Annotated in this window: 197 protein-coding genes and 1 pseudogene (1 of these 198 only partly in view); 81 read left to right on the forward strand and 117 right to left on the reverse strand. The window is 62.6% G+C overall.

Features of this window, described 5'->3' with window-relative positions; translation table 11 throughout:
* The first annotated feature begins 42 nt into the window (after positions 1-42).
* Positions 43-780: a response regulator transcription factor gene (locus IB267_RS23515; protein ID WP_246764840.1), complete on the forward strand. Its 738-nt coding sequence runs from the start codon at positions 43-45 to the stop codon at positions 778-780.
* A 203-nt stretch (positions 781-983) separates the two neighbouring features.
* On the opposite strand, the gene IB267_RS23520 is transcribed toward IB267_RS23515, so the two are convergent.
* Together IB267_RS23520 and IB267_RS23525 are read right to left on the reverse strand one after the other, a co-directional pair.
* On the reverse strand, positions 984-1,649 hold the full coding sequence (locus tag IB267_RS23520) for a response regulator transcription factor (protein ID WP_192449822.1): 666 nt from the start codon (positions 1,647-1,649) through the stop codon (positions 984-986).
* Entirely contained in the window at positions 1,642-3,117 is a 1,476-nt protein-coding gene (locus tag IB267_RS23525; protein WP_371742614.1) for a sensor histidine kinase, read from the reverse strand. The genes IB267_RS23520 and IB267_RS23525 overlap by 8 nt, the downstream gene beginning before the upstream one ends.
* Positions 3,118-3,526: 409 nt before the next feature.
* Here IB267_RS23525 and IB267_RS23530 point away from each other — a divergent pair, with 409 nt between their 5' ends.
* From IB267_RS23530 to gdhA, 5 genes are all read left to right on the forward strand, one after another.
* A complete protein-coding gene (locus IB267_RS23530) occupies positions 3,527-11,308 on the forward strand; it encodes a peroxidase family protein (protein WP_192449823.1) in 7,782 nt (2,593 codons plus the stop codon).
* Between the two features lie 74 nt (positions 11,309-11,382).
* Positions 11,383-13,134, forward strand: coding sequence for a type I secretion system permease/ATPase (locus IB267_RS23535; protein WP_192449824.1), 1,752 nt, complete (start codon positions 11,383-11,385; stop codon positions 13,132-13,134).
* A gap of 40 nt (positions 13,135-13,174) precedes the next feature.
* Entirely contained in the window at positions 13,175-15,868 is a 2,694-nt protein-coding gene (locus IB267_RS33825) for a calcium-binding protein (protein ID WP_192449825.1), read from the forward strand.
* A 61-nt stretch (positions 15,869-15,929) separates the two neighbouring features.
* Positions 15,930-17,255 carry an HlyD family type I secretion periplasmic adaptor subunit gene (locus tag IB267_RS23545; RefSeq protein WP_192449826.1) on the forward strand — a complete coding sequence of 442 codons (1,326 nt, stop codon included), beginning with the start codon at positions 15,930-15,932 and terminating at the stop codon, positions 17,253-17,255.
* A 258-nt stretch (positions 17,256-17,513) separates the two neighbouring features.
* Positions 17,514-18,860: an NADP-specific glutamate dehydrogenase gene (gdhA, locus tag IB267_RS23550; RefSeq protein ID WP_192449827.1), complete on the forward strand. Its 1,347-nt coding sequence runs from the start codon at positions 17,514-17,516 to the stop codon at positions 18,858-18,860.
* Positions 18,861-19,023: 163 nt separating this feature from the next.
* Here gdhA and IB267_RS23555 read toward each other — a convergent pair whose 3' ends face one another.
* The 8 genes and pseudogenes from IB267_RS23555 to IB267_RS23590 form a co-directional block, all read right to left on the reverse strand.
* Positions 19,024-19,230, reverse strand: coding sequence for a hypothetical protein (locus IB267_RS23555; RefSeq protein ID WP_043612491.1), 207 nt, complete (start codon positions 19,228-19,230; stop codon positions 19,024-19,026).
* A 463-nt stretch (positions 19,231-19,693) separates the two neighbouring features.
* A pseudogene (locus IB267_RS23560) lies at positions 19,694-19,875 on the reverse strand (ISNCY family transposase); the annotation flags it as partial.
* 132 nt (positions 19,876-20,007) lie between these two features.
* Positions 20,008-20,358, reverse strand: a complete 351-nt coding sequence (locus IB267_RS33785; protein WP_371742615.1) for a helix-turn-helix domain-containing protein — start codon at positions 20,356-20,358, stop codon at positions 20,008-20,010.
* A gap of 236 nt (positions 20,359-20,594) precedes the next feature.
* On the reverse strand, positions 20,595-21,644 hold the full coding sequence (locus tag IB267_RS23570; protein ID WP_192449829.1) for a sn-glycerol-3-phosphate import ATP-binding protein UgpC: 1,050 nt from the start codon (positions 21,642-21,644) through the stop codon (positions 20,595-20,597).
* On the reverse strand, positions 21,644-22,492 hold the full coding sequence (gene ugpE / locus IB267_RS23575; protein ID WP_192449830.1) for a sn-glycerol-3-phosphate ABC transporter permease UgpE: 849 nt from the start codon (positions 22,490-22,492) through the stop codon (positions 21,644-21,646). Before ugpE ends, IB267_RS23570 begins: the two co-directional genes overlap by 1 nt.
* 7 nt (positions 22,493-22,499) lie before the next feature.
* Positions 22,500-23,381: a sn-glycerol-3-phosphate ABC transporter permease UgpA gene (ugpA, locus tag IB267_RS23580; RefSeq protein WP_192449831.1), complete on the reverse strand. Its 882-nt coding sequence runs from the start codon at positions 23,379-23,381 to the stop codon at positions 22,500-22,502.
* A gap of 68 nt (positions 23,382-23,449) precedes the next feature.
* On the reverse strand, positions 23,450-24,754 hold the full coding sequence (ugpB, locus tag IB267_RS23585) for a sn-glycerol-3-phosphate ABC transporter substrate-binding protein UgpB (RefSeq protein ID WP_192449832.1): 1,305 nt from the start codon (positions 24,752-24,754) through the stop codon (positions 23,450-23,452).
* A gap of 351 nt (positions 24,755-25,105) precedes the next feature.
* Entirely contained in the window at positions 25,106-25,570 is a 465-nt protein-coding gene (locus tag IB267_RS23590) for an Lrp/AsnC family transcriptional regulator (RefSeq protein ID WP_192449833.1), read from the reverse strand.
* 126 nt (positions 25,571-25,696) lie between these two features.
* Here IB267_RS23590 and alr point away from each other — a divergent pair, with 126 nt between their 5' ends.
* Genes alr through IB267_RS23605 form a run of 3 tightly spaced genes read left to right on the forward strand, consistent with a single transcriptional unit; the run spans position 25,697 to position 28,520 of the window.
* Complete coding sequence (gene alr / locus IB267_RS23595) at positions 25,697-26,827, forward strand: alanine racemase (protein WP_192449834.1); 1,131 nt, start codon at positions 25,697-25,699, stop codon at positions 26,825-26,827.
* 24 nt (positions 26,828-26,851) lie between these two features.
* The gene (locus IB267_RS23600) at positions 26,852-28,102 is read left to right on the forward strand and encodes a D-amino acid dehydrogenase (RefSeq protein WP_192449835.1); all 1,251 of its coding nucleotides are present in this window, start codon (positions 26,852-26,854) and stop codon (positions 28,100-28,102) included.
* 37 nt (positions 28,103-28,139) lie between these two features.
* Positions 28,140-28,520, forward strand: a complete 381-nt coding sequence (locus tag IB267_RS23605; protein ID WP_192449836.1) for a RidA family protein — start codon at positions 28,140-28,142, stop codon at positions 28,518-28,520.
* A gap of 148 nt (positions 28,521-28,668) precedes the next feature.
* Here IB267_RS23605 and IB267_RS23610 read toward each other — a convergent pair whose 3' ends face one another.
* On the reverse strand, positions 28,669-28,848 hold the full coding sequence (locus IB267_RS23610) for a hypothetical protein (RefSeq protein WP_192449837.1): 180 nt from the start codon (positions 28,846-28,848) through the stop codon (positions 28,669-28,671).
* 264 nt (positions 28,849-29,112) lie between these two features.
* On the opposite strand from IB267_RS23610, the gene IB267_RS23615 reads away from it, so the two are divergent.
* A complete protein-coding gene (locus tag IB267_RS23615) occupies positions 29,113-29,418 on the forward strand; it encodes a hypothetical protein (protein ID WP_043612527.1) in 306 nt (101 codons plus the stop codon).
* A gap of 172 nt (positions 29,419-29,590) precedes the next feature.
* On the opposite strand, the gene IB267_RS23620 is transcribed toward IB267_RS23615, so the two are convergent.
* Positions 29,591-31,639: a bifunctional aldolase/short-chain dehydrogenase gene (locus tag IB267_RS23620; protein WP_192449838.1), complete on the reverse strand. Its 2,049-nt coding sequence runs from the start codon at positions 31,637-31,639 to the stop codon at positions 29,591-29,593.
* A 372-nt stretch (positions 31,640-32,011) separates the two neighbouring features.
* On the opposite strand from IB267_RS23620, the gene IB267_RS23625 reads away from it, so the two are divergent.
* Positions 32,012-32,995 (forward strand): sugar-binding transcriptional regulator, encoded by a 984-nt coding sequence (locus IB267_RS23625; RefSeq protein ID WP_246764838.1) that lies wholly within the window; start codon positions 32,012-32,014, stop codon positions 32,993-32,995.
* Positions 32,996-33,032: 37 nt separating this feature from the next.
* On the opposite strand, the gene IB267_RS23630 is transcribed toward IB267_RS23625, so the two are convergent.
* The 6 genes from IB267_RS23630 to IB267_RS23655 form a co-directional block, all read right to left on the reverse strand.
* Positions 33,033-33,980, reverse strand: coding sequence for a carbohydrate kinase family protein (locus IB267_RS23630; protein WP_192449839.1), 948 nt, complete (start codon positions 33,978-33,980; stop codon positions 33,033-33,035).
* Positions 33,981-34,061: 81 nt separating this feature from the next.
* Positions 34,062-35,021: an ABC transporter permease gene (locus tag IB267_RS23635; protein ID WP_246810796.1), complete on the reverse strand. Its 960-nt coding sequence runs from the start codon at positions 35,019-35,021 to the stop codon at positions 34,062-34,064.
* Between the two features lie 74 nt (positions 35,022-35,095).
* The gene (locus tag IB267_RS23640; RefSeq protein WP_192449841.1) at positions 35,096-36,664 is read right to left on the reverse strand and encodes a sugar ABC transporter ATP-binding protein; all 1,569 of its coding nucleotides are present in this window, start codon (positions 36,662-36,664) and stop codon (positions 35,096-35,098) included.
* A gap of 84 nt (positions 36,665-36,748) precedes the next feature.
* On the reverse strand, positions 36,749-37,750 hold the full coding sequence (locus IB267_RS23645; protein WP_192449842.1) for a substrate-binding domain-containing protein: 1,002 nt from the start codon (positions 37,748-37,750) through the stop codon (positions 36,749-36,751).
* A gap of 77 nt (positions 37,751-37,827) precedes the next feature.
* Positions 37,828-38,802 (reverse strand): ABC transporter permease, encoded by a 975-nt coding sequence (locus tag IB267_RS23650; protein ID WP_192450037.1) that lies wholly within the window; start codon positions 38,800-38,802, stop codon positions 37,828-37,830.
* A gap of 376 nt (positions 38,803-39,178) precedes the next feature.
* Positions 39,179-39,871: an alpha/beta fold hydrolase gene (locus IB267_RS23655; RefSeq protein WP_246810828.1), complete on the reverse strand. Its 693-nt coding sequence runs from the start codon at positions 39,869-39,871 to the stop codon at positions 39,179-39,181.
* Positions 39,872-40,581: 710 nt separating this feature from the next.
* Here IB267_RS23655 and IB267_RS23660 point away from each other — a divergent pair.
* Both IB267_RS23660 and IB267_RS23665 read left to right on the forward strand, forming a co-directional pair.
* Positions 40,582-41,787, forward strand: coding sequence for an MFS transporter (locus IB267_RS23660; protein WP_156134048.1), 1,206 nt, complete (start codon positions 40,582-40,584; stop codon positions 41,785-41,787).
* Between the two features lie 123 nt (positions 41,788-41,910).
* Complete coding sequence (locus IB267_RS23665; protein ID WP_192449844.1) at positions 41,911-42,549, forward strand: LysE family translocator; 639 nt, start codon at positions 41,911-41,913, stop codon at positions 42,547-42,549.
* A gap of 22 nt (positions 42,550-42,571) precedes the next feature.
* Here IB267_RS23665 and IB267_RS23670 read toward each other — a convergent pair whose 3' ends face one another.
* Positions 42,572-43,789: an MFS transporter gene (locus IB267_RS23670; RefSeq protein WP_192449845.1), complete on the reverse strand. Its 1,218-nt coding sequence runs from the start codon at positions 43,787-43,789 to the stop codon at positions 42,572-42,574.
* A gap of 59 nt (positions 43,790-43,848) precedes the next feature.
* Between IB267_RS23670 and IB267_RS23675 the strand changes: the two genes are divergently transcribed.
* Positions 43,849-44,523, forward strand: coding sequence for a LysR substrate-binding domain-containing protein (locus IB267_RS23675; RefSeq protein WP_371742616.1), 675 nt, complete (start codon positions 43,849-43,851; stop codon positions 44,521-44,523).
* Between the two features lie 71 nt (positions 44,524-44,594).
* Here the strand turns inward: IB267_RS23675 and IB267_RS23680 are convergent, their stop codons facing one another.
* Positions 44,595-45,080, reverse strand: coding sequence for a hypothetical protein (locus IB267_RS23680; protein ID WP_192449847.1), 486 nt, complete (start codon positions 45,078-45,080; stop codon positions 44,595-44,597).
* A gap of 157 nt (positions 45,081-45,237) precedes the next feature.
* Here IB267_RS23680 and IB267_RS23685 point away from each other — a divergent pair, with 157 nt between their 5' ends.
* Positions 45,238-45,804 carry a TetR/AcrR family transcriptional regulator gene (locus IB267_RS23685; RefSeq protein WP_371742628.1) on the forward strand — a complete coding sequence of 189 codons (567 nt, stop codon included), beginning with the start codon at positions 45,238-45,240 and terminating at the stop codon, positions 45,802-45,804.
* 169 nt (positions 45,805-45,973) lie between these two features.
* Here IB267_RS23685 and pta read toward each other — a convergent pair whose 3' ends face one another.
* From pta to tauA, 8 genes are all read right to left on the reverse strand, one after another.
* Entirely contained in the window at positions 45,974-46,975 is a 1,002-nt protein-coding gene (pta, locus tag IB267_RS23690; protein ID WP_192449849.1) for a phosphate acetyltransferase, read from the reverse strand.
* Positions 46,975-48,012, reverse strand: a complete 1,038-nt coding sequence (locus IB267_RS23695) for a YeiH family protein (RefSeq protein ID WP_192449850.1) — start codon at positions 48,010-48,012, stop codon at positions 46,975-46,977. The genes pta and IB267_RS23695 overlap by 1 nt, the downstream gene beginning before the upstream one ends.
* Positions 48,013-48,087: 75 nt before the next feature.
* Complete coding sequence (gene xsc / locus IB267_RS23700) at positions 48,088-49,863, reverse strand: sulfoacetaldehyde acetyltransferase (protein ID WP_192449851.1); 1,776 nt, start codon at positions 49,861-49,863, stop codon at positions 48,088-48,090.
* A 34-nt stretch (positions 49,864-49,897) separates the two neighbouring features.
* A complete protein-coding gene (locus IB267_RS23705; RefSeq protein ID WP_192449852.1) occupies positions 49,898-51,298 on the reverse strand; it encodes an FAD-binding oxidoreductase in 1,401 nt (466 codons plus the stop codon).
* Positions 51,299-51,316: 18 nt separating this feature from the next.
* Positions 51,317-51,697: a nuclear transport factor 2 family protein gene (locus tag IB267_RS23710; RefSeq protein ID WP_192450038.1), complete on the reverse strand. Its 381-nt coding sequence runs from the start codon at positions 51,695-51,697 to the stop codon at positions 51,317-51,319.
* Between the two features lie 117 nt (positions 51,698-51,814).
* A complete protein-coding gene (locus IB267_RS23715) occupies positions 51,815-52,642 on the reverse strand; it encodes an ABC transporter permease subunit (RefSeq protein ID WP_043615155.1) in 828 nt (275 codons plus the stop codon).
* The gene (locus IB267_RS23720; RefSeq protein ID WP_043615157.1) at positions 52,635-53,447 is read right to left on the reverse strand and encodes a taurine ABC transporter ATP-binding protein; all 813 of its coding nucleotides are present in this window, start codon (positions 53,445-53,447) and stop codon (positions 52,635-52,637) included. Before IB267_RS23720 ends, IB267_RS23715 begins: the two co-directional genes overlap by 8 nt.
* Before the next feature lie 84 nt (positions 53,448-53,531).
* Positions 53,532-54,548 (reverse strand): taurine ABC transporter substrate-binding protein, encoded by a 1,017-nt coding sequence (gene tauA, locus IB267_RS23725; protein ID WP_192449853.1) that lies wholly within the window; start codon positions 54,546-54,548, stop codon positions 53,532-53,534.
* A 159-nt stretch (positions 54,549-54,707) separates the two neighbouring features.
* Here tauA and IB267_RS23730 point away from each other — a divergent pair, with 159 nt between their 5' ends.
* Complete coding sequence (locus IB267_RS23730; RefSeq protein WP_192449854.1) at positions 54,708-56,204, forward strand: PLP-dependent aminotransferase family protein; 1,497 nt, start codon at positions 54,708-54,710, stop codon at positions 56,202-56,204.
* A 692-nt stretch (positions 56,205-56,896) separates the two neighbouring features.
* On the forward strand, positions 56,897-58,456 hold the full coding sequence (locus IB267_RS23735; RefSeq protein ID WP_192449855.1) for an ABC transporter substrate-binding protein: 1,560 nt from the start codon (positions 56,897-56,899) through the stop codon (positions 58,454-58,456).
* 111 nt (positions 58,457-58,567) lie between these two features.
* Here the strand turns inward: IB267_RS23735 and IB267_RS23740 are convergent, their stop codons facing one another.
* Positions 58,568-59,965 carry a family 16 glycosylhydrolase gene (locus tag IB267_RS23740; RefSeq protein WP_192449856.1) on the reverse strand — a complete coding sequence of 466 codons (1,398 nt, stop codon included), beginning with the start codon at positions 59,963-59,965 and terminating at the stop codon, positions 58,568-58,570.
* A 179-nt stretch (positions 59,966-60,144) separates the two neighbouring features.
* Positions 60,145-60,753, reverse strand: a complete 609-nt coding sequence (locus IB267_RS23745; protein ID WP_192449857.1) for a TetR/AcrR family transcriptional regulator — start codon at positions 60,751-60,753, stop codon at positions 60,145-60,147.
* Between the two features lie 98 nt (positions 60,754-60,851).
* Here IB267_RS23745 and IB267_RS23750 point away from each other — a divergent pair, with 98 nt between their 5' ends.
* Both IB267_RS23750 and IB267_RS23755 read left to right on the forward strand, forming a co-directional pair.
* The gene (locus IB267_RS23750) at positions 60,852-61,574 is read left to right on the forward strand and encodes an NIPSNAP family protein (RefSeq protein WP_192449858.1); all 723 of its coding nucleotides are present in this window, start codon (positions 60,852-60,854) and stop codon (positions 61,572-61,574) included.
* Positions 61,575-61,685: 111 nt separating this feature from the next.
* Positions 61,686-61,874 (forward strand): hypothetical protein, encoded by a 189-nt coding sequence (locus tag IB267_RS23755; RefSeq protein ID WP_192449859.1) that lies wholly within the window; start codon positions 61,686-61,688, stop codon positions 61,872-61,874.
* A gap of 96 nt (positions 61,875-61,970) precedes the next feature.
* On the opposite strand, the gene IB267_RS23760 is transcribed toward IB267_RS23755, so the two are convergent.
* Positions 61,971-62,948 carry a L,D-transpeptidase gene (locus IB267_RS23760; protein ID WP_192449860.1) on the reverse strand — a complete coding sequence of 326 codons (978 nt, stop codon included), beginning with the start codon at positions 62,946-62,948 and terminating at the stop codon, positions 61,971-61,973.
* 242 nt (positions 62,949-63,190) lie between these two features.
* Here IB267_RS23760 and IB267_RS23765 point away from each other — a divergent pair, with 242 nt between their 5' ends.
* Genes IB267_RS23765 through IB267_RS23790 form a run of 6 tightly spaced genes read left to right on the forward strand, consistent with a single transcriptional unit; the run spans position 63,191 to position 68,882 of the window.
* Positions 63,191-64,213, forward strand: a complete 1,023-nt coding sequence (locus IB267_RS23765; protein WP_371742617.1) for a LacI family DNA-binding transcriptional regulator — start codon at positions 63,191-63,193, stop codon at positions 64,211-64,213.
* A 34-nt stretch (positions 64,214-64,247) separates the two neighbouring features.
* Positions 64,248-65,204 (forward strand): substrate-binding domain-containing protein, encoded by a 957-nt coding sequence (locus IB267_RS23770; protein ID WP_192449861.1) that lies wholly within the window; start codon positions 64,248-64,250, stop codon positions 65,202-65,204.
* On the forward strand, positions 65,204-66,007 hold the full coding sequence (locus tag IB267_RS23775) for an ATP-binding cassette domain-containing protein (RefSeq protein ID WP_192450040.1): 804 nt from the start codon (positions 65,204-65,206) through the stop codon (positions 66,005-66,007). The genes IB267_RS23770 and IB267_RS23775 overlap by 1 nt, the downstream gene beginning before the upstream one ends.
* Positions 66,004-67,002 (forward strand): ABC transporter permease, encoded by a 999-nt coding sequence (locus IB267_RS23780; protein ID WP_192449862.1) that lies wholly within the window; start codon positions 66,004-66,006, stop codon positions 67,000-67,002. The genes IB267_RS23775 and IB267_RS23780 overlap by 4 nt, the downstream gene beginning before the upstream one ends.
* 5 nt (positions 67,003-67,007) lie before the next feature.
* The gene (locus IB267_RS23785; RefSeq protein ID WP_192449863.1) at positions 67,008-68,075 is read left to right on the forward strand and encodes a phosphotriesterase; all 1,068 of its coding nucleotides are present in this window, start codon (positions 67,008-67,010) and stop codon (positions 68,073-68,075) included.
* Positions 68,076-68,114: 39 nt separating this feature from the next.
* Positions 68,115-68,882: a glutamine amidotransferase gene (locus IB267_RS23790; RefSeq protein ID WP_034790452.1), complete on the forward strand. Its 768-nt coding sequence runs from the start codon at positions 68,115-68,117 to the stop codon at positions 68,880-68,882.
* 31 nt (positions 68,883-68,913) lie between these two features.
* Here IB267_RS23790 and IB267_RS23795 read toward each other — a convergent pair whose 3' ends face one another.
* The gene (locus IB267_RS23795) at positions 68,914-69,813 is read right to left on the reverse strand and encodes a ribokinase (protein WP_192449864.1); all 900 of its coding nucleotides are present in this window, start codon (positions 69,811-69,813) and stop codon (positions 68,914-68,916) included.
* A gap of 25 nt (positions 69,814-69,838) precedes the next feature.
* On the opposite strand from IB267_RS23795, the gene IB267_RS23800 reads away from it, so the two are divergent.
* The 8 genes from IB267_RS23800 to IB267_RS23835 all read left to right on the forward strand — a co-directional run bounded on the left by IB267_RS23800 (position 69,839) and on the right by IB267_RS23835 (position 77,334).
* Entirely contained in the window at positions 69,839-70,681 is an 843-nt protein-coding gene (locus IB267_RS23800) for a BtpA/SgcQ family protein (RefSeq protein ID WP_192449865.1), read from the forward strand.
* Positions 70,682-70,683: 2 nt separating this feature from the next.
* Positions 70,684-71,331: a TenA family protein gene (locus tag IB267_RS23805; protein WP_192449866.1), complete on the forward strand. Its 648-nt coding sequence runs from the start codon at positions 70,684-70,686 to the stop codon at positions 71,329-71,331.
* A 24-nt stretch (positions 71,332-71,355) separates the two neighbouring features.
* Positions 71,356-72,606, forward strand: a complete 1,251-nt coding sequence (locus tag IB267_RS23810; protein ID WP_192449867.1) for a Zn-dependent hydrolase — start codon at positions 71,356-71,358, stop codon at positions 72,604-72,606.
* A 140-nt stretch (positions 72,607-72,746) separates the two neighbouring features.
* On the forward strand, positions 72,747-73,277 hold the full coding sequence (locus tag IB267_RS23815; RefSeq protein ID WP_192449868.1) for a sigma-70 family RNA polymerase sigma factor: 531 nt from the start codon (positions 72,747-72,749) through the stop codon (positions 73,275-73,277).
* On the forward strand, positions 73,270-74,031 hold the full coding sequence (locus IB267_RS23820) for an anti-sigma factor (RefSeq protein WP_192449869.1): 762 nt from the start codon (positions 73,270-73,272) through the stop codon (positions 74,029-74,031). Before IB267_RS23815 ends, IB267_RS23820 begins: the two co-directional genes overlap by 8 nt.
* 10 nt (positions 74,032-74,041) lie before the next feature.
* Positions 74,042-74,758 carry a Bax inhibitor-1/YccA family protein gene (locus tag IB267_RS23825; RefSeq protein WP_034790478.1) on the forward strand — a complete coding sequence of 239 codons (717 nt, stop codon included), beginning with the start codon at positions 74,042-74,044 and terminating at the stop codon, positions 74,756-74,758.
* Positions 74,759-74,785: 27 nt separating this feature from the next.
* Positions 74,786-75,352, forward strand: a complete 567-nt coding sequence (locus IB267_RS23830; RefSeq protein ID WP_192449870.1) for a DUF2076 domain-containing protein — start codon at positions 74,786-74,788, stop codon at positions 75,350-75,352.
* A 401-nt stretch (positions 75,353-75,753) separates the two neighbouring features.
* On the forward strand, positions 75,754-77,334 hold the full coding sequence (locus IB267_RS23835; protein WP_192449871.1) for a TerC family protein: 1,581 nt from the start codon (positions 75,754-75,756) through the stop codon (positions 77,332-77,334).
* Positions 77,335-77,403: 69 nt separating this feature from the next.
* On the opposite strand, the gene IB267_RS23840 is transcribed toward IB267_RS23835, so the two are convergent.
* Positions 77,404-78,351 carry a 2Fe-2S iron-sulfur cluster-binding protein gene (locus tag IB267_RS23840; RefSeq protein WP_371742629.1) on the reverse strand — a complete coding sequence of 316 codons (948 nt, stop codon included), beginning with the start codon at positions 78,349-78,351 and terminating at the stop codon, positions 77,404-77,406.
* Between IB267_RS23840 and IB267_RS34020 the strand changes: the two genes are divergently transcribed.
* The 3 genes from IB267_RS34020 (at position 78,238) to IB267_RS23850 (ending at position 83,338) form a co-directional block, all read left to right on the forward strand.
* Positions 78,238-78,468, forward strand: coding sequence for a hypothetical protein (locus IB267_RS34020; RefSeq protein ID WP_371742631.1), 231 nt, complete (start codon positions 78,238-78,240; stop codon positions 78,466-78,468). The genes IB267_RS23840 and IB267_RS34020 overlap by 114 nt on opposite strands.
* Positions 78,469-78,899: 431 nt before the next feature.
* The gene (locus tag IB267_RS23845) at positions 78,900-80,162 is read left to right on the forward strand and encodes an efflux RND transporter periplasmic adaptor subunit (protein WP_192449873.1); all 1,263 of its coding nucleotides are present in this window, start codon (positions 78,900-78,902) and stop codon (positions 80,160-80,162) included.
* Positions 80,159-83,338: an efflux RND transporter permease subunit gene (locus tag IB267_RS23850; RefSeq protein ID WP_192449874.1), complete on the forward strand. Its 3,180-nt coding sequence runs from the start codon at positions 80,159-80,161 to the stop codon at positions 83,336-83,338. The genes IB267_RS23845 and IB267_RS23850 overlap by 4 nt, the downstream gene beginning before the upstream one ends.
* 70 nt (positions 83,339-83,408) lie before the next feature.
* On the opposite strand, the gene IB267_RS23855 is transcribed toward IB267_RS23850, so the two are convergent.
* A complete protein-coding gene (locus IB267_RS23855) occupies positions 83,409-83,582 on the reverse strand; it encodes a hypothetical protein (RefSeq protein ID WP_192449875.1) in 174 nt (57 codons plus the stop codon).
* Positions 83,583-83,750: 168 nt separating this feature from the next.
* Between IB267_RS23855 and IB267_RS23860 the strand changes: the two genes are divergently transcribed.
* Positions 83,751-85,697 carry a cysteine peptidase family C39 domain-containing protein gene (locus IB267_RS23860; protein ID WP_192449876.1) on the forward strand — a complete coding sequence of 649 codons (1,947 nt, stop codon included), beginning with the start codon at positions 83,751-83,753 and terminating at the stop codon, positions 85,695-85,697.
* A gap of 512 nt (positions 85,698-86,209) precedes the next feature.
* Positions 86,210-87,391, forward strand: coding sequence for an ATP-binding cassette domain-containing protein (locus IB267_RS23865; RefSeq protein ID WP_192449877.1), 1,182 nt, complete (start codon positions 86,210-86,212; stop codon positions 87,389-87,391).
* Here IB267_RS23865 and IB267_RS23870 read toward each other — a convergent pair.
* The 7 genes from IB267_RS23870 to IB267_RS23900 form a co-directional block, all read right to left on the reverse strand.
* Positions 87,346-88,197 carry a GNAT family N-acetyltransferase gene (locus IB267_RS23870; protein ID WP_192449878.1) on the reverse strand — a complete coding sequence of 284 codons (852 nt, stop codon included), beginning with the start codon at positions 88,195-88,197 and terminating at the stop codon, positions 87,346-87,348. The genes IB267_RS23865 and IB267_RS23870 overlap by 46 nt on opposite strands.
* A 167-nt stretch (positions 88,198-88,364) precedes the next feature.
* On the reverse strand, positions 88,365-88,508 hold the full coding sequence (locus IB267_RS23875) for a hypothetical protein (protein ID WP_192449879.1): 144 nt from the start codon (positions 88,506-88,508) through the stop codon (positions 88,365-88,367).
* 266 nt (positions 88,509-88,774) lie between these two features.
* Positions 88,775-91,012: an NHLP bacteriocin export ABC transporter permease/ATPase subunit gene (locus IB267_RS23880; RefSeq protein WP_192449880.1), complete on the reverse strand. Its 2,238-nt coding sequence runs from the start codon at positions 91,010-91,012 to the stop codon at positions 88,775-88,777.
* Entirely contained in the window at positions 91,009-93,162 is a 2,154-nt protein-coding gene (locus tag IB267_RS23885; RefSeq protein WP_192449881.1) for a cysteine peptidase family C39 domain-containing protein, read from the reverse strand. Before IB267_RS23885 ends, IB267_RS23880 begins: the two co-directional genes overlap by 4 nt.
* 1 nt (position 93,163) lies before the next feature.
* A complete protein-coding gene (locus IB267_RS23890; protein WP_192449882.1) occupies positions 93,164-93,787 on the reverse strand; it encodes a hypothetical protein in 624 nt (207 codons plus the stop codon).
* A 75-nt stretch (positions 93,788-93,862) separates the two neighbouring features.
* The gene (locus IB267_RS23895) at positions 93,863-94,792 is read right to left on the reverse strand and encodes a hypothetical protein (protein WP_246810798.1); all 930 of its coding nucleotides are present in this window, start codon (positions 94,790-94,792) and stop codon (positions 93,863-93,865) included.
* Positions 94,793-95,033: 241 nt separating this feature from the next.
* A complete protein-coding gene (locus tag IB267_RS23900) occupies positions 95,034-95,447 on the reverse strand; it encodes a hypothetical protein (protein ID WP_192449883.1) in 414 nt (137 codons plus the stop codon).
* Positions 95,448-95,892: 445 nt separating this feature from the next.
* Between IB267_RS23900 and IB267_RS23905 the strand changes: the two genes are divergently transcribed.
* Complete coding sequence (locus IB267_RS23905; protein ID WP_192449884.1) at positions 95,893-96,753, forward strand: hypothetical protein; 861 nt, start codon at positions 95,893-95,895, stop codon at positions 96,751-96,753.
* A gap of 105 nt (positions 96,754-96,858) precedes the next feature.
* Here IB267_RS23905 and IB267_RS23910 read toward each other — a convergent pair whose 3' ends face one another.
* Positions 96,859-97,272, reverse strand: coding sequence for a GNAT family N-acetyltransferase (locus tag IB267_RS23910; RefSeq protein WP_192450042.1), 414 nt, complete (start codon positions 97,270-97,272; stop codon positions 96,859-96,861).
* Between the two features lie 514 nt (positions 97,273-97,786).
* Here IB267_RS23910 and IB267_RS33790 point away from each other — a divergent pair.
* The gene (locus tag IB267_RS33790) at positions 97,787-97,909 is read left to right on the forward strand and encodes a hypothetical protein (RefSeq protein ID WP_256364282.1); all 123 of its coding nucleotides are present in this window, start codon (positions 97,787-97,789) and stop codon (positions 97,907-97,909) included.
* Positions 97,910-97,966: 57 nt separating this feature from the next.
* On the opposite strand, the gene IB267_RS23915 is transcribed toward IB267_RS33790, so the two are convergent.
* Positions 97,967-98,248 carry a hypothetical protein gene (locus IB267_RS23915; RefSeq protein WP_043616973.1) on the reverse strand — a complete coding sequence of 94 codons (282 nt, stop codon included), beginning with the start codon at positions 98,246-98,248 and terminating at the stop codon, positions 97,967-97,969.
* Between the two features lie 273 nt (positions 98,249-98,521).
* Entirely contained in the window at positions 98,522-99,412 is an 891-nt protein-coding gene (locus tag IB267_RS23920; RefSeq protein WP_192449885.1) for a LysR family transcriptional regulator, read from the reverse strand.
* 80 nt (positions 99,413-99,492) lie between these two features.
* Between IB267_RS23920 and IB267_RS23925 the strand changes: the two genes are divergently transcribed.
* Entirely contained in the window at positions 99,493-100,260 is a 768-nt protein-coding gene (locus IB267_RS23925) for a sulfite exporter TauE/SafE family protein (RefSeq protein WP_371742618.1), read from the forward strand.
* 169 nt (positions 100,261-100,429) lie between these two features.
* Here IB267_RS23925 and IB267_RS23930 read toward each other — a convergent pair whose 3' ends face one another.
* Positions 100,430-100,762 carry a multidrug efflux SMR transporter gene (locus IB267_RS23930; protein WP_192449886.1) on the reverse strand — a complete coding sequence of 111 codons (333 nt, stop codon included), beginning with the start codon at positions 100,760-100,762 and terminating at the stop codon, positions 100,430-100,432.
* Between the two features lie 42 nt (positions 100,763-100,804).
* Positions 100,805-101,728 carry a DMT family transporter gene (locus IB267_RS23935; protein ID WP_192450044.1) on the reverse strand — a complete coding sequence of 308 codons (924 nt, stop codon included), beginning with the start codon at positions 101,726-101,728 and terminating at the stop codon, positions 100,805-100,807.
* Positions 101,729-102,119: 391 nt separating this feature from the next.
* Here IB267_RS23935 and IB267_RS23940 point away from each other — a divergent pair, with 391 nt between their 5' ends.
* Positions 102,120-103,040, forward strand: a complete 921-nt coding sequence (locus IB267_RS23940) for a LysR family transcriptional regulator (RefSeq protein ID WP_192449887.1) — start codon at positions 102,120-102,122, stop codon at positions 103,038-103,040.
* 421 nt (positions 103,041-103,461) lie between these two features.
* Here IB267_RS23940 and IB267_RS23945 read toward each other — a convergent pair whose 3' ends face one another.
* The 7 genes from IB267_RS23945 to nirK all read right to left on the reverse strand — a co-directional run bounded on the left by IB267_RS23945 (position 103,462) and on the right by nirK (position 111,645).
* Positions 103,462-104,955: a TolC family protein gene (locus IB267_RS23945; RefSeq protein WP_192449888.1), complete on the reverse strand. Its 1,494-nt coding sequence runs from the start codon at positions 104,953-104,955 to the stop codon at positions 103,462-103,464.
* Positions 104,956-105,050: 95 nt separating this feature from the next.
* Positions 105,051-107,111, reverse strand: coding sequence for an FUSC family protein (locus IB267_RS23950; protein WP_192449889.1), 2,061 nt, complete (start codon positions 107,109-107,111; stop codon positions 105,051-105,053).
* Entirely contained in the window at positions 107,089-108,153 is a 1,065-nt protein-coding gene (mdtN, locus tag IB267_RS23955) for a multidrug transporter subunit MdtN (protein WP_192449890.1), read from the reverse strand. The genes IB267_RS23950 and mdtN overlap by 23 nt, the downstream gene beginning before the upstream one ends.
* Positions 108,150-108,464: a YtcA family lipoprotein gene (locus IB267_RS23960; protein WP_371742619.1), complete on the reverse strand. Its 315-nt coding sequence runs from the start codon at positions 108,462-108,464 to the stop codon at positions 108,150-108,152. The genes mdtN and IB267_RS23960 overlap by 4 nt, the downstream gene beginning before the upstream one ends.
* Before the next feature lie 202 nt (positions 108,465-108,666).
* Positions 108,667-109,314: a Crp/Fnr family transcriptional regulator gene (locus IB267_RS23965; protein ID WP_192450046.1), complete on the reverse strand. Its 648-nt coding sequence runs from the start codon at positions 109,312-109,314 to the stop codon at positions 108,667-108,669.
* Positions 109,315-109,489: 175 nt separating this feature from the next.
* Positions 109,490-110,407, reverse strand: coding sequence for an SUMF1/EgtB/PvdO family nonheme iron enzyme (locus IB267_RS23970; protein WP_192449891.1), 918 nt, complete (start codon positions 110,405-110,407; stop codon positions 109,490-109,492).
* Positions 110,408-110,508: 101 nt separating this feature from the next.
* Positions 110,509-111,645 carry a copper-containing nitrite reductase gene (nirK, locus tag IB267_RS23975; protein ID WP_192449892.1) on the reverse strand — a complete coding sequence of 379 codons (1,137 nt, stop codon included), beginning with the start codon at positions 111,643-111,645 and terminating at the stop codon, positions 110,509-110,511.
* Positions 111,646-111,983: 338 nt separating this feature from the next.
* Between nirK and IB267_RS23980 the strand changes: the two genes are divergently transcribed.
* Positions 111,984-113,207 (forward strand): NnrS family protein, encoded by a 1,224-nt coding sequence (locus IB267_RS23980; protein ID WP_246810799.1) that lies wholly within the window; start codon positions 111,984-111,986, stop codon positions 113,205-113,207.
* A gap of 70 nt (positions 113,208-113,277) precedes the next feature.
* Here IB267_RS23980 and IB267_RS23985 read toward each other — a convergent pair whose 3' ends face one another.
* From IB267_RS23985 to IB267_RS24000, 4 genes are all read right to left on the reverse strand, one after another.
* On the reverse strand, positions 113,278-113,604 hold the full coding sequence (locus IB267_RS23985; protein ID WP_192449894.1) for a metal-sulfur cluster assembly factor: 327 nt from the start codon (positions 113,602-113,604) through the stop codon (positions 113,278-113,280).
* Positions 113,591-114,121, reverse strand: coding sequence for a DUF2249 domain-containing protein (locus IB267_RS23990; RefSeq protein ID WP_192449895.1), 531 nt, complete (start codon positions 114,119-114,121; stop codon positions 113,591-113,593). The genes IB267_RS23985 and IB267_RS23990 overlap by 14 nt, the downstream gene beginning before the upstream one ends.
* Positions 114,102-115,481: a hypothetical protein gene (locus IB267_RS23995; protein WP_192449896.1), complete on the reverse strand. Its 1,380-nt coding sequence runs from the start codon at positions 115,479-115,481 to the stop codon at positions 114,102-114,104. The genes IB267_RS23990 and IB267_RS23995 overlap by 20 nt, the downstream gene beginning before the upstream one ends.
* Before the next feature lie 135 nt (positions 115,482-115,616).
* Entirely contained in the window at positions 115,617-115,895 is a 279-nt protein-coding gene (locus IB267_RS24000; RefSeq protein ID WP_192449897.1) for a DUF2249 domain-containing protein, read from the reverse strand.
* A gap of 222 nt (positions 115,896-116,117) precedes the next feature.
* On the opposite strand from IB267_RS24000, the gene hemN reads away from it, so the two are divergent.
* Both hemN and IB267_RS24010 read left to right on the forward strand, forming a co-directional pair.
* Entirely contained in the window at positions 116,118-117,470 is a 1,353-nt protein-coding gene (gene hemN / locus IB267_RS24005; protein WP_192449898.1) for an oxygen-independent coproporphyrinogen III oxidase, read from the forward strand.
* A gap of 135 nt (positions 117,471-117,605) precedes the next feature.
* Complete coding sequence (locus IB267_RS24010; protein ID WP_192449899.1) at positions 117,606-118,097, forward strand: hypothetical protein; 492 nt, start codon at positions 117,606-117,608, stop codon at positions 118,095-118,097.
* A 16-nt stretch (positions 118,098-118,113) separates the two neighbouring features.
* Here IB267_RS24010 and IB267_RS24015 read toward each other — a convergent pair whose 3' ends face one another.
* From IB267_RS24015 to IB267_RS24040, 6 genes are all read right to left on the reverse strand, one after another.
* Positions 118,114-120,015, reverse strand: a complete 1,902-nt coding sequence (locus IB267_RS24015; protein ID WP_192449900.1) for a nitric oxide reductase activation protein NorD — start codon at positions 120,013-120,015, stop codon at positions 118,114-118,116.
* An 8-nt stretch (positions 120,016-120,023) separates the two neighbouring features.
* The gene (locus IB267_RS24020; RefSeq protein WP_192449901.1) at positions 120,024-120,836 is read right to left on the reverse strand and encodes a CbbQ/NirQ/NorQ/GpvN family protein; all 813 of its coding nucleotides are present in this window, start codon (positions 120,834-120,836) and stop codon (positions 120,024-120,026) included.
* Positions 120,837-120,901: 65 nt separating this feature from the next.
* Positions 120,902-122,248, reverse strand: a complete 1,347-nt coding sequence (locus IB267_RS24025; RefSeq protein WP_113538314.1) for a nitric-oxide reductase large subunit — start codon at positions 122,246-122,248, stop codon at positions 120,902-120,904.
* 24 nt (positions 122,249-122,272) lie between these two features.
* The gene (locus IB267_RS24030; protein WP_192449902.1) at positions 122,273-122,725 is read right to left on the reverse strand and encodes a cytochrome c; all 453 of its coding nucleotides are present in this window, start codon (positions 122,723-122,725) and stop codon (positions 122,273-122,275) included.
* A 169-nt stretch (positions 122,726-122,894) separates the two neighbouring features.
* Positions 122,895-123,173 (reverse strand): cytochrome C oxidase subunit IV family protein, encoded by a 279-nt coding sequence (locus IB267_RS24035; protein ID WP_192449903.1) that lies wholly within the window; start codon positions 123,171-123,173, stop codon positions 122,895-122,897.
* 5 nt (positions 123,174-123,178) lie between these two features.
* A complete protein-coding gene (locus IB267_RS24040) occupies positions 123,179-123,736 on the reverse strand; it encodes a cytochrome c oxidase subunit 3 (RefSeq protein ID WP_192449904.1) in 558 nt (185 codons plus the stop codon).
* 183 nt (positions 123,737-123,919) lie between these two features.
* Between IB267_RS24040 and IB267_RS24045 the strand changes: the two genes are divergently transcribed.
* The 3 genes from IB267_RS24045 (at position 123,920) to IB267_RS24055 (ending at position 125,282) form a co-directional block, all read left to right on the forward strand.
* Positions 123,920-124,075, forward strand: coding sequence for a hypothetical protein (locus IB267_RS24045; protein ID WP_192449905.1), 156 nt, complete (start codon positions 123,920-123,922; stop codon positions 124,073-124,075).
* A gap of 78 nt (positions 124,076-124,153) precedes the next feature.
* The gene (locus IB267_RS24050) at positions 124,154-124,582 is read left to right on the forward strand and encodes a hemerythrin domain-containing protein (RefSeq protein ID WP_192449906.1); all 429 of its coding nucleotides are present in this window, start codon (positions 124,154-124,156) and stop codon (positions 124,580-124,582) included.
* A 10-nt stretch (positions 124,583-124,592) separates the two neighbouring features.
* Positions 124,593-125,282, forward strand: coding sequence for an NnrU family protein (locus IB267_RS24055; RefSeq protein WP_192449907.1), 690 nt, complete (start codon positions 124,593-124,595; stop codon positions 125,280-125,282).
* Position 125,283: 1 nt separating this feature from the next.
* Here the strand turns inward: IB267_RS24055 and IB267_RS24060 are convergent, their stop codons facing one another.
* Together IB267_RS24060 and IB267_RS24065 are read right to left on the reverse strand one after the other, a co-directional pair.
* On the reverse strand, positions 125,284-125,874 hold the full coding sequence (locus IB267_RS24060; protein WP_192449908.1) for a UbiX family flavin prenyltransferase: 591 nt from the start codon (positions 125,872-125,874) through the stop codon (positions 125,284-125,286).
* Entirely contained in the window at positions 125,871-127,382 is a 1,512-nt protein-coding gene (locus tag IB267_RS24065) for a UbiD family decarboxylase (RefSeq protein WP_192449909.1), read from the reverse strand. The genes IB267_RS24060 and IB267_RS24065 overlap by 4 nt, the downstream gene beginning before the upstream one ends.
* A gap of 115 nt (positions 127,383-127,497) precedes the next feature.
* Here IB267_RS24065 and IB267_RS24070 point away from each other — a divergent pair, with 115 nt between their 5' ends.
* Genes IB267_RS24070 through IB267_RS24080 form a run of 3 tightly spaced genes read left to right on the forward strand, consistent with a single transcriptional unit; the run spans position 127,498 to position 129,942 of the window.
* A complete protein-coding gene (locus IB267_RS24070) occupies positions 127,498-128,016 on the forward strand; it encodes an SCP2 domain-containing protein (RefSeq protein WP_192449910.1) in 519 nt (172 codons plus the stop codon).
* Positions 128,007-128,984, forward strand: coding sequence for a peptidase U32 family protein (locus IB267_RS24075; protein ID WP_192449911.1), 978 nt, complete (start codon positions 128,007-128,009; stop codon positions 128,982-128,984). The genes IB267_RS24070 and IB267_RS24075 overlap by 10 nt, the downstream gene beginning before the upstream one ends.
* A gap of 7 nt (positions 128,985-128,991) precedes the next feature.
* On the forward strand, positions 128,992-129,942 hold the full coding sequence (locus tag IB267_RS24080) for a U32 family peptidase (protein WP_192449912.1): 951 nt from the start codon (positions 128,992-128,994) through the stop codon (positions 129,940-129,942).
* A gap of 37 nt (positions 129,943-129,979) precedes the next feature.
* Here the strand turns inward: IB267_RS24080 and IB267_RS24085 are convergent, their stop codons facing one another.
* Both IB267_RS24085 and IB267_RS24090 read right to left on the reverse strand, forming a co-directional pair.
* On the reverse strand, positions 129,980-130,591 hold the full coding sequence (locus tag IB267_RS24085) for an NUDIX domain-containing protein (RefSeq protein WP_192449913.1): 612 nt from the start codon (positions 130,589-130,591) through the stop codon (positions 129,980-129,982).
* Positions 130,592-130,781: 190 nt separating this feature from the next.
* A complete protein-coding gene (locus IB267_RS24090) occupies positions 130,782-131,768 on the reverse strand; it encodes a cyclase family protein (RefSeq protein ID WP_192449914.1) in 987 nt (328 codons plus the stop codon).
* 116 nt (positions 131,769-131,884) lie between these two features.
* On the opposite strand from IB267_RS24090, the gene IB267_RS24095 reads away from it, so the two are divergent.
* The 6 genes from IB267_RS24095 (at position 131,885) to IB267_RS24120 (ending at position 138,878) form a co-directional block, all read left to right on the forward strand.
* Complete coding sequence (locus IB267_RS24095) at positions 131,885-132,781, forward strand: LysR family transcriptional regulator (RefSeq protein ID WP_192449915.1); 897 nt, start codon at positions 131,885-131,887, stop codon at positions 132,779-132,781.
* 293 nt (positions 132,782-133,074) lie between these two features.
* On the forward strand, positions 133,075-134,277 hold the full coding sequence (locus tag IB267_RS24100; protein ID WP_192449916.1) for an HlyD family secretion protein: 1,203 nt from the start codon (positions 133,075-133,077) through the stop codon (positions 134,275-134,277).
* A 70-nt stretch (positions 134,278-134,347) separates the two neighbouring features.
* Entirely contained in the window at positions 134,348-135,940 is a 1,593-nt protein-coding gene (locus IB267_RS24105; RefSeq protein WP_192450047.1) for an MDR family MFS transporter, read from the forward strand.
* A 220-nt stretch (positions 135,941-136,160) separates the two neighbouring features.
* Positions 136,161-137,702, forward strand: a complete 1,542-nt coding sequence (locus IB267_RS24110; protein WP_192449917.1) for a sensor histidine kinase — start codon at positions 136,161-136,163, stop codon at positions 137,700-137,702.
* Positions 137,699-138,307: a response regulator transcription factor gene (locus tag IB267_RS24115; protein ID WP_192449918.1), complete on the forward strand. Its 609-nt coding sequence runs from the start codon at positions 137,699-137,701 to the stop codon at positions 138,305-138,307. Before IB267_RS24110 ends, IB267_RS24115 begins: the two co-directional genes overlap by 4 nt.
* A gap of 88 nt (positions 138,308-138,395) precedes the next feature.
* Positions 138,396-138,878 carry a heme-binding protein gene (locus IB267_RS24120; protein ID WP_192449919.1) on the forward strand — a complete coding sequence of 161 codons (483 nt, stop codon included), beginning with the start codon at positions 138,396-138,398 and terminating at the stop codon, positions 138,876-138,878.
* A 197-nt stretch (positions 138,879-139,075) separates the two neighbouring features.
* Here IB267_RS24120 and IB267_RS24125 read toward each other — a convergent pair whose 3' ends face one another.
* From IB267_RS24125 to cyoA, 8 genes are all read right to left on the reverse strand, one after another.
* Positions 139,076-141,280 (reverse strand): TonB-dependent siderophore receptor, encoded by a 2,205-nt coding sequence (locus IB267_RS24125; RefSeq protein WP_192449920.1) that lies wholly within the window; start codon positions 141,278-141,280, stop codon positions 139,076-139,078.
* A 173-nt stretch (positions 141,281-141,453) separates the two neighbouring features.
* Positions 141,454-142,338, reverse strand: a complete 885-nt coding sequence (locus IB267_RS24130) for an AraC family transcriptional regulator (RefSeq protein WP_192449921.1) — start codon at positions 142,336-142,338, stop codon at positions 141,454-141,456.
* Positions 142,339-142,455: 117 nt separating this feature from the next.
* The gene (locus IB267_RS24135) at positions 142,456-148,437 is read right to left on the reverse strand and encodes a putative Ig domain-containing protein (RefSeq protein WP_192449922.1); all 5,982 of its coding nucleotides are present in this window, start codon (positions 148,435-148,437) and stop codon (positions 142,456-142,458) included.
* A 470-nt stretch (positions 148,438-148,907) separates the two neighbouring features.
* Complete coding sequence (locus IB267_RS24140) at positions 148,908-149,660, reverse strand: SURF1 family protein (RefSeq protein ID WP_192449923.1); 753 nt, start codon at positions 149,658-149,660, stop codon at positions 148,908-148,910.
* 22 nt (positions 149,661-149,682) lie between these two features.
* Entirely contained in the window at positions 149,683-150,087 is a 405-nt protein-coding gene (gene cyoD / locus IB267_RS24145) for a cytochrome o ubiquinol oxidase subunit IV (protein ID WP_104666342.1), read from the reverse strand.
* A complete protein-coding gene (cyoC, locus tag IB267_RS24150; RefSeq protein ID WP_192449924.1) occupies positions 150,084-150,704 on the reverse strand; it encodes a cytochrome o ubiquinol oxidase subunit III in 621 nt (206 codons plus the stop codon). Before cyoC ends, cyoD begins: the two co-directional genes overlap by 4 nt.
* Positions 150,705-150,708: 4 nt before the next feature.
* A complete protein-coding gene (gene cyoB / locus IB267_RS24155) occupies positions 150,709-152,712 on the reverse strand; it encodes a cytochrome o ubiquinol oxidase subunit I (protein WP_192449925.1) in 2,004 nt (667 codons plus the stop codon).
* 80 nt (positions 152,713-152,792) lie between these two features.
* On the reverse strand, positions 152,793-153,884 hold the full coding sequence (cyoA, locus tag IB267_RS24160) for a ubiquinol oxidase subunit II (protein ID WP_192449926.1): 1,092 nt from the start codon (positions 153,882-153,884) through the stop codon (positions 152,793-152,795).
* Positions 153,885-154,211: 327 nt separating this feature from the next.
* On the opposite strand from cyoA, the gene IB267_RS24165 reads away from it, so the two are divergent.
* Positions 154,212-155,537, forward strand: coding sequence for an MFS transporter (locus tag IB267_RS24165; protein ID WP_043621273.1), 1,326 nt, complete (start codon positions 154,212-154,214; stop codon positions 155,535-155,537).
* A 121-nt stretch (positions 155,538-155,658) separates the two neighbouring features.
* Here IB267_RS24165 and IB267_RS24170 read toward each other — a convergent pair whose 3' ends face one another.
* The 8 genes from IB267_RS24170 to IB267_RS24205 all read right to left on the reverse strand — a co-directional run bounded on the left by IB267_RS24170 (position 155,659) and on the right by IB267_RS24205 (position 164,184).
* Positions 155,659-156,975 (reverse strand): HAMP domain-containing sensor histidine kinase, encoded by a 1,317-nt coding sequence (locus tag IB267_RS24170; RefSeq protein WP_192449927.1) that lies wholly within the window; start codon positions 156,973-156,975, stop codon positions 155,659-155,661.
* A 4-nt stretch (positions 156,976-156,979) separates the two neighbouring features.
* Positions 156,980-157,633 carry a response regulator transcription factor gene (locus IB267_RS24175; protein ID WP_192449928.1) on the reverse strand — a complete coding sequence of 218 codons (654 nt, stop codon included), beginning with the start codon at positions 157,631-157,633 and terminating at the stop codon, positions 156,980-156,982.
* 138 nt (positions 157,634-157,771) lie between these two features.
* Entirely contained in the window at positions 157,772-158,506 is a 735-nt protein-coding gene (locus tag IB267_RS24180; RefSeq protein WP_192449929.1) for an isoprenylcysteine carboxylmethyltransferase family protein, read from the reverse strand.
* 12 nt (positions 158,507-158,518) lie between these two features.
* Positions 158,519-159,286, reverse strand: coding sequence for a carboxy-S-adenosyl-L-methionine synthase CmoA (cmoA, locus tag IB267_RS24185; RefSeq protein ID WP_192449930.1), 768 nt, complete (start codon positions 159,284-159,286; stop codon positions 158,519-158,521).
* 662 nt (positions 159,287-159,948) lie between these two features.
* Positions 159,949-160,824, reverse strand: a complete 876-nt coding sequence (locus IB267_RS24190) for an FAD:protein FMN transferase (RefSeq protein ID WP_192449931.1) — start codon at positions 160,822-160,824, stop codon at positions 159,949-159,951.
* 20 nt (positions 160,825-160,844) lie between these two features.
* Entirely contained in the window at positions 160,845-161,702 is an 858-nt protein-coding gene (locus IB267_RS24195) for an aldo/keto reductase (RefSeq protein ID WP_192449932.1), read from the reverse strand.
* A 43-nt stretch (positions 161,703-161,745) separates the two neighbouring features.
* Complete coding sequence (locus tag IB267_RS24200; protein ID WP_192449933.1) at positions 161,746-162,729, reverse strand: aldo/keto reductase; 984 nt, start codon at positions 162,727-162,729, stop codon at positions 161,746-161,748.
* A gap of 15 nt (positions 162,730-162,744) precedes the next feature.
* Entirely contained in the window at positions 162,745-164,184 is a 1,440-nt protein-coding gene (locus IB267_RS24205) for an MFS transporter (protein WP_192449934.1), read from the reverse strand.
* A 131-nt stretch (positions 164,185-164,315) separates the two neighbouring features.
* On the opposite strand from IB267_RS24205, the gene IB267_RS24210 reads away from it, so the two are divergent.
* Complete coding sequence (locus tag IB267_RS24210) at positions 164,316-165,209, forward strand: LysR family transcriptional regulator (protein WP_192449935.1); 894 nt, start codon at positions 164,316-164,318, stop codon at positions 165,207-165,209.
* A gap of 114 nt (positions 165,210-165,323) precedes the next feature.
* On the forward strand, positions 165,324-166,400 hold the full coding sequence (locus IB267_RS24215; RefSeq protein WP_192449936.1) for an alpha/beta fold hydrolase: 1,077 nt from the start codon (positions 165,324-165,326) through the stop codon (positions 166,398-166,400).
* Between the two features lie 215 nt (positions 166,401-166,615).
* Here the strand turns inward: IB267_RS24215 and IB267_RS24220 are convergent, their stop codons facing one another.
* Complete coding sequence (locus IB267_RS24220; protein ID WP_192449937.1) at positions 166,616-167,464, reverse strand: class I SAM-dependent methyltransferase; 849 nt, start codon at positions 167,462-167,464, stop codon at positions 166,616-166,618.
* A gap of 236 nt (positions 167,465-167,700) precedes the next feature.
* Between IB267_RS24220 and IB267_RS24225 the strand changes: the two genes are divergently transcribed.
* Positions 167,701-169,509 (forward strand): ABC transporter ATP-binding protein/permease, encoded by a 1,809-nt coding sequence (locus IB267_RS24225; RefSeq protein WP_192449938.1) that lies wholly within the window; start codon positions 167,701-167,703, stop codon positions 169,507-169,509.
* Positions 169,510-169,629: 120 nt separating this feature from the next.
* Here IB267_RS24225 and IB267_RS24230 read toward each other — a convergent pair whose 3' ends face one another.
* Both IB267_RS24230 and IB267_RS24235 read right to left on the reverse strand, forming a co-directional pair.
* Positions 169,630-170,457, reverse strand: coding sequence for a bifunctional allantoicase/(S)-ureidoglycine aminohydrolase (locus IB267_RS24230; RefSeq protein ID WP_192449939.1), 828 nt, complete (start codon positions 170,455-170,457; stop codon positions 169,630-169,632).
* A gap of 69 nt (positions 170,458-170,526) precedes the next feature.
* Complete coding sequence (locus IB267_RS24235) at positions 170,527-171,213, reverse strand: GntR family transcriptional regulator (RefSeq protein WP_052201955.1); 687 nt, start codon at positions 171,211-171,213, stop codon at positions 170,527-170,529.
* A gap of 191 nt (positions 171,214-171,404) precedes the next feature.
* Between IB267_RS24235 and IB267_RS24240 the strand changes: the two genes are divergently transcribed.
* A complete protein-coding gene (locus IB267_RS24240; protein WP_192449940.1) occupies positions 171,405-172,049 on the forward strand; it encodes a flavin reductase family protein in 645 nt (214 codons plus the stop codon).
* A 3-nt stretch (positions 172,050-172,052) separates the two neighbouring features.
* Positions 172,053-172,784, forward strand: a complete 732-nt coding sequence (locus tag IB267_RS24245) for an aspartate/glutamate racemase family protein (protein ID WP_192449941.1) — start codon at positions 172,053-172,055, stop codon at positions 172,782-172,784.
* A gap of 69 nt (positions 172,785-172,853) precedes the next feature.
* Here the strand turns inward: IB267_RS24245 and IB267_RS24250 are convergent, their stop codons facing one another.
* The 8 genes from IB267_RS24250 to IB267_RS24285 form a co-directional block, all read right to left on the reverse strand.
* Positions 172,854-173,501, reverse strand: a complete 648-nt coding sequence (locus IB267_RS24250; RefSeq protein WP_192449942.1) for a YceH family protein — start codon at positions 173,499-173,501, stop codon at positions 172,854-172,856.
* 284 nt (positions 173,502-173,785) lie between these two features.
* The gene (locus IB267_RS24255; protein ID WP_246764830.1) at positions 173,786-174,766 is read right to left on the reverse strand and encodes an ABC transporter ATP-binding protein; all 981 of its coding nucleotides are present in this window, start codon (positions 174,764-174,766) and stop codon (positions 173,786-173,788) included.
* Entirely contained in the window at positions 174,763-175,749 is a 987-nt protein-coding gene (locus IB267_RS24260; protein ID WP_043621306.1) for an ABC transporter ATP-binding protein, read from the reverse strand. The genes IB267_RS24255 and IB267_RS24260 overlap by 4 nt, the downstream gene beginning before the upstream one ends.
* Positions 175,746-177,230: an amidohydrolase family protein gene (locus tag IB267_RS24265; RefSeq protein WP_192449944.1), complete on the reverse strand. Its 1,485-nt coding sequence runs from the start codon at positions 177,228-177,230 to the stop codon at positions 175,746-175,748. Before IB267_RS24265 ends, IB267_RS24260 begins: the two co-directional genes overlap by 4 nt.
* Positions 177,227-178,420 (reverse strand): amidohydrolase family protein, encoded by a 1,194-nt coding sequence (locus IB267_RS24270; protein ID WP_192450048.1) that lies wholly within the window; start codon positions 178,418-178,420, stop codon positions 177,227-177,229. The genes IB267_RS24265 and IB267_RS24270 overlap by 4 nt, the downstream gene beginning before the upstream one ends.
* Before the next feature lie 3 nt (positions 178,421-178,423).
* Entirely contained in the window at positions 178,424-179,374 is a 951-nt protein-coding gene (locus IB267_RS24275) for an ABC transporter permease (protein ID WP_043621313.1), read from the reverse strand.
* A 10-nt stretch (positions 179,375-179,384) separates the two neighbouring features.
* On the reverse strand, positions 179,385-180,356 hold the full coding sequence (locus IB267_RS24280) for an ABC transporter permease (RefSeq protein ID WP_192449945.1): 972 nt from the start codon (positions 180,354-180,356) through the stop codon (positions 179,385-179,387).
* A gap of 58 nt (positions 180,357-180,414) precedes the next feature.
* A complete protein-coding gene (locus tag IB267_RS24285; protein WP_060539346.1) occupies positions 180,415-181,977 on the reverse strand; it encodes an ABC transporter substrate-binding protein in 1,563 nt (520 codons plus the stop codon).
* A 658-nt stretch (positions 181,978-182,635) separates the two neighbouring features.
* Here IB267_RS24285 and IB267_RS24290 point away from each other — a divergent pair.
* On the forward strand, positions 182,636-183,211 hold the full coding sequence (locus IB267_RS24290) for a nucleoside 2-deoxyribosyltransferase (protein ID WP_192449946.1): 576 nt from the start codon (positions 182,636-182,638) through the stop codon (positions 183,209-183,211).
* A 34-nt stretch (positions 183,212-183,245) separates the two neighbouring features.
* Here the strand turns inward: IB267_RS24290 and IB267_RS24295 are convergent, their stop codons facing one another.
* Positions 183,246-183,938 carry a pentapeptide repeat-containing protein gene (locus IB267_RS24295; protein ID WP_192450049.1) on the reverse strand — a complete coding sequence of 231 codons (693 nt, stop codon included), beginning with the start codon at positions 183,936-183,938 and terminating at the stop codon, positions 183,246-183,248.
* A gap of 241 nt (positions 183,939-184,179) precedes the next feature.
* Entirely contained in the window at positions 184,180-185,256 is a 1,077-nt protein-coding gene (locus tag IB267_RS24300) for a LysR family transcriptional regulator (RefSeq protein WP_246810801.1), read from the reverse strand.
* Between IB267_RS24300 and IB267_RS24305 the strand changes: the two genes are divergently transcribed.
* The 4 genes from IB267_RS24305 to IB267_RS24320 all read left to right on the forward strand — a co-directional run bounded on the left by IB267_RS24305 (position 185,243) and on the right by IB267_RS24320 (position 189,457).
* Positions 185,243-185,791, forward strand: a complete 549-nt coding sequence (locus IB267_RS24305) for a LysE family transporter (protein ID WP_246810802.1) — start codon at positions 185,243-185,245, stop codon at positions 185,789-185,791. The genes IB267_RS24300 and IB267_RS24305 overlap by 14 nt on opposite strands.
* A 104-nt stretch (positions 185,792-185,895) precedes the next feature.
* Positions 185,896-187,293, forward strand: a complete 1,398-nt coding sequence (locus tag IB267_RS24310; RefSeq protein WP_192449948.1) for a PLP-dependent aminotransferase family protein — start codon at positions 185,896-185,898, stop codon at positions 187,291-187,293.
* A gap of 174 nt (positions 187,294-187,467) precedes the next feature.
* Positions 187,468-187,881 carry a DUF983 domain-containing protein gene (locus IB267_RS24315; protein WP_192449949.1) on the forward strand — a complete coding sequence of 138 codons (414 nt, stop codon included), beginning with the start codon at positions 187,468-187,470 and terminating at the stop codon, positions 187,879-187,881.
* A gap of 505 nt (positions 187,882-188,386) precedes the next feature.
* Positions 188,387-189,457, forward strand: a complete 1,071-nt coding sequence (locus tag IB267_RS24320) for a porin (RefSeq protein WP_192449950.1) — start codon at positions 188,387-188,389, stop codon at positions 189,455-189,457.
* Between the two features lie 337 nt (positions 189,458-189,794).
* Here IB267_RS24320 and IB267_RS24325 read toward each other — a convergent pair whose 3' ends face one another.
* The 7 genes from IB267_RS24325 to IB267_RS24355 all read right to left on the reverse strand — a co-directional run bounded on the left by IB267_RS24325 (position 189,795) and on the right by IB267_RS24355 (position 197,309).
* Positions 189,795-190,397, reverse strand: a complete 603-nt coding sequence (locus IB267_RS24325) for an alkylhydroperoxidase domain protein (RefSeq protein WP_192449951.1) — start codon at positions 190,395-190,397, stop codon at positions 189,795-189,797.
* 20 nt (positions 190,398-190,417) lie between these two features.
* Entirely contained in the window at positions 190,418-191,035 is a 618-nt protein-coding gene (locus tag IB267_RS24330) for a CMD domain protein (protein ID WP_192449952.1), read from the reverse strand.
* A gap of 38 nt (positions 191,036-191,073) precedes the next feature.
* The gene (locus tag IB267_RS24335; RefSeq protein ID WP_192449953.1) at positions 191,074-192,120 is read right to left on the reverse strand and encodes a putative FMN-dependent luciferase-like monooxygenase; all 1,047 of its coding nucleotides are present in this window, start codon (positions 192,118-192,120) and stop codon (positions 191,074-191,076) included.
* A gap of 26 nt (positions 192,121-192,146) precedes the next feature.
* On the reverse strand, positions 192,147-193,787 hold the full coding sequence (locus IB267_RS24340; protein WP_192449954.1) for an ABC transporter ATP-binding protein: 1,641 nt from the start codon (positions 193,785-193,787) through the stop codon (positions 192,147-192,149).
* On the reverse strand, positions 193,784-194,665 hold the full coding sequence (locus IB267_RS24345; RefSeq protein WP_192449955.1) for an ABC transporter permease: 882 nt from the start codon (positions 194,663-194,665) through the stop codon (positions 193,784-193,786). Before IB267_RS24345 ends, IB267_RS24340 begins: the two co-directional genes overlap by 4 nt.
* Entirely contained in the window at positions 194,662-195,606 is a 945-nt protein-coding gene (locus IB267_RS24350; protein ID WP_192449956.1) for an ABC transporter permease, read from the reverse strand. Before IB267_RS24350 ends, IB267_RS24345 begins: the two co-directional genes overlap by 4 nt.
* Positions 195,607-195,671: 65 nt before the next feature.
* Positions 195,672-197,309 (reverse strand): TIGR04028 family ABC transporter substrate-binding protein, encoded by a 1,638-nt coding sequence (locus IB267_RS24355; RefSeq protein WP_192449957.1) that lies wholly within the window; start codon positions 197,307-197,309, stop codon positions 195,672-195,674.
* Between the two features lie 331 nt (positions 197,310-197,640).
* Between IB267_RS24355 and galE the strand changes: the two genes are divergently transcribed.
* Positions 197,641-198,627, forward strand: coding sequence for a UDP-glucose 4-epimerase GalE (galE, locus tag IB267_RS24360; RefSeq protein WP_192449958.1), 987 nt, complete (start codon positions 197,641-197,643; stop codon positions 198,625-198,627).
* 55 nt (positions 198,628-198,682) lie between these two features.
* Here the strand turns inward: galE and IB267_RS24365 are convergent, their stop codons facing one another.
* From IB267_RS24365 to IB267_RS24380, 4 genes are all read right to left on the reverse strand, one after another.
* Positions 198,683-199,696 carry an acyltransferase gene (locus tag IB267_RS24365; protein WP_192449959.1) on the reverse strand — a complete coding sequence of 338 codons (1,014 nt, stop codon included), beginning with the start codon at positions 199,694-199,696 and terminating at the stop codon, positions 198,683-198,685.
* Complete coding sequence (locus tag IB267_RS24370) at positions 199,693-200,976, reverse strand: O-antigen ligase (RefSeq protein WP_192449960.1); 1,284 nt, start codon at positions 200,974-200,976, stop codon at positions 199,693-199,695. Before IB267_RS24370 ends, IB267_RS24365 begins: the two co-directional genes overlap by 4 nt.
* An 8-nt stretch (positions 200,977-200,984) precedes the next feature.
* Complete coding sequence (locus tag IB267_RS24375; protein ID WP_192449961.1) at positions 200,985-202,256, reverse strand: polysaccharide biosynthesis/export family protein; 1,272 nt, start codon at positions 202,254-202,256, stop codon at positions 200,985-200,987.
* A gap of 67 nt (positions 202,257-202,323) precedes the next feature.
* Positions 202,324-203,004, reverse strand: a complete 681-nt coding sequence (locus tag IB267_RS24380) for a sugar transferase (RefSeq protein WP_192449962.1) — start codon at positions 203,002-203,004, stop codon at positions 202,324-202,326.
* A gap of 751 nt (positions 203,005-203,755) precedes the next feature.
* Here IB267_RS24380 and IB267_RS24385 point away from each other — a divergent pair.
* Positions 203,756-204,034: an exopolysaccharide production repressor protein gene (locus tag IB267_RS24385; protein ID WP_060582949.1), complete on the forward strand. Its 279-nt coding sequence runs from the start codon at positions 203,756-203,758 to the stop codon at positions 204,032-204,034.
* A 232-nt stretch (positions 204,035-204,266) separates the two neighbouring features.
* Positions 204,267-205,280, forward strand: a complete 1,014-nt coding sequence (locus IB267_RS24390; RefSeq protein ID WP_192449963.1) for a glycosyltransferase family 2 protein — start codon at positions 204,267-204,269, stop codon at positions 205,278-205,280.
* Between the two features lie 82 nt (positions 205,281-205,362).
* Here IB267_RS24390 and IB267_RS24395 read toward each other — a convergent pair whose 3' ends face one another.
* Together IB267_RS24395 and IB267_RS24400 are read right to left on the reverse strand one after the other, a co-directional pair.
* The gene (locus IB267_RS24395; RefSeq protein ID WP_192449964.1) at positions 205,363-206,310 is read right to left on the reverse strand and encodes a polysaccharide pyruvyl transferase family protein; all 948 of its coding nucleotides are present in this window, start codon (positions 206,308-206,310) and stop codon (positions 205,363-205,365) included.
* Between the two features lie 86 nt (positions 206,311-206,396).
* A complete protein-coding gene (locus IB267_RS24400; RefSeq protein ID WP_192449965.1) occupies positions 206,397-207,362 on the reverse strand; it encodes a glycosyltransferase family 2 protein in 966 nt (321 codons plus the stop codon).
* A 121-nt stretch (positions 207,363-207,483) separates the two neighbouring features.
* On the opposite strand from IB267_RS24400, the gene IB267_RS24405 reads away from it, so the two are divergent.
* From IB267_RS24405 to IB267_RS24445, 9 genes are all read left to right on the forward strand, one after another.
* A complete protein-coding gene (locus IB267_RS24405; protein WP_192449966.1) occupies positions 207,484-208,968 on the forward strand; it encodes a lipopolysaccharide biosynthesis protein in 1,485 nt (494 codons plus the stop codon).
* Positions 208,969-209,376: 408 nt separating this feature from the next.
* The gene (locus IB267_RS24410; RefSeq protein ID WP_192449967.1) at positions 209,377-210,492 is read left to right on the forward strand and encodes an acyltransferase; all 1,116 of its coding nucleotides are present in this window, start codon (positions 209,377-209,379) and stop codon (positions 210,490-210,492) included.
* 2 nt (positions 210,493-210,494) lie between these two features.
* The gene (locus tag IB267_RS24415; protein WP_371742622.1) at positions 210,495-211,277 is read left to right on the forward strand and encodes a glycoside hydrolase family 16 protein; all 783 of its coding nucleotides are present in this window, start codon (positions 210,495-210,497) and stop codon (positions 211,275-211,277) included.
* Positions 211,278-211,375: 98 nt separating this feature from the next.
* Complete coding sequence (locus IB267_RS24420) at positions 211,376-212,599, forward strand: glycosyl transferase family 1 (protein ID WP_192449968.1); 1,224 nt, start codon at positions 211,376-211,378, stop codon at positions 212,597-212,599.
* A 2-nt stretch (positions 212,600-212,601) separates the two neighbouring features.
* On the forward strand, positions 212,602-213,576 hold the full coding sequence (locus IB267_RS24425) for a glycosyltransferase family 2 protein (RefSeq protein WP_192450052.1): 975 nt from the start codon (positions 212,602-212,604) through the stop codon (positions 213,574-213,576).
* Positions 213,573-214,499 (forward strand): glycosyltransferase family 2 protein, encoded by a 927-nt coding sequence (locus IB267_RS24430; protein ID WP_192449969.1) that lies wholly within the window; start codon positions 213,573-213,575, stop codon positions 214,497-214,499. The genes IB267_RS24425 and IB267_RS24430 overlap by 4 nt, the downstream gene beginning before the upstream one ends.
* The gene (locus IB267_RS24435; RefSeq protein WP_192449970.1) at positions 214,499-215,515 is read left to right on the forward strand and encodes a glycosyltransferase family 2 protein; all 1,017 of its coding nucleotides are present in this window, start codon (positions 214,499-214,501) and stop codon (positions 215,513-215,515) included. The genes IB267_RS24430 and IB267_RS24435 overlap by 1 nt, the downstream gene beginning before the upstream one ends.
* 4 nt (positions 215,516-215,519) lie before the next feature.
* Positions 215,520-216,425, forward strand: coding sequence for a UTP--glucose-1-phosphate uridylyltransferase (locus IB267_RS24440; protein WP_192449971.1), 906 nt, complete (start codon positions 215,520-215,522; stop codon positions 216,423-216,425).
* Between the two features lie 72 nt (positions 216,426-216,497).
* A complete protein-coding gene (locus IB267_RS24445) occupies positions 216,498-218,858 on the forward strand; it encodes a polysaccharide biosynthesis tyrosine autokinase (protein WP_192449972.1) in 2,361 nt (786 codons plus the stop codon).
* 28 nt (positions 218,859-218,886) lie between these two features.
* On the opposite strand, the gene IB267_RS24450 is transcribed toward IB267_RS24445, so the two are convergent.
* Positions 218,887-220,341 (reverse strand): TrkH family potassium uptake protein, encoded by a 1,455-nt coding sequence (locus tag IB267_RS24450; protein ID WP_192449973.1) that lies wholly within the window; start codon positions 220,339-220,341, stop codon positions 218,887-218,889.
* 354 nt (positions 220,342-220,695) lie between these two features.
* On the opposite strand from IB267_RS24450, the gene IB267_RS24455 reads away from it, so the two are divergent.
* Positions 220,696-220,938 carry a hypothetical protein gene (locus IB267_RS24455; protein WP_043612741.1) on the forward strand — a complete coding sequence of 81 codons (243 nt, stop codon included), beginning with the start codon at positions 220,696-220,698 and terminating at the stop codon, positions 220,936-220,938.
* A gap of 41 nt (positions 220,939-220,979) precedes the next feature.
* Here the strand turns inward: IB267_RS24455 and IB267_RS24460 are convergent, their stop codons facing one another.
* The 7 genes from IB267_RS24460 to IB267_RS24490 all read right to left on the reverse strand — a co-directional run.
* Positions 220,980-222,053: a glycoside hydrolase gene (locus tag IB267_RS24460; protein WP_371742630.1), complete on the reverse strand. Its 1,074-nt coding sequence runs from the start codon at positions 222,051-222,053 to the stop codon at positions 220,980-220,982.
* 46 nt (positions 222,054-222,099) lie between these two features.
* Entirely contained in the window at positions 222,100-223,272 is a 1,173-nt protein-coding gene (locus IB267_RS24465; RefSeq protein ID WP_192449975.1) for a polysaccharide pyruvyl transferase family protein, read from the reverse strand.
* 142 nt (positions 223,273-223,414) lie between these two features.
* Complete coding sequence (locus IB267_RS24470) at positions 223,415-224,593, reverse strand: polysaccharide pyruvyl transferase family protein (protein WP_060521073.1); 1,179 nt, start codon at positions 224,591-224,593, stop codon at positions 223,415-223,417.
* 38 nt (positions 224,594-224,631) lie between these two features.
* Entirely contained in the window at positions 224,632-227,313 is a 2,682-nt protein-coding gene (locus IB267_RS24475; protein WP_192449976.1) for a glycosyltransferase, read from the reverse strand.
* Positions 227,300-228,784 carry a DUF6212 domain-containing protein gene (locus IB267_RS24480; RefSeq protein WP_192449977.1) on the reverse strand — a complete coding sequence of 495 codons (1,485 nt, stop codon included), beginning with the start codon at positions 228,782-228,784 and terminating at the stop codon, positions 227,300-227,302. The genes IB267_RS24475 and IB267_RS24480 overlap by 14 nt, the downstream gene beginning before the upstream one ends.
* Before the next feature lie 162 nt (positions 228,785-228,946).
* The gene (locus IB267_RS24485; RefSeq protein ID WP_192449978.1) at positions 228,947-230,200 is read right to left on the reverse strand and encodes a glycosyltransferase family 4 protein; all 1,254 of its coding nucleotides are present in this window, start codon (positions 230,198-230,200) and stop codon (positions 228,947-228,949) included.
* A 46-nt stretch (positions 230,201-230,246) separates the two neighbouring features.
* Positions 230,247-230,686, reverse strand: the 3' portion of a protein-coding gene (locus tag IB267_RS24490; RefSeq protein ID WP_192449979.1) for a MarR family transcriptional regulator. The gene runs 133 nt beyond the window's last position; 440 of the gene's 573 nt are visible here — the last part of the coding sequence; its start codon lies beyond the right edge, outside the window; it ends in the stop codon at positions 230,247-230,249.

A 230,686-nucleotide genomic window follows, 5' to 3' on the forward strand; every position in this document is an offset into this window, starting at 1 on the left:
ATTCGATATCGAATGTATTCGTTCGTAACTGCATAAATTTGAATGCGTAATTTCTCTGCGATTTTGCAATGTAATTTTATTACTGTTTCTAATTTCGGGCTGGTTTCCATGTGTATTTCCGTGGCATTTGTCGATGATCACCCTATTTTGCTTGACGGCTTAATCAGCGTATTTTCCGCAAAGAGCGATCTGGAGATCGTTGCGAAGGGTGAGAACGCTGTCGACGCTTTAAGAATTGTCGAAGATCATTCGCCGCGCGTGCTGGTCCTCGATCTCAGCATGCCGGGGGATGCGGTTGCGGCCATTGAGTTGATTGCTCGAAAATACCAGGGCACGCGCATCATCGTTTTCACGGCAAATTCAAGCATAGAAACGGCGATCCAGGTGCTAAACTACGGCGTTGCCGGCTATGTGCTCAAGGGCAGCAGGGCCAGCGACCTGCACCAGGCGATCCGCATGGTCTATGACGGGGAGACTTTCATTTCGGCAGGCTTTGCCACCAAGGTCATCATGGCGATGAAGACCGCGGAGATGCGCCGGCGCGAACAGGCCCAGCAGCGCCTCAGCCTTCGCGAAGAGCAGATCGTCCGTCACCTGATGCGTGGCAGCACCAACCGAGAGATCGCGCGCTGTCTCGATATCAGCGAGAAGACGGTGAAGCACTACATGAGCGTGCTCATGCAGAAGCTCGATGCCAGGAACCGCCTGGAAGTGGTGCTGGCGGCTCAGCGGCTGGATGTGATCCCGAAGGGTGCCGGCGAGGGCGAGCGGATTAACTAGAGCATGTCGCCCAAACGTGCGCCGCGGTTTTGCGATAACGGCATTCGCCAAATCAACAACTGAACGCGCACCGATTGAGCCTGAAGGATCGCAACGCGCGTCAGGGCATCATGCGGCTGGAGAACCTGTGACCTGCCAGCGAGTTCGTTTCCGAGTCCGCGGTTTCGGCCAGATGCATGCACCAGCCCTGCCGGCGCTCCGGCTCACGTCTTGCTGTTTGCCGAAAGCTTCAGATGTCGCTGCGCCAGGAGTGCCGCTTCGACCCGGTTCTTGGCGCCGAGCTTGATGAGCAGCCGGCCGACATGGAATTTCACCGTCTTGATCTGCACGCTCATCTCCTCGGCGATCGTCCGGTTGGTGCAGCCGCGCCCCAGCAGGCGGAAGACGATCGCCTCCTTTGGCGTCAGCTTGTCGACCAGCCGCTCCACCCGATGCCCTTCGGTCCGATTGCGAATGACGCCGAACAGGCGCATGCCAAGTGCTGGCGAAAGATAGGCTCGCCCCTCGGCAACGGTCGAGATCGCCGTAATCAGGTCCAGCGCCGGCGCTCCCTTGAGCACGTAGCCGGCCGCACCGGCATCGAGTGCCTCCAAGACGTCGTCGTCCTCCTCCGACACGGTCAGCATCACGATCTTCGTCGTTGGCCATCGCGCCGAGATTTCACGGGCGGCGTCTATCCCGTTGCCGGGCATGGAGATGTCGAGCAATGCCACGTTCGGAAGAAAGTTTTCCACGAGCCGGAGCGCGTCCTCTTTCGAACCTCCTTCGCCGACGACGGCAAAGCGCTTGTGCGCTGACAGTGCCTGGAGAACGCCCATGCGAAAGAGTGCGTGGTCGTCGACGACGATGACCGACGATCGTTCATCCATCGAGCATTCCTCCCCCGAGATCCAGCGTCATCTGCAGTTCCGCCCCATCGCCTCGATGCACGAACTTTAACGTACCGCCAAGGCTTTCCACCCGTTGCTGAAGGCCGTGAATGCCTAGACCGCTGCCGTCCGGCTTGTCGCCGGGGCTGCGCTTGGCTGAAGGGCCGCCATGGTCGCGAACGCTGAGGTTCAGAACGGTGCCGTCGATGCGACAGCGCACCGCCTGGCCCTGGCCGTTCGCATGGCGGTGGGCGTTGTTCAGCCCTTCCTGAACGAAGCGGTAGATGCAGGTCTTGATAACCGGCGGGAGCGGCAAACTGCTGCCGCTACCCTTGATGGCCACTCGGGTTCCCGTTCGCGCCTCGTGCAGTTTCACTGCCCGCTCGATCACCCGGTCAAGGTCCAGATGCTCGATATCCGGGAGCAGCAACGACCGCGCGATCAGGCGAATTTCCTTCAGGGCTTCCTCCAGCGTGCCACAGATCACCTCCAGCGCCTCCTCACGCTCGGACTTGGACCGGGCGACGCGGACGGGCTCCGTCTGGAGGATGGCAAAGCCGATAAGCTGCGCGGGACCATCATGCAGATCCGCGCCAATCCCGCGAGTCAGACGTTCGTTGGAGTCCGTCATGCGCAAGGAGGCGATCCTTGCGCGATCACGCAGGACGCGGATTTCTTCGGAAACCCGCTCGGCCTCCTCGGCGCGCTGCTCCAGCCGCAGACGCTGCCGTTCGATCGTTGCGCTGCCGCGATGCACGATCGCGAGCAGTCCGAGCATGATGAGGGTGGATGCGCCGGCAACGACCGTCCAGCCCATCAGCCGCACTTCGAAGATCTCCCAGTGCAGGGTATCCGTGTCCTCGTGTATCTCCGCGACGGCAACCACGTCGCCGGTATCGGACCGGCGCAGCGGACTGTAAATTTCCAGATAACGTGTGCTCAGGCTGCGCAGCGTATGCTCGCTCGCCGTCAGGTCGGCATACTCTGCGGCAACCTCTCCCTTGAGTGCGCGCAGAAGCCCCGGCGGCGGATTGAAACGGCGGCCGATCAGTTCCTTGGACGTGGAGTAGGCGACCGACCCATCCGGAAGCCAGAGCTCGAAGTAGGGGAAGCGATCCTTGAATTGCGGTTCGGCAAAAAGCTCGTCGAGACGAAGCCGGCGCTCCGGCGAAAGCTGGCCCGTCTGGGCAAGGTCGTTGCCGGCGGGTTCGAGAATGCTCTGCATGAAGAGAGCCGTCGCGGCTGCGCGATCGACCGCCGCATTGTGAGACACTTCGCGAGAAATGAGATAGCCGGAGACGGCAGCGACCAGAAAGATCAGTACACCGCAGGCGAGCAGGAACTGCATGGAGAGGGTCTGCCGGCCAAACCATTGTCGTAGCGGCAGCAACAGCCGACGGCGGCCCACTAGCGCCGGCTCCGCTGGCGCGGCGATCTCATGCGAAATACCCCCTGAATGCTCCGTCACGCTGCGCGGTTTCCTCTCGGATTGCGTGCCGCGGAATGCAGTGCCCCGGCCAAGCCGCTTTCGCGATGATCGCACTATTCTGAAAAATTGAAAGAGCTACTCCAGTCAATTTCTACGGGAGAAAGAAGAACTGGACCTAAGTCCAGGTTTTTCATTGGACCAATGCCATCGGCGCACGTCCACTAGTCCGAAATCCGCTCCAACCTTCGTCGACAATCTCGTCCGACCTTGCGCCGTTTCTTTCGTCGGCGCCGAGGCTCACCATACGAGCATCAGAAGGCCTATTCGGCTCACCAACGAGACACGAAAAGCAACCGGCGCGCCGCGGAGGACAGCCTCACCGCTGGACGGTGGAACTTTGTTTGAAAACGGGCGACCGCGACCGCGGGGTGCTCCGATGGAGGGAAAAATGGTAAAGCTTAACCGGAACGACCTCGACTTCATCCTGAAGCAGATCAAGATCGCAGAAGCCCATACGGCGGCCATCGACGGCGGCGCCGATCCGCGCGCTGCCCTTGCAGAGCTTGTTTCCAACCCGCTCCTTCCATACGGCCTTCGCACGGTCGACGGCTCGTACAACAACTTCCAGCCGAACATGACCCATCTCGGCTCGTCGGACCAGACGATGGTGCGCCTGCTCACGCCGAACTACGCGCCGGCCGAAATCAACCCGCGCAACGGACAACAGACGAGTTACGCCGATCCATCGGGTACGGTTTACGACAGCCAGCCTCGGCTGATCTCCAACATCGTCGCCGACCAGTCGCTGGACAATCCGGCAGCGATAGCCGGGGCGCTCGCGTCCGTCGATATCAAGGGGGCGGAAGCCCTCGGCATCGTGCGCACGGTCATGGATCTCCAGGCCGTCGCACGGGCGGCGCATGCCGCAGTCGCGACCGCTGCTGCGAATGCCGCTGCCGCGGTCGCTGCCGCCAATGTCGTCGTTGCCAACGCCCAGGCAGCACAAGCAACGGCGCAGGCGACCTATGACGCGGCCGTGGTCGTACAGTCGGGAGCGGCGCAGGCACTCGCAAGCGCCAATGCCGCCCTGGCCTCGGCAATCGCGGCGCGCGATGCCCATGCGCCTGTGGTCGTAAGCGCCCAGGCGGCTGCCGCCACGGCACTTGCAGCCAGCCAGGTTGCTGCGGCGGCGGTCGCGAACGCGACCGATGCACGCAACGTCGCCTTTGCCAATCTTGCCTTGGCCGAGCAGGCGGAGAGCGCCGCCCTTACGGCGTTTCAGAACAATCCAACGCCGGCAAACAGCGCGCTCTACATCGAGGCCGTGGATGCCCGGGAAGATGCCGAAATCGCCTACAATCTGTCCGTCGAGAATCTGGAAGACGCCTCGGCAGCCCTGACGGCGGCGCAGGCCGAGCACACGATGGCAGTGGTCGCCCTGCAGGACGCGGTGGCCGAGCAACAAAACCTGGCGAGCGCCGTCGACAGTGCCCAGAGCACTGCGGCAAGCGCCTCTTCGGCACTCGCGAGCGCGGACGCTGCCCTGGGTGTGGCAGCCGGGGATCTGGCGGACGCGACGGATGCGCTCAATGATGCGATTGCCGTGCGCGACGCAATCCCGACCGGAAGTGCGGCGACGGCAGCAGCCGAGGCTGCGGCTGCGGCGGCCGATGCCGCCGTCATCGACGAGCTTTCGTCTCACGGCGTGACGATGGATGGCGACAACGTCTTCATCAAGAACGTCGCCGCCGACCTCGGGGACACCGCCTCGTTCAACGGCTTCATGACCATCTTCGGCCAGTTCTTCGACCACGGCCTTGACCTGACCTCGAAGGGGGGCAGCGGCAACGTCATCATTCCGCTGCAGCCGGACGATCCGCTCTACGTCGTGGGTAGCCAGACCAATTTCATGGTCCTCACCCGCGCGACCAACGATCCCGGTCCTGACGGTCAGCTCGGTACGGCCGACGACATCCGCGATCATCAAAACGAGACCACCCCGTGGATCGACCTCAACCAGGTCTACACATCCAATCCGTCGCACCAGGTCTTCCTGCGCGAGTATGTGCTGGTGGACGGCAAGCCCCTGGCAACGGGTGAGATGCTGCAGGGCGCCACCGGTGGGCCGCCGACTTGGGCCGACATCAAGAACCAGGCAAGGGACCTGCTCGGCATCGAGCTTAGCGACCTGAACGTCCATAGCGTGCCGCTCCTGGTGACGGACCTCTACGGCGAATTCGTTCGCGGACCCAACGGCCTGCCGCTGATGATCACCGTCAACGGACCTGTGGAGGGCAATCTTGCGAACCCGCTCGATGGGGTCACGGGGCTGAGCGCCGGCCGCGCCTTCCTCAACGACATCGCCCATAGCGCCGTACCGAGCGGCCCGGTCGATCACGACCGGAACCCGCTAACCGCGCCCGTTGCCGTTGTTGCGGACGACGACGACGTTGCCGGCAACACGATCCTTCCGAACGCGTTCGGCGTCAACGTCACCTATGACGACGAACTGCTCGACGCCCACTTCGTCGTCGGCGATGGCCGCGGCAACGAGAACATCGCGCTGACGGCGACCCATTCGGTCTTCCACAGCGAGCACAACCGCCAGGTCAGCGCGATCAAGGCGACGGTGCTGGCCGAAGGAGACCTGGCGCTGCTCAACGAGTGGCTGTTGGTCGACGTGACCACGTTCCCGACCAGTTCCGCAGGCCTTGTCTGGGATGGCGAGCGTCTCTTCCAGGCGGCGCGTTTCTCGACGGAAATGGTCTATCAGCACCTCGTCTTCGAGGAGTTCGTCCGCGCCGTCGCGCCGCAGATCGATGCCTTCGTGTTCTCCCATTCCGTCGAACTCGACGGCGCGATCTTCGAAGAATTCGCCCAGGTCGTTTATCGCTTCGGCCACTCGATGCTTACCGAAAACGTCGAGATGCTCACGCTGAACGCTCAAGGTGCTGCAACACCGCAAGAACTCGGCCTGATCGAAGCCTTCCTGAACCCGCTGGCGTTCAACAACGCGGGTGTCGATGCGCATGCTGCCTCCGGCGCCATCATTCGCGGCATGACCCAGCAGGTCGGCAACGAAATCGACGAGTTCATGACCAGCGCGTTGCGCAACAACCTCGTCGGCCTGCCGCTGGACCTTGCGGCGGTCAACATCACCCGAGCGCGCGAAACCGGCATTCCCTCGCTCAACGAGGCGCGGCGCCAGATCTACGAACAGACGAACGACAGCTACCTCAAGCCCTATGAAAGCTGGGCGGATTTCGCCCTGCACATTAAGAACCCGCTTTCGATCGTCAATTTCATCGCCGCTTACGGCACCCATGAATCGATCGTCGCTGCCACCACGGCCGAAGCCAAGCGGGATGCTGCCTGGGATCTCGTTTTCGGCACGACCGGCGAAACGGCGTCGGAGCGCCAGGCGCGACTGGACTATCTGAACTCCACCGGCGCATGGGCAACGCGGGAAACCGGCCTCAACAAAGTGGACTTCTGGATCGGTGGCCTAGCCGAGGCGCTGATGCCCTTCGGCGGCATGCTGGGCTCGACCTTCACCTTCGTCTTCGAGCTGCAGATCCAGAACCTCCAGAACGCCGACCGCTTCTACTACCTGAGCCGTACGCAAGGGCATAACCTGCTCAACGAGCTCGAGGCCGACAGCTTCGCCGACCTCATCCGCCGCAACACCGACACCGAGGACAGCGGCCTCCATATCAATGGCTCGGCCTTCCAGACGGCCGACTACATCATCACAATGGATCAGACCAAGCAGTGGAACCATAGGCTCGGCAATGCCGACCCGACCCGCGAGGCCGACGTGATCTCCGCGGTGACGGGCACTGATTCCCTCGTTATTCGCGGCACGAATTACCTGCGCTTCACCGGCGAAGAGCACGTGGTGCTCGGCGGCACGAACACAGGCGAAACCCTGATCGGGGGTGCCGGCGACGACACGATCTGGGGCGAGGGGGGCGATGACCGCATCGAGGGCGGCTTCGGCGTCGACCATCTGCACGGCGGCGACGGCGACGACATCATCACCGATAGCGGTACCGACATCGGCGCCAGCGATGTCATCAAGGGCGAAGCGGGCGACGACGTCATCAACGGCGGCATGGGCCTCGATCTGATCTTTGGCGGCGACGGTAACGACGTGCTGGCCGGCGGCGAGGATCAGAAGACGCTTTCCGGCGGCCAGGGCAACGACTTCATCCGCGCGCCCACCGGCGGTGGCGGCGCCATTCTCGGCAACGAGGGTGACGACTGGATGGAAGCCCAGGGCAACATGACGACGCTCACGGGCGACAATTCGGAACTGTTCTTCAACTCGCGCATCATCGGCCATGACGTGATGATCGCCGGCGAGAACGACACCGATTTCGATGCCGAATCCGGCGACGACATCATGGTTCAGGGCATCGGCATCAACCGTTCGAACGGCATGGCCGGCTTCGACTGGACCACGTTCAAGAACAACAACTACGACGCCGATGCGAACATGAACATCAGCATCTTCGTCAACCAGCAGAACAACATCCTGCGCGACCGCTATGATCTGGTCGAAGGGCTGTCCGGCTGGGATCGCAACGATACCCTCACCGGCCGCGACGTGGTCATCGGCGGGTACGATCCAAACGGCAACGCCGCCCAGGTGGACGCCGATGCGCCGATCGAGAGCTTCTCGAACGCGCTGCTCGAAAAGAATGTCGACCGGATCGCGGGCCTGCGCGAGCTTGTCGCCCACCTCCAGCGCTTCGACCTCTACAATCCGCACAACCTCGATGCGAACGGCGTTCCGATCAACCCTGCGGGAGCGAAGGAGGTCGCCGTGATGGATACGTCCGACGGGTCGGACATCATCCTCGGCGGGGGCGGTTCGGACACGATCCGCGGCATGGGCGGCAATGACATCATCGACGGCGACAAATGGCTGAACGTACGCATTCTCGTCTCGCCGCGTGAAGGCCAGGGCTGGTCGGCCTTCAGCGTCGACTCGATCGCCGACATTCAGAGCCGTCTGTTTTCGGGCGAGATCAAGCCGAGCCAGTTGCAGGTCGTCCGCGAGATCGTCGATGGCGGCAAGGCCGGCGATGTCGATACGGCCGTCTATTACGACAACTTCGAGAACTATGAGGTTACCTTCAACGCCGACGGCAGCGTGACGGTCGCCCACACGGACCCGACCGCCGGTGTGATCGACCCGGTGACCGGACGCAATCTCGAAGCGGAGGGGACGGACCGCCTCTTCAACATCGAACGCATCCAGTTTGCCGACCGGGTTCTCGACCTTCGCGGCCCATCGCTCGACCTGCACGCCTTCGACAGCGGCAACTATCGCGATGCCTTCGGCTCCGCGAACTACGCCAACTCCAATGGATCGGCGGCCTGGACTTCGTCATGGACGGAGACGGGCGATCGCACGACCAACGTGGCGACCACGGGCGAAATCCGCATCAATGGCGGCCAGCTTGAATTCCGGCAGGACACCGGTTTCGGCTCGACACCGGCGGGCGCGACGATCACCCGAACCGTCGATCTTTCCATGGTCGGCACGGGCACTGCGACGCTGAGTTTCGACTACGACGAAACCGGCCTCGACAACGGCGAAAGCCTCCAGGTCCTGTATTCGAGCGACGGCATCACCTTCACCACAATCCGCACGATCGACGGTAACGCCAACGACGGCAGCGCCAACCTCACGCTTGCCGGCCCCTTCTCGGCCTCGTCGGCCATCCGCTTTGTCTTCAGCGGTGTGAACAGCAACGCCGAGTCTGTCTTGATCGACAATGTGAACGTTCAATACACCACGCCCGTGGACGACGGCACGAACAATTGGAGCAGCACGTTCACCGAAAACCAGGCTGCCGTCGGCATCTCCAGCCTGTCGGGCATTACCACGAACGAGATGATCGCTTCGGCCCGCGTCGTCCTGAAGAACATGGCGGCCGGCGACGTACTGACGGCGACCACGGCGAACGGGCGCCCCACCGCTATCACGGTCACGCAAGCCATAATTGGTGGTGAAATCGTCCTGCAGCTCACGGGCCAGGCGAGTGCCGCAGATTACCAACGCGCGCTGGACTCGGTTCGCTTCTCCAACTCCTCCGATAATCCGAGCACGACGCCCCGGACGATCGAGGTGACGGTGAACGATGGCATCCGCGACAGCCAGCCCGCGACGGCGACCGTCAGCGTGGTTGCCGTGGACGACCCCATGATCGCCAATAACGATCGCATCGTGACGAACTGGACAAACGGCAACCCGTTCACAATTCCGAGCTGGGCGCTGCTTGCCAACGACGTCGATCCGGACAGCCCCTTGGCGATCTCGGCCATCACAGGAACGAACAGCGTCGCGGCCACCCTTGGCCCGAACGGTGTCACGGTTACCGACAACGGGCTCACCAACGGCGGTTCCTTCACCTACCGCGGTACGGGAACCGATACGGCAACCGTCGATGTGGTCCGCGACGCCGGCGGACCGATCGACGGCGGGACCGGCAACGACATACTTGTCGGCGACAATGCCGCCAACACGCTGAACGGAAACACGGGCAACGACATCATTTTTGCTGGCGGCGGCGACGACAACATCAACCAAACCAGCAACCAGGGACGCAACATCATCGATGGCGGCGCCGGCAGTGACACTTACACTCTGAACGGAGTTCAGGCAGCCGAACTGTTCCGCATCTATGCGGTTACCGCCGGGCAGAATGCCGGTCTGGCAACAAGCCTGAACACGACCTTCCTTGCATCGACGGAGATCGTGATCACCCGCACGGTCAACGGTACCGAAAGCGTGATTGCCGAACTCGACAACATCGAGGAGATCAGCGTCAACACGCTGAACGTGACGAACAACAACAACAATGGCGGACCGGATGGGGGCGCAAGCGCGGGCGACACGATCCAGGTCATCGGCAACTTCGACACGACCAGCCTGAACTACTCGACGATTACGATCGAAGGGTCCGCCGGCAACGATGTGGTCGATATTTCGAGCCTGTCGTCCGCCCACCGCGTCGTCTTCCGCAGCAACGGCGGCAAGGACACGATCGTCGGTGCATTGCGTCCCCAGGACGTGATCGAGATCCCTGTCGGCGCGGACCCGGCGAGCTACGAGGAAACCGACAACGGCGACGGCACCACGACGCTCTCGAATGGCGGGCATTCCATCACCTTCGGCGGTGATACGCCGACCCTCGTTGCCGGCGACGACGATGATGATGATGATGACGGCGGTGATGGTGGCTCGGACGACGACGGTGATGACGACGGCTGTGGTACGGACGGCGGATCCGGCGATGGCAACGGCGTGCCGTTGCCGGTTGCAGCCCGCACCCTGGTCGGCACCTCGGCGTCGGACGTGCTGTTGGGCGGCGCGGGTTCCGACATCCTGCTCGGTGGCGCAGCCTCCGACATTCTGTCGGGCGATGGTGGCAACGACGTGCTGCGCGGCGAGGATGGCGACGATGTGCTATCCGGCGGCGATGGCGATGACGTCGCCTCCGGTGGAGCCGGCAACGATGAGGTCCATGGCGGGGCCGGTGCCGACACGCTGTTCGGCAATGGCGGCGACGATCTTCTCTACGGCGATGCCGGTAACGACATCATCGAAGGCGGCGCCGGGGCGGACAAGGTCTGGGCCGGCGACGGCGACGACACCGTGCTTGCCACGCTCAACGACGGTTCCGACAGTTACTGGGGTGGCGATGGCGTCGACACGCTCGACTATTCGGTGGCGACCGGCAACCTCAAAGTGGATCTCGGCAACGGCTTCATGGGGCGCGGCCAGGTGGTGGGGGCCGAGGTCGGCACCGACACGATCTACGGGTTCGAGAACATCATCGCCGGTTCGGGTCACGACGAGATCACCGCCTCGACAGCCGTCAACATCATGGACGGCGGCCTTGGCGACGACGTCTTCCGCTTTACCTCGGTGGCGGCGGCCGACGGCGACACGATCTACGGCTTCTCGCCGGGTGACCGGATCGATTTCTCGGCGTTCGATGCAAACAGCGGGCAGGCCGGCAAGCAGAGCTTCACGCTCTCGAGCGGTACGACGCTTTCAGGGGCCGGCCAGATCGTGGTCACGCACGAGACCCGCGACGGTGCGGACGTAACCGTGATCCGCGGCAGCGTCGACGGCGACCCGGATGCCGAGTTCGCCCTGACGCTCGACGGCACCCACAACCTCAAGGTCGCCGACTTCAACGGCGTCTCCTGAACATGAAGCAAAAAATCCCGGTCGGCTGAGGCCGGCCGGGATGGAATGCGGGGCGGGCAAAAGGGGTTCTCATCATGAGCAAGAAGAAAGAGCCGCAACACAAGATTGGCGGCATGCGCGGTATCCTCATCTATCTCTTCGGTCTATCGGGCATCATCAACATCCTGGCGCTGACCGGCGCCTTCTACATGCTGCAGATCTATGACCGGGCGCTGACCAGCGGCAGCATCTCGACACTGGTGGCGCTCTCCGTTCTGGCGGTCGGGCTTTACCTGTTCCAGGGTCTGTTCGACGTCATCCGTTCGCAGATCCTGGTGCGTCTCGGCGCCCGGCTCGACGCGGAACTGGCACCGCTCGCCCACAAAGTGGTGATCGAAATGCCGCGCTTCGGCTATTCGACGGCGGAGGCGACGGAACGCGGCCGCGATGTCGACACGCTGCGCGGCTTTCTCGCCGGCCAGGGACCGGTGGCGCTGTTCGACCTGCCCTGGATCCCGATCTATCTCGCCTTCGTCTGGCTGCTGCATCCAATGCTCGGCTACCTCACGCTCGGCGGCGCCTTCGTTCTGGCGCTGCTGACGGTGATTGCCGAGGTCATGACGCGGCGCCATTCCAGCCCGACGATCAAGGCCTCGGTGGCGCGCAGCTCGATTGCCGAGAGCAATGCCCGCAACAGCGACGTGCTGCACGCAATGGGCATGACCGGCCGGGCCGTGGCGCGCTTCGAGAAGGCCAACCGCCGCCACCTCGACTGTCAGACCAAAACCTCCGACATCGGCGGCACCTTGTCGGGCCTGTCGAAGGTGCTGCGCATGATCCTGCAATCGGCGATCCTCGGGCTCGGCGCCTATCTGGCGATCCGCGGACAGATGTCGGCCGGCTCGATCATTGCCTCGTCGATCGTGACCGCCCGGGCGCTGGCGCCGGTCGACCTGGCAATCGCGCAGTGGAAGGGCGTCGTTGCCGCCCGCCGCAGCTTTCACCGCCTCAACGAGACGCTCGGCGTGCTCGACGAACGCAGCGGCAATCTTGACCTACCGGCGCCGCAGCAGAGCCTTAGCCTCGACAAGGTGACGACGGTCGCGCCTTCGACAGGTGCTGTGCTTCTGAGCGAGGTGAGCCTGGAACTGAAGGCCGGCCAGGCCGTGGGGCTGATCGGCCCGTCCGGTGGCGGCAAGACCACACTCGCCCGCACCATACTCGGCATCTGGCCGGTGCTGCGCGGGGCCGTGCGCATCGACGGCGCCGATCTCAGCCAGTGGCCGGAGGGGCTGTTCAACCAGCATGTCGGCTACCTGCCGCAGGACGTGGCGCTGATGGATGGTACCGTGTCCGACAATATCTCGCGCTTCGCCGAAGCGCCGAATGCGCGGACGATCATCCGCGCCGCCAAGGCCGCCGGCATTCACGAGATGATCGTGCATCTGCCGAACGGCTACCAGACCGAGCTTGGTCCCCATGGAACCGCCCTGTCCGCGGGCCAGAGACAGCGCATCGCCTTGGCACGCGCACTCTATGGAGACCCTTTTCTCGTGGTGCTCGACGAGCCCAACTCCAACCTCGATGCCGAAGGCGAGGAAGCGCTCAACCGGGCGATCCTCAATGTGCGCGAGCGCGGCGGCATCGTCGTCATCGTCGCACATCGCCCGAGCGCGCTGCAGACGGTCGACATGATCGGCCTGGTGCAAGGCGGTCGGTTGGTCGCCTTCGGTCCGAAGGAGGAGATCCTGCCGTCGCAGAAGACCCGGCCATTGGTGGTCGAAAAGACGCGGCGCGCGGATGCTGGCGGGCAACCGCCGCACCGGGTGTCGGCGGCGGCCGAGTGAGAGACCTTGAGAGGTTCGGCCGCAGGCCGAGGAGGATGTCATGGACGAAAAGCTCATCCTGAAGCGCCCCGACAGTCAGCAGGCGATCGCGCCGATGAACCGGTACGCGATCGCCGACAAACCCGAGCGCAAGCGTGGGCGGCTGGTGCTGTCGGCGCTGTTCCTCGGCGCACTCGGTTCGGTGTTCGGCAGCAAGGAAGGCGAAAGCGAACCGGCAAAGCACGACCCGGATCCCGCACCTGTCGGTCCCGGCCAGCCGAGCGACGTGCTCGACATGTCCGGGGCGCTCGGGGCGATCGAGGATGCCGCCGCCTACGTTCAGGCGCTGCTGCAAGACCTGGCGTTTCCGGACGAAGCCATCCCGGCAAAGCTCGGTCGCCTGCGCTCATCGGTGCGGCTTGCCTTCGACGACGGCCAGCCCACGACCGACCTCATCGACGAGCGGCCCTACAAGACTAGCGCACGCCCCGCCAACGACAACGGTCCGCTGGATTTCGACTTCCCCGGTCTGGCGTCCTTCGGCAGTTCGCCACCCGGCGGCGAGGAGGGCGATGGCGGTGACGATGAAGGTGGTAGCCCGGGCGATGACGACGACGATGACGAGCCCGGTGGTCCTGGTGGTCCCGGCGATGGTGACGATGACGACGACGGCAGTGCCCGCAGCAATCGCCTGCCTGTGGTCACCGGACGCAATGTGCTCGCCAACGGCCTGATGAACCTCTCGGCCGTCATCCTGTTGAACGACCTGCTCGCCAACACGGTCGATCCGGATGGTGACGGGCTGTCGATCGCCAACCTGACGGTATCCAATGGTTCGATCCGCTCCTACGGCGAGGGCATGTGGCTCTATACGCCGGAGCGCGGCGATCTCGGCGAAGTGACCTTTACCTATTCGGTTTCGGATGGCACCGGCCGTACCGTCAATGGCGCGTCGATGACGCTGATGGACTGGCCGGCGAACGAGATCCGCGGCACCGAGGGCGACGACGTGATGCGCGGCACGCCGCAGAAGGACATCATCGCGGCCCTTGGCGGTGACGACATCGTCTATGGCCGCGAGTCCGACGACATCATCCTCGGCGGCAGCGGCGACGACACGCTGCTCGGCGGCGATGGCAACGACACGCTTTATGGTGAAGCCGGCAACGACCGCCTCTTTGGCGGGCGCGGCAACGACATCCTGTTCGGCGGGGCGGGGGACGATCATCTCTATGGCGAGGAAGGCGACGATATCCTGCTTGGCGAGGCCGGCGACGACTATCTCTCCGGCGGCGCTGGCAACGATCGCCTGTTTGGCGAGGAGGGTCGCGATGTACTCGATGGCGATGCCGGCAACGATCTCGTCGACGGCGGGGCCGGTAACGACCGGCTGACCGGCGGTTCCGGCGAGGATACAGTGCTTGCCGGTGCCGGCGACGACGTCATCGTCACCGGCCTTGCCGCCGAGGAAGCGCGCAGCGCATCGCCGCCCGCCAGTGACGGTAACGACCACTATTCCGGTGGCGAAGGCCATGACACGCTCGACGCCAGCAGCGCGCAGGAGACGGTTGTCATCGATCTCGCCGCAGGCACTGCGACAGGTACGGAAATCGGCTCCGATACGATCGAGAGCATCGAAGGCGTGATCGGCGGTTCCGGCGACGACCGGATCACCGGCGACGAGGGCTGCAACACGCTGATCGGCAATGACGGCAACGACGTGATTGCTGGAAATGCCGGCGACGACACGCTGATTGGCGGCAAGGGTGACGATGTCGTCTCCGGAGGCGCCGGCAACGACACGATCCTGGTGCTCGCCTTCGATGGCAGCGGCGACGCTGACGATGACGGCGATGACACCTATAGCGGCGGCGATGGCATCGACACGCTCGATCTGTCCGCGCTGGTGCAGGCGGTTCTCGCCGATATGGAGACCGGCATCGCCGAGGGCGAGGAGATCGGCGAGGATCGCATCGAAGACTTCGAGATCATCGTCGGCGGGCGCGGCAACGACCGGATTTCCGGCAGTCGCGGCGACGACATGCTGTTCGGCGGAAACGGAGACGACAGGCTGCGTGGCCGCGACGGCGATGACGTGCTCGTCGGCGGTGCCGGCGACGACGAACTGAAGGGTGAGGACGGCAACGATACCTTCGTCGTGGTCCTCCTGCCCGGTACCGACGACGGAGACGATACGATCGACGGCGGTGATGGCGATGATCGCTACGATGCCTCCGCAGCGACGCAGGCCGTGGTGATCGATCTCGACCGCGGCATTGCCACGGGCGTCGAGATCGGCAACGACAGTCTGAGTTCCGTCGAATCCGCGATCGGCGGCAAGGGCGACGACATCGTCGTCGCCAGCAATGCCGTCAACTTCCTGGCGGGTGGCGCTGGGGCGGATATCTTCGTCTTTCGCAGCCTCGCCGCTCTTGCCAATGGCGGGGAGGGGCGCGATGAGATCCGCGACTTCCAGGTCGGCGATCGCATCGACCTGTCGAAGATTGCCGAAGCCATCGGCGGCCTCGTCTTTGCGCCCTTTGCCGACGACGGCAGCCCGGCGCCGGTCAACCGCATCACCTTCTATCACGAGACTTTCAGCGACAGCGAGCGCACGGTCGTGCGCGCCGTCATCGATCTCGAGCGCGACGAGGACCTCGAGTTCCTGATCGCCGGCCGCCACGCGCTGACCGAGCGGGACTTCATTCTCGCCGCCATTGAGACGGCCGGGGAGCAGCATAGAGACGCCGTCTAAGCAATCGCAAACAACACCACCCGCATCAACCAGAGCTGTCACGCGTTACCGGGAGAAGGCCATGATCAGCAGAGAGAACGAGAGCAGGACCACCAAGGCCGAAGACAAGATCGTGAAGCACAGCAGCCAGTTCGGCATCACCTCGCGCATCGTCGTCTCCGCCGCCTTTGCCGCCACTCTGCTCTTCGGCGTCGGTGGGTGGGCCGCCCATGCCCGGCTTTCCGGGGCCGTGATCACCCAAGGCCAGGTGGCTATCTCCCAGCAGGTCAAGCTCATCCAGCACCGCGACGGCGGCATCGTCTCCGAGATTGCGGTGCGCAACGGCGACCAGGTCAGGAAGGGCGACGTGCTCATCCGCCTGGACGAGACACAGACCCGGGTAGAGCTTGCGATCGTGCGCGGTCAGTTGCAGCAGTTCTACGCTATGCGAGCCCGGCTGAAGGCCGAACGGGATGGCGAAACGGCCGTCTCCTTCGATGGCCTCGATGTCAGCGAGGTGCTGAAGGTCAGCGAACTCAAGCTGTTTGAGGCCAACCGCCGGATGATCACCAGCCAGGAAGAACAGATGCGCCTGCAGATCACCCAGCTCGAGGAGCAGATCCGCGGCCTCAAAGCCCAAACCGGCTCGAGCGACGCCGAAAGGGAAATCGTCGAGAAGGAGATCGCCAAGCTCGAGACCTTGCTGAAGAGCGGCCTGGTGCCGGTCTCCGAACACCGCGATCTCCTGCGGCAGATGGCCCGCATCGATGGATCCAAGGGCGAACTCGTCGCGCGGATCGCGGAAGCAGTCGGGCAGATCAGCGAACTGCGCATCAAGCTACTCGCCATCGACCAGAACATCCGCAAGGAAACCCAGACCCAGATCGTCGGCATCGAGGCGAAGATCGCCGAACTCAGCGAGCGCGAGGTCGCCGCCCGCGACCGACTGTCGCGCATGGACGTGCGTGCTCCCGTCGACGGTCTCGTCTACGACCTGCAGGTCCACACGATCGGCGGCATCATCGCCCCCGGCGCCAGCGTGATGTCGATCGTGCCCGAGGACGATGATCTTACTGTCGAAATCCGCATCCCGCCGGCCGACATCGACCGCATCGCACCGGGCCAGGCCAGCCGCCTGCGCTTCACCGTCTTCAACCAGCGCACGACCCCGGAACTCGATGGCCGGGTCGGTGTGGTCGCCGCCGCAACGACGATCGATCGCGCCACCGGACAACCCTACTATCTCGCCACGGTCGACATCACCCAGGCGCTGGACAAGCTCGGCGACCGCAAGCTGATGCCGGGCATGCCGGTCGAAGTCTATGTCCAGACGGACGAGCGCACGGCCATCTCCTATCTGACGAAGCCCTTCACCGACCAAATGCTTCGAGCCTTCCGCGAGGAGTGACGTTTACTTCATCACCGGAAGCTACCGCACTTTGCCCTGGAAGAGGGGCGTTGCCGGAGAGGCGACCGCGCACGGTCGCCTTATCTTGAGCGTGCCTATCAGAGTCACGCCTTGTGCACCTTTTCCCCTGGAAAACCGGCCCGCAGGTCGGCAATCACGAATTGCATGGTCGCGGGAAATAAATCTTCACTTGCCGCTCTGCTTCCGATAATGCGCGAGGGTCTGCGCATAGAACCTGCGCGCATGAGGAGAACCATCTTGAATGTCGATGAGAAGCTGGAACCAATTCTGACGGAAGTGCTGAGGCGCAACGCCGGCGAGCTGGAATTTCACCAGGCCGTACGCGAAGTGCTTGAAAGTCTGGGGCGTGTCATTGCCAAGCATCCGCGCTATGCGGAACAGGCCCTCATAGAACGGATCTGCGAACCGGAGCGGCAGATCATCTTCAGGGTGCCTTGGGTCGATGACGCCGGGCAGGTGCAGATCAACCGCGGCTTCCGCGTCCAATTCAACTCGGCGCTTGGGCCCTATAAGGGCGGGATACGTTTTCACCCTTCCGTCAACGTCGGGATCATCAAGTTCCTCGGTTTCGAGCAGACCTTCAAGAACGCCCTGACGGGCATGCCGATCGGCGGCGGCAAGGGCGGTTCGGACTTCAATCCGAGGGGCCGTTCGGATGGGGAAATCATGCGATTTTGCCAGTCGTTCATGACCGAGCTCCACCGACACCTGGGCGAATATACCGACGTTCCTGCCGGCGATATCGGCGTCGGAGGCCGGGAGATCGGCTATATGTTCGGCCAATACAAGCGGCTCACCAACCGCTATGAGGCCGGCGTGCTGACAGGCAAGGCGCTGATCTACGGCGGCTCACGTGCGCGCAAGGAGGCAACGGGCTTCGGCGCGACCTACTTCGTCCAGCGGATGCTTAGCACCAAGGGCCTCGATTTCGAAGGCAAGCGCGTGACCGTATCGGGATCCGGAAACGTAGCCATCTACACCATGGAAAAGGTTGCGGAGTTCGGCGGCAAGATCGTCGCGTGCTCCGACTCCAACGGTTATGTCGTCGATGAGGATGGGATCGATCTCGAACTGGTCAAGCAGATCAAGGAGGTTCGCCGCGAGCGGATATCCGAGTATGCCAGGCTGAAAGGCTCCAGGGCGCATTACGTCGAGGGCGGCTCCGTCTGGGACGTTCCTTGCGATGTCGCGATGCCCTCGGCGACGCAGAACGAGCTCACGGGCAAGGATGCCCGCATACTGGTAAAGAACGGCGTCATCGCAGTGGGTGAGGGGGCAAACATGCCGTCGACCCCAGAAGCGGTTCGCATCTTTCAGGATGCAGGGGTCATGTTTGCCCCTGGCAAGGCCGCCAATGCGGGCGGTGTTGCGACATCGGCTCTTGAGATGCAGCAGAACGCCTCACGCGACAGCTGGACGTTCGAGCAGACCGAAACGCGGCTTGCCATCATCATGCAATCGATCCACGACCGTTGCGCCGAGACCGCCGAGGAATACGGCAACCCCGGCGATTACGTGCTCGGAGCCAACATTGCCGGCTTCGTCCGGGTCGCCGAAGCCATGGACGCGCTCGGCGTGATCTAATGCTTCAATCTGTAGGGAGCCAGCTTGCGCTGGCTTCCTTCGACAATTCGGCTCGGGCCTGAGGACGCTGAAGATTGGTCCCGATCTCGCGGGGACATACCCGTGCCGCCCGCTAATGCGCATCGCGAGACGGCAACTAGAGCCAATTCGGCGAAGGCTGAATTTATGAGGCGACGAGACCGTCGAAAACCTCGAGCATGGCCTCACTGATCGCCTTGCCGAGGGCAGCCGCGGTTTGCGACAGGGCTTCTTCGTCTGCGCCCTGGGCTGCGATTGCGAAGGCTGCGCCTTCTCCCGTCACGATTTCCTGTGCGCGCTGAATGGCCCAAAGGGCAAAGTCGTTGCGATCGCTGATTTCTACCGTTTCCATGGTGTCCTCTGATTGTCGGCGTGGAAGAATTCTTGTGGCTTTGCCGGGTGGCCGAGAACCCGGGGTCGGCTTTATAACCGGTTTGGCCCATCTAACCGTCAACGGCATCGCTGCCAAAGCCCTAGAACCGGAAGCAGGGTGCTTTGAAGCCTTAAATGGCATCCGGGCTATCCGCCCATTTCTGTCGACTGTCAATCCGCAGTCGATGCCGCTTTGCAATTGGCTTGCCTTATCAGAGGCTTCGGGTCATCTTTTGAGAGAAGTCGGCCTCCGTTGCGCAGCTGAAGCTGACAATCGCAAGCGCCTGTTTGCGGAGCATCTTTTAGCTTTACGTCCCGCTTTCAACGCTCATCCGGCGCGCGCTCGACGACCGACCGAGCCACCACGCGCCCTTTAGCCGATCTTCAGGGGAGCTCGAAAACGACATGTCTTAGGAAGATGCCGAACATACGGTGCGCACGGTCATAGCGTGCGGCCGGATCGACGCCGCACCGCCAGTGCTGCCCCGATCCAGCAACCGGCGAACCTGCGGGTGCTCAGCTCAAGCACGTGCGCCGGCGACATCAGCGTCATGCGTCCGGCGATCACATTCGACAAAACCTCAATCCGCTGCAGATCGCGCTCGCTCATCGCAATCAATCCCATCCGCAATCTCCCAGCTCATCAAAACCCGGGGAGAGTGACATTCCAACTTTGCAGGATCAGGACGCTCTAACTTTTCGGTGGTGGTTCCAGATTGAATGCAACGATCGCGAGAAACCTACATGCTTTGACCCTTCATAGCCAACAGGTACTGGCTGAAGATCTCCTTCGGCGTCTGGAGCCCCGGGGCACTTGCGCGGGGTGGTGTAGCTTCCGGTAGCGCCGACGCCGGTCCTCAGCCATCTGTTGAGCCGTCACGTGCCAATAGCCCTCGGCAATGGGGACTTCACGATCGTGCCAGAAATTCCGTCGTAGCTCGCGGCAGATGGTCGAACGGTCGCGACGAAGCGTCCGCGCGATCTCCGCCTGGCTGATCTTCTTCTCATGCATCCGCGCAATGACTCGGCGTTCATCCATACTCAACTGCACAAAAGAGCGGGCCACATCCATCCCCCTGAAACGATGGCCAATTTGCCTCCGTTGCATTTGAAAATGGAATCCGCCCCTCTACAAATTTAAGTCGCATAACATACATTATGGAACTCGCCTGCGGGCGTCCTTTCGGACTGTTTTAGCGAGACGCCCTGAAAGAAACGACCACAGGCCAAAGAGCTACGTTCCCTGTGGTCGTGACCATAGCCCCCAATGTTTTCCAACAATTCAACAGTTTACGCTCGCGAGATCAACGAACCTCTGCTGATCTCGCGCCGACCTTCCGGCTATCATCCATGCCGGTTCCCACTACCATCAAACATATGGAGCGCTTCGGTGCTCGCCCCAACCTTCACCTCGTCACCGATCTCGTTGCGCGCGCGCCCGGAAACGCGAAAGACCAACTCGTCTCCGTTTTGGAGGCGACCGTGTATGAGGCTTTCGGCGCCGACCAGTTCGATGCCGTCGATGCGAACCGTCGCTTCGAAGGCTCGCGCCGGGGCGTCGGCTGACATCGGCGAAATGTCTTCCGGACGGACGCCGAGCGTGTAATCGCCATTCGGGCGTGCCGCGTCCGAGGCGAGCGACCATCCTGCCAACAAATTCTTGCCGTGCAGCAGGTTCATCGACGGCGAGCCGATGAAAGTGGCAACGAAGGTGGTTGCGGGCTTCTCGTAAAGCTCCAGTGGCGTGCCGACCTGCTCGATGCGGCCGGCGCTGACGACGACAAGCCGGTCTGCAAGGGTCATCGCTTCCATCTGATCATGGGTGACGTAGACGCTCGTCGTTGCGAGTGAACGCTGCAACCGCTTGATTTCGATGCGCATCTGCCCGCGCAGCTTCGCATCGAGGTTCGACAGCGGCTCATCGAACAGAAACGCGGCGGGTTGGCGAACGATCGCCCGCCCCATGGCAACGCGCTGCCGTTGGCCGCCCGAAAGCTGCCGTGGCTTGCGGTCGAGATAGGGCTCGATTTCGAGCGTCCTTGCGGCCGTGGCAATGCGCTGGTCGATCTCGGCCGCCGGGGTCTTCCGGTTCTTGAGCCCGTAGGCAAGGTTCTGGCGCACCGTCATGTGTGGATAGAGCGCATAGTTCTGGAAGACCATCGCAATGTCGCGTTCCGCCGGCTCGACATCGTTGACCCGACGTCCGCCAATCAGGATGTCTCCACCGCTGATGTTCTCGAGCCCGGCGATCATGCGCAGCAGCGTGGACTTGCCGCAGCCGGACGGTCCGACAAGAACGACGAACTCTCCGTCCTTGATGTCGAGCGAAACGCCCTTGATCGCTTCCACCGTGCCATAGGTCTTGCGGACGTCCTTCAGGGTAATTTCAGCCATTACTTTTCTGTCTCCACAAGACCTTTGACAAACCAGCGCTGCATCAGCACGACGACGAGGATCGGCGGGATGATCGCAAGGATCGCCGTCACCATCACATAATTCCAGGGCGTCGAGGCGTCGGTAAAATCGATCATCCGCCGGAGCCCGATGATGATCGTGTTCATCTTCGCGTCGTTGGTGACGAGCAGCGGCCAGAGATACTGGGTCCAGCCATAGATGAAGAGGATAACGAAGAGCGCCGCGATGTTCGTTGCCGAAAGCGGCAGCAGGATATCCTTCATGAAGCGGAACGGACCGGCATTGTCGATGCGCGCCGCCTCCACCAGCTCGCCCGGTATCGTCAGGAAGAACTGGCGAAAGAGGAACGTCGCCGTCGCCGAAGCCATCAGCGGCAGCGTCAGCCCCGCATAGGTGTCGATCAGGCCGAGATCGACGATCACCTTGTAGGTCGGCAGGATGCGCACCTCGACCGGCAGCATCAGGGTGATGAAGATCATCCAGAAGAACAGCATCTTCAGCGGAAAGCGGAAGAACACGATCGCGAACGCCGACAGGAAGGAGATGACGATCTTGCCGACGGCGATCGCGATCGCAACGACGGTGGAATTGAACAGCAAACGCTCGAGGCTGACGCCGACGACGCGCTCGACGCCGCCGCCGACGGCCTCCCGATAGTTCTCTACGAGGTGATCTCCGACAGCTAGCGACATCGGCGGCCGCACGATCTCGATCGAACTGTGGCTCGAGGCGACGAAGGTATAATAGATTGGCAGCGCGACGATGATGATCCCGATGACGAGTATCAGGTGGCTGATCGCAGTTGATATGGGACGATTCTCGATCATCGGCGCCTCACGAATAGTGGACCCGCTTCTCGACGAAGCGGAACTGGAACGCTGTCAGCGCAATGACGATGACCATCAGGATCACCGACTGGGCAGCCGAGCTACCGAGGTCGAGATTGACGAAGCCGTCGTTGTAAACCTTGTAGACGAGCGTCTCCGTGGCCTTGGCGGGGCCGCCTCCGGTGACCGCGTGAATGATGCCGAAGGTATCGAAGAAGGCGTAGACGGTGTTGACGACAAGCAGGAAGAACGTCGTCGGCGCGAGCAGCGGGAAGACGATGGTCCAGAACCGCTTGGTGCCGCGGGCGCCATCGATGGCTGCCGCTTCTATGAGCGACTTCGGGATCGCCTGCAGGCCTGCGACGAAGAAGAGGAAGTTGTAGCTGATCTGCTTCCAGGCTGCCGCGACGATCACCAGGAACATCGCCTGGTTGCCGTTGAGCAACGGATCCCACGCAAAGCCATTGCGGCGCAGAATGTAAGAGAAGGTTCCCATCGCCGGGTTGAACATGAACAGCCACAGCATGCCGGCCACGGCCGGGGCAACCGCATAGGGCCAGATCAGGAGCGTGCGGTAGACGTTGCGCCCGCGCACCACCCGGTCGGCCGCCGTTGCGAGCAGCAACGCGAGCGCCATCGACAACAGCGCTGTCGCAACACTGAAGGCCACCGTGACCTTGAGCGAATGCAGATAGTCGGGATTGGCGAGGATCGCCCGGAAGTTGGCGAGACCGACGAAGCCGGATTTCAGGCCGAACGGATCCTCGCGCAGCACCGACTGATAGAGCGCCTGGCTTGCCGGCCAAAAAAAGAAGATGATCGTCAAGACGATCTGCGGTGCCAGCAGAAGATACGGCAGCACCTTGTTTGGAAATACGACGGACTGCATGGTCTCCCCTCCCCATCAAAAACCAGTCCGCACCGCCTTGCGGGCGATGCGGACATTTCGTCTGGAGGTCAGTTGCCGATCGCAGTCTTGATCGCAGCGTTTGCCTTCACGACACCTTCGCTGAGCGCCGTCTTGGCATCCTTCTGGCCGGCAAGCATCGCTTCGAACTCTTCGTTGAGGATGTCGCGAACCTGCGGAAGGTTGACCAGGCGGACGCCCTTGGAGTTTTCGGTCGGCGCCTTGCCCATCATCTGCTTGATCGGCGTCTCCCGGCCCGGGTTCTTTTCATAGAAGCCGGACTTCTTGGTTTCCTCGTAGGCTGCAAGCGTCACCGGCAGGTAGCCCGAGACCTGGTGAAGCTGCGCCTGGGTTTCCGTTTTCGAGAGGAAGTGGAAGAACTCGGCCACGCCCTTGTATTCGGCGTCGCTCTTGCCGGCGAAGACCCAGAGGCTTGCGCCGCCGGGGATGGTGTTCTGCGGGCCATGGCCTTCATAATAGGGAAGCTCGCCGACACCGTAGTTGATGCCCGACTTGACGATGTCGCCGAGACCTCCGGAGGATTCCGTCAGGATCGCGCACTCGCCCGACATGAACAGCTGCTTGGCCTCGGAGGTGCGGCCGCCGTAGCGGAAGGTGCCGTCCTTCGCGAGATCGGCAATCGACTGGAAATGGTCGACGAAGAGCGGCGCGTCGATCTTCAGTTCCACTTCGAGCCCGGCAAGCCCGTTTTCGTTCGTGCCGTAGGGCACGTTGTTCCAGGCCGAGAAGTTTTCGGTCTGGATCCAGGTCAGCCAGGTCGAGGTGAAGCCGCAGTTTGCCGCTCCGCTCGCCTTGATCTTCTTGGCCGCTTCGAAGACCTCGGGCCAGGTGGCCGGTGGCTTGTCGGTATCGATGCCGGCTTTCGTAAAGGCGTCCTTGTTGAAATAGAGGATCGGGGACGACGAGTTGAAGGGGAAGGACAGCATGGTCCCGTCAGCCTTGGAATAATAGGCGACGATGCCCGGCAGGTACTGGTCCTTGTTGAACTCGTAGCCGCCCTTCTGAAGCACTTCCGCCACGGGGACCACGGCACCTTCGGCGCCCAACATCACGCCACTGCCGGCGTCGAACACCTGCAGGATCGCGGGAGCCTGCTTGGAGCGGAACGCAGCGATGCCCGCATTCAGCGTCTCGCCATAGGTGCCCTTGAAGACGGGGACAATCTTGTATTCCGACTGGCTTTCGTTGAATTCCTTCGCAAGCCGTTCAACGGTTTCGTTGTTGGCGCCCGTCATTGCGTGCCACCAGGCAAGCTCCGTCGCCGCGAAGGCGTTCGGGGCGGCGAAGACTGACATCGCAGATGTGGCCGCAAGCGTCCATTTCAAAACTGTCATGGCGATTCCTCCCAATATTGAGACGACAAGTCTCGGTGCTCAGTCGCGTTGATCCTCCTCAATCAGTCGCGCCTGACTTTCGCAGCGAAAGTGCGCTGATTAAAAACGAACGCTAACGAACCTGCAAGAGAAAATAGAATGCAGAATTCGCAAATTTCCACCTTCGGAATATTCGTTCTGTTTCATATAGGAACGCTCGACGCTCGATCGTCCCAGGCGAGGTATAACTTGCCAATCACGCACAGCCTGCGCGAGCGTCTTGCGGAGGATGGGCTTGCCTATCTCCTCGCCTCGATGCCCGTCGCCCTCCTGCTCTGCTAGGGACGGCCGCGCGGGTTCCGGGACTGCAGCCTATCGACGTACCTTGGGGCGTGTCGCAAGAACGTTGCGGATCGCAAAGCTCGAATGGATTCTGGAGACCCCCGGTAAGGCCGAGAGAATCTCCTTGTGGATGCGCTCGAACTCGCCGGCATTGGCGACTTCGACGCGCAGCAGATAGTCTGATCCACCGGTCATCAGAAAACATTCGCGTAGCTCGGGATGTCGTCGTACCGCCGCCTCGAACCGGTCGAGATAGTCCTCCGTCTGGCGGTCCAGCGTGATGTTGATGATAACGGCAATGGTGGCCTCGACGTTCGAGGTGTCCACCAGGGCGGTATAGCCGCGAATGACGCCGGACTGTTCCATCAGTTTTATCCGCCTCAGACAGGCGGAGGGCGAGAGCCCGACCTCGCTTGCGAGGCTGGCGTTGCTCCGGCGCGCATCCAGGCGCAGCAGCCGCAGGATATTGCGGTCTATGGTGTCGAGCGCAGTCATTGCAGATTATTCCATTTCGTGATCGTTTCATTCAAAGATCACGAACTAGCGCAACGATCAATCGATAATTCGTCGACAATTCTGCGATCGTTTCACTACCCTCCGGACAGGTTGGGAGGCTCGGCCATGGACGGCGCAGTCAGGGAAAATACGCAGCAGAAAGCGATCAAGGGCGGCGCCTCGGGCTACCTCACGATCGATCTTGCGGCGCTGGTTCGCAATTACGACCGGCTGGTGTCTGAAATTGCGCCGGCGCGGGCCGCAGCCGTCGTCAAGGCGGATGCCTATGGGCTTGGCGCAGACCGGGTCGCGGCGCGCCTTTATGACCATGGCTGCCGGCATTTCTTCGTGGCCCAGTTCGTAGAGGCTCGGCGCCTGCGACCGCAGCTTGGCCGCGATGCGATGATCTTTGTCCTGAATGGCCTGCAGCCGGGCAACGAACTCGCCTGCGCCGACGACGGCATCGTACCGGTGATCAATTCCCTTGAGCAATTGCGGCAATGGGCCGGTGCGGCGGTAAATCTCAACCGCCGGCTCCCGGCGGCGCTGCAGTTCGACACGGGCATGTCGCGGCTCGGCGTCCCACCGCAGGAACGACCGGCGGTCGCCTCAATGCTGCGGACCTGCGGCATGATCGACATCCAGTTCGTCATGAGTCACCTGGCCTCTGCCGACGACGTCTTGAGCGAGCAGAACGGCAGCCAGCTTGCCGAGCTCCGGCGCATCGCAGCGGAGTTTCCGGAATACGAGCTGTGCTTCGCCAATTCCGGTGGCATTTTCCTGGGTGAAGCCTATCACGGCGTGCTGGTTCGGCCGGGGATCGCGCTTTATGGCGGGGCTCCGACGGATGGTCACCCAAACCCGATGGAGCCGGTCATCAAGCTCGATGTCGCGGTGGTGCAGACGCGTGAAGTGCCGACCGGTGCGCGCGTCGGCTATGGCGGCAGCCATGTCGCCGCAAGCCCGACCCGGCTTGCCACAATTGCCGCCGGCTATGCCGACGGCCTGCCGCGCAGCCTGAGCGATCGGGGTGCGGTCTATTGCGACGGTGTTCGCTTGCCGATCGTCGGCCGGGTGTCGATGGACAGCATCACCATCGACATCTCCGCCTTGCCGGAGGAGCGCCTGCAACTCGGCAGCCTGGTGGAGGTCCTCGGGCCCAACCAGACACTCGAAGACATCGCACGCGATGCCGGCACCATCTCCTACGAAATCCTGACCGGTCTCGGGCATCGCTACGAACGGCAGTATCGCTGAGCTTCCTTTCCTTTTGAGGACATCATGAAAGTTATCGTTCTCGGCGCCGGCATCGTCGGCGTCACCTCGGCCTACCAGCTTGCCAAGAGCGGACACGAGGTCACCGTCATCGATCGCCAGCCCGGGCCGGCGCTGGAGACGAGCTTTGCCAATGCCGGCGAGGTTTCCTTCGGCTACTGCTCGCCCTGGGCGGCACCCGGCATTCCGATGAAGGCGATGAAATGGCTGTTCATGGAGCATGCGCCACTCATCCTTCGACCGAAGGTTGATGCCGCCATGATCTCCTGGATGATCAAGATGCTCTCGAACTGCACGTCCGGGCGCTACGCGATCAACAAGAGCCGCATGCTCAGGCTTGCCGACTATAGCCGCACCTCGCTCGCCGCGCTGCGCGCCGAAACCGGCATCGCCTATGACGAGCGCATGCAGGGAACGCTGCAGCTTTTCCGGACCCAGGCCCAGCTCGACGCCTCCGGCAAGGACGTCAAGGCGCTTGCCGCCGACGGCATCCCCTACGAGGTCCTGGATCGCGACGGCTGCATTCGCGTCGAACCGGCGCTGAAACATGTGCGCGAAAAGATCGTCGGCGGCCTGCTGACACCGAAGGACGAGACCGGCGACTGCTTCAAGTTCAGCAACGAGCTTGCGAAGAAGGCGGAAGCGCTCGGCGTGCGCTTCAACTATGGCAGCATCATCCGCAGTCTCGACGTGGAAGGCGGTCGGATCAAGGGCGTCGTCACGGCGCACGGCACGCTCAAGGCCGACGCCGTCGTCGTGGCGCTCGGCAGCTTCTCCCCTCTCCTCGTCAAGCCGCATGACATCCGCCTGCCGGTCTACCCGGTCAAGGGTTACTCTTTGACGATCCCGATCACCGACGCGTCACGCGCGCCGGAATCGACGGTCATGGACGAAACCTTCAAGATCGCCATCACCAGGCTCGGCGACCGCATCCGCGTCGGCGGCATGGCGGAAATCTCCGGCTACACCAACGATCTCGGCGAACCCCGTCGCCTGACGCTGCAGCACTCTGTCACCGACCTCTTCCCGGGCGGCGACGTGTCGAAGGCAAGCTTCTGGTCCGGCCTTCGGCCGATGACGCCGGACGGCACGCCGGTCATTGGTCCGACGAAGGTCGCCGGCCTCTATCTCAACACCGGTCACGGTACGCTCGGCTGGACGATGAGTTCCGGTTCGGCACGGGTGATCGCCGATCTCGTCAGCGGGCGTAAGCCGGAAATCGACGCGACCGATCTCGCGATCGCCCGCTACGCATAAGCGTGCTCAATTCAACCACCAATCTCGGAGACGGATCATGATCCAGGAAATCCACACCACCGACGCGCCGGGCGCCGTCGGTCCCTTCTCGCAGGCGATCAAGGTCGGCAACCTCCTGTTCGTCTCCGGCCAGCTTCCGATCGATCCGGCCACCGGAGAGTTCAACTCGGACGACGCGATCGCGCAGGCCGAGCAGTGCCTGAAGAATCTTGCTGCCATCGCGACTGCCGCGGGCACTACCCTTTCGAACACCGTCAAGACCACGGTTCTGCTGACCGACCTCGGGCAGTTCGCGGAGATCAACAAGGTCTATGCGGGCTTCTTCGCCAAGCCGTTCCCGGCCCGCGCCTGCTACGAAGTCAGCGCGCTGCCGAAGGGCGCGAAGGTGGAGATCGAGGCTGTCATCGCCATCCCGTAAGGCCTACTGGCGCCGGACGCTGACAGGCAATCAGCGTCCGGGAAGCCAGGCATCGCGATGCCGCTAAAGGTACACCATCGGGAATCAATCCGCGCGTCGGGGGCGACGTCGTTCGTCAAGCCGTGGCTCGCGGCTGTGCTATCGGACCTTACGTCGGAAGCAGACGGTTCGTGCGCTCGACGAATGCGATCTGCTCCAAAAACTGCAGCCTGAGTTTCTTCAGCGTCCAGAGACGAAAGCGATCCGGGGCTGGCCGCGCCTGTTCCTCGGCGATTCGAGTTTCAATGATCGTCTCGCGGCTGCGGATAGACTTCAGGAACTGATCCATTTCGAGATAGCCTTAAATCGAATCTATTGGTTGCGGCCGGGCGCTCTCCCGGTCATGCCAACGAGAGTGCAGTCTCGCCGTCTAACAGAGCCGTACTTGCGATCACTGGTCTTGGCCAAATGTAGCGCGGACAAGGCGTTGTCGGCCACGAGACACACCGCGCAGGCGCACGCCTTCTCCTCCCTCCCCCCACGTAAACTATGAGTTGACCGCTTTTGATGGCGAGGCGACACTTGTCAGGTGCAGCAAGGCAGGAGGTAAGTGATGGCTGAGGCGGACCACTGGCGTCATATGGCAAGCGCTCCGAAAAACGGGAGCCGGATCCTCGTCACGATCCGGCCGTCCGAGCAGGGCGCCGCGGAAGTCGATCTCGCCTATTGGTCGAAGGGTGATCAGTTCGGGACTGAAGGCTGGCGCGCCTCCGATTCCTCGCCCGGCCGCATCATCGAGTATCCCGAGCCTGAGTTGAAGTGTTGGATGCCGATGCCCACGGCCAATCTCGATCGCGCCGCGATGCCGCTGCCCTGGGAAGGCGAGGACGAGCAGGAACTGGACGGCTCCGGGATCTAGTAGCGCCAGCGCCGGGTCGTTGGCTGGGCCCTGCTCGTCAGCGACGGCATAGGCCGTCGCGTGGCCGATTGCCTTCGCTACGGCGACACCACTCGGCCGAAGATCGTGTCGATGTGCTTCATTTCGTAGGGCACGGCCGCGGGGGTTCCCACCGCGGCCGCCCATTATTCCTCTATCGCATCATCGCCGCGACATTGCCGCCATCGACGGTGATGACCGCGCCTGTGCTTGCGCGCGCCTTGGCAAGGTGCACGAAGGCTTCGGCCACATCCTTGGCGGCGACTTCGCGGTGGACGAGGTTGCCGCGCATATAGGCTTCCGGCGTGATGCCGCGGGCGCGGCTGCGCTCCTCGACCATCTGGTCGGTCATGAGGCCGGTGCGGATGCGATCGGCGTTGACGGCGTTCGAGGTGATGCCGTCCGCACCGTGTTCGACGGCATATTGCCGCATCAGTGCCATGAGCGCCGCCTTCGACGTTCCGTAGGGACCGAAATCGGGGCCGGGATTTACCGCCTGCTTGGAGACGTTGAACACCAGTGCGCCGCCGGTGCGTTGCGTCTTCATCACCCTGGTTGCTGCCCGGGCGACGTAATGGTGTCCCCAGAAGTTGAGGGCGAAGGCTTTCTCGAAGAGTTCGTCGGCGACCTCGATCATGGCGCCCTGGAAGGCGGCACCCGCATTCGAAATGACGATGTCGATACCGCCGAAATGTTCGGCAACGCTGGCGATAGCGGCGTCAACGGCCTGAGGATTGGTCACGTCGCAGGCGACGCCAAGCCCTCCGAGCCGGGCGGCCTCCTTCTTGACCGTCGCTTCGGCAAGATCGACGAGCGCGATTTCCGCACCTTCCGCGCGCAGCGCCTCGGCAATCGCAAGGCCAAGGCCGCCGGCACCACCGGTCACCACCGCAACTTGGCGGCTGAGCGGCTTCTCCACCTGTTTCGTCAGTTTGACTTGCTCGAGCGACCAGTATTCGATGTCGAAGAGATCATGTTCCGACAGCGCCTCGAAGCTCTCGATTCCTTCAGCGTTACGGATGACGTTGATCGTGGCTTCCGCGACATCGGCGCCGACGCGTGCGGCCTTCTTACTGGGGCCGGCCGCAAAGAGGCCGACGCCGGCGACGTAGAAGACGCGGGGCATCGGGTCGAGCATCTTCTTGTTGCCACCGACGCGCGCGTTGTTGCGCTCGAAATAAGCGCGGTATTCGGCGATGTAGTCGGCCACGGCCGTGCGCACCGTCTCCGCCCAGGCGGCCATTTCATCGGCAACCGGCGCCGGCAGGACCAGCCCGAAGCGCTTGATGTGGATGACATGCTCCGGTGTAGCATTGCCGCGGCGCGAGAGATCGCCGGCATTCTGCGCATTGCAGAACGCAAGCACCGCGTCGCTTGCCCGGTGCTCCAGCACGAAGCGTTTCGGGCAGCCTTCGACACCGGTGTCGATCGCGATGGCACCGCGCAGGACCGGCGCAATTTCCGCAGCCGTTGCAAGCGCTATTGGCTGCTTCACCTGGACGAACGGACGCGCATTGCCTTCGGCAATGCGGCGTTCGGCCCGGTCGATTGCGGCGATCATCTTCTCGTAGGATTCGCGCGGGTCTTCCGACCAGGTGAAGATGCCGTGCTTCAGCAGGATCATGCCGTCGGCGGTCGGATCGGCGCGGAAAGCCTCATCGCAGGCTTTCGCAAGATCGAAGCCGGGCATGACATAGGGAACGATGATCGCCTTGGGGAAGAGTTCGCGCACGATTTCTTCGCCGTGCGGCTGGTTTGTCAGCGACACGATCGCGTTGGCATGGGTGTGGTCGATGTGCTTGAACGGCAGGTTGGCATGGAGGATCGCTTCGACCGACGGATTGGGCGCTGCCGGATCGAGCAGCAAGCGGCGCTGCAGCATGACCATGTCGTCGTCACTGAGCGTTTGGAAACCGACCATCGCCTGGAGCGGTTGCAGGCGGACGGCCGGCAGGCCTGGCGGTTCGATCGTGCCCATGTCCCAGCCGCTTCCCTTGACGCAAAGAACCGGAATTTCAGAGCCGTCGAGATCGGTGAAAACGGTCTTTACCGACGTGTTTCCGCCGCCATGCAGCACCAGCTCCGGGTCGGATCCGAGCAGGCGCGTGGTGTAGGTGCGGATCGCCAGATCACGGTTGACGCCGTTGCGGACGTAGGCGTCGACGACATCGGCATATTCGGTTTCGGACCATCTCGATTTCATGCAAAGGCTCCTCAGCTTCCGGCGGACATCACCTGCGACGGCTCCGGACAAAAATGACATGGCGGGACCGTGCCCGCCGAGCCGTGGAAGGCTGGCAGGAAAGGCCGCTTGGGAAATTTGGGATCGGCGTCTGGCGCGGGCCGCGTCGAAGAAGGCGCGGATCCGATCCAGTCTGCCGCAGTCTCGTCTGCCCATGCGGCCGCATTCGTGGCCGCGTGCTCAAACGCGATTCCGTTGTCGATCGCCCGTTACAACGGGGCATAAACAAATGACAACATCATGTGTCAAATGTCAATTGAGCGTTCGAATTTGTTTGACGGCGGCCTCATTTCCGGTTTGAGGTGGCGCAAACAGTATCAGGCGGAGTGACGGATGGCGGAGAGCGCACGGGCAAGTTGGATGATCGGCGAAGGCAAGTCGTTGCCGCCCGAGTTCGATGACGGGGTCGTTTGGGCCGCCTGGCTCTACTACGTCGATCAACTGACCCAGAGCGACATCGCCAAGATCCTCGGCATGTCGCGCGCGACCATCGTCAATTACCTTCAGGAGGCCCGTGAACGCGGCCTCGTTACCATCCGCGTCAACACCGATGTCGGCGGACGCGTGGCCATCGCGCGCAAGCTGAAGGAGAAGTTCGGGCTCGAAGGAGCGCTGGTCATTCCAGCCGGAGAGCCGGCGTCGCTGGTCACGCGGCTCGGTGAGGCCGGCGCCCGCCTGCTTGCCGACATGATCAAGCAAGGCGACACGATCGGCGTTGCCTGGGGACGGACAGTGCTTGCCGTCGCCGACCAGATCTCGCTGGCCGAACCGCTCGATGGGCTCACTGTCGTCCAGGTTTCGGGCAGCTCGATCGCCAATCCAGAGTTCTCGCCGGAATTCTGCACCTCGCTGATGTCCCAGCGCATTCACGCACGCTGCGTCAACCTTTTGGCGCCGGCGCTGCTGTCGACGCCGGAACTCAAGCGCTGGCTGCTTTCGGAACCGGTGCTCGTCAAGCAGTTCGAGCTTATTCATTCCACCAACATCCTGGTCTTCGGCGTCGGCGATATCGGCCCCGACACGCTGATCCGCTCGGCCAATGTCGCAAGCCAGGAGGACTTCGATTCCTATCAAGCGCACGGCGCCGTCGCGGTGCTGATCTGCCGTTTCATCGATGAGGCGGGCCGACAGGTGAGCGGTGAACTCGACGATCGCATGGTGGGCATCGAGCTCGACGAACTCGTGCGTATCCCGAGCCGCGTTTGTGTCGCCGGCGGTGCGAACAAGGTCACGGCGATCCGCGCGACGATGAAGGGCGGCTACGCCACCCACCTCGTCACCGACATCGCAACCGCCGAGATGCTGCTGGCCGAATAGGCCTGAGGCGCTCCGACAGGAGCGCCCCGCCAGCCTATCAGTTCGTCTTGACGCGCGCCGTGCGCATGAATGCCTGCGTCGCCTCAAAAGAGGTGATGCCGGCATCCGAACCGAGACCGGTCGCCACCAGCGCGGCCGAGGCCTGCGCGAACTTCAGCGACGTCTCAGTGTCCATCTTGTGGTGCAGGCCGGCGATGAAGCCGGCGTTGAAGGCATCGCCGCAGCCCGTCGTATCGACGACGTCGATCTCGAAGGCTGGCAGTTTCACGGTCTTTCGGTCCGGATCCATGAAGTAGACGCCGTCGCCGCCGAGCGTGAAGACGCAGTGCTTCACACCGAGATCGCAGAAGAAGAGCGCCGCATCCTCGGCGGTTTTCCGCCCGGAGATCAGCATGGCTTCCTCCACCGACGGCATGAAGTAGTCGATATAGGGGAAGAGCGGGCGGATGAGGGAGAGCGTCTTCTCGCTGGCACCGAGCAGATCGAAGGTGACGGTGCGGCCCTTGGCCTTGGCTGCTTCGAGAAGCACGCGGCTCGGCTCGCCGTCGAGGCGGTCGAGCAGTCCCGTGCCGCCAAGATGAACGATCGGCGCCTCTGTCACGCGATCGAGCGCTTCGGCTGCGATCTCGAAATGACCGGACGCGCCGCGGACGTGAAGCGCCGGCCGTTCGCCGTTGCGGCGGATGTTGAGGATCGTGGCGGACGTCGGAACGCCGGCGATCCGCTGCATCTCCGCGGTGTCGACGCCGAAGCGCTGCAGGGTCGAAAGCACGAAGTCGGCCTTCTCGTCGTCGCCGACGGCGCCAACCGCAAGGCAGTTGAGACCGAGCTTTGCAAGGTCGACCACTGTGCCGCCGGCGGTACCGGCAACCGTCAGGCGGATCTCGTCGATGAACTCGACATTGCCGCCCTCGGGAATTCGGTCGACGGGGCGACCGAGGATGTCGAGAATGTAAAGTCCGATGACCGAAACATCGTGCGCCATGCACTCAAACCTTTCTCAAAGAAACAGGGGTGTCGAAAGACACCGGCCCCGACCGCGGCTTGGCGGCCTCAAGGCCGGCCGTCAGGATTGTCGGCCGCGGATCGAGAAGATCCCGCCGGCGAGAATGATGAAGATGCCGACGATGACGAGCTGCCAGGTGCTCGGGATGCCGACAAGAATGAGGACGTTGCTGACCAGTGTGATGAGAACCACGCCCAGAAGCGTGCCGATGACACTCCCGGAGCCGCCGGTGATGCGCGCGCCGCCGAGAACGACCGCGGCAATGATTTCGAGTTCGGCGCCCGCGAGGTCGAACGGGTTCGCCAGCCGGTTGCTGGAGACGTGAATGATCCCGGCGATGCCGGCGAGAAGCCCCGCATAGGCAAAGACAAAGATGCGGACCGTGCGCAGGTTGTAGCCGAGCCGCTCGGCCACACCGGCATTGCCGCCGACGGCATAGACCGCGCGGCCGATCAGGGTGCGCTCGAGGATCCACCAGGTGACGATCGCGGCGACCGCAAGGATCAGCACGAAGGCAGGCAGCGTCGAGGTTGAGCCGTTGGCACTGTGGTGGGTGAAGAGCGCAAGCTTTCCGAACGCGTCCATTGCTGCCGGAATGTTCATGAACAGCGCTGTGCCGACAAATGTGAGCAGGAAGCTGCGAATGACATATTGCGTGCCGATCGTCACGATCAGCGACGGCGCCTTGAGCGCATGAACGAGAACACCGTTGAGCGCGCCGAAACAGGCGCCGCCGACAGCGCCGAGCGCAAGGATCACCACGATCGGCATGTCGGGCACCACGTTCACGACCAGCATGGTGACGGCGTACATGACGAAGGCGGCGATCGCCGTGAACGAGACGTCAATGCCACCGGAGGCCAACACGACGAGCACGCCGAGCGCGAAAAGGCCACGCACGACGGACGCGCGCAGGATGTCGAAGAGATTCGATACCTGCCAGAAGTCCGTGTTGATCGCGCCGACGACCAGCGAGACGGCGACGATCAGGATCAGCGTGAAGGCCGGGGGATGCCGCATGAGCCACGCCCAAATGCCGGCAACCGCGCCTGCGCTTTCAGACCGGGGTGCAGCCGAGGAAAAGGTGGTTTCGCTCATTGAAGCCTCGCAATGGTATCGTCGGTCAGCGCGCGGGAGAGAACGTCTTCCGCCAGCCCTTCGGCGGCAAAGGTTTTGACGACGCGACCCTTGCGCATGACCATGATGCGGTCGCAGTTCTGCAGCAGTTCGGGCAGGTCGTCGCTGATGATGATGACGCCCATGCCGTCGCCGGCGAGCCGCTGGATGATCCGATAGATCGTGTCTTTGGAGCCCACATCGACGCCGACCGTCGGGCCGTGCAGGATCAGAAGTTTTGGCTCGATCGTCAGCCAGCGCCCGATCAGCACGCGCTGCTGGTTGCCGCCGGATAGCGACTGCACCGGCTTGTCGACGCCGGCCGAGACGACCTGGAGATCGTCGACCGTGCGCTCGGCAAGCGCACGGCTGCGGCGTCCGTCAACGATACCGAGGGCATTGCGCAGCCGGTCGAGGACCGGAACCACGATATTGTCCTTGATCGATTGCGAGAGGAACAACCCCTCCGAGAGCCGGTCCTCGGGAACGTAGCCAATGCCAGACGCTATCGCGTCGGCGGGTTTGCCAAGGCGGATCTCGTCGCCCTCGAGAAAAATGCCGCCGCCGTCAGCCGGCGAAACGCCGGCGAGCGCAAGCGCCAGTTCGTTGCGCCCGGAATCGAGCAGGCCGGTAATGCCGACGATTTCGCCCTTGCGCAGCGACAAGGACACGTCGGCGAAAAAGCCGCTCCGCGAGAGCTTCTCGACATTGAGCAACTTCTCGCCGAGCGTGACGGCAGAGCGCTGGCGCTTATCGTCCAGCACCTTGCCGGTCATCCGGAAGGCCAGATCGGTCTTCGAATGGCCTTCGACATCGCATTCGGCGACCTTCTGGCCGTCGCGCATGATGATCGCCCGCCCGCCGAGCGATTTGCACTCGTCGAGCTTGTGGGTGACAAACAGCACGGCAACGCCCTTGGCGCGCAGGCGATCGACGACGCCGATAAGATTGTCGACCTCGTGTTTGGTCAGCGCCGTCGTCGGCTCGTCCATAATGACGAGGCGGGCGTCGGAGGCGATCGCACGGGCAATGGCGATCAACTGCCGCGTCGCCATCGGCAACTCGTCCGTGCGCGTCGACAGAAAGGCCCTGCTCGCGGGCAGGCCGACGGCCGCAAGGGCGCGCTCGGCCGTCGCCCGCATTTTCGGTATGTCGAGCCGCCGCGCAAGCTTGCCCGACGAGGATACGAGCTGCTGCGTCAGGCCGATGTTCTCTGCGACGGAGAGGTTGGGGAGCAGCGAGAAATCCTGATAGACCGTTTCGATGCCGGCAGCGAGGGCGGCGACTGGCGTCAGTCCGGTGACCGTCTTGCCGTCGATCAGGAGTTCGCCTGAATCGGCCCCTTGAGCCCCGGAAATGATCTTGATGAGCGTGCTCTTGCCGCAGCCGTTCTCACCCATCAGGTGATAGATGTTGCCGGCCTCGATCGAAAGGCTGACGCCCTTCAGCGCTCGCACGCCACCGAAGTGCTTCTCGATGTTGCGCACTTCCAGAAACGGGGTCGCGGGCTTGAGATGCGGTTCACCGCCAGTGGGCTGGGGCTGCATGGCTTTGTCCTGACGGGGCATGAGGGCGTTCGAGTGTCCTGCCGCCGCGCCGGTGGGCGCGACGGCATTGATCGGCTGAACCGATCAGAACGGGTATTTGCTGTAGTTCGACTTGTCGACGTCGACCCAGGCTTCGCCGACGACAATGATGCCGTCACCTGCACCCTTCTTGACCGTCACCTTTTCGTAGCCGGGCACGCCGAGATCCATGCCGTCCTTGATCTCTTCGCCCTTGATGACCATGTCGGCGACCTTGTTCATGACGTAGCCGGCATCCTTAGGATCCCAGAAGCTGATGCCATCCACAGCACCGGACTCCAGATAGGATCCGGTATCCTTCGGCAGGCCGATACCGAATACGCAGGTCTTGTCCTGAAGGCCAGCCTCTTCGACGGCGCGGCCGATGCCGATGACGTCGATGGCAGAGCCGCCCTGGAAGCCCTTGATATCGGGGTATTTGCGCAGGATCTCGCGGGCCTTCTCGTAGGCGCGGTTGGCGTCGTTGAAGGATTCGTTCTTCTCCGAGACCAGTTCCATGTCCGGGTACTTCTTGGCGTTTTCAGCGCCGCCGTCAGCCCACTGCACGTGCGTCAGGCTGCCGAGCGAACCGACGAAGGAGGTCCACTTGCCGGACTTACCCATGCACTCGGCGATCTTTTCGTTGAAGCGAGCGCCGAAGGCCTTGTTTTCGAAGGCTTCGATGTCGACGAGCGTGTTCTTCATGCTGTCGGCTTCGTGGGTCACAACCTTGATGCCGCGCTGGGCGGCGCGCTTCAGCACGCCTTCGAGCGACGCTGCATCCATCGGCACGACGGCAATCGCGCTGACCTTCTTGGCGACGAGGTCTTCGATCAGGCGCGCCTGCTGGGCAGCGTCTGCCTTGCCGGGGCCAATCTGGCTCGTGGCAACCGTATCATTGTCGTTGCCGTAGGCGACAACGCCTTCCTCCATGCGGGTAAACCAGTTCTCGCCGGTGACCTTCACGACGGTCACGATGCTCGGCTTCTCCTCGGCAGTGGCCGCCGTTGCGGCCCAGATGGTGCCGAGGGCCACGGTGCAGGCGGCAATTTTACGAAAATCAGGCATAGTTCCTCCCATTGCGCCTTCGAAGGGAAAGAGCTGTGGCGCGCGAAGGCTCGCGCCCGGCCCTGGCGGAAACGGGGTTAGCTGCGGGTCGCCCTGAACCAGGCTTTGAGATCGAAGCCGGAGGTGGCGATGAAGACGAGCAGAAGAACGCCCCAGGCGAGATCCCGGAAGAAGTTCGAGATGTTCATGAAGTTGAAGAGGCTGGAGAGCATCTGCAGCGATGTTGCCGAAAGCACGACGCAGATGACCCGCCCATAGCCGCCCTCAGGGCGAACGCCAGCCATGACCGCGATCAGGATCGCGATGAGGACATAGGAGGTGCCGTAGTCCCACTTGACGCTCGAGGTGCGCGCGGCGATGACGATGCCGGCAACCGATGCCAACAGCCCGCAAACCGTATAGGTCAGGAACAGGATGCGCTTCTCCGGGATGCCGGCGTAGCGCGCCGCCTTGGCATTGTTGCCGAGCAGAAGCAGACGCTGGCCGAAGGGAGTGAAACGCAGGATGGCGCCGATCGCAAGTGCGACGACCAGGAACAGAGCGAAGCATTGGGGCACGCTCAGGATCGTGGCATTGCCGAAATCGTCGAGCGGCTCGACATAGCCGATGCTGAGCGCCGAACCGTTGGTGAGAACGATCGCCAACCCCGTGAAGAGCAATTGCGTGCCGAGCGTAGCGATGATCGGCGTCAATCCGACCTTCGCGATCAGGAACCCGTTCAGCATGCCGCCGACAAGGCCGACGCCAAGCGCAAGGCCGATCAGGCTCCAGGTGAAGAGAAGCGGAGCGTCGTCTGCGGAAATCACATCGCGCAGGAAGAAGTAGGCGGCAACCCCGGAGAGATTGGCCAGCGCGATGCCGGAAAGGTCGATGCCGCCATTGCCGGACATCATGGCCAGCATGACGCCAAGCGCGAGGAAACCCAGTTCGGGAACCTGCGACGCCATGGACTGGAAGTTGTAGAGCTCGACGAAGCTGGCGCCGACGAGCACCGCACCGGCGACAATCGCGGCAACGTTCACAGTGGCAAGAAAGCCGAGCTGCCGATCCATCTGAAAAGCCACGATGTCCCCTCCCATGCTGGCATCTGTGCAGACGGATATGCTTCCCGGCGCTTCGGTTTCAGGCTCCTGTCTCCCCTGAAACCAGCCGGCAGCCGGCGTCCTCTGTACATTTCTGACATTTGCCAGTCATCGGTGTGTTTTGTCAACAGCGTTCTTCACGCTGTTCTGTTACGTCCACGGGAGGTGAGCGGACGTGGCGAGTTAGTGGGCCGCTTAAGCGACGTGCGCGACCCCATCGGAACGTTCATTGGGCACGCCCGCCGCCTGGTGAGAGATCCGCTCGATTGGCAAGAGGAGCAGGCTGGAAATGGAAAAGGTTGAGACCGTGGCCGCTCGAACGGGCGCCCATTGACTGCAGCGATCGTTAGGCGCCGGTGTTCAATTGATCAAGCCAATCCCGAATGACGGCCGCAAGGCGTTGCGGCGCTTCCATCGGAACCATATGGCCGGTCTCAGCGACGACCTCGAAGCTTGAGCCGACGAGCCCGTGGTGCAGTTCGAGCGCCTCAGCGCGCGATCTCAAGCGATCCTCTTCACCGGCAATGACGAGGCTGGGGCATCGGATCGAAGCCAGGGCATCCCGCTCGTCCTTCCGCTCGACGAGCGACTGGCGGCGAAAGGCGTCGCCTCCCATTCGCTGGCCGGCTGCCTGAATGCGCTCAAGGATATCGATCCGCCCGGCATTGTCGGGGTGCAGGGACGAGAGGATGGCCAAACGGCTGAGGCCTCTGAATGCCGTGCCGGCCGACTGCCCGGCGACGGCTGCCTTTCGTTGGCGCTCTACGTCGCTGTCACCGCGCGCGGACGTGGCGATGAGGACAAGTGCGCTCACCCGCTCGGGCGCCTGGCGGACGATTTCCCGGGCGACGTAGCCGCCCATGGAGAACCCAACGAGTATGAAGCGATCCGGCGCATCCAGCAGTGCGCGACGGGCCATGGCAGCGATCGAGGCATCCTGCGACAGGTCGGCATGGATCGCAGGCCCGTAGTCGCCAAGCGCGGGAGCAACGTCGCGCCAGAGATCGGCGTCCAGCATGAAGCCGGGAACCAAGAGCATTGCCACCGTCGCCACCTCGCCTTGCATCTGAGCGTACATTGACCCTATCGGAAGAAAAGGTGGTGGTCGTCAAGCGAGATGCCCGCCTTTGGGCGGACAGCCTGTTGCGCTGTGGCAACCGTGCGGCGCCAACCGTGCAGTGCGCCGGCCCTTCAGTCTGTTTCCAGCGATCGGCCCAAGGCCGATTTCCAGTTGGCGATGAAATCCGCCGAAACGCGCGCTTGCGGCACCATCGTATCGAAGCCGTGATAGGCCCCGGGAACCACGGACATTTCGCCTTGACCACGCGTGAATGAGCCGGCTCCGCGGTAGCGCGGCGGGCTATCCGACGGTTCGTTTCCGATCGGCTGGTTAAGGACCGATAACCTCGGCCGGCCGAGCCCCTGGCGATCGGTGTTTTCCTCGCGATCGCGGACCTTGCTACCGAAAGCGAGAGCGCCGTGAGACCGGTTTCAGACACGAGGCCTGAGTCGGCGCGAACGAGTGCATGCGAGGCGGGAACCGGACGTTGACGGCAAGCGCCGAGGTGCCCGCTGTCGGAGACAGACGAAGAAAGCGCCCGAACGGGCCTAAGCTTCTGCCTCGATAACCCATTTTTTCGCGCGCGACGTCATCCGGTGGTTGCCCGCCTATCGGAGGATGCATAAGCTCCCCGCCGCGCGGCTTCGCCGCAGGCCGTTTCACGGCATCCTGGAGTCTAGAAATCTACCATGACAGTTGCCATCCCTGCCGTGACACGCCCGAAGACGCATCTTGCCGTCCTGGTCGTTCTCGGGGTCACCCATCTCCTCAACGACCTCATGCAGTCGCTGATCCCGGCCGCCTATCCGATCCTGAAGGACGCCTACGCGCTCGACTTCGTGCAGATCGGCATGATCACGATGACCTTCCAGATTGCCGGGTCTCTGCTGCAGCCGGCGATCGGAATGGTCACGGACAAGCACCCTGCCCCCTATTCGCCGGTTGTCGGAATGATGTTCACGCTGTCGGGCCTGGTCAGCCTCGCCCTTGCTGACAGCTACGCCATGATCCTTGTCTCGGTCGCACTGATCGGCATCGGGTCGTCCATCTTCCATCCCGAAGCCACGCGCATGGCGCGCTATGCCGCCGGCGGACGGCAGGGCTTGGCGCAGGGACTGTTTCAGGTCGGTGGCCAGGCAGGCGGTGCGCTCGGCCCGGTCTTTGCCGCGGTGATCATCGTTCCCTGGGGGCAGCCGAGCCTTGCGTGGTTCGCCGCCCTGGCGTTGCTGGCCATGATGCTTCTCGCCTGGATTGGCAGCAAGCAGCGCGAGATCAGCGCTGCATTCATGGCGCTGCGGGCGGAGAGCAAGAAGGCCGGCAGCGTCCGTCACGCGCCGGCAACGATCGCTGTCGCTCTGGTGGTCCTGACGCTGCTGATGTTCACCAAGAACGCCTACGGCGAAAGTTTCCGTTCGTTCTACACCTTCTACCTCATGGAAAGGTTCGGACTTTCCATTCCTTCCGCACAGATGATGCTGTTCATCTTCCTGCTCGCCTCGGCCGCAGGCGCACTGATCGGCGGCATTATCGGCGATCGCATCGGGCGGTACCGGATCATCTGGATCTCGGTTCTGGGGCCGCTTCCCCTGACGCTGATCCTGCCCCACGTCGATCTGTTCTGGACCGGCGTGCTGACGGTGATGATCAACCTGATCATGGCAAGCGCCTTTGCATCGATCCTGATCTACGCCATCGAACTGCTACCGAACCGCATCGGACTGATCGGAGGGCTGTTCTACGGCCTGAACTTCGGCTTGGGTGGCATTGCCGCAGCGCTTCTCGGCATATTGGCCGACCGCTACGGTGTCGAAACGGTCTATTATATCTGCTCGTTCCTTCCGCTTGCGGGGCTTCTCGCTTGGTTCCTCCCGAAGATCGAGGAGGGGCGCCATTGACGGATACATCTTCGGTTTCCCCGCGGAGCAGGCAGGTGTGGCACGCGCCCGATTGAGGAACGACGCGACGCATTACATAATCACCCCGCGCTGGCGGCAGCGCTCCAATGAGAGGATAGCGACATGCATGAACTTGCAATTCTTGCCTCCATCCTGGGCGTCTTCCTGCTTGGAGCCATGAGCCCCGGCCCAAGCTTCATCGTCGTGTCGCGGATCGCGATTGCGCGGTCGCGCGCCGATGGATTGATGGCAGCGGTCGGCATGGGCATTGGCGGCTTTTTCTTCGCCTGTATTGCGGTCGCTGGCCTGACGGCGATCCTTCTTCAGGTCGAATGGCTCAACATCCTCCTGAGGCTCGCCGGCGGCGCCTATCTTGTCTGGATCGGCATCGGCATCTGGCGGGCAGCACCGCAGAAGATTACGATTGCCGAGACGCCAGCCGACCAGCCGAGCACGCTCTGGAAATCCCTGCTACGGGGGCTCTTCGTTCAGATCTCCAACCCGAAGACGGCGATCTTCTACGCCTCGATGTTCGCCGCGCTGCTGCCGTCGCCGGCGCCCACCTGGATGCTTCTCGCTCTCCCCCCGCTGCTCTTCATCAACGAGTTCCTGTGGTACGCGATCGTCGCCCTCGGCTTTTCCTCCCATGGGCCGCGGGTCGTCTATCTGCGCTCAAAGACCTGGATCGACCGCGCCGCCGGCGCCGTGGTGGGCGCACTTGGGCTGAAGCTGATGACGGATAGCGCACGAACGATCGCCTGACGCGCTTGTTCGCAGCGTTGCCTTATCCGAACGGCCGGTCGGTGCTGGTCGTCGCCGGTGCCAGTGGCATTGCGGCTGCATAGCCTCGCGGCGCCAGGCGTGCGGTGAGCGCGGCCGCGATGAGAATAGAACCGAGGTGCCACTTCCAGCCGGTGGCAAAGCTTCCGGTCAGGTCGTGGAGTGCGGACACGATCATCGGCGGTGTGGCCGCCAGCAGAAAACCACCGCCTTGCATCACGGCCGATAGCGCAGTTGCCTGTGCGGGGTCGGCCAGATGATCGAGCGCGACCACCATCGACAGGGCGAAGCAGCCGCCGAGCCCGGCGCCGGTCAGCGCGACGAACGCAAACGGTGCTGCATGCGGCGCGAAGGCAAAGCCCGCATAGCCTGCGAACTGGCACCCGAGCGTGAACCACAGCCACGGCCGCCGGTCCATCCCGTTGCGGCAGGCCAAGACCGGCAGGATGAGCGCAGCCGCTGCCTGGAAGACCGCCATGACCGCGAGCAGACTGCCGCTCGCCGAAAGGCCCCAGCCAAGCTGCTGGTAGTGTGGAGCGAGCCAGACCACCACCGAAGTGTAGCCGCCATTGACCAGACCGAAGAACACCATGAGGAGCCAGGCCCGCGGCTTCGTGAGCAAATTTCGGACGAGATTGCCCTCCGGTTTCCGTGGGCCGTCGCTGGGAAGCGCGACCCAGGCAACAGCGACGGCGACAACGCCGAGCGCTGCCAGCGAACCGAGCCCGATGCGCCAACTGCCAGTCAAGTCCGAGATGACAGGAGACGCCTGCGCTCCCAAGGCGCCGCCGCCCAGCAGCATCGCCGAGTAGAGCCCAGCGATTGGGCCCGCCTGATCCGGAAACTGCCGTTTGATGATGCCCGGAAAGACAGCCTGAATGACAGCGACACCGGCGCCGATCACCGCAGCGCTGGCAATCATCATCCAGCCGCTGGAAACGAAGAGACGCATGATCGTCCCGAGGCTGATGGTGGCGAGCGCAGACAGGATCACCGGGCGTGTGCCGGCGATCCGCTGCAGACCCGGGCCAAGGAAGGCAGAGCAGCCCATCAGCACCATCGGCACGAATGTCAGCATTGCCAGTCCATAGGGCCCGAGGCCGGTACCGGCACGAATACTCTCTGCCAAAGGCCCGACACTTGCGATAAACGGGCGAAGATTGAGACCGACGGCCGCCACGGCGACCAAAAAGACCCAACGCAACCCGCCCTGGCTCTGCATATGTTTTCCTGTCGTCGAATTGTTGCCCGAACGGGAAATCCCGCAACAGGTCTTGCTTTGTGAGCGCCCGGAAGGAGCGCTCGATCTCCGAGGCTGAGTGCCCTCTCAGGCTAGCCGCGCATAATGCTCAAAACCCACCGCCTTCAAGGCTGGCGTCTGGTGGACGTAGCCTGGCGGACGGATCGGGCTGCGCAATTCCCGCGCGCCGAGGGTTCGGCTGCGACGTTGATCGGGATGCACGATCGGCACTGCGGACAACAGTTGCGCCGACGCAGGATGCCTTGATCGCCCGCAAAGTCGGTTCCATCCCGCTCGGCTTGTTCGCCAGCGCCGACTACATCGCGCGCCGGGGACGGCCGGGCTCCTTGGCCGATCTCGCCAGTCACGACGTCCTCGGGCCGGATCGCTCCCCCGTCGACATGAAGATCGGCAAGAGCGCCGCACCAGAACTGCCCCCGATACGCTATGCGATGCGGACGGATTGCCATCCCGCGCGCATTGCCGCGACACGGGCCGGCCTCGGCATCACGATCATGCAGGTTCCGATCGGAGAGAGGGACCCAGGACTTCAGCGTCTCCTGCCGGAGGTCGTGGTGACGTCACTGGATACCTGGATCGTCGCCCACGAGGATCTCAGATCGGTGGCAAGGATTGCTGCCGTGTTCGATCACCTGGTCGTAGCTTTTGCGGATTTCATCAAAGGGGATGGCGAATCTACACATAGCGCAAGCTGAGGTCGTCGGCGTCGACCGCAACCCTGCCGGCGGCCAGCACGAGGGCGCGGACGCCGGCGGCTAAAGTCCGATCACCGGGTGGGTCGCCGCAACAAGTTGATCGTGTTGAGCGCGGTGACGACGGCGAGCGGGAATTGGGCAATCCCCGTCAATTCAAAGAGAAAATCGTCCGGCAACCGGTACACCGGCTCGGGAAACAGGAACCGTGCCGCGTCTGTTCCGAAGCCGAAATAGGCGATGTTCTTGATCACATGGTTCCAGCCTCCCTCGTAGATACCGATCATCGCGACCGGGAAGGCGAGCACGACAAGGGCCGCCAGCCATATCGCGACACGTCCGGCCATGGTCCCGCCCTTTGACCGACCGACATACAGAGCGGCTGTTATGATGATCGCCGCCGGCACGGCCAAATGGACGATGTGGAGGCGCCACGGTGTTTCATAGATATAGGCGCCATAGGCGTGGTGCAGGCTCGTCAGAGCGAGCAGCAGAAGCGCACCGGCACCGGCTTTTCGAAAAGGCGAAGAGAGATGCGACGTTGCGGAAAGTTCAACCATGGCTGTTCCTCGATGTTGACTAGACGACAATCGGCTAGCACGATCCGGAACATGGTGTTCGGAAGTTGCGAAACAGACGGGCACCACCTGTACCGAATTGGACTGGAGCGCGCGCTCGTCCGGAAAAAGGAGAGCAAACTTGGCGATCGATCGACGCGTGGCCCGAACGCGCACGGCGCTTTATGAAGCGCTTCTCGCCTTGATACGCCGCAAGCACTACGAGTTGATCACCGTCGAAGACATCCTGACCGAGGCGAACATCGGACGATCGACGTTCTATGCGCACTTCACGTCGAAAGACGACCTTTTGAAACGCAGTCTGGAACGTCTTCGCGATCTGCTGGTGACTGCAAAGGACAAGGCGATCTCGTCGGCACGCCATGAAGAAGCATGGGATCCCAGCCGCGCCTTGTTCGAGCACGTCGCCGAACACGCCGACATCCAGGTCGCGCTTGCAGGCGGACGCGGAGGCGGCATCGTGCGCGATGCGGTCGATGATGTGCTTGCGGAAGTCCTCCGCCAGTCACTTCCTGGCACAATGCATGCCGCTCTTCCCCGCGACCTCGTGATCCGCCACATGGTCTCCACGTTCAACGCCGTTTTGCGGTGGTGGCTGCAAGAGAGACCGGAAATGCCTCCCCGCGAAGTCGACGCTGCGTTCCGAAAACTGCTGCTTGATGGCCTGCCGTCGGAGACGTGCCGGCCCTTCATCATGACGTCGTGACCGGCAGCCTGCGCGCAACCGGACTTTGCTCCGCCGCGAACACGACGGGTACTCAGAGAGAAGATCGAGCGCCTAGCCTGTGCAGTCGAAGGCGCTTTGCGCCTTGATGAAGCGCGCCGCGATGGCATTCTTCAAACCATCCGGGTGCACTTTAAGCACGCCACCGGACTCACCGCCCTCGGCCCGCCTGAACGACCGTGACGGCGATCATGTGGAAGACGTCGTTGGCGTTGCAGCCGCGCGAGAGATCGTTGGCGGGCTTGGCAAGACCTTGCAGGATCGGGCCGATCGCGGTCGCGCCGCCGATGCGTTGGGCGATCTTGTAGCCGATGTTTGCCGCGTCGAGGTTGGGGAAGACGAAGACATTGGCCTCGCCATGTAGCGCCGATTGCGGCGCCTTTGCCGCGCTGACGGCTTCGACGAAGGCGGTGTCGAACTGCAATTCCCCGTCGATCACCAGCCCTGGTGCCGAGGCATGGGCGAGCCGCGTCGCCTCCACCACCTTCGAAACGCGCTCATGCGCAGCACTGCCGGCCGTCGAGAAGGAGAGCATTGCCACCTTCGCCGGCTTGCCGGAGAGCGCCTCGTAGGAGCGCGCCGAGGTTACCGCGATATCAGCAAGGCCGGTGGCATCAGGATCCACAACCAACCCGCAATCGGCGAAGACGAAGGCACCCTTCTTTTCGTGGTGCGGCGCGCAGAGCATCATCAGGAAGAAGCTCGACACCAGACCGACATCCGGTGCCCGGCCGATGGTCTGGAGTGCGGCGCGCACCGTATCGGCGGTGGTGGCGACAGCCCCCCCGACCGTTCCGTCTGCGTGATCCTCGCGCACCATCATGGCCGCAAAAACGAGCGGCGAGCGAACGGCTGCGGCGGCTGCGGCTTCATCGACACCCTTGCCACGCCGGAGGTCGTGGTAGGCGGCGGCAAGATGCTCAGTCAGCGGAGACGAAGCCGGATCCTCGATGCAGATTTCGTCTGGGCTGCCGCCGGCGGAGTGCAGCTGCGCCGCGACGATCTTCCTGTCGCCAACGAGCGTGATCGCAGCAATACCGCCACGCGACGCACGCAAGGCGCCTTCGACGATCCGTGGGTCTTCGCCCTCGGCGAGAACGATATGGCGCGGCGCGGCTTTTGCAGCCTCGAGTATGCGGTCGAGCGGTTTCATCAGGCGTGCCCCAGATAGTGAATGCCGACGAGGATGAAGAGAGCGATGAAGACGGTTTCGGCGACGATCAATGCGACGGCGTCGCCGCCGACATCGAGCACGCGGCGAAGTGACGTGCGCATGCCGACGGCGACGATGCCGGCGAGCAGCGCCCAGCGCGACGTCTCCATGCCGGCCTTGGCCACCATTTCCGGAACGAAGCCGAAAGAGTTGATAGCCGCAAAGATCAGGAAGGCGACGACAAAGCCCGGCAAGAGCGGCGGGCGCTTGCCGGTTTCGCCTTCGGGCTGCGGTACCCTACGCAGCGACAGGGAGAAGATGAGGACGACGGGCGCGAGCATGGTGACGCGGATCAGCTTGACGAGTGTGGCCGTCTCGCCCGCCTCCGGCGAGACCGAGAAGCCGGCGCCGACGACCTGCGCGACGTCATGGATGGTGCCACCGAAGAAGATGCCGGTGGCGCGCGCGTCCAGCCCCATGGTCTGGGCAAGAATCGGGTAGGCGATCATCGCAAGCGTCGAGAGCACCGTGACCGACAGCACGGTGAAGATCAGATTACGCTCGGAGAACTCGTTCTTCGGCAGCACCGCTGCGATCGCCATGGCCGCCGACGCGCCGCAGATCGCGACCGAACCGCTGGTGATAAGCGCAAGCCGCCAGCCGCGACCGAGCAATTTTGCGGCAACCAGTCCGAAGCCGATGGTCGCGGCGATGGCCGAGATGAGCAGCAGGATCGTGCTTGCGCCAAGGCCGATCAGGAGGTCGACGCTGATGCGCATGCCGAGCAGCGCCACGCCGATGCGCAGCACCTTCTTGGCGCAGAAATCGATGCCGGCGACGCAGCGCCCTTCCTCGGACAGGAAATGAAAGGCGATGCCGAGCAGCAGCGCCATCAGCATGGCCGGTGCGCCGTAGTGATCGGAAAGGAACTGTGCGGCGACGGCGACGGCCGCGGTAACGGCAAAGCCCGGCCAGTAGGCCGCAAAGCCGGAGGGTACGCTTCGGAAGCGTTCGTGGACGGAGGCGACGAAGGTCATGGTTCTGTTCCGGTCATCTGCGGGAGGCTTCGCCCCGCCCGGGCGCACCGGGCGGGGCTTGAGGTAGAGCGAAGATCAGGCCCGCTTCTGCGGACGCATGTCGGCGCGGTCGATGCCGGCGACCGGCACGGGCTTCTTCATCGCGTCACGGCGGAAAGGTTCGCCGAGCTCTTGGTTGAGGATGACTTCGATGAATGTCGTCACGCCCTTTTTCTGGTCGGCGATCGCGTTGGACAGCGCTTCGGTCAGGGCCGCGGTCGTGTTGACGGCCACCCCCTTCAGGCCGCAGCCCTCAGCCACCTTCGCGTAGGAGAGGTTGGGGTTGAGCTCCGTGCCGACGAAGTTGTTGGCGTACCAGAGCGTCGTGTTGCGCTTCTCAGCACCCCATTGGTAGTTGCGGAAGATCACCATGGTGATCGCCGGCCAACCCTCGCGGCCGATCGAGCCCATTTCATTCATGGAGATGCCGAAGGCACCGTCGCCAGCAAAGCCGACGACCGGCACGTCAGGGCAACCGATCTTGGCGCCGACGATCGACGGGAAGCCGTAGCCGCAGGGGCCGAACATTCCCGGCGCCAGATATTTGCGACCGACTTCGAAGGTCGGATAGGCGTTGCCGATGGCGCAGTTGTTGCCGATGTCGGTCGAGATGATCGCTTCCTTCGGCAGGGCCGCCTGGATCGCCCGCCAGGCCTGGCGCGGCGACATGCGGTTCGGCTCGCGCGAACGTGCGCTTTCGTTCCATTCCGTGCCCGGATCGTCGTCCTCGTGATCCATCGACGAGAGCTGCTGCTGCCAGGCCGAGCGGGTCTGGTGGATTGCAGCCCTGCGCTCTTCGCGGCCGGTGTCGCCTGCCGTTGGCGAGAGCAGCTCGAGGATCTGGCGGGCGACCTGCTTGGCATCGCCGCAGATGCCGACCGACACCTTCTTGGTCAGGCCGATCCGGTCGGCGTTGATGTCGACCTGGATGATCGAGGCGTTCTTCGGCCAATAGTCGATGCCGTAGCCCGGGAGCGTCGAGAATGGATTGAGCCGCGTGCCGAGGGCCAGAACGACATCGGCCTTGGAGATCAACTCCATCGCCGCCTTCGAGCCGTTATAGCCGAGCGGGCCGACCGAGAGGCGATGGCTGCCGGGGAAGGCGTCGTTGTGCTGATAACCGCAGCAGACCGGCGCATCCAGACGCTCGGCGAGCTTCATGCTATCGGAGATGGCATTGCCGATGACAACGCCGGCGCCGTTGAGAATGACCGGGAACTTCGCTTCCGACAAAAGCTTGGCGGCTTCGGCGATCGCCTGCGGACCGCCCGCCGGACGCTCGAAACGAACGATCGCCGGCAGGTCGACGTCGATCACCTGGGTCCAGTAGTCGCGCGGAATGTTGATCTGCGCCGGAGCACAACCGCGCCAGGCCTTCTCGATGACGCGGTTGAGGACTTCCGGGATGCGCGAGGGATCACGCACTTCTTCCTGGTAGCAGACCATCTCCTCGAACATCGCCATCTGGTCGACTTCCTGGAAACCGCCCTGCCCGATCGTCTTGTTGGCCGCCTGGGGCGTGACCATCAGAAGCGGCGTGTGGTTCCAGTAGGCGGTCTTCATCGCGGTGATGAAGCCGGTGACGCCGGGGCCGTTCTGGCCGATTGCGACCGACATCGTGCCGGTCGCGCGGCTGAAGCCGTCGGCCATCATACCCGCATTGGTCTCGTGGGCGCAGTCCCAGAACTTGATGCCGGCCTTCGGGAACAGGTCCGACACCGGCATCATGGCCGAGCCGATGATGCCGAAGGCATGTTCGAGGCCATGCATCTGAAGAACTTTGACGAAGGCTTCCTCGGTGGTCATTTTCATGGGGTGGTTCCTTTCCTGGTATTATTTCAAAGAGTTAGAGGATCTCGTCACGGAGGTAGTACCAGCGGTACATTCCCCATTGGCCAAGCCGTCGGAACGGCGTCAGAAGCCCGTGGCCCGGCAAGGGTGATGTGAAGATGGGAAGGTCGAGGCCGCCGCCTTTGCCAGCGACCATCTGCGCCATGCGACGGCCGGCCTGGGCGGAATACATGACGCCGTTGCCGCCATAGCCCATGGCGTAGAACAGCCGCTGGCTCGGGTCCGGCTGGAAGATGCGCGGCATCATGTCGTGGCTGACATCCACCCACCCCCACCAGGAGTAGTCGATGTCGATGCCGCGAAGCGCCGGGAACTTGCGGTAGAGACCGGCAAGCAGCAGCTCGAGGTGCTTCGGGTTGCTCGCGTCGCGTCCGGTAATGGCGCTGCGGCTGCCGATCTGCACGCGTCCGTCAGGCAGCATGCGGTAATAGTGCCGCAGCGTGCGTGTGTCGGTGAGCGGGATGCGCGTCTTGAAGTTCAGCGCCTGCTGCTCGCTTTCGCTCAGCGGCCGCGTGACGATCGAGTTCGACAGGATCGGCATCAGCCGGTGACGGGTGAGCGCATTCATCCCCGGCGAGGTATAGCCGGCCGTCGCAATGCAGACGGCACGCGCTTTGACCGTTCCGCTAGGCGTCGTCAGGTAATGCACGCCGCCCTTGGCGGTGCAGTCAAGCACCGGGCTCGACGTATGGACCTTGGCGCCGAGCTTGCGGGCAAGCTTGAGGTAGCCGAAGGCGAGCTTGGCCGCATGAATGCCCATGCCGTCGGGCTCGTACATCGCGCCGCGCGCTTCCTCGTCGCGGACGAAGTCGCGGTGGATCTCGTCGCGCGAAACCATGCGGGCGCGATAGCCGAAGGTATCGTTGAGGACGCGGACCTCGCTTTGCAAAGCCGGCAGCATCTTGTCGCGATGGGCGATATAGAGGTGGCCGCCATCCTGCGGATCGCAGTCGATTTCTGGTTCACGAACAAGCGAGCGGAAAAGGTCGAAGCCCTCAGAGATCTCCGCGTGCATCTTGCGGGCAACGTCCACGCCCCAGCGGGCGATCCATTGCGAGCGCTTCAGCCGGCCGGCGGAGATTTGCGCCTGCCCGCCGTTGCGGGTGCTGCAGCCCCAGGCGACACCATTGGCCTCGAGCACCGTTGCCTTGATGCCGTGCTCGCGCGCCAGATGGATGGCGCAGGAGAGGCCGGTATAGCCGGAACCGATGATCGCGACGTCGACATCGATATCGCCCGTGACCGGACCGTCGTCCTCCGGTTCCGGACCGGCCGTGCCGATCCAGTAGGTCGGCGCATAGTCCTTGCCCGTGCCGGGGCTGCGGGTATGGTTAGGGTCATAGGCCGGATCAAACGGCTCTTTGGCAGGCTTGATAGGGGTGGCGCGCAGTTGCATGGCTTTCGCTCCAGGCCATCAGTAGCGGGGCTGCAGGACCGGGCGGTTCTTGCGGAACGCCTGCTTGCGCACGATCTTGCCGTCGCGGAAGGTGAAGAGGTCGCAGCCTTCGGCCTCGATGCGGCTGCCGTCGGCAGCCGTGCCGGAAAACGTCCACTCGGACACGCCGCGGTCACCGTCGACGAAGTGGCTGTGGTTGGCCCATTCGGCATCCGGCATCGATTTCCAGACGCCGCTGAAGGCATCGGCGATCGGACCAGTACCGACGAAACGGTTGCCGTAGACCTCGGGGCCGCCAACCGCGTTGAACACGCAATCCTCGGAAAAGAAGTGCATGACCCCATCGATGTCATGCCGGTTGAAGGCATCGAACAAGGTTTTGAGATCGGTTGCCGTCAGTGTCATGGTTCTGTCCTTTGGCTTGGTCGTCAGGCATGGCTTCGCCGGAGACGGGAAAGGCCGTCTTCAAAAGGCCGCCAGGCCTTATTCAGTTGAAGTGTCGGAGGTGGTCGCCGGTTAGAGGCGGCCCTTCCAGGGGATCAGCGCCTTTTCGAGGTAGCGGATCAAAAGATCGAAGGCGAAGGCGAAGATGCCGATGATGAATATGCCCATGATCACCGTATCGCTTTCGAGGTTTTCGGCGGCGTTGAGTACCATGAAGCCGAGGCCTCGGTTGGCCGCGACCATTTCGGCAGCCACCAGAGTGGTCCAGCCGACGCCGATGCCGATGCGCATGCCGGTGAAGATCTCGGGCAAAGCCGCCTTCATGATCACCTGGCTGATCACCTGTCCGCGGGTCGCGCCCATCGCATAGGCCGCATGGATCTGCTCGGTAGAGACAGAACGCACCCCTGCCCTCGCGGCAATCGCCATCGGGGCGAAGATCGCCAGATAGATCAGGAAGACCTTCGGGAACTCGCCGATGCCGAGCCAGATGATGACGAGCGGCAGGTAGGCAAGCGGCGGCAGCGGCCGGTAGAATTCGATGATCGGGTCGAACAGTCCGCGAACGAAGCGGTTGACGCCCATCAGTACGCCGATCGGCACAGCGGTCACCAATGCCAGCAGGAAGGCGCCGAAGACGCGGCCGATACTGGCGAGCGTGTGCTGCATCAAGGTCGAGTTCGAAACGCCGTCGGTCATCGCCAGCATGAACTTGTCCCAGACCGCCAGAGGCGACGGCAGGAAGAGCGGCTTGACCCAGCCGCCCTCGGTCACGAGAAACCAGAGCGCGACGATCACGACCGTTGTCGAAAAGCTGATGAGGCCGCTGTTTCCGTCACCGGGAGCGCCAAAGATCTTGCCGGCCTTTACGGGCTTGGCCCGGGTCACTCTGTCAAGCATGGGCCACCTCCGGGTTGCCGGACGCGCGTTCGTCGCCATAGATGATGCCGAGCACCTCTTCGCGCATGCGGATGAATTCCGGGCTGGACTTGATCGCGCGCGCATTGCCCTCGGCGAGGAAACGCTTGTTGAAGTTGAGCTCGTAGGTGTGGGTGATGCGGCCCGGGCGCGGCGACATGACGATCAGCCGCGAGCCGAGGAACAGCGCTTCCTCCACACTGTGGGTGATGAAGAAGAACATCTTGTTGGTGAGCTGCCAGACCTTCAAGAGCAGTTCCTGGATGGTCTCGCGCGTCAGCGCGTCGAGCGCTGCCATAGGCTCGTCCATCAGGAGCATCGCGGGGTCGCAGGTCAACGCCCTCGCTATGCCCACACGCTGCTGCATGCCGCCCGACAGATGATAGATCATGTGGCGGTGAAAGTCCTGCAGGCCGACAAGTGCCAGGTTCTTGGTGGCAAGCTCCCGCCGGGTCGCCTTGTCGACGCCACGCAGCTTGAGGCCGAATTCAGTGTTCTCCATGACGTTCAGCCACGGCAGAAGCGCGTGTTTCTGGAAGACGACGCCGCGTTCGGCGCCCGGGCCATTGACCTGGTGGTTGCCAAGCGTGATGTCACCTTCCGAAGGCGCCATGAAGCCTGCCATCAGGTTGAGCAAGGTAGTCTTGCCGCAGCCCGAGGCACCGAGGGCGACGACGAAGTCGCCGCTGTTGATGGTAAGATTGACGCCTTTCAGGGCGATGATCGCCTGGTCCGAGTAGAGGCCCGGATAGGTCAGACTGATGTTTCTGACGCTGAGTGTTTCCATGAGAAATGCCTCCCTGCACCTCGGTCACGGTCTATGATGGTGCGCCGGCCGCTCCTCAACGGCCGGCGCAATCGGCAGCTTAGCCTATTGTGCGGCCGCCTTGGCAAAGTCGGCGTTCACGTAAGGCGCATAGTCGTCGAGCGACTGGCTGATCTGCTTCTGCTCGACGAGGAATTTGGCGCTTTCGGTCAGCGCACGCGTGGCGCCGCCGCCGAGCCAGACCTCGGAGGCTTGCTCATCCGCATTCGGGAACGAAAGCAGGCGTAGGGCTTCGACCGTGCTCGGACCATCGCCGCCGATCAGCTTGACGATGCCTTCGACCTGAGGCGATTCCTCCGTCCATGCCACCTTGTTGGCGTTGTAGTCGGCATAGGCATCGGCCAGAACCTTGGTGAAGGCTTCCATGAGTTTCGGATTTTCCGCGGCCCAGGCCTTGTCCACCACCAGCCCGTCGAAGGTCGGGACGCTCGCAGCGCCGATTACTTCAGAGTCGGAAATCGTCTTGCCGGTCTTCTGGATTTCCGAGAGCGCCGGCGGCCAGACATAGGCGGCGTCGATATCGCCACGCTGCCAGGCGGCCACGATCTGTGGTGGCTTCAGGTTCAGAATTTCCACCTCGCGCGGATCGACGTTCCAGACCTTGTTCATGCCGACCAGCAGGTGGAAATGCGACGTCGAGACGAACGGCACGGCAACCTTCTTGCCTTTCAGGTCTGCCGGCGTCTCGATGCCCGAACCCTCACGGGCGACCAGCGCTTCCGACTGGCCGATATTGTCGAGGATCCAGAAAAGCTGCAGCTCGACACCGCGCGTTGCGGCAGATGCCGTGCCGGTCGAACCGAGAACCCCGATCGGCACGTCGCCCGAGGCGAGCGCCGTGGTGATGTCGCCGGCCGAGCTGAACTGGCGCCAGTCGATCGAATAGCCGGCCTCCTTGGCGGCTGCATCGAAGCGGCCATCGGCGATCGCGGCCACGAACGGGCCCACGATCTGCTGATAGCCGACGACGAGTTTCGTTTCGGCATAAGCGACGCCGGACGCGGCGAGGCTCGCGACTATACTGGCCGCCGCGGCCAGTCGTCTGAAATGTCCATGGAGCATTCGTCTTCCTCCTCTTTGTTTATTCCCTTTTGTTTATTCGCTGACCGTTTCTCCGGTCTTGTTGATGACGATAAGGCCGAGATCCGGCTTGCGTTATATCCAGTCTGGAAGTTGAATAGATCCAGTTTAACGTCGCCAAGGGGAGCAGGCGCCGTGCAGATGAACGTTTCAGAAACCATTTTTTTCATCGACCGTGAGAGCGGTATCGGCCTGCAGGCGCAGCTGCGTGAGACAGTCGTTTCGGCCGTGCTCGCCGGACGGGTGCAGCCGCGCGCGCATCTGCCGTCGAGCCGAAAGCTCGCCGACTATCTCAGGATTTCGCGCATCACGGTGACGCTCGCCTATCAGGAGCTGATCAACCAGGGTTACGTCGAGGCGGTCAACCGCAGTTCGTATCGGATCTCCGGCAATCCGCCGGGCATGGATGTGGAGGGGGAGCGTCCATCCGCCGGCTCCAATCCGGTCGACTGGAGCCGTAAGATCAAGATGAGCTTCGGCGTCGTGCGCCAGGTCGCCAAGCCGCTGGACTGGCGGCGCTACCCGTTCCCCTTCCTCTATGGCCAGATGGATCCGACGCTCTTCGACCTCAATGCCTGGCGCGACTGTGCCCGCCGCGCTCTGGCGCGCGAGGACTTCGTGCTGATGGCGAGCGACTTTGCCGCGGCCGACGACGTGCGGCTGGTGAACTATATCTGCTCGCGCACGCTGCCGCGCCGCGGCATCCACGCCACGCCGGACGAAATCCTCGTTACCGTCGGCGCGCAGAATGCGCTCTGGATCGTGACCCGCCTGATCCTGGAGAAGGGCTCCGCCGCCGTCTGCGAAAACCCTTGCCACCCCGATATCAGCGCCTCGCTGCTGTTGAGCGGTGCGGATGTCACGACCGTCGATGTCGATGGCGAGGGCCTGTCACCGGATGCCTTACCGGAGAAGGTGGACGCCGTTTTCGTGACCCCGAGCCACCACTCGCCAACCGGCGCGACCATGCCGGTCGACCGGCGAACGCAACTGCTGCAGGCTGCGGAGGAACGGGATTTCGTCATCGTCGAGGACGATTACGAGTTCGAGATCAGCTACCTCGCGCCGCCCTCGCCGGCGCTCAAGGCGCTCGATCCGTCGGGTCGGGTGCTCTACATCGGCAGCTTCTCGAAGTCGCTGTTTCCCGGGCTTCGGCTTGGCTACCTCGTCGCACCTGCCCCCTTCATTCGCGAGGCGCGCGCGCTTCGCTCGCTGATGCTGCGTCATCCGCCCGGGCATCTTCAGCGCACCGCAGCCTATTTCCTCGCGCTCGGCCATTATGACGCCGTGCTCCACCGCATGCGGACCGAATATCACAAACGCCATGTGATCATGGCCGAGTCCCTACGCAGGGCGAACTTGAAAGTCGCAGGCTCCTCGACCTTCGGCGGCACGTCTTTCTGGATGGAGGGACCGGAAGGGCTCGACGCCGACCGGCTGGTCAGCGAATTGCGGCAGGACGGCGTGCTGGTCGAATCCGGCTCGCCCTTCTTCCCCAGAAGCGACCAGCCCTGCCGCTACTTCCGGATGGGATATTCGTCGATTCCGAGCACAAGCATTGCCGAGGGCGTTGCCCGCGTTCGCGCCCGCATCGACACGCTTTGCGGCGGGAGCGAGCAAACCTACATCGCAAAGTGATAAGCCGGTGCGCGCCCTGGCCTGAAAGCCATCTCACTTGTTCAGAACGTTGCGAGCGACAACCGTAGCGGGCCGATCAGTCGCCATCAAGATTGTCGCCATAATCGTATTCATGATTGTCGACAAAAGCGTTGACAAATACTTTTGGCGTGCGATGGTGCCGCCTAGCAGCAACGAGCTAGGGAGGAGCAGGTTGATGCAAGGGCTTCAGAAGACAGCGTACTCGCACGTCTTTTCGCGATACCAAACATACCCGCCTGCACCGCCGGGCCGGCACGCCTGACATCTCCTCATTCGCACGCCATTCCAACGTCCAGCGCCGAACATCGGGTTTCTGAACCGCATCCATAAGCGGCGCAGAGATGTGTCCCTGTTTGAGTCGATGCCTGGCGTTGGCCATCGAACGATCGCTATCGACAACAGGACATGGCGCTTCAAGCATCGCCTGGAGGTTTTCGCTTGAGTGCATCGCTGTCCGAGAACGCCAGTTGATCAGGATCCCCGCGTAGGCCCTCGAAAGTCTTTGCGGTGATTAACGTAACCAAGAAGGTCATGCCCGCGCCAACGATAGATCATGCCACTGGCCGCCCCGACCGGGCGGCGAGACGGACGGCCTGTGCGCCGTTCTTGCCTCTTAAAAAGAAGATTCCCGTTCAAGGGGACCGGTGACCTCAACAAAGGAGAACAGCAGAATGCTCAAGAAACTGATCCTCGCAGCCGCCATGTCGACGGCGCTTTCCGCGGCGGCTCACGCGGAGACGCTCAAATGGGGCTCTTCGCGCGATATCTACTCGCTCGACCCCTATTCCTATGGCGACAGCTACACGCTGTCCTTCCTCAATCACGTCTATGAGGGGCTCGTCCGCTTTGACGCCGACCTGAAGATCGAGCCGGCCCTGGCGACTTCCTGGGAGACGGTATCGGACACCGTCTGGCGGTTCCATCTGCGCGAGGGCGTCAAGTTCCACAATGGCGCCGATTTCACGGCCGATGATGTGATCGCCTCGCTCACGCGGGTTAGCGATCCGGCATCACCGCTGCGAGGCAACCTCCCTGCTTACAAGTCGGCGAAGAAAGTCGACGACCGCACTGTCGATATCGAACTGACCGGCCCCTATCCGCTGCTGTTGAACGACCTGACGAACATCCACATTTTCGACGCCACATGGCTCGCCGACAACAACTCGCTGAAGCCGACGGATGTCGGCAAGAAGATCGAAGGCTACGCCACCTATCACACCAACGGCACAGGTCCGTTCAAGCTCGAGAGCCGCACGCCCGACAGCAAGACCGTTCTCGTCAAGAACGACGAGTGGTGGGACCCGGCGAAATCCAACATCGATCGCATCGAGTTCACGCCGATCGTCTCGGCCGCGACACGCGTGGCGGCACTGTTGTCAGGCGAGATCGACTTCACTGAGAATGCGCCGGCGCAGGATCTCCCACGCCTTCTCGCGCAGCCGGACCTGAAGGTCATGGAGCGCACGGACCTTCGCACCATCATGATGGGCTTCAACCGCAAGCCGAAACTGGCCGACGGCGTCGACAACAAGTTCAACGACTTGCGTGTCCGCCAGGCCGTCGCCCATGCGCTCGACACAGAGCTCATCCAGAAGCGGGTTATGCGCGGCAAGTCGAGGACAGCGGGTGCGATCGTTGCGCCGGAGATCCCCGGATATGTCGAGGCACTGGACAAGGTCGTGCCATACGATCCCGAATTGTCGAAGAAGCTGCTGGCCGAGGCCGGCGCCAGCGATCTCCCCTTTACGCTCGTCTGCACGAACGAGGCCTATGTCAACGAAGAGGAGCTTTGCCAGAGCATCGTCAACATGCTCAGCCGCGCCGGCTTCAAACCGCAGCTCGACATCGGCCCGACGGCCGCACAGGCACCCAAGCGCACAGGTGGTCTGTCGGACGTCTACATCATCGGCTGGGCGAACGAGCCGATGCTCGACAGCTATTCTATCCTGCTTCAGATGATCGAGACGAGGAGCGACAAGGCGGGCGTCTTCAACTGGGGCGGCTGGAGCTATCCTGAGATCGACAAGCTGATCATCCAGGCCTCGACCGAAATGGATCGGTCGAAGCGGCTCGATCTGCAGACCAAGGCAATGCAGATGGTCAAGGACGAGATCATCATGCTGCCGCTGCACCAGCAGCCAATGGCCTGGGTGATGAGCAACAAGATCGATAAGGTCGCTCAGCTCGCCGACAACAAGCCGCGCCATTGGCTCACGCATATCGCCGAATAGCTCTGTTGCGGAGCTGGAACGGCGGAGCGTTGCAGTTCCCCTTCACTACCAGATAGGCTCAGCCGGAGCCGGCAGCGTGGATGCTGCCGGCTCCCTTCGTCTCTTGTCCGTCTAGATCAGCCAGTCGGCGTCGAGCGCATAGGCGTCGATGGAATCAATCTTCATCTCCGCCCCATCGTCAAAATCGCCATCGGGCGTACCGGCCATTCCGCCGACCGCCAGATTGACGAGCATATACATCGGCTCGTGCATGTCCGCTGGGGTATCGGCGCGGGCGATCTCCGTGTCGTCGAAGTACCAGACGATCTCGTCTTTCGTCCAAAGCACGCCGTAGTCGTGGAACCCGTCGGTATCGGTGACTTGCGCGCCGTCTCTGACGATCGTGTGCTCGCCGTTTTCGTTGGAATGGGCGGTGGTGATGACGGTGTTGGCGTCCTGACCGCGCATTTCGACGACATCAAGCTCCGGCGGCCAGGAACCGTCGGCGGGGAGCAGCCAGAACGCGGGCCAGGCGCCTTGATCGTCCGGCATGTCGGCCCGCATCTCGAAGTAACCGTAGGTCTGGGCAAAGGACGAATAGGTCGTCAACATTCCGGACGTGTAGTCATAACCGCCGATCTCGGACTGGATCGCCTCCGGTGCACGTTCTGCGGTGATCGTTAGAACACCATCCTCGACCGAAAACGGGTTGGCGGATGCGGTCGGCCCGTAGCCCGGATTGATGTACCATTGCAGTTCACCGTTTTCCGAGAGCGTCGCCCCCTCCTCCGGCGCCCACCAGTATTTCGCATCCCAAATGCCGCTCGTGCCGTCGGTGAGCTGAAGCATCTCGAAATCGTCCGAGAAGGTCTGCGTCAGGCCGGATCGGTCCAGGCTCAACTGGAACTGGCCTTCTTGCAATTCATCGGCTGTCGTATCCGCCAGGACCAGGCTTTCGCCATCGTCGAGATGGAGGCGGAGATCGTTTCCCTCCTGGGCCGCACTCGCCAGCACCTCTTCGAACGAGGTGATCCCGTATCCGTCGAGGCGGATGGTATCGTTGGAGCTGAAATCGGCGACAAGGTCGCTGCCGTTGCCGCGCTTGAGCGCGAAGGTATCCGCGCCGCCGGAACCGATCAGCACGTCGTTGCCGGCGCGTCCATCGATGGTCTGGCTGCCGGAGCCACCGGCAATGATGTTGTCGGCGGCATTGCCGAAGGCGTGTCGGCCGTCACCGGTGACGGTCAGGTTTTCGAAGTTCTCCGGCAAGATGTAGCTCATCCAGGTATCGATCGTGTCGATCCCTTCGCCGGGCGCCTCTTCGGCCCGGTTCGCCGATGAATAGAGGTAGTAGATGTCGTCGCCCGTGCCGCCGAACATGGTCACATCGACGGAACTGTCGCCCCAGATCGAATCGTTACCGGGTGTTCCGTAGAGCGTAGACCCGGATCCGGTTGCGGAAAACCATGCGGTCGAACTTCCGCTGTAATGAAGCGGTTGTCCAAGGGCGTTCATGGCTGTTCTGCTCATCGAGAAGTCTCCTGTTTACTGGAGTGCCCCTTCCCGATGAACACCTCTAGCATCTAGAGCTGTGGCCTGTCGCCCACACCGGCGACATTTGCGAAGAATCTCGAATGAAGGCCTTCGGCTTGGAAGCCGAAAGGGTGTCAAAACCACCAACCGAAAGCGAGCGCATCGTTCGGACCGACCTAGGCGTATTTGGACGCGAGAAGGGCTGCGAGCTCCGCCTGACAGTTCACGAGCGGGCGCGTGTCCTGACTGGCTTTTGCCATCGCCATGGCGCCGGAATAGGCGGCGATGATGAAGGTCGCGAGACTGTTAGGTTGAATGTCCGCGACGCGTTTCAGGCGGATGTCTTCGTGGAATCGCGCCGCCAGCGCTTTCTCCCAGGCGTCGAAAATCGCACCCAGTGCCTCCTGCATCTCGTCATCGTGCTTGGAGACTTCGATCGCCATATTGTTCAGCGGGCAGCCGGAGACGGAACCGTTCTCGGAGAGTTCTTTGATGATCTCGGTGAATATCCGATCAATTGCTGCAGGCGTATCGCTGGCGGTACGCAGCGGGTCGATCCACGTCTCCTGCACCGCCTCAGCGACGCGATCGCGGATAACGGCCAATCCAAGTTCTCTTTTGGCCGGGAAGTGGTGCGCCATTGCACCGCCCGACACGGAAGCCGTCGCGCGCAGTTCCGACATTCCCGTCGCGAGGTATCCTTGCGTGACAAAGGCCTGATAGGCCGCATCCACGATCCTGCGGCGCACCGCTTGCGGGTCGTTGGTTCTTTTGTGTTCGATCATGACCGTCGCCTGACAATTCGATTCACATAGTGCCTTGACAAAACAGGTCGATCAACCTGTTATTAAAAACAGGACAATCGACCTGTTTTGGAGGAATCATGAAACCGCACGCCGTTTACGAACTTCGCCGCTACCGACTTCATCCCGGCGGAAGGGAGCGCCTGATCGATCTGTTCGACCGCGAATTCGTCGATCCGCAGGAAGCGCTTGGAATGCGTGTCGAAGGTGAATTCCGCGACTGCGGTGATCCCGACGCCTTCGTCTGGGTACGGTCCTTTGCGGATATGGAGACGCGAACGGAGGCGTTGGCGGCCTTTTATTCGGGGCCGGTCTGGAAGGAGCATGGATCTCTAGCAAACGAGACGATGCTCAACTCGGACAACGTGTTGCTGCTGAAGCCTGTCGCCGGCACACAGCCGTTTGCCCGCAATCTTGCAAGGGAGAAGCAGGCACGGTCGACCAAAGGTCTCGTCACTGTGAACATCTGCTCGCTGGCCCCCGGCACGGAGGACCGTTTCGCCGCATTCTTCATCGCCGAGGCGCTGCCGATCTTCGAAGAAGCCGGCGCTCGAATCGATGCGGTTTTCGTCACCGAGCGCAGCGCAAACGCCTTCCCGAGGCTCCCCGTCCGTCAAGGCGAGACGGTGCTTGCCTGGTTTGAAATGCATGAGGACGAGGACGGCCTTTCACGGCATCAGGAGCGGTTGAGCAACGACGTCAGATGGACCAATGAGGTCTTTCCTCGAATGGATAGCCAGTGCTGGCGAAGGATCGAGGTTTCGAGGCTGACCCCGACGTCGCGCTCGCTCTGCACCCTGTAGCCGTCGCTCATCCACTATGGCACGGCACGCATAGGCGATAACCGCCGGGAACCTATCCTGGCGGAACCAAACCGGCCTCCAAACGTTGTGTTGGGTTAGGGGAGGCACGGGATGAAACATACGGATGTTCGAACAGTCGACGGCTCCCAGATCAAGCATATCTGGGACGTCGCGGATTATTGCCGGCGGACCGGAATTCACAAGACCGAAGAGCTGCGCCTTATCAAGGTGCTTGGCAGATACGCAACCAGCCACGAGCTTCAGATGAACATCGTGCGCGTTCAGACGCGCATCCGCTGAAGTTTTGACTTGGGAATTGCGGGAACGATCACCGGCGTGTTCGGTGGCCCACTTCGGCTTTTGACCATTCGGAAATTCCTGAGCGTCTTCCGTAGCTTAGTCGACGAACTTGACGATGACGCCAGGCTTGACCATCGCCGCCAACTCCTCCGCATCCCAGTTGGTCAGGCGAACGCATCCGTGCGATCCCGACTTGTCGATCATCGAAGGTTCGGGCGTCCCGTGGATTCCGTAAGTGGGCTTCGAGAGATCGATCCAGACGGTGCCGACCGGCCCGTTCGGGCCACCCGGCAAGGTCAGGACCTTTCGGTTATCGCCCTGCTTGAAGTTGATCCTCGGATTGTAGACGTAGGGCGGCATTCGGGCGACGCCTTTGACCTTGTGCGTTCCCGAAGGAGACGGTGTCTCCCTGCTGCCGATGGTCGCCGGATAGGCCGCGATCAGCGTACCATCAGCGCTAAGCGCCAAGATTTGACCGGTGCGCCGGTGTGCTTCGATGCGTTTGACCGTTCCTTGCCTCGGCTCCCCTGGGTTCACAACGGATACCGTATCACCGACCGAGAACGTTGAAATCGGATTGAGTGCCTTGAGGAGATCGATATCCATGTGGAAGCGCTCCGCCAGCCTCTCGGCGACGCTCGTGTATGCGAGCTGATCCATCTTCGCCTGCTCGGAATAGTCTTCGGGAATCTCAGCCACCAGCCCTTTGACGTCGTCCTCGGAGATGACATAGGGCTCGACCACCGTCGTCTGGTCCGACAGTCGCTCGATCACGTCGGCGTCCAGTTTTCCGTCAGCGGGGAGGCCTTGCATGGTCTCGAAGGCGGCGATCGCCTTGGCGACATTCTCGCCGGCGAATCCGTCGATCACGCCGGGCGAAGTCCCTGCCCGATCGAGAAGAACCTGAAGCCGGACGATGGCCGCATCCGGCGTGTCCGAGACCTCGGTCGTCCGCTCCAACGTGGTGGGCGTGATCGAAGCGCGGTCGATGGCTTCGGGCTGAAGCGTCTGGGCATTGGCCAGCACGGCGGGGGATAGCAACATCAGCGCTGCCCAAAGAACTTTGTTTTCCATGATCGCTCAATCGATCAGGGCGCTGATTTGTTCCCGCCTCGCGGCGCCAAGATGCTGTTTTCTCAAGAGCAAACGGTATCGGTCTCTCGGTCTTTTCGCCGCCGCCAATCGTCCCAAATCCGTGGCCAGATGCGCGCGCCACCGCCGCGTCCGAGAAAGTCTCTTGACAGAACATGAAACTCGAAATCTTATTGTAAAGCGTTTTAGTAAATCGGTTTACAACGGCAAGGGATGGAGCCAAGGTGACCACACGACGCGTCACAGGTCTGAAGGATGTAGCCCGAGCTGCCGGCGTTTCAGTGACGACGGTGTCGCGCCTGCTGAACGGATCGCTCGACCTGCCCTTCGAGACGAAGAAGCGGATCTCGGATGCGATCCGCGACCTCAATTACCAGCCCAACCCGCATGCCCGCCGGCTTAGCCGCGGTCGCTCCGACACGATCGGTCTTGTCGTTCCGGATATTGCCAACCCCTTTTTCGCAACCCTCGTGGCAGCCGTCGAAGAAGAGGCGGATACCCGCGGTCTTGCCGTCTCTCTTTACGCCACCCTGAACCGGGCCGGTCGTGAGGTCGCCTATCTCCAACTGATTGAACGCAATCACGTCGACGGCCTGATCTTCGTCACCAACCACCCGGATGACGGTCAACTCGCCACCTTGATAAACCGCACCGGCAAAGTCGTGATCGCCGACGAAGACGTCCCCGGCGCCCAGGCACCGAAGCTGTTCTGCGACAACGAGATGGGTGGATCGCTCGCCGGCCGGCATCTGGCCGAATTCGGGCATAGGGATGTGCTCTTCGTCGGCGGCCCCGAAGCGATGATCAGTTCGCATCGACGCTTCAACGGTCTTGAGCGGGCGCTGCGCGATGCGTTCGGCGAAGATTTCCGGCTGTCAAAATACGCGGGCGACTACACCGTGACCTTTGGTCGGCGGGCGGCGAAACGCTTCATCGAGGAAGGCCGCCCAGCAACGGCGATCTTCGCCAGCTCGGACGAAATCGCCATCGGCATGATCGAGGTCTTCCGGGACCAGGGGGTGTCCGTTCCCGACGATGTCTCTGTCATCGGCTTCGACGATGTCGGCCCGCTGCATCTTTTCGGTCCGCCCATGACCGCCATCCGCCAGCCGGTCCGCGCGATCGGCGAGCGTGCCCTCTCCCTTCTTCTCGAAACAAACTGGCAGGGCAAGCAGGCTCTCGTCGAAGAGCTCCTGCCAGTCGAAATCGTCGTGCGGAAATCCGTTGCTCCGCCGGCGAAACGATAAATCACGCAATGGAGAACCAACAGAGGATGAGAACATGAACTGGAATTTGAAACGCAGGACCCTAATCGCCACACTTGGATTCACGGCGTTGACGACCCTCGGCGCGGCTCTCTCGCCGGCCCTTGCCGCCGAAAAGACCTTTGCACTCGTGCAGATCAACCAGCAGGCGCTTTTCTTCAACCAGATGAACGAAGGCGCGCAGAAGGCAGCTGACGCTGCCGGCGCGAAGCTCGTCATCTTCAATGCCAACAACGACCCGGCCGCGCAAAACAGTGCGATCGAAACCTACATCCAGCAGAAGGTCGATGGCATCGCCGTCGTCGCAATCGACGTCAACGGCATCATGCCGGCTGTCAACCAGGCGGCCGAAGCCGGGATCCCCGTCGTTGCCATTGATGCGATCCTTCCGGAAGGCCCCCAGAAGGCGCAGATCGGCGTCGACAACGCCAAGGCGGGCGCCGACATGGGCAAGTTCTTCCTCGATTACATCAAGGCCAACGCCGATGGCAAAGCCAAGATCGGTGTCGTCGGCGCGCTCAACTCGTTCATTCAGAACGTTCGCCAGGAAGGATTTGAAAAGACCATCAAGGATGTCGACGGCATCAGTTCGGCCGGCGTCGTCGATGGACAGAACGTGCAGGACAACGCGCTTGCGGCCGCCGAGAACCTGATTACCGGCAACCCCGACCTGACCGCGATCTATGCGACCGGCGAGCCGGCCCTGATGGGTGCCATCGCCGCGGTCGAAAGCCAGAGCAAGCAGGATAGCGTGAAGGTCTTCGGTTGGGACCTTACCGCCCAGGCGATCGCCGGCATCGACGCAGGCTATGTCACCGCCGTGATCCAGCAGGATCCTTCTGCAATGGGCGCCGCTGCCGTCGACGCCTTGAAGAAGGTCTCCGACGGCGGCAGCGTCGAGAAGACCATCGCTGTGCCGGTAACGATCGTCACCAAGGACAACGTCGAGCCATATCGGGCGATCTTCAAATGATGACGACTGAAAGACAGCATCCTCCCGCTGTCGCTGGTGTCGGGGGGGCTTTGCCCTCCCGCGCCGGTGTCAGCCCCCGCGTGTCCCTGAAGGGGATCGTCAAGACGTTCGGATCGCACCAGGCGCTGCGCGGCGTCGACCTCGATATTTATCCTGGCGAATGCCTTGGCCTCGTCGGTGACAATGCCGCCGGCAAGTCGACGCTGACCAAGGTCATCTCGGGAACCTATATTCCCGATGGCGGGACCATTATCCTGGAAGGCGAAGAGGTCCGGTTCTCAGGACCAGCAGATGCGCGCAACCGCAATATCGAAATGGTCTTTCAGGACTTGAGCCTTTGCGACCACATCGACGTGGTCGGCAATCTCTTCCTCGGCCGAGAAATCAGCAAGGGACCATTCCTCGACACGAAGACCATGCTCGCCGAAGCACGCAAGATGCTCGACGCGCTGGAAATTCGCATTCCGCGGCTGACCGGCAAGGTCGCCCAGCTCTCGGGCGGACAACGGCAGGCGATCGCGATTGCGCGTGCCGCATCGTTCAATCCGAAGGTCCTGATCATGGACGAGCCCACCTCGGCACTCGCCGTGGCGGAGGTCGAAGCCGTGCTCGCGCTGATCAACCGCGTCAAGGCAAAGGGCGTCTCGGTCATCCTGATCACCCATCGCCTCCAGGACCTGTTCCGCGTCTGCGACCGCATTGCCGTCATGTATGAAGGCACCAAGGTGGCCGAGCGCGAAATCGGCAAGACCAATCTGGAAGACCTCGTCAAGCTGATCGTCGGGGAAGGAGCCAAGCAATGACGGCCTACACCGAACGCGCGAAAGGCTCACCCGCGGCAGACTTCCTCTCGGAAAACGCCCAGGTCCTGTCGATCGCCTTCTTCTTCCTGGCCTGCGTCGTCTTTTTCGCGGCCACGACCGATACCTTCATGACGCTCGGCAACATTCTGAACGTCATCCGCCAGGCAGCGCCGATCCTCATCGTCGCGGTCGCCATGACACTGGTGATTATCACCGGCGGCATCGACCTCTCAGTCGGTTCGCAGGTCGCCCTGGTCAATGCAGTCGCGGCCATCGTCTTGGCGATGGGGTATCCCTGGCCTCTCGTCGTCATCGCGATGCTCTTCTTTGGTGCCTTCCTTGGCTTCGTGCAGGGATGGTTCACTGCCTATCAGGGGATTCCGGCCTTCATCGTCACGCTTGCCGGCCTGTCGATCCTGCGCGGCTTGGCGCTCTATCTGACGCAGGGCTATTCGATCCCGATCAAGGATGCGCCGGGCTTCTTCATGCTCGGCCGCGGCGAATTGCTGGGTATTCCGATGCCTGCCCTGATCGCGGTTGCGGTCGCGGTCGCTGGTTATGTCGTCATATCCTCGACCAAGTACGGCCGCCAGGTCGTCGCCGTCGGGTCCAACATGGAAGCCGCCCGCCGCGTCGGCATGCCGGCGAAATGGGTGATCGCTTCAGTCTATATGATCGCTGGCGTCGCCTGCGCCCTTGCCGGCCTCTTGATCGCTGCGCGCCTCGGCTCCGGTTCCTCGAATGCTGCCGTCGGCTTCGAGCTTCAGGTCATCGCCGCGGTGGTGCTTGGCGGGACGTCGCTGATGGGGGGCCGCGGAACGATCCTGGGCACCGTGCTCGGCACCATGACGATCGCCGTCATCGGCAACGGCCTCATCCTCATGCATATCTCGCCGTTCTTCACGCAGATTGTTACCGGCGCGATCATTCTCGTTGCGATCTGGCTCAACACGCGGATCTTCACCGCCAACTTCCGCTTCGGCGGCAAGAGATGACCGCCATGAGCAAGGAACTGTCCGAAGGACATGTGCGGTCCGGCAAGGTGATGACGGTGCACGGCGCGATCGGTGCGGATCAACTCGGCATCACGCTGATGCACGAGCATATCCTCAACGATTGCCGCTGCTGGTGGAACGCGCCGCAAACGAAGGAGCGTCAGTATCTCGCTGAAGGCTTCGTCTGCATGGAGATCCTTGGCGAACTGCGCCAGGACCCCTTCGTCAACAAGCATAACATCACGCTTGACGACGAACCCCTGGCGATCGCCGAATTGCAGGCTTTCGCGGCTGAAGGCGGCCGCACGGTGGTTGAACCCACCTGCAAGGGCATCGGTAGAAACCCGCTCGCCTTGCAGCGGATCTCCAAGGCGACGGGCCTCAACATCGTGATGGGAGCCGGATACTATCTCGCTTCTTCGCATCCCGCCGAGGTCGCCGACATGAACGTCGACCAGATCGCCGATGGCATCGTCCGCGAGGCCATCGACGGTGTCGACGGCACGGGCGTCAAAATCGGACTGATCGGCGAGATCGGCGTCTCCTCCGATTTCACCCCAGCGGAGGAGAAGTCCCTGCGTGGGGCCGCCCGGGCGCAGGTCCGGACCGGCTTGCCGCTGATGGTGCACCTGCCCGGCTGGTTCCGGCTCGGCCACCGGGTGCTCGATGTCGTCGCCGAGGAAGGTGCGGATCTGCGCCACACCGTGCTTTGTCACATGAACCCGTCCCACGGCGACTTCGCCTATCAAAGCGAACTCGCCGAGCGCGGGGCGTTCATCGAATACGACATGATCGGCATGGACTTCTTCTATGCCGATCAGCAGGTGCAATGCCCGAGCGACGAAGAGGCGGCACGGGCGATCGCCAGGCTGGTGGACGCCGGCCACATGGACCGCATCCTGCTTTCGCACGACGTGTTCCTGAAAATGATGCTCAGCCACTACGGAGGCAACGGTTACGCCTACGTCCTGCGCCACTTTTTGCCGCGCCTGAAACGGCACGGACTGGGCGACGGCGCGCTCGACAGAATGATGCGGGACAATCCCCGCTCGGTATTCCAAACCGGGGCCTGACATCGGCTCCCAACGCAATTCAAGACATACGGATAGACCATGACAAAGAAAGTGCTTCTCGTCGGTGAGAGCTGGGTAAGCTCCGCCACCCACTACAAGGGTTTCGACCAGTTCGGCAGCGTCACCTTCCATCTGGGCGCGGAACCGCTCGTCAAGGTGCTCAAGGACAGCGAATTCGAGCTGACCTACATGACCGCGCACGACGCCGTCGACCAGTTCCCCTATGAGATGGCCGGCCTCGACCAGTATGATGCGATCATCCTTTCCGACATCGGCGCCAACTCGCTGTTGCTGCCGCCGGCAGTATGGCTGCATTCGCGCACCGTTCCGAACCGCTTGAAGCTCATCAAGGCCTGGGTCGAGAAGGGTGGAGCGCTGCTGATGGTCGGCGGCTACTTCTCCTTCCAAGGTATCGACGGCAAGGCCCGCTGGCGCCGCACGGCCGTCGAAGACACGCTTCCGGTGACCTGCCTTCCTTATGACGACCGCGTCGAAATTCCCGAGGGTGCCGTTGCCGACGTCGTCAAGCCGGATCATCCAACCATGGCGGGGCTTTCGGGCAGCTGGCCGCTGCTTCTTGGCGTCAACGAAGTGGAGGTACGCGATGGAGCCGAGGTCATCGCCCGGCTGCCGGAAGACCAGGGCGGGCACCCGCTGCTCGTGCTTGGGGGCTTCGGCAAGGGGCGCACCGCCGCCTGGACGTCCGATATCGGCCCACACTGGCTGTCGCCGGCATTCTGCGAGTGGGAAGGCTACGGCCGCCTCTGGAAGAACATCCTTGGATGGATGACGGAGACGGCGCGCTAAGCACGGCGAGGACCGCGCGCTGGGAAGAGCCTCAGCGCGCGGCGAGGATCGCTTGCAACTGCTCGATCGACGGAAACGCCGAACGGGTTCCGGGACGGCTGACAGTGATGGCGGCGGCCCGTGTTGCATGTTCGATCGCGGTGCGATCGAGACGACTGCCACGAAGTGCAGCGGATGCGAGCGCCACCGCCATGAACGTGTCGCCGGCGCCCGTGGTGTCGACGACGTCACATTCGACGGCGCCGATCCGGACACTGCTTTCGGCGGTGACGAGCATGGCTCCGTCGCCGCCGAAGGTCAGAACGACTTCGCGAACGCCGGCCGCAAGCAGCTTGCGGGCAGCCTCTTCGCCGCTGGTGCCGGTCATTGCCTGCGCCTCGCCCTGGTTGAGGAAGGCGATGTCGATCAAAGGCCACAGGGTGCCGAAATAAGGACGCAAGGGAGACGGATTGAAGGCGGTGATCATGTGGCGAGCGCGTGCAGCTTCAAGGATGCCGCGTGTCGTTTCGTCCGACAGGTTTCCCTGGAGCACCGCAAGGTCGCCGGGAACCGCGTCGGTCAGCGGAGCGATGGCGTCGGCAAGCGTGAGGTTTTGTGCAGAGTCGGTGGTCGTGATGTTGACGTTTTCGCCATCCGGCGTGGTCAGCACGATCGAGAAGTCGGTGGACTTCCCGAGGACCGGCACAAGCCTGCTGACCACCGGCTCGCTCGCCAGATGCTGGCGGATCATGTCGGCGCGAAAACCGTCGCCGAAGGCTGCGACAAGGCTCGTCGGCAGGCCCGTGCGGGCCATGACGACAGCCTGGTTCGCGCCCTTGCCACCAAGGTCCCGGGACCGCTGGCTACCGTGGATCGATGCGCCCGCGGCCGGCATTTCCGACACGGCGATGGTCTCGTCCACCGTCACATTACCGATTACGTAAGCGTGCATGAACATACCTTCGAAAGGGAGAGAAATGCAGGAAATATCCCACAAGTCCTCAAGCGCCATAAGGGAAATATTCGGGACTGACAAGGTTCTGATCGGCATGATCCATTGCCCGGCCTTCCCCGGTGCGCCGCGTTATCGGGGCGCCGATATGTCCGCGATCTACGACGCCTGCATGCGCGATGCCGAGGCCTTGGTCGAGGGGGGGCTGCATGGCCTGATGATCGAAAATCACGGCGACGTGCCGTTCTCCAAACCGGAAGATATCGGTCACGAAACGGCCGCCTTCATGTCCGTCGTCACCGACCGGATCGCGCGGGCGACGGGTGTGCCGCTCGGCATCAACGTTCTTGCCAATGCGCCGATCCCGGCCTTTGCCATCGCCATGGCTGGCGGTGCCAAATTCATTCGCGTCAACCAGTGGGCCAATGCCTATGTCGCCAACGAAGGCTTCATGGAAGGGCGGGCCGCAGAAGCGATGCGCTACCGATCGTTGCTGCGCGCCGAGCACATCAAGGTCTTTGCCGACAGCCATGTGAAGCACGGTGCCCACGCCATCGTTGCCGATCGCTCGATCCAGGAACTGACGCGCGACCTCGCCTTCTTCGACGCCGATGGCGTGATCGCCACCGGTCAACGCACCGGCAATACGGCCACCATCGAGGAAATCGAGGAGATCGGCTCGGCGACAAACCTGCCGCTTCTGGTCGGCTCGGGCGTGACCAAGGACAACATCCTCGAAATCCTCAAACGCACCAACGGCGTGATCGTTGCCTCGTCGCTGAAGCACGGCGGGGTCTGGTGGAACCCGGTCGATATTGAGCGGGTGAAGGCTTTCCGCGCCGCTGCCGAACCCGCGCTGGAGGCGTGACGATGGCGGCTGAAACGCTTTCGGAACAGATCCTGCGGGAGAACGCCGCCGTCTTCGAAGCCATGGTGAACCATCGCTTTGTCGATGACATTGTCACGGAGCGCCTGCCCACGCCGGTTTTCGAACGCTATCTCGTCTATGAGGGCGCGTTCGTGGAAACCGCGATCTCGATCTTCGCCTTCGCGACGGCCAAAGCCGAGACGATCGAACAGAAGCGCTGGCTGATTGCCGTTCTGGACGCGCTCGCCAACCAGCAGATCGCCTATTTCGAGCGGATTTTTGCCGAGCGCAACATCGATCCCGGCGCCTATGATCTCGATGTCGCCGAGGTCGAGGCTTTCCGGGCGGGCATGCTGGAGATCGCCCGAAACGGCGGTTTCCTCGATATCGTCGCTGCCATGTTCGCGGCCGAGTGGATGTACTGGACCTGGTCGAAAAGGGCCGTCCGGTCATCGTTTGCCAATCCGCATTTGAAGGAATGGGTGGAAATGCACGCCGATGATGAGTTCGCGGCCCAGGCGATGTGGCTGAAGCAAGAACTCGATGCGGCCGGCAACACGCTCGACGCTTCCGAGCGCAAGCGCCTGAGCGCGATCTTCGGGCGAGCGCAGCAGCTGGAAATCGCCTTTCATGATGCAGCCTACGGCTGATCAAGGCGACATGTGAGAACGACCATGACCTCTCGAACAACGATCAACGGCAAGCGCCTGCTCAAGCGTCTCGACGATTTCGCAAGAACCGGCGGGACGCCGGCCGGCGGCGTGAACCGGCAGGCTTTGTCGCCGGAGGATCGGGCCTCCCGCCTGATGCTTGCGGAACTCGCGCTTGCGCGCGGTTTTCGTGTCTTTCAGGATCCGATGGCCAACCTGTTCATCAGGCGGGAGGGCCGTTTTCCTCGTCGCCCGCCGTTCGTCATCGGCAGCCACCTCGACAGCCAGCCGACCGGCGGGCGCTTTGACGGGGCACTCGGCACCCTGACGGCCTTTGAGGTTATGGAGAGCCTCGAAGATGCCGCTATCGAGACCGATCTTCCGCTTGAGGTCGTCGCCTGGACCAACGAGGAAGGAAGCCGTTTTGCCCCGGGCACGATGGGGTCGATGGCTTTTGCCGCCGGCGCCATCCCCGAGGCCTGGTCCGATCTTCGCGGGCGCGACGGAGCGTCGTTCGTCGACGAGTTGGAGGCAACACTGAAAGCCTTGCCGGACGCCGAATTGCGCCCACTTGGCTTCCCGATCTCCGGATACCTGGAGCTTCATATCGAACAGGGCCCGTCGCTCGAGCGGGAAAACATACCGGTTGGTATCGTCTACGGCATCCAAGGCACGCGGTGGTTGGAGGTCACGATCGATGGACAGGCAGCGCATGCCGGCACGACGGCGCTCGAATTCCGTCGCGACCCGATGGCCACCGCCGTGGCCGCGCTTGAACCACTTTACAAGAATGCCATGCCGAGCGACCCGCGCGCACGCTTCACCGTCGGCCGCTTCGCAGTCGAACCAGGTTCGGTGAACGCGATACCTGGTTCGGTCACTTTTACCGTCGATCTGCGCCACCCGGAGACCAAAGCCATCGACGACTTGGAGGCGCGGGTCCGGCAGGCATGTGACAGCGCCTCAAAAGCGAACGGTTGCCAGAGCGCAGCGCGGCAAATCTTCGACATGCCGCCCGCCCTGTTCTCGGACGGCCTGCTCGCCTGTCTCGATCGCGCCGCCGCCTCGCTCGGATTAAAGACCAAGCGCATGCTCTCCGGTGCCTTCCACGATGCCCTGTTCGTCAGTCGCGTTGCGCCGGCAGCCATGATCTTCGTGCCTTGCCGCGATGGGCTCAGCCACAATGAAGCGGAATATGTCGAGCCCGCGCATTCCATCGACGGTGCGCGTATGCTGCTTGCCGCGACCCTCGAAGCGCTTGACGTGAGCGCATAGGCGCAGCGCCCGGGCGACCAAAGCGCAAGCGCGCTCCGTTTATGTTGGCGAATATGCCATCCGAATGTGCCGCATCCGGTGGATGAAATTTTTTTCGTCGACCATGGATGAGAAATCGCATCGGCTCCGTATATGCGGGTATGGATTCGAAAAAGGGTGCTTTCGACGTTATTGGGCAGCTGGCCGCGCTGCGGCGCTATGCCCGTTCGCTCGCGCGCAATTCGCCCGACGCCGAAGATCTCGTCCACGATGCCCTGGTGAGAGCCTACGAGCGGCGCTCGACGTTCCGGTCAGGTGCGAACCTTCGGAACTGGCTCTTCGCCATCGTTCGCAACGCCCATATCGATCGCGTGCGGTCGGCGATGTCGCGCGGCCAGCGTGACAGCCAGACGGCGCAGGAAGCGGCGGCGTCCTACCCGGCCCACCAGGAACACAGCGTCCGGCTCGCTCAGGTTCGCGAAGCGTTCATGCTGTTGCCGGAAGAGCAGCGCGAAGCCCTACACCTCGTTGCGGTCGAAGATCTCTCCTACCAGGAAGCGGCCGACATACTCGACATTCCCGTCGGAACCTTGATGTCGCGCGTCTCGCGCGCGCGGGCGGCGCTCAGGGATTTCGAAAGCGGTCGGAAGAAGCCCAACCATCTGAAGCTTGTCGGAGGCGACAGTGACTGACGTCGATACGATTACCGATGGCGATCTCGACGCCTACATCGACAATCAGCTGGATGCGACCGGTCGGCTACGGGTCGAGACCTGGCTTGCCAGGAACCCGGATGCTGCGGCGCGCGTCATGGCCGACCTTGGCATGCGCACCACGCTCAAGCTGGCGATGACGTCGGACGCCGTTGCCGGTCGTCCGGAAACGCGCGAGGCGGCTCGGCGCCTTTCATCTGGCCTGGCCAATGCGCGCGTTTGGAACGCGCTGCAAAAAGTTGCGGCGGTCGGCTTGCTGGTGTCAGTCGGGTGGATTGCGCATTCGGCGGTCGGCCCGAGCGAAGTCAACGCCTCGGCCCATCCGCCGGCTTTCGTGGAGCACGCCATCCGCGCCCATCAGACCTCGGTCGTCAGGGCGGGAATGCCGTCGCAGCCGGAGGTTCAGACCTATGACCGGGACGACATTCGTGCCGCGACCGCCATCGTCATGCCGGAGCTCCCGAAGGGCTGGAACGTCGTCGATGTCCAGGTGTTCCCCTCGGAATTCGGACCCAGCGTCGAGATGAGCGTCAAGACCGATGCGGGCACAGTCATTTCAGTTTTCGCCGGCAGGCCCGGTCGCTTCGCGGTCGAACCCGTGAAGGACCTCAACCTATCCAATGCCGAGGCTGCCTGGTGGCAGGTCGGCGAGGTTGCCTATGCCGTCGTTTCAAGCACGCCGGGCATCGGCCTCAGCGACGAGGCCGAGCTTCTCAAGAACTCACTTTACTGAGGAAACCTTCATGTATCAGAATCAGAACCGCTTCGGCGGTATGAGCCAGGCTTCGGCCGCCGCCCTCGACGAGGGCCTTCGCCAGCACATGCTGCGCGTGTTCAACTATATGGGCCTCGGCCTCGTGGTGACGGGCCTCGTCGCCTTCATCGTCGGCACAACGCCGGCGCTTTACGTGCCGATCTTCTCCACCCCGCTGAAGTGGGTGGTGATGCTGGCGCCCCTCGCCTTCGTCTTTTTCTTCTCGTTCAAGATGCACTCGATGTCGGCATCTTCGGCGCAGATGACCTTCTGGGCTTTCTGCGCCGTCATGGGTCTGTCGCTCGCCTCGGTGTTCCTGGTCTTCACCGGCGCCAGCATCGCCCGCACCTTCTTCATCGCCGCCACGATGTTCGGCGCGACGAGCCTCTACGGCTACGTGACGAAACGGGACCTTGCGAAGTTCGGTTCGTTCATGATCATGGGCCTGATCGGCGTGATGATCGCTTCGATCGTCAACATCTTCCTCGGCTCCAGCGCTCTTCAGTTTGCCGTCTCGGTGATCGGCATTGTCGTTTTCGTCGGTCTGACCGCCTGGGACACACAGAACATCAAGGAGCAGTATGCCGACAACTTCGACCAGGAATCCCAGCAGAAGCTGGCGGTCTTCGGCGCCCTCTCGCTCTACCTGAACTTCGTCAACATCTTCCAGCTGCTGCTGAATTTCACCGGCCAGCGCGAAGAATAACTGTCGCCGATATCAAGGACATATCTCATGGATCGCAATGATCAGCAGGCCATTGACGGCCTGTTCTCCAAGCTTGCCCAGGCGGAGCGCCAATCCGCTCCGCGCGACGCCCAAGCGGACCGCTTCATTCAGGAGCGGATCGGCCAGCAGCCGGGCGCGCCCTATTACATGGCGCAGACGATCGTCGTGCAGGAGCAGGCGCTGGAAGCGGCTCAACGCCGCATTGAAGAACTGGAAGCGCACGGCACACAGAGCCAGCAGCGCGGCGGCTTCTTCGCCTCGATGTTCGGCAGCAATGCTGCCCCTCCGCGCCCGGCGCCGCAACAGGCCGGGTATGGCCATGCCGCGCCGAGCTCGCCATGGGGCAACCAGAGCCAGGCTTACGGCCAGCCGATGCAACAGCGCGCCGGCGGCGGCTTACTCGCGGGCGCCGCTCAGACTGCGATGGGCGTTGCCGGTGGCGTCCTGCTCGGCAACGCCATCGCGGGCATGTTCGGCGGTAACGAGGCCCAGGCCGCTCAACCCGCCGCCCCGGCCCCGGAGCCGGAAGCGCCCGCCGACGACATGGATTTCGGCGGCGACGAAGATATTTGACGCCGCTTTTGGCTTCCGGGGATCATCCCCCTCCCCCGGAAGCCAGCCTCCGACCAAAGCCATCCTCTTCTCATGATCCCAGCTGCACCGAGCCCATTGCCTGTCCCCCATCCGGTCACGACGACCCGCCACCTCTCCGGTCGCGCAGGATGGGCCGCGTTCGGCTTGCTGTTTGCAGCGCCTTACCTGGCCTGTCCGACAAGGCGGACCACGCGGCATGCCTGACGACGCCGACCCTGACCAACCTTTATCAGACCCCACAATCGCGGCGCCGCTGAAGCGGTTTCGCAGTCACTTCCGTTGCGCTCGCAGCCGTCTGCCAGACGGGCGGGCGACGCATTTTCTTTTCCCCTTAACAATAGAAGGATTGGCCTTGCCTTGAGGGCTGGCCTTTAAACCCAATGATGTTCGAATGGATGTCTGATCCGGCCGCCTGGGCGGGTCTCGCCACCCTCATCGTTCTCGAGATCGTGCTCGGTATCGACAACCTCGTCTTTATCGCCATCCTCGCGGACAAGCTTCCAGAGCATCAACGGGAAAGAGCCCGACTGATCGGTCTCGGACTGGCGCTGGGCATGCGTCTCGTCCTGCTTGCCTCGATCGCATGGATCGTGACGCTGACCACGCCGCTGTTCACGGTGCTCGGCGCCGAGATCTCCGGGCGTGACCTGATCCTTCTGTTCGGCGGCCTGTTCCTTCTGTTCAAGGGAACAATGGAGCTGCACGAGCGCCTCGAGGGCCATGCCGGTCACAAGGAAGGCAAGGTGGAGCACGCCGTCTTCTGGCAGGTCCTCGTGCAGATCGTCGTCCTCGATGCGGTCTTCTCGCTGGACAGCGTCATCACCGCCGTCGGCATGGTGCAGCATCTTTCCGTGATGATGATCGCAGTTATCGTCGCCGTCGGCGTGATGCTGCTTGCGTCCAAGCCGCTGATGGCCTTCGTGTCGAAGCACCCGACCGTTGTCATCCTCTGCCTCGGCTTCCTGATGATGATCGGCTTCTCCTTGATCGTCGAAGGCTTCGGTTTCCATATCCCCAAGGGCTACCTCTATGCGGCGATCGGCTTCTCGGTGCTGATCGAGGCCTTCAACCAGATCGGCCGCCGCAATCGCGAGCGGTTCATGACAACGGGTGACTTGCGCGAGCGCACCGCGAATGCCGTTCTTTCGCTCCTCGGCCGACGCAAGAGCGAAACGTCGCTCGGCGAAACGGCCGATGTCATCGCGGAGCGGGCGACCGAGGACGAGTTGTTCACGCCGGTCGAGCACGAGATGATCGAAGGCGTGCTGACACTTGCTGAGCGCCCGGCGAAGTCGGTCATGACCCCGAGGCTCGATGTCGAGTGGCTGGATATCGAGGAGAGCGATGACGAGCTGCGTCGCAAGATCATCGAAACAGGCCATTCGCGCTTCCCGATCGGACGCGGCAATCTCGACGAGTTCCTGGGCGTCGCGCTCGCAAAAGACCTTCTGAGAGACCTGCTCGAAACCGGCAAAATCGACTTCAGCCGCTCGCTTCGCCAGCCACTGGTCGTGCATGAAACCGTGAGCGCCCTGCGCCTGCTCGAGCAGTTGCGACAGTCGCCCCTTCAGGTTGCGATCGTGCTCGACGAGTATGGCTCGATGGAAGGCCTGGTGACGCCGACCGACCTGCTCGAAGCCATCGCCGGCGACTTTGCCGACGATGATGACGACCAGTTGACGGTCGAGCACGAGGAAGACGGCGCGCTGCTCGTCGACGGATGGATCGATATCCGCCATGTCTCAAAGCTGCTGGACGTCGACCTCGTGGATGAGGCCGACCGCTACTCCACGCTGGCGGGCCTCGTTCTCTGGCGCCTGGGGCATCTGCCGAATCAGGGTGAAAGCGTCAGCTTCGGTGGCCTGACCTATGAAGTCGTCGCCCTGGATGGCCGCAACGTCGACAAGGTCAGAATCAGAAGGCCGCAGTTGGAGGAGATGGCGGGCGCGCAGTTTCGCTGAGCTTCCGCCAGGCTGCTTCCGCATCGCGAGTTAAGCAGCCGCTCCGCCAGTTTTCACGTCCGACAGCGGCTATTCCGCCGGTTCGGGCGTGAAAAACACGTCGGCATGCATGTCCGAGCGGTTCAGGCCACGCGCAAAGGCGACCTCCATCGCCGCATCCACCATCGGCGGTGGGCCGGCGACATAGGCTTTCCATCCGTCGAGGTCAGACAGATCCTCGGCCACGGCCTCTGTCACAAACCCACGGCGGTAGTGCGCCGAATCCGCCTCCGACAAAACCGCCTGGAAGACGAGATTGGCGTGCCACTCGGCGAGCGCGCGGAAATGATCGACGAGATAGAGATCGCGCTCGCTGCGTGCGCCGAAGTAGAGATGGATCGGCTGCTTCATGCCGTGGGCAAGGGCCGTTTCGACGATCGACTTGATCGGTGCTAGACCGGAGCCGCCGGCGATGCAGAGGATCGGACCGGAATGGTTCTCCCGCAGATACGACGATCCCATCGGGTATTCCAGCGCCACCCTGTCGCCTGCCTTCAGAGCGCCGTGCACATGTTGCGAGGTCGCGCCGCCGACGACATGACGAATGTGGAACTCCACACCGCCATCGCCGTGTCGATTGGCCATGGAATAGCTGCGGGCCGGGACCCCTTCAAAGCGGACATCGGCATATTGCCCCGCGACGAAGCGCGAACTCGCCCCACCCACGGCATCGATGCGCACCAGCTTGATGTCGTGCGTGAGGTCCTCCAGATGCGTCACGATGCCGTTTAGCAGTTGGGGCGACTGAGGCGCATCTTCTTCGCCGTTTCCAAGCCATGCCACGGCAGTGTCCGTTACGGGAAGCGCCCGACAGGCGAGGATAAGGCCGCCGGCTTTCTCCTCATCTGTGAGAGCGAAGGGCGAATGCTGGAGCAGCTCCACCTCGCCTTCGATCAGCCGAGACTTGCAAGCGCCGCACCGCCCGGACCTGCAGCCATGGGGGTAAGGAAGCTTGGCCGCGAGCGCGGCGTCGAGAATGGTCTGGTCGGCATGCACCTCAAGGTTTGTCCGCGCCGATCGTATGTCTATGCGTTTGACGGTCATATCAAATGTTTCCTCATGAGAGTTCGGATCCGCTCGCCGGCCGGCTTCTGACGGAGGCAAGCGGAAATGCCCGCAGGCTGCGGCTTCCAGCGCTGGTAAGGTCAAGGGGTGTCGGATTACGGCCGACGCTTTGGGGTTCGGATGCCGTAGGCTCTGAATGCGACGGCGAACCTGCACCGATCGCCTGGCCGGACTTTCGGCGCGACCACACCAATGAGAGTGGCGTCGTGCCCAGCGGAGAGCACGGCTCAATCGTGCGCGGCGGCTCCCCCATCGGAATGCCGGCCGAGGAGAACACACAAGACGAAAATCCAGATTTTCCAATCTCTTTCCGGCAGATCCTGATCATTCGCATCAGGGTAAGCGAAAGAAATTTCTGGAGGCCTTGACCTTTCCATCGTTGGAAACCGCACCTTCGCGAAGAACTGATCGCTGCCGTGGCCACTCCGGCCGGACACGTGAACAAATGAAGGTGAACGAGAATGCGTAAAAAGGCCGCCGCCCTGTTTCTAGCCGGTATCGCAGCCGTTGGAGGGCTTGCCCTTGTCAACGACGATGGAGCGGGAACCTTCGCCAAACGCCTTCTTGCGCTTGCCTCCTCGACCAGTGCGTCCGAGGCAGTCGCGGCGACCGGAACCACGGGTGCGCCCATGCCCAAGGTCCCGGTCGCCGAGGTCGTCACGCGTGAGGTCGCGCCAGCCATGGAGTTCACGGGGCACTTCGAGGCGGCAAAATCCGTTGAATTGCGTCCGCGCGTCGGCGGCGCCGTCGACCGCGTCAGTGTTCCCGAAGGCGCGCTCGTGAAAGCAGGACAGGTCCTGTTCCAGATAGATCCGCGACCGTTCCAGGTCACCCTGGACGCCGCCACGGCGCGGATGAAACAGGCGGTCGTTCTGCTCGATCACGCCGACATCGCGTTCCAGCGCGCCAAAACCCTGGTTCCGAACGGAACCGTTTCGCGCAAGACCTATGACGACGCCGAAGCCGTACAGCGCCAACGGCAGGCCGAGGTCGAAATTGCCAAGGCGGCAGTGGCTGCGGCCGAGCTCGATCTCTCCTTCACCCGCGTCGCGGCTCCGATCGGCGGGCGGGTCGATCGCGTGCGGGTGGCCGAGGGCAACCTGGTTTCAGGGGGCAATGCCGGCGCCGCCACGCTCCTGACCACCATCGTTTCGACGGACCCGCTCTATGTCTACTTCGACATAGACGAGGCGACGTTCCTCGATTTTGTCGGGCGAGCGCGGCCTGACAAGGGAGAAGGCGCCACCGAGACGCTGCCCGTCGGGATTGGCGTCATGACGGATACCGGTTTCCCCCATGCCGGCGTTCTCGATTTCATCAGCAACCAGGTCGAACGCAGCACCGGCACGATCCGGGCCCGCGCGATCGTCGCGAACCCGGACGGACTGCTCGCGCCCGGCCTTTTTGCACGGGTGAACCTGGTGACAGCCGAGCCCGCCCGCACCGTTCTGATCGACGATCAGGCGATCGGTACCGATCAGGGGCGCCGCTACGTGCTGGCCCTTGGGCCTGAGAACAAGGCTGAATACCGGCCGATCGAGCTGGGGCCGATGATCGACGGCTTGCGTGTGGTCTCAAGCGGTCTCAAGCCGGGTGAAAAGATCATTCTCAAGGGCCTCGTGCGACCCGGTATGGAGGTGGACCCGCAGGCGGTATCGATGGTGTCGGGCGAGGCGGCCGAAGGTGATGTGGCAGCGGCCGCTTCGCAGGAGGCGCGTCGATGAACATTCCACGCTTTTTCGTCGACCGCCCCATCTTCGCGGTCGTTCTTTCGGTGCTGATGCTGATCGGCGGTGGCCTGACCCTCCTGAAGCTGCCGCTCAGCGAATATCCCCAGGTGACGCCGCCGACCGTGCAGGTCACCGCAAGCTATCCGGGCGCGAGCCCCGAAGTGATCGCCGAAACGGTTGCCGCCCCGCTGGAGCAGGTGATCAACGGCGTCGAGAATATGCTCTACATGAGCTCGCAGGCTGCAACCGACGGACGCATGACGCTGACGGTGACCTTTCAGCAGGGCACCGACCCCGATATGGCGCAGATTCAGGTTCAAAACCGCGTCTCCCGCGCGCTTCCGCGCCTACCACAGGAAGTTCAGCGCATCGGCGTCGTGACGCAGAAGACCTCGCCGGACATCCTGATGGTCGTGCATCTCGTCTCCCCCGACGACCGCTACGATCCGCTCTATCTGTCGAACTTTGCCACGCTGCAGGTTCGCGACCAGCTCGCGCGCCTGTCCGGTGTGGGGGATGTGCTTGTCTGGGGCGCCGGCGAATACTCCATGCGGGTCTGGCTCGACCCGGCCAAGGTCGCAGCGCGCGGATTGACCGCCTCCGATGTGGTCGCGGCAATCCAGGAACAGAACGCCCAGGTGGCCGCCGGCTCCGTCGGCCAGCAACCGGACGCCTCGGCAGCGCTGCAGGTCACGATCAACGCGCTCGGCAGGCTATCCAACGAGGAGCAGTTCGGCGCGATCGTCGTCAAGACCGGCGCCGATGGCCAGGTCACACGGCTGCGCGACATTGCCCGTATCGAACTGGGCGCGGACTCCTACGCGCTGCGCAGTCTTCTTGACGGCAAGCCGGCGCTGGCGCTGCAGATTATCCAGAGCCCCGGCGCCAACGCACTCGACGTGGCAAGCGCCATTCGCGCCACCATGGAAGACCTGCAGAAAGGCTTTCCAGAGGGCATCGAGTATCGCATCGCCTACGACCCCACCGTCTTCGTGAAGGCCTCTTTGGAGGCCGTGGTGATGACCCTGCTCGAAGCGATCGTTCTGGTCGTCATCGTGGTCGTGCTCTTTCTTCAGACCTGGCGAGCGTCGATCATCCCGCTGGTTGCCGTGCCGATCTCGTTGGTCGGCACCTTTGCGCTGATGTACATGTTCGGCTTTTCGCTCAACACGCTCTCGCTCTTCGGCCTGGTGCTGTCGATCGGGATCGTGGTCGATGACGCCATCGTCGTCGTCGAAAACGTTGAGCGTCACATCGCGCTTGGCGAAACGCCGAAGGAAGCGGCGCGCAAGGCGATGGACGAGGTGACCGGACCGATCATAGCCATCACGTCCGTGCTCTCGGCCGTGTTCATTCCGTCCGCCTTCCTGTCCGGCCTGCAAGGCGAGTTCTATCGCCAGTTCGCGCTCACGATCGCCATCTCGACGATCCTGTCTGCTGTCAATTCCCTCACGCTTTCCCCGGCACTTGCAGGCGTACTTCTGAAGCCACACCACGGCGAGGTGAAGCGCGATCTCTTGACCCGGGTGATCGACGGCCTGTTCGGCTGGTTCTTCCGGCTTTTCAACCGGTTCTTCAAACGCGCTTCGGATGCCTATGTCTGGTCCGTCCGCCGTGCCGTCAGGCTCAGCGCGCTCGTCCTACTCGTCTACGCCGGCCTGGTCGCCGTGACATGGCTGGGCTTCCAGACCGTGCCGGCCGGTTTTGTGCCGGCGCAGGACAAATACTACCTCGTCGGCATCGCCCAATTGCCGACAGGCGCTTCGCTCGACCGGACCGAGGCGGTCGTCAAGAAAATGTCGGAGATCGCGCTCACCGAACCAGGCGTGGAAAGCGTCGTCGCCTTCCCGGGGCTTTCGGTCAACGGCATGGTCAACATTCCCAATGCCGCCGTCATCTTCACTATGCTGAAGCCGTTCGACGAACGCAAGGATCCCTCCCTGTCCGCATTCGCGATCGCAGGACGCCTGATGGGCAAGTTCAGCCAGATACCGGACGGCTTCGCCGGCATCTTCCCACCGCCCCCCGTTCCGGGCCTCGGCACGACCGGTGGCTTCAAGATTCAGGTCGAGGATCGGGCCGGGCTCGGTTTCGAGGCGCTTGCCGAAGCACAGGGCGCGATCGTGGGCAAGGCGATGCAGACACCGGAGCTTGCCGGCATGCTCGCAAGCTTTCAGGTGAATGCGCCACAGGTGCAGGTGGATATCGATCGGGTGAAAGCCAAGTCTCAAGGGGTGCCGCTCAACACCATCTTCGAAGCGCTGCAGGTCAACCTCGGTTCGCTCTACGCCAACGATTTCAACCGTTTCGGCCGGACCTATCGCGTGGTGGTTCAGGCGGACGCGCCATTCCGAATGCAGCCGGAAGATATTGGCCGGTTGAAGGTGCGCAACGCGGCGGGTGCAATGATCCCGCTGTCAGCGCTGCTGACGGTCAAGCACAGTTCGGGGCCAGATCGCGTCATGCATTACAACAGCTTCCCGTCGGCCGATATCAGCGGCGGACCGGCGCCCGGTTATTCCTTCGGACAGGCGACCGCGGCCATCGAACGGATCGCCGCGGAGACGCTGCCACCCGGCATGACCTTCGAATGGACAGAGCTCGCCTATCAGGAGAAGCAGGCCGGAAACACGGCGATGTATATCTTCCCCCTGTCGGTCCTGCTGGCGTTTCTCATTCTCGCCGCCCAGTACAACAGCTGGTCGTTGCCCTTCGCCGTTTTGCTGATCGCGCCGATGGCGCTGCTTTCCGCGATCACAGGTGTCTGGCTTACCGGCGGCGACAACAACATCTTCACGCAGATCGGCTTCGTCGTTCTCGTGGGGCTCGCGGCCAAGAATGCGATCCTGATCGTCGAGTTTGCGCGAGCGAAGGAGGACGAAGGCGCCGATCCGCTGTCCGCCGTGCTCGAGGCGGCCCGTCTTCGGCTGAGACCAATCCTGATGACGTCACTCGCCTTTATCGCCGGCGTCGTTCCGCTGGTGATTGCGACGGGCGCCGGCGCCGAGATGCGTCACGTCATGGGTATCGCCGTCTTCGCGGGCATGCTTGGCGTCACTGTGTTCGGCCTTGTGCTGACACCGGTGTTCTACGTCCTGGTGCGGAAACTGGCGATCCGACGCGAAAATCGCCAAGGCAGCGAGGCAGTATCGCGCGACCAGCACGCCTGAAAAAAAACGGCGATCGCCACCTCACCCATCGCCTGACCTCATACGACCTTTGAGCTCGCGGGTCGGCATCTCACATCCAGAGCATGAGGCTCGCGAAAATGAAGGTCAGGCCGACACCAAGCGGCGCCCAAATGCTGCCGCGCACGGCAACGGTCTCGTCCAACGGCTCGCCTTCTGCCAGGCGATCCAGCGCTTCCTTACGGTAGAGTTCCGCAGCGCCAGAGTTATGTGCGTCATTGCCCACAAAATTGGACCTTAAATGAGTTGATCGCGCCCACGTTGCTGTGTCTATCCACACCGTGGGATTGCTATTCGCCGATGCGCCCGCCGGCAAAAAGAGTCAAGCATGGGTTTCAACCAAATCTGGCGGTATCTTCAAAGGCCGTGCGGGCGCCACATCAGGATGCTCCGGATGAGACGCATCGCCACTCCGCTGCATTTGCAGGGCATGGCGGCCGAATGCGGCGTGGTTGCCCTTGCGACACTCATGGCGCATCACGGCCGGGATATCCCGCTCGATACGCTTCGACGGCGCATCTCCTCGCCACTGGCCGGTTCGACGCTGCGACAACTGCGCGAAACGGCGCGGGAAGAGGGTTTTTGCGCGATCGCGCGCCGGGTCGATCTAGACGGTCTCTCTTCGCTATCGCTTCCGGTCCTTGTGCACCTGCGTTTCCTCCATTTTGCCGTGCTCGAAGCGGTCTCTCAGACCGGAGTGCGGCTCAACGATCCGGCGGAAGGCATCGTTCATGTCGAGATGCGTGAGTTTTCGCGCCAGTTCACGGGCATCGTTCTCACGCTTGCGCCAGCAGAACCGGCTTCCGGCGCAAGACGCTCGGCGTGGCCGTCGAAGGAGACCCTTCGTGCGGCTTGCAGTCTTCCCGCGATACTGATTGCCGCTGGTGTCGTCGCCACCCCCCATTTTCTCGCCGCCGCCGAGGTCGGTCTCGCGCTCCTCGCGATCCTGCTTCTGCTTGCGGGCGACGCCCTTGCGATGCGCCGAACGCGCCTTGCCGCGCGAAGCCGGGCAGAGGCGCAGGCCGTTAGGTTGGAGCAGCAGGTGCGGCGCTGGCCGGCCGCAGACATGCTTCTTTCGGGGCGCTACAGGCTAGATGCGATGCTTTCGGCAATCGCTACGATCGCCGATCCACGTCCCCAGCGCAGCGCAATTTTTCTGCCGGCCCTGGTCGCGAGCATGCTTCTGCCGCCGTTCGTCGCCGGTCTGGCCGGCCTTGCCCAAAGCGTCGTCTTGTTCACCACCGTGCTGCTGTTCGTCAACGCATCCACCCTGCGTGAAAGATCGCCAGGCGCAAGAAGCGACCTGGAAGCCGAGCCCGGACCGCTGCCGGCGATGCTGTTCGAGCCCCGTGCGCGCTGGCGCCTTGGGACCGGCCCGCAAACGATGTTCATCCGCCTGTCAGGGTTGGCAGCGGCAGGCGACAAGCGGCTCGTCATGGCGGTCGAAGAGAGCCAGCGCCGTACTGTCCTTTTCTTCGCAGGCGTCGTGGCCAGCCTCGTTCCCGCCACCTACGGCAACGGCGAAGGGCTCATCGCCCTGTTTTGGTGCGGGCTTATGGCAGCCTTCCTGAGTATCCGTCTCATTGAAAGCCTGGCGAGCGGGCATACAACAGAAGCCGCCCATGCCCGCCTCGCGGACGTACCTCCGCCTGAACCCGCTGTCCCACGGCCACCTGCGACCCCGGTTGCACCATCGTCCGTTCGCGGTCCAGAACAATCCATCGCCCTGGAGTATCTCAACGTCTCCTGGGCACCTTTTCAACGGGCAGAGACCGTATTCGGACCCGTCAATTTGCAAGTACCCGTCGGCGACATGCTCGCCGTGGAGGGGCCATCAGGCAGCGGTCACAGTGTGTTCTGTCGCCTGAGTACCGGACTGTTTGCGCCATCCGAGGGCGAGGTCCTTGTGTTCGGTGAACGATGCTCGGGCCCACGCCCCGGCGTCATCCTTCTCGACGGCGAAGAGCCGATGCCGCGCGGCAGTGTACGGGGCTTCCTTTCGGCCGGTAGCGACGCAGACAAGGACCGCGTGCTCGACCTCGTGGAATTGACCGCAACGCTTTCGCCGCGCGGCGGGCTTGATCTCTATCTCTCGGCCGGCGCGCCGCAACTGAGCGGCGGCCAGAGGGCGCGGCTGCGCCTCGCCCGCGCCCTGCTTGCCCGCCCGGCGCTTCTCGTCGTCGACGGCCTGCTGGATTCCATTGAGCCAGAACTAGCCGAGCGCATCCTTATGCGCCTGCGTCGGTCTGGACTGACACTGCTCGTCTCGTCGCTGCGTCCCCTGCCGGCAGGCCTCACCATTCATCGTCTAGTTCTAGGCTCCGAGATGGTCCCATCATGAGCGGGCGCTATTGGCGAAGGCGCATCCGTCCGATGGCGAATCATTGGCGCGGCGAGGATATCGGCCCGGTTTTGAGCGGGGAGACGGTCGAGGATGAGCGCATCGTTCGACCGGGCACAACTGCCTATCGCCAATTGGCGGGGACAACGCGCGATGACCGGGCGCTCTATGCCTTCGCTGAGAAGGGGCAAGCTCCCCGGCTTCGCCCGCCGGCATCAGTCGCGTTCATGCATGCGGGCTGGCTTGCACCCGGCTGTGCGCTGTGGGTCTGGCAGACGGCGGATACCGCGAAACGGGCCGGTCCGATCGCTGCCGTGCTCCTTGCCGTCGGACTTCTGCTCCTGGCCCATGCCGGCCAGATCGCGGCATTGCGGGGACTGCGGGACGCGCGCATGGCCATCCGCCATCGCTCCTGGGACGGGCTGCTCACCTCTTCCGGTAAGCGGCGCGCCCATTCAGACCGGCGGGAGGGCCGTCGCAACCATGCCGCGTTGATCTGTTTCGCGGCGCGCATGGAGATCGCCGCCCGCGTCCCCGTGGTATTTGCTGCCCTGCTTGCTCTCTTCCTGACGATGGGGTTGCCCGGCGCTGCCGTAACTTTGGGCATTGCAATGGCGCTCGCCATCGCTGCCTCGATCTGCGAGGGGCTGGGAGCGGCGCAGGCCGGACGCTTGCGGGAGCGATCTGAGGCGGCGTCGCGACGGGCCGGTCAGCTCAAATACATGCCATGGGCCATCGGATACGGCGCGTTGGAGAGCCGCCTGCAGATCGGACGGAACTTCGTTTCTGATCAGATACGGCGCTTGAATCGCCAATCGCAGTTCGACGACACGGCACGCAGCATCGATCTTGTCGGCCTGACGCTGCCGCCGCTTGCGGGCTACACTCTGGCGCCGGCGGGTACTGCCTCCGTTACCGCCCTTTTCGCGCTAGCGCTCAGCACGGCCACGATATCCTTCGGGCGTGCCGCAGTTCGCCTGAGAATGACAAGGGCCACGGTTTTCCGCCCGGAAAGCGGCGCAAGCGACGGCGAGCCCCTGCCATTCATCCGCCTAGAGGCGTCAGCAATCAGCCACGCCCACGGAACGGGTGCGGCTCTGTTTCATCCGGTGTCGTTTACCTTGGCTCCGGGCAAGGTTCTGGCATTGGCGGGTCCGTCCGGCATCGGCAAATCCAGCCTCATGCATCTGCTGATGGGGCTTGAAACGCCTCAAGCGGGTCAATTGCTGGTGAATGGCGAGGCTCTCGACCACGGTCGCCTGCAGGCATGGCGAATGTCCGTTGCCTGCGTGATGCAGGACGAGGGCGATGAGCCGGGGACGATCTCCGCCGTCATCGGCGCAGGACTTGCCGACGTATCGCCTGAGACGATCGAGGCGGCCGCGCGAGCTGCCTGCGTGCACGACGAGATCATGACGCTGCCGATGGGTTACATGACATTGATGATTGAAGGCGCTGTGCCACGCGCATTTGGCGCACGGATCGCCATCGCCCGATGCTTCGCCGCCCAGCCAAAAATCCTGTTCCTGGATGAAACGCTCTCCAGCCTCGACCGCGAGCACGCCGCCCAAATCCTTGCCAACGCCCGCACGACCGCCATCGCCGTCGTCATCGCCTCGCACAGGCAGGACATTTTGGCGCTGGCCGATCAGATCGTAGCGCTGCGCCCGCCGTTCGAGGCAAAGGTGGAGTAAAGGTGCCGATCGTAGAAATCAGCAAATTCGCTGGCATAGCGCGAAAGGAATGCGGCCATCCCCGGATGCTCTGGCCCGGTATTGTAGCGCCACCGACCGGTCGGTCCGAAGGTGGCGTGGTGCCTGGCACAGACTTCCACGAGCAGCGGCATCAAAGCACCGGCGCTGGTCGAAAGCCCTCTGTTGTAAAGGCTGCACAACCAAACTTCGCTGGGACCGCTGTCCTGCACCACGATCCAGCCGTCAAGGTTGGCATTGCGGTACATCAGCAGCGACAGCTGCTGGTTGATATCATCATAGGGTTCGAAAGGGCGCCATTGAACGGGAACGCCTTCAGCTTGAAGGCCACTTTGGATCTGTGCCCGCTCGGCGGCGCCGACGGCGTCGAACGCGCGGAATACCATACCCGGGCGGGTGGTCATGCGCTCCATTCGGCGGCTATCGGACCAGACTTTCGTCTGCGCGGCATTGGCTGAAACGCGGACACAATCGAGCGCCGGCGCGCTCCAGCCAAGCGATTGGATGAGCCGCGAGAACGGCTCGGCGCCAGGCAGCGTATCGGACCAGAAGGCCGTCAGTCCTCCAATCCCGGCAAGCCGGTAGGTTTCCTGCGCATGGGCGAGCAGGCTGCGTGCCACGCCCTCTCCGCGCCAATCATGCGCCGTGAAGAGCGACAGAAGCCGTTGGCCGCCGTCCTCACTCTGGCGCCAAAGTGCCAACCCACATAGCTCGGCCCCTTGCGTCGCGACGAAGATGTCGTGGCCCGGTGCGCCGGATAGCAGCCGCCGATAGGCGGGAAAGGTCATCCGCTCGGCCTCGCGACCTGCGATCGTGTCTCGTCTTTCGATCGTGAACGACCGGTTCCTCGCGGCAAACATTGCAGTTACCATCTCTCTCAAAACCGGTATCCGCATTTCCGTTGCGGATACCGGCCGATTCGCCTTGCGGCCTTAAGGAAAGGCCGGGCGGTCGATCAGCGGCCGAAGACCGAACCCTTGCCCGACGGCTTCAGGCTCGAACGTACCGGATAGCCCCCCGAAACCATGTCGAGTGCAGCATCGGGCAGCTCGTCGTTGACAGTTGTCTTGACCACTTGGTCCTTCTTGTTATCGCTCATTTGTTTTCCTTTCAGCCCTGTCCTGCAGGGCGGTTGGTTGCATGCCGATCGCCGCAAGGGTCGAACGGCGGGTTGTCGTGAGGCGCAAAGGCCGGAGAAAAAGCGCACAGTTTTCCCTCCGCCGATCACGCGAGATTCATTCTCGCCGGTGATCGCCGTCAAACGGGTTCAGACCCTGCAAATTCTGCTTTTCCTCTAGGCAGATGAGGTAAAATCCTCCCGGCCCCGTTTCAAGAATTTTCGGTGAAACTCCCAGATTTGGACTTTCACCGGCCGCCCAGCATGTCCACGGCTGCAAGTCTTGCAAAGCAGCCGCCAGCGCGTGCTAGCGCGTCGAAGGGACCCACCTGAACGACCCTGCCCCGATCGAGCACGATGATGCGATCGGCCTTGCGGATCGTCGACAGACGATGGGCAATGACGATCCGTGTTGTGTTCAGCTCGGCCAGCCTCTCCGACACCGCTGCCTGGGTGCGGTTGTCGAGCGCGCTGGTCGCCTCGTCGAGCAGGAGAATTTTGGGCCGACCGATGAGCGCGCGGGCCACCAGAATGCGCTGGCGCTGTCCGCCCGAGAGGGTGTTGCCACCATCTGCCAGGATGGTGTGCAGCCCCATCGGCATGGCCGCGATGTCTTGTTCCAGGCCGGCAAGAATCGAGGCTTCGAGAACCGCCTCCGGTCCGCAGCCCGAAGCGCCGGCGATATTGTCGTAGATCGAACCTGCAAAAAGCATGCTGTTCTGGAGCACCACACCCATGTGGCGGCGGATGAAACTGGGCTCCAACGCGTCCACTGGTATGCCGTCGAAGAGAATTTCACCGCTTTCCAGCGTTTCGAACCCGAGCATCAGTCGCAGCAGTGTAGACTTGCCGCTGCCGGATGGTCCAACGATCGCGACGAATTCCCCGGCGGCGACCTCGAAGCTGACGTCCTCCAGGACTGGCGGACCGTCCGCGAAGTAGCGGAAGTGAACATTGCGGAAGACGACATTTCCCTGGAGGTCCGGATGAAGCGGAGCGTTACGGAGCGTTTCCTGCTCGGGTTGAGCATCCAGCACCGGGCGGGTGCGCTGCACGAGCGGGACAACCGCCACCAGCCCTGAGACGGCCCCGATCGACGCACGCAAGGCAGCCGTCAACTGGCCGAACGCCGTCGCAAAAGCTGCGAAGACGGCAATGCTCAAGGTTCCGCTGTTGTCACCGTCGGTCGGAGCTGCGAGCGCATGGAGCGGCTGCGTTTCATCGAGATTACCCAGCCACCCCACCGATGCGTAGATCAACAACAGGCAGAGCCAGGGCATCGAAACCTGCAGCACGCTCTGCCACGCGCGGTAAAGCCTCGCTTGCATGAAAGCCTGGCGCTGCCGGGCGCTCTTTGAGCCCCAGCGCGTCAGCGCACGCTCCTCGGCATTGGCCCCGCGCAGCCTGACGATGCCGAACAGCAGCTGCAGCACGAAGCCCTGCACTTCCCCTCGGGCCTCAATCTGATGGCGCTCTTCGAGAAGTTGTCGCCAAGAGACAACGGCCGAAACGAACGCAAGCAGCGCGGCGGCCGAAACACCAACCAAGGCGAGCCGCCAATCGGTCAGGAACAAGACGGCGGCACTGGTCAGAATGCCAAGTATGCCGAAGAGACCGGAGAGCATGCTCCCCGTCACCATCTGCCGCGCCTCCTGCAGGCTGAGAACGCGTTCGGCCAGATCGCCGGTCGTAAATCCCTTGAAGAAATGCGCGGGAAGGCGCAGCAGTCGATGGAAGACCGCGGCCTGCAAGGTCGCGTCCAGGCGCGTTTCTATTCGCGCCATCGCAAAGGCGCGCACCAGATCGAATGCCGTCTGTCCGAAGGCGATCGCGACGAGGCCGATAAGGATTTGCAGGAGAGCAGCCCGATCGCCGGAGGGGATCACATGCTCCACCAGCAGAATGGCCGCGATGGGCAACGCGATCGCCGAGAGGTTGGCGAGAGCGGCCATGATAGCCATGCGCGCGACGTCCATGCCCGCCCCGCGAAGACCGAAGCGCAACAGGCCGCCAAGCGTTGCCGGGGCGCGGGGCAAGAGCGGATAGATCTGGATCGCCCGTGAGCGTACTTGCGCGGCGGCACGCGCCGTGGCCCGTATGGATTTACCGTGCATGACAATGCGCCAGCCGCCCTGCGCCCCCGGAACCAACGCCACAGGCGTACCGTCCTCCAGTTCCGCCAGCATGGGCAAGCCATCATGACGCCACCAGTCCGCCGCAAGTTCCACCGGGCGGAAGGCGACGCCGGCGCGGGTCAGCAAGGCTGGAGCGTCATCCTCTGAGGCCTGCGCATTGAGATCGCACAACGCTTCTGCAGACACCGGATGCCCGGCTGCCTGCAAGGCCATTGCTATCGCTTCGACAAGCGGTGTGCCCGCGCCAGGGGCGCCGCTGCCGTCGTTGCCGGGAGGTTCGCCGAAAACCTGCATCAGGCCCGAATTGCTGCGCTCTTCGTCATACGCAATCGGCTGGAGAGGTCCCGTCATGGCGCAGACTCCTGCACGAGGCTGAAATATTCGCCTTGGAGCGCAAGCAGTTCGGCGTTGCTGCCGCGCTCGACAATCCGCCCGGCCCGCATGACGATGATCTCGTCGCAATCACGGATGGTGGCGATGCGATGGGCGATGATGAGGCAGGCACACCCTCTTTGTCGCAGGCTCTCGACGATCTTCCTCTCGGTTGCCGTATCCAGCGCCGAGGTCGCCTCGTCGAGAATGAGGACCTGTGGGTTGGCGGCAAGCGCCCGGGCGATTTCGAGGCGCTGGCGCTGCCCGCCGCTGAAGTTGCCGCCGTTCTCGTCGATCGGCGCGAAGAGCGCCCCGTCGCGGGCCAATACATCGTCAAGCATAGCCGCGTCGGCCAGCGCCCGCGTGATCGTATTTTCCGACACGCCCCTATCCCAGAGCGTCAGATTGTCGTGCACCGTTCCTTCGAACAGAAAGATGTCCTGATCGACATAGCCGCATAACGCAGCCCGCTGGTTCGTGGCGACGGCAATGAGGTCAACACCACCCAGCTTGAGCGACCCGCCTCCCGGCTCAAGCAGTCCGGCGAGCAGACGACCCACCGTGCTTTTTCCGCTGCCCGAGCCGCCGACGATAGCGATTCTGGCCGCTGGTCTGAGAACCAGCGAAAACCCTTCGATCAATGGCGGATCGAGTGGACTGTAACCGAAGCTGAGATCCCTTGCCTCAAGCACACCGTCCTTCGGCAGGACGCCGCCGGCCGGCGGCGTGAGGAGGGGCGCACGCATGACGTCGTCGGCCCGCTCCAGGTCGGCCTGGACCTGCTGGATCTGGCCCGTGAGGGCGAGCAGACCGCCGATCGGTGCGGAAAAACTGATGGCCAGGGCCTGGAAGGCGATCACCGTACCGAGCGTCGTTGCCCCATCCATGACGCGCAGCCCACCCACTCCGAGAACGATCGCCCCGGCCAGCGCCTGCATCAGCGCCGGGGCGGCGGCCAGGAGAACGTCGATATGGGCCTCGTCGCTGCGCAACCCGAGAAGCCGTGCCTGATGGCCGGCCCAGCGCCGGAACGCTTCGTTTTCGAGACCCGAGGCCTTCACCGTTTCGAGACTGCGGATGGGGCCGATGGTGGCGGCCACGAGCTTGCCCGCCGCGGCGACTTGCTGGCGGGCGTTTATCTGCTGACGGTGGATGGCCTCGCGCAGCAGCAGCAGATATAGGCCCTGCAAGCCGATGAGCAGCACCGCGAGGATGGGATCGAACACCAGCATCACCGCGGCATAGGTCAGGATGCTCGCGAGGTTGAAGACGTGCGTTGCGAGCTCGCCGGAGAGAAGGTTCGCGAGCCGTTCATTGGCATCGAGCCGGCTGGCGAGCTCGCCGGCATCGCGCTGCGTGTAAAACGCGACGGGCAGCCGCAGCATATGCCGGAGCTGCCGCGCCGTCGGTACGAAGGCGAGCCGCGTTTCCAGCTTCATCAGCAGCAGTTGCTGGAACATCGTCAGCCCCGCCTGAAATAGGATGACTCCGAAAAGCAACAGGCAGAACGGCAGAAGCCAATCCTTCTGCCTATCGACGAGAATATCGTCGATGAAGCTGCGGGAAAGAACCGGCAGCACCATGCCTGGCACGACGAGGATGAGCGAAGCGGCAAGGACGGCGAAAAGTGCCGAGCGCATCCCGGGGCCAGCCAACCGTTCGCGGAGCGAAGAGAGCGAAGATAGTCTCTTTCCACTCGGTCGAAACGCTTCGCCTTTTCGAAAAGTCAGAACGACGCCGGTGAAGCTTCCCGCGAGCTCCTGCATCGACACCGCCCGGCGGCCGTCGGCCGGATCGACAATGGTCGCAAAGCCGCCAGAAACGCGCTCCAGAACGACGAAGTGCTTGAACTGCCAGTGGAGGATGGCGGGGCCTTCGATATTACGCAGTTCCTCGGGCTCTTGACGAAGGCCGCGGGCCTCAAGGCCTGCCCAGCGGGCGGCGCGCAGCAGATTGCTCGCCTTGGTGCCATCGCGGGAAACGCCGGCGCGTATGCGCAACTCGTCGAGGCCAACATGGCGACCGTGCCAGGCGAGCACCATCGCAAGGCACGCGACGCCGCATTCGGCATGCTCGATCTGCAGGATGGTTGGAACCGATCGCCGCAGAACCGGCAAGAAACGGCGCATGTCAGGCCCCCGGCCGGGTACGCAGGAAAGGCAACAGGAAATCGACAGGCGCCCGTTCCTCGATCGTTACCTTGCCAGTGCCGACCGCGCCCCGCCCCAGCTGTGTCTGTGCGCCTTCGCCGCCACGCCAGACATAAGCGCCGGGCCGTTGCGGATCGGTTGAAAGCTCGACGACCGCAACGAAGGGCATGGCCTTTGCCGAAAAGCGTGACGCCAGGCCATCGTCCCCCAACGTGGCGAGCATGCTCTCGTGACTCACTGGTAAATCCGAGATCGACACGACCCTGCCAGCAAGCGTTCCCCAACGCTCGCGCGGCAGACCGGCGATCTCGATGTTGACGGGCATGCCCGGTCGTACCCGTTTGCCGCTCGCTGGCGGCAGATAGAGCTGCATTTCCAGCAAGGCCTTGCCCGGCACCGGAAGCAGAACGCCCTCGCCCTCGACCCGGGTCGCTATACGGCCAACGAAACTCCAGGCCGCAAACAGCAGGCAAAGCAGGAGCATGGCGAGAAGCCCGACACGGCTCGCCGCGGTGTTGATGCGCACCGCCTCTTCCAACCGCTCGGGCGAGAAGTTCCTTTCCAGCGCTTCCTTGCGGAAAAGCCCTTCATCCACCGAACCCATCGATCTAACTCCGCGACACGGCTCCCATACGATTGAAAGAACCCTAGCGGGCATACGAAGATGCGCCCGCGATGTTCAAGGGCCAAATCTGGGAGCATTTTTCTCGCCGCGCCGAACCATCGCCACGGCGGCATGAAAGGCCTCGTCGAGTGCTGCGAATTTCTGGGCCTGCCACCAGAGATAGTCGTCGAGAAACTGCCTGGAAAGCCAGAGGACCTTCCGCCCGCGGGAACCTTCCCAGCCCAGGCACTCCTGCTGCTGCGCCCGCTTGAACATCCGCTTGATGTTGGTGGCGGAAATTCCGTACTGTACCGCGAGCGAATGGACGTTGACGGGGCCGACGGTCACCCTGTCCCCCACGGCCGTAAAATCCGCGATCTCGAAGATGAATTCGTGGATGATCATGCCGCCGAACTCCGACGACAGAAAATGCCCTATACTGTCGGGCGGATGACGCCACACGGAGTTGGCAATCAGTGCCGCCGCGGCGCGCGGCTGCGCCAAGCGGAATAGCAGTGGGTCCTTTGTGCAGGCCGCGACACGCCCACCGCCGTCCAGACGGTCCAATCCGTTCATGTGGCCCATGAACCAGCCCTGCATCGCCGCGTCGCTGGCAGGCGTCGTGTCAAGGTTGCGGATCCGCTTGTCATGACGCGAGGGGATCTCCTGCAGCATCTTGTAGGCCAGCAGTTCCTTGAGAAAAGCATCGGCCGTGTTGCGGCTCGCGACGCCGATGGAAGTTACGGTTTCGATGAAACGGCTCGCATGCAGCCCGACGACGTCGCAGCCTGTCGCCCGTTGCATACAAAGCGCGTACATGGACTGCGTCATGAACCACTTGCGATGAGAAGCCTGGAGACGAGCCAGGCGCGGCGTCTGCCGATGAATCTTGATGAGATGAGCGGCAAGCTGCCGGTCGACGGCCGGGAACTCAGGATTTCGAAACAGTGCATCGGCCGTCTTCCAGCCAGCGGAGAACTCCCTCCTATCGATTAACTGTTCCATGGCTATCTCTATTCTCGTGTCCTTTTTTGGAAATTCTGGGCGTTACTTCGTAAGTAACAATCGGGCCGTGAAGCCTGCTTGGGCTCTGCCAGGGCGTGCGCCGGTCTTTTCGAACATTCGGGCTGATAATGAGTTCCTGGGAACGCGCCCTTCGCAGGCCGCAGGCTTCCCATGTCCGCCTGGACAACAAAATACGGCATATGCCGTATTTCGACTGGACGAGCCGAGAGGGCTGAGGCCATCAAGCATCAAAATCAGAAGCGCGCATGAGCACCTGCCTTCGCGCATCGCTTTCGATTCCGTAGAGCAATGAAGAAGCGAAATCCCAGTGGAGGTCGTTGGAGAGGTTCAGACCCGCGCTGACCGTTCCTGCCGTACCGTTGTTTGCGAGTGCGGCAAAGACGGCTATGCCACCAAAGCGTGTGGTCAACACCGCGCCGTTGTCGAGACGGTAGGCCCGGTCCAGATCCGCCTCAATGCTGGGCCGCAAGGCACTGCCGCTGCAGCTTCGTATCCCACATGATCCGGCGCGTATCCAACCAGGCAGTATCCGCGACGCCTGGAGCATGCGCAAGCACGGTTGCAACGTTCTCAGGAACGTCTTTGGGAACGCGAAAGAAGAAAACACGGGGGTGAGCGGCAGGCTTTTGAGCATTCGATTTTGCCTAAGGGGCGTTGTTGCAGGGGCAAAAAAACGGCGCAGAACGCCGTGGCCATGGCGCGCCTTGCGCGACGTGCATGGACCCTGGATGGACCGTTCGGTCAGTCGGCTACATCAAGCTTCGGCCACAGCGACGGTCGGCCTCGGCAAGCTGTTGGCTCAACCTGCGTGTAGACGACAAAGAATTGATTTCATGGTGTTTCCCCCAGAAGCTGGCCACTCATAGCGAGAGCGGCGGAACAGGATCAACACAAGAAGCAAATTGTGGGTGAGTGCACCCAAAATTGAGTCACACAGGTGACGGCGTGACATGGTGATGCAACAGTGGATGGGTAGTAATGCCGGGGATGCCATCAGCCGTGGTGCGACAGACACAATCATGCCTTTAGGATCGCAAGACGCTTTCAGTCCCATAACGCCACTTGAGGGGTCGGCTTTCTTGGCCGTCCTGCGCGATGCGGCAAGAGAGCTGCTCGCCATGCACGATGTCGCTCCGAGGGTGGTGCGCTATGTCGCCAGCATGCAGAAGTGGCTGATCACGCAGGCGATCATCGCGCTGCATTTTGAACGCAAACGGGATGAAACGCGTTCGCCACTAACGGCGGGCTCACTCATCGAATTCTTCGCGCCAAAGCTCCCCTTCAGCAAGAACACGCTTACGGCCCATCTGGCGGAAATGGTTGCCTATGGATTGCTTGTCCCGCAGGAAAGCAGGGACAAACGCATAAGACCATTGCGGTTGAGCGCCTACGGCGAAAGCATGATCGGCCAATGGCTGGCGAGCCATCTGGTCGCCCTCGATCGGCTCGATGGCGGTGATCGCGCGTCCAGGTTCGAGGGCGACCAGCGCCTGCTTGGACGGATCCACCCGCTGGCCGTTCGATCCCTCGTATTCGATCCGGGTTGGGCGCAGCCGCCGGCGAGCGTGGATCTGTTCGTGCGAACGGAAACGGGAAGCAATATCCTGCACGAACTCATCGGCCGGGTCCCGAGCGGCCTTGAGGTGTTTGATCGGCCGGTTTGCCTCGGAGCGCTCGCCGCAGGCGAGGTCTCGAACAGACACACCCTGTCGCGCGGCCACGTATTGCGGGTATTTGCCCGGGCCAAATCGGACGGGCTCCTCGTCTGGAGCCTTCCCGGCAATCGAGGCGACCTGTTCGTCTCCGAAACCCTGCTCAACGACTATGTTCGCTGGCAGGCGATCAAGTTCGCGGCCATTTCCGTGGCCTATCAGCGAGCGCAAGAGGACTTGGGGTGCGAACAAGCGCATGAGCCGGCGGTGGCGGAGTTCAGCGCCTGAGGGGATGCCACGACGAGGCCGCCAGTCGCGTCGCGCCGAGCCTTGAAACAATCCGCCCTCACGAATGGTGTGACGGACAGAAGCTGGTCGCGCCTCGCACGGCGTTCAATCGAGTTGCTTGGCTAAGACGATCGTCCCGGCAAGGTCTGCTTTCACGGGTTTCGCGAAACGCGTCGCGCCCAGTTCGACAAAGCCCCATTTGAGATACGCACGTCGTGCCTGTTCTGCCGACGCCATCACGTCCAGCCAGACATAACGGCTGCCTTCCTGCTTCGCCTGGGTGATGGCGCATTCCACGAGTTTACGGCCAATGGCCAGCCCCTTAGCGGCCCGCAGGAGATAGATTCGAGGGATCTCAGTGCCGCCGGGCTTTGACCGGATCGGATCGACGGCCCCAATAATCATCGTGAGGAAGCCGACAATTGCCTCATCCATCTGCGCCACCCAGACGCGCGCCTCCGGACGTTCGAGCAGCTTCGAGAATGCGTCCGAACTGAACGTCGCCAGTTGACGCGCCAGGGCAGCGCTGTCGTCCCAGAGATACGCATATTCTGCGGCATAGGCCGCTGGTCCGACCTAACCAAGCTCCTCCACGTCCGCCGCCGTCGCGCGAAGGATGCGCGGTTCCGGCCGATCCATAAGCCCCTCCCCCTCGGTGAACGCGCGGACTCTATTGCACCGCATTTCCCGGACTTCAAATCTCAAGCTACAACGAGTGGCCAAGCGGGCGGTTGAGCGCCCGCTTGCGAGTTGGCGTTCGGGCGCGCGGTTCGGACGGCTTGGCAGCGGCAGCTCACGCAAACGTGCAAGGACGTGACCGGCAACGCATTGCATCGGGTCCAAACCCTGCTAACACCCGGCTCGTCAAGCACCGCGTTGGAAGATCGACAACCGGTCGATGTCGGAATTTCGCGTGGGGGCCTGCTTTGCCTGGCGCCCTTCATTGATCCCGACCGACCTGTCTCCCATATGCGACGGGCCCGGCCCCTCCTCCCGGCGGGCTCGACAACAACGACCAAGGAAGAACAAAAAAATGAACAATAATGGGCGCCTATCGGGCAACTCCTTCGCTGCGCCGAACCTTCGCGATCGCCTGACCGCCGACGGTCTCGCCTATCTGGTCGCCCTGATGCCTGTATTCCTGTTGCTCTGCTAGCTTCGGCTGCCGAGCTTCGGGCCGGCGCCTGGCCCGTGAGCGCGCTGGAAGCGAGCCTCAAAGCCACCTTCGGCGCAAGAAAGAACCCCATTCCGCTTCAATTCTCAGCTTTCGCAGACGGTCGCCGCTGGTGACGTGCGCGGCGTAAGAATTGGTGAAGGTGACGAGCAGGATACGCGCCATCTTCGGATCTCCTCCGGTCCGCTCAAGTTCGTCGGCAATCTCTTGGTGGAGAGATTGGCTCGACGCCGGCTCGGCGATACGCCGCTCCGCCATCTCCAGCATCCGCTCGACAAAGGCGAGATCGATCACATAGGCCGGCATCGATTTGCCGATCATGACGATACCTCGCGGCCAGCAGAAAAGGCCCGGCATGGTGTCTCGCTCTTGGAAACGAGCGGGCGGTCCGTCCGAGAGAAGGTGGGCTTCCGAGGCTTCCGGGGCGTTTCCTGTCCTCTTCGGAAAAGCATGATGCTCCCTCTCCTTCTCACGCAGTAGGCCCGGCAAGGATCGGGCCGAACGACATCCGTATGGGAGCCCAACCGCCAAAGGCGCGAAGAGTTCCAAAGGAAAATCAATTTTTGCGATTAAAGGCCGGCGCACGTTCCGCGATCAACGCGAACCGCGCGAGCCCAGATGTCCGAACAGGTCTCGTGCCGGCGGGCTCAGTTCCTTTTCCGCCCGCACGCAGACGGACAGCCGCCGCGTCGCCCAGTCATCGGCAAGGCGCACGAACGCGGTCTTGGCGGATCTGCTGCCGCGCCGCGCCGCCGTCTCCGGCATGATGGCAAGGCCGACACCCGCCGAAACCATGTGACACAGGCCCTCGAAGCTGCGCAGGCGCGTGCGGATCTTCAGCGTCTGACCCAATCGGCGCGCGTGCACGTCGATGTGGCCCTGCAATGCGCCATCCGTCAGGCCGACGAACGGCTGGTCGACAATGTCGGCAAAGTCGACATGCCTGCTTGCCGCCAGTGCATGATCGCGCGGGATCACGACGACGAGGCGGTCGATCGCGAAGGGGCGCAGTTGCAGGCCGCCCGTATCGACCTGGTCCGAAAGAATGCCGATCTCCACGAGGTCGGCGGCGACGGCTCGCGCAATCTCGATGCTTTGGCGTTCCTTCAGATCGACGTCGATCCGCGGATGTGCCGCCATCCAGGCGCCAAGTCGCTGCGGCAGAAACTCCGTGAGTGCGGCTGTATTCGCCGCAAGCCGGATCGTTGCTCGAAGGCCATCGGCGTGTTCACCAAGCTCGCCGCGCATCCGCCCCATCTGCCGCAGGATCAGCTGGGCGTGATGCGCCAGCGCTTCTCCGGCCGGCGTCGGCCGCACCCCGCGGCGGCCACGTTCGAGCAGCTTGACCTTGCCGATCGCCTCCATGTCACGCAGGCGTTCGCTTGCCGCCGGCAAGGAAAGCCCGGCATCCGCTGCGCCATGGGTCATGCTGCCGGCATCCACTACGGCAAGAAACAGTCGAAGGTCGGTGAGGTCGAAACGCATGCAAACGAGGCTATCGGAAAAGCAGCCTTCGGACCAGCCGAAGTCTGATTGCGGATGATCCGCATTGTGCCGGTGCGGGTATGCGCTATGCCGGTGGCATGCTCGACCTTGCTCCGTCCCTCGCCGTTGCGATTGCCGCTACTTTCTTCGCCGCCGGCATCCTCAAGGGCGTCACTGGCATGGGGTTGCCGACCCTGGCGATGGGCGTGCTCGGCACGCTCATCTCACCCCTTGCCGCCGCCAGCCTGTTGATTGCCCCGTCCTTCTTGACGAACGTCTGGCAGCTTCTCGCCGGCCCGAGCTTCCACGCGCTCGCTGTTCGGCTTTGGCCGATGATGCTGGCGGTCGTCGTCGGCACGCTCGGCGGTTCATCGGTGCTTGCCGGTGGCAGCACCGCGCTGACGACGGGCGCGCTGGGTGCGGCGCTCGTTCTCTACGCGGCCTTCACACTCTTTGCGCGTCAGCTACACGTACCGGCAAAGTGGGAGCCGTGGCTGTCTCCAGTCGTCGGCGCGGCAACCGGGATCGTGACGGGCGCAACCGGCGTCTTCGTCATCCCGGCCGTGCCCTATCTCCAGGCGCTCGGTCTTGAACGGGACGAACTGGTACAGGCGCTCGGCCTCTCCTTTACCGTGTCCACGGTCGCCCTCACCGCCGGGCTCGTCTGGCAAGGTGCCTTCGAGGCTGACAATCTGCTCGTCTCCGGTCTCGCCATTGCGCCAGCGCTTGCCGGCATGTGGGCAGGGCAAGTCGCTCGCAACCGTGTCAGCCCGTCCGCTTTCCGGCGCTGGTTCCTCCTCTGCCTGCTCGTTCTCGGCGCCGAAATGCTTGTGCGGCCGCTTCTGTAAAGGGGTCATCCAGTCCGCTGTTTGGTCACGTTGGGACTGCGAACTCCCGCTACGGAATGCTGACCCGCCACACACGGTGGCGGCCGGCTGATTGTGACAACAGCATGGTCGAGAAAAATGGCTCAATCTATTGAAGAGACTGTGTTTTAAGGTCGCTCTGCCCTGGAGCTCATGCTGGCACGATTTTCAGCGCGATGACGCCGCCGGCGATCACCAGCATTGCGGTTGCCCGTGAGATGGTGATGGCTTCTCCGAAGAGCAGCACGCCGCAGAGAACGGATCCGACGGCGCCGATGCCGGTCCAGACCGCGTAAGCTGTGCCTAGCGGCAAGGTCTTGAGCGCCTGGGTAAGCAGGAAGAGAAAGACCACCAACGCGACGATCGAGACCAGCGTCCAGGACAGGCGGCTGTAGCCGTTCGAGAACTTGGTGCTGACAGCCCAGGCGACGTCTGCGACGCCGGAGAGAACGAGATAGATCCAGGCAAGCGATGTGGATGACATGGCAATTCTCCGGCGTTCGACAGATCGCGATCGGTTGCGGCTTCACACGAGTTTGATGATGGCGACACCGGCCAAGAGCAGCACCACGCCGCCCAGGCGCAGCCCCGACACGGACCTCTGCGGTAGGCGGAACCAGCCGTAGCGATCGACGAAGACGCTTGCGACCTGCTGGCCGGCCACGGTGAGGCCGACAGCGGCGGCTGCGCCAATCGCCGGGATCGCGGTAAAGACGGTGGTGACATAGGTCGCTCCGGCGAGACCCCCGAGCCATCCCCACCAGGGCATTGTCTGCACGCCGGCGATGTCAGGGCGGGATGTCTTTTGCCCGGCGAGCACCAGAAGCATCACCACGGCCATGGCGAGCGTGGCGACGAGAAACGAGATCGCACCCACCGCGAACGGCGCACCGCCGAGATCATGGCGCAGGAGCGCATTGACGGCGCCCTGGACCGGGAGCACGGCGCCTGCCATCAACGCAAGGGCGATCCAGCCAAGCCGGTCGGCTTTAACATTGTCTTTTCCGCCTTGCCCGAACACCACCATAGCAACCCCGAGGAGCACGACGAGCGTGCCAACGGCGGCCCCGACCCGCAGTCCCGTCGGCGGAACGCCCAGCAAGCCGAAACTATCGAGCGTCAGGGAAGCGAGCATCTGTCCGGCGATGAACAATCCGACGGAAACGACGGCGCCAAGGCGGGGGAAGAGAACGATGGTCGAGACGACATAGACGGCTGAGGCGGTGCCTCCTATGAGATGCCACCACTTGACCGCGGGAATTGCACCAAGCGCGGCGATTGTCCCCGTCAGGAGGGTGACGAGAAACAACAGGCCCGTGCCAATCGCGAGCTGAAGCGTGGTCGCCGCAAAAGGCGATCCGACCGCTTTGGAAAGTTGTGCGTTGGCACCCGCCTGGACAGCGAGCAGACCACCCGCAAGCAAAGCCAATGGAACGAACAGGGTCTCCATCACGGGACCTCCTGGATGAAAATGACGTTGAGAATGGAGGAAGTGTTGATCGGTGAATGCGCTTTAGTGCGGCGGCTCCTGAGGATGCGGGGCGGCCGAGTGAGCGCCCGTCCTAAGCACCCGATCGCCGAAGAGTGGGATCATCTCGTGTCGCTCCACCGACCGGCCCATCCGATCGTGAGACCAACATTAGCCGGTGCTCCGTTGCAGAACGATCTGTCGTTTTGCCTAGTGTCTCTGCGTATTTGCACAGCCGCATTCAATGACGGCTCCAGAGCGAATGGGTCGTCTAGACCGTGGAACTCAATTGCGAAAAGCGATTGACAATACGCGGTGGTGGCAGTGCAAATTCGCCCATCCGACGAACAACCTGTTTTGGGTTTGCGCAATCATGCACAGCCATCACCGTATCGACTGGGAAGATCTTCGCTTTGTTCTGGCGGTTGCCGAAGCAAACTCCCTTGCGGCCGCCGCCAGGGCGCTCGGCGTCAATCACACGACCGTGCTCCGGCGTGTCGGGTCGTTCGAGCGGAAGCTCGGGGTCCGGCTGTTTGACCGGCTCCCGTCCGGCTACACGCTCACTGCCGGTGGCGAGGAGCTCCTGGCGGTGGCCCGGCAGATGGCTGACACGGTCACGGAGCTCGAGCGCCGCTTGACGGGGCAGGATTTGCGGCTCGAGGGTAGCCTGAGGATCACCACCACCGATACGCTCATGGCGTCGATCCTGCCCTCGATCCTGGCCGATTTCCGTCAACGTCATCCCGGCGTCCTGCTCGAGGTCAGCACCTCGAATGCGCTTGCAAATCTCTCCCATCGCGACGCGGACGTCGCCATACGCCCCGCGGTCGATTCACCGGATGCCCTGGTCGGTCGGCGGATCGCCAAGGTCGCTTTCGCCGTCTATGCGGCGCCGTCCTATCTCGACATTCGGGGACTGGCCGCTGTCGATACGATCGATATCGCACGGGAACACTGGATCGGGCTTGGCGACGCGCTTGCGTCCACGAGCGTGGCACGATGGATGCGCGCGGCGCTCGCGGCGCCCGCGGTCTTGCGTTGCGATTCGCTGGTCACGGCGCGCGAGGCGGCAATGGCCGGTATCGGTCTTGCTGCCCTGCCCTGCTATCTCGGCGATACGACGGCCGGTCTCATCCGCATCGGCGCGCCAGTTGCCGAGATGACGCGGGAGCTTTGGCTTCTGACACACGAGGATTTGCGGCGCACGGCACGCGTCAGCGCCTTCACCGAATTTGTCGGCCAGGCGCTCGCAAAACACCGCCTGCTTCTCGAAGGCAACAAGCCCTCCACTTAGGAGTTCCCTCGGGAACGGCCAACGCGGACGGATCGCTTAAGATCCCCTCAGATCCAGTTGGTCAGGGACACGTCAGATGCCTAGCTCAGTTTGCGAAACCTATCCCGGAATATGCGAAAAAAGCCGCCTGAAATATTCGCGGCCGCGCCGTCTCCTGCGTGCGGCAAATGAGAACCTCCGGGGTGCGCCACGCCCAATACTATCCACGCCGGTCGCCATTCCGTTGGCCCTTGAAAGCGAGCGTGCATCGGCAATCCGGATCGGATCGGCCGTATCTATGCTGGGATTGCTCATTCTTGCCGCTCATGTCGGAACGACGGCCGTGGCGGGCATCCTTGCTGGCGCGTTCGATGGACTGTTGATCGAGGCGTCGTCGATCCTCTGGTGAGTACCACGGCGGAACGTACATCGCGTCGGGTCGTCAGAAGCGATTGACCACATTGCGGTTGGTCAGCGTTCCCGTCGCAAAAGCAAGGCTGGCCGCGGCGACGAGCGTGTCGCTGTAGGCGGTCGCCCTTGCGACTTTCGCCTGCAGCAGCGCCGTCTGCGCGATGCTGACATCGGTGATCGTGCCCAGGCCCTGCTTGTAGTAGTCGACCGCAGCATCGTAGGTCGTCTGAGCGGCGGTCGTCAGCTCGCTCGCTGCCGCATAGCCGGCCAGGCTGGTTCGCAGCAGATCATAGGCGACGACAACTTCCCGCGCTGCGGTGTTTTGCAGCTGCGCCATCTCCTGCTCGGCAGCGCCGACCTGTGCCATCGCCGATTGCAGCCGCGCATCGCGCAGCCCGCCATCGTAAATCGGGAAGCTCAGGCCGATCATCAGGTTGGCATTCGGCTGGTTGACGCGGATCGTCGAGCGCTGGTCGAAACGCGTGTCTTCGACGCTGAGCGACCCGATGTTGCGGTTCACGTTGCCCACCAGCGCAACCTTCGGCATGAACTCCGCGCGGGCGGCCGCAATACCGTTCTTGTCGGCCTGCAGGCGAGCAAAAGCCGCCTGCACATCCGGTCGACGCTGGAGCGATGTCGCAATCAGCCGGTTGAGGTCTTCAGGCACGGCCTTCGGCAGAGCGCGATTGCTGCCGTCGGCGATGCGGATCTCAAGCGTTGGCGAGACCCCGACCGCTTCGAGAAGCGTCATATAGGCATTGCGCTCGTGCCCTTGCGATTGGGTCAGGTTGAAGCGCGCCTGCGCCACCTGCTGGTTTGCCTGAGCGACTTCGATCGACGTGGCGATGCCGCGGCCCATGCGTGCCTTGGCGGCCGCCTGGACGAGCTCGGCATTCTGCACCGTCTGGCGGGCGATCTTCAATTGAACGCGCGCCGCCGTCAGGACGAAATAGGCGTTGGAAACATCGAAGATCAGCTTCTGGTGGGTGCCATTGAAGGTGACGTTTGCGGCAAACGCCAATTGCGTCGCCGCCGCTCTCCCCGCATCCCGCCCGCCGAAATCGAGAAGCAGCCACTTGACCGTAAGGGATGGAATGAACTGCGCGCCAGTTGTCGTCAGCGTGCCGGGGGCGATCGGTATGGGACCGCCGATGCCGGGCGCAGTCGCCGACGTCTGCTCCAGACCGGCGAGTACATCGGCCGTCAGGAGAGGCAGGTACACCGCTTCGGTGATGCCGACGGCAATCGCCGCCTGCCGGGCGCGCTGCCAGGCGGCACGGGTGATCGGATTGGTTCGCTGGGCGATATCGACCAGTTCCGGCAAGCTGTAATCGTGTTTCGGATCGATCGACGGCGTCGCGATCGTAATCGGGATCTCAGGGTTCGGCGCGAGAGAGAAATCCGGCGCGCCGGCACTCACCTTCGAGGCGTCCTTGGTGCCCGTTCCCGAAACGGCCGGCCGGTCGGCGCTCGGTGGCGCCAGATCATCGAGTGCAGCGGACGTGCAGGCTGCCGGGATCGACAATGCGCCAAGGAGAAGAGAGCCTCGGGCAGCACGGCACATGCTTCGGCAAAGGGCGATCCCCCCTACCGAAACCCACCTCGCCCCCGCAGAAACCATCATTCCAAGGCATCCCCCGCTGCCAGCCGCCGAACCACAGTCTCGATCTTCTCGTAGAGTGCAAGCCTCCAGGCGAGCTCGTCGCGGATTCGCCGGGGAAAACCTCCGGCATGTATGCTTGCCTTCCGGGCGCGGGCGAGACGCGCTTTCAGCCGCCGAAGCGCCAGGGACAGATCAGAATTGGGCTTCGGCCGGTGCCAAACCTCCAATCGCTCGGCCTGACCGTTCAGCCATTGCGCCACCGCGCGCTCATAGCCAAGGACAGCGCGTTTCAGCGGCGCCGGCGCGCCGCGCAACGGGCCGAAGGCGCGGTCGTGTTCGCGCAGTTCGATGATGGGTGCGGCCAGTTCCTGCAGACCGAGGGCAATGCGCTCCGTCGTCCGGGCATCGATGTCTCCCCGCCGCACGTTTGCAGGCTCGAAACGCAGCAGTTCACTCTGGCGCAATGCGCCAGCGACACCGCTGATCAGGTCGGCATAGTCGCCGGTGGGGCCGCCGCGGCGCGCTAACAGATTGGCAAGCGTGGCACCGCTCGTAGCAAGGCTCTTGCGTATTCCCTGCCCGATGCTGACCGGCCAGATCGTCGAGAAGACGACCGAAACGACGATGTTGCCGAAGACGATACCGATGATGCGATCGCGCGCCTCGTTGAGATCCAGGCTCGGGCCGAAACCGTGCAGCACGACGAGGAAGAAGCAGAGCGCCATCTGCCAACCGATGTAGGAAATGCGCTCCGAACCGACGGAAATCCATGCCGCAATGAGGCTGGCCGCACTGACGAGGAAAGCGAGTTGGCCGATATCCGTCATGTGCGGCACGAGCCAGATCGTCGAGCCAATCGCAACGGCGCCGCCAAGCAGGCAGCCCGTCAGCCGCAGCGTCAGCTTGTGCATGGTCTCGCCCGTCGTCCCAAGCGCCACCATGAAACAGGTGATCAGCGCCGTGTGGATCGCAAACCAATCGAGGGCCGTGTAGGTGATGTAGGTGATCATCACTGCAAGCAGCGCCTTCAGCGCGAACTGCGTGTAGAGCGGATTGCTGAAAGCATCCGGCAGGAAGAACCCTCCCATATGCGCATCTGACACCGGCCCGGGCGGGTCTGCCCCCGATAGGATATCGACGAGCCTTTCGACCTGATGCGCCGGGAGCGCATCACCGGCTTCAAAGGCGCGAAAATCGGGTGAGCTTAGCAGCGTCTGTTCCGGCGGCTTCCGCCTGCGGATTGCTTCGGCAATGCGGCGAAGAACCTCCGGCGCCGCAGCGTTTTCCCGCGGCCTTCGTTCATCAAGCGATAGGGCGAGTGCCAGCGTCAGCAAATCATAGGACGCGTCCGTCGCCGCGTGCATGCGCGGCACGTCGTGCTTGTCCATCAACGCCAGAAGCTTTGAGAACCCGGCATATTTCTTGAGCTCGCCATTGCCTTCGGCCAGCAACGTCGCAGCCACGCGTTTCGCCGCGTGGTCTCCATTGGCCAGGAGCTGGCCCGCCACCTCCAACCGCTCGGCGATCGCCGAGCGAAGCTTTCGCGCCGGGCTATGGCCGGCGATGACATGGATCGCGACCAGGTAGACGACCGGGAAGAACACGACCACCCACATCCAAGCGAGCCCTCGGATCAGCAGTTCCGGGATCGGCACGATATCGTAGATTGTCATGACGAAGGCAAAGACCATGGCGACCGTACCGATCGGCGGCCCGGCACGGCTTGCCTGCGTCAGGTACATGCCGCCGAAGGTAAAAAAGGCGACAAGTGCGAGGCGCAGTGCCGGTTCGTCCGCCACCACCGTCAGGCAGACGATGGCCAGCAGAATTCCGATCGTCGCCCCGACAAGCAAGCCGATGGCGATCAGGATGCCGGAGCCGGCATCGGCTCTGAAAGCGAAGAAGACGAGATAACAGGAGATCGCCGCTTCGGGGACCTGCAGCGCCATCGCCGTCACCGCAACCAACGTGGTGACCAGCGCCATGCGCAGGGAAAGGTCCAGCCGGCCCGGATATGGCTGCAACTCGTCCCAGAGGATCGACGTGTAGCGGACGCTACTTCGCGGCTGGAACAGCATCGGCGTCGTTGCGCGCGGGCCCGATGACGACGACGGCGGAGGCACCGACGCGCATCAGGTCCTCCGGCGGGTTTTCAAGCCGCACATGTACAGGAAAGCGCTTGGCGACCCGCACCCAGTTCAGCGAGTTGGAAACGATGGGGATGCCGAGGATCGTGGCGGAATCTTCCGAGCGCACGCCCCAGCCGACACCCTCGACCGTGCCGGAAATACGACGCTCCGGATCCGCCATGACGAAGACATCGGCGCGGCTGCCGATGGCGATCGCCTTGAGTTCCGTTTCGCGGAAGAAGGCGACGATCTCCCATTCGGCCGTGTCGATCAGGGTAAACAGCGTTTCGGCGGGAACCACGACCTTGCCGACCGTCGTGCGCAAGCCGACGATCTTGCCGTCGAACGGTGCCCGAACGATGGTGTTCTCCAGGTCCCGCTCGGCAAGCGCGACCGTCGCCCGCGCGACATCCGCCTGGGCCTTGCGGGTATCGAGGGTGCCGATCACCCGGTTTGCGCCATGGGCCGACTGCAACGCCTGAGCAAGGCTGACCTCGGCATCCTTGACGGCGGTACGCGCCTCGTCGACCTGCTGCGCGGTCACGAACCGCTTCGGCAAGAGCGGCTCCAGCCGCTCCTGTGTCTGGCGCGCGAGCATGACATTGTTCTTTGCGCGGGCGATCTGCCGGTCCGCGACGTCGGCATTGGCACGCTCGAGATCGAGATTGCGCTCTCCCTGCGCCACTTCCGACTGCGTCGCCTTCAGTTCGGCCTGCGCCTGCTCGAGGCGAAGGCGATAGGGTTCCGGATCGAGGCGGAAGAGCACGTCGCCCTTCTTCACGCTGGAATTGTTGCGCACTTCGACGGCGATGACCCGGCCCGGCACGCTCGCGGCGATCGCGACCGTCGGCGCATCGATTTCAGCGACGTCCGTGCGCGGGCTGCGATCGACCTGCCAGAAAGCGAAATAGACCGCGAAGGCCGCGCTGGCGATGATGAGCGGGCCGAGCACACGCGCGACCGCGCGCCGGAAGAGATCACCGCCACTCAATGCGGCGCTCCGCCAAAGGCCAGGTACCAGTAGATGATGCTGGTGGTGAGCGCGAGCGAGAGGTAGACGAGAAGCGGCGCCGGCAGGTGTTCGTCAATGCCGGTGTGCACGAGGATCAGCCGTGCGACGACTGTCGTGACGATACCGAGCCCGGCACAGAGCAGCCAGGCTGGAAAATACGAGCCGAACACCACGATCGAAGGCGCAAGCGGATCCCGGGCACAGCCCGCGACCGTCAGCATCCCCACCGACAAAAGTGCGCGCCCGATCGTCCGCCGCCGGCGGCCGGCACGCATGCTACGTCGAACCACACCATCCCCCATGTCATGGCCATTATCATGCAAGCGCCGATACTGGTGAATTACGCGATCCGATTCAACCGTTCATGGCGCTGCATCACCAGGGTTCGAGAGACGACCGGTCGTTGACGGGCTGGTGGTCACCTGTTCTTGGAGCGACCGGCAACCCTCCCCGTGTCAATGGCAAGGCGATCAAACCAGTGCGCAGGCCGGGCTAGTTGCCGGCACGTTCCGCCAGGCGCCGCAATCCCGGAATATCCTTCAGCGTCAGCTTCTGCCGTCCGCCGACGACCAGGCCCTGCCCCTCCCAGGCACTGAGGATGCGCGAGACCGTGTGCAGCGTCGTTCCGGTCATCTCGGCGATATCCTGGCGTGAGATCGGAAAATCGATACGAATGCCGCCGCTTTCCGGTTTACCGGCCTGCTCGGCCAGCCGAAGCACCGTGTGTGCAACGCGGCGCTCGACTTCTTCCGTCGACATTTCGCGGATACGGGTATGGGCCTCGTCGAGGCGCTGGCCGATCGTATGGAGGGCATTGACCGCAAGATGCGGATTTTTCTCGACGAAGATGTTCCAGAGTTCTGTCGGCCAGGCGAGGACCAGGCTTTCGGTCGCCGCCGTCGCCGTGCCCGGATAGTCGCTGCGTTGCAGCGCCCGGGCAAAACCGAAGAGATCGCCGGGATTGACGACCCGCACGATGATCTGCTGGCCGTCCTTGGTGACCTGGGTCACCTTCAGCCGACCATTCAGCAACAGGAAGAAGAAATCGGCCGTTGCACCCTGTTCGAACACGGCTTCGTTCTGCGGCACGCGCCGCACCGTGGCGCGCGTCAGCAGCGTGTCCAGTTCCAGGTCGCTCATCTTCTGAAACAGTGGGAGCGATTTGACGAGTGTGCGATCGAGTGCAGCCACGTTGGCCCTACATCCTGCCGATTTGAAATTGCCCTTGCTCTAGCATAGTGCCGGGTCCTGCAAAAGGACCCGGCATTTATGCGCTAGAGAGGGTTTTCCCAGCAATTTCATCGGCCGTCGCATCTCAGCCCGCCCCCTGAAACCGGCGTTCGAAGGCATAGAGATAGCCCGAATACCAGCGGTCGTCGCGCACGAGCCGGAAGCCGAGATTGTCAGGCGGGACGCCGACCGCACAGCCGCCGCTCTTCGGATCCCGGATGAAAAAGCTCATCGACGCCCGATGCTTGCCGTTGACGACGAAGATGCCGCAGGCGGGAGACACCTTCAGCACCTCGCCATCGTCGCCGATCGTGACGCGGCGGTGGCAGGTCTCGGTCCATTCCCAGACGTTGCCGTCGAGATCGGCAACACCGTACTCGTTCTCGCCGAAGGCCCCCGAGGGCTGCGGCATCGGGTTCTTCGCCCGCTGCCGGCTGGATTCGCGCTCGTAGTCCGCAAGCCAGCGCAGCGCCGGATTGTCCTTGGTACCGTCGATCCCCAGCGCATCGTCTGGGAATTTCGACCCGGCGGCAAAGGCCCATTGCTGGTCGGTCGGAAGGCGCCAGACCTCGCCGGTCTTCTTGGTCAGCCACGCCGCATAATCGGTCGCGTCTGTGTAGTTCACTCCAGTCATCGGCACACCCGACAGCCCGGCGCCATGGCCGCCTTCCGGTTGCTGGCAGCCGCCATCGGCGACGCAGCGCTCGTAGTCGTCGCGCGTCACCTGATACTTCATGATCTCGAGCGGCTGCTTGAGGGCGGCAACCACGACCGGCGCGTCGACGGCAAAGCCGTTCTTCAGGAAGTGGCCCTCGGCGCGATAGCTCATCTGACGCGGCGCAATCGTCATGGTCACCGGCGGTCGGATCGACGGATCGATGCCGTCCTTGAGATCGTCGAACAGCCCCACCTTTGCCGAAAGCACGCCGCCGATTGCCGCCAAAAGTACGGCCGGGGCTGCGAGCGAGAGGAGCGAAACCGCAGTTTTCTTGGTGCTGGGCATGGGAGGTCTCCGGGGAAATAGCACACGCCTGTTGGCGCGTACCTTTGTTCACGCGTGGGGTCGCTTTCAGTGCGGCCCCACGATCATCCGCTGTCACCCGGCTACATCGACGCCGGCTTGACGACCGATGTCATCAGATCGTCGTTCCATTCGCCGGTGACCTTGAAGTGGCCGGCGGCACCCAGCTCGAACGCCTCTATCAGGTTGTGGTTGACATAAGCGTACACACCCGGTTGGCGGAAAGTGTAGAAGGCAGCGGCCGCGGTACCACCCGGTATGAGCCAGGTTTCCTGGTCGAGGTCCGGCGGGTTGCGGAACTTGCCGGTCGCCCAGACATAGTCACCATGTCCGCCGATCAGGTGCGGCCGCGTATCGCGGTTGGCTTGCGAATGGACGACGAGCACGCGCTCGCCCACGGCCGCGGTCAAAGCATGGTCGCCGGTCAGCGCGCCGACCGCGCCGTTGAAGACGATGTGGGTCGGGGTCAGCGTGCGCATCGCCTTGACCGCATCTTCATAGGCTTCGCCGGGGGTTTCGTACTTCTTGTAGTTCCCGGCCTCGTCCTTCGGCACGTAGAAGTCCTGCTCGCCGACATAGTAGATCTTGTCGTAGCTCAGCGGCTGACCCTTCTCGTCCTTCAGGCCTTCGCGCGGCAGCACCATGATGGCGCCGTTCATGCCCGAGGTGACGTGCCAGGGCACCATGCCCTCAGGCGCGCAATGGTAGACGAAGACGCCGGGCTTGGTCGCCTTGAAGCGCAGCGTGGTTTCCTCGCCCGGGTTCACCTGCGTCAGCGCCCCGCCGCCGAGCGCGCCGGTTGCCGCGTGGAAGTCGATGTTGTGCAGCAACGTGTTGGTGTCGGGGTTGATCAGGCGCAGTTCGACATAGTCGTTCTCATGCACCACCATCAGCGGTCCGGGCACCGAGCCGTTGAAGGTCATCGCGTGGATCTCGGTGCCTTCGCGGTCGATCACCAGCTTCTTTTCCTCGATCGTCATGGTGAACTCGACGACGCGCGGTCCGGTCTTGGCGACCTGATCATGGGCGTGAACGAAAGGCGGCTTGACGAGATCGACCTTCACGCGCGGCAGCGTCGAGATGTCGACGGGGGCAGCACCGGCTGCCGCGGCGGCGCCGGCGGCATGCGCCTGGGCGGTATGGAGAAGCGGCGCAACCGCGCCCGCCAGGGCAGCGCCGGCAAGCATCGTCCGGCGGGTCATCTGAAGTTGTTCAGTCATCTTGCTCTCCTTCGGCGCGTTCCAGCGACCGGGATTGGCCTTCTGCGAAACGCGCCTGTATTCAACGAATTAGGGTGGGTGGCGCCGACTTGGGCGACCTCACCTCCGGTCTCGACCACCGGTCCCCCAGCAGTCACTAGAGAAGTAGAACCACAGACGAATCGCGTCTTTGTCTTGGAACAAATCGTTTCGAGCAGATCCCTTTTCTTTGCGCCTTGCGAAGCTGGCGGTTCGATCGGGCCGCGATACTTGCGTTTTCGCAAAGAGGGCCTTCGAACCCATTGATAGATCAAGCCTCATCCGCAAGTCCGCAAGGACGCACGACGAGGACCATGACCATGTTGGACAGACTGATAAGACCGAAACCAAGCGGCGGCATTCCGCGCGGGCTCTCGACCACCGGCCCGGTGCTCTTCTCCTATGGCTTCCGGCCATTCTTTCTCGCGGCCGCCCTGTGGGCGATCGGCGCCATGGCACTGTGGATCGCCGCGGTTACTCTCGGCCTGGACCTTGCGGGCGACTACGGCGCTGCCCATTGGCACGCGCATGAGATGCTGTTTGGCTTTTCCTCCGCCGTTCTCGGCGGCTTTCTGCTGACGGCGATCCCGAACTGGACCGGAAGGCTGCCGGTTTCCGGCCGACCGCTCGCTGCCCTCTTCGGGCTCTGGGTCATTGGCCGGGTTGCTCTGCTTTCAAGCGGCATCATCGGCCTACCTGTCGCAGCCGCTGTCGAAGCTCTGTTTCTGCCGGTGCTGTTGCTGATCTGCGCGCGCGAGGTGATCGTCGGTCGCAAGTGGAAGGACCTCAAGGTGATCGGCGGGCTCATAATTTTGTCCGCCGCCAACATCTGGTTCCACCTCTCGGTCCTCGGCAATCTCGATGTCGACGCCGCAGCGCGACTGGCGATCGGCGCCTACACCATGCTGATCATGATCGTCGGCGGACGCATCGTGCCGAGCTTCACCCGCAACTGGTTGAACAAGGTCGGCCGCACCGATTTCCCGGTGCCCTACAACCGGTTCGACACTGCAGCGATCCTGATCGGTGTTGCGGCGCTCGGCGCCTGGACCTTCGCGCCCGTTCACATCGTCACCGCAGCGATTGCCGTCGTCGCGTGCGCCTTTCATGCGGTACGCCTGCTGCGCTGGCACGGATCGCCGACCTGGCCGGAGAAGCTGCTCTTCGTCCTGCACGCGGCTTACGTCTTCGTGCCGCTCGGCTTCCTGGCGATAGCGGCGGGGGCGGTCGAGCTCCTCGGCGACTACCCGGTCATGCATGTGCTGACCGTCGGTGTGATCGCCTTCATGATGCTCGCCGTGATGACACGCGCCACACGCGGCCATACCGGACGGCCGCTGGTGGGATCGGCAGTCACCAGCGCCTCCTATGTCGCGATTGCGGGCGCGGCGCTGATCCGGCCGCTGGCCGAGGTGCTGCCGGCTCACTACCACCATCTAATTGCGCTTTCGGGTGTGTTGTGGATCGCCGCCTTCGCACTGTTCACGCTGGAATACGGACCGATGCTGGTGCGCGAACGCCGCGCGCCCCGCGCCTCGTCCTGACCGCACGCCCGAACCCCAATGCAAAAGGCGCCGCATCTGCGGCGCCTTTTCTTCGTTACAAGGCTGATCCTTAGAAGATGCTGCCGTGGGCAAATTCCATCGCACCGTCGGCCATCATGTCAGGCGTCCACGGCGGTTCGTAAGTCAGGCGGACCTCGGCATATTCGACGCCCGGCACGTACCAGACGCAGTTCTGCACCGCTTCCTTCAGGAACGCGGTCGCCGGGCAGCCCTTGATCGTCGTCGTCATGGTAACGCGGGCAATGCCGCCCTCCTGAACGTCGATGTCATAGATCAGGCCGAGATCGACGATGTTCCTGCCCATTTCGGGGTCTATGATTATGCGCAAGGCATCGCGGATCTTGGCTTCGAGGTCCAGGTTTTCAGCCGCCGACATGGGAGCGCCTCCCGCCGATGCGAATGAGGATCCGATAGGTCTCGCCGGTCGCATCGAAATTGCCCGCCCATTTGTGGCCGCGCTTGGCGAGCTCCGGATAGAGGAACAGCGGTTCGCGCGAGAGCAAGGCGAAGAGAACCTCGCCTTCGGCCATCTTCTCGGCCGTCGCCAGGATGCGCACCATCGGTTCAGGCGGATCGAGCTCCGTCAGATCGAGCTGCCGGCTCGGGTCGGGCCAGGTGTCGAGTTCCGTTTCACCGGCCGAAAGCCTGATCCCCTCGACCTCCCCTTCTGGCGTAAACAGAACCTCCCATTCGCCATTGTCGAGGGGGCGGTCCTGATGGGTGAAGCCGCGACCCGCCATGACGCTGAAAAGCGGAATGGGCCGGAAGGTTGCGATCAGCTTCAACGCCTGGCCCGGAGCGAGGCTGTCGACTGCATTCATAATGGCCTGGAACGGATCGCTGCCGCCGCGCAAGTGCGGCCGTACGTCGAGTTCATAGGGATCTTGGCTCATGGGAACCTCCGTGAGGAATGGATGGCAGAAACAAGCCTGGCCGAACTAGTCCGTCAGGCAATCGAAGCTCGGCCGGAACGTTGATCAGTCGCCGTGTTCGCACGAACTCGAGGATGAGCGCATTGACGGCAATCAACTGGCCGAGACTTGCAAAACGAAATAGAGGCGCGCTGCCGATCAGGAGCGCGAGCGTGCCCACCGCGACCGTCAGGTAGAAGAGCCGGAACCAGCGAAGGGCCGAGGCTTCGTTGACGAGATCCTGAACCCTTGGGGTCGGCATGCGCCCAAGCGCCGGCCCGTAACATTCGAGCCAGGTCATGAACGGCACGATCTTGTAAAGCTGGGCGAGGCCCATGCCCGTCAGCCAGCCAAAAGTGACGAGATAGATGACAGCGCCGATAGCCTCATCGAGGCGGCCGGCGACCAGCAGCGCGACGAAGAGCAGGCTCGCGGTGACGAGCGACACGAAGGCGCCGATGCTGGCGCGGCTGTTGAGCTCGATCGCCTTGCGCCGGCGTTCGCGATAGATGCGCTGGATATCGCCGACATGGATCGCGACCACGGCCACGCCGGAACCGACGGCAAGGAGGAGAAGCGGCGAGCGGCCAATGGTGCCCAAGAGAATGACGGGCACAGCTGCGGCCAGAAGGCCGAGGGAAAGGGTGCCGAGCGCGAAGACCAGCCGGCTGCTCGTCCGTTCCTTGTCCGGCGACAGCATGAACATGGTCAAAAGCCGATAACTGACACCCATCGTGGTGAAGCTCAACCAGCCGCAAAGGCCGAGCGAAGCATGTAGGGAAAGACCGTCGACCGTGAAGTCGATCGCACCCTCCGCGTCGATCAGACCCGAGAGCACACCGGCATAGACGCCGCCGAGCAGCATCGTGCCGAAGAGAGCGGCAAGGCCGACCCCGACGAACCGGGCCGGGAGTGGCAGCGGGCGCGCATACCAGAGCGTGGCTGCGAAGGCAAAGCCCAGTACCGAAAAGCCGACGATCGAAAAAGCAGCTCCCAGAGGAAGCAGCATTATCGGAAGATCGATCGCGCCGGAAAGGTTTATGAAGCCGATTGTCAGGGTGGCGATGCCGACGACGAGAAAGAGGAGCGCCGGTAGCGCGGCGCTGGAAAAGGAAAGCGGCCGGCCGACGAGAACAGGCACGAACTGCAGCAGCGCCCCGGTCATCAGCAGGCTCAGCCAGCCCAGAAGGACAACATGGACGAGCGCCAGCGTTTCAGGCGCCTCAAGGGCTAAGACCGGATAGCCGAAGCCGAGAGCCATCATGGTCTCGCCAAGCACGAGGAAAATCAGCGCGGCCGCGAAATAGGACATGGTCCAGCGGGATAGCGTGGCTGCGAACATGGTGGTTCAACCCTTGGATCACGATGGCTCTGGTCGAGCCGCGCAAGTGTGATCAATTCTGATAAGTGAGAGCGGAATGAGAGCGGAAAATGACGCACGCTTTTCCCCACCCCGCTCTTGAAGGACACCAGGGGCTCAGTGCCCGCCGCAGCAGCAGTCACAGCCGGAGGACTGCTGCCGGCCGATTTCCACACGCCAGACGTCCGGTCCCTGCTCAAGATATTCCCAGGTGAATTCGCCCGGATAGCGGGTTTCCAACTGGTAGTGCAGCGGGCGCGGGTCGTGGTCGTTGACGATGATGAAGGCGCCGCCCTCGTTAAGCGCGTTCAACATGCCGAAAATTTTCGGATGGCGTTCTACCGGCGGGATCGTCCGCACATCGATAAAGGGCTTGTCGGTCTCTGCAATGGTCATGGTCATCCGCTTCTGAGCGCCGTCGTTTGATGATGATCCGGGAAACGCCGGCGCACGCGCCCCGGATTTCCGCAACCTAGCGACAGCGCCGCCGCGACATTTTGTCGAAGCGCAAACAAATCTCGCTTTGGCCGAGACCGTCCCGTCCTTGATTTTTCGCAAAGAGATGCAGGCCCGCGGGTCCTAAAAAGCTGCATCCATCGCCACCCAGATGAGGACGAAATGTTAGCTTCTGCGCTGCTGAAATACGGTGAAATGCGCCTGCCGCGTTACACGAGTTACCCGACCGCCCCACGTTTTGCCGCTGATGTCGACGATCACACCTATGGCGACTGGCTGAAGGCGATCCCGGATGGGCAGGACGTGTCGCTCTACCTGCACATTCCGTTCTGTCGTTCCATGTGCTGGTATTGCGGCTGCCACACGACGATCACCAAGAAGGACGATCCGATCCTCGATTATCTCGAGGTGCTCCGGGACGAGATCCGCATGGTCGCCGATACCATTGGCCGGCCGCTTCCGGTCGCAGAGGTACATTTTGGCGGCGGCACGCCGACGATCATCGAGCCGCGTGAATTCCTGGCGTTGATGGCGCTGATGCGCGAGCGTTTCGCGCTGGCACCATCGGCCAATGTCGCGGTCGAGATCGATCCGCGCCGGCTGACGCTCGCCATGGCCGAGGCACTCGGCGAAGGCGGAGTCCGGCGCGCAAGCCTCGGCGTACAGAGCTTCGATCCCGTCGTGCAGAAGGCAATCAACCGCATTCAAAGCGAGAAGCAGACGGCCGAAGCCGTCGACCATTTGCGCGGCGCCGGTGTCAGTGGGATCAATTTCGACCTGATCTACGGCCTGCCGCACCAGACGGTGCGCTCCTGCGTCGAGACGGTCGATGTGGCCGTGGCGATGCGGCCGGAACGGTTGGCGGTTTTCGGTTACGCCCATGTGCCGAGCTTCAAGAAGCACCAGCGCATGATCGAGGAGACGGCACTGCCCGACAGTGCTGCGCGCGCCGAACAGGCGATGGCGATCAGCGAGGCGCTGGTAAAAGCCGGCTACAGGCAGATCGGCCTCGACCATTTTGCCTTGCCCGACGATGATCTCGTCACCGCCCAGGAGGCTGGGCAACTCCGCCGCAACTTCCAGGGCTACACGACCGACACCTGCGAGACCCTGATCGGTTTCGGCGCCTCGGCGATCGGCCGCTCGCGCGACGGTTATGTCCAGAACGAGGTGCCGCCCGGCGTCTATGCAAGCCGCATCGCCTCCGGTCGCCTCGCAACCACCAAGGGCTACCGACTGACCGACGAGGACCGTCTGCGCGCAGCGATCATCGAACGGCTGATGTGCGATTTCAGTGCGGATATTTCCGCAATCGCCGCAGCGCATGGCCGGGACTGGAAGTCGCTTGTCATAGGCAACTGCAAGCTGGCCGAACTGAAGCAGGACGGTGTGATCGATATCGAGGCCGGTGTCATCACGGTCCGACCCGAGCACCGTTTCGTCATCCGTGCGGTGGCGGCAGCCTTCGATGCCTATATCGATGAGTCCCAAAGGGTGCATAGCAAGGCGGCTTGATCGCTTCTTGCGCGACAGAATGGCTGCGTTTCAAGATGGTGGCCTTCGATGACTTGCTGCCTGAGGGTATCGGCGTGTATCCTCAGGCAATCTTTTATAGATTGGCGTGCTCGCAGCCGCCTTCAGCACAATCCCATGAGAAAGCCTGACGAAACAGAAAGCTTGGAAGCCGTGCGTTTTCAAGGCCTGCGCTCCTTCCTGGAGTTGACCATACGGCAATACGAATTCCCCAACGTCGAGGGTGATGAATCGGATTCGAACTGGCTGGTCGTTGAAGGCAGTGTGGATATTAACGGGACCAAATGGACGTTCCGAGACCCATACCTGACAACCTTCGAAGCAGAGCGTCTAGCCGACTGGCTTGAAGGCGTTTCGATCGGTGAGCCGTCGACGAGCTACTGCTTCTTCACCGAGCCGAACCTTGAATTCCGATATCAGAAGAATCGGCAGCTACGAATCCGCTTGGCACTCGAATCCGGACCACCGGGCCTCCACCCGCCAATTCGGTGGAACGAGCGAAGTTTTCTGGTGCGGGTCAATGCGGAGCTTGTAACTGCCGCAAGACAATTGCGGCAGCAACTCGTTCGGTTCCCGCCAAGAGGGCCTCGCTCTCGTCCCGGTCGCTAATCCACCGCACGCACAGCTAACCGACCAGATTGCGGTAGATCGCCGGCAGCGCTGCGGGTAGCCGCGAGATGTTGCCGATCACGGCATAGCCGTTCTGGCCGAACATGGCGGGCACGTAGGACTTCGCTTCGCGGTCGACGGTGACGGCGAAGGTGTTGATGCCGCTGCGCCGGGCCTCGGTGACCGCGCGGCGGCTGTCTTCAAGCGCGAAACGCCCCTCGTAGTGGTCGATATCGTTGGGCTTGCCGTCGGTCAGAACAAGCAAGAGCTTCTTGCGGTTCGGCTGCCGTCGGAGCTCGGCCGAGGCGTGCCGGATCGCAGCACCGATGCGCGTATAATAGCCCGGCTTCAGCGCCGCGATGCGCGCTTCGACCAGCGGTCCCATCGCCTCGTTGAAGGCCTTCACGGTTTCGACGCGCACCCAGTCGCGCCGCCTTGAGGTAAATGTCAGGATCGAGTGGTTGTCGCCGCAGGCCGAGAGCCCGTGCGCAAGGATGAGCAGCGCCTCTTTCTCGACATCGAGCACCCGCCGGTTGTCGGACCAGGAATCGGTCGACAGCGACACGTCGACGAGGATCGTCACCGCCAGATCATGCACCTGCGGCCGGCTCATCAGATGAATACGGTCGCTGCCCTGGCCGCCGGCGGCGAGATCGGTGCGGGCACGCACGACCGCGTCCAGATCGAGATCGGCGCCGTCAAGTTGTGCACGCAGCATCTCGTGCCGCGGGCGCAGCACTTCGAACTGGCGCCGCACCCGGCGGATCAAGCTCCGGCTTTCCTCGGTCAGTTCGCTCCGCTCCGCCTCAGCGGAAGCCGGCATCGCCAGCACGCGGCAATGGTCCTTGAGGTACTGCCCGGTCCGGTAGTTCCATTCGGGATAGGTCAGCTCGGCCGTCAGCGGCGTCGGATCGACGGCTTCCGGCGGCAGGTCGAGGTCGAAACGGAATCGCGCCGAGGGCCGTCCCTTGCGCTCACCGAGCGTCATGTCGTCGAGTTCCTCGGCAGCCTTGCTGTCGTGGTCGTCGCTGTCGTCGCCGGGACGGTCGACGTTGACCATCTCGGCCATGGCGAGGATCTTCTCGAAGCGGTTGAGAATGAAGGGGCTGCGCTCCCCCTTGCGGTTCTCAGGATTTTCGCGCACGGCGACGTAGCGTTCGACTTCGGCGACCGTCCCCTGCGTGCCTGCCGTTGCGGCGACATCCTCGTCGCGGGTGGTCTTCGTTTCCGCCCGAAGCAGCGTGTCCGGCCAAAGCGGCATCGGCAGCATCGGCAGGTAACCGGGCGGCGCGCGGTGAGGGAAAATGGACGGCAGCGTGGTGTCTGCTTCCCCGGTCGTCTTGCGCAACAGGCGCAGGATACGGTTTTCGAGATGTTGCTCGACCGACGGCAACGCCCCCCTTTGCCGCTCGGCCAGGGTCGCCTCGGCCAGGCGCCGATAGCGCCGCCTAAGGCCGGGAAACCGCTGGAAGACTTCCTCGACCGTTTCCAGCGCGCGCGATATCAGCGCCAGGTCGCGGCGGAGCGGATCGATCTCGCTGACGGGGTCGACCGGCATCGTCGCCATATAGGCAACGAGCCAGTGATAGAGATCCCGGTTCAGGTCTTTCGTCGGAAAGATGTCGATCTCGCCCGGCAGCATCAGCGACGCGTGGTCGCGCGCCGGCTGGACGAGCTTCTCTTCACCAAGCCCCATGCGTTGCCGCCACCGCAGCCGATGGGTCGATGTGCGTCCTCGGGCGGGCACGATCTGCACCGCCACCTCGCCGCCATGTCCGCGAAAGGAGACGCCGAGCACCGGCAACATGTCGGCGAGCTTCACCGCCTCTTCCGGATAGCGCCGCCAGGTTCTGGTGTTGCCGACGAAACGGTGCCAGGCCCGTCCGACGGTTTCTTCGAGCTCGAGGAAATCAAGCATGGTTCACCTCACGCGATCAGCGAACCGGCCACTTCGAGAAGGGCTGCGCGCACGTCCGGTTCGTCGGTGAGCGGTTCGATCATTGCGGCGCGCACGGCATCCTTGACCGGCATGCCGGCATCGATGAGCGATGCGCAGTAGACGAGCAGCCGGGTCGACACGCCTTCTTCGAGGTCATGCCCCTTCAGCGCGCGCAGACGCTGCGCGAGGTTAACGAGCGGCGCCACCTGGCCCTCCAGCAGCCCGCTCTCCTGCGAAACGACTGAAATCTCCGCGTTGCGCGGCAGGAAATCGAACTCGATCGCCACGAAACGCTGCCTTGTACTTGGCTTCAGGCTCTTCAGCAGATTTTGGTAGCCGGGATTGTAGGACACGATCAGCATGAAGCTCGATGGTGCTTCGAGCAGTTCGCCGGTGCGCTCCAGCGGTAGCATGCGGCGGTCGTCGGTCAGTGGATGCAGGACGACGGCCACGTCCTTGCGGGCTTCCACGATCTCGTCGAGATAGCAGACGCCGCCATTGCGCACGGCGCGGGTCAAGGGGCCGTCGACCCAAACGGTGTCGCCGCCCTTCAGCAGATAGCGGCCGGTGAGGTCGGCGGCGGCCAGATCGTCATGGCAGGAAACGGTCGAAAGCGGCAGGCCGAGCTTCGCCGCCATGTGGCTGACGAAGCGGGTCTTGCCGCATCCGGTCGGTCCCTTCAAGAGGAGCGGCAGCTGCCGCACCCAGGCGCTTTCGAACAGCGCGCATTCATTGCCGGAGGGGCTATAGGCGGGGATATCGAGTGCCGCGCGACTGACGGCAGATTGGACAGGGCTCATGGCAAGTCTCCATGCTGGGAATTCTTGAGGAGATGCCGGCGCGGCGAACCGCGCCGGCTGATCGGTCATTCGGCAGGCTGAACGACGCCGGCGAGCTTCTCGCTGCGCTCGCGGCCGGGCATCAGAACCGCCCAGATGAACATCAGCGCCGAGATCAGGACGACGGCACCCGAGCCGAGGCGGATCCAGTAGAACAGCGCCAGCTGGTCCTGGACGTCCATGTAGCTTTCGCCGAGCACGCGCTGCAGGTGCGCCTGGAGGACACCGGCGAAGGTGAGCGCGAAGGTCATGACCGACATGGCGGTGCACATGATCCAGAAGCTCACCATCGACAGCCACTGGTTATAGGGCGCACGGCCGCGGATTTCCGGGATGGCGTAGGCCATGACCGCGAGGTTCAGCATCACATAGGCGCCGAAGAACGCGAGGTGTCCGTGGGCCGCGGTCACCTGGGTGCCATGGGTGTAGTAGTTCACCGAAGACAGCGTGTGCAGGAAGCCCCAGACGCCGGCGCCGAAGAAGGCCATGACCGAGCAGCCGATCGACCAGAGCAGGGCTGCGCGGTTCGGATGCTTGCGGCCGGCCTTCCAGGTCATCACGAAGGTGAAGACCACCATGGTGAAGAAGGGGGCCACTTCCAGCGTCGAGAACAGCGAACCGATCCATTGCCAGTAACCCGGTGCACCGATCCAGTAATAGTGGTGGCCCGTGCCGAGGATGCCGGAGAAGAGCGCCAGGCCGACGATGACATAGAGCCACTTTTCGACGACCTCACGGTCGATGCCGTTGAGCTTGATCATCAGGAAGGCGAGCACCGATGCCATGATCAGTTCCCAGACGCCTTCGACCCAGAGGTGGACGACGTACCACCAGTACATCTTGTCGAGCGCCAGGTTGATCGGATTGTAGAAGGCGAAGAGGAAGAAGATCGCCACACCCCAGAGCCCGAAGATCAGGATGTTGGTGACGGTCGTCTTGCGGCCTTTCAGCACCGTCAGCGTGATGTTGTAGAGGAACATCAGCGCGACGATGACGATGCCCACCTTGATCGCGAAGGGCTGCTCGAGGAATTCGCGCCCCTCGTGGATGTGCAGGAGATAGCCGACGACGGCGACAGCCGCGGCGATCAGGAAGATCCAGAACTGCGCGACGGCGATCTTCGTGCTGTAGAGTTCGGTTTCGGCTTCTTCCGGCAGCAGGTAGTAGGTCGCGCCCATGAAGCCCATGAGCAGCCAGACGATCAGCGCGTTGGTGTGGACCATGCGCACGATGTTGAAGGGCAGCAGCTCGGAGAGCGTGTTGGGCAGGACGTAAATGGTACCGGCAAGCACGCCGAACAGCACCTGGGCGAGGAACAGGCCGAGCGCTCCGTAGAAATAGAGCATCGCGACCTTTTGGGTTTGATATTTCATGGTGTCACACTCCAATCGGTTCGCTTAGCCTGCCTCGTTCGGCGGCCAGTTCTGGGTCTTGATACGGCTCGTCCATTCGAGGAAGTCGGCGAGGTCGTTGAGTTCCTGTTCGGTGAGATTGAACTGCGGCATTTGCCGCCGTCCCTCGATGCCGGTCGGCTGGGCAGCCATCCAGGCTTTTAGCGTTTCGCGGGCGCCGGCCGGATCGGCCTCGCCGCCGAAGCGCTTCCAGACATTGCCGAGCTCGGGCGCGAAATAGGCGCCCTCGCCGAGAAGCGTGTGGCAGTTGATACAGGAGTTCTTTTCCCAGACGTGTTTGCCGCGTGCGACCGCATCGGTCAGCGTCGACTCGTCCGTCGAGGTCGTGCGCATGTAGTAGTGGCTGTGGGCGGTCAGCCCGACAAAGATTGCGAAGAAAAAGAAGGACCCGCCGTAAAAGACGTTACGGGCCCCGGTTTTGGTGAGGCGTTCTGCCATCACGTGGTCCTTTCGATTTCAGTTGGCCGCTGAGAGTGCGGCCGGCTGATCTGATCCCCTCCCCGTGCGGCGCAGCATTTCCTGCGCTGGCAACAATCGGGGCAAACCCATGTCTAGGGAAATCGGCGGCGGCTTCTTTGCGTTTCGGCAAACAAGTCCACGGGTCGTCTCAGCTGAAGAGAGCAGTGCTCAGGACCAGCTTCGCTGCAGCGGCAAGGACGAGCGCTGCGGGCCAGATCAAAAGGCCGAGACGAAGGGCCGACGGCGCCTGCCGGAGCCCCATGAAATCGAGCGCAACGAACCGGCTTTTGACGACGGCGAGCCCGAGCAACACGGCGATGACGAGGGTGGCCGGCCCGGCGACCACCATCAGCGCCATGCCCGAAAACACGGCTCCGGCAAGCAGAAGCCAAGTGTTGAACAATTGTCTGGGATTGCGATCGGTCATGGCACTCACACGAGATAGACGAGCGGGAACATCACGATCCAGACCAGATCGATCACGTGCCAGAGCGTGGTGATCAACGCGACATTGCCGGGTTTCGGTCGCCAGGCAACGATGATGAGCACGAAGGCACCGAAGACGACGTGCAGCAGATGGAAGCCGGTGACGAGAAAATAGAGCTCGAAGAAGGAGCCGAACTGAGGATCGCCGGCAACACCAGCCTCGGCGCTGTATTCGAAGAGCTTGATCGCCGCGAAGGCGAAGCCGAAAAGTGCTGCATTCACCAGCGCCCGCCTGCGCTGCTTAAGCGATGCCCTCGGCCTCGTCGCCAAGGCCGCCTGCCAGCCGCTTGTCAAAAGAACAAGCGTGTTGATACCGGCAAGCAGCGGATCGAGATGCGAGCGGGCGGCGGCAAACGCGTCCGGCTGGAGAAGACCCACAATCAGGAAGCCGACAAGCAGAATACCGAACGCGGCAAGTTCACTCCAGACGAGCACCCAGAGCAGCAAGGCGTCCGTCGTGTCCTCTTCCACCGTTGCGGCAATCGGATGACTGCGGGCATCCATGTCAGCGCCTCCGTAAGGTCTATTGGGTTAGAGCGGGATGCGGGCGGAAAACCGCGCACACTTTTCCTCTTCCCGCTCCCAAACATCGTTCGAGCTAGGCGCGAGGGCGCATCCTGTCTTTGCGATTGAGCAAAGAAGCGGCCAAGGGGCGGGGCTATTGGCTGACAACAAAGGAGCCTTCCGATGACAGACGCACAGATCGGCCTTTCCGTCGCTACCCCCATCATCATCGTCTTCGCCCTCGTGCTCCATCGCATGGGCGTGCTTCAGCGCGGCGCGACGCTGTCGGCGATCCTCTCCTCCGTTGCGATCGCCATCGTTCTCTTTCTCGATCGCTGATCCGCAGACTTTGAGAAATGTCAAAGAGGATCATTGCCGTCGGGTGTAGTTCGAACCAACACTCAACGGAGCAGATCGATGCAGCAGCAATTTTCAGAACATCACGAGCTGGGGCAGGCTTATCGCGAACTTTTGTCCCTGTGTGATCGCCTCGAGACGCTGGCCGATTCCATCCCGCGCCGCATCGACCTGACGAGCTGCCGCGTGATCCTGACGGAGCTGCCGGAAAAGCTCAGGCGCGTCCACGCGCTGGAGGAAATGATCCTGTTTCCAGCAGTCGAAATTCAGCGGTCAGACGACGGTCGTTACGCCTTGATCGCACGGCTGCGCGCCGAGCATGACCAGGACGATCGGGCAGCCGTCGAGCTGGTACGTGTGCTGAAGGCGGTTCTCGACAACAGGCCATCGCTCAGCTGGGATGCGATCGGCTACATGCTACGGGGCTTCTTCGAAACTGTTCGCCGCCATGTGGCAACAGAGCGCCTGCTTCTCTGGCGCCATGCGTGAGACAACCGATATGACCTATTTTCTCCTCGCCTTCGCCGTCTTCCTGCTGCTCCATCTGGTGCCGGCCTGGCCGGCGTTACGCCAGGGCCTGATCGACCGGCTCGGTCGCTCGACCTATTTCGCGGTCTATTCGCTTCTGTCGGTGCTTGCTCTCGGCTTCGTCTTTCACGCGGCCCTTCAGCTCGATTTCATCCCGCTCTGGGAGCCGGCGGCCTGGCAGGCCTGGGTGACCTTCGTCCTGGCGCCGCTTGGTATCTTTCTCGTGCTGGCCGGCCTCTTCAGCGAGAATGCACTGTCGATCTCCATCTATCAGGGAAACGAACGGCCGGGCGCCATCGTTGCTATCACCCGCCACCCGGTGCTTTGGGGCTTCCTGCTCTGGGCCGCCGGTCACATCGTGCCCAACGGCGACCTGCGCGCATTGGTGCTTTTCGGCGGTTTCGCGTTGTTTTCCGTCGGTGGTTTCTTCATGCTTGAAAGGCGTGCCCGCCGACGTTTGGGCGAGAGCTGGCAAGCCGCCTCGAAGGGCACGTCAGTGTGGCCCTTTGCAGCGATCATCCGGGGAGAAAGCCGTTTGCGGGCCGATCCTGTGATGATCATCGCCGCCTTTGCCACCGTCGCGATTGCCGTGTGGCTGCTGCTTGGCGGTCACGAGGTCCTGTTCGGCGCCGATCCGCTGCTTCAGGCCACCCTCTCCTAGATCACGATGATTTTTGGTCCTCACCCTGCCAGGCCATAGCCTGCGGGGTGATCGGCAGTGCCAGCAGGTCGATCGCTCGGGCCGCCAGATGGTCGACGATGGCCGAGACGCTCTCAGGCCGATGATAGAAGGCCGGCACCGGCGGCATGATGATCGCCCCCATTTCCGTGACGGCGCACATATTGCGCAGGTGACCGAGATGCAGCGGTGTCTCGCGTGCCATCAGCACCAGCCTGCGCCGCTCCTTCAGATGCACGTCGGCTGCCCGTACCACGAGGTTATCGGCCATGCCGGCAGAGATCGCCGCAAGTGTGCGCATGGAGCACGGCGCGACGATCATGCCGGCCGTCGAAAACGACCCGCTCGCAATCGTCGCGCCGATATTGCCGTGGTCATAGGTCCGCGCGGCCAGACGCAGCAGGGATGGAAGAGCGTCTGCGCCGACCTCGTGTGCGAGCGTGCGATGCGCCGCCGGCGACAGGACCAGATGCAGCTCGACGCTTTCGATTTCGCTGAGCCTCTTGGCGATGCGAACGGCAATCGTCGCGCCCGAAGCGCCGGTGACGCCGAGGACGATCTTCAACCGGTTCATCGCGTCAGCCCTCCAAGTCCGAGACCGGCCCACATCGCATCGACCTGGCCAATGACCTCGGGTGACATCGCCAGAACACGCCCCCATTCGCGGTCGGTCTCGGTGCCGATCTTGTTGGTGGCGTCGAGCCCGAGCTTGCCGCCGAGGCCGGATCGCGGCGACGCGAAGTCGAGATAGTCGATCGGCGTGCCCTCGATCACGGTCATGTCGCGGCTGGCATCAAAGCGGGTCGCAAGCGCCCACATCACGTCGGACCAGTTGCGCACGTCGATATCCGGATCGACGGCGATGATCAGCTTGGTGTAGCTGAACTGCGGCAGGACAGACCAAAGCCCCATCATCACGCGCTTGGCCTGCCCGGGATAACGCTTGTCGATCGCGACGACCATGGCTCTGTAGGAGCAGGCCTCCGGCGGCAGCCAGAGATCGGATATCTCGGGAAACTGCTTGCGAACCAGTGGCACAAACAGCCTGTTCATCGCCTCTCCAAGCCGCGAAGGCTCGTCCGGCGGTCGGCCGGTGTAGGTGGAAAGATAGAGCGGATTCCGACGCATGGTGATCGCCGACAGACGCATGACGGGGAACGGCTCCACCGAATTGTAATAGCCGGTATGGTCGCCATAGGGGCCCTCCTCCGCGGTCTCGCTCGCTGAGACCGTGCCCTCCAGCACGATCTCCGCATTGGCCGGCACCGAAAGCGGCACGGTCTTCGCGTTGACGAGTTGCGTCCTGCCGCGCCGAAGCAGCCCTGCGAAATTCAATTCGCTCAAGCCATCGGGCAGCGGCATGACCGCAGAAAGAATCGTCGCCGGGTCGGCTCCGACGACGACCGCGATCGGCATGTCCTGCCCCAGGCGTTGCCACAGGCGATGGTGACGGGCGCCGCCGCGGTGGGCGAGCCAGCGCACGATGGCACGATCGGGCCCCAGCACCTGCATGCGATAGATCCCGACATTGACATCGAGGGGATCATCCGGCGCGCGCGTGATCACCAGCGGCCAGGTAATCAACGGCGCCGGCTCACCCGGCCAGCACCATTGAACCGGCAGGCGCGCGAGGTCGATTTCGTGATCGCGCCAGACGACCTCCTGACAGAGTGCACGCGTTACCTTTCGCGGCCGCATATACATCGCCGATCGGAGCAGCGGGAGGCGATCCCAGGCGTCACGCAGCGACTGCGGCGCTCGCGGATCGCGCAGTTCTGCAAGTTCTGAGGCAAGGCCATCGAGCCCACCCGGCATCAGGCCGAAACCACGCTCGATCCGGCGCCCCGACCCGAAGAGATTGGTCAGAAGCGGGATCGGCTGTGCGGCGCCCGTCGCATCGACCGGCCGCTCGAAGAGAAGCGCCGGCCCGTCGGCGGCAAGCGCGCGGCGGTGGATTTCGGTCACCTCGTGCACCAGCGAAACCGGCCGCGAAATCCGTTTCAGATCGCCTTCGCGCTCAAGCGTTTCGACAAAATCCTGAAGCGTTGCAAAGCCCTTGGACGGGCGAAAAGTCCTGTTCATGGCGCCTGTTTGTGGCGGCGAATGGCGCTTGTCTTTGACGTGGCGCAAACAGCCGATGGCAGCGGGCAACTAGCATGGGCCGCATCGTCCGATTCCGACGCTCCACAGGTAGCAAATGACACTTCCGCTCGCGATCACCGCCCCCCTCCGCTTCGTTCCCATCATCGCCATCGAAAGCGTGGTGCAGCGCGTCTTTGCCCGCGTGATCGCGAGCCATCCGGGCCTCTTCGATCGTCTCGCGGATCATGCAGCCAAGCGCTACGCCTTCCAGCCGTCTGACCTGCAGATCGGCTTCCTTGTCGAACCCGCCGTGCCGCGCATCACCGTGCATCGCAAAGAGCGAGCGCCGGTATCCGATGCCTGCATGGAAGGCAAACTCGTGCTGCTTCTGACGCTGCTCGAGGGGCGCATCGACGGCGACGCCGTCTTCTTCTCGCGCGATCTTGCCGTCAGCGGCGACATGGAGGCGATGCTGGCGCTGCGCAACGCCCTCGACGACTGCGAGATCGACCTTCCAAGCGATCTCGCCGACATGGCCGGGCCGCTGGCGCCGCTCGTGCGCCGTGCGGCAGAACAGATCCGCGAGCGCGCGCTTGGCCGCGTTCTCAAGGAGGAGACCCCCCAATGGAACTGATCTGCCCCGCCGGCACGCCCGCCGCCTTCCGCGAAGCCGTCGATGCCGGCGCCGACGCGGTCTATTGCGGCTTTCGCGACGAGACGAACGCCCGCAATTTCCCGGGCCTGAACTTCTCACGCGACGAACTTCGGACGGCCATCGCCTATGCCAAACAGCGCAGGGTGATGACCTTCGTCGCGATCAACACGTTCATGCGAGCCGGCCAGGAGACACTCTGGCATCAGGCGGTGGATGACGCCGCAGCACTTGGCGCCGATGCCGTCATCCTCGCCGATTTCGGCCTGATGGCCTACGCGGTCGAACGCCATCCGCAGCAGCGGCTGCATGTTTCCGTCCAGGCCTCGGCCTCGAATGCCGATGCCGTGCGCTTCCTCGTCGAGGCCTTCGCCGCGAAACGCGTTGTGCTGCCACGCACGCTGACGATCGCCGACATTGCCCGCCTTGCCAAGCAGATCGATTGCGAGATCGAGGTCTTTGCCTTCGGCGGCCTCTGCGTCATGGCCGAGGGGCGCTGTTCGCTCTCTTCCTACGCCACCGGCAAGTCGCCCAACATGAACGGTGTCTGTTCGCCCGCGAGCCATGTGCGCTATCGCCAGGACGGACGCGAGCTGGTGTCCAAACTCGGCGATTACACCATCAACCGCTTCCCGGCGGGCGAAGCGGCCGGCTATCCGACGCTCTGCAAGGGCCGTTTCGACATTGCCGAGGAGCGCGGCTACGCCTTCGAAGATCCGGTTTCGCTCGACGTCATGGACCATATCGATGCGCTGCGCAGCGCCGGCGTCAGCGCGCTGAAGATCGAGGGTCGGCAGCGCGGCAAGGCCTATGTCGCCGAGGTCGTCTCTGTCATGCGGCGGGCATTGACCGCGGGCCCCGACGAGCGACCTGCCTTGGTGTCGCGGCTGAAGGCGCTCAGCGAAGGCCAGAAGACGACAACAGGCGCCTATGAAAAGCGCTGGAGGTAATCGGCCCATGAGCACACCGACGAACCCATCCAAACCCGTCTTGAGCCTCGGCCCGGTCTACTATCTCTGGGACGGCCCCAAATGGCGCGACTTCTACTTCCGCATCGCCGACGAAGCGCCGATCGCCCATGTGACGATCGGCGAGGCCGTCTGCTCGAAGCGGCTGCATTTCATCGAGCCCTTTGTCGGCGAGGTCATCGAACGGCTGGAAGTTGCCGGCAAGCAGGTGAGCCTCGCCTCGCTCGCGCTGGTGACACTCGAACGCGAAAGCCAGTTGGTGCGCGGGCTGGTGCGTGACAGCACCCATCCGATCGAGGTCAATGACCTATCCGCGCTGCACCTGCTTGCCGGCAGGCCGCATTCGATCGGGCCTCTGGTCAACGTCTATAACGGCGCGACGGCCCGACTCCTGGCATCGAGGGGCGCGACCAGCATCTGTCTGCCGCCGGAACTGCCGATGACGTCGGTGCACGGGATCATTGGCGAAAACCCCGGAGTGGATTTCGAGGTCTTCGCCTTCGGTCGCGTGCCGCTGGCGATCTCGGCGCGCTGCGCCCATGCCCGCTCCAAGGGGCTAATCAAGGACAATTGCCAGTTCATCTGCGGCGAAGACCCGGATGGCCTGACCGTCGAGACCCTCGACAGCCAGCCCTTCCTGGCGCTGAACGGCGTACAGACCATGTCGCATACCTGCCAGGCGCTGTTGCAGGAACTGCCGGAGTTCGTGGCCGCTGGCGTTTCCCGCATTCGGCTGTCGCCGCAGGACTGCGACATGGCAGCCGTGGCACACATCTTCGCCGATGCCATCTCCGGGCGGCGCTCAGCATGTGAAGCACAGGCGGATCTTGCCGACGTCTATCCGAACAGACCGTTTTCGAATGGTTTCCACTACGGCCAAACAGGAGCGGCCTGGATCTCCGTAGACGCTGGAGCGGTGGCACGCTCGCCGGTCACCTAGCAGTATTCCGACGCCGGCTCGGGCGATTGCCTAAGCTTCAGCCTGCCACTGCACCAATCGGGGTTGAGCTGGAGAAGAGGTTCAAGGCGGCATATTGCAACAGCATGATCGTCTTGCCGTCGCGAATGGCGCCGGAACTGATCATCGCGAGTGCTTCTTCGATCACAAGTTCGAGGACGGCGATATCCTCTCCTTCGTCTTCGTTGCCGCCACCTTGCGACGTGCGGTCGCCGGGCTGATACTCGCCGACGAAGAAATGCAGGCGCTCCGTCACCGATCCGGGGCTCATGAAGGCGTCGAAGACCTGTCGTACGTCGCGCACGCGAAAGCCCGTCTCCTCCTCCGTTTCCGCGCGGATGCGCGCTTCCGGTTCCGCATTGTCGAGCAGTCCCGCCGGCGCCTCGACAAGCAGATCGTCGTGGCCGTTGACGAAGGCCGGATAGCGAAACTGCCGGGTCAGGATCACGGTGCGGCGGACCGGATCGTAGAGCAGGATCGTCGCGCCGTTGCCGCGATCGTAGGTCTCGCGTGACTGCCGCTGCCAGCTCCCGTCGCCACGCAGAAAGGAAAAAGTGGTTTTCTTCAGGACGTACCAGTCATCCGAGAGAATGGTGACGTCTTCCACTTGAATCCGGTGTGCAATGCTCATCCTGCCCTCCATGACAAGGTTGTCGTTCGGCCGGGCAATTTCGTGCATTTTCGTGCAATGTCAAGATTTATCATGCATCGACATCGCCGTGCGACAGGTACTTCGGCGGCGCTTGTTTCGGGAACGGCGAGTGCCGCGGGACCGACCCCGCGGCACTCGCGTCAGCCGATTATGGCCTAACGGCATCCGCCTATCGCAACGGGAAGGCGACCGGCCGGATCGGGGCTGCATCCGCGCCGCGGAACTTCAGCGACGCGCCGACAAAGGCAAACTCGTAGACCCGGTCCTTGGACAGCTGTTCGAGATTGATGAGCTCGATGATCGGGGCGCCTTGCTGCGCAAGCAGGTAGGTGTGAACGGGAATGTAGTTGTTTTCGGTTTCGGCCGGGAAGGCTTCGAAGCTCAAGTTGTCGGCACCCACCACCATCGCGCCGCCTTCCTCGACGAGGAACTTTGCCGCGTCGATGCCGAGTCCCGGAGGGTTGCTCATATAGGCGGACTTGTTTTCGTAGTTCTGCATCCGCCCCGTGCGGATCAAGGCGATGTCGCCCTCCGCCAGCGTTACGCCCTGACTTTTCAGCGCTTCTTCGAGATCCTTGCGGGTGATCCGGTAGTTGTCGGGCAGCATCTGCATGCCCTTGGCGGCCGCAACGTCGATCATCACGCCGCGCGCGACGATCGGCGGCAGTTTTTCGGCGCCGGTGACGGTCCAGCCCTGGTCCCCGATGTGGTCGGCGGCGGCATAGCCATTCCAGATCTTGCCGTTCAGGCCGAAGTGATTGAGCGCGTCGATGTGCGTGCCCATATGCGCATACATCGAAACCGCCGAGCCGCTGTAGCTGACATGCGTGTTCATCTCCTTACCGACCTTCATCGGATCGGAGACCAGGGTGCCATTCGGCGTGTGCGTCATCCACATCTGATAGGGCGGGTCGCCAGCTGCCTCCCAGCTGGGCATGCCGATGAAATACTCGACCGCGAGGTCGTAGGACTTGCTCCCTTCGATCCGCGACAGAATGGCAGCGCGGGATTCCGGGGTAATCAGGTTGAGCCGACCGATCTCGTCCTTCGGCCCCCACGGGCTCTTGCCGACGTCCTGCGCGAAGGCCGTGCCGCCAAAGAGGCCGGCGACGAGAGACGCGACCAATACACGCTCCAGGGCTGTGGTGTTGAACATGATGAACTCCTTCTTCTGGTCTTCCCGCGACATCAGGAAGCTGGGTTCACCTTATTGCTGGCGCTGGAGCGAATAATCAGCGATGGATGGAAAACATATTTCACTCTGGAGAAAAAATGGACCTGTTGGCTGCCATGCGTTCGTTCCGACGCGTCATAGAGCTTCAGAGCTTCAACAAGGCGGCCGAAGAACTCGGACAGTCGAACGCCTCGATCAGCAAGCAGGTCCGGCAACTGGAAGAGCGCCTGGGGGCTGTGCTCATCGTGCGCACGACCCGGCGGATGAGCCTCTCGGAAAACGGACGCGCCTACTTTTCCGAATGCTGCCGGCTCCTGGACGAGCTCGACCATCTGGAGCGCACCACGTCCGGCGAAGCCGGCGAAATCAACGGCCGGCTCCGGCTCAATGCGCCGCTGTCCTTCGGCCTGACGGTGCTTGCGCCCATGCTTGCGCGCTTCATGGCGCTGCATCCGCAGCTGAAGGTGGATATGACGCTCGACGACCACGTGCTCGACGTCGTTTCGGAAGGCTTTGACGTTTCCATCCGGGTGCGCGCGACGCTGACGGATTCGTCGCTGATCGCCCGGCGGCTCGGCGACATCGGCCAAGTTATCTGTGCCGCCCCGTCGTATCTCGCGGACAACGGCACGCCTGCAACCGTTGGCGACCTCAAGAGCCACCATTGCCTGACCTATCGCCTGGCCGACCAACCCGGCAGCTGGCGGCTGGAAGGGCCCGACGGCGCGGTCATGATCGACCTGCCCGCGCGTTTCGTCGCCGACAACAGCCTGATGCTCAGCGAAATGATCCAGGCCGGCATCGGCATTGGCGTGTTGCCCTCCTTCATCGCCAAGCCCTTGCTCGCTGAGGGCAAGCTCTGCCAGCTCCTGCCGGGCCATAGGCTCGCCGAGCGCGGCATCTACGTGGTCTATCCCACCAATCGGCTGTTGCTGCCCAAGGTGAGGGTTTTCACCGAGTTTCTGGCGAGCGAGATGCGACAGGCCGGGCTTTAGGGGCCCAGCCTGTCGTTGCCTAGCAACCTCGGTGGTTCACGCGGAATGTGCGCTCGGTAGCAGCATCGAGAGAGAAGCGTTCATGTTCGGCCAATTGAAAAACGGGCGGGCACCTTCGATCCCGAACGCCTCATAATCATGTTACCTGGGTGACAGCCCAGCTTATGGAACATCCAAACTTTCCAAATTCGTTTGACAGCAATCGGCGGCGCGAATATTTTGGAAAGCATAAAGTTTCTTTATTTGGCCAGCCGTTCAATTCGACGCGCCACACCGGTGAAAGGAACCGGAAAATGAGCCAGCAGTCTTTCAGCATCGAAAATGCCCAGCCCGTGGAAACGCTGGAGGCCGTGCCCGGCATGGAGGCACAGCGGACGCTCACAGCCATCCCGACCGCGGCAGCCACAAACGCCGCGGGAACCCGCAAGCGCTGGCTTCGCAACCTGCTTTTCGCCTCCGTCGCCATCGCCGCAGTTGCCGGCGGGGTCGATTTCGGTTGGGCCTACTGGACGACGGGTCGCTTCGAAGTGGCGACAGACGACGCCTATGTGAAGGCCGACAGCACGACGATTGCCCCGAAGGTCTCGGGCCATGTCGCTGAGGTCCTGGTCACCGACAACCAGCAGGTCAAGGCCGGACAGGTTCTCGCCCGCATCGACGACCGCGACTTCAGGGTCAGCCTCGAACAGGCCAAGGCCGGGGTCGAAGCCGCGGAGGCCAACATCGCAAACAAGCAGTCGGCGCTCGTCGCGCAGCAATCCGCGATCGATTCGGCCAAGGCTACGGTCGAGGCCGACAAGGCCGACCAGACTTTCGCTGAACAGGACGACAAGCGCTACTCGGAACTCGCAAGGCAAGGGTTCGGCACATTGCAGAACGCGCAACAGGCGGCCTCACGCATTGCCGCCGCAAGGGCCGCGGTGACGCGCGACACGGCAGCGCTCGCAAGCGCGGTCAAGCAGCTCGACGTGATCAAAGCCGAGGTCGCACAGGCAAAGGCCGCGCTCGACAGCGCGAAGGCGGCCAAGCACCAGGCCGAGCTCAATCTTTCCTACACCGCGCTCGCAGCGCCGATCGACGGCGTGATCGGCAACCGCACCTTGCGTGTCGGCCAATATGTGCAGGCCGGGACGCAGCTGATGGCGGTCGTGCCGACGCACGCCGCCTACATCGTTGCCAACTACAAGGAAACACAGCTTGCCGATGTCGTTCCCGGCCAGACTGTGGCGATAGAGGTCGATACGTTCCCGGGCCAGGTCTTAGAGGGCCACGTCGACAGCATCTCGCCGGCAAGCGGCCAGGAATTTGCGCTGCTGCCACCCGACAATGCGACGGGCAACTTCACCAAGGTGGTGCAGCGCATCCCCGTCAAGATCGTGCTCGACCGCGACAGCCCGCTCAACGTGGTGCTGCGACCCGGCATGTCCGTCTACCCGACGATCGACACTCGGACCGCAGGAACGACGGTGGCCGCCGTGTCGGCAAGCCTAAACTGAAGGACGCTCAGGCGCCGTTCCCAGCCTCAAGCGCTGGAAGGAGGATGCAATGTCCACCACCACGATGCCCATGGTTTCGCCCAGCGTGCGGGAACCCGCAGCGACGTCACCCGACAGGGCAAGCACGACCGCCTGGATTTCCGTACTCGCCGGCCTGATCGGCGCCTTCATGGCGATCCTCAATATCCAGATCACCAACGCCTCCTTGCTCGATATCGAAGGCGGCATCGGGACCGGCGTCGACAACGGCGCCTGGATATCGACCTCGTATCTCATCGGCGAAATCGTCGTGATCCCGCTCACGGACTATTTGAGCCGCGTCTTCTCGTTCCGGCGCTACATGTTGTCGAACGCGATCCTGTTTCCGCTGTTTTCGGCAGCCTGTGCCTTTGCCCATGATCTTGGCTCGATGATCGCGCTGCGCGGTCTGCAGGGTTTTGCCGGCGGCGTGCTCATTCCAATGGCCTTCACAATGGTGCTGACCCGGCTCCCCAAGGCGCAACAGCCGTTCGGGCTGGCGCTGTTTGCGCTCTCGGTCACCTTCGCCCCGGCGATCGGCCCGACGATCGGCGGCTACCTCACCGAAAATTACGGCTGGCAGTCGATCTTCTTCGTCAACACCCCACCGAGCCTGGTGATGGTGATTGCCCTCTATTTCACCCTCGAGAAGAGGCCGATGCAATTGTCCCTGCTCAAGCAGGGCGATTGGGCGGGCATAGTTACCATGGCCATCGGCCTTTCGGCACTGCAGACGGTTCTGGAGGAAGGCAACAAGGACGACTGGTTCCAGTCGCCGTTCATCGTCAAGCTCGCTTTGACGGCGGCCGTGTTCCTGATCGCGTTCATCGTCATCGAACTCAAAGTCGAAAAGCCGCTCGTGCAACTGCGCCTGCTCAAGCAGCGTAATTTCGGGGTCGGTGTTCTCGTCAACGTTCTTGTCGGCGTCGCCCTGTTCGGCACGGTCTACATCCTGCCGCAGTATCTCGGCCAGGTGCAGCACTACAATGCCGAGCAGATCGGCCTCGTGCTGGCCTGGACCGGACTGCCGCAGCTTCTCATCATCCCGTTCGTACCGGCGCTGATGAAGCGCTTCGACGCACGCTACATCGGCTTCGTCGGCATCAGCATCTTCGCGGCTAGCTGTTTCATGAACACGACGCTGTCGCTCGACAGCGCCGGCGACCAGTTCTTCATTCCGAACATCGTGCGCGCCATCGGGCAGGCGCTGGTGCTGACGCCGATCACGGTGATCACCACTGCCCGCATCGCTTCAAGCGACGCGGCCGCCGCCTCTGGCCTGTCGAACATGCTGCGCAATCTCGGCGGCGCCGTGGGCACGGCCACGCTTGCGACGGTGCTGACCAAGCGTGAGCAGTTCCACTCGAATATCATCGGCCAGTCCGTGACCGTCTACCGCGACGAAGTCCGCGACCGCATCGGCGATCTGACCCGGTACTTCATGACGCACGGCGTCACCGACGCCGCCGTCGCGCAGCAAAAAGCGATCGCCGCGATCGCCGCCACGGTTCGCCGGCAGGCGCTTATCCTAGGGTTCAGTGATACTTTCGCGGTGATCGGGATCGTGCTCGTTCTCGCAGCCATCGCATTGCTCTTCACCTGCAAGATCCAACTCGGCGGCGCCGGTGCAGGTGGAGCACACTAAGTCGAAGGCGCAGAAAGAGGGACGTCAGCCGGACGATCAACCGGCAAGGCGAGGCCGTGCAGACCCTCAGGGCGAAGCTTGTGGTCGCGCGAGAGATGGGCTGAAGCGAGCGGCTGGATTTTCTGTTGTTGCGGTCGTATTTTCTCGGCCGATGCCGTGCTCAGCCGGACAACAAAAGAGCAGGCTGCGCAAGCAAGCCTGCAAATGACAAGAATGATCGATGCTACCGAACAGTCGTCCGTTGCTTGAGCGGCCCCTTTACCTTGTTGCTCTCTGGTGTCTTATCCTGCTGGTCGGGGCGGCAGCCCTTGGCACCCGCGAGCGGCAGGCGCTGGTTGCCGAACTGGAGCGGGAAAGCACCGTGCTCCATGGCCTGGCCTCCCAGCGCGCCGATCAGCACGATGCCCACCTGACCGCGCTTTCGGCCGTAGCGGTTGCGTCAGAGGGGCGCCGGTACGACCTCTTCCTCGATGTCGCCCGCACCATCACCCGCTTCTACCCGCGCATCGACGAAGTCCAGCTCGTCTCGCTCGATCCGGCACCAGAGACCATCGGGACCGGTCCGCTCGACGCAGCGACGGCCGAGCGCATTCGTGCTGCGGCCAAGGCTTCCGACGGCCGGATTGCCCTTCTGCCCCATCCGCAGCGCCCCGATCATTACATGATGATCAAGCGCAGCCCCAACACGAACGAGGCGCGCTACGGGTTGATGCTCGCCATCGATGCCGGCAAGCTGATCGGCGATGGAGGGGCTTTCTGGTCCCGGCCGAGCACCGCCGTCCGGCTTTCACTGTCCGACGGCCACAGCCTGCTTCAGCCGGCGGCACTCCCCGATGCCATCCGTTTTTCCAGGCCGCTCAGCAGCGCGTCGCAACCGCTCGTACTCGAAACCGGCATGGATATCGGCCTCTCCGATATGTTTCCGCCGGTGCAGACCGGTCTGACCCTCATTGCCCTCACGCTGGCCTATCTCGCCGGGCTGGCCGCCTTGCGCCAACGGGCAAGGACCCGCATGGCGGAACAGCAAGCGCGTCTCAGTGCGCTCGATTCACGGCTTAGCCACGCCTCGCGCGTCAACGCGCTTGGAGAGATGGCAAGCGGCATGGCCCACGAACTGACCCAGCCCCTGACCGCGATCCTCGCCCAGGCGCAGGCCGGGCGCCGCCTGCTCAACCAGGGAAACCACGCAGCCCTTGCCTCCGTGCTCGACGATACCGTCAGCCAGGCGCGCCGGGCCTCCGGCATTCTGGAGCGGTTCCGCAACTGGTCACAGCCGCACGCGACGCCGGTGACTACGTTTGACCTGCGCCGGGCGCTTGGCAATGTCGAAGCGCTGTTGGAGCAGGACGCCCGGTCGCGGCAGATCCAACTTGAGTTCCGCTTTCCGGAAGCGCCCGTAATCGTGACTGGCGATCCCGTTGAAATCGAGCAGGTCGCCTTCAATCTGGTGCGCAATGCAATGGAAGCGCTTGACGGCCACGCGAGCGAAACGCCCCGTGTCGTCGTGACCTTGACGCAGGAAGACACCGCGGTGGTGTTCGATGTCGTGGACAATGGTCCGGGTATTCCCGAAGCGCTGCGCCCGCGCCTGTTCACCCCGTTCATGACGACGCGGGCGGGCGGCACGGGGCTTGGCCTCGCCCTCAGCCAACGCCTGGTGGAACGCGCCGGCGGCGAGATCTCGTTGGTGGCCGGCGATGAGGGTGCAACCTTCCGGGTGACACTGCCCAAAGCGCGGGCGCGACAGGAAGAGACACAATGACCGTTCCCGTCTATCTCGTCGACGACGACGATGCGGTCCGCCGCGCGCTAAGCCTGCTGCTCTCGACGGTCGGCATCAAGGTCATCCCCTTCGGCGATCCGCAGGCTTTTCTCGGGCAATTGTCGCGCCTCGAGCCGGGTTGCCTGATCCTTGACATCCGAATGCCGGCGATCTCCGGGCTGAAGCTGCAGGAAAAGCTCCGTGAAAGTGGCGTCGACTGGCCGACGATCGTCATTTCCGGCCATGGCGATATCGAGGCCTGCCGGCGCGCCTTCCGCAATGGTGCCATCGACTTTCTCTCCAAGCCCATCGACGAGCAGGATCTGATCGACGCGATCCACAAAGGGCAGGAAATGCTGGTGCGCACCCTGCAGGCGCGGGCGGAAAAGGCGGAAACGCTTGCCCTCTTGGCGGCACTCACGCAGCGCGAGCGCGAGGTTCTCGACCGCATTGCGGCAGGCTTCACCACCCGCCAGATCGCCGAGGGGCTCGGCCTGTCGCCGCGAACGGTGGAAAGCCATCGCGCCGCGATCGGCGCCAAGCTCGGCAGCACCTCGCAGGCGGAGATGACCCGCATCTGGCTCGAAGGGACGCAAACTCCGTAGAACTACGGATGGTGACGGAAGAGCTACGAATATCGACGGGCGGCGTTCCGCAATAACCTTTCCATATCAACAGGAAAGGAACCCATTAATGATCCGCAATATCGTGCTTGCAGCCGCTCTTCTCGCTCCCGTTGCCGCCACCGCTCAGGAGCTTCCGACCGCTGCCTACCTGCCGCTCGACATGGCCGTCAAGGCTGCCGACGCGGCACTGAAGGCATGCGCCACAGAAGGCCACAACGTCAGCGTCGCGGTCGTTGCACGTGACGGTTCGACCAAGGTTCTCCTGAAGGCCGACAATGCCGGCCCGCACACCGGAAACAGCGCCCAGGGCAAAGCCTTCACCTCGGCCGCCATGGGTCGCGATACGGCTGGCCTCGGCGAGTTCATTGCTTCCAAGCCCGCCAACGAAGGCCTTCGCGACATGGACGCTCGCATGGTCATCCAGGCCGGCGGCGTGCCGATCAAGTTCGGCAAGGCGCTCGTTGGTGGCATCGGTGTCGGCGGCGCGCCGTCGGGCGACGTTGACGCAAACTGCGCAACTGCAGGGCTTGCTGCAATCGGCGCGAAGTAATTCGCTCCAAGGGAGGCTCCCGCCCTTGAAAAGGCGGCGGGTCTCTCCATTTAAAGGCCACTACCCGTTTCGAGTGCTCTCAGTCGTCGGCGCCTTTGGCGTGCGATAGCGGCACTCCGGGTTGAAAACAGGGCGCTCCCCAACACGGGTTGAGCGCCCTGTTTGCTTTTGGCAGATCGTCGATCAGCCTACCGGTCTCACCAGGTCTTGCTGAGCTTCAACGTGACCGTGCGCGCATCGCCGTATCCGCAAACAAGCAGGCCGCTGCAGCCGCTGACATAGTCCTTGTCGAACAGGTTGGTGACGTTGAGGGCAGCACCCCAGCCATCTTTCTCGTAACGCAGGGCTGCGTCGAAGACCGCCGATGCCGGCACCTTCTCGGTGTTTTCCTTGTCCGCCCAGCTCTCGCCGCGATAGCGCACGCCGGCGCCGAGGCTGAGGCCTTCCAGCGCGCCCTGCTGCACCGTGTAGTCGAGCCACAGCGAGGCCTGTGCATCGGGCGCTAGATAGGGCGACTTGCCGATCAGCGCCCGGTTTGCATCCTCGGTCACCTCGATATCCATGAAATCGAGACCCGCAATCAGCTTCCAGCTTTCGTCAAGATTGACCTTGCCCTCGAACTCGATGCCGCGGGAACGCACCTCGCCGGTCTGGGTGGAGATGCTGGTCAGCGGATCGGTGACAAGAGCGTTGCGCTTGGTCAGCTGATAGATGGACGCCGTCAGCACGCCATCAAAAAAGGTCGGTTCGTACTTGATCCCGGCTTCGAATTGCTCGCCCTCTTCCGGCTTGGTGTTGCCGGTCGCCGTTACCGCCACGACCGGATTGAAGAAGGTCGCGGCGCTGACGTAGGGGGTGAGGCCATTGTCGAATTCATAGGCAAGTCCGGCGCGGCCGCTGAGCGCGCCTTCGCTGTAGTCGAAGCTCGAATTCTGGGTCGGCGCCCAGAAGGTCGGTCCATTGTCGGTTTTGGTGTCGACATAGTCGTAGCGGCCGTTAAGCGTCACGAGCCAGCCATCGCCGAAGCGGACCTGGTCTTGCGCGTAAACGCCGAGCTGCTGCTGCGTGATCACCTGGTTGATATAGATGGCGTTGGCCGGCTGCGGCGCGCCATAGACCGGATCGGTGGCGCTGATCGGCGTTCCCGCCGACGACGCCTGGACGTGGTCCAGCCGGAAGAACTTGTAGTCGAGACCAACGAGGACTGTATGTTCAAGCGCTCCCGTCTCGAACTCGCCTTCAAGCCGGTTGTCGACGGCAAACGTATCCACCTTCGAGGTCGCCTCGAAGCCAAGGCGATAAAGCAGATTGCCCGGGGTCGCCGGCGTGTTCGAAACCGGGAAGGGAAGGCTCGGATCGTAGTAGCCGTAGGTGTAAGGCCCGTTTTCGTGCTTGTAGAGATGGCCGTAGCGCAGGTTCTGGCTGAACTGCCAGCCGCTGTCGAACTCGTGCTTGAATTCGTAGCCGAGCATCTGCTGCACGTAGGTTCCGGTATCGATGTCCGGTTCGCCGAAGAAGGCCTTGCGATCGATCTTGCCGAAGGATGCGTCGACGACGGAGCCGTTATAGGGCAGGAAGCCGCCGCCGGTATGGACCTGATCGAGGCCCTGCAGCAGGCCGTAAACGGTCAGGCTGGTCGCATCGTCGGGCTGGTAGGTGATCTGCGGCAGAATGAAGCCGCGCAGATCCTCCGAGTGATCGACATAGTTGTTGCCGCCGGAAACCTTGCCGGTGACGCGGTAGTTGATCGCGTCGTCCAGCTGCCGGTTCACGTCGATGCCGAGAAAGGCATTGCCGTTGTTGTTGATGCCGGTCTCGACATAGGTTGAGTTCTCCGCCTGCGGCCGCTTGCTGATGAGGCTGATGATGCCGCCCGGATTGGCGCCGCCATACAGAACGGAGGCCGGACCTTTGAGCACCTCGACACGCTCCAGCATGAAGGGATCGATCTGGAACCCGCCGAAACCGTAGGAGAAGAGGTTGAGACCGTCGAGGAAGACGCCGGTCTGCGTCGCGTCGAAGCCGCGGATGTAGAACCAGTCAGTATCCGGGTCGACGCCGAAGGGCTCGGCCATCACGCCCGGCGTGTAGCGCAACGCCTCGTCGACCTTGTTGACAACGCCACGGTCGTCAAGCTCCTCGCGTCCGATGACGGAAACGCTCTGCGGGATTTCGGCGATCGGCGTTGCGGATTTCGAGCCGGTGGCCGTTGCCTTGGCGACATAGCCATCGACCGGCCCGGTTGCATCGCTCTCTGTCCTGGCGCCTGTCGCCTCGATCGTTTCCAACCTCGTCGCCGGTGCATCCTGCGCGATAGCTGCGCCCGCCGCCAGAACCGCAACGGCGGCGACCCCGCTTGCCAGCCATTCCGTCAGCCGTATTGCCTTGCCTCTTACCATCATCTGTCTGTCGTCTCACCCGATCGACCGCAGGCCTTTTCAGGCGACGCGGCTTACACTCTCTGATAAGGTGAGTCTTTATATCAACTATTCGGGCAGCTCTTGTCGCGATCGGCGGAAATTGAACGTTCCTGGGCTCTTTGCTGCGAACAACTGCATTGGAAGATGGCATTTGCTCAGGCCGTTCGGTTGCGCTTCCACGCTGCCGGCGTGGCACCTACGACTTTGCGGAACACCCGGGTGAAGTGCGCCTGATCGGAGAAGCCGGTCTCGGCCGCAACCGTCGTCAACGACGCCTCGTTCTTCAGCAACAATTCCTTGGCTCGCTCGACCCGTGCATTGGTCTGCCACTGATGCGGCGCCATGCCGGTCGACGCCTTGAACGCATGGCTGAAATGCGACTGCGACAGTCCGGCAAGGGACGCCAATTCCCCCAGGCGGATGTTGCGCCCCCAGTTCTCTTCGATGTACTCAACCGCACGGCGAAGCTGCCAGGCCGCAAGCGGGCTGCGTTTGCGGCCATCGTTGCGGTTGAGTTTCATCAGGTCGATGAACAGGGCGACCGTGAGGCCATCGCCGTAGAGATCGTGCAAAGGCTGCGGGTTGACGCATTCGGCGGCGATCAATTGCGCGAGTTGCAGAAAGCGCTCGTCATGAAACATCAGCCGCGGCGTGTCGCAACGGCCGGCATCGAGATCTTCCGCCAGGCGCCGGCTGAGGACATCGAGATTGAAATGCAAATCGAGGTGGCGGATGCGCCTGACATCGACCATGTCGGCCCAAATTTCCATGCCAGCCGGAATATAGGAAAGCGCCTGCTGATGCGCGTTCTCGACCGCGCCGCGCCCGCCGGGCGAAAGTCTGACATTGCAACGGCTACCGCCCTCAGCGTCGAGCACGATGAACATGCGCGGATCATCCGAGAAATAGTGGCCACCTGCCCTCGCCTCGCACTCGACGTCCCAGACATCGGCGATGATGCCGTTCCACTCCCGCCGATTGAGCCCGCCGATCACCTTGAACCCGGAAATCTTGTTCTGCATCCGCGGTTGAAACGACATCCAGGCGTATCCAATGCTCTAGGGACGAGGCGACGCCTCCGGCTATTTCCTTCCTCTATTACTCATCTTTAATGTTTTGCGGAAGCCCCGTCGATAAGGCGACGTGGCTTTCCGCCGTCAGAACCGGACGCGAGCACCGACTTTCGCGCCGGCGGCTTGCGAACCGTCACCCTCGATGTTGAACAGCAGCGAGAAGTCGAGGTCCCAGTTGTCGTTGTTGGAAAGGGCAAGCCCAGCCGAGACCCGGCCAAACAGGCCTTCGCCATCGAGCGAGGCAAAGCCGACATCCGCTCCGACCGTCGGCGACAGGATCAGGCCGTTTTCCAGCTCCAGCGTCCGCTCGACATCAAAGCCGATGCTGAAGCGGGCCTGCTCCTCGATGAACCCCTTGAGGTCGATCGTCTCTCCGAGCGCGTTCTTGACGGTGTAATCGTCGACCTCTTCGTTGAAGTAGACGGCCCTCAGCTTCGGTGTCAGCACGGTGATCTCGTCGAGTTGCCACTCGCCGGTCAGCTTGACGTCCGCCATCCAGCGGGTCGTGTCGAAGGCGCCGGTGAAGATACCGGTGTCGATGTCGTTCGACGAGCCGCCATAGAGCAGGTTGGCATCGAGGAAGACCCCCTGGCCGATTTCGAACGAGGCATAGGGACCGGCGAGCCAGCCGTTGCCGGTCAGTTCGGCATCCTCGTCGGTCGGGTCGCTCATGTAGTCGTAGTGGAACGACAGGCCGACCAGCGTCCGCTCGTTGACGAGATAATCGGCGCCGATCGAGAACAGGGCGAAGTTGCCCCACGTGTCGCTATCGTCATCCTTGTCCTTGTGGAACAGGAAGCTGCCGTCCATCCAGACGTCGAAGGGCTGATCGGTCTTCACGAAGGTCTGGCCGGCTGCCGCCGCATCGGCGGCATCGCGCGCCGCCTGGATCTGCGTGAGGCTGGTCGAGAAGCCAAGGCGCGCGCCCCGTTCGGACGGTGCGACAGCCGTCGTCACCGGATCGGTGCTTGCCGCCGCCCGACGGCGCTCAATCAGGCCCGGAACCTTGACCGTCGACGACAGCAGGCTCTGCCGGTTGCGCACGAAATCGCGCACCAGGCCGTCGATCTCCTCGCCGGCTGCGACACGGTCGAGCGCGATCTTGTAGGTAACCCGGCCGAGATTGGACGCGCCGAGCGCGCTTCTCAAGGTGTAGCTGACCACCGCCGAACCGCAATAGGACGGATTCGGCGTGAACTTCAGGTAGAAGCCGACCGGCGTGAAGCTGCCGGCAGCCGCAAGCTCGCCTTCGATGATCTCGGCCGTGCCGGCAAAGGGCGGCGAGACCGAGGCGACCGATGCATCTATGAAGGGACCGCCGGTGGCGCCACCGTTCAGATAGACATCCTTCGGCGTCGAACCGGCCGGAACCTCGACGACGACATTGGGCACCGTCACCGCGCGGGCGTTCAGCTTCAGCGTATAGGCGGCCGAACCGCTGGCGCCGCGGCTGTCGGTCACGGCAATGGTGAAGCCGTAGGTGTCAGGCGCCGCATCGGCGGCAACCGGCCCGGTCAATTCGCCGGTCGAGATGTTGAGCACCATGCCCTTCGGCAACGCGCCGCTCTTCAGGCTGTAGACCAGCGCACCGGTGCCACCGGTTGCCGCAATGCGGGCCGAATAGGCCTCACCGACCATGGCGTCGGCAAGCCCGCCGGGCGACGGGGTAAAGACGAAGCTCGCGGACGCAACGGCGATCCGGTAGCTGGCCTGGCCTGTCGCGCCATGGGCGTCCGTCGCCGTCACGGTGAAGCCGAAATCGCCGTCGGCCGAAGGCCGTCCCGAAATCGACCCGCTCGATGCATCGAGCGTTAGACCGCCCGGCAGCGCACCCGACGAGACCGTGTAGCTGTAGGGGGCCGTGCCGGCGCTGGCGGCAATGCTCTGGCTATAGGAAACACCGGGCACGCCGTTGGCAAGCGCCCCGGCTGCCGGCGTCAACACCAGCACCGGCGGCGAGACCGTAACCGAAACAGTGGCCGGCGCCGACGTGCCGGTCGCATTCGTTGCCGTGTAGGTGAAGCTGTCCGCCCCCGAATAACCGGCCGCCGGCGTGTAGAGGATCGCCGTCCCCGTCACCGTGGCCATGCCATGCGCTGGCGCCGTGGCGATCGCAACCGACGTCGCCGCCCCGCCCGTCAGATTGAGGCTGATGGCATTTGCGCTGGAGTTCGCAGCGACAGTGGCGCCGACCGGGCCGGCCGATGGCGCCTCCACGGCAACCACGAGACTATAGCTTGCCGTGCCTGTGGCATTGTTCGCGTCGGTCGCCGTCACCGTGAACGTTGCCGGTCCATCGGCGGTAGGCGTTCCGGACAGGCGGCCGTCGGCTGCCAGCGTCAACCCAGCCGGAAGTGCACCGCCGGTCACCGCATAGGTGTAGGGAGCGGTTCCGTTGGCAGCGGTGATCGTCAGATCATAGGCATCGGCAACCGTTGCACCAGCAAGCGCACCCGCAGCTGGTGTGAAGGCGAATGTCGGCGGCGACACTGTCACCGTGACGGTCGCCGGGGCGGAAGTACCGGTCGTATTGCTTGCCGTATAGGTGAAGCTGTCAGCGCCGGAGAAGCCGGCCGCCGGCATGTAGTTGAACGTGTTTCCAGCCACCGTGGCCGTGCCATGCGATGGGGTCGCGACGATGGCGACCGAAGCGGCCGCCCCGCCCGTAAGATTGGGCGTAATCCCGTTGGCCGACGAGTTGGCGGCAACGGTTGCCGTCGTGGCGTTGGCGATCGGCGCCTGGATGCGAACCGTCAGGCTATAGCTGCCGCTGGTCGCGGTTGCGCCATGGGTATCGGTCGCCTCGAGCGTGAAGGTGAAGCTGCCGTCAGCAGTCGGCGTGCCGGACAGTGTACCAGCCGCGTCGAGCGAAAGTCCGGCCGGAAACGCGCCACTGGCCAAGGCGTAGCTGTAGGGCCCCGTTCCGCCACTGGCCGTGAAGCTCTGGCTGTAGGCCATTGCCACGGTTGCGGTCGGCAAAGCGCCAGCCGCCGGCGCGAAAGCGAAAAGCGGCGCGGAGACGAGGAAGGACTGGCGGACATCGGACGCGGCCAGGTAAGCGCTGTCACCGGCTTGCGAGACCTCGATGGTGCAGGTGCCACCATTGCGGAATGTGACGTCGCCGGCTGGCGTGACGACGCAGACGGGCGTCGTCAGCGACTGGAACGTTACCGGCAGCGCGGAGCTGGCGCTCGCCGAAAGCGTCACCGGCGTTGCATAGTCCTGCGGGCCGGGATTGGCGAATGTGATCGTCTGCGGCGCCTTGGGCGTCACCGTGTTCGACGCACCGGAGGCCGGTCCCGTGCCGACAGCGTTGGTCGCCGTCACCGTGAAGCTGTAGCTCGCGCCGTTGGTGAGACTGCCGACCGTGACCGGACTGGACGCTCCGGTTCCGACAAAACCGCCCGGACTGGACGTGATCGTGTAGCTGGTGATCGACGCGCCGCCGGCGCTTGCCGGCGCGGTAAAGGTAACGGAAACCTCGCCGTCGCCGGCCGTCGCTATGCCCACGGTCGGGGCGTCCGGAACAACCGCGTTGACGGTAAAGCTCTGGGTGACCGTCATCGCAGGCAGATAGGTGCCGTCGCCGCCCTGGTCGGCAGCAATCGCGCAGGTCCCCGCGCTGTGGAAGGACATGCTGCCACCCGGCGTGATCGTGCACACGGCCGCGGTCGAGGATGTGAAGGTAACGGGCAAACTCGCGTCCGACGATGCCGTCAATGTCGGCGTGGTCCCGAACGTCTGCGCGCCCGGATTGGCAAAGGTGATCGTCTGGGTTGCGCGCGGCGTGACGGCGTTCGAGGCCGCCGACGCAGGCCCCGTACCGGCGCTGTTGGTTGCCGTCACCGTAAACGTATAGCTGGTCCCATTGCTGAGACCCGTCACCAGGACCGGGCTCGACGGCCCTGTTCCGACAAAACCACCCGGGTTCGACGTCACGGTGTAGCCGGTGATCGACGCGCCACCGATGCTTGCTGGCGCGCTGAAGGCGACGGATGCCGAAGCGACATCGGCGGTTGCGGTTCCGATCGTCGGTGCGCCGGGTACGACGGCATCGACCGTGAACGTCTGTGAGACTGTCGGTGCAGCCAGATACGTTCCGTTCCCCACCTGATCGGCTGCGATGGTGCAACTGCCGGCCTGGTGGAAGGTCAAATCGCCCTCGGGCGTCACCGTGCACACGCCGGCAGTCGACGAGCTAAAGGTAACAGCCAGGCTGGAACTCGCCGTCGCCGTCAATGTCGGCGAAGTGCCGAACGACTGCGTACCCGGATTGGCGAACGTGATCGTCTGTGCGGATCGCGGCGTCACCGCATTGGAGGCGGCCGACGCGGTGCTTGTCCCGGCGCTGTTGCTGGCGGTCACGGTGAACGTATAGCTCGTGCCGTTGGTCAGGCCAGTCACCCTGACCGGGCTCGTCGTATCCGTGGCCGTCATCCCGCCGGGGTTCGACGTCACGGTATAGCCCGTGATCGTCGCGCCGCCGTTCGACGCCGGAGCGGTGAATGACACGTCCGCATAACCGTCACCCTCCACAGCGGTACCGATGGTCGGCACGTCGGGCACGGTCGGCGCAACGTCGAAAGTGAAGACCTGGCTGCCGGTCGCGCCATAGGCGTCCGTTGCCGTAACGGTAAAGGTGAAGGCGCCACCGATCGTTGCAGTCCCCGACAAGACACCATTGCTTGCGAGCGTCATTCCGCCCGGCAAGGCATTCTGCGTGACGGCGAATGTGTACGGGCTTGCGCCGCCGGACGCCGTGAGCGTTTGCGAATAAGCGGTGCCAGCAGTCGGATCGGGAAGTGTCGCCGGCGAGAGTGCAATCGTCGGGGCTGCGATGATGATGGAGAATGCGCGCGAGGCGGTCGAGCCTTCCGGATCGGTCGCTGTCACCGTGAAATTGAACGGACCGCTTGCCGTTGGGGTGCCGGAGACGACGCCGCTGCTCAAAATCGACATGCCAGCGGGCAGTGCACCGGCTGTCCGTGCAAAACTCAATGCACCCGATCCCCCGCTGGCACTCAGCGTTTGCGCCGCATAGGCCTGGTTGTAAACCGGATTTGGCAGCGTTGTCGTCGAGATCGCGATCGGGGCGTAGTTAACCGAATTGTCGGTGCTAGTGGATGGGTCGTTGGTAAAGCCCGCCACGCTCGTGGCCTTGCCGGCGGGTATGGACGCCATGACCGTGCCGGCCTGCGTCATCCCGCCGACCGAAACGGTGTAATTGGCGCCCGAACCCGAAACGCTCGCCGTCGTCGCGCCGGCAGTGCCGGAAATCTGGACGTCGCCGGCGGAAAAGCCCGTGACGGGTTTGCTGAACACCACATCGAAAGCGATGGATGTCTTGGCGCTGGGATCGGATTGCGAGCCTGCCTGGTTGATTGTGACCGTCGGCTTGGTGTCGACCCAATGGCTGGCGCCGGTCGCAGTGCCCGTGCTGCAACCACTGCCGCCACCGTAGCTGGCGGAAACCGTGTGTTGACCGAGCGGCAGCGTCGACGTCTGGAAGGTCGCGGACGATGCCGTGCTGACAGGCCCGGTCGGCGTTAACCCAAGGGTCGTCGACTGCGATCCGATCGTGATCGTCACGTTTCCGGGCGGCGACTGGCCGGCGTTGCAGCCCATCGACGATACCGTGGCGGTTACGGATACGGGGTCCCCCGGACGCGACGGGTTCGGCGAGGAAGCGACGTCGAGCACAACAGGGCCGCCTGTTGCGGCACGCACGACGATCGTCGGGCTGGTGGCGCTGAACCTTCCATTGCCCCCGATGCGCGAGCCTGCGATTTGCACGAAGTCGGAAAATTGCCCGGACATCACGTCGTTGGCATCGACCCGGTAGGAGCCGGAGCAGGTTATCGGCGACGTGCCGCTGCCGACCGGGCCGCACGAAACGGCAACACCCTTGATCGCGCTGGTGGCGGCATCAACACCTGTAATCGTGTAGGATCCGGGATTGATCACATAGGTGAAATTGATCGTGTCACCGAGCGCATTGAATGTCGTGGGGCTCGCGGATATTGCCACGGATTGAGCCGAGGCGCCGAAAGCCGAAGCCAACAGCATGGCCATTGCGCCGAACAACGACGGAAAAGCTCCACGCAAAAAAGCGGACGAAAACGATCGTCCGTCCGTGGCGTTGCCAGCCCACAGCCCCATGAACACCCCCAAAAAATGCCGGGCCCCACCCGGCCGAGGCAGCTAATGAAGCGGCGGGGAGAGAGTCAATCTTGCAACTCTTCATTGTTGCGGAAAGCGCGATGCGAACAATCCATGTGGCTTACTTGCCACAGTTTTTGACGTCTAGAAGGTGGATTTTCGCCGTTTCCGGACTCACCTTACGCCCATTGCAACTCATGGTAATTACGGTTTCTCGGTCGATGCTGTTACCCGAACTTTCAGCACATGACGGACCAGAATCATCGACCGACGCGCGCCTTTACAGCCCACCGCCCGCTGCAGACCCCTCGGCGACCGTCTGCCGTGGCCGGAATCGTGAACGACACCAACGCGCGGTGGCGCGACCTGACGCCTCACTAATGTGAACTCGTCGACCTTCGACGGACGATGTATACGCCCCCCACGCTCATGCCCGCCAGTGCGAACCAGGTCAGCGCGTAGACGAGATGGCTGTTGCGGAAGCTGACGACCGTGAGGCCGCCGATCGGCAGACCGCCTGAGTTTGGCGTCGCGTCTGCGTCAATGAAATAGGGGGCGACATCCGTCAGCCCTTTTGCCGTCGCGATTGCCGCAACATCGCGGGAAAACCAGCGATCGCCTGAGGGATCGTTGGATCGAAGAAAGGCGCCGCCCGGTTCGCTGATGCGCAAAAGCCCGGTTACCCCGGTCGACCCTAGTGCTTCGCCTTCCGCACGGTCAGCCCGACCACGCCGGTCGGCAGGCACGAAGCCGCGGTTGACGAGAACCATCGTGCCGTCTTCGCGGTGCAACGGCGTCAGCAGCCAGAATCCGGCACCCCGCTCGGTTACGGCCTGCACCAGCACCGATTTGTCATGATTGAAGGTGCCCGTCGCCGTGACGCGAAGATATTCGTCCTTTTCCCGGGTGATGCTGTCCCAATCCGGCCGCGGCGGGGCCGGCACTGCTGCCGCATGCACGCGCGCATCGACGCGAGCGATCAGGTCCAGTTTCCAGAAGAGCCGCTGGATCTGCCAGGTCCCGAGCGCGACGAAGACGACGGCGAGAAGCAGGAGCGCGCCCCTCAAAAGGAAACGGGCGCGGGAGGACGCCTTCGCACCCTCCACTTTCACGTCGTGGCCGCCGGTCATGTTCGCGTCCGTCCGCCCCTGATCAGGGCATGTTCTTCATCATCTCGTGGGTCATCGGCATCATGTTCGTATTGAGGTGATGCATGACCCAGAGCGAACCGGCCAGCGCGATGCCGACGATGATGATCGTGAAGATCAGCGCCATCAGCGTCCAGCCGCCTTCCGAACGGGCGTTCATGTGCAGGAAGTAGATGACGTGCACTACGATCTGCACGACACCGATGCCCATGACGAGCACAGCCGTCAGAAGCTTGCTGTCGAGCACGCCGCCCATGACCAGCCAGAAGGGAATGGCCGTCAGGATCACCGACAGGATGAAGCCGGTCATGTAGCTCTTGAACGAACCATGCCCGGCAGCGTCGCCCGGATGGCTGTGCGCGTGGTGAGGCTCGAACGCGCTTTCGTGGCCAGGATGCTGCGAACTCATCCAAGTACTCCCAACAGATAGACGAAGGAGAAGACGCCGATCCAGATGACGTCGAGGAAGTGCCAGAACATGGAGAGGCACATCAGGCGGCGGCGGTTTTCCGGATTCAGTCCATGTTTCTTGACCTGCACCATCAGCGTGATCAGCCAGATGATGCCGAAGGTGACGTGCAGACCGTGCGTGCCGACCAACGTGAAGAACGAGGACAGGAAGGCCGAACGCGTCGGACCGGCACCCTCGTGGATCAGGTGGTAGAACTCATAGAGCTCGAGCGCGAGGAAGATCGCGCCGAACACGCCGGTGACGCCGAGCCAGAACAGCGTCTCCATCTTGGCGTTGCGCTCCATCTGGAGCATGGCAAAGCCATAGGTAATCGACGAGAACAAGAGCATCGCCGTGTTGATGGCGATGAGGTTGAGGTCGAACAGGTCGGCCGGCGCCGGACCTGCCGCATAGTTGCGGCCAACCACGCCGTGCGTGGCGAAGAGAACGGCGAAGATCAGGCAGTCGCTCATCAGGTAGAGCCAGAAGCCCAGCATGGTGCTGTGCTCCGGGTGATGATCTTCCTTCAGGTAGAACTGCGGCTTTTCTGTTTCTTGGACTTGGGTTTGGCTCATCGTTTCAGATCCGTTCCGCAAGCAGCTTCGAGCGTGCATCTTCCGTCGCCGCGACGGTTTCCGCGGGAATGAAGAAATCACGGTTGTAGTTGAAGGTATGACCGATGGATACGGCGATCAGAGCGACGAAGGATACCGCCGCCAGCCACCAGATGTACCAGATCAACGCGAAGGCGAGCACGACGCTGAGGCCGGAGAGAATGACGCCCGTGCCGGTGTTCTTCGGCATGTGTATCGGCTTGAAGCCTTCGAGCGGGCGCTCGTAACCGCGGCTCTTCATGTCGTACCAGCTGTCGTGGTCATGCACGACGGGCGTGAAGGCGAAGTTGTAGTCCGGCGGCGGCGACGAGGTCGACCATTCGAGCGTGCGGCCTTCCCAGGCATCCCCCGAGGTTTCGCGCAGCTGGTCGCGGCGGAGATAGCTGACGACAAGCTGGATGATGAAGGACGCGATGCCGATGGCGATCAGGATCGCACCGAAAGCGGCGATGATGAACCAGATCTGCAGCGACGGGTCTTCGAACTGGCTGACGCGACGGGTAACGCCCATCAGGCCGAGCACATAGAGCGGCATGAAGGCGAAGAAGAAGCCGATCTGCCAGAACCAGAAGCTCATCGCGCCCCAGAAGTAATCGAGCTTGTAGCCGAAGGCCTTCGGCCACCAGTAGACGACGCCGGCCATCAACCCGAACAGCACGCCACCGATGATGACGTTGTGGAAGTGGGCAATCAGGAACAGCGAATTGTGCAGCACGAAGTCCGCCGGGGGAATGGCCAGCATGACACCGGTCATGCCGCCGATCACGAAGGTGACCATGAAGCCGATCGTCCACAACATCGGCAGTTCGTAGCGGATGCGCCCGCGATACATGGTGAAGAGCCAGTTGAACATCTTCGCGCCCGTCGGGATCGAGATGATCATCGTGGTGATGCCGAAGAAGGCGTTGACCGAGGCACCCGAACCCATCGTGAAGAAGTGATGCAGCCACACGAGGTAGGACAGGATCATGATCACGCAGGTGGCGTAGACCATCGAGGTGTAGCCGAACAGACGCTTGCCGCAGAAGGTCGCGACGACCTCGGAGAAGATGCCGAAGGCCGGCAGGATCAGGATGTAGACTTCCGGGTGGCCCCAGATCCAGATGAGGTTGACGTACATCATCGGATTGCCACCAAGGTCATTTGTGAAGAAGTTGAAGCCGAGGTAGCGGTCGAGCGACAACAGCGCCAGGGTCGCCGTCAGGATCGGGAAGGTCGCGACGATCAGGATGTTGGTGCAGAGCGAAGTCCAGGTGAAGACCGGCATCTTCATGAAGGTCATGCCCGGAGCGCGCATCTTCACGATGGTCGCAATCAGGTTGATGCCTGATAGCGTCGTGCCGACACCCGCGACCTGCAAGCCCCAGATGTAATAGTCGACACCGACGCCGGGACTGTAGTCCGCGCCCGAGAGCGGCGGATAGGCGAGCCAGCCGGTGCGCGCGAATTCACCGACGAACAGCGACATCATGATGATGACCGCGCCGCCCGTCGTCATCCAGAACGAGAAATTGTTGAGGAAGGGGAACGAAACGTCACGCGCGCCGATCTGCAGCGGCACGACATAGTTCATGAAACCGGTGACGAAGGGCATCGCCACGAAGAAGATCATGATCACGCCGTGCGCCGTGAAGATCTGGTCGTAATGGTGCGGGTTGAGGTAGCCCTCGTTGCCGTTGAAGGCGATCGCCTGCTGCAGGCGCATCATGATCGCGTCGGCAAAGCCGCGCAGAAGCATGATGATCGCCAGGATGATGTACATGATGCCGATCTTCTTGTGATCGACCGATGTGAACCACTCGTGCCAGAGATAGCCCCAGAGCTTGTACTTCGTGATCAGCGCAACGATCGCCAGGCCACCGACGGCCACGGCCGCGAAGGTCACGACAAGGATCGGCTCGTGATAGGGGATCGCTTCCCAGGTAAGCCGCCCGAAGATGAATTGCGTGAGGCTGGTGTCACCAAACATGGGTCTTCCAATATGTCTCGAATTGCGGCCCAAAAGGCCTTGGCGCTCGCTGGATCGAAGCCTGCGAGCGCGCGAAAGTCCTACTGCGTCTTGTGCATGTCGTGGTTCATCGGCTCTGCAGATGGTGCAGGCTGCTCTTCCTTGACGCCCTCGGCCGGTTCCTCGCTCTTGGCGGGATTGCCGGTTTCGGGGAAGGTCGCAGCCGGTGCGGCCGCTTCGGTCACACCGCCCACATGGCGGTTGTCGTGCTCGAGCTTGGCCCGGTTCTCATGGCTTTCGACACCGGCTCCGCCCATCATGTCGATGTGCATCATATCCTTCATGCACATCTGGCCTTCGCGCACGCACATGTTGAGAACGGCTTCATAGAGGCCGTCATCGACGGAAGCGTAGTAGCGCACCGGCTCCTTCACGCTCGGCTTTTCGAGCTTCAGGTAGGCGTCGCGATTGAGCATCGTGCCGTTCTGCTTGACCCGGGCAACCCAGGCGTCAAAGCCTGCCTGGTCCACACCGTGGAACTTGAAGCGCATGTGCGAGAAGCCGTCGCCGCTGTAGTTTGACGAAAGGCCTTCGTATTCGCCTGGCTTGTTGATGACGGCGTGCAGCTTGGTCTGCATGCCGGGCATCGCATAGATCATGCCGGCGAGCGCGGGAACATAGAACGAATTCATCACCGAGGAGGCGGTGATCTTGAAATTGATCGGCACGTCGACCGGTGCCGCCATCTCGTTGACCGTGGCGATGCCGTATTCCGGATAAAAGAACAGCCATTTCCAGTCGAGCGCGACGACTTCAACCGTGATCGGCTTCATCTCTTCGGTCACCGGGCGCGCCGCATCGATCCGATCGAGCGGTCGATAGGGGTCGAGCTTGTGGGTGCTGACCCAGGTGATCGCGCCGAGCGCGATGATGATGGCGAGCGGCGCCGACCAGATGATGACTTCGAGGCCGGTGGAATGGTGCCATTCCGGATCATACTTGGCGGCTGTGTTCGACTGGCGATAGCGCCAGGCAAAGAACAGCGTCAGGAAGAGGACGGGAACGATGATCAACAGCATCAGGACCGTCGAAATAACGATCAGATCCCGCTGCTGCGCGGCGATGTCACCGGAAGGCGACATCACCACCATGTTGCATCCCGAGAGAACGGAGAGCAACAGGACGGCAATCATCGATCGTCCGGCTAAACTGTATGGCTTCGGCATTGCGGCCTCAACTTGCGTTTTGTCTAGTCGGCATTACTCGGGCATGATCGCGCATGGAAGTGAGGTCCATCGTCGCAGCGCAACATTTTGCCGCAGTGCAGTGACGGCCGTATCGCTCTATGCGCGTTTGTACGGGCGCAAAGGCTTATTGTCGGTTCGATGCCGGCTGTTCCAGCGAACGTTAGGCACGAACTCGAATGAGGCATGTGCGCATGTACGTGCACGGCATTCTTGATATCAGACGCCAATTGGTCAACACTCTAACGACAAGACGTTCGTTCGTCGGAGAAATTCATGGTTTCGGTCGCTAACCCAACATCGTCTGGTCTCGAACGGGACGCACGTCGCATACACGAGGACGACAAGCCTCTGTCCCCCGGCAGCATCGCCATCGGCGTGGTCATTGGGCGAACCTCGGAGTTCTTCGACTTCTTCGTCTACGGCCTCGGCTCTATTCTCGTTTTCCCGAAGCTGATCTTCCCATTCGCACCCAATGCGGTCACCGCGACGCTGATGTCCTTCGCGCTGTTCCCGCTTGCCTTCCTCGCCCGCCCAGTCGGCTCCTTCGTCTTCATGTGGGTCGACCGCAATTACGGGCGCGGCACGAAGCTGACGATCGCACTCGTCATTCTCGGTGGCTCGACGGCGTCGATCGCCTTCCTGCCCGGCTATGACACGATCGGATATTGGGCCGTGGCGCTCCTGGCATTGTTCCGGCTCGGACAGGGCTTTGCGCTTGGCGGCGCCTGGGATGGCCTTGCATCGCTGCTGAACCTCAATGCGCCGCAGAATCACCGTGGCTGGTACGCGATGATCCCGCAGCTCGGCGCGCCGATCGGCTTTGCGCTTGCGAGCATCCTCTTCGGCTACTTCGTCAGCAACCTGTCGCAGGAAGATTTCCTCGCCTGGGGCTGGCGCTATCCCTTCTTCGTCGCCTTTGCGATCAACGTCGTGGCGCTCTTTGCCCGCCTTCGCATCGTCGCCAGCAAGGAGTTCGGCGCCGCCATGGAAGCCAAGGAGCTCGAGGCACGGCCGATCTTCGAGATGCTCAGCAAACACAGCATCGACGTCGTGCTCGGTGCCTTCGTGCCGCTTGCAAGCTTTGCGATGTTCCACCTCGTCACCATCTTCCCCTTGAGCTGGGTGACGCTCAACGGTGGCCAGTCGGCCGCAGAGTTCCTGTGGGTTCAGGTCGCCGGTGCTGTCGTTGGCGCCATCGGTATCGTGCTTTCGGGCGTGATTGCCGACCGGGTCGGCCGCCGCAACCAGCTGATGATCGGCGCGATCCTGATCGCGATCTTCAGCTTCTCGGCTCCCTTCCTGCTCGATGCCGGCGGCAAGGGCCAGGACGCCTACATCCTGATCGGCTTCGCCATACTCGGCCTTTCCTTCGGCCAGTCCTCCGGCGCCGTCTCCTCGCGCTTCACCCAATACTACCGCTACACGGGTGCCGCTCTGACGTCGGATCTCGCCTGGCTCGTCGGTGCGGCCTTCGCGCCGCTCGTGGCGCTCGGCCTTGCAAGCAGCTTCGGCATCATCTTCATCGGCGGCTACCTGATTTCGGGTGCAATCTGCACGATCGCCGCGCTGAGCCTCACCCGGGCGCTCGACCAGCAGTAAGGTCTAGAGGCAACCGGGGTGCCGTTCCAGGCGCCCCGGTTGCTCGTCCTTCCACCGCGTCGCCGTGATCGATAGCCACGAAACACTTGGCTCAGACACCGGCGGGTTCACCGGCGAGCCATCAAAGGCGGACCTCCACCTCAAAACCCTGCGTTCTGCCCCGCGCCGGCGAAGCGATCCGCAATTCGCCCTGCATCTGCTCGACGAGCCGCTCAACGATGGCAAGGCCGAGCCCTGAACCGGAGGCCTCGGTCGGGCCGCGAACGAAGCGTTTGGTCAGGTTGGCGCGAACGTCGGCGGCGACGACAGCGCTTTCGTTGGTGACACGGATACCCATCGGGTCGACATGGAGATCGACGCGGCTGCCCGGCGGGCTGTGGATCAGCGCATTTTCGAGAAGATTGCGCAAAACGATCGCAAAGGCGTCCACACGAATCGGGCGTTCGAGCACGGTGCCCTTGGCGACGTGAACATTCAGGCGATTGGCGCCGAGCGCCGAGCGCTCCAGGTCCTGCATCACCACCATCAAGACCGGCAGCAGATCATGCTGTTCGTCCGAAATGGCAATCTCCGCCTCGGCGCGCGACATCTGTAGCAGCTTCTCGGCAAGCCGGCTCAGATGCACGAGCGCCCTTTCGATCTGGGCGGTTCTCGGCTGGTATTCCGGCGGCACCTCGCGCGCCAGCCGTTGGGTTTGCGCGAGCGCGCCGGCAATCGGGGTCCGCAGTTCATGGGCGCTGTTCGATGTGAACTCCCGCTCCGCCTCCAGGCCTGCCTTCAGCCGCGCCAAAAGCAGGTTCACGGAACGGGCGATCGCGCGCAATTCACGTGGCAGCGTCGCCTCGTCGATCGGCGCCAGATTGCCGCTGTCCTTGGTCAGGATGTCGTCGCGCAGCTGAGAGACGGGCGACAGCGTGCTGCGGACGACGAAGACGATCGCAAGGATGCTGCCGGGTATCAGCACGAGCAACGGCAGAAGCAGCGCTGTTCCGCCTTCCATGAGCGCCTCTGTCCGATGCTCCATCGCATCGGCAACCTGCACGTAGAGCGATCCGTCGGTGGTCCCGGCCGTAAAGATCCGATGGGTGGCGGTCTGCGAGAAGCCGGTCGCAAGGGGAACGGCAAAGGGCTCCGGCGCGCCGTCGTCAAACAGGACGCGGCCATCGCGGTCGCGCACCTGATAGGTGAGATATTGCGCATTGAGCGCCGGTGCCACGACGGAGGCTTTTGGCGCGCCGTCCGCCGCGTCTCTGGCGACATCGTCGGCGATGACCTGCAACAATCGCTCGGCCGTTTCCTGCACGCCGCTGTCGAAGATTTCGGTGAACTCGTCCTGCATCACGTAGACGCCAAGTCCGAGCGCAACGAACCAGAAGAGGGCGACGATGCCGGTAAGGGCAATCGCCAGTCTGCGGGTCATGCTCCTCTTGTCGGACATGCGATCACCTAAGGCAGTAGCCGAGGCCGCGCACGGTCTCGATCCGATCGGGCCCGATCTTCTTGCGCAGGCGGCTGATATAGACCTCGACCGTATTGCTTTCGATCTCGGCGCCAAAGGCGTAAAGCGCATCGTGCAGTTGCGCCTTGGACACGAGCGCGCCGGGATGCGCGACCAGTTTGTCCAGCACGGCCCATTCACGGGCGCTCAGGTTCTGGCTGTCGCCGTTGACGGCGATCTTGCGGTGAACCTGGTCGATCTCGATGCCGGGCAGCTTGACCGTCGGCGCGGCGTTGCCGGTGTAGCGCCTGGAAACGGCCAGCATGCGGGCCGTCAGTTCATTGAGGTCGAAAGGCTTGACCAGATAGTCGTCCGCGCCGCTGTTGAGCCCCTCGATCCGGTCGGATATCTGGTCGTGCGCCGTCAGGATGATCACAGGCGTGCCGTCACCACGTGCGCGCAGCGAACGCAGAAGCATCAGTCCATCACCGTCGGGCAGCCTGAGATCGAGCAGGATCAGTCCGTAGGTTACCGTATCGGTCGCGGCCACCGCATCGAGGACGCGCTTGAACCAGTCCACCGCATGGCCGGCCGCGGCGACATGGTCGCGCAGCGCCTCCCCCAGAACCTGATCGTCTTCGACTAGTAGGACTCTCAAGATATCACCGGACACTTGTTCGTCCTTGCCTAGGGTCGATCGGGGATGGGCGTCAAGTCCTTGAGCGGCCAAGCGGAGAAATGCGGTGACGGCGGCCCGTTTCGGCCGCCGCCCTCAAGGCGCAGAAGAGCGAGGATTTCAGGAGGCGACGGGATCGCGAAAGGCCCCGCGTCGCTTCTTGTAGCTGATGACAGCCGTCGCGATCCCGACCAGCGCCATCGCGCCGCCGAGAACAGCCAGCACGCCGGCATTTTGGCTAGACGACTCGTAGGTCGCGAACTTGTACATCTCCGTCGCCAGCACCGCGATCATGGCCGCCGAGACGGTCGAATAGTCCTTGCCGACGACGCGCCTGATGTTGAACGTCATGCCTTCCGTCGACTGGCTGAAGTTCGAGAGGCGCAGCATCCAGCGCGGCACATCGCGGCAATAGGCGCGATAAGCGTCGCCGAAGGTGCGAAGCAGGAAGGCCTCCTCCGCATAAACGATGCACTGATACATGAAGGCAAAGAGCCCGATACCGACCACGATGAGCAGCGGGTTGCCGTGCAGCAGAAAGACGCCGGAGTAGAGCAACATATTGCCGACATAGAGCGGGTTTCGGCAAACGCCGAACATGCCCTCGGTCACCAGGTCCTTGGCGTAGACCTTCTTTTTCAGGCCACCACGCTGGATGTACTTGTAGCCGACGACCGTCGCGCGCAGTGCCAGGCCGGCCAGGATGACGAGAACCGCGACCGCGTCCTTGGCCAGCGTCAGCAGCGGATTGTCCAACACCAATGCCGGCGGCGGCATCAGCAGGAACAACACCACGATGATCGCGGGGAACAACTGGTTGCGGAAGCGGAAGAGAAAATTGCCGATCGCGATCATGGTCTGTCCGTCCTACTTGATCGCGATAATGCCGCAGAAATTGTACCAGCGGAAAAACACTTCGACGCTGCGGAAGCCCACCTCCTTCAGAAGCTGGAAATTTTCCTCCAGGCGATAGGGAATGAGGACGTTCTCAAGCGCCTCGCGCTTCTTGGCGATCTCGATCTCGGAATAGCCGTTGCGGCGCTTGTAATCGTAGTAGTGCTCGATGAACAGGCGGTTGAACGTCGAGTCCTCGCTGGTCAGCTTTTCGACGAGCAGCAGAGCGCCGCGCTCGTTGAGACCATCATAGATCGAGCGCATGACCCGCTCGCGATAGAGGGGGCGCACGAACTGCAGGGTCAGGAGCATCAGGACAGCGCTGGCATTGTGGATCTCGATGCCCTGGTGCAGGTCGCCTCCCCTGAGGTCGATCGCCCGGTTGGAGTTTGCCTGGGCGATCTTTTCCTTCGCCTTCTCGATCATGTCCGGCGCGTTGTCGATGCCGACGAAGCGCACGGCAGGATCGACGATGGCGTCCAGCCCGAGCAGCGTCGTCGCCGTCGAGCAGCCGATGTCGTAGAGGTTGGTGTCGGCTTCGGCAAAGTCGCTGGCGAGTTCGCAGACCATCCGCTGGATTTCGCCGTAATAGGGAACCGAGCGGCTGACCATGTCGTCGAAGACGGCAGCCACAGTGGCATTGAAGGCGAAGTCGCCGACATTCTGGTCCGGTGCGGCGAAAACTTCATCCCGGCGGTGGCTGTTGTCGTGCACGTGTAGATGCGGGGCCTTGCCAACCATTCGCATTTTCCTTTCTTTTCCGGAGCACGCCAAAGGAGAGGGCAATCGCCTCTGTCCCCGGAGCGATTGATGCACCACACAAGCCACCCTAACCTGACACCAACCTGAAAGGTTTGGCCGCGGCGGGTTCGCCAGATCGCGGCACCGAGGCGCGGCATCACGGCGCGATCACGCGATTTTGCCGGCAGCGACTGAGCATTGTTGGGAGGCCTGAGCGTCCAAGGAGGCTGGCCTGTCGGTCAGCGCCACCGACGTAGTTTATTGTCTACCTGCGCGCTGCTTGTTCCCTAATCTGGCGTATGGCGTCGTTGAATCCTTTCGGCGTCCCGCTCGAACCCGCCAGCTTTCCGACCCTGACTTGATCGATACGTCTACCTACAACGGCCTTCGGCACGGCGTCCGCGAATGCACGTTGGAGTTCTAGGGAGCGACGCACGTAGGCGTGCGGTGTTACAGCGACTGCCGTGATGACTCCGTCATTCAGCGTCACTCGGACGGTGATGTGAGAGGGCTGCCCGCCGTATTCGCCCGTCGCCGTATACTCGCCGTCGGCGTACTGCGGGGGACGTGCGCCCTGAGCGTCGGCTTGTCCTGAAAGAACCACGGAGAGTGCCGCAGCCATAAGAATATCGCTTTTCTGGTTTCGCATGGTCGATCCCTTCTCATATGAACAGTTCGCCTTCGAAGTCTTCAGACACTTCTACACGCCCGTCCGCAAACATGCGGACGTACGAGAAGTCGAACGTGGTCTTCAGACGCGAGGCGGAACCGAAGAAAAGCGCTGTTGCAAGGCCGTCCGCAGTCGCCGTGTCGGCGGCGATGGCCCAGGTTGCGATGACATCCATGGTGGGACCCCCCGTTCGGCCGTCGAGGACATGATGGAGGTTGTCGCCCCATCGTCTCCGGTTGGCTGCCGAAGCGCAGAGAGATCTGTTCAGCAGGCTCGCGACGCCGATCACCATTGTCGGATCGAGAGGATGTTCCAGACCGACTTCAAGGGCGGTTCCACCAGCGTGGCGCATGTCTCCGCTGCCGTCGACAATGAAGTCTCGGAACCCTGCCTTCTCCAAGACATCAGCTACTAGATCAACGAGATATCCTTTTCCGACAGCGCCGAGGTCGATCGTGAGCGGCTTCCGCGTCGATAGCTCGCTTCCATTCCTGAGCACGTCGCGCCGCCAGCTTGCGCGCTGCAGTCCGCAGTCGATTGGGAGTGGCAACAGCGAATACTCGCGGTCATAGCCCAGCAGTTCGAGATCCCGGCCGATCAAAGGATCCACGGCCCCATCCGTAGCTACGTAAAGCCGGTCGTAGAGATCGAACATCCCCGCCGCTTCGGATGGGAAGACGAACGAGCCACCGTCGACGGCTTCAGAGACCCTCGCGATCATCGAGTCCTTGCGGAACCGGGAATAGGTGCGATCGAAGCTAACGACCAGCCCCAGAATTTCTTCCCGGGTTCCGGCATCGAGTGGTGCAGGCGTGTCGACCTCCCAGGCCGTGCCTATGGCATCGAAACCGAAACGGGAGGTCGACATGCCGATACTCCGACCTCGGCTCAAAGCTTGCGGGTGCCGAGCCACTTAACTTTCTCCGGATCGCGATGATCGAAGAAGCTGCTGGTCTTCTGGTCGAGCGCGCTGATCGAGGCGACATCGTCCTGGTCGAGTTCGAAGTCGAAGACCGAGAAGTTCTCGGCCATGCGCTCCTTTCGGACGGACTTCGGGATCGCGACGATATTACGCTGGATCAACCACCGCAGCACGACCTGAGCGACACTCTTGCCATGTTTCTTACCGATCGACTGCAAGAGCTCGTTCGTGAACAGCCCGTTCTTCCCTTCCGCGAATGGACCCCAAGCTTCGGGTTGAACACCGTATTCCTGGAGGATCTTCTGAGCGTCGTCCTGGTGATGGAATGGATGGATTTCGATCTGATTGACCGCGGGGACGACCTTGTTGTGGAGTGCGAAGTCCACCAGACGGTCGGGATAGAAGTTGCTGACGCCTATCGCGCGGATGCGGCCCGCCTCGTACAACTCCTCCATCGCGCGCCAAGCACCGTAAACGTCGCCGTATGGCTGATGAATGAGCCAGAGGTCGAGATAGTCGAGCTGTAGCTTGTTCAGCGAACGCTCGAACGCGGCCTTGGCCCCCTCGTAGGTCGCGTCCTCGATCCAGAGCTTGGTCGTGACGAACAGTTCCTTTCGATCGATACCGTGGTTGCGGATCGCGGTGCCCACGGCCTCTTCGTTGCCGTAAGAGGTCGCGGTATCGAGCAGGCGGTAGCCGACATCGATCGCATCACGGACGCTGCGCTCGCACTCGGCGGGATCGGGAACCTGGAAGACGCCGAATCCCAGGATCGGCATCTGGAGCCCGTTGTTCAGGGTGACGGTGGGTACGGTGGTAGTCATCTTCATATCCTTTGTCTGGATGGGGGGCTTGTGGTCGTTGGTCTTATTTTCCGACGCGTGCCTGAAGGTGCGCGGGGTATCTGTCTCCGACGATGTCGATCTTCGCGACGGCGTCGGCGATTTCAGAAGCGTCGCTGGCGGTGAGTTCGACCGAGGCGGCGCCGAGGTTTTCCTCCAGGCGGTGCAGCTTGGTGGTGCCGGGGATTGGCACGATCCAATCCTTCTGCGCCAACAGCCAAGCGAGCGCGATCTGAGCGGGCGTGACACCCTTGGCTTCGGCGATTTGGGTCAGAGCTGCCACGAGCGCCTTATTCGCCTTGAGGTTCTCCGCCTGGAAGCGCGGAACCACGCTGCGGAAGTCGCCGGGGCCGAAGGTCGCCGTTTCGTCGATCTTGCCCGTAAGGAAGCCCTTGCCGAGCGGGCTGAACGGCACGAAGCCAATGCCGAGTTCCTCAAGCGTCGGGATGATCTCCTTCTCGGGCTCGCGCCAGAACAGCGAGTACTCGCTCTGGAGAGCGGTCACCGGCTGCACGGCATGGGCTTTGCGGATCGTCTGCGCACCAGCTTCAGATAGACCGAAGTGTCTGACCTTGCCTTCCGCAATGAGATCCTTGACCGTTCCGGCGACGTCCTCGATCGGCACGTTCGGATCGACGCGGTGTTGGTAGAGAAGATCGATCACATCCGTTCGAAGCCGCTTCAGAGATGCCTCGACGGACTGGCGGATGTAGGCGGGTTGGCTGTTCATGTGCTGGCCACCGTCGGGGCTTGGAAGTTCGAAGCCGAACTTGGTGGCAATCACCACCTTGCAACGAACCGGCCCGAGAGCTTCCCCGACGACGTCCTCGTTGGTGAACGGGCCGTAGACCTGTGCCGTGTCGAAGAAGGTCACGCCGCGGTCGTGGGCCGCCCGGATGAGCGAAACAGCATCCTTCGTGTCGGTCGCCGCTCCGTAGCCGTGGCTAAGGCCCATGCATCCGAGGCCGAGCGTCGAAACCTCGAGCGTTCCGATAGTTCGTTTCTTCATGGTCATTCTCCTTGATCAGGCCGCGCATTCGGTCGGCGCGACTTCTTCCTGGGATTTAGACTGCCGCCGTGCAGCAGGGATGATGGTCAGAAGCAAGATCACCAATGTCGCGATCAGCATGACGGTTCCTGCGTCGAACGCATGCGAAACTCGATATGCTGTCAGGTCAGCACCGTTGAGGCCATTCGATCCGATGGCGGCAATGGCGATGAGAACGCCGAGACCGACGGAACTGCCGATCTGGTGGGCGACGTTGACCGCGCCGGAGGCTGCTCCCGCGTCCGCATGATCGACCCGAACGACGCCAGACGATGTCAGCGGGCTGAGCGTCAGTCCCTGGCTGATACCGATCAACACCATCGGCAACGCCACGGCCGTCCAATAGTTCGAACCCACCCCCGCCCGGCTGAGCCAGGCCATAGCGACGATGCCGATCAGCATGCCCGCAATAAGAACAGCATTCCGGCCGAAGCGTCTGATGAGACGAGGCACGATCATCGCGACCGGGACATGCAGCATCGTGGCGGGAACGAAGGCAAGTCCCGCCAGTGCCGGGCGCAGACCCGCGACCTGCTGCAGGTACAGCGTCGTGAAAAAGAAGAAGCCGACCATGGCACTGATGTAGAGCGCACGGGCACCATAGGCGCCGGAGCGCTCGATGTCCGCGAACAGGCGAAGCGGAAGGATCGGCTGCCTTGCACGACGCTCGATCAGCACGAACGCCCCGAGCATGATGACGGCGAAAGCCAATGTCGTCAGGGTTATGATGTCCCATCCCGATTGGGCGGAACGGATGAATCCGTAGACGAAGGCGGCCATGCCGAGCGTCGAAGTCACTGCACCGAACAGGTCGAACGTTCCCGGACGCTTCTTTGTCTCGTGGATGTAGATGCGGGCCGCGGCAACCGTGGCGATGCCGATCGGGAGATTGATCAAGAACCCGACCCGCCAGGAGAGCCAGTCCGCAATCAGTCCGCCAACGACGAGACCGACTGTCGCGGACACGCCTGCTGCGGCACTGTAAAGCGAGACAGCTCGGACACGTTCTTCGCCCTCGTCGAAAGTGGTCTGCAAGAGAGCGAGCGTCGTTGGCGCGAGGATCGCAGATCCAAGTCCCTGGATTGCACGCCACGACAGCATCCATGTCGACGATTGCGAGGCTCCGACGGCGACGGAGGCGACCGTGAAAATCGTCATGCCGACGACGAACATCCGACGGCGGCCGAGTATGTCGCCGGCACGCGCGCCAAGCAGCAGGAAGCCGCCGAAGGTCAGCGTATAGGCGCTTTGAACCCACGCAAGCCCGGCGTCCGTGAAGCCGAGTTCGTTGTGGATCTTCGGCAAGCCTGTGAGGACGACCGAAATGTCGAGCACGATCATCACGTAGCTGATGAGGATGATCGCAAGGATCGCTGTCTTGTTCGATGGCGAGGTAGCTGTGTTTGCGTCAGGCATTGCAGTCCCGTTGACTTGCTTGCTTGACCGTCCTCCGCGGCAAGCTGCGTTGCGATGACGGAAAGATAGCTCTTGCTCACCATGTCGATTAGGGGCAGTAATCGGGATGAAGCTATAAGGATGCCTTATGAATGCCGCAGGAGAACTTCAACGATCTGGTTGCGTTCGTGACGGTCGCTCGCGAGGAGAGTTTCACGCGGGCGGCGGTGAAGCTAGGAGTGTCGCAGTCGGCGCTTAGCCAGACCGTCCGGGGACTGGAGGAGCGGCTGGGCCTCCGCTTGCTGACGCGGACGACCCGCCGCGTGTCTCCAACGGCGGCGGGAGAGCGTCTCCTTCAGACGGCCGGGCCGCGCTTCGAGGAGATACAGGCGGAGCTTGCTGCCCTCACCGAGATGCGTGACAAACCAGCCGGGACGGTCAGGATTACGGCGGGAGAGCACGCCGCGATCTCGGTCCTGGCACCCTGCCTAGACAAGTTCCTGCCCGAAAATCCTGATGTGAATGTCGAGATCACCGTCGACTATGGTCTGACCGATATCGTTGCGGAGCGCTACGATGCGGGGGTCCGGCTCGGCGAGCAACTTGCAAAGGACATGATCGCGATCAAGATCGGACCGGAGATGCGCATGGCCGTCGTCGGCGCTCCGTCCTACTTCCACCAGCACCCGTGGCCGGAGGTCCCCCAGGATCTCACGGCCCACAACTGCATTCAGATGCGCATGCCGACGCATGGAAACATTCTGCAGTGGGAATTCGAGAAGGACGGCCATGAACTGAACGTCCGCGTCGAAGGACAAATGGTGTTCAACAACATCGCGATGCGTCTCGACGCTGTCCGGCGTGGTCTGGGTCTTGCCTACATGCCGGATGACCTGGTGGCCGAGGATCTCGCCAGGGGCACTCTGATCCGGGTGCTCGATGATTGGTGCGCGCCGTTTCCCGGATATCATCTCTACTATCCGAACCGCCGCCACGCGTCCCCGGCATTCCAGCTCGTCGTTGATGCCCTTCGCTACAGAGGGTGACAACATGTATTAATAAGGAGGGCTAATACCCTCAATCGGAAATGCATCCCTAATCATCTGAATGATGCTCAGTTAGTCTCCTGCCAGCTCAATGTTCAAAGGCAGGTACCGACCATGTTCGCCAGACCTCTATCCGCGCTCGCGCTCTCCATGCTGCTCCTATCGTCGGGCGTGGCGGGAGCCCAGGGCGCTTCCAAGCAGGAGCCGCTGACAATTCAGGAGCAGGGAAGCTTCGCGGTCGGCGGCACGGTATCGAGCACGCCTGGAACCTTCGACAACAACGCTCCCACGGCGGCAGGGCAAACGCTGCATGGCGACCATGCCTACGTATTCTATCAGATTCCGCCGAATCCCAAGCCCCTGCCGATCGTAATGCTCCACGGAGCCTTCCAGTCCGCCCGAAGCTGGGAGACGACGCCCGACGGCCGCGAAGGCTTCCAGACAATCTTCCTTCGCCGAGGATACCCGGTCTATCTTGTCGATCAGCCGCGTCGCGGCCGTGCAGGCAACAGCACCGTCGCAACGACGATCGAGCCGACGCCATACGACCAGCTTTTCTTCGATCAGTTCCGTATCGGCAAGTGGCCGGAGTATTTCTCGAACGTCCAGTTCTCCCGCGATCCCGCGGCACTCGATCAGTTCTTCCGCTCCGTCACGCCCAACACCGGGCCTTTCGACCCCAACGTGATCTCCGATGCCATGTCCGCGCTGTTCGACAAGACCGGTCCGGGGATCCTGTTCACCCATTCGCAGGCTGGTGGCCCCGGCTGGTTGACGGCGATCAAGAATCCGAAGGTCAAGGCCATCGTCGCGCTTGAGCCAGGAAGCGGCTTCATCTTTCCGGAGGGCGAGGTTCCGGCCGACATGCCGAGCGCCGCAGGGACCCTCAAGGGCGAGGTGGTACCCGTCGCCGATTTCGAGAAGCTGACCAAGCTGCCGATCGTCATCTACTACGGTGACAATTTCCCGACCGAGCCGACGGCCGAACGCGGCCAGGACAACTGGCGTGTGCGGCTCGGGATGGCGAAGCTTTGGGTCGATGCGGTCAACAGGCACGGCGGCGACGCCACGCTCATTCACTTGCCTGACATAGGCATCAAGGGCGGCACCCACTTCCTGATGTCTGACCTCAACAACATCGAGATCGCCGACCAGATCTCCAAGCTCCTGGCGGAAAAGAAGCTGGACTAATCGATCGAGAAGTCCCCCCGTGGTGTCGCGACGAAAGACGCTCGTCGCGGCGCCGTTCCCTGACCCCGCTCAGATAGTCGATCGCATCGTCGACGATGCGATGCGACAGAGCCCGCAATTCAGCCCAGTCTTTCGGGTCGAGCGTTTCCTCCACCCCGCTGGACGTTGCCGACCGCTTGTCCATGGAAACCTCCCCTCCCCGTCGTTCCTTTCTTCTATGACCGCGTGCCGGCGATGATCGTTGCCGTCGAGCGTAGTTCCACCTTGCCCGCCCGCATCGCCTGGCTCGCCAGATCGAGAACCTCGCTGCGGATGCGGTTGCGGGTCTCGTCGTCCGCCTGTGCCAGTCCGGCAACGACGGGAGCGGCGATCTCGGTCATGAAGGCCCAGTAGTCCTCCGGGGTCTCGTGGACCATCGTGGTGGTGACCTCCTCCTGACGGACGTCCCGCAAGCCTGCATCCTCGAAGACGGCCTTCATCAGCCCCTCGGGCGCGCAGCGAAACAGGCCGGGCGCGCCGGCGGGTGGTTTCGGCATGTCGACGTTGCGGGCAATCGTCGCCATGATCGTCGTAGCCCAGGCGTTCTTTTCCGGTGCACCCCAGACGGCGGCGCAAACACGCGACCCGGGCTTCGCGACCCGCGTCAACTGCTGGGCAGCCGCTGCAACATCGGGAAAGAACATGAAGCCGAAGCGGCAGAGGACGGCGTCGAATGTCGCGTTCGGAAACGGCAACGCACCCGCATCGCAGATCCTCGTTTCAAAATTCGTCAAACCGCGATGCCAGGCATTTTCCGTCGCCACCTGCAGCATGCGATCGGAGAGATCGGTAACGGTCACGCGACCCTTCGGGATCGACGCGGCCACCGTCAGACCCGGCTCGCCGGTTCCGGCGGCAACGTCCAGCACCTGATCGCCGTCCTTGATCGTCGCCTGCCGGATCATCGCTTCGCCGAAGGGGGCAAGCCAGCCAAGCACAAGTGCGTCCCACTTCTTCCAGCCGGCGGAGAAGCGGTCCCAGGTCTCTCTTTGTTGGTCGCGGATTTGATCGAGATGCGCCGACATGCAGGTTCCTCCCTCAGTGCCGTTTTCGACCTCGTTCACAAAACTATGAACTCTCTGCACGCGGTTACAAATCAACTTTCTCAGTGCCGCGAAGGCAAGGACTTCGAAGCATATCGGTCTTTGCGGGGCGTGCAGTGACCGCGGTTACATGTGGGTGCAGACAATCCGCGCTAGGGAGAGAGGGTAAGGCAGGCTATATTCTCATTGAGGAGACCGGGAAGGAGAGATTCGCACCGATGTCGAACCGGACGAACGGCGAAGTTAGTGGCCGGATAGAGCCTAGCGACGAACAATCCCTCGGTGATCAATTGCGAATGATGCATCGGGCCTTCATGGCCTCGCCACTGCGCAACAAGATCATCTGGCTGAGCATAAGCATCATCGTTGTCATCGTTGTGACGGCCTTTGGTCAGATCATCCTCAACCGATGGTACAAGCCGTTCTACGACACGCTCGAGCGACGCGACCTTCCGGCCTTTCTCCATCAACTCGTCGTCTTCGCCCAGATCGCCGGCGTTCTTCTCGTCCTCAACGTCCTGCAAACCTGGCTCGGACAGGTCATCAAGCTGCGCCTGCGGGAAGGCCTGACCCAGGACCTGATTACCGAATGGATGCGCCCGACGCGGGCGTTCCGGTTGGCGAATGCCGGCGCCATCGGCATCAACCCGGACCAGCGCATCCATGAGGATGCGCGCCACCTGACCGACCTCTCGGCCGGACTTTCGATCGGCCTCTTCCAATCCGGCATCCTGCTGGTGAGCTTCATCGGCGTACTGTGGTCGCTATCGGACGGCTTCGTCTTCCATGTCGCGAGCTATTCCTTCGCCATCCCCGGCTACATGGTCTGGGCGGCGATCCTCTATGCGGGGACTGCTTCCTGGCTGAGCTGGCTGGTCGGCCGGCCTCTGGTGGCGCTGAATGGCGAGCACTATGCCCGGGAGGCGGCGCTGCGTTTCTCGTTGATGCGGGTCAACGAGCATATCGAAGCCGTGTCGCTTTCGTCGGGCGAAGCCAACGAGAAAAAGCGGCTACAGCGCGACCTCGCCTCGGTACTCGAGATCAGCTACGGCCTGCTGCGCGCGGTAACGCGACTCACCTGGGTGACCGGCGGCTATGGCTGGATCACCGTGGTTGCGCCGATCGTCATTGCCGCACCGGTCTACTTCGCCGGCGACCTCAGCTTCGGTGGGCTGATGATGGCCGTCGGCGCCTTCAACCAGGTGCATGCGTCGCTGCGCTGGTTCGTCGACAACATCGGCGCGATCGCCGACTGGCGCGCCACGTTGCTGCGCGTCGCCGCCTTCCGCTCGGCACTTCTGATGACCGACGAACGGCATGAGGGCGACAAGCGCATCGACTTCAGGACCTCCGATACGCCGCAGATGAGCTTCGACAACATCGAGATCGTCTCACCGACCGGCTGCATCCAGCTTCGCGAGCCGAGCGTCACCATCGATCCGGGCGAGCGCGTGCTCGTCACCGGCGCGCCCGAGGTGGAAAAGGCGCCGTTCTTCCGCGCAATCGCCGGGCTCTGGCCCTGGGGCCACGGCCGCATCGCACTGCCGGTGGACGATGGCCTGGCTTTTGTGCCGAAGTCTCCCTACTTCCCGCCGGGCACGCTTGGAGAAGTGCTCGCCTATCCGAGCCCACCCGACACTTATAGCAAGGGCGAACTCGCCGCCGTTCTCTCCAAGGTTGGCCTTGGCAGACTGAGTGGCCGGCTCGACCAGGATGCACGAAAGCAGATGAACCTCAGCGAGGCCGAGCAGCGCCTCCTCGCCATCGCTAGGCTCGGTCTGCACAGGCCGCGCTGGCTGATCATCGACGAAGCGCTCGATACCCTTGAGGATGACGCCTACCAGCGCGTGCTGAAGTTCATGGAGGACGAGCTTCAAGGCGTGGCGATCGTCAACATCGGACGCACTGAACGCGGCAGCGACTTCTTTACCCGCGTGCTGCACCTCGACAAGAACCCTACCGGAAGCACACTCAGGCGTCTCCAGCCGCGCAACCTGCAGCCGGCCGATCCGCAACTGGTAGATTGAGCAAGCGGACGCCGCTTCCATTAAAAAACGGTCTGCGGATGCCGCCATAACCGATTGATTGCAAAGAAGAACCGCGCGTTTCGTAGAACGCGCGGTTTGCATACCCTGGCGTTGGTTCGCTTAGCGCGAGCGCAGCTTCATGTGGCGGTTCACGTCCTTGTAGAGCAGGTAACGGAACTTGCCCGGGCCACCGGCATAGCAGGCCTGCGGGCAGAAGGCGCGCAGCCACATGTAATCGCCGGCCTCGACCTCGACCCAATCCTGGTTGAGTCGGTAGACCGCCTTGCCTTCGAGCACATAGAGGCCATGTTCCATCACGTGCGTCTCGGCAAAGGGAATGATAGCGCCGGGTTCGAAGGTGACGATCGTCATGTGCATGTCGTGGCGCAGGTCCGTCGGGTCGACGAAGCGGGTCGTTGCCCACTTGCCTTCGGTGCCGGGCATCGGCGACGGGGTGATTTCGGCCTCATTGGTGAAGAAGGCCTCCGGCGCGAGCAGGCCATCGACATACTCGTAGGCCTTGCGCACCCAGTGGAAGCGAACGGTCGCTTCACTTGCATTGCGAACGGTCCAGTTGCTTGCCGGCGGGATGAAGGCGAAGCCGCCCGGCTGCATCTTGTGCGCCTTGCCGTCGAGCGTGATGGTCAATTCGCCCTCAACGACGAAGATCGCGCCTTCGGCGCCCTCGTCGAGTTCGGGCTTGTCACTACCGCCGCCCGGAGCGATTTCCATGATATATTGTGAAAATGTTTCAGCAAAACCGGAGAGCGGCCGGGACAGTATCCACAGCCGGGTCTTGTCCCAGAACGGCAGATAGCTGGTGACGATGTCCATCATCGTCCCTTTCGGAATCACCGCATAGGCTTCAGTGAAGACCGCGCGATCCGAAAGCAGTTGGGTTTGGGGCGGGTTGCCGCCATGCGGCGCATAATAACTACGGTTGGTCATATCTTCCTTCAGTCTGCTGGCAGGCACCGCCTCCTCTAAAGTGCGGTGCAATGGGTCGCGCGCGCCGCATCAGAGCAATGCAGTGCGAAGATCGCGGGGCTGGTCCTTCTCCTCGTCCAGATCCAGTTCCGCTTCCACATGGTTCAGGTGCTCGGCCATCTCCTTGATCGCGCTCGCCACATCGCGAGAAGCGATGAACTCGACCACGGCCAGATGCTCGTCCGGCCCGCAATTGTGCAGGTGGTTCGACCGGTACATCGCTGTGATCAGGGATGTCCGGGACACAAGGTCTCGCAGGATGCCGAAGAGGAAGGCAGAACCCGAAAGCTCCGCGAGCAACAGGTGGAAACCGCCGGAAAGCCGAACGATATCAGAAAGATTGCCGGACCGGCCGGCAATGCGCTCCTCTTCGATATGGGCGCGCAACCGGACGATATCCTTGGGATTGGCGCGCTCGCAAAGGCGCTCGACGACGCGCTGCTCGATCGCCCTGCGGGCAACGAAGACATCGCGTGCCTCGTCCACCGAAGGCTCGGAGACGAAGGCGCCACGGTTCGGCATGATCGTCACAAGGCCATCGCGCTCGAGCGCGGTCAGTGCCTGGCGGATGCGCGCCCTGCTGACGGAGAATATTTCGGCAAGTTGCTCTTCTTTCAATCGCGTTCCCGGCCGTAGCCGACGCTCTGCAATCGCAAGCCAGATCTTCTCGCAAATGATCGCCGTCGGAGCACCGGCGACTTCGTCCGCGTTATACATGAAATCTCCCTTAGCCGTTCGCTTACTCTCGCCGTGCGGCGCTCAAAGTCAATTCCATCCGCTGCAGTTAGATATTGACTACAAAATTGTAGACAATATTGTGTACCGCAACTTGATGTGCAATGGCAACCGCTTAAACACGACCGTGCGACCGGCACAAACCCGGGCCGCGGCGCCAATTGAGAGCTCCGATGGACTTCGATTTCACAGAACTGCCGGCCCAGGACCGTTACCGCCTGCTGACGAACTTCATCGGCCCGCGACCGATCGCGCTGGTCTCGACGCTCTCGCCGAGCGGACAGGACAATGCCGCACCGATGAGCTTCTTCAACGTCTTCTCGCACGACCCGCCGATCGTCATCCTCGGTATCCAGACCCGCCCGAACGGCGCAGAGAAGGACACGGTCGCCAATATCCGGCGTACCAACGAATTCGTCGTCAACATGGTGGACATGGCGATCGCCGACCAGATGCTGGTCTGCGGCCTATCCTTCGAGCCGGATGTCGACGAAGTGGCAATCGCCGGACTGACAGCGGCTGACGGCCTCAAGGTTGGCGCCCGCCGTATCGTCGAGTCGCCCTGCTCGATGGAATGCCGTGTCGAACGGCTCATTGAATACGACCGCCGCGTCATCGTTCTCGGCGAGGTCGTGCATATGCACGTGCGCAAGGACTGCCTCGACGAGGAGGGCCGCTACGTCGACCCGTCGCAATACCAGCCGATCGCACGGCTGCACGCCAACAACTACATCACATCGGATCGTCAATTCGTCATGCCGACGCCCGACATTGCCGCCTATGCCCCCCTTGCAAACGCCATGCGGAAGACGAGCTGATCCATGCGCATCCTGCTGATCAATCCAAACTCCACCCGCTCGATGACCGAACAGGCGCACCGCAGCGCCGAGCGCGTCGCTGCATCCGACACCCAGCTCGAATCGATCAACCCGACATCGAGCCCGGCCAGCATCGAAGGCCATGTGGACGAAGCGATGGCGGTGCCGGCCATGCTTGCGGAGATCCGCAAGGGCGAAGCGCGCGGCGTCGATGCCTATGTGATTGCCTGCTTCGACGATCCCGGCCTTGGCGCTGCCCGCGAAATCGCCCGAGGTCCGGTCATCGGCATCTGTCAGGCGGCCGTGCAGGTGGCGATGAACATCGCGACCCGTTTCACGATCATCACCACCCTGCCCCGCTCCGTGCCGATCATCGAGGATCTGGCCGAGGCCTACGGTGCAGGCCATCGCTGCCGCAAGGTGCGCTCGGTCGACATGCCCGTGCTGGCGCTGGAGGAGGATCTTGCCCACACCGAGGAGATGCTGGTTCAGGAAATCCTGAAAGCACGTCAAGAGGATGGCGCGGAAGCGATCATCCTCGGCTGCGCCGGCATGTCCGAGCTCTGCGATCGGCTGAAGGCGCGGACCGGCATGCCCGTGATCGACGGCGTAACGGCGGCCGTGAAGCTTGCCGAAGCGCTGGTCGGTGGCGGCTATGCCACCTCTAAGGTGGGCGCCTACGACTATCCGCGTGCCAAGGAAACACCAGCCTGCCAGTTGGTCGACGCCGGCTGAGCGCATCCCAATATGTCACCGGACGCACATGGCGCGCCCGGTGACATTATGTTCAGAAGCTTGACGCCTTCAGCGCGTCAGAGCATCGAGCTGCTCCTCGAGCGTCGCCACCTTGCGCTCAAGCGCTTCCAGTCGTTCTTCGAGGGCCGATAAAGCCGAGCCGCTCGGCGCCGAAGACACGACGGCCCTTTCGGCAGGCTGCTCGACGTCACCGCACAACAGATGCGCGAACCGGTCCTCGCGCTGGCCGGCACCCCGGTTCAGTTGAACGATCAGCGGCGGCCGGCGGCCCATCATCAGATCCAGATTGTCCTTCAGCTCCTCGACCGACGAGAACCGTGCCATGCGCTCGCTGCGCGCCCAAAGCTCGTAGGCCGTCTGGGGGCCGCGAAGAAGAAGCAGGCCGAGCACGACGATCTGCGGCGACGTCAGCGAAAAACGGTTGGCTGCGAGGTGCTCGTAGCGCTCGACCCGCGAGGCAAACGCCTGCCGGACCAATCCCTTCTGCGCCAGGGACGAGAGCGCGCGGTGGATCTCGACCTGCTCGAGCGCCATGACCGGATCGCGCGCCGTTTTCTGGTTGGCAGCCGAATGCGCCGAATTGAGCGTCAGCGGATAGACGTCGGGCGTCGTTTCCTTCTTCTCGATCAGGCATCCGAGAACGCGGGCTTCAACGGCATTGAGGATGGGGAAATCGGTGTCGGAGGTCGTGTTCATAGGCCAACTCTTCAAATCAACGCATTTCGATCCCGGCCGGATGTCCCAAGCGGGATGCGGTCCGGCCATCGGCCCCTACCCTAACGTGAGTGTTGGAGCCCGGGAATGGTCATCGGTCTATTTCGTTGAATTCCGGTTAGCAGCCTAGCATTTGCCTGACGACAGCGGTGCGAAAGGGGCGTGCGATTTGCCCGGAGCAAAGACTGAAACTTGCCGGCGGCAAAAAAAGAGGCTCCGCGACTGGCACGACACGGAGCCCAAGGCTTCAGGGAAAGAGGTCGGCGTTACGCTGCGTTGATCGCCTTCACCGTTTCTTCGATGCGGTGACAGGCGGCACGCGAACCGTCAGAAAAGCTGCGCATCTCCGGCCGCTCGCTCTTGCAGCGCTGGTCTGCAAACGGGCAACGCGGATGGAAGGTACAGCCGGACGGCGGGTTCAGCGGGCTCGGCACTTCGCTTGCCGCAATGCTGCGCCCGCGCTTCGGATGGGTGATATCCGGGATCGTCTCCAGCAGCAGCTGGGTATAGGGATGCCGCGGATTGGCAAAGAGCGTCTCGGTGTCGGCCTCCTCGACGATGCGTCCGAGATACATGACGGCGATCCGATCCGACATGTGACGCACCACGCTCATATCGTGACTGATGAAGAGATAGGTCAGCCCCATCTCGTCCTGCAGCTTGCGCATGAGGTTGAGGATCTGCGCCTGGACCGATACGTCGAGCGCCGAGGTCGGCTCGTCGCAGACGAGGAACTCCGGCTCGCCGGCAAGCGCGCGGGCGATCGATATGCGCTGGCGCTGGCCGCCCGAAAACTCGTGCGGAAACTTCGCGCCATCGGAGGGCGCAAGGCCGACGATCGTGAGCAGCTCGCCGACCCGTTCCATGATCTCGGCTTCGGAGTTGCGCAGCTTCAACTCGCGCAGCGGTTCGGCGATGATGTTGCGCACCCGCCAGCGCGGATTGAGGCTGGCATAGGGATCCTGGAAGATCATCTGAGCCGAGAGCGGCTCGCCGTTCTTGCTCGGTGCGAACCGCACCTCGCCTTCGCTGGCGCGATAGAGACCGGTGACCAGCCGCGCCACCGTCGACTTGCCGCAGCCGGATTCGCCAACGAGGCTCAGACAGCCGCCCATGGGTACGGTAAAGCTGATGTCATCCACGGCGCGCACGAACTGCCGCGGTTTGCGCTCGATCACCCGGTTCAGCCAGGGTGCCGAAACGTCGAAATTGCAGGTCAGGTCGTTGACCGTCAGGGCATCACTCATAGCACTCCTCCTGCATTGAGCCAGCATGCGGCGACGCCGGTCCCGACCGGCGCCGGTTCGGGCCGATCCTTGCGGCAGCGCGGTCCGGCATCCGGGCAGCGCGGATTGAAGGCGCAGCCGGCGGGGATCGCGTTCAGACGCGGCATGGAACCGTCGATCTGGTTCAGCCGCTCGACGCGGCGGCCAAGCGCCGGGATCGAGCCCATCAGGCCGCGCGTATAGGGATGGCGGGCATTTTTCAGTACCTCGGCCACAGGGCCGATCTCGACGAGACGCCCGGCATACATGACCGCCACGCGATCGGCCGTCTCGGCAATCACGCCCATGTCGTGGGTGACAAGCATGACCGCCGTTCCGTGATCGTCGCAAAGACGGCGAAGCAGCGAGGTGATCTGCGCCTGGATCGAGACGTCGAGCGCCGTCGTCGGCTCGTCGGCAATGATCAGCTTCGGCTCTGCAGCGAGCGCCAGGGCGATGACGACGCGCTGGCGCATGCCGCCCGAGAACTGATGCGGATAGTGATCGTAGCGTGCCTCGGGCGCCGGAATGCCGACTTCCTTCAGGAGCTGGATGGCACGCGCCTTGGCATCGGCCCTGGACAGTTTCAAGTGAAGACGGATCGTCTCGACAAGCTGCGCCCCGACAGTGAAGAGCGGGTTCAGCGACGTCAGCGGATCCTGGAAGATTGCGCCGATCTGCCGGCCGCGGACCTGCTGCATCTGCTTGTCGTCGAGCTGGTCGATGCGGCGGCCGCCGACCCAGACCTCGCCGCCGGAAATGCGGCCAGGCGGCTCCAGAAGTCCCTGGACGGCAAGACCGGTCATCGACTTTCCAGCGCCGGATTCACCGACGACGCCGAGGATTTCGCCGGGGCGAATGCTGAGCGAAACGTCGGACAGCGCCTGCACGGTTCCATGGCGACCAGGGAATTCGACGCAGAGACCGCGCACGTCGAGCACGGCCGATGAGGCATGTTCAGTCATCGCTGTACCTCCAATGGGTAGCTCGGCGGGAAGATCTCGCTGACCGGCGGATGGCCGAAGCTCCGCTCCGGATACTTGGCGATCAGGCCATCGAACTGGACCTGCGCCTGTGCGCGTGCCGCGTTCATATCGAAGCCTGCCACCTCGCCATCGCGCATCGACAGACGGCCATCGACGAAGACCGCCTTGGTGACGCGTCCGGAACCACCGACGACGAGCGTCGTGATCGGATCGATCGCCGGCGCCATGTGATGGTCCATGAGATCGAAGACGGCGATATCGGCACGGGCGCCCGCTTCCAGGCGACCGAGATCCGAGCGGCCGAGCGCCTTGGCGCCACCCAGTGTCGCGGCGTCGAAGAGATCGGCGCAGCTGACCGCGGACGGGTCGCCTTCGACGACGCGGGCAGCAATCAGGCCGACCAGCAGGTTCATCAGCATGTCCGGCGGCGTGGTGTCTGTGCCCATGGCAATATTCACACCGCGGGCCTTCACAGAGCGGAACGAGTTCAGCGTGCTGCCGCCGCGGGCCGAAACCAGCGGGCAGTGCACGATGCTCACGCCATTTTCGGCATAGAGACGCAGATCGTTGTCGGTCGCCTGCGTTGCGTGCGGCGCAATCAGCCGGTCGCTCAAGAAACCGAAGCTTGCCAGCCATTCCGGCGCCGTCTTGCCATGCAAACGGCGCACGGTGTCGACTTCCATCGTGCCCTGTGCGGCGTGGAGCCGGATCGGGCAATTGAGGTCGCGCGCGGCATCGGCGGTACGCACCAGCAGTTTCTCGGTACAGGTTTCCACCCGGTCGGGAGCCAAGAGGCCCTTCACCAGACCACCATGGCGACCTTCATGCTCGCGGATGAAGCCGATCGCGTCGTCGAGGCCCTTCAGGCCCCTTGCCTCGTCGAAGATCGCTTCGAGCTGACCCGGCGCCGTCACCATCATGCCGCCGGCGCGATAGGCCGGGCTCAGATAAACGCGAAGACCGAGGTCACCTGCGGCGTCGGATGCGGCGGCGAATTCAGCAACCGTCTCGCCCCATTCGCGATAGAAGAGCGAGGCGATGGGCGCTGCGGTGGTGATGCCGTTCAGGAGAAGCTGCGCGAAGGCGAAGCGCTTCTGGAACGCCAGTTCCTCTTGCGTGTACATCTCATAGGGGCCGCGCTCGATGTAGCTCAGCGGCCAGACGCGACCCTTGGCCCAGCCGGGCTGATGGTCGATCGCAAGGATCGTCGTGTCGAGATCTGAGAGCGCGTCGAGGTCGATCAGCCCGGGGCTGATCATGGCAGCGCCGAGATCGATGCGGCGTACCACTTCACCCTCAAAGCGGGGACCGACATAGAGCAGCGTGCCGCCCTCGATGACGACTTCGCCGTTCGGGATCAGCCGGTGCGAACCGTCGCGGTGCCCGAGCACCCATTGCGCTGTCAGAAGCGTGCGTCCTTCGGCGCGCTCACCGAGCGTCAAATCCTTGATGTTGGTCATGGGATCGCCACCTCCGCAACGCCGTTGCGGGCGACGACGCGGCCACGCTTGACGACCAGCGGCCGCGGCGCGACGTCGACGACGGCATGCGCCAGCGTCTCGCCGGTGAGCAGGGTGAAATCGGCATCGCAGCCAACATCGAGGCCATATCCCTTGATATCCATGACGTCGGCGCCGCCCTTGGAGCAGACGTAAAGCGCATGTTCGAGATCGACGTCGCGGCGCAGGCCGTTCTTCATGCCGAGGATGCGGGCACGGTCCATCATGTCGGGCTGGCCCCACGGACCCCAGGTGTCGCGGATACCGTCACAACCGGCGGCAACCTTCACGCCGGCATCCTTCAGACGCAAGATCGACGGCACGGTCGAAGACGGCGAACCGGTGGTGACGATACGGATATCGAGTTCGGCGATCTGTTCGATCAGGCCGCCGACGCGCAGATAATCCGGCGCGCCGAGTGCAAAGGCATGGCTGATCGCCACCTTGCCCTGCATGCCGAGCGCGCGGATGCGTTCGAACATCATTTCCATGCTGAAGGCGCCGAGCTCGCCCTGCTCGTGAAGGTGAATGTCGATCGGTTTTCCGTGTTTTTCGGCAAGACCGAAGATCGCGTCGAGATGGCCCTTTGGGTCGCGGTCGATGCCGCAGGGATCAATGCCGCCAAGGACTTCAGCGCCATTGCTCAGAGCCTGGTCGAGCAGCTCGACAGTACCGGGCCGGGTGACGAGACCCGACTGCGGGAAGGCGACGATCTCGATATCGATGACATCCTTCAGCGCCTGGCGGGTTTCGATGATGCCTTCCATCAGCCGGAGGCCATGGGTGGTGTCGATGTCGACATGGCTGCGGATGTGGCTTGCACCATTGGCGGCCAGCATGATCGCCTGACGCATGGACTGGCGGTGCGGATCAATGCCGATTTCAAGCCGCTTCTCGCGTTCGAAATCGATGCGTTCGCGCAGCGTCGCGGTTTTGGCGTTGACGTGCCAGGGCATGCCCCAGACCGACTTGTCGAGATGGGTATGCGCCTCGATCAGACCGGAGATCACGATATGGCCGTTGCCGTCTTCCGCGGCCACGCCATCGGAGGCAAGTCCCTTGCCGAAGGTGGCGATCTTGCCGTCGCGCACGAGAATGTCGGTCGCTTCGCCGGCGTTGGGCCTGACGTTACGGATCAGGAGATTGGACATCATTCACCTCAATTTCGGATTGAGCGCATCGCGCAGCCAGTCACCGAGAAGGTTGACCGAGACGACGAGAAGGCAAAGCTGGACGACGGGGAAGAGCACCACCCACCATACGCCCGAAAACAGGAACTGGTTGCCGAGACGGATCAGCGTTCCAAGGCTCGGCTGGCTCGGCGGCATGCCGATACCCAGGAATGAAAGCGTCGCTTCGGTCAGGATCGCCATGCCGAAGTTCAGGGTCGCAGCAACCATGATCGGCGTCAGCGTGTTCGGCAGGATGTGCTTCAGCATGATCCGCCGAGCCGGCGTTTTCAGAAGGCGCGCAGCCTGCACGTATTCCTTGCCGCGTTCGACGATCGTCTGGGCACGCACGGTACGAGCATATTGCACCCAGGCGCTGAGCGTGATCGCCAGCACCAGAACGGCGGCAGAGCCGACATCCCTGAGTTCCGGCGGCAGCATCTGGCGCGCGACGGCGCTGACGAGGATCGCGATCAGGATTGTCGGGATCGACAGAAGCACGTCGCCGATGCGCATCAGGAAGTTGTCGATGAAGCGGCCGAAATAGCCGGCAACGAGGCCGAGGCTTAGGCCGACGGCGAGCGAAAGCACGACCGAGGCGACACCGATCAGGATCGAGATGCGCGAGCCATAGAGAATGGCCGAGAGCATGTCGCGCCCTTGCGTGTCCGTGCCAAGCACGTAGGGCCATTGGCCGTCGGCTTCCCAGATCGGCGGCAGCTCGGAGTTCCAGAGCTCGAGCTGGGCCGGATCGAACGGGTTCTGCGGCGCAATCAATGGTGCTGCAAAGGCGGTCACGATCAGGAACGTAAGGATGATCGCGCCGATGATTGCCGAAGGCTTGTGGGTGAAGGACCACCAGAGATCGCTCTGGCGCCAGCGGGCAAGCCGCGAAGGCTTGCGCGCAGGTGTGGTTTGCTGGACGTGATCTGTCATGGCAACGACCTCAGCGGGTTGCATCGCGCAACCGCGGATCGATGACCGCATAGGCGATATCGACGAGCGTATTGAGCGTGACGAAGATGAAGGAGACGATGCAGAGATAGCCCGCCATGACCGGCATATCGAGGAAGGTGACCGCCTGGATGAAGAGCATGCCCATGCCCGGCCACTGGAACACGGTTTCGGTGATCAGCGCGAAGGCGATCAGCGAGCCGAAGTTCATCGCCGTCATGGTGACAACCGGCATCAGACAGTTCCTGAGCGCATGTCGGAAATATATCCGCCACCGCGGCACGCCACGGGCGCGTGCGAACTTGATGAAGTCCGAGCGCAGCACTTCCATCATTTCTGCGCGCACCAGACGCATGACCAGAGTGATCTGGTAGAGCGCGAGTGCGAGCGACGGCAGAAGCAGCGACGCGCGGCCCGACGACGTCAACAGGCCGGTGCTCCACCAGCCGAGCTGCACCACATCGCCGCGCCCGAAAGCAGGTACGAGGCCGAACGTCACGGCGAAGACGAGGATCAGAAGGATACCGACGACGAAGCTCGGCAAGGAGACGCCGATGATACTGACGAACTGCAACCCCTCGGAATACCATCGCCCTCGGTGGATAGCGGTCAGGACGCCGAGTGGAAGGCCGATCAGGAGCGACAGGACGGTTGCGACCAGCGCCAGTTCCATCGTTGCCGGGAAGCGCTCGGCAATGAGCTTCATCACGTCCTGGCCGTTGCGGTAGCTGATGCCGAAATCGCCCTGGGCGGCATTGCCGACGAAGCGACCGAACTGGGTGAGGAACGAATCGTTGAGCCCGAGTTTTTCGCGCAGCTCGATACGGTCGGCCTGCGACATCTGCTCGTTGGCCATCAACTCGACCGGATCGCCGGCGAAGCGGAAGATCAGGAAGGCGAGCAGCGCGACGGCGAGCATGACCAGCACGGCATTGGCCAGCCGCTTGATGAGAAAGACAATCATTGGGTTTCTCGCTGAATGAGGAGCCCCGGCAAAGCACGCTCTGCCGGGGCAGGAAAACTCAATCGCCGATACGGGTCAGCCAGTGACGCGGCTTGTTGTCGGCCCGAATGGTCACATCCGTGACGTTCTTCGACATTGCCCAGGCCATCGGCTGCTGGTGCAACGGGATCATGATGACCTCATCCTTGGCGAACTTCAGCGCCTCGGTTTCGATCGCCAGACGCTTGTCGTGATCCATCTCGAGCGCGGCCTTCTTCACCATCGCGTCGAGTTCCGGATAGGACCAGCCACCATAGTTGGCGACGCCGGCCGCGCCTTCACGGGTCGAGAGAACCTGAACCAGGATCGAATAGGCATCGAGCGTCGGCTCGTTGGCCCAGCCGATCATGTAGGCGTCGGACTTGCCGCCGGCGCGCTTCGGCGCTTGCACGGCGCGCGGACCGATGTCGAGGGTTGGCTTCAGGCCGACGCGCGACAGCATAGAGACCAGTGCGCTGCAGACGTCTTCCTCGTTGACGCTTTCGTCGTTCATGCAGACGAGCGTGAACTCCTTGCCGACGGCGCCTGCCTCTTCGAGCAGCTTCTTGGAGAGTTCCGGATCATAGGCGGTCGGCACATCGAGTTCGGCGCTGTAGCCCGGGATTTCCGGAGCAACCATGGTGCCGGCGACATGCGACTTGCCGCGCATCACGCGCTTGAAGATCAGTTGGCGGTCGATGGCATGGTCAATCGCCTGGCGCACCTTGATGTTGTTGAAGAAGTTTTCGCGACCGTCGGCGAAGGTCTCGTGACGGTTGAAGACCATGTGCACGGTGCGCAGGTCAGTGCGCTCGATTACCTTGATGTCCGGCGAGCTCTTCAGGCGCTCAAGATCCTGAACCGGCGCACCATCGGTCAGATCGATTTCGCCCGAAAGCAGCGCTGCAACACGGGTTGCGGCCGAGGTAATCGGCATGAATTCAATGCGGTCGAGATTGTGCTTCGGCGTATCCCACCAGCCGTCGTTCTTGATGAGAACGGTCTTGCTGTCGGGCACGCGCGATTCGACCTTGAACGGGCCGGTGCCGTTGGTGTTGTAGGTGGCGTAGCCTTCGACCTTGGCGCCGACATCGGTTGGCAGCTCGGACTTGTTGTCGACCAGCCAGTCCTTGTCGAACATGAAGATGTTGGTCATGTCGTTGAGGAAGAGCGGGTTCGGCGAATTGACTTCGATGTCGACCGTGTAATCGTCGACCTTGGTGGTCGAGACATAGGCCGGAATGTTGCCGCGCAGCGGCGAGGTCGGATGGCTGACGCGGGCCATGGAGGCGACGACGTCGTCAGCGTTGAACTCGGCGCCGTTTTGGAACTTTACGCCCTTGCGCAGATGGAAGCGCCAGACCTTGTCCTTGACCATCTCCCAGCTCGTGGCGAGCGCCGGCTCGACCTTGAACTCCGGCGTATAGCGCGTCAGGCCTTCGTACACGTGGTTGAGGAAGGCCAGGTTCGAGGTGCTGCCATAGGAATAGGGGTCGAGCGAGAAGATATCCCGCGGGCTACCCCAACGCAGCGTTTCGGCGGAGGCCGAGGATGCGAGAAAGGCAAATGCCAACCCCGCGAGGAGATGCTTTCTCAGTTTCATGTCGTTCCCTCTGTTTTCTCATCAGTCGCCATATGCAGGCGCCCTCACCCACTCGTGAGCAAGTTGCCCTAGATTTGAAGCTGTCGGCGACAATGTCAACTATTTTGTCGACAATTTTGTATGCATGATTGTTTAAAGTCGCATTCGACGGCAAAGACGCCCACTCGTCGACGAACAAAGGCATGGGGAAATTTCAGGGAACGCAGCAACTGTCGGGCGAATCGAAACCGCCGAGCCTCGGCAGGCAAGCCGCGCACGGACACGGTGCAAAATCGTCGCAAGAACCGGATTCGACCGAAAACACTGACGTTTACGCGTGTTTCTGCATGTAAACGTGACGGATACCGAGCCGGCAACAGCACGTGAGCCTTCTCAAACGGCGGTGCGCGCAACGGTGGCAACGGTTGCGATCACCTTCGGAGGAGACTTCTGCTGCAGATTTCAGGTTACCGGCATTTCAGGCTCGCCCGCGTGGCATGCTCAAAGATGCCGGGATCGGCCGAAGCTGATCTGGGCCAACGGCGTCTCCGCCGGCGCAGAACACGCCAGCCGGCCCGCCAGCCTCCCCCGCTCCAAAAATCCGTGGGCAAGCTGACGTCCATGGCTAGGCTCTTGGCTGCAGCTCTCCTAGATTGGCCGCTCGAAAATGTGAGGAGGAATGCGCGTGAAAGTCTATCTCGCTGGCCCGGAAGTGTTTCTGCCCAATGCGGCTGAGATCCAGAAACTGAAGGCGGAACTGGCGCGCGCTGCCGGGTTTACGCCGCTGGTGCCGGGCGATCTCGAGATCCCGCCGGCTCCGACCAAGCATCAGCGCGGCCTTGCAATCTACGCCGTCGACGAAGGCATGATGCTTGCCGCCGACATGATCATCGCCAACCTGACGCCGTTTCGCGGCATCAGCGCCGACGTCGGCACAGTGTTCGAACTCGGCTTCATGTGCGGCCATGGCAAGCATGTCTATGCCTATACGAACACCGCCCGCAGCTACTACGAGCGCATCCTGCATGACCACTACGGCGGAAACGCCGCCCTGCGCCCCGACGGCCGCATGGCCGGTCCGGACGGGATCAGCATCGAAGACTTCGATATGGCCGACAACCTGATGCTCGATGGCGGCGTTCTGCGACGGGAAGGCAGGCTCGTGCAGCGCGAAGTACCCGAGGCTGATCGCCTGACCGACCTACAAGCCTTCAAGGAATGCCTTGCGATTGCCGCCAAGCAGCATCTGGCATAACGGCCGGCCGGAAGCCGATGCTCTGTGACGGGAGTTAGTCGCTGGCGCAGGGCCAGCCCGCCGGCGCATTCATGCCGGTGGGAAGCTTGGTCGAGCTGTCGCCGCAGGTCATGTCGACCTGCTCCTGCTCAAGTCCGGTTGCCTCCGACAGGTCAACGCCCTCGATACGCGTCAGGAACATGAACGCGCCCTGGAAATCGATCGGGCCGGAAAAACTCGTGCTGGTCAGGTCCGCGCGCGAAAGATTGGCGTGCGTAAACCGGGTTCCTGTAAGCTCCGCCTTGTCGAAATTGGCTCGGCCCAGTTCGGCTTTCTCAAAGCTTGCGCCCGTCAAGCGGGCGCCGCTGAAATTGGCCCGCTGCAGCTCGGAGTTCACGAACGATGCCTTCTCGGCGGAGACGCCGGCAAAGTTGCAGCGATAGGCTTCGATCTTGGAGAAGTTCGCGCCATTCGCCGTCGCTCCCGCAATCGAGGATCGAACCAGAGTTGCCTTTTCCAGATTGGCCTCCGTCAGGTTCGCGCCGCGCAGATCCGTCAAGGTGAAGTCGGTGTTTACGAGATTGGCACCCTGAAGGTCGCTGCCGCCGAGCATAAGCGCTTTCTTGTTGCAGTCGGTCCAGTCGGCTCCGGGCGATGCCGAATCCTTGCAACTGGCCGCTTGCGCCATCGACGGCGCCGCGAACGCGACAAGGCCCAAAGCAGCCGCCGGAACGACCAGTCTTTTCATGACGTCGGCCACGATCCTCGATGCCGTTGCGCGAGCCGGGCGCAGCTTACCGCGCTCCTGGCCGAGATTGATTTTGAGGATGTTCATGGCGCCGCTCCAGGACCCGAAGGTCGAATCGATTGCATATCAGGTGCTTCGCGCGCCTTTCCGCCAACTGGCATCGCCGGTCATGCGCACGTCTTCGTTAAACGTATGACGTTGCTCGCCTTTATGCAAATGACAGAAATGAAAACGGTCCGTTTCAGATCGATACGTCCAGCAGCCAGTCGCGCAACGCCGCGCTCGGTCCGCGCTCGCCGATCGGCGCCGACGACAGCAGATGATAAGCCGAACCGTCTTCGAAAAAGCCGCACGGCGCGGCCAGGATGCCATTGTCGATATCGTCGCGAACAAGCTGCCAGGGCCCGATCGAGACGCCCATCCCGGCGATCGCCGCCTGAAGGCTGATGTAGAAATGCTCGAAGACTTGGCCGCGCTGCTCTTGGGCGGCACAGCCGACCATTCTCGCCCAAGTCTCCCACGCTTCTGGTCGCGTTCGCGTATGCAAGGGGACCGCATCCTTCCGCAATTTGGGCGAGGAGCCGGCTTCGGCTGCGTCGAAAAACGCGGTGACCTTGTCCGCGCGGCAAACCGGACCTATTCGCTCCGGAAAAAGCCGCACCACATGAGTGCCCTCCGGCCAGGGGAAATCGTCGCGACGGATCGCCAGATCGATACCTCGTCCCAAGGGTACCGGCCCGCCACCCGCAACAAGATGGACGGACACATCCGGGTGCAGCACCTGGAAATCCGGAAGGCGGGGTATCAGCCAGCGCATCAAAAGTGTCGGCTCGCAGGAGACCACCAGCGCCGGCGTTCGCGACACTTCCCTGATCTCCCGGACAGCATTCTCCACCAGACCGAAGCCTTCGCGCACGGCCGCCGCCAGCTTCCGCCCGGCCTCTGTCAGAAAGACACGCCGACTGCGGCGCTCGAACAGCGCCACGCCGAGATCGTCTTCGATAAGACGGACTGCGCGGCTGATGGCGCCATGCGTCAAATGCAGCACGTCCGCGGCGCGACTGAAGCTCTCAAGTCTGGCCGCCGCCTCGAAACAGCGCAGCGCCGCAAGCGGCGGAAGCCGTGGCGCTTTCATCTGTGAGTAAAAATCACCGAAATCGTCAGAACTCATCGTTAGTCGTTTCTCATCGATCAAACTATTGAAGCAGTAATGAAAGAGACGAACGGGAAAGACAATGACCGAACTGCTAGCTGTAGTGACCATTACAATCTTCGCCGTCATCAGTCCGGGGCCGGATTTCGCGATGGTGACGCGCAACAGCCTGCTCTTGTCGCGGCGGGCCGGCGTCCTGACGGCGCTCGGTATCGCCGCAGGCGTCTGGGTCCATGTCGCCTATACTCTGCTCGGCGTCGGCCTTCTAATCCGTCAGTCTCTGCTTCTCTTCACCCTGCTGAAACTCGTCGGCGCCGCCTATCTGATCTGGCTCGGCATCCGGATGCTGCGCGCGAAACCAGCCGAAGAGGCCGCCATGGCCGCACCTCCTGCGCTCTCCGATCTCGGCGCGCTGCGTATGGGGTTTCTGACCAACGCGCTCAATCCGAAAACGACGATCTTTGTCGTCAGCCTTTTCATGCAGGTCGTCGAGCCGACCACGGCGCTGCCCGTCCAAATGGCTTACGGAGCGTTCATCTCTGCCACACATCTGATCTGGTTTACGATCGTCGCCCTGTTCTTTTCGTCGGGCACAGTACGACGTCGCCTAATCGCGCTTCGCCATTGGATCGATCGCGCCTTCGGTGCCCTGCTTGTCGGCTTCGGCGTATTGCTGACAACGGTGAGCATGTCACGCTAGGTGACGCTTGCTCGCGGCCTGCCGCTTGCCTTATCCGCTACGAGCACTTGCCTGAACCGCGAAACACATGCAATATCCATACAATTCAGCAGGAGGTATTCGCGATGGCGGACGAACGCTTGGGAATTTCGTGGCAACCGGCAATCCGCAAATCGGATGGGCCGCTCTATCTCGCCATCGCCGACGCCATCGCGGCCGATATCGGCGAAGGGCGCTTGTCCGAGGGGATGCGGCTGCCGCCGCAGCGCACGCTGGCCGAGGCGCTCGGGATCGACTTCACCACGGTCAGTCGCGCCTATAACGAGGCCCGACATCGCGGCCTCGTCGAAGGCCGGGTCGGCCAGGGCACCTACGTGAAAACGCGACGTGTGCGTGCCAGCGGCACGCCGACTGGCGGTCTCGTCGACATGAGCATGAACCTGCCGCCATTGTTCGACGATCGAATTCTCGCCGCTTGTCTCTGGGATGACATGGCGGCGCTGCAGGCCGATCACGGTCTTGAACTGCTGATGCGATACCAGCCGCCGGGCGGCGCCCTGCACAATCGCGCGACAGGGGCCGCGTGGCTCAAACCCAGGCTGGGCGCGGTTCCGGCGGAGCGCGTGCTGATTTCCGCCGGCGCGCAAGGGGCTCTGCTTGCGACGCTTGGAAGCCTGACCAAAGCCGGTGACATGATTTGCGCCGAGGCGATTACCTATCCCGGGCTCCGAGCGCTCGCAGCACACCTCGGCATCAGGCTGCGTGGCCTCGCCATGGACAGCGAAGGCCTGTTGCCCGAGGCATTCGAAGAACTCTGCGCGAAGGAAGCGCCGAAAGCGCTCTATTGCAATCCGACGCTTCACAATCCCACGACGACGACACTTTCGCTCGAGCGGCGCCAGGCGATCGTCACTATCGCCGGGCGGCACGACGTAGCGATCATCGAAGACGATGCCTATGGCGCTCTTCCCATTTCCGCACCGCGCCCGCTGGCAGCGCTGGCGCCGGACCTCGTCTACTATGTCGGCGGCCTTGCAAAATGCCTGTCGCCCGCCTTGCGCATCGCCTATCTCGTCGTTCCGGACAGCCGAAGCTCGGTCCGCATCGAGGGCGCGATCCGCGCCACGGTCGGCATGGCGTCCCCTCTTGCGGCCGCAATCGCCACGCGCTGGATCGAGGACGGGAGGGCTGACGCCGTGCTCGCAGCCATTCGCAGCGAGACCGCGGCGCGACAGCGCATCGTCTCGGAGCTTCTTCCCGCCAACGTGGCTCAAACGAACCCGGACGCCTTCCACACCTGGCTGCACTTGCCATCCCCCTGGACACGCGGCGAACTGAGCGCGCGATTGCAGGCGGCCGGGATCAGCGTCGTTGCAAGCGACGCCTTTGCGCTCGGCACGCCACCGGAAGCCGTCCGCCTCGGTCTCGGCGCTGCTGCCAACCACGCGGAGTTGCGGCGCAGCCTTCTCGTCATCACTGACCTTATCGGCCAGCCCCCGGCCGCTTCCAGCTTCGTGGTGTAAACGCCGGTGGCGAAATTGTCGCACATATGTATGCATACAATAAATTGACAATGTATGTTTTTCGGCGCCTAATCTTGGCAAGCCTGAGACGGCCCCAAGAAGTGGCTGGCCGCCTATCCAGGCAATTTCGGCGCAAACCCCAAGCGCCAGCAAGAACGCCTGAAAGGAACATACATGTCTTCCGATAGTGACTGGCCGCCAATCCCACCCATGCAGACCGGCTTGCGCGGTCGCTGCCCCCGCTGTGGGCAAGGGCACCTCTTCAACGGCTTCCTGAAGATGCGCAAGGAATGCGAAGTCTGCGGCCTGGATTACTCCTTCGCCGATCCGGCCGATGGCCCTGCATTCTTCGTCATCTGCTTTGCCTGCGTGCCGAGCGTCTTTCTTGGCGTCTGGCTGGAAGTTCAATACAGCGCGCCGCTCTGGATACACCTGTTGGTGACCGGCCCCTTCATGCTGCTGACCTGCATTCCGCCGCTTCGCCCCCTCAAGGGCTGGCTCGTCTCAAGTCAGTTTTTCTACAAAGCCGAGGAAGGCAAGGTCGTAAGGCGAAACACCGATCCGTCTGCTGCGGCGACGACGCAGTAGATCTACGCAGGCCACTTCCCGGGCACCCGAGAAGCCCAAAAGCCTCCGAACACACCCCTAGAAAATAATTGCGCCGCCAACTGTTGATAGTTGACGGCGCTTTCACCGGAAGCCTCTCTTCTCAAAGGCCGGATCTACGTAAAATAACGAAATCAAGACGTCAATCTGCAAACTGTGAAGTTTTTATGAGAGCATTTTGTCATATGAAGACTTCGTCTTTAATATAATTCGGATTCATTACTATCGTTTGCAAGATAATCTTATTTTAGAAATATATTATAGTTGCCCATATGCAACAGTTTATAGTAATAGCTATTAACAAACGCCCAAAACGCGTTTGTTACATAACTGTCTTGTTTTTTGTGATAGCGGTGTCGCCGCTGCCCGCTGCGAGTCATCGCAGTGGTTCATTTCGTAGCAGCGCGAGCGAGGTAACCGATAAATCTCTGGGGGACACCAGGGCCGGGCCTTGTTGACCTTGATAACCATTAGAGAGATCGATCGAATGACTATCAAAAGCCTTCTTCTCGGCTCCGCTGCTGCTCTCGCAGCAGTTTCCGGCGCCCAGGCCGCCGACGCCATCGTTGCAGCCGAGCCGGAGCCCATGGAATACGTTCGCGTTTGCGACGCTTTCGGCACTGGCTACTTCTACATCCCGGGCACCGAAACCTGCCTCAAGATCGGTGGTTTCGTCCGCTTCCAGACCTCCTTCGGCCGCGACGCCGCTGACGGTCGTTGGAACCAGGAGCGTGACAACAACGGCGACGGCCGTCCGGATGGTCAGTCCACGTCGGACTGGGATTCGTTCTCGCGCGCTTACATCTCGTTCGACGCCAAGAGCGACACCGAGTACGGCACGCTCACCGGCTTCTTCGCTGCTGAATTCAACGCCGACAACGACACCGATGGTGGCGACAGCCTCATCGACGTCGATGAAGCCTACATCCAGCTCGGCGGCCTCAAGGCCGGTTTCTTCTACAGCTGGTGGGATAAGGGCCTGAACGGCGAAACCGACTCGATCGGTAACGTCACCGAATTCAACTCGATCGCCTACCTTTATGACGGCGGTTCGTTCCAGGCCGGTATCGCCGTTGACGAACTCGAAGGCACCTCGACCAAGGCCAACGGCGTTGGTGTTGAAGCCATCGTTTCGGCGACGCTCGGTGGCGTTTCCTTCGACCTGCTCGGCGGTTACGACTCTGAATACGAAGAAGGCGCAATCCGCGCTCTGCTCTCAGCCGACCTCGGTCCGGGTGTCTTCCAGGTCGCTGGTGTTTGGGCTTCGAACCCGAACGCATACTGGAACGCTTCGGAGTGGACCGTTGCTGCGTCGTACGCCTTCAAGGCAACCGACAAGCTGAAGATCACCCCAGGCGTTCAGTACTGGGATAGCCTGCGCACCGGCAACGACTTCAACAACGACCTCTCCAAGTGGCGCGCTGGCGTTACGCTTGACTACGCGATCACCGAAGGTCTGGCGACCCGCGTATCGGTTCAGTACGAAGACACCGACACCGTTGGTGGCGGCTCGAACGACCAGGTTCTCGGCTTCGTCCGTCTGCAGCGTAACTTCTAATCCGATTAAATTCGGACGAAAGAAGCCCGCAACTTCGCAAGAAGTTGCGGGCTTTTTTCCATGGCGAAAGTAAAATCGGCCACCATTTCTTGTTCAAGACTTAGGATAGGCCGGATTACTTCGCCCGGAGCCGGCATGAGCGTTTGCGTGTGAATGCAATCGTTTTGCATTGCCTGCCGCATGCTGCCCCCAAGGTTTCACCGCTAACGCGGAATCTGTTGCGCCCGCGCACAGCTGGGAGACACGTGGGGTGACACGCATGCAAAAGCCCGCAACATCTCTCGACATTGCGGGCTCTCTATGTGTGGTGCCGCCTGCGGCGGATCGCGTGTGCGGCTCAGTTTGCCGGTGTCGGCTCCCCAAGTGAGAGCATCAGCCGGTTTGCCCAGTTGAAGAAGGCAGCGCCGTGGATGACATCGGCGATGTCCAGCTCGTCGAGGCCCACTGCCGAAAGTCGGGAGATGTGCTCCTCCCCGAAGGCAGGCGGGGTCGCTGTCAGTGCCACCGATGCGGCGACGATTGCATTCCAGCGCTCGCCGAGATCGGTTTCGACACCTTCGTCGAGGAGCTTCTGCACATCCTCGCTGCGTTTGGAGTGATGCGAAGCAAAGCGCGAATGGACCGAAGCGCAGAAGATGCAGCCATTGTATCGCGACGCCGCGGTCGCAGCCAGTTCTCGCTCGGCGCGCGGCAGGCCCGAGTGGGTGTTGTAGAAGATGTCCTTGTCGGTTTTCGTGCGCGCCTCAAGCACTTCCGGATCGCGCACCAGCAGACGGAAGTAGGGCGACTTAGCCCGCCCAGCCTCGACCAGGCCTTTGAGGTGAGGCTCCGTCAACTCTTCCTCCGGCAAAGGCTGCAGCCACGGTGTCCAGCCGATCTCGGCCTGCGTGAAGGTAACAGGCGGATTTTCAACGATCGGAATGATGGCGTGTTCGGTCATTCGCATGTCCTCTTGAGTTCTTAAGCCGCAGCGCGCTTCGTGGCGGTCGACAGCAAGCCAAGACCGGTGATGACACGGATCTGAAACGCAACGAAGGAAACCAGCTGCGACAGGGTCACGACACCATTTGTCGTCCAGCCAGCGTCGAGCAAGGCTTGCAACGCCTGCGGGCTGGCATCACGCAAATGGAAGACGAGCAGGTGGGCGTGCTCCAGCGCCGCGGACAGCTTGGGGCCGAGCGCCTCGCGACTTGACTGCGATACTTGGTAGAGCGGGCCGGTTTGGTTCTCTCCATTGAGCGGCCCGTCGGGATAGTTGCCGTATGGCCCTGTTGCCCGTCCTGCCCCGATCTCGGCCTTGATGACCTCGATCAACCAGCGATCGGTGTCGCTATCCTCGAACGGGCTTGTGTAAAATTCGAAAATGTCGGCCTGACGGTGGAGGCCGGCAACGAAACTTGCGATCGCATGCCGATCCGCCGCCGACACGTCGCCGAAATCCGCGGGCTGAAAGAGTGCGAGATAGCTCTTCTGTGCCTGTTCGCGGGTTTCCGGCCGGTGGGCGCGAATGCGGTCGAGCGCCGATCCGGCAGTGATGCCGGCCAGCAGATCGATGATATCCGGTGACGTAGTGGTCATGACGTCGTCTCCTTTGCAAGATGGGAAAGCAATCCGTTTCACCCGACGGCGCCGAAACGCCGGGCATGGAATTTCTCCTGCGGCGACCAGCCGAGCGCGGGTGCGACCTTGGTGGCGATGAGCTCGATCGAGCGCAGGATCAGTGGGTGCGGCGGATCGACGGAATGGACCTGGAACACCAGGTCGGTGACACGCTCCAGCGTCTCGTCAGCGCCAAGGCTGGCGATGACGTCGTCAACAGAGCCGACGTGTACGTCGAAGGCCGCGATCAGATCGGCAAGTGAATTGCCTGGAACCGCGTGGCCGCTGGCGATCAGCCGTTCCGCGCCCCGTCTCAACCCAACCTCGGCAAGCCGCAACGCTTCGGCGCGGCTGTCGGCGACGAACAGGCTGCGAGAACCGAGGATACGCGGCGCGCGGCCGGAAGGAAGCGCATGCAGATAGGCGTCGATGATCGGGTTTTGCAGCTCCGCCAGTGAAGCATGCGGATTGCCCTCCGGCCGCGGCTGGGTGCGCGACAACATCAGGCCGTCGCCGGCACGCCCGGCCCGGTCACCGCCCGCCACGGAAAAGGTTGCCTGCCAGATGCGGTCGAGCAGTTGCGGTGCTGCAGGATAGACGCGATCGCCGCCGGGCAGCCCACGCCCTGCCCAAGCGTCGAGAACGGTTTGCAGATGCCTGCCGTAGATCGCGCCGCGATCGGCGCTTTGCAGGCCAAAGGCCGAGAATGAGGATGGCGTGCCGCCGGTCCCGAACCCGACCTCCAGTCGCCCGCCGGAGAGCAGATCGAAAACGGCGGAGTCCTCGGCCACGCGGATCGGATTTTCAAGCGGCAGGGTGATGACACCGGTCCCGAGACGGATACGCGTCGTCTCGGCTGCAACATGGGCGAGGAAAACCAGTGGCGCCGGAAGGCCGCCTTCGTCCGCGTGGAAATGGTGCTGCGCCACCCAGGCCGTGTCGAAACCGAATCGCTCGGCCGTCACGATCTGCTCCTTTGCGTAGTAGTAGCGAGTGCCTGCCGGTACGTCGTCGAGCAGTCGGGTGAAAAAGCCAAGGCGTTTGCGTGGCGTCGTCTCAATCATGGTCGGTCCTGTCTGTCGTCGGTTGTTCAGGCCGCGACCCGGCGCCTGCGTCCGGGGATGGCATTGATCAGTTCACGGGTGTAATCGCTGCGCGGGTTTTCGAAGACGTCGGAAGCGGTTCCGCCGTCGACCAGTCGCCCGTCCTTCAGAACCGAAACGGTATCGGAGATCTGGCGCACGACGGCGAGGTCGTGGGAAACAAAGAGATAGGTGAGCCCGAGATCGCACTGCAGTTCGTCCAGGAGGTCGAGAATGCGCGCCTGCACACTCACATCGAGTGCGGATACCGCTTCGTCGAGTACGACCAACTGCGGATCGAGCACGAGCGCCCGGGCGATGGCAACGCGCTGCCGCTGGCCACCGGAAAGCGCGTGGGGCCGCCGTGCAAATGCGTCCTCCGGCAGGCCAACACGGCCTAGGATCGCCCTTGCCTTCTCCTCGCGCTCAGAACGCCGAAGTCCCGGATAATTCGTCAGCGGCTCGGTAACGATCTGCAGCACGCTCTGGCGCGGGTCGAGCGAGCCGTAGGGGTTCTGGTAGACAAGCTGGACCTTACGGCGGAACTGCCGAAGGTCTTCTCCGGTCAACCCCGAAACTTCGGTTCCGTCGATCGAGATCCGGCCGGCAGTCGGCCTGTCAAAGCCGACAATGCTGCGGATCGTCGTCGTCTTCCCAGATCCGGACTCCCCAACGATCGCGTGGGTCGTTCCCCGCCGGACGCGGAAGCTCAGCTCGTCGACGGCCCGTAGCGGGGAACCGCCGTCCTTGCGGACGAACTCGCGGACAAGCCCCTCGACGACGACGATATCGTCCGGAGCCTCCGCAACGGGTGGTCGAACGGTTGCCAACCTCGGGGGCGAGGTAAAGGACGGCGCGTCTGAGAGCAGTTGCTTCGTATAGGGGCTGCGCGGTGCGGCAAGTATCGCACCCGTTGCGCCCTGCTCCTGGATCCAGCCGCCCTGCAAGACGACGATCCGATCGGCGCGGTCGGCGGCAACACCGAGATCGTGGGTCACCAGAAGCACGGCCGTGCCATATTCCGTTCGCAACTCGTCGATCAGATCGAGAATGTGCTTCTGGACAGTGACGTCGAGCGCGCTCGTCGGTTCGTCGGCAATGATCAACTGTGGCTTCAACGCAATCGCAATCGCAATTAGCACCCTTTGGCGCATGCCGCCGGACAGTTCATGCGGATATTGCCGCGCTCGAAGCGCCGGCTCGCTCAACCCGACCCGGGCAAGAAGGGAGATGACGCGGGCCTCGATCTCGTCGGAACGCAGCGCCCTGTGGATGCGAAAGATCTCGCCGAGTTGCGAGCCGATCGTCTTGACCGGGTTGAGCGAACTTCCCGGATCCTGCGGCACAAGGCTGATCCTCGCGCCGCGCACCGTGTCCAGTTGTCGATCCGTCCAGCGGGCAATATCGGTTCCGTTCAGCTTGATGCTACCTTGCTCCATCCGGCCATTCGCAGCGAGCAGACCGATGATCGACTGGGACGTCGTCGTCTTGCCGGAACCGGATTCACCGACAAGCGCCACAACCTCACCTGGATTGATGCGAAACGAAACGTCGTGAACGGCGCGGCGTTCGCCGCTACCGTCAGCATAGGCGATGCAGAGGCCCTCGACCTCGAGAACGGGCGGAAACGATCCAGGTATGACGGTCATGCTGCGGCCCTTCCGAAGGATTGGCTGACGCGATTGGCAGCCAGCACGACGAGGACGACCACGATGCCGGGTGCGGTGGTCAGCCACCAGGCAGTCGAGATGTAATTGCGCCCCTCAGCGATCAGCAGCCCCCATTCCGGGGTCGGCGGCGGCGCGCCGTAGCCGAGAAATCCGAGCGTCGAAATCTGCAGAACGGCCGATCCGAATTGCAGCGCGGCAAAGGCGACGACCGAGGTCAGGGAATTCGGCAGAATATGGCGCCACAGAACCGAGGCGAAGGTTCCGCCACTGCCGAAGGCGGCCTCGACATAATCGCTTCGACGCACGCGCACGACTTCCGCCCGCGCCAATCGGGCGAAACCTGCGACCGAGGTAACGCCGACCGCGATTGCCGCATTCACGGTTCCAAAGCCGAGCAGGATGATGATGCTGAGCGAAAGCAGCAGCGGAGGGATCGACAACAGCACGTCGACGGCGCGCATGATCGCATCGTCGAAGCGACGCCGCACCGAGCCGGCGACGACGCCGAAACCGGTGCCAACAGCAAGGCCCAGCCCGACGGCGACAAAAGCACCGGTCAGCGAATGAACGGCCCCGTAGACGATGCGCGCATAGAGATCGCGCCCGAGCGCATCGGTTCCGAGCAGATGGTCAGCGCTCGGTCGCTGCAACTGCGCGCCACCGACGCCTTCAACTGGGTTGTAACCTGTGAAGAGCGCAGGGGCGACCGCCCAGAGGAAGACGGTGCCAAGGATAAGCCAGGAAAAGGCCAACCCTAGGGGTACGCGGCGCAGCCGCGATGCCGCGCCATTGCGCCGTTCACTCTTTGCCCTTGGCGCCGCAACGGCGTCATCGTGAAGCGTATCGAAGGTCGTCATGCAACGGCTCCCGTTTTGGTCCTGAGGCGTGGGTCGAGCACCGGATAGAGCAGGTCCACAGCGAGATTGATGATCACGAAGGCCAGTGCCGACAGCACGACGATCGCCTGAAGCACGGCGGCGTCCTGGCTGCCGACGGCGCGTTCGGTGAGCCCGCCAATGCCGTTCAGCCCGAAGACGGTCTCCGTCACCACGGCCCCGGCGATCAGTTCGCCGAAGAGGACACCGGCGATCGTCAGCGTCGGCAGCAGGGCGTTCTTTGCGACGTGCCGCCAGAGAACCCAAAGGTGGGTCGCACCCTTTGCCCGCGCCACAGCGACGAAGGGGCGCGTTATCACCTCATCGATGTTGCGCACGAGCACCTGCGCCAGCGGCGCGGAAATCGGCACGGCAAGTGTCGCGACCGGAAGGATCAGTTCCTGCCAGGGACCAGGATTGATGACCGGCACGAGCTTCAGGCGGAAGGAGAAGATCTGGATGAGCATAATGCCGAGCCAGAAGGTGGGGACCGAAATGAAAAGCGAGGGAACCGATTGCAAAGCGCCACGCAGCCAGCCGAACGGCGCGAGACTGGAGAGGAAAGCGATAATGATCGCCAGGACCGCGGCTAGTCCGAAGCCGAGCCCCGCGAGCTTTAGCGTTGCCGGCAGATGCGCGGCGAGCAGGCTTGAAACCGGAACGCCGGCCTGAACAGAGTAGCCGAAGTTGCCGGCCAGGAAGTTGCCGATGGTCCGCGCGTACTGCACCGGCACGGAGCTGTCGGCGGCATAGGAAGCGCGGATTTCGGCGACCTGTTCGGCGTTCAGGCCGAGATCGGGGTTCTGGAACTTGATGAGGATCGCGTCGCCGGGCATTGCCTGCAGCAGCACGAACGAGATCGTGAATGCGGCCCAAAGCACAAATAGGGCCTGAGCGACACGGTTGAACAAATAGGCGGACATGATCCCTTCCTCGCAGGCGGATTTCAGAGACGGCGGCCACCCACTTTGGGTGACCGTCGAACCGATCAGTGTTCGGCAAGCCAGGTGCTGTAGAAGCTTGGGCGGCCGACAGCCTCGAAGGCCACGCCCTGGACGTAGGGCGCACCGGCATAGGCCTGCGGTTCCTCGAAGATCGGGATCGCATAGGCCTGATCAACGACGTAGTCCTGGACTTCGCCGGCGATCGCGAGGCGCTTCTCGCGATCCGGCTCGGAGGCGAGCGCATCGAGCAGACCGTTCAGTTTGGTATCGACGAAGCTCTGAACCTTGTCGCTGAGTCCGCCCTTCTGGCGCAGCACATCGCGGTTCTTCGGATAGTATTGGCTCTTGATCACATCGGGGTCCGCGCGGCCGACCATGGCCGGCGACACTGGCGTCTTCAGCGGATCGAGATCATCCACCGTCTTGCTGCCGCTGTCGCCGGCAAGAACGCTCAGCTTCACGCCCACCTTGCCCCACTGCTGGGCGACCAGTTGAAGCGTTTCCTTGTTCTGCGGCTGCGGCAGCGATTCATAAGCCGTCAGCACCAGTTCCTTGCCGTCCTTCTGGCGGAGGCCGTTGGCGCCGACCGACCAACCGGCTTCATCGAGCAGGGCCTTGGCCTTTACGGGATCAAAAGTGAGCTTGGCCGAGATGTCCTTGTAGCCGAGCGCCGACGACGCGATGATCGAAGTGGCTTGCGGATAATTGGCCGAGAACAGCGTGGTGACGATTTCCTTGGTGTCGGTCGCGTGCAGCAGCGCCTGGCGTACCCGGATGTCGGCCACCAACGGGTTGTCCGGGCGGAAGACGACGCTGTTGTTCACCCCGCGGGTGGAAGGCGCGTAGATCTGATAGTCCTGCGCCTCGACTTGACCCTCGTCATAGGCCTGGACCTGGCGGATGAAATCCGCCTGCCCTGCGAGCAGTGCACCGATGCGCACGCTGTCTTCGCCGATGATGATGTACTTGATGCCGTCGAGATAGGCGCGGCCCTGGTGTTCGAGCTTGGCCGGGCCCCAGTTGTATTCCTCGCGGGCCTTTAGACTTAGTTCCTTGCCGATCGTCTCGCTCTCGACGACAAACGGACCGGAGCCGATGATTTTCGTCGCGTCGCCAAGTTCCTCGAAAGGCAACGCCAGCGTGCTTGCGGCCACCAGGCCCGAGCCGATAACGGACGTTCCCTGAAGGAACCCCGGCGACGGTTTCTTGAAGTAGAATTTGACCGTCAGCGGATCGACGACTTCGCTACGCTCGTAGTTGTTGATCACCTCTGAAACCGGCTGCTTCAACGCCTTGTTGCCGAGGCCGAAGGCGTCGTAGTTCTTGGCAACGGCAGCCGCGTCGAGCGGCGAGCCATCGGAGAACGTTACGCCGGGGCGAATCTTGAACGTGTATTCCGTCGCATCGGCGTTGACCGTCCAGGACTCGGCGATCCAGGGCTCGATTTCCAGCGTCTTCGGGTTCTGATAGGTCAACTTGTCGGTGATCTGGTTGAGGATGCCACCGTTCGGATAGAAGCCGCCGGCCGGCGGGTAGAGGTTCGTATGGGCCTGCTGCTCCAGATAGATCAACGTGCCGCCCTTGACCGGATCCGTCGTTTGCGCCTGGGCACCGCTTAGAGCCAGGCCAGAGGTCGCAAGTGTGGCGAGCGTCAGCGCCAGGCGTTTCAGTTTCGTCGTCATGAGAGCCTTCCTTCAGAAATCTGGAGGCTATGGTACGACCGCGGCAGGCATAATCAATTAAATCTAGTAAATTAATATGCTATATGTTTTGCCCGAACAGAAAGAAGCATCTAGCGTGCGAACGCCCGGGAGATAATTGTCCCTTCTCGTATTTTTCCCACCGATTTTGATGGGCCGGGATCGACAGAAGTGTGGAAAGAAGCACGCTGGTAACCACCGCCACATACGCGACATGGACACGTGCTTGATTGCGCGCGGCATTGACACCATTGTCGTCATCCGTTGAAAAATCTTGGCAATTTCTCTGAACCTCCCAAGGATCGTAAGCATCATGGAAAGCAATAAAGTCCTCGTCGTCGGCGGTGCCGGCTACATCGGCTCGCATACGTGCCTCGAACTCGCCAACAAGGGTTTCGAGCCGGTCGTTTACGACAACCTTTCGAATGGCCACGAGGAATTCGTCAAATGGGGCGTGCTGGAAAAGGGTGATATCCGCGACCGCAAGCGGCTCGACGAGGTGCTTGCCCGTCACAAGCCACGCGCCATCCTGCATTTTGCCGCGATGATCGAGGTGGGTGAATCGGTGAAGGACCCGGTTTCCTTCTACGACAACAATGTCATCGGCACGCTGACCTTGCTTTCGGCCGCCCTTGCCGCCGGCGTCGAAGCTTTCGTGTTCTCGTCCACCTGCGCCACCTATGGCCTGCCGGAGAGCGTGCCGATCGACGAACAGCACCGCCAGGCGCCGATCAACCCCTACGGCCGGACCAAGTGGGTGTGCGAGCAGGCGCTGAAGGACTACGGGCAGTACAAGGGCTTGCGCTCGGTCATCCTGCGCTACTTCAACGCCGCCGGCGCCGATCCGGAAGGCCGCATCGGCGAGTGGCACGAACCGGAGACGCATGCCATCCCGCTCGCCATCGACGCCGCCCTCGGCCGGCGCCAGAGCTTCAAGATCTTCGGCACGGACTACGACACGCGCGACGGCACCTGCGTACGCGACTACATCCACGTGCTTGATCTTGCCGACGCCCATGTGCGCGCGGTCGAACACCTGCTTGCCGGCGGCGACAGCGTCGAGCTCAACCTCGGCACGGGCACCGGCACGACCGTCAAGGAACTGCTGACGGCGATTTCCGAGGTTTCCGGACGTGAATTCCAGGTTGATCTCGTCGAACGCCGCGAAGGAGATTCGACGACACTGGTCGCCAACAATGACAAGGCTCGCGACGTGCTGGGATGGGTTCCGAAATACGAGCTCACCGACATCACGCGCACGGCCTGGAACTGGCATTCCCGCCGCAATCAGGGTGTTTGAGGCTTTGATGGCGCTGGTGCGGCGGTCATCGCCGCACCAGGATCACTCCGACGCGTCAGGCCGTGTGCTGCACCGGCCTTGAGAAAAAGCCCGAGCGCAGCCGTGTGGCCAGCGGCTTTTCAATCAGAAGATAGGCGAAAGCGCCAAGCGCCGTCCCCGCAACGACCGCCACCAGCGCCGATGCGAGCGGCCCAATCCCCATCATTCCACAGGCCTTGACCACGACCGATATCGCAAAGGTGTGCCAGAGATAGATGGAATAGGATGCGTCGCCAAGCATCATCGGCAGCCTGCGCGGGCGGAACCAGCCCTTAGCCTCGAGCGCCAGCGTTCCCAAAACCAGCATGACGGCCAAGGGTCCGAGAATGAACTCGTCGAAAGGCAGGCGAAGCACGGCGACCGCCGCGAACCCTGAAAACGCGCCGGCGACAAGCACGAGGCCGGACGTTGCGCCCGGCACCCTGCCCCTCAGCCAGAGTTCGGCGACGACCATACCGGCCACGAATTCGAGAATAATCGGCCGTGTGTAGGTGACGACGAGCGCATTGTCGCTGTCGACGGCAAAGCCGATGGCCACCAGCGCCGAGAAACAGCCAGCGATCGCCAGCAGACGCCTCGACCGCGGCAACAGCAGCGTCAGTGCGAAGACGGCATAAAAGAACATCTCGTAGTTCAGCGTCCAGCCCTGCACCAGCACCGGCCAGATTTCGCCGCTGCTGGGTGAGCGCGTGGGAATGAACAGCAGCGAGGAAAGCACATGTCCATTGCTCAAGACGAGATTGGGAAACAGTCCGGCGAGGCCGCCGATGACCATTACCGCGGTCGCGAGCCAATAGATCGGCGCGATCCTTTGAACGCGGTCGCGCAGGAATGCGAGTGGTGACACCGGCCGCCGCTCGCTGATCACCCACATGATGAAGCCGCTGATGACGAAGAAGACATCGACGCCCGCAGCACCGATCGCGAAGTTATGTCCGGTGCGCTCGGCGGCATGAAAGACGACGACACCGAGCGCTGCGACGGCCCGCAGGTACTGGATGCCGTAGATCGTCGTCGGAGGGGTGATCATCGATACCTCAAGCGCAGCGGGATCTCCGATACGGTCGGCCCCGAACGATCTTCGACGCTCTGCTGCGGGCGCGCTTCCGGCAATGTCAGCTTTCCGGCGGCGAAATAGAGCAGGAACGAGCCGATATGATAGGGGTTCATGATGTCGATCTCGACGAAGGACCGCACTAGTAGCAGCAGCGCTATGCCGAAAAGCACCGAGGACTGCGTGTCGTGGTCCTGCGTCAAAAGCCGCTTGGTGTGTCCGAGCACGGTTATCAGCAGGATGCCGGACAAGAGAACGAGCCCGATTGCGCCGGTCTCCACCATCGCTTCGATAAAGGTGTTGTGAAAGTGGAAGCCGGAGCGTGTGGCGATGTAGAACTCCTCCCACAGGCGTTCAGGCTCGGAGAATCCCTGGACCCAATAGGCCTGATAGCCGACACCGACCAATGGTGATGACATGGCGGCCTCGATGCCCTGCTGCCACAGATAGGTGCGCCCGGTCAGGGTGGAATCCTTGCCGAAAAGGCCGAGGACAAGATCGACGCCGCCGCCATAGATACCTGCAACGGCAACCATGACGGCGCAAACGGTAGCTGCGAGGAAGAGACCCTTGCGGTGTGCTGGCGACAATAGGCCGACGACCCGCATGCCGAGCCAGAGCCCGAGGATGACCACGGTGGTCAACACCGACGTGGCCGATTGCGACGCAAAGAGGGAATAGGCCGACAGCATCGCGACCAACCCCGATGCCGCGAGCCACAGGCCGCGTTCGCCAAGCGCGATCGGCGCGACGAAGGCGAAATAGATGCCGAGCGAGGCGTAGAAGCCAAGCTGGTTCTTCGAGGCGAAGGCGCCGACGAAACTGTAGGTGCCGTCGAGCGGATCGAGGTGATAGACGCCGAAGAGCAGCGAGTAGACGAGAACGACGCCGGTGCCGGCAATCGCGCCGCGCACCAATGTCCTGATACCGACGACCCGCATGGCAATCAGGGCGCAGATCACGTGGGAGAGATACTGCACTCCCGTCCGCGCCGTCATACTTGGCGCTGCCGACCAGAAGACGGACAGGCAGGCGAAGATCGCGAAGCCAAGAATCCAGAGGCGGATGCCGTAGTTGCCGAGCACGCGACGATAATCGACCAGCACCAGCGGCAGCCAAAGGCCATAATAGAGCAGGATCGATGCCTGCCCGAAACGCGAGGAATAGGCGAAGACGAAGAGCGATAGCGCGATCGCAACGGTGCCATAGACACCATTGCGATCGGCAGAAATCAGGCTCGCCTTCGAAATCTTCACAGCCGGTCCTACTGCGTTGCCAGGATGGCTTCGACCTTGATCACGTCACCGGGCAATACAGGCGTATTTTCGTCGGCGGCGATCTCCGTCGGCTTGCCGTCGCGCTCGCGCATGATCGAATAGGCGATCGTGGCCTCCGCCGTATTGTCCTTCGACTGCGCGGCTTCGGCCGATTGCAGCAGCGCTTCGGCCATCAGATCGCGGCTGGTGCCGAGCTTGATCGAAAGCGTGTCGAGTTCGGCCTCGGTGTTCTGCAGGTCCTGGGCCAGTTGGGCGTCCCAGTCGTTGCGAAGATTGGTCTCGTCCTGCCCCGCCTTGCTGACATCCTGCTTCGCCTTCAGCGAAGCGGTGTCGATGTCGAGAAGAGCGGCCTGCAGTTCGGCGACGCGCTGCTCCAACGACAGTTTGCGCTGGCTGAGCGCCAGCCCCTTCTCGGCAAGGCTCTCGACTTTCTCGCGGTCTTCGACGACGAGCTCGAGCTGGCGATTCTGGGTTTCCGTCTTCTTTGCCAGCGACTGGATTTCGCTTTCGAGCAGGGACTTCAGATCGGCAAGCGCTTTCAATTGCAGCTTCTGCTTCCTGTCGCGCGAGGCCATCAGCGCCGTCTCGTTGGCGAGAAGCTTATCGATGCCCGGTACCCCTTGAAGGTCCTTCGGCAGTTCGATGCCATCCTTTTCGGCGATCTCGGCCTGAAGGCGGGCGCGCCGGATCAACAACCGGTTACGCTCGGACGTCTGGACGCTGGAATCGCCATGCGCATTTATGTAGTCGCGGGCAAAGCGCTGGCCGCTTTCGGAGCGACGCAGACCGCCGCCGAGGCTTACGGCTTTCAGCACCGTCAGATTGGGCGCAAAGGGATATTCGCCGGGCTTCTGCACCTCGCCCGCGAGATAGACCGGGCGGTATTGCGCAAGCTCGACGGAGGCGGACGGTCGGTCACGCAGACCGAAGAGCGTCTGCATCTTCTCGCCGATCGCTTCGCCGACTTCGGTCGTCGTCTTGCCGGCTGCCGGCAGGTCGCCGATGAAGGGCAAGGAAAGCGCTCCAGAAGGACCGACCGTGTACTCGCCGCTGACAACAGACCAGTCGCGGACGGCCCCTTCAGCGGTCTGCCATTCGGCCACGCGGATCCTCAGCCTGTCCATGGTGCCGAGTTGGTACTCGTCGGCCCAAGCCGGAAATGCGAAAGTGAGCGCCGCGGCGATGAGAGCGGCGCGGCGCAGGAAACGGGGCAGCGTGCGCGGCATGCGCGACTTTCCCGACAGATTGTGTTTTTTCATTTGGGCTTCCCGAATGAAGGGGCGCCGTCCCGCGACCGGTCGCGCGGGCTTTTTAGGCGCTGTTTCGTCAGTAGCTGCCGCGCGAAAGGCAAACGGCGGGAATGGTCCTGACAACAATGGAAAAGTCGCTCAGCAGCGACCAGTTCTGGACGTACTGAGTGTCGAACGCGATACGGGTTGCGTAGGAAACGTCGTTGCGCCCGCTGATTTGCCAAAGGCCGGTGAGACCGGGGCGGGATTGCAGGTAGTAGACGGCGGCGCTGTCGTAGAGCTCAAGTTCGTCCTCCACCACCGGGCGCGGGCCAACCATGCTCATTTCACCGCGCACGATGTTGACGAGCTGCGGCAGCTCATCGAGGCTGAGTTTGCGCAGGACGCTGCCAACGACCGTGACACGCGGGTCGTCCTGCAGTTTGCGCGTCGCGCGCCATTCCTCGTATGCGGCCGGATTGGCCTTGAGGTAGTCCTGCAGGATACGGTCCCCATCAGGCCGCATGGTGCGGAACTTAAGGCAACGGAACGACTTGCCGTTATGGCCGATGCGGCGGTGGCCGTAGAAGATGCTGCCGCCGTCGGAAAACTTGACCAGCGCCATGAGCATCAGGAACAGCGGGCTTAAGAAAACGAGGGCGAGGGAAGCGGCAAGCACGTCGAAGCCACGCTTCGAAACGCCACCCACGGGTGGGATTGCCGCAAACTCTGCGGCCCTGAAAAACGGCGAATTGGCCGATCTGGTCGCAGACTTCATAGAGGTGACTCCATTTACGTTTGGCGATTTGTCGGTCTCCCCAGGGGGGCCTACAGCCCACACTGGGGCGCGCTCATCGTGAATAATGAACGTCCGGTAAGGATTTGCTTTTTGAAGGCGAAATAAAGGCGAGTATCCGAGCAGGGGCCAAAATGCGTATATCACCACTTTCGAATATGAAATATTTTCCGTGACAGGCGCGGTTATATTATTGCGAGAAACAGTATCACCTCGCACGTATTCCTGTATTGTTTCTGGCGAGCCAAATTACATTTCCGGATAAGTGGCGATATCTTCGCAGGCCGATGTTTTCCTTGAGCTTCGGGAGTGTGATTTCCCCTGCTCCAAAATTATCGGTCGTCCGTATTTCCCAAATTTTGCTGCGTCGCACCAAGTCTTCGCGGCGCACACAAAGACTCGCAGCATCGTTCAAACTTGTAATAAAAGTTGATCAGCACGTGAGTGTGGCGGCAACCATTGGGCGACGCAGAGAGCGTCTCCCGACGGGAGGTGGAAAATCAGCTGCCGAGCGCAGGCTCGCGTCGCAATGGCGTTCGAGGCCAATCAACTGATTTTGATTCGATCAACGCTGCTCGAAACGCGACATAAAGATTTGCCTGTTTCTATGTGCCAAAGCGGCGGCTATTGCCGGTTGCAGCCGATGTCCGTCGCCAATATATTAACATTTGCAGAGGAAAGGCCGATTTTGCGATGACGTCTGCAGCGATAGAACCGATTGCGAGCTAGTGTCATGTACGCACCACGCGTCTTCGTGAGTATGATCGGCGCCCTAACGGTTTTTGCTGTCGTCACCTATTTCCTCAATGGCTCTCTCACATCCACGCTGATCCAGACGGCGATCTGTGCGGTCCTCATTCAGATCGGCTATTTCCTCGCGGTCGTTTTCCTCATCTGGAGGAAAGCGCGTGAGCGCGGAAAAAAAGCGGCTGAAGTGCTGCAATCGGCCAATGACGACAAGCCGGGCAGCAATAGCCACCGCCTCGACCGGCCCGGTCACTTCAATCGTTGACCGCACGGCCGGACAAGCCTGCCTCGCCATTCTTAAAAAAAATCGCCTTTGACTCGGTTGCGACATGATCGCCCTGCATGGTTCGGCCCGTTACGGCAAGATTCCATGCCGGGCTGCATGATCTAGCGGGTCGCCAATGACCCGGCTGCGTCATGCAGCGATCGAGAGCTGGTGCAGTCCACTTGGCCGATAGGCGCCGCGCTGCCCGCGAGACAGGATACTGGAGGCCCCCATGACCACAGTCGCCCGGACAGATGTCTGCGTCATCATTGCTGCAAAGAATGCCGAGGCGACCATCGCCCGTGCTGTCGCGTCGGCGCTGGCCGAACCGGAAACCGCCGAGGTGATCGTGGTCGACGACGGGTCCAACGATCGGACCGTCGCTGCAGCGCGGTCTGCCGACGACCATCGCGGTCGACTGACGATCGCACGCTTCGAAAGCAATCGCGGCCCTTCAGCGGCCCGCAACCATGCGATCGCCATCAGCCGCTCCCCGGTTCTGGCGATCCTCGACGCCGACGATTTCTTTCTGCCGGGCAGGCTCGGCCGGCTGCTCACAGAAGACGAATGGGATTTCATCGCCGACAACATCGCCTTCATGGGCGAGGCCGCAGCGACTGGTGTGGCTCCAAGGGTCGATGACTTCCCGCCACGGCCGCGCCTTCTCAGCCTCATTGATTTCGTCGAGGGCAATATCTCGCGGCCGGGCGTGAAACGTGGCGAGATCGGCTTCCTGAAGCCGCTGATGCGCCGCCGCTTCCTCGACGAGCATGGCATCCGCTATCAGGAGGCGCTTCGGCTTGGGGAGGATTACGACCTCTATCTTCGCGCGCTGGCCAAGGGCGCGCGCTACAAGGTCATTCAAAGCTGCGGCTATGCGGCGATCGTACGCGGCAATTCGCTGAGCGGCAGCCACCGGACCGAGGACCTCAAGCGCCTCTACGAGGCCGACCGCGTCGTCCTTGCCGCAAACGACCTTGACGGTGAAGCGGCGGCTGCCGTGCGACGGCACGAGCGTCACGTGCGTGGCCGCTACCAGCACCGCCACTTCCTCGACCTGAAGAACGAACGCGGCGCAATGGCCGCAATCGGCTACCTGATGCGCAGCCCAGGCGCCGCACCTGCCGTGACCGCCGGCATCTTCGCAGACAAGACGGAACGTTTCAGGCCACGCCAGGATGCGGTGCCGAGCAGCGGTGCGTCCGTGCGTTACCTTCTGCCCGTCGGCGCCGAGCACGCGGGCTAGCAGCAAGCTCTCCGCCGCCGCGCCGAACCATCGTGGGTGGAAAACGCTCCGGCATCCAATCCGGAGCGTCGTTTGCGACGTGCTAGAGGTAGGCGCGCCGCACCGCGGCCAACGCCTCCTGGAAGCGTTCCTTGCGTTCCGCAAGCCGGCTGTCGCTGCTCAATTGCGGCGCCACCCGGGTCGCCTGCCACAGTGCCAGCGTCGACGGCGCCGCGAGAACCTGCTTGGCAGCGCTGCGCAAGAACGTCTGACGCGGTTCTCTGGTCGCAACCATTACCTCGTCGTCAACGGATCGCAGGTTCGCAGCCTCCGGCACGGTCTGCGCCTCGAAGCCCATGCCCCAGAAACGCGCGCCCTTGATCATCGCTTCGGTACGGCTGGAAACCGGCACATGGCGGGGACGGTATTCGACACCGACGGTTTTTGCCCAGTCGTTCCACTTGAAGCTGTTGATGCTTTCGGATGTCGTCACCGCCACCCAGGGAACGCGGAATGCGTCGGCGAGAATCGCCCCGTGCATCGATTCGGCCACGATGAACTCCGATTGCGCGATCTCGCGGATCACGTTCTTGGCCTCTCCGCGCGGGTCGATGTAGTGCAGGCCGACGGTGCCGCAGGTGACAGGCCACATGCCGGCGATCGCACTTTCCCAATGGGGAATGAAACTGCGCTTGTACAGTTTCGGCAGGCCCTGGAATTCCGGCATGTCGGCGACCATGACCGCAGGATCGACAATGCCGCGCTCCGGCGCAAGGCCGATCTTTTCGGCCGTCAACGGCCCGCGCACGCAGCGAAGATCCCATTCGGCGGCATCGCGCATGTCCGGCAAGGTGCCGTAGCCGAAACCACTGCCGATCACGAGTTTGCGGACGCCGTCGGGCAGAAGCGCACGGTTGAGCACCGTGCCAACGCCGACGAGGAGGATGTCGTCATGGACATCGCGAAAACCCGGCAGCAGGAAATCCCAAAGCCAGAGGTTGAGGTCGTCGCCGAAATTGCCGTGCTGAGATTCCCAATAATAGGGCTTCATGGGCGGTCCCTTCTTTCAGAATGCGAGATAGGTTCGATGCCGCGCCTGGCGGCCTTGTTCTTCCTCCAAAGGAGTTTCTGTCCAGATCAGCGTGAACGGGAGAACTTGCCGACGGCAAGCTCGAATGCGCTCTGCAACAGCTTGGGATCGCGCAAGACCCAACGCGCCAGCAGCCGGAACTGCGGCGACTTGCGCCGCTTCAGACGGCGCGCCTGGCTCCAGAGCGCCTGGCGCCGGGCCGTATGCTGGTAGGACTGGATCGACGCGACGGCCGATGGCTTGCGCGAAAGCCGGTGCTCCAGCGTTTCGAGGGCAACGAAGGTGTTGAACTGCTGCTGCAGGAACTGTGGAGAATCGTTGTCGATCGAGTGGAAGATGTTGATGCCCTCCCCGCGCACGGCGCCGGCCGCATCGCAAAGCACGACACGGCTTGCCGCCAGAATGCAGTCGCAGAAGAACAGCACGTCCTCGGCCGCAAGACGCAGCTCTGCGTCAAAGCGCACCGTCTCGAAAAGCTTGCGGCCAATCACCATGCAAGAGAGGTGCAGGAAGCTCCAGTTCCGCAGCATGACATTGGAAAGATCGGGAATTTCCACGACAAGCGGGCTTTCCTGCAGGCGCACGACCGTATCGCTTGCCTCGAGATCGGCGATGCCGAAATGGTAGTAGAATGCCTCGCCGCCTGTTATTGACGCCCAGTAGCAGTCAGCGCCAAAGCGGCTCATGCTGTCGACGGCATTCTGGAGATGATCGGTGGTCCAGATGTCGTCGGAATCGAGGAACGCGGCGAACGCCGAGTCGGCCGGAACGTTGTCGAGCCCGGTGTTGCGCGCACCGCCGGGACCCTTGTTTTCCTGACGGATGACCGTCAGACGCGCTCGCTCGCTATCAGCAAGCGGGCTCAACTCCTCATCGATCGGGTAAGGAGATTGATCGTCTATCACCAGGACATGGAAGTCTTGATAGCTCTGGGCAAAGACGGACGCGAGCGCGCGCCGAAGAATACCCGGCTCCTTCTGATAGTAGGGAATAATAACAGTCAGCTTCGCCATCTTTTCGCCCCTGCGGTTTCTCTAAAAGAGTAGTGCGTGGTCTCCTCCCACCGGGTCGCGACCTCTAATCTAGCGCTTGCCCTTTGTCGGAAATCCTTCAAAGGCATCACGGGATGCTCACATGCCTTCAAACGTAAACGCCAAGTCTGTGACTCGGAACGTCGGCTGGAGCGTCCTTTCAAAGACAGGCACATTCGGGCTGAAATTTGTCACCGTGCCGATTCTGGCACGCATCCTGACGCCGGAAGAGTTCGGAACGGTCGCCGTTGCGCTCACCGTCGTGCAGTTTCTGGCGATGATCGGCGGGGCCGGTCTTGCCTCCGCTCTGGTCATCCAGCGCGACGAGGACATGGAACTCATCCACTCCGCATTCTGGGCCAATCTGGCGGTCTCGCTGTTGATGGCGCTTGGACTTTTCGTCTTCGCCGGACCGCTTGCGAGCCTGCTCGGCGCGCCGGAGGCAAGCCATCTGCTGCGGATCATGAGCCTGCTCATCCCGCTGCAGCTTGCGGGCGATGTTGCCTATGCACTGCTTGCCCGCCGGATGAATTTCAGCAAGGACGCAGTCTGGACGATGCTCTCGGAAATCCTCGGCGCGCTCGTCGCGGTCGGGGCAGCACTTCTCGGATTCGGGGTGTGGTCGCTGCTTGCGCAGCTTTTCGTTTCGGCGTTCATCCGGCTTGCCGGTCTCTATGCCGTCTCCGGCTACGTCCCGCGTTTCGTGTTTTCGGCACGGCGCGTTCTTTCGCTCTGCCGCTTCAGTTTCGGCATGATGGGCTCCGAGATCGCCAACTTCATCACCTTCCAATCGCCGATGGTCGTCATCAGCCGCTATCTCGGTCTCTCGGATGCCGGCGCGTACTCGGCGGCGAACCGCTTTTCCAGCATTCCCAACCAGATCGTCCTTTCGGCGGTCATGGGCGTTCTCTTTCCCGCCTTCAGCCATATGGGCGAAGACCGCCAGCGGCGCTCGCAGGCGCTGATGCTCAGCACACAGGTCACCACTGTGCTGCTTGCGCCGATGATGTTCGGCCTCTGGGCGCTTGCCGAGCCGGCGATGCTCGTGCTCTTCGGCCAGCAATGGGCTTCAGCCTGGCCGGTGCTTGGCTTGCTCGCCCTGTCGAAGGGCCTGCTTACCCCCTGCAGCACCTACATTCCCTATCTCAAGGGCATCGGCCAGGGCGCGACCCTCTTCTGGTGGGCGGTGATCCGGGCGATCGCCACCACCGCCGCCGTCGCCTATGGCGCGATCGGGGGATCGCTGGTCGAAGCGATGATCACGCTCTGCCTCGTGAACCTCGCGACGCTCGTCGGCTATTCCTGGGTTGTCTTTCGCGCCGACCAGCTGCCCTTCCTGCGCGGCTTCCTGATTTCGGTAAGGCCGCTGGCCTCGGCCTTCATCATGGCTGTCATCGTCAGACTGTTGCTGGACTACTACGGCGCGCTGCTTCCAAGCGCGGTGCTCCAGGTTCTTGTCGGTGCGGCAATCGGTGGCCTGATTTATCTGGTGCTGGTGCTCGCTACCGAACGGCCGCTGTTGGCGAAGCTCAACGATATGGTTCGTTCCCGGGGTGCTTCAGCCTCGGTGCCGGCCGCAGCCGAGTAGCGGCTGGAAGAGCGCCAAAGCCTGCCCCACCCTTGCCGTATTTCGGCAAGGAATAACGCTTGCGTGATCGTTTCTACCGAAAAGTTGAAGAAAAAACGCACAACTTCTCAGCGTAACACAGACGCTTCGACAAGCATAAGCGTCAGAAAATCAGTCGTTGGTAATATTCCCCAACTGACGCCCAGGTCGTGGTTTTTTCCCACTCCGTGCGAGTCTATAGGCCTATTTTCCTACCATCATCGCATTTCCTAATGCTGCACCGCAGCGGACCAAGGGCGATTCGTTTGTTGCGACGCCATATTTTGATCCGCGCCCGAGCCTAATCTTCTGGGTGCGGGCTCTGGTCTGCTCTGTTGAAACGGCCGCTTCAAAACGCGCTGCCAGATGGGGGTGACGGACATCGTTGATGTGAACGCGAATATCTCCTCGCGGATCAATCTGATGCGCATCGTGCTGATCTCGGGCATTGTCTTCGTGCATGTGCCCTATGATCCGGCGACCAGTCCGTATGTCGGCACCTATGGCGGCATCGACTGGTTGCGCATTTTCCTGGGCGACAGCCTCTTCCGTGTCGGTGTCCCGTGTCTCAGCGCGATTTCCGGTTATCTCCTGTTCCGTCGCGGCCTCGACAATTTCGACTATGGCCGGACACTGAAGGCCAAGGCCCGGACCGTGCTTCTGCCATTCCTGTTGTGGAACCTGGCATTTCTCGCGTTGGTCTTCGTCGCGCAGACCAAGGACATCAGTTCGGGCTACCTGCCCGAGGTCGTCGGAGCCAGCCCCAGAGAATGGCTGAGCCTGGCCTTCGCGCTCGAGGATCTGCCGATCAATCTGCCGCTCTATTTCCTGCGCGACCTCCTGCTTTGTATCGTTCTTTCGCCGGTGCTCGCCTGGCTGATCAAGCGCTATCCGGCACAGACGCTCGCCGTCCTCTTCGCCTATGCGGTTTTGCCCGTTCCGAACGGCATCTTCCTAAAGAAGTCGATCCTCTTCGGGTTTAGCGCCGGCATCTACATGAGCCTGCATCGCATCGACGTCCGCAGCTTCGATCGCTTTTCCTGGCCGATTACCATCGCGTTCCTGAGCGCAGCCGTGCTCTTGTCCGTCCTGCTCTTTCAGTTTGGGCCGAACTTTCCCGTGTGGCTCGAAATGCTGCGCAGCCTGATTGCGATTTCCGGCATCGTCGGTTCCTGGGCCGTTTCCGCACTGCTCGTGCGCACGAACATCGGCGCGGCGCTCTCGCGCGGCAGTGGCCTCAGCTTCTGGATCTTCTGCACGCATTTTCCGCTGCTCGTGCTTCTCTGGATGATCTGGAACCGATCGGACATCGGCTACTATCCGGCGTTCTACTGCGCGGTTCCGCTCATCACGATCGCCCTCCTCGCCGGTGCCTACGCGCTTTCCGAGCGCTGGCTGCCCGCCCTCACCGCAATTCTCACCGGCAGCCGGACCGGCTCCGCCCGCGACATGCGTGCGCGGACAGGGGCTGTTCGCACCGGTCCCTCCCCCCAGCAAAGGACCTGACCATGAGATCGAAACGACCTCACCGCCTCGCCCTGCTCACCCTCCTCGCCGCCGGCCTTGCCGGACCGGCCCTGGCCGAAGGAACCGCTACGGGTACCTCTTTCATCGACAATTTCGATATGCTCGACACCGCCGTCTGGTACGTCTCGGACGGCTGGAACAATGGCGCGCATCAGAACTGCACCTGGTCGAAGAAGCAGGCGAAGGTCGTCAACGGCATCGCCGAGCTGACATTTACCGAAGGAAAACTCGGCGAGCGCAATTACGCCTGCGGCGAAATCCAGACCCGCAAGCGCTTCAGCTACGGCACTTACGAGGCGCGGATCAAGACGGCCGACGGCTCGGGGCTCAACTCCGCGTTCTTCACCTATATCGGACCGGCCGACAAGAAGCCGCATGACGAGATCGATTTCGAAGTGCTCGGCAAGAACCCGGCGAAGGTTCAGATCAACCAATACGTCTCGGCCAAGGGCGGCAACGAGAAGCTGGTCGATGTGCCGGGAGCCGCCAACCAGGGCTTCAACGACTATGCTTTCGTCTGGGAGAAGGAGCGCATTCGCTATTACGTGAATGGCGAACTGGTCCACGAGGTCACCGATCCCGCGAAGATCCCGGCCAATCCGCAGAAGATTTTCTTCAGCCTTTGGGGAACGGACACCCTGACGGATTGGATGGGCGCCTTTGCCTACAAAGGCCCCTCGATGATGCAGGTCGACCGGGTGGCTTTCACCGCACCGGGGGACGACTGCCAGTTCCCTGAGTCGATTGCCTGCAAGACGAACTAGCCGACGAGCGGGAGCACGGTCGGCAGCCTGGCTCCCGCCGCTGCACGGCGCGAAATTTGAACCATGCCCGGCGCGGCCGGACAGAAAACTGGATGTTCATGCTGAAGATACTTTACTTCGCACAGGATCTTGCCGACCCCGCCGTTCGCCGGCGGGTGCTGATGTTGCTTGCAGGTGGCGCACAGCTGACGCTTGCAGGTTTCAGGCGCGACGCAAACCCGCTGGCGACGATCGAGGGCATCGTACCGGTCGAGCTCGGCACCACGCATGACGGTCGGTTCGTCCAGCGTGTCGGTGCGATCGCGAAAAGCTGTCTCTCGCTGAAGCAGGCGCTGCGTGGCGTCGAACGTCCAGACCTGATCATTGGCCGCAACCTCGACATGCTGGCCATCGCCAGAAAGGCCGTCAGCCTCTTCGGCGGTGACGTGCCGATCGTCTACGAGTGCCTCGACATTCACCGCCTGCTCCTGTCCCCCGGCATCGCTGGCAAGACGTTGCGGGCAAGCGAGCGCCTGCTTGGGCGCGACGCGCGCCTGTTGATCACCAGTTCTCCCGCTTTCGTCGAGAACTATTTCCGCCCGCTATCGGGCATTTCGGCACCGACCATGATGCTTGAGAACAAGGTGCTCGAGCTCGACGAAACCAATGCGCGGCCATTGGTGACCGCTGCCGCCGCGCCGACAGATGGCCCGTGGCGGATCGGCTGGTTCGGTGCTCTGCGCTGCCGCAAATCGCTGGCGCTGCTGGCGTCCTTCTCGCGCCGCATGGAGGGCCGCGTCGAAATCGTTTTGCGCGGCCGGCCGGCCTATCGCGAGTTCGACGACTTCGACGGCTTCACCCGCAACGAGCCTTTCATGACGTTCCACGGTCCCTATCGCAGCCCGGAAGAGCTTGGAGCGATTTATTCCGACGTGCATTTCACCTGGGCAATCGACTTCTTCGAGGAAGGCCAGAACTCCAAATGGCTGCTGCCGAACCGGCTCTATGAAGGCTGCCGCTTTGGGCGGGTGCCGATCGCGCTGCGCGGCACCGAGACCGCGCGGTTCCTGGCCATACGCGGCCTTGGCGTGCTGCTCGACGAAGCTGATCCCGCCGCACTTGCCGCGCTCATGGGATCGATGACCTCAGAGATTTACGACGCCACCTCCCGGCGGATCTCTGCCTGCGCGCCGGAAACCTGGATCTTCAATCGCAGCGATTGCCAGGGCCTCGTGCGCCGTCTCTCGGCCGTTACGTCCGCCGCCCCGCCGCGCGTCGCGCTCGATTTCCCGCAAGCACATCAAAATACCCCAACGCCCCAAAACGAAGGTGGATTGTCATGAGCATGCGTGTCCTCATCGTCATTCCCTGCCTCAACGAGGCGGAACATCTGCAAGGCCTCGTCGAAGCCTTGCTGCCCGCGGCAAGGCGCCTCAACGGCGCGATCCTGATCGCTGACGGCGGCAGCACCGACGGCACCCGCGAGATCGCCGCGCGTCTCGCCGAGAAAGATCCGGCCGTGCTGGTGATCGACAATCCGAAACGCATCCAGAGCGCGGCGATCAATCTCGCCGTCGCACGCCATGGCGCCGACTTCGACTACATGATCCGCATCGATGCGCACGGCACCTATCCGGACGATTACTGCGAGCATCTCGTCGAAGAGGCGCTTCAGACAGGCGCGGACTCGGTCGTCGTCGCCATGCAGACGGTTGGCTTCACGCCCTTCCAGAAGGCCACGGCCTACGCCCAGAATTCCAAGCTCGGCAATGGCGGAGCCAAGCACCGGTTGGGCGCGACGAGCCACTGGGCCGATCACGGCCACCATGCGCTGATGCGCATTTCCGCCTTCCAGGCGATCGGCGGCTATGACGAGATCTTCAGCCACAACGAAGATGCGGAGTTCGACTATCGCTTCCGCCAAGCGGGCTACCGCATCTGGATGACCGACCGGACCAGCATGGTCTACTACCCCCGCGCCAAGGTCGGGCCCCTCTTCCGCCAGTATTTCGCCTATGGCCGCGGACGGGCGCGCAATGTGTTGAAGCACCGCGCCTGGCCGAGCCTCAGGCAGCTGCTGCCGCTGGCCGTCGCCCCTGTCGCCGTCGGCGCGCTGCTCGCGGTCGTCAGCTGGCTTGCAGTCGTTCCGGTCGTGCTCTGGGCTGCGGCCTGCATCGGCTACGGCATGTGGATGGCGCTCGGCCAGAAGAACCCCTACGGCCCGCTCGCTGCCATTTCGGCAATGGTCATGCATTTTGCCTGGTCGGCCGGCTTCTGGCGGGAATTGCTCACCACGCGTAGCCGGAGGGTGGCACCATGACCAACACCGTCGCGCAGACGCAGATCGACATAGCGGTATGCACGTTTCGCCGGCCGGAGCTTGCAGAAACGCTGCATTCCCTCGCGCTTATCACCGTGCCTGCCGATGTGGCGATCCGCATTATCGTGGCCGACAACGACGTGACGCCGAGTGCGGAGGCGCTTGTCAACCAGATGCGCCCGACCATGCCTTGCGAGATCCTCTACGTGCATTGCCCGGCGTCGAACATTTCGATCGCCCGTAATGCCTGTCTCGACAACAGCACCGGGCACTATCTCGCCTTCGTCGACGATGACGAGACGGTGTCGAGGACCTGGCTCGTGCAATTGCTCGATACCGCGCAGACGACCGGCGCCGATGTCGTGCTCGGCCCGGTTCGCGCCGAATACACGCTGTCTGCTCCGAATTGGATGCGCCGCGGCGATTTTCATTCGACCCGGCCGGTCTGGGTCGATGGCGAGATCCGCACGGGCTACACCTGCAATGTCCTCATCGATCTCACCCGCCCCGTCGTTTTCAACAGGCGGTTCAATCTGGCGCTCGGGCGAACGGGCGGCGAGGATACGGAATTCTTCCGCCATATGCATGCGGATGGCGGGCGTCTGGCCTATGCGCCCGATGCGCTGGTCTTCGAACCGGTGCCGGAGAAGCGCGCGCGGCTTGCCTGGCTGGCAAAACGGCGCTTCCGTTCCGGCCAGACCCATGGCCGGCTCTTGGGTGAACCGGGCCAAGCCGGCGGCCGCGTTGCCGAAATCGTCCGTGCGACGGCGAAATCAGGCTATTGCGCCGTCGCCAGTCTGTTGCTGCTCGGATCGCCGGTCGCCCGCTCGCGCTACGCGCTGCGCGCAATCATGCATGCGGGCGTCGTCAGCGGCCTCATCGGCGTGCGCGAGCTGCAGCAATACGGAGCGGCGACCGCCTGATGACGCAACGCGCCCCCGACGTCAGCTTCGTCATCGCGGCCTATAACGCTGCCGAAACGGTCCGACACGCCATCGACAGTGCGCTTGCGCAGAAAGGCGTCGATGTCGAAGTGATCGTCGTCGACGATTGCTCGAAGGACGAGACCTGTACGGTCGTCGAAGAACTTGCTGATCCGCGCGTGCGGCTGCTGCAACTTGCCGAAAACCGCGGGCCCGGAGGCGCGCGCAATGCCGGCCTCGAAGCTGCACGCGGCGACTGGCTCGCTATTCTCGACGCGGACGATACGGTCAGCCCGGAGCGGCTGTCGCGCATGATCGGTCTCGCCTCCGCAACCGAGGCCTCGATTGTGGTCGACAACATCGACGTCCTCAATCTCGACGGGCGGCTGGAGCGCATGTTTCCCGAAGCTGAGCTTGAGCGCCGACGGACGTTGACGCTTGCGGCCTTCATCGGTTCGAACGTGCTTTTCCGCTCGACCTACAATTTCGGCTACATGAAGCCGATCTTCGAGCGTCGGTTCCTCAACGACCATCGCTTGCGCTTCGAGGAAACGATCCGGATCGGCGAGGATTACATCCTGCTCGCCTCGGCGCTTGCCCATGGCGGCCGATGCGTCATCGATCCCTCCGCCGGCTATTGCTATCACATCCGCGAAGGCTCGATTTCGCGCGTGCTCGAACTGCGCCACATCGACGCGATGATGACGGCCGACCAGGAATTCCTTGCCAGGCACACGCTCGATGCCGACGCGCTGGCGATGCAGCGCCGGCGCGAGAAAAGCCTCGTCGAGGCGCACGCCTTCCTTCGCCTTGTCGAACACCTGAAATCCAGATCGTTGGCAGGAGCCATCCGAGTGGCTTTGACCAACCCCAGAGCGCTTCGGCACCTCAGAATGCCGATCGCCGTGCGATTGCGCCGGCTGCTCGCGCCAATCGCACGCATGAAGCCTGCCACCTCGACGGTGGCGGCCGAACGACCCACCTCGGGCGAAAGCCCACACGTAAGTAAAGGATAAGACCATGGACCGTATCAGGACCGTCAGGAAAGCTGTGATCCCGGTCGCCGGCAATGGAACGCGGTTTCTTCCCGCGACGAAGGCGATACCGAAGGAGATGTTGACGATCGTTGATCGTCCGGTCGTGCAATATGCGGTCGATGAAGCCCGTGAAGCGGGCATCGAGCACATCGTCTTTGTGACCAGCCGCAACAAGCAGGCGATCGAAGACCACTTCGACGACACGCCTGAACTCATCTCGTCGCTTTCCCGCTCCGGTAAGAACGCCCAGATTTCTGAACTGGAGGAGATGCTGCCGCGCGCCGGTTCCGTCAGCTTTACCCGGCAGCAGGCGCCGCTCGGCCTCGGCCATGCCGTCTGGTGCGCCCGCGATCTCATCGGCGACGAGCCCTTTGCGCTGCTCCTGCCGGACATGCTCTGCCATGGCGGACGCGGCTGCATGGCCGGTCTTGTCGACCTTTATCGCCAGACGGGCGGCAACGTTCTCGGCGTCGAGCAGTGCGCACCGGAAGACGCCTCGAAATATGGCATCGTCGGCAAGGGCGCGGCCGTCCCCTACGGCTTCGAAGTCACCCAAATGGTGGAAAAGCCGAGCATGGGTGGGGCCCCGTCCAATTTTTATCTGAATGGTCGCTACATCCTGCAGCCGCAGATCTTTGACATCCTCGCCCACCAGCCGCGCGGCGCCGGAAACGAGATCCAGTTGACCGACGGCATGCTGAAACTGTCGCAAAATCAAGCGTTTCACGCCCATCCCTATGATGGGCGCACGTTCGACTGCGGCTCCAAGGAAGGCTTCATCGCCGCCAATGTCGCCTTCGCGCTGGCGCGTTCCGATCTCGGCGACGCGGTCTATGCCTCGGTCAAGGAAATGGTCCTGTCTCACGAAGGCCGCATCCGCGCCGCATAACTGGCTTCGGCGCCTCTTTTGAAAGAAGAGGCGCCAGCCTTCGGACCAAAGGGAAACGGACAGAGCGACCCAATGAACCAAAGAAGTCTCCCCTTCAACAGTGTCGTACCGCGCAACGTGGAGGAGCCCGACGGCTTCATCGACCTCGATCGTCTGTTTTCGGTCGTCTTGCGTCGCGCCAGAATGGTCGGCCTGTTCGTGGCGCTCTTCATCGCGCTCGGTGTCGCCTACCTGGTCTTCGCAACACCGCTCTACACATCGGCAACGCAGGTCCTTCTCGACGAAAACCTGTCGAAATTTGCCGAAGAACAGGCGCCGCCGCAAAACAGCGCCCTGCTCGACACCCAGATTGCGAGCGCCGTGGAAATCCTGAAATCCGGCGAACTCGCCCTGCGTGTCGTCGACAAGATGAACCTTGCCGACAACGACACCGTCCTCAATCCGCCGCGCTCGCCGTTCGACGTCGTCAAGGACGGGTTGAAGTCCGTTACGGGCATCTTCTCGAGCGGACCGGAAATTTCCGAGGATATGGCCCGCAACGGCCGGAGGCAAAAGGCGGCGGCACTGCTCCAGCAGGGACTGGCCGTCGAACGCGTGACGCGAAGCTCCGTCGTCTCGCTTGCCTATCGTTCCAGCGATCCGCAGCTTGCCGCCGGCATCGTTCGCACCTATGCCGACGCCTATCTCAACGACCAGCTCAACGCCAATTTCGAGGCGACCGAACGAGCCTCGGTTTGGCTGCAGGAACGTCTTGCAGACCTTCGACAGCGCACGCAGACCGCATCGCTCGAGGTCGAAAAATACCGCAGCGAAAACGGCCTGACGCTTGCGCGCGGCGAACTCATGTCGGAACAGCAGCTGGCCGATCTCAACAGCCAGCTCATCATTGCCCAGGCCGATAGCGCAAGCGCTTCGGCGCGCTACAAGCAATTCCAGGCGATCGTCGACCAAGGACCGGAGACGGCCGTCAAGAACGCCACGATTTCCGCCAAGGAAGGCGACAACTCGGTCATCCGCGATCTACGCACGCGCTACCTTGCGGTCAGCAAGCGCGAACAGGACGTTAGCCAGAGTTTCGGCGCCGACCATCCGCAGGCTGTGTCGCTGCGCAAGGAGAAAACCGATGTCGGCCGCCAGATCTTCCAGGAACTGCAGCAGCTGACGGCAAGCTACCGCAACGAATACGAGGTGGCGCGCTCACGCGAAGCGTCGCTGCGAGAAAACATAGAAGGCACCACCGGCCGCAACGCAAATGCAAATGTCTCGCTCGTGCACCTGCGCGAACTGGAGCAGCGGGCAGCCGCGCTAAAGACGCTCTATGAGACCTATCTGAACCGCTACGAGCAGGCCTCGCAGCAGCGCTCCTTCCCGATCGCCAAGGCGCGGGTGATTTCGAGCGCCGGCGTCCCGACATCGCCGTCGAGCCCGAAGAAGACGATGGTGCTGGCGCTTTCGGCGGTGCTCGGCCTGATGGCGGGCGGCGCGTTTGCGGCCTTCCAGGAGTTTCGCGAGCGGACATTCCGGCTCGAAGGCGACGTGCGCGCGATCCTCGGTCATCGGTCGTTCGGCTACATTCCGTTGGTCGGCCCGCGTCACCCTGGAACGACGGATCTCGTTCGCGCCAAGCTGATGAAGAACAAGATGCCGCCACCGGTCACGCAAGGGGCTCCGTCTTTCGAACGGCTCAGCCGCATCGTGCTCGACGCCCCCCGGTCGTCCTTCACCGAGACCTTCCGCAATGCCAAGCTCGCCTGCGACCGGATGCTGACTGGCAACGGCTCGCGCGTCATCGGCATCGCTTCGGCGGTGCCTGATGAAGGCAAGTCGATCATTGCCGCGAATTTTGCGGCGCTTCTCGCTGCAAGCGGCAAGAAGACCCTTCTGATCGATGCCGACATCCGCAAACCGGGTTTGAGCAAGATGATCAATCCGCCGCCGAAGGCGGGTCTGGTGGAAGCGTTGACCGGGCAGGCATCCTGGCCGGCGGGCATCAAGATCGACCAGCAGACGAAGCTTGCGATCCTGCCGGTCGGCGGTGAAGCAGTGGACGGCAACGGCCCGTATGACAGCCATGAGCTGCTCGCCTCGCCGGCCATGGCCGAGCTCATCGACAATGCACGCAAGTCCTTCGACTATGTCGTCGTCGATCTCGCGGCCCTCGCCCCGGTCGTCGATGCCAAGGCCTTCTCGCCGCTTGCGGACGGTTTCCTCTTCGTCGCCGAATGGGGACGCACGCCGTCGCGCCTGGTGCGCGACCTCTTGCATTCGGAGCCGCAGATCAACGCCAAGATCCTCGGCGTGATCCTCAACAAGACCGACATGCAGGAGCTGGCAAAGTACAGCGACTTTGGCGGTGCCGAGCATTATCGCCACCGCTATGAGAAGTACTACATCGAAAGCGCCGGCACGCGCCGCAAGACCGAGGCCGCCTGACAGGGCGCGCCTCGTTTCGACCTGTCGCTCAGTCCTTCCAGAAGAGCGGCGTCAGGATGACCAAGACCGTCAGGATTTCCAGACGGCCAAGCAGCATCATGAGCGACAGGAGATAGAGCGCCGGGTCGGTCAGCGTCGAGAAGTTGCCGGCCGGCCCGATGATCGGGCCGAGCCCGGCGCCAACGTTGGAAAGCGCCGTTGCGACCGCCGACACCGCCGTAACAAGATCGTAACCCATTGCGCCCATCGCCAGGCTGCCGAAGGCCCAGATGAACATGTAGGCCGTGAAAAACATGAACACGGTGCGCTGCACGTCGATATCGACCAAGGTTTTTCCGTAGCGCACGGTGTGGATCGCGTTCGGGTAGATCAGCTTGAAAAGGCCGGCGCGGATCGAATTGAAGATGATGATGAAGCGGTAGGCCTTCATGCCGCCGGCCGTCGAGCCGGAGCAGCCGCCCATGAAGGTGGCGGCAAAGGCAAGCGCGACAATGAACTCACCCCAGAGCATGTAATCGTCGCTGGCAAAACCGGTGGTCGACAGGATGGAGGAGACGGTGAAGAAGCCGTGCGCCAACGCCTCGTGCGCCGACACCCCGTTGACGATCCGCTGGTAAAGGCTTGCGGCGAGCGCGAGGGCCGTCAGATAGGACAGAAAGACGATGATCTGCGGATCCTTCAGCGTGTCGAGCCGGCCGCGAACGATGAAGAGGATGAGCACGGAAAACGGCAGGCTGCTCAGCGCCATGAAGAAGGTTGCGACCCAGAGGATCGGCAGGCTTTTGAAATAGCCGAGCGAGGCATCGTGGGTGGAGAAGCCACCGGTCGCGACCGTCGACATCGCGTGGTTGATCGCGTCGAAGCGGCTCATGCCCAGATAGGAAAAGATGATCGTGCACGTCACCGTCATCACGACATAGATCAGGATAAAGGCGCGCGTGAAGGTGGAGATACGGGCGAATGGCTTTTCGGTGGTGTCTGAGGACTCCATCTTGAAGAAGGACATGCCGCCGACCCTGAGATAGGGCATGACGAAGAGCCCGAGCGCCACGATCCCGATACCGCCGAGCCAGTGCAGGATAGAGCGCCAGAGAAGAATGCCCGGAGGCGCATGGTCGAGACCGCTGATGACGGTCGAACCCGTCGTCGTGATGCCGGAAACCGCTTCGAAGAAGGCCTTTGCGAAATCGAGCTTCAGCGACGATAGCCAAAAAGGCACCGCGCCGACGAGAGACACGACGATCCAGAGAAGATTGACGACGAGAAAGCCCATCTTGCGGCTGAACAGCGGCGAGCCGCCCTGGGTGGCGGTGATCGCCAGAAGCGACAGAGCGCCGGTCGCAAAGGCCGAACCGGCAAAGACCCTCCAGTTGGGATGGCCATAGAACAGATCGACGGCGGCCGGCAGCAACATCGCGAGCGACAGATGGAACGCGGCCTTCGCGGCGATGTTGATCGCGGTCTGGTAGAGGGGTGCATGCAACGGTTGATCGCCTCAGCGCTTTGTCCAGGACCGAATCGGTCCTCGGAATTTGCGGCCATTCAACCTCAAAGGCGCGCGATTCGCACCGGTTCGGGGCAGAGAACCCCCTGCTGAGCGACAGTCAGTGCCGTATTTTCGCCGATTCGGCTCCTTGGGCGCGGCAATCGGTTCCAGGCGTTCCCGGCAAATGCCGTGTGAAAGGCGCCAAACGCATGCTGCGCTGCGGCATTTTGCCCAATCAATTCTAACTCACGAAAAGATCACGGCTTTTGGCCGCGGCAAGTCATCACCTTGACTTATTTCGACGTGTAAAGCCTGCTTCATCCATTCCACATGCAACCCTGAGCACGACCGATGACACCCGCCCGTTTCACCCAATGCCTTCTCGTTCTTCGTTGGACGCCGATCAATCTGGCAAGCGCCCTCCACTGCAACCTGGCATGGATCGAGGCGATGGAGACCGGAGACGAAAAGGTCCCGGAGGAACTGGCGACGTGGCTGGAAACGCTGGCGCGGACCCACGAGGAACTCGGCATTCCCGTCACCTACCGCGGCAAGGGGCTTGAGCCGGCGACGAGCCGCGCAACGCGGCGCTGATCCGAGAAGGAACGCTTCGGCCCGCGCGACCTGTGCGGTTGTCAATCGTCCTTGGCCGGTTCGATCGCGAGTACGCCGGCCGGGCTTAGCGCACCGCAGCGCCACAACCGGTAATTCTGCTGGGTGTCCCAATCATAGTAGTAGGCTGCATCCAGGCGTTTTTCCGCGGCAAACCGCTCGAAGACCGTCCGCATGGCCGACATCGCCCCTTCGCGTTCACGATCGTCGAGGGGGCAACTGCGCGCCGTGTTGGCAATCCCCCATTCCGTCACCCAGCACGGCCGTCCCCGGTCGGCAGGCACGCAAAAATCGAGAAGTCTGGTGACGATCGACGTGATCGCCGCCTTATCCTTGCGCGCCGGATAGATGTGAATGCCATAGGCATCGACGAGTTTATCCATGCCCCGAGCCTTCAAAAGGGCAATCACCTCGCCCGGGTCCAGCCGCTCCATCCCCTGCCGGTCCGCTTCCTTGGCTCCCATGTCGGAGAGCCCGGCGGAGACGATGATCGCCTTGCTGTTGGCGCTCGCCTGAACGGCGTCGCGGGTGACCTTCAGCGCCGCGACGTAGTTGTCGAGACCTTTTCCGAACGCCTGGGGATCCTTGAGTTCGCCGAGATGTCGCGGCGTCGCTTGGCCCGGCTTCTCGTAGACGGCGAGGTCGCCGTTATAGCCGGCGAGGTTGATCTCGTTTCCGGGTTCTACCGCTTCCAGACGGATGCCAAGGGCATCGATGCGTTTAAGTGCTGACGCCAGGCCGGCGCGGTAACCATCAAGGTCCAAATCGGACAACCGGTTGATATCCCAGATGCGCCCGAAGCCGGTGCGCGGGCGAACGCTGTCCGGATAATAGCTTTTGTTCGACAGCTGGATTTCGAGCAGGATCCGCAGACCCAGCCGGTTGGCAATCTCCAGCGCGTCGATGCTTTTGTCGACGGGGCGCGACAACGATAGCCGCACATGCGTCGCGCCGCTGTCGGCAATTTCGCGAAGGATGCGTTCCTGATCCGCGCGCTCCAGCCAGGCGAGATTGAGTCGGTTGACGCCGTAGCGTGCAGCTGCAGCCTCGCCCGCCCACGTCGGAGCTCCATGCGAAAGCGCCGCCCAGGAGACCAGGGCGGCAAGGAGCAGCGCCAAGGGCGCCGCCCGTGTCAGGGGCAGATTAAATGCCAACCTGTTTAAGCGCACTTTGGAAGTTCGCCTCGCATGCCGAATAGCGTTCGGTAACCGCCTGCGCGTCGATCTTCGACAGGAAGCTGGCGAGATGCGCCTTCTTGTCCACCTCACGATTCCAGACGCCCGCCTCGATATAGGGAAAGCCGATGAATTCGAGCATCTCGCGCATGCGGTCGTCGACGGCGATCATCAGCGAGGGCGTGCCCGCCTGCATGCCGATGACGCAGCCATGAAAACGCCGGCCTATGCAGAGGTCCCGGGTGGAAGACCAGGCGCGCCACTGGTTGGTGTCGAAGAACACCATCAGTTCGTTCTGCCGCTGCCACTTCTCCTGATGCTTGTATTCGGTCTTGCCGGTGATGCGGCCGCTGGAGCGGTCATAAACCGGCGCGTTGTCATCGACTGGAAGCGTCAGGTTATAGGCAACGATCTCGTCCTGGATGACGTAGCTTGCCACGCTCTCGGGCTTCAGGAGCGCGTGGGCATCGACGATGGTGTCGGCAACGCTGCCGAGATAGCCGCCGAGCGCGAGCTTCTGTGCCGAGGCAAGGTCGGCGTTCGCAAGCGACGTCAAGGAGTGGCGCATCTCGTTGGGAGCGAAGAAGAGCGACGGGCAGCCGGTCGGCTTGACGAACTTCATGCCCTCCGCCCTCAGGAACTCGGCGGTGAAATAGCCGCGGGTCAGGAAGAAGCTTTCCTTCTGCTTCAACACCTCGAGGAACCGCAACGTGCCGGCCGGCAGATTTTCTTTCAGACCTTCGCGCTTCTGGATACCAATACCCATCACCAGCACCGGCATCTTCAGCTTCTCGAACACATCCGCTTCAAGATCGGCCGAGTATCCCGGACGCAGCAGGTTCGCCGAAGCGAACACGCACATGTCGAATTCCTTGTTCAGGGCATCGTAGACATCGTTGGCGCCGCGGCTGTTGACCAGATGCCAGAACGGCACATAGGTCACGTCATGACCGCGCAAGGCGTAAGCTGCGCCCTCACCGATCAGGTAGTTGCCCGTGTTGGCGATCTTCTTGACCTGGTCGACCAGATCCTTCTTGCTTCGGATATCGTCGAAGTAGGGTTTGTGATGCACCGTCGCACCGGAAACGCGCGCCACGGTACGCTGGAGGTAGGAAGGGATTCCGGTGAGCAGGATACGCATCGATACACCTGGTTTGTGGACTGGCCCACAGAGTTGAGGAAGAGGGAGGGCGACATGAAGAAGCGGATCTGCAAACCTCACCGTGCCGCCCGAACATCATGAATTGAGTGCCTCGGATCGAACGCGTCCGAGGCATCACGGTTTAGAGGCCGATGCCGATCTCGCGCAGCACCGTGCGGAAATTGCGTTCGCGATCGGAGTAGCGATCGACGAGTTCCGATGCGTTCAGCCCGGCCAGATGGCTGGCAACGAACTCCGCCCGGTTTTCCGCCTTTTCGAGCTCCTGGACGTCGACCGACGGCAGGCCGGTAAAGCCCAGCATTTCGCGCATGCGGTCGTCGACGGCCACCATCAGGCTCGGCACACCCGCCTGCATGGCAATGATCGAGCCATGGAAACGCCGGCCGAAATTGAAGTCCATGTGCGAGGCCCAGGCGCGCCACATGTTGGTATCGAAGAAGGTGCGCACATCGAAGGGGACCTTCTGGCGCTCAGCACCCGGAAAAGCCAGTTCGCCGAGCATCTTGCCCGAGCAGGAATCGAAGACCCTCCCATCGGCATCCGGCTCGACCTTCATGTCGAAGTGCAGGAATTCGTCCTGGATGATGTATTGGGGCTTGGCGCCTTCCGGGTTGAGCGCGATCGCATCGACGATGCAATCGTGATTGGCGCCGAGATAGCCCGAGAAGATGGTCTTTGCCTGACCGATCTTGACGTCGGGCAGCTTCTTCATCGAGGCACGCATATTGTTCGGCGCGAAATAGACCGAGGGGCAGCCGGTTGGCCGGACGTATTTGAATCCCTGGTCCTTCAGGTAGCCGGCGGTTTCGTAGCCGCGGGTGAGGAAATAGTGCTCGCGGTCCTTGAGAACATCGAGCAGGCGCTTCGTCCCCTCCGGCAGGCCTGTTTCCAGGTCCTTGCGGTTCTGGTGGCCGATACCGAGCATGACGATCGGCATCTTGAGCTTGCTCAAGACATCAGCCTCCGCATCCGCAGAAAGCCCCTTGCGCAACAGATTGGCGCAGGTGAACACGCAGATGTCGAAGTTGTTGTTGAATTCATCGAAACCGGTGCCGTTCTTGTGGGCGTTGTAGAGATGCCAGAACGGAATCTGCTTGGCGTGCGGCGCGATGGCGCGCAGAGCCCCCTCACCGATCAAGTAGTTGCCGGTGTTGCTGATGTTGCGAAGCTCCTGAAGAAACTCGTCCTTGGATTCGGGCTGTTTTTGCCGTTCCGAATAGGAAACCGACAGGCCATTCGCGCCGTTTGCGAGGCGCGTGTAATGACCAGGAATACCCGTCAGGAGGATTCTTGGACGCATGCGTAAGTCCCTTCTCTTTGAAAAGTCGTACGGGTCGATCAGCCTGCAGCTGCGACGCCGGTATTGGATGTCTCACGCGCCCGGATGACCTTGGCGCGCGAAAGCGAGGAATTGTTCACGGCGCCGTCGCACCAGCCGAGGAACTCCGAGAAGGAGTTGGACCAGGCGCGGCGCGCCGCTGTTCTGAGGCAACCTTCCATGATCGGAGCCAGCAGGTTGCGATCGCGGGAAACCTCGGCGACGGCCTTCACCATGTCGCGCACCACCTGGGGATCGGAGGAGGCATCGATCAGGATGCCGTCCTCGCGATCGACGATCAGTTCGTCGACGGCGCCAACCGCGGTTGCGATCGGCACGCAGCCTAGCTGTTGGGCTTCGGCGATCATCAGCGGGGCACCTTCCCAGCGTGAAGGCATGATCAGAACATCGGCCCATCCGAGCGCCTTGATCAGGTCGCGGCTGGCAAAGACCGGAGGACGCACGTCGACGCCCAGCTCCTTGAGCCGGTCCGTCCAGGAGAACGATGCATCCGCCAGGATCTCGCCACCGATCGCCCGCGCGTCGAACGACACGTGTGCGGCCCGCAGTTCGGAGATTGTCGCAGCCAGCCGGTCGATACCCTTCTGCTGGTCGAGCCGACCCATGTAGAGCAGCCGCAGCCGGTCGTCCTTGCGCTCGATCCGCCGCACCTGCAGCACATCTGCAAGCACCTTGGGCGGCACGGAGAAACTTGCGCCGTTCGGAACGGCGAAGATCTTTTCGAGCGGCACGCCGAAGCTGTGCAGGTAGAACTTCAGTTGTTCCGAGCAGGTGAGGAAGGCGTCGTAGCAATGCTCGTGGGCGATGGCCGCAAAGGGCTGGCCGGCGGGGCGCTTGAACGGCGTGTTGTCGACGACGTGCAGATAGCACGCCGTGCGTGTCCCTTCCGAGCGCAGCCGCGCGATCAGCGGATGCATCGCCATCACGTGGTTGTTGATGACGAGATCGAAGCCCGAGAGCTGACCTTTAAGCGCACCCCAATCGACTTCATGATGGTCGGCGATGAAATCCTGACCGAGGAACGAGCCGGAGCCGCCCCAGGCCGGGATGCCCTGATCCCAGAAGTGAACATAGTCGAAGCTCGAATCGAACTCATCGATCACGTCCATCCGGCTGGTGCCGAGCACGAACAGATGCGTCTCGTAGCCCGTGGCCCTGAGCTCACGCGAGGCGGCGTAGATGACCTTCTCGGCGCCACCAAACGACGCGTTCGGCACGAGAAGCGCTGCAGTTTTCTTGCCGGCTTCGCTGTGCCCGAGCGGCAGCACCGGCGAGCCGCCGATCTCCGTTCGCAAGGCCTTGTGCAGGTCGGAATAGGGCATGAGCCGCGCGGGCCGCCAGGTCCAGCGACGGCCGGCCGTGCGGCGAAGCGGACTGGTGGCGATCGCGTTGACGCAGTTGATCATCACCTGTTGCGGCGTGATCAGCGTGCGGCGCGGCAGGGCGCGCGGGAACGGGAAGCGCACATTGAGAACCGCCGAGGTCGGCCACACCTGCTGCGTGCCGATAGAAGCAAACCAGTCGAGCGCATTGTTGCGGATGACGTCGCGCAAGAGCGCCGTCGAAATGAAGATGAGATCCGGTTGGCCAAGATGCTGGGCGCCGGCGTCGAGGAAGGTCGGCTCGATCTTGCGCTGCGTCGCGTCGTTGCCGAGATGCACGAAGACGACATTGGCCTTCTCGCTCAGGCGCTCCAGGTGGCAAAGCACGTTGGGCAGCATGCGCGAGCGCAAAAGCAGATCGATCGTCGCACCGCTGCCGGCCATGACGAAAGGTGGGAAGTGCACGTTGTCGGGCTCGCCGGTACTTGCCCAGAACGCCGGGATGATGTCGTCGAGGCGCAGCCGCTTCGGTTGCTTCGTCGGATCTGTGAAGAACGAGATCGCCGCGTCTTCGGTGCGCGCGAAGAGATAACGCGGGCACTCCTCATGCTCGAAATCGACGAGCATCGGCCGCTGGAACAGAGCCTTGTGGCGCTTTCTGAGGAAGCTCACGGATGTCGCGCGGTCGCGGTTGGCTTCCTTGAAACGGCTTTCGGCGCGTAGGCGGTATTCGAACGTCGTGTCGTGGCAGGGGGTTCCGACAAAACCGTGCTCGACGCAGGAAAGCCAGAACTCCCAATCCTCAAAACCGTTCTGTCGGTCGTCGTTGAACCGAACGCCCTCCTGGAAGACCTCGATCGAGATCATCGAGCCGGTGTCACAGATGTTGTCCGTGATGCAGTGGACGAGCCGCGAATACTGGTTGCCGTAATGGGCTCGCCAGCTCACCGAGAAGGTGTCGATGTTGGTATAGACCCAGCCGGCGCCGCTTTCGTGCAGGCGCCGATAGAGGGTCTCGATCGTTCCCGGCAGGACTCGGTTGTCGGCATCGAGAAAATAAACGGCCTTCGCCTCGGGCAGATTTTCGAGCACGTAGTTGATGGCGCGGTTGCGCGCGCCGCCGGGGCCGGCGTTACGCCCGAAGACCACATGGATATCAGGGTGGGCCGCGGTATAGAGCAACAGCTGATCGAAGGTCTCCTGCCGCGGGTCGCCGTCGACCGAAACGACGATGGCAATACGGCAGCCCTCAAGATCCGAGGCGAGCGCGGATTCGAGCGCTTCGAGCGCCAGCGCCGCGTGGCCATAGAGCGGCATGGCGATCGCAACGAGGTTCCTTGGATCGCTATTGCTGTGCATGAGACGCACCACCCGACTGCTTGACCATCCGGAAACCCGACACCTTGAGCCAGGAGAAATCGACCGAGTCGGTTACGGCGCGGCTGAGGATCATCAGATCCATGGGATGGCGCACCGGCTCGTCGAGCTGGAAGTTGATGTTGATCGGCTGCTCATTGGTGACCTCGCGCCAGCCGCTGAAGAAGGCGGACGGCTTGACCACCCCCTTGCGAGCCAGTTCCGCCACTTCGGAGCGCGCGTTCGAGCCCGCTGGAGCGAGCAGGAAGCTGACGGCCGCCGGGGCGCCCTTGGGATGATCGACCACTGCGCTTGCGGAGAAGGATATGGTGCCGGGCTCGACAGCGCGACCGACGGCGCCGGCCGATACGCCATTTGCAAGCGGATGGCAGACGACGGCGTGTTCGTGTTCGAGAAAGCGCACCGTCTGGAATTCCGGCACGACTGGCGTCACCGATACGTCGACGATCTGGCTGAGCAGATCGACCGACAGACGATAGTCCTCGATGAAGTGGCCGTCGAGCAGTGCGGTCGGCGCGATCATGTTCGGCATGCGCGTCGGCTTGACGCCGGGCAGGCCGGTATAGACGCGGAACGCTAGAGGGCGCAGATCAAGGTCGGCGTGGCGGGTCTCGGACCGAGCCGTGTAGTGTTCACTGGCGATGGGATAGCCGAGCGAAAGCCCGATCGTCTCACTACCGGTCGTCGAAACGCGCAGCCGCAAGGTCTTGGCGCCACCCCCGCAGGTGCGCGGCAGGGCAAAGAAGTTCCAGCCTGGAACGAGCTGCGAGAATGGAACGGCCCACTCGGCAACCCCCTCGCCGCTCTCGACATAACTCAAGACAACGACCAGTTCGCCACCATCCCGCGGGACCGAATTGAAGTGAAGCGCGATACCGGCGACGCCATGGCTGGAGACCGGCAGGAGCTGCTCGACAAAGGCATTGGCAATCAGATGGCCGATGCCCTCGTCCTTGGGATCGACATAGGGGTCGTGCGCAAAGACTTCGGCGACCGGCTCCCAGTTGCGTGCCTGGAACGCATCTTCGAGTGCGCGATAGTTTTCAAGCAGCGTTTCACGCTCGCGGCGAAGCAGCGCAAGCTCGGATGTGATTGCCGACGAAAACCGGGCAAGCCGCCCGACACCGCCGTCGACCAATGCCTGAATGAGCCCGGCGCTTTCGCTGACGGCCTCGGCGCTCAAGCGCTTGATCGGGATCTCCGGGACGGTGCCAAGCGCCCGCAACGCGACGATGCCGTCGGCCAGATCCGCCTCGCCCTCCCTTGAAAAGGCAAGCCCGATCAACGGAAATACGTTTTCGAGGGTCGCATCAGGCCTGTCGCCTGCCGGAAGAAAATGAACCAGGTGCTCGATACCACTGCCCTGGACACTCGCCCTATCGTGATCCGAGGCCAACACCAGCTTTCTCTTCGCCTGCGAATACCTCACGCCAGAAGAAACCAACCCTTGCACGCGCCACCCTCAATACAACCGAATTCTCTCTGTAGTTGAATCCGCCGATTCGAAATAAATCGGCGAATTCAACGACCTAGAGAAAGCATATCAAGGATATTTGCACTGCACAATAAGTTATATTTGCGTTTTTCGTGAAATAATACTTCGGGTTTTGAAGTATTATGCAGATGAGACCCGTAGTATTTGAGTGGATCCAAGATTCCCCATTGCCTTATCCAGCAATGTCATCTGTCGTGCAATGCAATCACCCAGGCGGAACCTTTGCTCGACGGTTCGGCGGGCGGCTGCACGCAACTCGGAATACTTCTCGGGTTGCTGCAAGGCCCCCGAGATCGCCTCGGCGAGCGCATCTGTATCGAAGAAGGGCACGAGCAGGCCGTTGCGGCCAGAGCTCAACACCTCCTGCATCGGCGCGGTGTCCGATCCGATGACGAGCGCGCCGCAGGCCATGGCCTCCAGGACCGACCACGAAAGCACGAAAGGATAGGTCAGATAGATATGGGCGGCCGAAATCTGAAACAGCTGCTTCAGGACGCCATGCGGCACCACGCCTGGAAACAGGAACCGGTCGGCCGGGATATCCAGGGACTGAAGCAGATAGTCCTTCCAGGAGCCGCCACCGGGCGGAGGGGCGCCGTAACTGACGCCGTCGCCGCCGACGAAAACGAAAAGCGCATCGGGATGGCGCTTCGCGACCTTTGCGGCCGCCTCCAACGCCTGCGGGAAGCCGCGATAGGGCTCGAGATCGCGGGCGACGAAGGTAACGATCGGCGGATCACCCGCCTTTAGCACCCGCCCGTCCGGAAGCTTCAACGATGCCGACGGGTCGGGACGGAAGACGCGGGTGTCGACGCCCTCGTGGCAGACGCCGATGCGGGTGCGATGCTCTGCCGGATAAAGGCTCCTTTGCCATTGAGTCGGGCTGAAGCCGCCATCGATCGCATCAAGCGTCAGCAGTTGCGCCATGTTGCGCAGCCGCAGCCGCTTGCGCGTATCCTGGTCGGGCTTGTCGTCGGGGGCAAAGCCGATATCGGCCCCTTCGGCGCGGTAGAAAAACTCGCAATAGCCGAGTGCCGGGACATTCGGCAGCACATCCTTGACGAAGGTCATGCCGCCCCAGCCGATGTGCCCGACGATAACGTCGGGCACCTGCCCCTGACGGGCCATGGCATCGAAGGTTTCGGCGACCCGGTGACCGATCCGGACATGATGGTCAGACACACCGAGGTGCCGTGCCATCTGCGAATTGGCCTGCGGGCCGGGTTCTGCTCTGTGGCGAATGACGCGCGTTGCCGGAATCCGCTGATCCACGGTTTCCGTCACGAGTGTCACTTCATTTCCCGTCTGCGCCAAATGAGACGCGAGAGCGGCGAACTGGCAGAAGCCGCGCCGGTGTACAAATGCTACGTGCATATTCCCTGCCTATAGCCGTTGAAAGGACAGCCTGTGCGCGGGCATCTTAGATGCCGTAGCGCGTTGCATTCCCCCAAACCAGCTCGAGCCGGTGCAGCGTTTGAAATGCGGTTTCGAGATTGCGCCGGTCCTGCTCGCCGTGGCTGAGGACACGTTCGTAGGCGCCAGCCGCCTTGCGTAAGGAATCGCAAAGTTGCTTGCCCTTCTCCGAAAGCTTAATGCGGGCCGAGCGCCGGTCGCGCTGGGAGGCGGCCCTGTCGATATACTCCCCGTCGCCCAACTGCTTCAGGTAGTAGGAAACGTTGGAGCCGACATAGTGGCCACGGTCCAAAAGCTCCGCCACCGACACTTCCGCATCGCCGATCGCCAGAAGGACCATCGCCTGTGCCGGGCCGATATCGTCGACGCCAAGCTTCGTCAGCTCGGCACGCAACAGGCCGGTAAAGCGCCGGCTGGCCCGTTCCATCATCCGTGCCAGTTCGAAGT

Origin of the sequence: Ensifer sp. ENS09, from assembly GCF_014852425.1 — a bacterium.
Lineage (GTDB): Bacteria > Pseudomonadota > Alphaproteobacteria > Rhizobiales > Rhizobiaceae > Ensifer.

Bases quoted from the DNA above. Each gene is read 5' to 3' on its own strand.
- IB267_RS23515 (WP_246764840.1), top strand. From the start codon at position 43: ATGCGTAATTTCTCTGCGATTTTGCAATGTAATTTTATTACTGTTTCT.
- IB267_RS23520 (WP_192449822.1), bottom strand. From the start codon at position 1,649: ATGGATGAACGATCGTCGGTCATCGTCGTCGACGACCACGCACTCTTT.
- IB267_RS23530 (WP_192449823.1), top strand. From the start codon at position 3,527: ATGGTAAAGCTTAACCGGAACGACCTCGACTTCATCCTGAAGCAGATC.
- IB267_RS23535 (WP_192449824.1), top strand. From the start codon at position 11,383: ATGAGCAAGAAGAAAGAGCCGCAACACAAGATTGGCGGCATGCGCGGT.
- IB267_RS33825 (WP_192449825.1), top strand. From the start codon at position 13,175: ATGGACGAAAAGCTCATCCTGAAGCGCCCCGACAGTCAGCAGGCGATC.
- IB267_RS23545 (WP_192449826.1), top strand. From the start codon at position 15,930: ATGATCAGCAGAGAGAACGAGAGCAGGACCACCAAGGCCGAAGACAAG.
- IB267_RS23555 (WP_043612491.1), bottom strand. From the start codon at position 19,230: ATGGAAACGGTAGAAATCAGCGATCGCAACGACTTTGCCCTTTGGGCC.
- IB267_RS33785 (WP_371742615.1), bottom strand. From the start codon at position 20,358: ATGCAACGGAGGCAAATTGGCCATCGTTTCAGGGGGATGGATGTGGCC.
- IB267_RS23570 (WP_192449829.1), bottom strand. From the start codon at position 21,644: ATGGCTGAAATTACCCTGAAGGACGTCCGCAAGACCTATGGCACGGTG.
- ugpE (WP_192449830.1), bottom strand. From the start codon at position 22,492: ATGATCGAGAATCGTCCCATATCAACTGCGATCAGCCACCTGATACTC.
- ugpA (WP_192449831.1), bottom strand. From the start codon at position 23,381: ATGCAGTCCGTCGTATTTCCAAACAAGGTGCTGCCGTATCTTCTGCTG.
- ugpB (WP_192449832.1), bottom strand. From the start codon at position 24,754: ATGACAGTTTTGAAATGGACGCTTGCGGCCACATCTGCGATGTCAGTC.
- IB267_RS23590 (WP_192449833.1), bottom strand. From the start codon at position 25,570: ATGACTGCGCTCGACACCATAGACCGCAATATCCTGCGGCTGCTGCGC.
- alr (WP_192449834.1), top strand. From the start codon at position 25,697: ATGGACGGCGCAGTCAGGGAAAATACGCAGCAGAAAGCGATCAAGGGC.
- IB267_RS23600 (WP_192449835.1), top strand. From the start codon at position 26,852: ATGAAAGTTATCGTTCTCGGCGCCGGCATCGTCGGCGTCACCTCGGCC.
- IB267_RS23605 (WP_192449836.1), top strand. From the start codon at position 28,140: ATGATCCAGGAAATCCACACCACCGACGCGCCGGGCGCCGTCGGTCCC.
- IB267_RS23610 (WP_192449837.1), bottom strand. From the start codon at position 28,848: ATGGATCAGTTCCTGAAGTCTATCCGCAGCCGCGAGACGATCATTGAA.
- IB267_RS23615 (WP_043612527.1), top strand. From the start codon at position 29,113: ATGGCTGAGGCGGACCACTGGCGTCATATGGCAAGCGCTCCGAAAAAC.
- IB267_RS23620 (WP_192449838.1), bottom strand. From the start codon at position 31,639: ATGAAATCGAGATGGTCCGAAACCGAATATGCCGATGTCGTCGACGCC.
- IB267_RS23625 (WP_246764838.1), top strand. From the start codon at position 32,012: ATGGCGGAGAGCGCACGGGCAAGTTGGATGATCGGCGAAGGCAAGTCG.
- IB267_RS23630 (WP_192449839.1), bottom strand. From the start codon at position 33,980: ATGGCGCACGATGTTTCGGTCATCGGACTTTACATTCTCGACATCCTC.
- IB267_RS23635 (WP_246810796.1), bottom strand. From the start codon at position 35,021: ATGCGGCATCCCCCGGCCTTCACGCTGATCCTGATCGTCGCCGTCTCG.
- IB267_RS23640 (WP_192449841.1), bottom strand. From the start codon at position 36,664: ATGCAGCCCCAGCCCACTGGCGGTGAACCGCATCTCAAGCCCGCGACC.
- IB267_RS23645 (WP_192449842.1), bottom strand. From the start codon at position 37,750: ATGCCTGATTTTCGTAAAATTGCCGCCTGCACCGTGGCCCTCGGCACC.
- IB267_RS23650 (WP_192450037.1), bottom strand. From the start codon at position 38,802: ATGGATCGGCAGCTCGGCTTTCTTGCCACTGTGAACGTTGCCGCGATT.
- IB267_RS23655 (WP_246810828.1), bottom strand. From the start codon at position 39,871: ATGCTCTTGGTTCCCGGCTTCATGCTGGACGCCGATCTCTGGCGCGAC.
- IB267_RS23660 (WP_156134048.1), top strand. From the start codon at position 40,582: ATGACAGTTGCCATCCCTGCCGTGACACGCCCGAAGACGCATCTTGCC.
- IB267_RS23665 (WP_192449844.1), top strand. From the start codon at position 41,911: ATGCATGAACTTGCAATTCTTGCCTCCATCCTGGGCGTCTTCCTGCTT.
- IB267_RS23670 (WP_192449845.1), bottom strand. From the start codon at position 43,789: ATGCAGAGCCAGGGCGGGTTGCGTTGGGTCTTTTTGGTCGCCGTGGCG.
- IB267_RS23680 (WP_192449847.1), bottom strand. From the start codon at position 45,080: ATGGTTGAACTTTCCGCAACGTCGCATCTCTCTTCGCCTTTTCGAAAA.
- pta (WP_192449849.1), bottom strand. From the start codon at position 46,975: ATGAAACCGCTCGACCGCATACTCGAGGCTGCAAAAGCCGCGCCGCGC.
- IB267_RS23695 (WP_192449850.1), bottom strand. From the start codon at position 48,012: ATGACCTTCGTCGCCTCCGTCCACGAACGCTTCCGAAGCGTACCCTCC.
- xsc (WP_192449851.1), bottom strand. From the start codon at position 49,863: ATGAAAATGACCACCGAGGAAGCCTTCGTCAAAGTTCTTCAGATGCAT.
- IB267_RS23705 (WP_192449852.1), bottom strand. From the start codon at position 51,298: ATGCAACTGCGCGCCACCCCTATCAAGCCTGCCAAAGAGCCGTTTGAT.
- IB267_RS23715 (WP_043615155.1), bottom strand. From the start codon at position 52,642: ATGCTTGACAGAGTGACCCGGGCCAAGCCCGTAAAGGCCGGCAAGATC.
- IB267_RS23720 (WP_043615157.1), bottom strand. From the start codon at position 53,447: ATGGAAACACTCAGCGTCAGAAACATCAGTCTGACCTATCCGGGCCTC.
- tauA (WP_192449853.1), bottom strand. From the start codon at position 54,548: ATGCTCCATGGACATTTCAGACGACTGGCCGCGGCGGCCAGTATAGTC.
- IB267_RS23730 (WP_192449854.1), top strand. From the start codon at position 54,708: ATGAACGTTTCAGAAACCATTTTTTTCATCGACCGTGAGAGCGGTATC.
- IB267_RS23735 (WP_192449855.1), top strand. From the start codon at position 56,897: ATGCTCAAGAAACTGATCCTCGCAGCCGCCATGTCGACGGCGCTTTCC.
- IB267_RS23740 (WP_192449856.1), bottom strand. From the start codon at position 59,965: ATGAGCAGAACAGCCATGAACGCCCTTGGACAACCGCTTCATTACAGC.
- IB267_RS23745 (WP_192449857.1), bottom strand. From the start codon at position 60,753: ATGATCGAACACAAAAGAACCAACGACCCGCAAGCGGTGCGCCGCAGG.
- IB267_RS23750 (WP_192449858.1), top strand. From the start codon at position 60,852: ATGAAACCGCACGCCGTTTACGAACTTCGCCGCTACCGACTTCATCCC.
- IB267_RS23755 (WP_192449859.1), top strand. From the start codon at position 61,686: ATGAAACATACGGATGTTCGAACAGTCGACGGCTCCCAGATCAAGCAT.
- IB267_RS23760 (WP_192449860.1), bottom strand. From the start codon at position 62,948: ATGGAAAACAAAGTTCTTTGGGCAGCGCTGATGTTGCTATCCCCCGCC.
- IB267_RS23770 (WP_192449861.1), top strand. From the start codon at position 64,248: ATGAACTGGAATTTGAAACGCAGGACCCTAATCGCCACACTTGGATTC.
- IB267_RS23775 (WP_192450040.1), top strand. From the start codon at position 65,204: ATGACGACTGAAAGACAGCATCCTCCCGCTGTCGCTGGTGTCGGGGGG.
- IB267_RS23780 (WP_192449862.1), top strand. From the start codon at position 66,004: ATGACGGCCTACACCGAACGCGCGAAAGGCTCACCCGCGGCAGACTTC.
- IB267_RS23785 (WP_192449863.1), top strand. From the start codon at position 67,008: ATGAGCAAGGAACTGTCCGAAGGACATGTGCGGTCCGGCAAGGTGATG.
- IB267_RS23790 (WP_034790452.1), top strand. From the start codon at position 68,115: ATGACAAAGAAAGTGCTTCTCGTCGGTGAGAGCTGGGTAAGCTCCGCC.
- IB267_RS23795 (WP_192449864.1), bottom strand. From the start codon at position 69,813: ATGCACGCTTACGTAATCGGTAATGTGACGGTGGACGAGACCATCGCC.
- IB267_RS23800 (WP_192449865.1), top strand. From the start codon at position 69,839: ATGCAGGAAATATCCCACAAGTCCTCAAGCGCCATAAGGGAAATATTC.
- IB267_RS23805 (WP_192449866.1), top strand. From the start codon at position 70,684: ATGGCGGCTGAAACGCTTTCGGAACAGATCCTGCGGGAGAACGCCGCC.
- IB267_RS23810 (WP_192449867.1), top strand. From the start codon at position 71,356: ATGACCTCTCGAACAACGATCAACGGCAAGCGCCTGCTCAAGCGTCTC.
- IB267_RS23815 (WP_192449868.1), top strand. From the start codon at position 72,747: ATGGATTCGAAAAAGGGTGCTTTCGACGTTATTGGGCAGCTGGCCGCG.
- IB267_RS23825 (WP_034790478.1), top strand. From the start codon at position 74,042: ATGTATCAGAATCAGAACCGCTTCGGCGGTATGAGCCAGGCTTCGGCC.
- IB267_RS23830 (WP_192449870.1), top strand. From the start codon at position 74,786: ATGGATCGCAATGATCAGCAGGCCATTGACGGCCTGTTCTCCAAGCTT.
- IB267_RS23835 (WP_192449871.1), top strand. From the start codon at position 75,754: ATGATGTTCGAATGGATGTCTGATCCGGCCGCCTGGGCGGGTCTCGCC.
- IB267_RS34020 (WP_371742631.1), top strand. From the start codon at position 78,238: ATGCTGGAGCAGCTCCACCTCGCCTTCGATCAGCCGAGACTTGCAAGC.
- IB267_RS23845 (WP_192449873.1), top strand. From the start codon at position 78,900: ATGCGTAAAAAGGCCGCCGCCCTGTTTCTAGCCGGTATCGCAGCCGTT.
- IB267_RS23850 (WP_192449874.1), top strand. From the start codon at position 80,159: ATGAACATTCCACGCTTTTTCGTCGACCGCCCCATCTTCGCGGTCGTT.
- IB267_RS23860 (WP_192449876.1), top strand. From the start codon at position 83,751: ATGAGACGCATCGCCACTCCGCTGCATTTGCAGGGCATGGCGGCCGAA.
- IB267_RS23865 (WP_192449877.1), top strand. From the start codon at position 86,210: ATGGAGATCGCCGCCCGCGTCCCCGTGGTATTTGCTGCCCTGCTTGCT.
- IB267_RS23870 (WP_192449878.1), bottom strand. From the start codon at position 88,197: ATGACCTTTCCCGCCTATCGGCGGCTGCTATCCGGCGCACCGGGCCAC.
- IB267_RS23875 (WP_192449879.1), bottom strand. From the start codon at position 88,508: ATGAGCGATAACAAGAAGGACCAAGTGGTCAAGACAACTGTCAACGAC.
- IB267_RS23880 (WP_192449880.1), bottom strand. From the start codon at position 91,012: ATGACGGGACCTCTCCAGCCGATTGCGTATGACGAAGAGCGCAGCAAT.
- IB267_RS23885 (WP_192449881.1), bottom strand. From the start codon at position 93,162: ATGCGCCGTTTCTTGCCGGTTCTGCGGCGATCGGTTCCAACCATCCTG.
- IB267_RS23890 (WP_192449882.1), bottom strand. From the start codon at position 93,787: ATGGGTTCGGTGGATGAAGGGCTTTTCCGCAAGGAAGCGCTGGAAAGG.
- IB267_RS23895 (WP_246810798.1), bottom strand. From the start codon at position 94,792: ATGGAACAGTTAATCGATAGGAGGGAGTTCTCCGCTGGCTGGAAGACG.
- IB267_RS23900 (WP_192449883.1), bottom strand. From the start codon at position 95,447: ATGCTCAAAAGCCTGCCGCTCACCCCCGTGTTTTCTTCTTTCGCGTTC.
- IB267_RS33790 (WP_256364282.1), top strand. From the start codon at position 97,787: ATGAACAATAATGGGCGCCTATCGGGCAACTCCTTCGCTGCGCCGAAC.
- IB267_RS23915 (WP_043616973.1), bottom strand. From the start codon at position 98,248: ATGATCGGCAAATCGATGCCGGCCTATGTGATCGATCTCGCCTTTGTC.
- IB267_RS23920 (WP_192449885.1), bottom strand. From the start codon at position 99,412: ATGCGTTTCGACCTCACCGACCTTCGACTGTTTCTTGCCGTAGTGGAT.
- IB267_RS23925 (WP_371742618.1), top strand. From the start codon at position 99,493: ATGCGCTATGCCGGTGGCATGCTCGACCTTGCTCCGTCCCTCGCCGTT.
- IB267_RS23930 (WP_192449886.1), bottom strand. From the start codon at position 100,762: ATGTCATCCACATCGCTTGCCTGGATCTATCTCGTTCTCTCCGGCGTC.
- IB267_RS23935 (WP_192450044.1), bottom strand. From the start codon at position 101,728: ATGGAGACCCTGTTCGTTCCATTGGCTTTGCTTGCGGGTGGTCTGCTC.
- IB267_RS23940 (WP_192449887.1), top strand. From the start codon at position 102,120: ATGCACAGCCATCACCGTATCGACTGGGAAGATCTTCGCTTTGTTCTG.
- IB267_RS23950 (WP_192449889.1), bottom strand. From the start codon at position 107,111: ATGCTGTTCCAGCCGCGAAGTAGCGTCCGCTACACGTCGATCCTCTGG.
- IB267_RS23965 (WP_192450046.1), bottom strand. From the start codon at position 109,314: ATGAGCGACCTGGAACTGGACACGCTGCTGACGCGCGCCACGGTGCGG.
- IB267_RS23970 (WP_192449891.1), bottom strand. From the start codon at position 110,407: ATGCCCAGCACCAAGAAAACTGCGGTTTCGCTCCTCTCGCTCGCAGCC.
- nirK (WP_192449892.1), bottom strand. From the start codon at position 111,645: ATGACTGAACAACTTCAGATGACCCGCCGGACGATGCTTGCCGGCGCT.
- IB267_RS23980 (WP_246810799.1), top strand. From the start codon at position 111,984: ATGTTGGACAGACTGATAAGACCGAAACCAAGCGGCGGCATTCCGCGC.
- IB267_RS23985 (WP_192449894.1), bottom strand. From the start codon at position 113,604: ATGTCGGCGGCTGAAAACCTGGACCTCGAAGCCAAGATCCGCGATGCC.
- IB267_RS23990 (WP_192449895.1), bottom strand. From the start codon at position 114,121: ATGAGCCAAGATCCCTATGAACTCGACGTACGGCCGCACTTGCGCGGC.
- IB267_RS23995 (WP_192449896.1), bottom strand. From the start codon at position 115,481: ATGTTCGCAGCCACGCTATCCCGCTGGACCATGTCCTATTTCGCGGCC.
- IB267_RS24000 (WP_192449897.1), bottom strand. From the start codon at position 115,895: ATGACCATTGCAGAGACCGACAAGCCCTTTATCGATGTGCGGACGATC.
- hemN (WP_192449898.1), top strand. From the start codon at position 116,118: ATGTTAGCTTCTGCGCTGCTGAAATACGGTGAAATGCGCCTGCCGCGT.
- IB267_RS24010 (WP_192449899.1), top strand. From the start codon at position 117,606: ATGAGAAAGCCTGACGAAACAGAAAGCTTGGAAGCCGTGCGTTTTCAA.
- IB267_RS24015 (WP_192449900.1), bottom strand. From the start codon at position 120,015: ATGCTTGATTTCCTCGAGCTCGAAGAAACCGTCGGACGGGCCTGGCAC.
- IB267_RS24020 (WP_192449901.1), bottom strand. From the start codon at position 120,836: ATGAGCCCTGTCCAATCTGCCGTCAGTCGCGCGGCACTCGATATCCCC.
- IB267_RS24025 (WP_113538314.1), bottom strand. From the start codon at position 122,248: ATGAAATATCAAACCCAAAAGGTCGCGATGCTCTATTTCTACGGAGCG.
- IB267_RS24030 (WP_192449902.1), bottom strand. From the start codon at position 122,725: ATGGCAGAACGCCTCACCAAAACCGGGGCCCGTAACGTCTTTTACGGC.
- IB267_RS24035 (WP_192449903.1), bottom strand. From the start codon at position 123,173: ATGACCGATCGCAATCCCAGACAATTGTTCAACACTTGGCTTCTGCTT.
- IB267_RS24040 (WP_192449904.1), bottom strand. From the start codon at position 123,736: ATGGATGCCCGCAGTCATCCGATTGCCGCAACGGTGGAAGAGGACACG.
- IB267_RS24045 (WP_192449905.1), top strand. From the start codon at position 123,920: ATGACAGACGCACAGATCGGCCTTTCCGTCGCTACCCCCATCATCATC.
- IB267_RS24050 (WP_192449906.1), top strand. From the start codon at position 124,154: ATGCAGCAGCAATTTTCAGAACATCACGAGCTGGGGCAGGCTTATCGC.
- IB267_RS24055 (WP_192449907.1), top strand. From the start codon at position 124,593: ATGACCTATTTTCTCCTCGCCTTCGCCGTCTTCCTGCTGCTCCATCTG.
- IB267_RS24060 (WP_192449908.1), bottom strand. From the start codon at position 125,874: ATGAACCGGTTGAAGATCGTCCTCGGCGTCACCGGCGCTTCGGGCGCG.
- IB267_RS24065 (WP_192449909.1), bottom strand. From the start codon at position 127,382: ATGAACAGGACTTTTCGCCCGTCCAAGGGCTTTGCAACGCTTCAGGAT.
- IB267_RS24070 (WP_192449910.1), top strand. From the start codon at position 127,498: ATGACACTTCCGCTCGCGATCACCGCCCCCCTCCGCTTCGTTCCCATC.
- IB267_RS24075 (WP_192449911.1), top strand. From the start codon at position 128,007: ATGGAACTGATCTGCCCCGCCGGCACGCCCGCCGCCTTCCGCGAAGCC.
- IB267_RS24080 (WP_192449912.1), top strand. From the start codon at position 128,992: ATGAGCACACCGACGAACCCATCCAAACCCGTCTTGAGCCTCGGCCCG.
- IB267_RS24085 (WP_192449913.1), bottom strand. From the start codon at position 130,591: ATGAGCATTGCACACCGGATTCAAGTGGAAGACGTCACCATTCTCTCG.
- IB267_RS24090 (WP_192449914.1), bottom strand. From the start codon at position 131,768: ATGTTCAACACCACAGCCCTGGAGCGTGTATTGGTCGCGTCTCTCGTC.
- IB267_RS24095 (WP_192449915.1), top strand. From the start codon at position 131,885: ATGGACCTGTTGGCTGCCATGCGTTCGTTCCGACGCGTCATAGAGCTT.
- IB267_RS24100 (WP_192449916.1), top strand. From the start codon at position 133,075: ATGAGCCAGCAGTCTTTCAGCATCGAAAATGCCCAGCCCGTGGAAACG.
- IB267_RS24105 (WP_192450047.1), top strand. From the start codon at position 134,348: ATGGTTTCGCCCAGCGTGCGGGAACCCGCAGCGACGTCACCCGACAGG.
- IB267_RS24110 (WP_192449917.1), top strand. From the start codon at position 136,161: ATGCTACCGAACAGTCGTCCGTTGCTTGAGCGGCCCCTTTACCTTGTT.
- IB267_RS24115 (WP_192449918.1), top strand. From the start codon at position 137,699: ATGACCGTTCCCGTCTATCTCGTCGACGACGACGATGCGGTCCGCCGC.
- IB267_RS24120 (WP_192449919.1), top strand. From the start codon at position 138,396: ATGATCCGCAATATCGTGCTTGCAGCCGCTCTTCTCGCTCCCGTTGCC.
- IB267_RS24125 (WP_192449920.1), bottom strand. From the start codon at position 141,280: ATGATGGTAAGAGGCAAGGCAATACGGCTGACGGAATGGCTGGCAAGC.
- IB267_RS24130 (WP_192449921.1), bottom strand. From the start codon at position 142,338: ATGTCGTTTCAACCGCGGATGCAGAACAAGATTTCCGGGTTCAAGGTG.
- IB267_RS24135 (WP_192449922.1), bottom strand. From the start codon at position 148,437: ATGCTGTTGGCTTCGGCTTTCGGCGCCTCGGCTCAATCCGTGGCAATA.
- IB267_RS24140 (WP_192449923.1), bottom strand. From the start codon at position 149,660: ATGACCGGCGGCCACGACGTGAAAGTGGAGGGTGCGAAGGCGTCCTCC.
- cyoD (WP_104666342.1), bottom strand. From the start codon at position 150,087: ATGAGTTCGCAGCATCCTGGCCACGAAAGCGCGTTCGAGCCTCACCAC.
- cyoC (WP_192449924.1), bottom strand. From the start codon at position 150,704: ATGAGCCAAACCCAAGTCCAAGAAACAGAAAAGCCGCAGTTCTACCTG.
- cyoB (WP_192449925.1), bottom strand. From the start codon at position 152,712: ATGTTTGGTGACACCAGCCTCACGCAATTCATCTTCGGGCGGCTTACC.
- cyoA (WP_192449926.1), bottom strand. From the start codon at position 153,884: ATGATTGCCGTCCTGTTGCTCTCCGTTCTCTCGGGATGCAACATGGTG.
- IB267_RS24165 (WP_043621273.1), top strand. From the start codon at position 154,212: ATGGTTTCGGTCGCTAACCCAACATCGTCTGGTCTCGAACGGGACGCA.
- IB267_RS24170 (WP_192449927.1), bottom strand. From the start codon at position 156,975: ATGTCCGACAAGAGGAGCATGACCCGCAGACTGGCGATTGCCCTTACC.
- IB267_RS24180 (WP_192449929.1), bottom strand. From the start codon at position 158,506: ATGATCGCGATCGGCAATTTTCTCTTCCGCTTCCGCAACCAGTTGTTC.
- cmoA (WP_192449930.1), bottom strand. From the start codon at position 159,286: ATGGTTGGCAAGGCCCCGCATCTACACGTGCACGACAACAGCCACCGC.
- IB267_RS24190 (WP_192449931.1), bottom strand. From the start codon at position 160,824: ATGTCGACCTCCCGTTTCGGTTTCGATGCCATAGGCACGGCCTGGGAG.
- IB267_RS24195 (WP_192449932.1), bottom strand. From the start codon at position 161,702: ATGACTACCACCGTACCCACCGTCACCCTGAACAACGGGCTCCAGATG.
- IB267_RS24200 (WP_192449933.1), bottom strand. From the start codon at position 162,729: ATGAAGAAACGAACTATCGGAACGCTCGAGGTTTCGACGCTCGGCCTC.
- IB267_RS24205 (WP_192449934.1), bottom strand. From the start codon at position 164,184: ATGCCTGACGCAAACACAGCTACCTCGCCATCGAACAAGACAGCGATC.
- IB267_RS24210 (WP_192449935.1), top strand. From the start codon at position 164,316: ATGCCGCAGGAGAACTTCAACGATCTGGTTGCGTTCGTGACGGTCGCT.
- IB267_RS24215 (WP_192449936.1), top strand. From the start codon at position 165,324: ATGTTCGCCAGACCTCTATCCGCGCTCGCGCTCTCCATGCTGCTCCTA.
- IB267_RS24220 (WP_192449937.1), bottom strand. From the start codon at position 167,464: ATGTCGGCGCATCTCGATCAAATCCGCGACCAACAAAGAGAGACCTGG.
- IB267_RS24225 (WP_192449938.1), top strand. From the start codon at position 167,701: ATGTCGAACCGGACGAACGGCGAAGTTAGTGGCCGGATAGAGCCTAGC.
- IB267_RS24230 (WP_192449939.1), bottom strand. From the start codon at position 170,457: ATGACCAACCGTAGTTATTATGCGCCGCATGGCGGCAACCCGCCCCAA.
- IB267_RS24235 (WP_052201955.1), bottom strand. From the start codon at position 171,213: ATGTATAACGCGGACGAAGTCGCCGGTGCTCCGACGGCGATCATTTGC.
- IB267_RS24240 (WP_192449940.1), top strand. From the start codon at position 171,405: ATGGACTTCGATTTCACAGAACTGCCGGCCCAGGACCGTTACCGCCTG.
- IB267_RS24245 (WP_192449941.1), top strand. From the start codon at position 172,053: ATGCGCATCCTGCTGATCAATCCAAACTCCACCCGCTCGATGACCGAA.
- IB267_RS24250 (WP_192449942.1), bottom strand. From the start codon at position 173,501: ATGAACACGACCTCCGACACCGATTTCCCCATCCTCAATGCCGTTGAA.
- IB267_RS24255 (WP_246764830.1), bottom strand. From the start codon at position 174,766: ATGAGTGATGCCCTGACGGTCAACGACCTGACCTGCAATTTCGACGTT.
- IB267_RS24260 (WP_043621306.1), bottom strand. From the start codon at position 175,749: ATGACTGAACATGCCTCATCGGCCGTGCTCGACGTGCGCGGTCTCTGC.
- IB267_RS24265 (WP_192449944.1), bottom strand. From the start codon at position 177,230: ATGACCAACATCAAGGATTTGACGCTCGGTGAGCGCGCCGAAGGACGC.
- IB267_RS24270 (WP_192450048.1), bottom strand. From the start codon at position 178,420: ATGTCCAATCTCCTGATCCGTAACGTCAGGCCCAACGCCGGCGAAGCG.
- IB267_RS24275 (WP_043621313.1), bottom strand. From the start codon at position 179,374: ATGACAGATCACGTCCAGCAAACCACACCTGCGCGCAAGCCTTCGCGG.
- IB267_RS24280 (WP_192449945.1), bottom strand. From the start codon at position 180,356: ATGATTGTCTTTCTCATCAAGCGGCTGGCCAATGCCGTGCTGGTCATG.
- IB267_RS24285 (WP_060539346.1), bottom strand. From the start codon at position 181,977: ATGAAACTGAGAAAGCATCTCCTCGCGGGGTTGGCATTTGCCTTTCTC.
- IB267_RS24290 (WP_192449946.1), top strand. From the start codon at position 182,636: ATGCGCGTGAAAGTCTATCTCGCTGGCCCGGAAGTGTTTCTGCCCAAT.
- IB267_RS24295 (WP_192450049.1), bottom strand. From the start codon at position 183,938: ATGAAAAGACTGGTCGTTCCGGCGGCTGCTTTGGGCCTTGTCGCGTTC.
- IB267_RS24305 (WP_246810802.1), top strand. From the start codon at position 185,243: ATGGTGACGCGCAACAGCCTGCTCTTGTCGCGGCGGGCCGGCGTCCTG.
- IB267_RS24310 (WP_192449948.1), top strand. From the start codon at position 185,896: ATGGCGGACGAACGCTTGGGAATTTCGTGGCAACCGGCAATCCGCAAA.
- IB267_RS24315 (WP_192449949.1), top strand. From the start codon at position 187,468: ATGTCTTCCGATAGTGACTGGCCGCCAATCCCACCCATGCAGACCGGC.
- IB267_RS24320 (WP_192449950.1), top strand. From the start codon at position 188,387: ATGACTATCAAAAGCCTTCTTCTCGGCTCCGCTGCTGCTCTCGCAGCA.
- IB267_RS24325 (WP_192449951.1), bottom strand. From the start codon at position 190,397: ATGACCGAACACGCCATCATTCCGATCGTTGAAAATCCGCCTGTTACC.
- IB267_RS24330 (WP_192449952.1), bottom strand. From the start codon at position 191,035: ATGACCACTACGTCACCGGATATCATCGATCTGCTGGCCGGCATCACT.
- IB267_RS24335 (WP_192449953.1), bottom strand. From the start codon at position 192,120: ATGATTGAGACGACGCCACGCAAACGCCTTGGCTTTTTCACCCGACTG.
- IB267_RS24340 (WP_192449954.1), bottom strand. From the start codon at position 193,787: ATGACCGTCATACCTGGATCGTTTCCGCCCGTTCTCGAGGTCGAGGGC.
- IB267_RS24345 (WP_192449955.1), bottom strand. From the start codon at position 194,665: ATGACGACCTTCGATACGCTTCACGATGACGCCGTTGCGGCGCCAAGG.
- IB267_RS24350 (WP_192449956.1), bottom strand. From the start codon at position 195,606: ATGTCCGCCTATTTGTTCAACCGTGTCGCTCAGGCCCTATTTGTGCTT.
- IB267_RS24355 (WP_192449957.1), bottom strand. From the start codon at position 197,309: ATGACGACGAAACTGAAACGCCTGGCGCTGACGCTCGCCACACTTGCG.
- galE (WP_192449958.1), top strand. From the start codon at position 197,641: ATGGAAAGCAATAAAGTCCTCGTCGTCGGCGGTGCCGGCTACATCGGC.
- IB267_RS24365 (WP_192449959.1), bottom strand. From the start codon at position 199,696: ATGATCACCCCTCCGACGACGATCTACGGCATCCAGTACCTGCGGGCC.
- IB267_RS24375 (WP_192449961.1), bottom strand. From the start codon at position 202,256: ATGAAAAAACACAATCTGTCGGGAAAGTCGCGCATGCCGCGCACGCTG.
- IB267_RS24380 (WP_192449962.1), bottom strand. From the start codon at position 203,004: ATGAAGTCTGCGACCAGATCGGCCAATTCGCCGTTTTTCAGGGCCGCA.
- IB267_RS24385 (WP_060582949.1), top strand. From the start codon at position 203,756: ATGTACGCACCACGCGTCTTCGTGAGTATGATCGGCGCCCTAACGGTT.
- IB267_RS24390 (WP_192449963.1), top strand. From the start codon at position 204,267: ATGACCACAGTCGCCCGGACAGATGTCTGCGTCATCATTGCTGCAAAG.
- IB267_RS24395 (WP_192449964.1), bottom strand. From the start codon at position 206,310: ATGAAGCCCTATTATTGGGAATCTCAGCACGGCAATTTCGGCGACGAC.
- IB267_RS24400 (WP_192449965.1), bottom strand. From the start codon at position 207,362: ATGGCGAAGCTGACTGTTATTATTCCCTACTATCAGAAGGAGCCGGGT.
- IB267_RS24405 (WP_192449966.1), top strand. From the start codon at position 207,484: ATGCCTTCAAACGTAAACGCCAAGTCTGTGACTCGGAACGTCGGCTGG.
- IB267_RS24415 (WP_371742622.1), top strand. From the start codon at position 210,495: ATGAGATCGAAACGACCTCACCGCCTCGCCCTGCTCACCCTCCTCGCC.
- IB267_RS24420 (WP_192449968.1), top strand. From the start codon at position 211,376: ATGCTGAAGATACTTTACTTCGCACAGGATCTTGCCGACCCCGCCGTT.
- IB267_RS24425 (WP_192450052.1), top strand. From the start codon at position 212,602: ATGCGTGTCCTCATCGTCATTCCCTGCCTCAACGAGGCGGAACATCTG.
- IB267_RS24430 (WP_192449969.1), top strand. From the start codon at position 213,573: ATGACCAACACCGTCGCGCAGACGCAGATCGACATAGCGGTATGCACG.
- IB267_RS24435 (WP_192449970.1), top strand. From the start codon at position 214,499: ATGACGCAACGCGCCCCCGACGTCAGCTTCGTCATCGCGGCCTATAAC.
- IB267_RS24440 (WP_192449971.1), top strand. From the start codon at position 215,520: ATGGACCGTATCAGGACCGTCAGGAAAGCTGTGATCCCGGTCGCCGGC.
- IB267_RS24445 (WP_192449972.1), top strand. From the start codon at position 216,498: ATGAACCAAAGAAGTCTCCCCTTCAACAGTGTCGTACCGCGCAACGTG.
- IB267_RS24455 (WP_043612741.1), top strand. From the start codon at position 220,696: ATGACACCCGCCCGTTTCACCCAATGCCTTCTCGTTCTTCGTTGGACG.
- IB267_RS24465 (WP_192449975.1), bottom strand. From the start codon at position 223,272: ATGCGTATCCTGCTCACCGGAATCCCTTCCTACCTCCAGCGTACCGTG.
- IB267_RS24470 (WP_060521073.1), bottom strand. From the start codon at position 224,593: ATGCGTCCAAGAATCCTCCTGACGGGTATTCCTGGTCATTACACGCGC.
- IB267_RS24475 (WP_192449976.1), bottom strand. From the start codon at position 227,313: ATGCACAGCAATAGCGATCCAAGGAACCTCGTTGCGATCGCCATGCCG.
- IB267_RS24485 (WP_192449978.1), bottom strand. From the start codon at position 230,200: ATGCACGTAGCATTTGTACACCGGCGCGGCTTCTGCCAGTTCGCCGCT.